This is a genomic window from Larkinella rosea (assembly GCF_003858635.1).
GTDB classification, from domain to species: domain Bacteria; phylum Bacteroidota; class Bacteroidia; order Cytophagales; family Spirosomataceae; genus Larkinella; species Larkinella rosea.
In genome coordinates this window covers 346,027-576,712 of record NZ_RQJO01000008.1, presented here as the reverse complement: position 1 = coordinate 576,712, position 230,686 = coordinate 346,027, and the positions used below count along the sequence as shown (strand labels likewise).

The following is a 230,686-nucleotide window of genomic DNA, read 5'->3' as shown; positions in this document are numbered from 1 at the left end:
CTGCTGCTCATTTCGTTTTTTTCCTACAACGTCGCCGTCGATTCGCTGTTCAAGCGGTTTTTGATTTTTGCCACGGTTATCAACGGCATTGCGTTCGGGTTAAATCTGGTGCTGACCAAAGGCATGGCCATTACCGACTGGGGAAATCCGGAAACCTACTTCCACGGTTTTTTCAAAAGCACCAACGGCGCGGGTGGTTTTATCAGTATTGTGCTGTCGCTCAACATCGTCCTGTTTTTGCAGGAACGAAAGCGGAAATGGGTGCTGCTGATGCTGATCAATTTTGTGTTTCTGGTCGCTACGACCTCGCGCGGTTCGCTGTTGGGCCTGGTGGCCGGTTTTGCTTTTTACTTTTTCGACCGCACCAACCGGGCGTATTTGATCCGGTTGGCCCTCTTTGGGATTGTCGCCGTTCAGTGTGCGGTTTTGTCGTATACCTATCCATTATACATCCAGTATGTCCGCGATGCCGACCTGAGCGAAGCGGGCGTCAGTACCTACATTTCTCCGCTGTTTGGCGAAGTCAGCACCAAATCGGCCAACATCGCCATTCGCGCCGTCGAAACCTGGCCGCGCGCCGTCGACTGTTTTCTGCATTCGCCCCTGATCGGCACCGGTTTTGGTTCCGTCAATGACACGCCGTTGAAGTACCAGGGGGTTCCATACGTGATTAGCCTCAACGATCAGCCTAAAAAAGTTTTCAATGACGCCCACGCCCACCATTCCTACCTGCACCTCCTCGGCGAACAGGGGCTGATCGGGCTCGGCATTTTTCTGCTTTTCTGGCACGCGCTCTACCGGTTTTTGAAAAAAGGACGCGACAGCATCGTGCAGAAGTTTTTACTGGTTTCGTTTTTCAACCTCTCCGTCATGAGTTTTACCGAACACCGCATTACATCGCCGTCCAACGCGCTGCCATTGGTGATTGCCTTGTGTATCTACATGCTCAAGCGGAATTTTGACACGAAACATCGGAACCCCGTTGTTAGTATCAGTAGTGTTGAAAGCAATTCCTAATTTTACGAGCACTCACTTACAGCCTGTATGAACCATAAATCAGTTGTTGTTAATGCCCGATTTCTGACCCAACCCATAACCGGAACGCAACGGGTTGGCATTGAACTCGGGATGCGATTAAAAGAGTTGTTGCCGGATATTACGTTTTTAACCCCGCATAATATTTTACAACCGGACATTGCGCAGGAGTTGGGGGCCACGGTTTATGGCCGCAGCAAAGGATACATCTGGGAACAGCTTGAAATGCCCGCGTATCTGCGCAGTCAGGGAAGTCCGTTGTTGCTGAATCTGTGTAATACCGCTCCGATCTTTTACCGGAACAAGATTGTCACCGTGCTGGATTTATCCTTTCACCTCCACCCGGAATGGTTCTCGAAGAAGTTTTCGATGCTGTATAACTTTACGGTCCCTAAAATCGTCAAATCAGCCCATAAAGTATTAACCATCAGCGAATATTCCCTGAATGACCTGCATCGCTGCTACCACATTCCCCGCTCGTCGCTGGACATTATCTACCCCAGCATTTCGGATATTTTCCGGTATCCGCCCGCGGTGAAAGGCGAAAACCCGTACGGAAAATACATTCTGGCGGTTTCGTCGCTCGATCCGCGTAAAAATTTCAAAGGCTTGATTCAGGCGTTTCAGGAAGCGAAGTTTCCGGATACGAAGCTGGTGATTGTTGGAGCCGCCCATAAAGTATTTGCCGATACGGGTCTGAAAGAAATGATTCAGAACGATTCTTCTATCATTTTTACCGGCTACCTCAGCGACGAGCAACTGGTCAATCTGTACCAGCACGCGCTTTTTTTTGCTTATCCGTCGTTTTTTGAAGGCTTTGGCATTCCGCCCCTCGAAGCCATGTCGTGCGGTTGCCCGACGCTGGTGTCCGACACTACAAGTTTGCCCGAAGTCTGTGGCGATGCGAGCGTTTACGTCGATCCCTACAACATCGGCAGCATCCGCGACGGGCTGAAGAAACTGTATAGCGACGAAAAACTTCGCCAAACCCTGGTGGAGAAAGGCCGCAGCCGGGTCGAACGGTTTAGCTGGCAGCAATCGGCCGAGAAACTCGCCGGAATTATTACGGAATTAGACAAGAGACGTTAGACAAGAGAAAAAAGACGATCGCCGTCTCCGGTTTTTTTCTCTTGTCTAACGTCTCTTGTCTCATCTCTATCCTCTCAACAAAATCATGCTCACGAAGAAAGTTGCCGTTGTTCACGAGTGGCTGGTTACGTTTGCCGGTTCGGAAAGCGTGGTCGAGCAAATCCTGGCACTTTATCCGCAAAGTGACCTGTTTACGCTGGTCGATTTTTTGCCCGAATCGCAACGGCCGCTGATCCAGCATAAAACCGTTACGACGAGCTTTATCCAGAAACTACCCTGGGCGAAGAAGAAATACCGCTCTTACCTTCCATTTATGCCGCTGGCCATCGAACAGTTCGACCTGAGTGCCTACGACGTGGTGTTGTCGAGCAGCCACGCCGTGGCGAAGGGCGTGCTGACCGGCCCCAATCAGCTGCACATCTGTTACTGCCACTCGCCCATGCGCTACGCCTGGGATTTGTACCACCAGTACCTGAACGAAAGCGGTCTGAAAACCGGTCTGAGTGGAGCCATTGCTAAATTAATTTTGCACTATATCCGGCTCTGGGACTACCAATCAGCGCAGCGGGTTGATTATTTTGTGGCAAATTCGCGCTACATTGCCCGGCGAATCCGGAAAGTTTACGGACGCGAAGCGGATGTTATCTATCCGCCGGTTGATACGGCGCATTTTGCGTTAGGCCAACACAAAGAAGCGTATTACCTGACCGCTTCGCGCATGGTTCCCTACAAGAAAATTAATTTGATTGTAGAAGCATTTTCAACCATGCCCGACAAACGGCTGGTGGTGGTGGGCGACGGCCCGGATTACGAAAAAATAAAGCGCCTGGCCACGCCAAACATCGAATTGGTCGGTTATCAATCCGACGATGCGCTGGCTTCGTATATGCAAAAGGCAAAAGCGTTTATTTTTGCCGCCGAAGAAGATTTCGGGATCACCCCCGTCGAAGCCCAGGCCTGCGGAACGCCCGTGCTGGCCTACGGCAAAGGCGGGGTGCTGGAGTCGGTTGTCGATCAGAAAACCGGTCTGTTTTTCGATCGGCAAACCGTGGCTTCGCTCAAAGAATGCGTGCAGCGATTTGACCAGACCGCCGACCGGTTCGATCCGGCGGTGATTCATCAACACGCTCAGCGGTTTAGCCGTGAGAATTTCCGGCAGGAATTTGACCGCTATGTGAATCAGAAAATGGCGGACTGGTTTTAAGACAGCCAACCACCTTTAACTATCTGATTATTAAATAGAACTATCTTAAGAATTGAAAATTTAACAGTCCCTTAGGATAAATATTGGCTTATTTTTCAATAATTTTTTGCCGTAAATCGTACAATTAACGTGAACTTGGAGTTATTAAGAGCGTCGAAACATCAGCGTCACTCTTTATACTAAGTGTCTTTCATTGGTTACGATTTTTAGCGAGGAAGCGGTTCGGCAGCTTATCAATCTGCGTGTGCAGCAGCCGTTTCGAACGAATAGCTTATGAAACACCGGTTTTCATTTTTACTGCGGCCTTTTAGCGCAACGATGGATATCATCTTTCTCGATATCTGTTTTGCACTCGCCTACCGGCTGAAATTTGGCACAACAGCGTCGTTATTCGATGTGCCGTATGTGACGTTGTTCTGGTTTATCAATGCGGCCTGGGTGCTGATTCTGTTGCTGAATAAGCCTTATAATTTTTCCCGGTTAACCTTTACCATCCAGAATCTGCTGGTGGGCCTGGTCAAACTGGTCGGTTTACACATTGCTTTGGTTTCGGTTTTCTGGGTATTTACGCAGGGCGGTTTTTATTACTCGCGCGAACACCTGGCGCTGACCTATGTGTTGTTTCTCTGCGCCGGTTCGCTCTGGCGATCAGCGGTTTTGATTTTGCTGAAGGTATACCGGGCCATGGGCTACAACACCCGGCGGTTTGTGGTGGTCGGATACGGACCACTTTCCAAAAGTATTCAGACGTTTTACCAGATGTACCCGGAAATTGGTTTCAAGTTTTACGGGTATTTCGACAAAATGAATCCGGAAAATGCCACGGCGCTGCGGGGGGATTACAGTTACCTGAAAGAATACATTACGCGGAACGAAATCGACTGTGTGTATTGCTGTTTGCCGTATATCGAAACCGAGCAACTCCGCGAGATCATGGATTTCTCGGAAGAAGCCAGCTACCAGGTCAAGCTGATCGTTGATTTCAAAGGGTTTCTGACCAAAGGCGTCACGGTCGAATACCATGACGTTCAGCCTGTTATCAGTCTTTCGACCCATTACCTGGACGATTTGCAGGTCAATGTGTTCAAGCGGGCATTCGATATTGCTTTTTCGGCGGGTGTGCTGGCGGTTGGCGCGCCCTTTTTCCTGGTTATTGCGCTGATCACGAAACTAAGCTCGAAAGGACCGGCTTTTTATTCGCAGGAGCGAATCGGAAAATGGGGGAAACCCTTCCGGATTCATAAGTTCCGCAGCATGTATCCCGATGCCGAACAGGGCGGACCGGCACTTTCATCGGGCGACAACGACGATCGGATTACGCCCTGGGGAAAGTTTATGCGAAAAACCCGGATCGACGAATTTCCGCAGTTTTATAACGTCCTCAAAGGGGATATGTCGGTGGTTGGCCCACGCCCGGAACGGCAGTATTTTATCAATCAAATCGTCGAAAAATCACCGGAATACAAGTATTTGCTGATGGTAAAACCGGGTATTACTTCCATCGGGCAAATTAAATTCGGATACGCCGAAAATGTGGAGCAGATGGTGCAGCGGCTGTGGTATGACCTTGAATATCTGCAAAGCGTTTCTCTTTCAACCGACGTCTGGCTCATTGTCCAAACGGTTCGCGTTATGATGCAGGGAAGAGGCAAATAAACGTGTAGAGGTCTATACATATCTATGAAACTGAAAGCCGGACTGGCGCTTTACCTATCTCTCTGTCTTCTAAAACCGGTTGTTGCTCAGCGGGCTTATTTTCCCAAAACAACCCGGTATGATATCCAGGCAGGTGCCTACGTTTCGTCGGGCGACCGAACCCCTTTCTGGCTACGGGCGAATCAGTTCGGAATTGTTCCGACGACAACCCCTGCGGCCACGTTCCGATTGGGCATTTCATCCGATTATGGAAAACCGGTCATCGACAGCGGCATCATCCGCCAGAAAAAATTTGACTGGGGTTACGGCGTCGAAGCGGTTGCCAATGTAGCCGGAAGTACAAAAATTATCCTTCCCGAAGCTTACGTCAAGGCCCGTTATGGCCGGATCGAATTCTACGCGGGCCGTCGCCGGAACACCTACGGGTTGGTGGACACGACATTGACATCCGGCTCGTTTGCCTGGTCGGGCAATGCCCTGCCCATTCCGGTGATTCAGATCGGTACGCAGGGTTTTGTTCCGGTTCCGTTTACCAATAATTTCCTGGCGATTTCCGCCTTTTACAACCACGGCTGGTTCGACAACGACCGGATTGTTCGCCATACCTATCTGCACCAGAAAGCGCTCTACGGACGACTTGGAAAACCGGGTTCGAAATTCAAGGCGTATGCCGGTATCAACCATCAGGTGCAGTGGGGCGGTTATTCCGATAAAATCTACGGGCCTTTTACGAACAATGGCTATTTACCCAGCAGTTGGAAAAGCTACTGGTTTGTGGTGACGTCGCACCGGAATCCGAACAAGATCGATACGACACTTCCCAGCTTTGAAGAAAACCGGGTGGGTAATCACCTCGGAACCATCGATTTAGCGCTCGAAGCAGAGTTGGGCTCCTTCAACCTTTTGATGTACCGCCAGAGTATTTACGACGACGGTTCGTTGTTTTACCTGACCAATATCCGCGACGGTTTGAACGGAATCCGGTTGAAAAACAAGCGATCAGAACGGTCGTTTGTTTCCATCAACGAAGCGCTGTTCGAATTTCTGTATACCAAAAACCAGGGCGGCCCCATCTTCCTGATCGACAATCCGGCGAAACGGGGTCGGGATAATTACTTCAACCACTCGCAGTACGTCGATGGCTGGGTTTATAACGGCCGCACCATTGGCTCGCCGTTTATGACACCGGGCAATGACGTCCGGGCCGGTCTTCCCAACGGGGCCATTGCCAATAACCGGGTTAGCCTAGTGCATTTCGGATTATCCGGCGTCATCGGCCGCGTCGAATGGCTGGGCAAACTGTCGTACAGCAGCAACATTGGTACCTACAACGACCCGTATTATAGCAAACCCACGCAATGGTCGTCGTTATTTAGCCTCATGGCGCCCGTCGATCTGGGCGGTTTGGGCGAGTTTCAGATCAATGCGTCGTTTGCGTCGGATTACGGCCAATTGCTCTACAATTCTACTGGCGGTTACCTCGGTATTCGGAAAATAATCAGCTCACGCTAAGCGGTTTCAGTTCTTAACCCGATCCTGTTCGCTGCCTGCTCCACTGGTGTTTCGTTTCTGCTTTCCGGCGGCTCCTTTGCTGAAATTATAGGTAAACGAAACCGTCAGCGACCGGCTGTCGAACCGATTGTGGTAGCTGGCCGTCGCGTTCGGAATGTTGAGAATCTTGCCCTGGGGTTGCAGCGACCGGAACGCATCCCGCAGCGTCAGCCGCACCGAGCCTTTGTTGGCCAGCACTTTTTTCTGAACGCCCGTATTCATGGCAAACAGCGCCGATTTATCAAACTGGGCGCTCTGGCTTCTCGTGATATAAAACCAGCTTAACTCGGCGCTCCAGCCGTTTTTAAACAGAAACTGGCTGCTCGGATTGATGTAACCGTAGACCGAACCCGTGACGAGTCCGCCGGTTCCCGGCAAGCCCGCAAAGCGGTTTTTGATGACTTCGGCGTAAAGATTACACGTCCACCAATTCCCGGCTTTGAGGGTGGTATTGACCGAAATACCGCCAAATTGCAGGTAGCCAATATTCCCCGTCCGGCTGATAAAAATAGCGCCCTGCTGCTCAATCGTTTCGCTATTCATATTGGTGACGTAATTGTACATCAGTGCGACATTGAAGCGGTTTTTGTGCGTAAATTTCAACTCAAACTTATGGCCAAATTCGGGGCGCAGGAAGGGATTTCCGGCAAAATAGGTAAACTTGTCGAGCAGAAAAACGAAGGGATTCAGATCCTGGTAATAAGGCCGCCCGATGCGTCGCCCGTACGAAAAAATCAGGTTGTTCTGATTGCTGTCGAGCCGGTAAGACAGATAAACTGTCGGAAAAAGATTGGTGTAATTTCGCCGGAACGTCGAATCCGGTTTGATTGCATTCCCCAACTGATGCCCGTACGCGTTGGTATTTTCGAGTCGTAAACCGGTTTGGAACGAAAAGCGGCCCATCTCGCCGTTGACATTCAGGTAAGCCGCATTGATGTTTTCAGTGTATCGAAACCGGTTCGTTTTGTCGAGATCCGGCGTTTCGGTCGAAGCCGTTTGCGTGAAGTAATTCGCGGCATTATCCGTTGCGACGTAACTGCTTTTAACGCCAGCCGCCAGACTGGCTTTGTTCTTCAATGGATGATTGTAATCCGACCGGAGTGTGTAAATCGCGACGTTGGAGGGCAGGTCGGCGCGGATATTCTCCCGGTTTTTCTCGGTGGAACTGGCATCCAGAAACCGGTTCTGAAATTGTTGCTGTGTCGAAATCCGGTAGCCGACATGATCCAGATCCACGGAAATCGAACGTCCGGTGCTGTCGTATTGATGCGTAAAATTCAGGTTGATCCCGTTCTGCCGAAACTGGCTCCGCTGCGAATTAGCGGCTTCGATCAGCGAATCGGACTGACTTTCTGCATCAAGCAGTGCACTGTTGACCGATCTTGTTTCGTGGTTGAACGCATAGGAACCTGTAAAAACGAAACCAACTGTCGTTTTCGGATTGACGTAAAAATCCATTCCCGCCTTGAACGTCGGGGTACGGTTGTGCGGATAGAAATACGAGGTCTGGGAAAAAATGGTGTTCAGCCGCTGGTTTTCTCCGTAATACCGCCGTTCAATCGCGAGTTTCCGCCAGGTATCCTGGCTATTAAAACCGCCGTTGAGAAAGAAATTGAACCGGTTTTTACGGTAATTCAGGTTAACGGTTTCGCTGTGCCGCCAATAAAACGCCCGGCCCAGATTGGCCGATAGGCTTCCGTTAAAGCCTTCAATTTTTGACTTTTTGGTCTTGATGTTGATGACTCCGGCCTTTCCGGCGGCATCATACCGGGCGGGCGGATTAGTCATCAGTTCGATCTGGTCGATCGTGCCCGACGGAAGCGATTTCAGATAAGCCGCCAAATCAGTCGCCGACAGGTAAGTCGGGCGGTTATCGATCAGCACCAAAACGCCGGATTGCCCTTTCAGACTGATGTTGCCATCCTGATCGACCATCACGCCGGGCGCTTTCTGCAACACCTCCAGAATGTTGGTTCCGGCATTCGACAAAAGTGCGTCCACATTCACGACGGTTCGGTCCAGTTTGTATTCCACGAATTCTTTTTTGGCCGTCACGACCACTTCGTTCAGTTTGATGGCCGAAATGCGCAGCCGGAAAGGCTCCAGTGTCCGAACGGTTTCAGCATCCGTTAGTTCAATCCGTTGACTCCAATACGGTTCGAATCCCAGCGCGCTGACGGTGATGAAATAAGACCCGGCTTTTAAATTCATGAAGCGGAACGTGCCGCCGACCTCCGTCAGCTCGGCTTTCACCAGACTGGAATCGGCCGCATGCACCACCGAAACCGCTGCCGCATCAACCGGTTTTTGATCGGCGGTGATCACCTGCCCGCTCAACTGGACCGGCGACTGAGCCCATCCGATTAGTTGGGCACTAGTTATCCATAGGGTGAAAATCACCCGAATTTTCGTTTTCATGAAAGCTGCGATGGAGGTCTGTTTCGAATTTCAGCAGGCAAAGCAATCCCTGCTTACCAAAAGTAAGTGAGTAAAAGGGAGCTGTTAAGTTGGTTACGGATTCGTGTTCCGGTAGGTAAAGTCGACGAGGTCGCCCGGTTTTTTAACGAACCTGGAAACAATCTGATGATGAACTTCGTCGGACTGTTTGACGCCGTTGACGATCAGGAAATCATTCGTAATGTGAAAGGACAAACCTTCTCGTTTGGGGCTCAGCCCGGCGTTAACAATCTCATCGATGATCTGATCGGTAACGGACTTCTTTACACTGAGCGGTTTTGGTGAATAGGCAAGCCGGTTGAGTTTCAGCTCCGGTTTGTGGTACAATTCCGGAAGAGAATCCCGAAGCGTTGGCTGCAAGGCAGTCTGCAACGGTTGCAGGCCAGTCAATCCAGCGAGCGAATCCGGGCGATACGCCGGCCGCTGCAACGAGTTGGAATGATCCCGCACATCCTGAAATCGCTGGCTATGGTTCGGGCTAAAACCGTTGGGAAGCTGACCGGTTTTGAGCCGATCACCGGCTTTCAGTGTTTCATTTTTTGATAAATCCGGTCCGATTTCTTTGATGGATTGATCCCCCTTTTTGCGGGTCAGCGGGTTAACTTCAACCCGGTTCGGGCGGAATCCGTTTTGTTTCATCTCCGTACCAACAGCCGGTTTTGGGGATTTTTCAGCCGGTTGTGCGTACAGAAAACCGATGGTGGCAACCAATAGAACCGAGATGGAAAGTACGACTTTTTCCGGGAGGTCCAGCGTCGTATTCGTTTGGGAAACCAGCCGTTCGACCCGCTGGAGCAATCCTCTTTTTTTAGCGAAAGCCAGCGCATAACCCGATTCTTCCAATTCATATTCACGAAATGACAACAGCGCCCGGATGTAGTTTCGCTTGCTTCCGGCATACGAAACCACCAGATCATCGCAGCAGGCTTCGCGTTCGGCCCGGATCAGCGATGAGATCCATAAAATCGCCGGATTGAAGAAAAACAGGAGTTCCAGCAGGTGTTGCAGCAGATTGACCACAAAATCCAGCCGCTTGATGTGCGCCAGTTCGTGCAGCAACATCAGCTCGATTTCTTCCGGCGGAATGGCGGTCAGGATGCCCAGTGGAACGAGAATGACGGGCTTGAAATGCCCCAAAATCATCGGCGATTTTACCAGTGCCGATTGCATCACGCGGATGGTTCGCGGGATGCCCAGTTGCCCGGCCAGAATTTTCACCTGATTTTCCCAATGCGAACCAATCGAAACCGTCTGTTTTCGTTGCAGGTAATTCAGGTGGTACAGACTCCTGACCAATTGAACGCTTTTCAGGAACAAAACCAGCAGCCAGATCAACACCAGGGGAGACGAATACTGCGCAATCAACGCAAAACCGTTTGTGACATAGGATTCAAGCGGTTTTGCGCTGACGGAAACCGAAAAGGTAGCAGAGCTGGTATTTGGCAAAGTCTGCCGCTCCGTAACCGGAAAAACCGCTTTCTGATCAAACTGGAGGTAGAGCGTAACTCCGATGCCCAGCGCGAACAAACCTAACAAGCCGACGAAAAGCCAGTACCGCAACCGGGATTCGGCCTTGCGGGTCAGGGCCAGGATCAATCCGGCCAAAACCGCAAGCAGCAAACCCTGCCAGAGCGAATGCAGGAGGGTCAGTCCGATTTTTTGGACCCAGGGCTGGGCCATCAGGTGATCGAAGGGAATTTTCATGGCGTTCATTGTTGTGTAGTTGGTTCTTCTTCATCCAGTTTATCCAGCAGCGCCCGAATGGCTTTTATTTCATCTTTCGAGGCTTTTTTGGAATCCAGCAATTGCATCACCAGATTCCCAGCCGAACCTTCATAGAGGTGATTGACGAAGCGGTCTAGCAGATAGCTTTTGGTTTTCTGTTCCTCTTCGGCCACGCCATAAACGTGCTTCATCTGGCTTTCGTCCCGACTCAACAGCCCCTTTTCGGCCATCAGCTGCATCTGTTTCAAGGTCGTCGTATAATTCACTTCCTTGAATGTATTGAGCTGCTCATGGACGAACCGCACGGTAGATGGACCGTGTTTCCACAATACCGTGAGAATGTCCAGTTCTGCTTTGGTCGGTTCGGCTCGCTCCGGCGACGATTGGTTTTCTGATTTCATATTTCAAAGGTACGATAAAAATCGTACGATCAAAATGGTAGATAAATTTTCCGAGTTTTTTTTTCTTCGGGCTTAGGACAGGTGTAAAACAAAAACGGGTTGTACCAGCTGGCACAACCCGTTTCAATCTAAAATAACCTGATTATTAATAATGCCGATCACCGGGTTCCCGTCGGCCCAGCATCACCGCCCCAACCATAGCGACCAACAGCAGAATGGACGCCAGCTCGAACGGTAAAAGATAATCTTTGTATAAAACGATACCGAGATTTTCGACCAACCCCACTTTCGCACTGTACGACGACGGATTGTAAGTGGCCATCGTTCCGACCCGCAACACCGCGACCATCACGACCAGCAATACACCACCGACGACCACAGCCGCAAGCTTGGTCATGGTGGTTTTCGATTCTTCATCATCGGTTTTCAGGTTCAGGAACATGATCACGAACAGGAACAAAACCATGATGGCTCCGGCGTAAACAATGATGTTGACAGCCGCCAGAAACTGGGCGTTCAGCAAGATGTAATGCCCCGACAGGCAGAAAAACGTCATAATCAGCGCCAATACGCTGTGAATCGGGTTTCGGGCCGTCACCACAAACGATGCACTCAGGAGGGTGATGGCGGTTAGGGCGTAAAAAAGTATTTCGGTAGGCTTCATTTTTTAGCGTTTAAAGACTAAGGTTTGAAGTTTAACGTGATCCGGCAAGCCCTACATGTTAAACCTCAAACCATAAACGAAAATTACGTGGCTGATCGCGAAAACGACGGTTCGGTCGGGGTGGCCTGCGCGTCAGGATTGGTGCGAATATACCGGTCGGTCATTTTTTCGACCAGTTCCTCCTTGCCATACACAACCTGGTCACGTTCGGTAAAAATCGGCACCAGCTTATCGTGCCGCAGATAAACCGCCTGCTTCGGACAAGCCTCTTCGCATAACCCGCAGAAAATGCACCGTAGCATGTTGATTTCGTATACCGCTGCGTATTTCTCTTCGCGATACAGGTTTTCCTCGCCCTTTTTGCGTTCGGCAGCAACCATCGAAATGGCTTCGGCCGGACAGGCTACGGCGCACAACCCGCAGGCCGTACAACGCTCCCGGCCTTCTTCGTCGCGTTTCAGAATGTGATGTCCGCGAAAAACCGGTCCCAGATACCGCTTCACTTCCGGATACGGAATCGTTACTTTCTTGCCGAAAAAGTGCTTTATCGTAATGGCCAGCCCCTGCGCAATAGACGGGAGATACATCTTCTCCGCCAGCGTCATCTGCTTGTTACTGACCTCTTTAGATCGATTGGTTAATTGCATAGGATCAGTGCGTTATCAGCTTCGCTGCGGTTGAACGGCGGGTTTCGGGGCGCGGGCCGACGATACCATCGCCAGAATGACCATTACGATTACAATGGCCCAACTGGCGTATTTTACATCGTATAAAAGGCCAAAACCGGTTACGACTACATTCAATATCGAGAGTGGGATGAAGGTTTTCCAGCCCAGATTCATCAACTGGTCGTAGCGGAAACGCGGCAACGTCCAGCGAACCCACATGAAGAAGAAAATGAAAAAGAAAATCTTGCCAAACAGCACCAGCGTTCCGATGAGCGTCGTCAGGTTGTGGCCGGTTGCCGCTCCCAGCGAACCGGTCAGGGTTTCGCGCACCCAGTCCATACCGGGGTAATTATACCCGCCAAAATACAGCGATGAAATAATCGCCGACGACACGAACATGTTGATGTATTCGGCGAACAGGTAAAAGCCCAGTTTCATGGAACTGTATTCGGTGTGGTAACCGCCCACGAGTTCGGTTTCGCACTCCGGCAAGTCGAACGGTGTCCGGTTACACTCGGCAAAGGCGCAGGTCAGGAAAATAATGAAGCCCAGCGGCTGATTGAAGAGATTCCAGGCAAAACCGTGTTGCTGTTCCACAATCGCCCGAATCGACAGCGAACCCGTCATCATCAGAATGGCGATGATCGACAGACCAAACCCGATTTCGTAACTGATGTTCTGCGAAGCCGCCCGAATGGCCCCCAGCAGCGAGAATTTGTTGTTCGACGCCCAGCCACCCACCATCAGCCCGTAAACGCCCAGCGACACAACGCCGAAAACGTACAGAATGCCGATGTTGATTTCGATGCCCTGAACAGGAATCACCAGATCTTCGTACCGGATGCTTTCGCCAAACGGAATCACCGCGCTCGACATCAAAGCCGTCAGAATCGCCAGACACGGACCCAGAATGAAAAGCCACTTGTTGGCCTGTGACGGAATAAAATCTTCTTTAAAAAACATTTTACCGGCATCGGCCAGCGGCTGGAAAATACCGCCCGGTCCCGCCCGGTTGGGTCCGAAACGAATCTGGATAAAACCGGCTACTTTCCGTTCTGCCCAGGTCGAATACATGGCAATCAGCAACGTCACTCCGAAGAGTACGAGGATCAGAATGCCTTTAATGATGAGTTCTGTCAGGTTCATATTTTTATCGAGACATGAGAAGTGAGATGTGAGACAAGCGACCACTCAGTCTTTATTCTCTTGTCTCACATCTTTTCTCTATTTTAAGGTTCCGGATCGTTGGCGTGGGGCAAAACCGGGGCAAACCGCTCCGGCGGCAATTGCTGAATCCCCAGTTGCGACGTATCGCGTTCGTCATCGACGTGCGTGTACGTAGCCGCAGCCAGTTTTTTCTGGAAATCCGGTTTGATCGTATCAGCGCGGTATTTATTGGCCGAAATCACCGAACTACGCGATATTTTCGTCGGTCCCTCGATCACCCAGTCGCTGGTTTTCTTTTTCTCGAAACGGCAGGTGTTGCAAATGAACTCAGTGACTTCGTTCCATTCGTTTTTGCGGGCCGTTACCCGAATCACCTCGTCGCCCCGGTACCAAACCGTCGTTTTGCCGGAACAGGTCGGGCAATCGCGGTGCGCATCGACCGGTTTGGTAAACCAGACCCGGTTTTTGAACCGATAGGTTTTATCCGTCAAGGCACCCACCGGACAAACGTCGATGACGTTCCCGGAAAAATCATTATCGATCGCTTTCTCGATGTACGTACTGATTTCGGAGGCATCTCCCCGGCCCAATACGCCATGAACCCGCTTTTGCGTGATCTGATCAGCGGTATACACACAGCGGTAGCACAGAATGCAGCGCGTCATGTGCAACTGAATGTACGGGCCGATGTCCTGTTTCTCGAACGTCCGGCGTTCTTCTTCGTAGCGGGTGGTCGCCATGCCGTGGTTGAACGCGAAGTTCTGCAAATCGCACTCACCAGCCTGGTCGCAAACCGGGCAATCGAGCGGGTGATTGATCAGCAGAAACTCGACAATGGCTTTGCGGGTGGTCAGAACCTGCTCGTTGGTCGAGTTTTCAACAATCATACCGTCCTGCACGGGCGTAATGCACGAAGCCACCAGCTTCGGCATCGGACGCGGGTCCTTGCCGGAACCGGCCGCTACCCGCACCAGACAGGCCCGGCATTTTCCACCACTGCCTTTCAGGGGTTGGTAGTAGCACATGGCCGGTGGAGCCACATCGCCACCAATTTTCCGGGCAGCCTGTAAAATCGTCGTCCCCGGCTCTACCTCGACTTCAATGCCGTCGATGGTAACTTTAAATAACTGCGGTTTTATATCTTCCATTTAGCTATAGCTCGTAAGTTACGATCAGCTCTAAAGCTTTTCCTTTAATCTGTTCAACATCAATCATTTTGGCAATTTTATTTGATGAATACATTCCTTCGAATACTTCGCTCGCGGCTTCGCTAATAGCCAGATTGAAGCGTTCATCAATTGTTTCACCTAGTTCTATTGCCGATAAATATTGCCCTCCTGTTTTACGACGTTTATTAGCTCTATGAATACCATCAAGTGCTTTCTCAATTAAGTGGTTCCAAGACCTTACAGTCCTATTTTCGGCCTGCTGCTTAATCAAATGAACCAACAACACAAAAACGTACGCTCCGACTTTATTAATTTTATCGTCTCTCGCCATTTCGTCCATATGGTCGATCAACACAAGGGCTCCTTTGTAATCGTGCTCTTCGACCAATTTCCGCAATAGCATTATCTCTTCCAAGGTGTCGAAACAATTACTTTGTAATTAAACCAACGCCATATCCCCTTTAAAAACCGCACCCGGTTTTGTTGCTTCGGAGGGGTTGGTAATGTGCCACTCGAACTCGTCGCGGAAATGGCGGATCGCACTGGCTACCGGCCAGGCTGCTGCGTCGCCGAGCGGACAAATGGTATTCCCTTCAATTTTCTTGGATACATCGACCAGCAGATCGATGTCGTGCATGCTGCCGTGACCGTATTCGATCCGGTGCAGTACTTTTTCCATCCAGCCGGTTCCTTCGCGGCAGGGGCTGCACTGCCCGCAGGACTCGTGGTGGTAAAACCGGGAGAAATTCCAGGTATTGCGAACGACACAGGCGGTTTCGTCAAAAACAATAAAACCGCCCGAACCCAGCATGGTGCCGGTTTGAAAACCGCCGTCTGACAACGATTCGTACGTCATCAGACGCGGTTCGCCATTGGCCAGTTTCGTAATCAGGTTGGCAGGCAGAATCGGTACGGACGAACCTCCGGCCACCAGGGCTTTCAGGTGATGCCCATCGCGAATACCGCCACACCATTCGTCCGAATAGATAAACTCTTCGACCGGAACGCCCAGCTCGATTTCGTAGACACCCGGTTTTTTGATGTGCCCCGACGCCGAAATCAGCTTGGTTCCCGAACTCCGACCGATTCCGATGGCTGCGTACGCATCGCCCCCGTTGTTGACAATCCAGCCCGCCGTGGCAATCGATTCGACGTTATTGACCACCGTTGGACATTGATAAAGTCCTTTGACGGCCGGAAAAGGCGGTTTATTCCGCGGATTGCCGCGTTTACCTTCCAGCGATTCAAGCAGGGCGGTTTCTTCGCCACAGATATACGCTCCTCCGCCCGGATGAACGACCAGCTCCAGATCGTAGCCCGAACCCAGAATATTTTTGCCCAAAAAACCGGCTGCTTTCGCTTCAGCAATGGCTTTTTCAAGAATGCGAATCACGTACATCAACTCGCCCCGCACGTAGATGAACGACTTGTTGGCACCCAGTGCGTAGCTCGAAATAATCATTCCCTCAATTAACAGGTGGGGAATGTTCTTCATCAGGTAATGATCCTTGAATGTTCCCGGCTCCGACTCATCAGCATTGCACACCAAGTAGCGGGGAATACCTTCCGGTTTAGCCAGAAAGCTCCATTTCATTCCCATCGGGAAACCCGCACCGCCCCGGCCGCGCATACCGGCTTTTTTTACTTCCTCCACCACGCCGTCGGGGCTCATGGTTTTGAGTGCTTTTTCAACCGCCGTGTAGCCGCCCTGTTTCCGGTACACATCGTAGGTTTCGATGCCGGGGACATCAATATGTTCGAGCAGAATCTTTTTGCCCATAGCTATAGTTCAAAAACGGGTTTTACCCCAGTCGTTAATCACAAAATAATCACTTCCAATCTTTACCGGCCGTCATAATATCCTCTTCGGGCAAATTGGTTGGATTGGCGTAAATGGTAATGCCGTTATGCAGTTGCGCGATTGATTTTTCGCCTTCTTCAAAACGGTGTTTTGGGTACGAGCGTAAGGTCGAATAGTGACAAACAAACGATTTACGCGTCAGTCCCGGATTGTTAATCCGACTTCCGCCGTGGGCCAGCGCGCCGTGCCAGAACAATACATCGCCTTTTTTCAAGAGCAACACGGTTCCCTTGATGCCATTTTTCGCGCAAATCTTATTCAGGTAATCGGTAAATTCGTCGGGCGTATAGTACGAATCCTGCTCGCTGAAGAGGATTCCGGTGCCAAAATTGAACTTCGGCAGGCGGTGAGATCCCGGATAATACAGCAGCGGACCCGAATCCGGGCTGACGTCTTCGAGCGGAATCCAGGCAGCCGCGAGGTGGCTGGCAATTTTCGAACGTACCCACGGATAATCCTGGTGTGTTCCCTGCTGGCTTCCGTATTTAAAAATCAGGCTTTGGAAAACCGTTGTTTTTTCATTGAAAACCGCATCCAGAAACGTGGCCAGGTGGCGGTGTGTCATCACTTTTTTGGCTCCCACCGAACTGTTGTGGTATTCCAGCAACCGCGATCCAATTCCTCTCAGTTTTTCTTTGGGAACGTCTTTAACGGGCGTTTCCTTTCCGTCATTAAACTGATAAACCAGCGATTTAACCGAATATTTTTCGTTGTTTTCAACCACTTCTTCTACTTCCTGCCATAAACCGTCGATCCATTCGGTCGGGATGGCCTGTTCCAGAATGACGTAGCCTTTATCACGCCAGTCGCGGAGCAATTTTCCTAAATCATACGGAAAGTCTTTCGGGGTTTTAAATTTCTTGACAAAAGCATCGATATCGGCATCTGAGCGATCAATCCAGGGCAATGTATCTTCCTCAAAATCAAGCGGGGCGTTCTTCATCCGGAACTTAATCATCCGGTAGAACCGCCGAAGTTTATCTTTTAACCTACTCTCCATAACGTGCTTTCTCTGTTGATTTGAGGTTGGACTGGTAGCCGGTTTTACCGGCTTAATTCTTCAATGATTTCATCGACGCGTTCCCGGGTCAGATGCATGTAGTATTTTTCGCGAATTTGAAAAACCGGTCCCATTCCGCAAGCGGCCAGACACTCCACTTCTTTCAGCGTAAACTGCTGATCGGGCGTAGTTTGTCCGGCCTGAATGCCGAGTTTCTGTTTCAGGTAATCGTAAACTTCTTCTCCCCCCATCAGGCAGCAAGGGCCCGTCCGACAGTACTCGATGACGTGCTTACCCACCGGGTCGAGGTGGAACATGGTGTAAAACGTCGCCACTTCATAAACCTCAATGGCCTGAATATCAAGCATACGTCCCACATAATCCATCACTTCGGGGCTGAGCCAGCCCCATTGCTCCTGCGCCAGGTGCAACAGCGGCAACAGCGCCGACTTCTGCCGACCCTGTGGATAACGGGCAATCATTTCCTGCGCTATTGTTAGTCGCTCAGGGGTAAATTCTACGGTAGTTGGCGTTTCCGTCATATCGTTTTACAGCAGGTATTCATCTTCAAATACTTCCTGCCACGTTAATGGAGCAGGTTCAAATTTATCTTTACGCGACAGGTTCATTTCGGCTTTGGCTTCTTCAACGGCGTCTCCAAAACTTTCCTGCCAATTATTTTCAATAAACTCTCTATTCAAAGAAGGCACGTATTTCTGGAGTTTATGAATTTCTCGCCGGGCATTTACAACCGTCCTTACCCAACTGGTCGAACGTTTTTGCGGTTGATAACGCCATTTCAAAACGTGGACCATGAGCCGGACCAGTTGGCTTTCCAACGCCCGTTTGTCAGTATTTGACATATTTTCATAAAGTTCATCCAGCCCTTCCATCGCTTCTTCGTACTCCTTATCTTCGATAAGTTTCCGAATAGTTTCAACGGTTTCCGGGTATGAACTACTGACTAAATCTTCCCAGTCGGGTTTCATAAGCCCTCCTTTCTCCCTATCGGGATTTTACGAATCCAATTCGCCCGCAATCACGTTCAGGCTGCTCATGATGACAATTGCATCCGACAGCGTCGTTCCCACGCACATTTCCGGGTAAGCCTGGTAATAAATAAACGAAGGCCGACGGAAATGCAAACGATAAGGCGCCCGACCGCCATCGCTGATCAGGTAAAAGCCCAGTTCGCCATTACCGCCTTCCACGGAATGATAAACCTCGCCCACCGGCGCATCGATTTCACCCATCACAATCTTGAAGTGATAAATGAGGGCTTCCATGTTGCGATAGACTTCTTTCTTGGGCGGCAGATAATATTCCGGCGCATCCGCAAAATACGGTCCTTCGGGCAGGTTCTCGATGGCTTGTTCGATAATCCGCAGACTTTCCCAGATTTCGCCATTCCGTACCATAAACCGGTCGTAGGTGTCGCCACTTTTTCCAACCGGAATATCAAATTCAAAGTCCTGGTACGACGAATACGGATTCATCACCCGCACATCGTAATCAACGCCAGCGGCCCGAAGGTTCGGTCCCGTAAAACCGTAGTTCAGCGCGCGTTCGCCGGTAATACCGCCCACGTCGACGACGCGGTCCATGAAAATCCGGTTGCGGTTGAACAGTTTCTCGAACTCGCGCATAATGGGCGGAAACCGCTTGATGAAAGCGCGAATTTTACGAATCGCTTCGGCCGATAAATCACGTTCCATGCCACCAATCCGGCCCATGTTGGTCGTCAGACGCGCCCCGCAAACTTCTTCGTAGATTTCGTAGATATTTTCGCGTTCTTCGAACAGGTACAGAAAACCGGTAAAAGCTCCCGTATCCACACCCAGAATTCCGTTACAAATCAGGTGATCGGCAATCCGGGCCAGTTCCATCATGATCACCCGAATGTATTCCGCCCGTTTCGGTACCGTAATGCCCAGCAACTTCTCGACGGTCATGTGCCAGCCGAAGTTGTTGATGGGCGACGAACAGTAGTTCATCCGGTCGGTCAGCGTAGTGATCTGGTAGAAGGGCCGCCGTTCGGCGATTTTCTCGAACGCCCGGTGAATGTAACCGATCGTCTGCTCACCCGACACGATTTTTTCCCCATCCATTTGCAGAATGTTCTGGAAAATACCGTGGGTCGCCGGATGCGTAGGCCCGAGGTTCAGGGTGGTTAACTCATTGACGTACTGAACGTTTTCTTCCGATTTGGCGGGCAAATCAGTACCAGGTACGCCTTTATTCGATATGTCAAGTACAGTGCTCATGTAACTTTCAATTGTTGAATGGCTTCAATGGCTGGATGGGTAAAAATGGTCAGATGGGTAAAAAACAGGAAACCCTTTGACCCTTCTTAGCCATCCGGCCATCCTATCATTATCGCCCAAACAATGCATCGATCTTGTCTTCCCGCGTCGGATCTTCGAGCGGGTATTGTTTCCGCATCGGAAAATAATCCATGTCTTCCATGTTCAGAATCCGCGTCAGTTTCGGATGACCGTCGAAAATAACCCCGAAGAAATCGTACGTTTCGCGTTCCATCCAGTTGGCGCTCAGGTAAACCGTCGTTGCCGTTGGAATGTGCAGATCGGCTTCCGACAGAAAGACTTTGATCCGCAGTCGGAAATTATTGACCAGACTGTGAAGCTGATAAACGATACAATACTCCCGTTCCGGATTTGGATCGTCGGGATAATGAATACCGCACAGTGTCGTCAGAAAACTGATCTGATACAACGAATGGTCTTTCAGATACCGCAGCATCGGGATAATCTGCTCCCGTTTGGTCGATAACGTCAGCATTCCGTACGGATCATCAAAATCGTAAACGTCTTCCCCAAACTGGCGGATCAGATCTTTGGCAACTTCCTCGTTAGTCATGAAAAATGATCGTCAAATGGCTGGATGGTTTTGATGGTTGAATGGCTTAAATGACTGCAACTAGTCCGATTGCCATCTAACCATCAAAACCGTATAACCATCCAATTATTGAATATTATACGATTCCAGCAGGTGTTGGTATTCCGGCGAATTCCGTCGGCGCAGGGATTCGTTGATCGACAGTTCCTGCACCTTCATCAACCCGTCCAGAATTTGCTCCGGGCGCGGAGGGCAACCGGGGACGTAGACGTCGACCGGAATAATCCGGTCAATGCCCTGCAAAACGCTGTAGGTATCGAAAATACCGCCACTCGACGCACAGGCGCCGATGGCGATCACCCAGCGTGGTTCGGCCATTTGCAGATACACCTGTTTTAAAACCGGGGCCATTTTCTTGGCGATGGTTCCGGCTACCAGCAATACATCGGCCTGACGGGGCGAAAAACTCGGACGTTCGGCCCCGAAACGCGCAATATCGTACCGCGATGCCATGGTCGACATGAATTCGATGCCACAACACGAGGTCGCAAACGGCAATGGCCACAGCGAATTCGCCCGGGCCAGCCCAATTATTTTATCAAATGATGTTGCCTGAAAACCGGGGCCATCGTAACTGGCGGGGGCTTCGGCTATCTTGATGTCACTTGCCATGCGTTGGAGTTGTTTGTTGATAACAACAAATTAACATTTTATACTGCATTTCAGTTTACTCCCACTTCAAAACTCCTTTGCGGAGAATGTAGTAGAAACCGGCCAGCAGGAATCCCATGAACAGAACCATTTCGACAAACCCGGCCACACCCAGGTTTTTGAAATTAACCGCCCAGGGATACATAAAAATTACTTCGACGTCGAAGAGGACGAAGAGAATGGCGATCAGAAAATATTTGATGGAGATCGGGGTACGGGCATCACCCTCGGAAGGAATTCCGCACTCAAATGCTTCGTCTTTTTTCTTACTGTGCCGTTTGGGACCGATGTTGTGGGTGACGAACATCGTGGTGATGATGAAGCCCAGTGCCAATCCTAACTGGATGAAAATCGGCAGGTAATCGGAAGGCAAATAGGTTGTGTTCATATAAGGTTGCAGAAAGCCCCGCAAGTTAATGATATTTCAAACACGAAATTATCTTTCAAATTTACCACATAAGCGCGGATTTATCAACACAAAGCGGGTCTTCCATCGGAATGAAAGACCCGCTTTATTCTGGACAGGCTGTTATTTCACCCAAACCCGCCGAGTGGCCTGATAACCATCGGCTTTTACGCGGATAATGTAATTTCCCGGTGAAAATGTTGACAAATTGATGGCCAGTTGATTATCAAAAACCGGTACCAATGTCGTATAAATCAATTGCCCGCTGATGGTTGAAACCGTTACGTTCGCGTTTTTAATATTCTCTTTTATTTCGAGCCGCACAATTCCATCCGTCGACGGGTTTGGAAAAGCGATGATTCCATTTCCCGCGTTTTCACTGCTGATGTAACCAACTTCTTTGGAATAAGGCGAATAACACACAATAGAACTAGTTCCAAGAGTAAAGGTGGTTTTGGAACGAGCCGAATATTGCCCGTTCTGCGTCACCTTGATCACGTCGGCATTCCCCGAAACATCAACACCACCCGATTTCCAGTCGTATTGGCGTTTGAGCGGCAACGAACCGGCTGGTGGCAAAGCCTGCAACGAAAAAGGCCCCCGTTGCTCAACGGTTGGTGGAGCCTGTTTAGCTTGAACAATCAGGCTGGCCGGTGCTGAAACCGCCGAGGTACAACCGTATAGATTAACGGCCCGGGCGGTATAAGAACCCGCCGTTCCGACGGTCAGTTGCCGGGAAGTGGCATTGGTGCTCCAGATGATGTTGTTGGTAGCGGGCGTATCGGTGGAAAACGTGAAGGTTGAATCGGCGCAGGCCTGCTGTGTTCCGGTTGGCGTAATGGCGGGCGTTACCGGCACCAGCGGAGCGGTTATGGTCACGGGTGGAGAAATGAACGTAGTGCCGCCGTCATCTTTGGCGATGGCGTAATAGGTTCCCGGCGCGGTCACGGTCAATGAGCTGCCTTTCTGCCCGTTGCTCCAGGTAACGTTGGTCAGCGGAAAAACCGTATTGTCCCGATCCCGTACTTCCGACTGTAACGTCAGATTAATGCTCTGGTTGTTCGACGCACAGGCGACGGTCAATGCCGGAGTCGGCAAAGGCAGCAGCGGAATGGCACCCGTAAAAAACCGCTCATCCATACTGGCAAACCAGGCTTCGGCATACTGACGAAGGCCATCGCCCCCGAAGTGGGTTCCACCGTCCCCATTTACGGCATCGTAGCGCGGTATCTGGATGCGGTCGGTTTCCGGCCCGGCAAAAACATTGTTATTGAAGGTCGAGATAACCGTGTTTTGGGCGGCAATGATGCCGCCATCCACGCGCCCCAGGTTGTAGGACGAACGCGCCAGCATCCAGGACGGATAGCGCCGGGTATCGGCCCGGGTTTTATTGATCAGCAGTTGCATCCAAAGCCGGTATTGTTCCTGCTGGATACGCAAATGGTTATCGGATTCGCCCTGTTGCCACAAAACCGCCCGGGTTCCCTGCAATGAGCTGAAATACCGCAACGAAACCAGCAGATTTCCGTAAGGCATTCCGGCGGGCAGGTTTTGGTCGATGTAAATGTTTTTGGTCGTCTTTCCGTCAAAACTTTCAATCCAGTTTTGAATGGCGGTTCCGGCCCAGGCGGTGTTGATAAACAACACCGGAACATTGTATTTGCGGGCGACCATGTCTCCCAACAACCCCCAACACCACGCACTCTGACCGCGCGGGCCAACCAGGGCATCCGCCCCCAGTTGCCGGAAACTGAGCGACGGCGGATTGTCGAGCGAATTGGTGACGGAATTGTCGTAGGTAATGCAGTTCACCCGGTCGTCCGTGGCGCCTTCGGCACCTTTCTGCTGGAATCCCTGCGCGTTGGATTGGCCGGTAATGATGAAAACTTCGCCAATCCCGATCCGGACAACATTATCCTGTCCGACGAGTGTAGTGCCCTGCCAGGCCCGGGTTTCGAGTCGGTACCAGCCTCCCCGCCCTCTGAGTGGTCCCTGAAAAATACCACCCTGCGGGTTGGTCTGAATGGTTTGCCAATCGGTATCGTTGCCTTGCCCGTCGCTCATGGCCACCAGACGTGCCTCTACTTTGCTGACGGGCTGCGAGTAGGTTCCGGCAACATAAATGGTACTGTTATTACTCTGATCGCGCTGAAAAACCGCACGACTCGCGGGATACGTTATTTTAATCTGGGCAACGACGGGAAACCAAAAAAGAAGAAGCCCCGCCATGCCAAGCATTCGGGTAATTACGGTGCATTTCATTACGTCAGTCAACAAGTAATCGTTCTCAAATCAATCTCTCTTAAGGGTCGGATAGCTGACTCATGCGTCATGTCGGATTCCAGAGAAAACCGTACCGGAGGTATTTTTTCTCTGTTTGTCAACAAAGATTCGGCTTTTTTCCGGGAAAACAAAACTGCCCCGCGAAACACGATCCGGGGGGCAGTTCCAGGCATTAACTCCTTATAAACCAAGTAACAGGCGTTTCGATACTTTGAAGGTTGACGAACGAACGGTCAAGATATAATGCCCCGACGGTACCGTCGACAAATTCCAGCTCTTTCTTTCGTTGAACGAGGCTACGGTTGCTACCCACAAAACCTGACCGCTCAGGGTCGTTAAGGTCAGGGTTGCGTCGGTGATATTTTCGAGTGTTTCAATCGTCACCAGTTTGTTGGGGCTGGGATTGGGGTAAATACTCAGGCCGTCGTTATCAATAATGAGCGTGAAGGTGATGGGAGCCGAGAAGTCGGACGAACAAACCAGCCCATTGTCGTAGGCCAGATAAGCCCGGGCGCGGTACGAACCGGTTTGGTTGGCTTTAATGATCGCCGTTCGGGGCTCGACCACGGCATTATCGCGCTCCCAGCGGTAATAATCGCCCTGCCGGGTTCCGGATGCTTCCAGCGTATACGTCCCGATTTGCTTTAAAATGGGCACTGTCGGCACCGGTTTTACATCAACCACCAGACCGAGGGACGGTGGAGAGAAACAGCCATTACCGTCGCGGACGCGGGCGGTATACGTGTTGGAGCGGGTGGCGACAATGCTTTGCGTCGAATCGCCGACGTTCCAGAAGGCTTTCAGTGAACCGCTGGCCGTCAGCGTTACGCGTTCACCGTCGCAGAACGTAGTGGCTCCGCCCGCGGTCAGTATCGGTGGCGAAGGCAGCGGATTGACCCGGATCAGAATCGTATTGGACGGATCGGAAAGACACCCGTAAATGTTGCGGGTTCGCACCAGGTAATTACCCGCCAGATTGACGGTGACACTGCGTCCGGTTTGATTCGCTACGCCTTCCCAAACATACCCCGCTTCGGCGGTCGAGGTTAGAACAACATTCTGGTCGGCACAAAACGTCGTCGGGCCACCAGCCGTTGCGGTAGGTCGGTTGGGCAGTGGGTCGACAATAATAGGAATCTGGTTCGATTCTTTGGACGTACAGCCGTTTTGATCGGTAATGGTCAGGGAATACGTACCGCCTTTCTGGACGACGATTTGTTTTGATTTTTCGCCGGTACTCCAGTTATAAACCAAGGCATCCGTCGATTCAAGCGTTGTTGACAACCGGTCGCAAAACCGGGCCTCACCCAGGTTTCGCGCGGTGGGTGCGGCCGGTAACGGATTCACCTTCAGCACAACTTCATCCGACGTAAATTCACAGTTTCCAACATCCCGATAAACCGCCCGGTAGCTGCCTGCCGTCGAAACGGTTACACTTTTCCCGGTTGCATTATTGCTCCAGAACGTGTTGTCGTACGGCGAAGTCAGCGTCAGATTGCCGCCTTCGCAGAAGGTAGTTGGCCCACTGGTGGTAATGGAAGGGCGGTTCGGAACCTGATAGGGAGCCGTAAAAATCGTATTACCGCGACCATCTTTCAGGGTAGCCATGTAACGCCCTCCGCCAACGGTGATACTCTGCCCATTACCCGCGCCGGAATCCCAGTTAATGGAGTTGAAACTGCCTTCGACTCGGAGGGATAAGGTGCTGTTACTGCCACAGCTTACCGATATGGTAGCGCCGGGTGACGGTGACTGCGGGCGGGAGTTTTGAAAGAAGTTATCATTCAGGCTAGCATTCCACGCATCGGCAAATTGAAGTAATCCATTATCGAAAAAGTGAACCCCTTCCTTATCCCGCTGCCCCGAGCCACTGCGCGGGATCTGGATTAAATCGGTATTCGGCCCGGCAAAGGTATTACCGGCGGTTTGAATGGTTTTGTCCTGACCTGAAGTAACGCCCCCGTCGAAACCGGAACCATCCAGATAGGATGCCTTGCAAACTACCCAGGAAATATCCTTGCCACTGTGTTCCCGGCTTCGCTGAATAATCTTGGTCAGGTTGGCGGCATAATCATCGGCCGAACGGTTGAAGATATTATCAGCCTCACCCTGATGCCACAAGATTGCCCTGATACCCAGCGCATTTACGTAATAATTAAGCGCGGTTTTGAGGTTGCCATATGGCTGCCCCACGGGGTATTTCTCGGTATTGGTGTATTCTTCCGTGGTCTGAATCCCATCGGCACTTTCCCGCCAGTTTTTGGATGATGAACCCTGCCAGCCCGCATTGAAGAATAAAACCGGTACACCCAATCGCGCAACCAGCTGATCGCCCAACCGTCCCCAGCACCAGGACGAGTAACCGCGCGGGAAAACCCGGGTATCGGCGTCTAAATGTGAAAATTCGGGAAAGTTGGGATCGAAAGGAGACTGCGTCACTTCCGATCCAAAATTGACACAGCTCACCCGGTCGTTGGCAGCACCGGGACCTCCGTACCCATTGAAGCCCTGTGCATTCGACTGGCCGGCCACAACAAAGACCTCGCCCACGCCAATCCGTTCCACCCCTCCTCCTTCAATGTATTGCTCTCCCTGCAAACCGCGGATTTTCAGGCGATACCAACCTCCTCTGACCGTTACTGAACCCGCAAAAGCTCCGCCTTTCGGATTGTCCTGTATTGTTGTCCAGTCGACCAGTGTTCCCCCGTCCATCGGTTCGACCCGAACCTGAATGCGGGTAAATGGCAGCGAATAATAACCGCCAATCCAAAGACTGGCTTCGTTTCCGCCATTCCGCTGAAAAACCATTCGTGATTTAGGGAACGTAATCTGAATCTGCGCCATAGCCAGCGCAGGAAGCAAGAGAAAAAAGAAGTTTAATAACGTTGTAGAAATCCGGATTTTATTCATAGCTGAGCGTCCGATTGTGTCAATCGCGATGGTCGCTGGTCGGGTGGTTACGGTTGATTTTCGTTTTGATTTAACGCCTTCCAAATCAGGTCTTTCAATTCTATCAATCCCTGTTGACCAACCGCTGAGATGAATACCGTTGGTACATTAGCTGGTAAACGATCAAGAATCGCGTTATAGTCTGTTTCCTGGATTAAATCTAGTTTAGAGATGGCTAGTATCCGCTGTTTATCAAGCAATTCGGGATTATACAGCCGTAATTCATTCAGCAGCGTTTCGTATTCTGCCCCACAATCTTCGCTGCTGGCGGGGATTAAAAACAGCAAAATTGAGTTTCGCTCGATGTGTCGTAAAAACCGTAGTCCCAAGCCTTTGCCCTGCGACGCCCCCTCAATGATCCCCGGAATGTCGGCCATTACAAACGATTTATAATCTCTGTAAGCTACGACCCCCAACTGGGGGACCAGGGTTGTAAAGGGATAATCCGCAATTTCGGGTTTGGCCGCCGACAAAACCGATAGTAAGGTCGATTTTCCGGCGTTCGGGAAGCCAACCAGCCCCACATCGGCTAATAATTTCAACTCCAGAATCACCCACTCTTCCTGCCCCGGTTCGCCCGGCTGTGCGTAATCGGGGGCCTGTTTTGTCGATGATTTGAAGTGATCGTTCCCCAAACCGCCCCGGCCGCCCCGTAACAGAATAATCTCCTGACCGTCTTCCGTGATTTCGGCCATTTGACTACCGCTTTCCGCATGACGCGCAACGGTTCCCAGGGGAACTTCAATAATCACATCCTCGCCCTCGGCCCCGGTTCTTCGACCACCTTCGCCGGCATTACCGGGTCTGGCTTTAATGTGTTTCTGGTATTTTAAATGCAACAACGTCCAGAGTTGCGCGCTTCCTTTCAGAATGATATGACCTCCGCGGCCCCCATCGCCCCCGTCAGGACCGCCTTTATCGACGTGTTTTTCGCGCCGAAAATGCATGGAGCCTGCTCCGCCCGCCCCTGAACGAATGTTTATTTTTACGTAATCTATAAAATTTGATGAAGCCATGCTACTGTTTAGCCTGCTGCTTTTACTTACTGGCGAACATTCGCAGTGGCGGTTTCAATTTTCTCACAAATGGCTTGAAATATTTCCTCAATATTACCGATTCCACCGATGGCTTTGAATTTACCTTGCGACTCGTAGTAAATGGCAACAGGTGCCGTTTTATCGTTGTATTCTTTTATCCTGCGATGGATCAATTCTTCATTCTGATCATCCGGCCGTCCCGATGATTGACCGCGAATCAGCAACCGTTTCGTCAGCTCATCTTCATCCACCACCAGTGCCACCATCACTCTGATCTCGGTGTTGTGGTGCGCCAGCAGTGCATCGAGTGCCTCAGCCTGGGGAACTGTCCGTGGAAAGCCATCAAAAATGAAGCCAGCCGCCGATCTGTTTTCGGTTAGCTTATTTTCAATCATGCCAATCACGACCTCATCCGGAACAAGGATACCCTGGTCCATGAGCATCTTGGCTCGCAGGCCAAGTTCCGTTCCTTCCCGGATTTCGGAGCGCAGCAGGTCGCCGGTTGACAAATGCACCAATTGATATTGGGCAATTAATTTTTCACTTTGTGTGCCTTTTCCGGCACCCGGCGGGCCAAATAGTACAAGATTGAGCATAAAGGTTTGCAAGATACACGCAGGTTTGCGCACAAAAATACAATTGTTGTCAGGAAAACAGCATTTTGTGGGGGAAGTATTTATCAATAGGTGCCTGAGAACAGAAAGAGGAGCCATTTAAATGGCTCCTCTTTCTGTTCTCAGCGTTAAAATAGCGGTTATTTAGTCGCCTTACCGGCCGGTTTTTTAGCGGCTGGCTTGGCGGCTGGTTTAGCAGCCGGTTGGGGTGCCGGCGGATTCAGTGCGTTCTGCACGTCTTTATCCGATGGATCCAGTTCGGCCGCTTTCGTCAGGTACTCTTTTGACTTCACCGCATCGTTTTTATTGGCGTAATAGGAAGACAGGAATTTGTACGCTGTCATCATATACCGCTTATTCTTTTCTTTATTCGATGCATCGGTTGCAATTTCCTTGTCCGAAACTTCCAGGTATTTCTCATACAGCGGAACCGGTTCGCCCGTTGACATGGCTCCTTTCGTATCGCTGAAGTAGTTGGCCGAAGCACGGAAATAATAACCGGGCGACCAATCTGGGCTTACTTTGTTCACTTTCAGGAAAGCCGAGTCGGCTGCTGCATAGTATTTTTCTTTGGCCTGACGAATCGCGGCTGTATCGCCACCCATCATCATGGTGCTATCACGACCCACTTTGCTTCCGAGCAGGTAGTTTGACATTCCTAACTGGAAGTAATCATTGGTCGTTGCTTTTGCTGTATCCAGAGCGATGGCCTTTTGGTACGAACTGATTGCTCTATCATAGCGTTTGGCGCTATACAACGTCTTACCAATTTCCCGGTACAGGTTTTCCGTTGTATCCTGAGGAGCGGCTTTTTCCAGATTCACAATCGCCAATGAATCGCCTTCCGGTGTACCTTTCTGGCCATAAGCCCGGCCCAGGTATTTATAATCGTCATAAATTACTTTATCCGGAGCGGCTTTGATAAAATTCTCCAATGCCTGAATAGCATCGTCGTATTTACCAAGACCTGACAGAGCCCAGCCGCGAATCCGCTGAATAACCGGATTCTTCACTTTGCCTTCCAGTTGATCCAATTTCTGAATGGCCTTATTGAAATCGCCCGCCAGGAAGTCAAACTGAGCCGAACGCAATAATTTGTCAATGTTCGTCGTCTGGCTTTTCTGGATGTACAAATCCATGTTTTTTGACGCATTCTTGTACGCTCTCGATCCAAAAAAAGCCTCCGCTAAATCTTCGTAAGTCGGAGCAAATTCGGGATCAGCCGCAATGGCTTCGGCGTAAAATTTCTGTGCTTCGGCATAGTTCTTAGCGCGCAGGAACGTATTACCAATTTTGTATTTGGCTTCCGCATCGTTCGGCCGGATGGACAGCGCGTTTTCGTATTTTGAAACCGCATTACCACCATCATTTTTCAGCGTATAGGCATCCCCTAAAGCCATCTCGATTTCGGCATTCTCGTTTTTCTTATCCCGTTCGTCGGCAATCGTCAGAATCCGGATCGCTTCTGCCGGATCGTTCAACCCTTCTTCCGGTTTTCTGAACATGGTGTAAGCCTCACCAGCGCGCAGCAAAACGTCTATGTTCTTGTTTTTGGTTTCTTTTAAGGCATTGTCGATCAAGGTCTTCGCGGTAGCGCGATCTTTTTTGGCCAACGCCACTGCACCCAATCCAACATTGTTAAGCTGGCTTTTAGGATCAGCAGCCGCGCCTTTTTCAAACGCTTGTTTAGCAGCGTCCGGATTACCGGATTTCAACTGGGCATAACCCAGATAGAAATAGTTATCGGCAGAAGGAGCACTGGTGGCCAAACTTTGAAACGTTTGGATAGCCTTGTTGTAACGGCCTGCTTCCAGATCCTTCACTCCCGATTGTGCGTCTTGGGCAACCGCTTGCAATGAGCCAAACAAACCGGCGGCTACCACTGTCAACAGAGCTTTCTTTTGGAAATTCATGCCAATTTCAGGTTGAGAAATGGGTGAAAAATTAATTTATTAAAGTAAAAAACAAAATGCAAAATTATAAAATTGCGTTGGAATCAGAAATTATTTCAACTTCTTTTCCAAAAAGACCTCCCGAATATACGGCTTTGTGGGCCATAAACCGCCTTTTTCAATTAAAAGGCCACCAACGTCCCGAATAATGTAATTAATCAGTCCGCTACCCAAACCCGAGTGGGCTTCGCGGCTGATGACGTAAACATTTCGGCGCAGGGGATATAATTTTAAACCTAAATTCTTCTGAAATGGTTGGAAAAAATCGTCAATGGAGGTTGGATTCGGTTTTTCGGCGACCCCCATTACCCGTAAATTTTTCGACAACTCGGCAGCTAAGGGCGAATCGCCATCGCTAATCCAGTTGACTCCGATAAAACCCAGTGCCGTCGGATTCTTACGAACATATTCAATAACCTGTTTGTTTGAATTTACCGTAAAAATTTTTATCCGACTTAAATCATTGACCTTGAATTGCTTTAGTGCAAAATTCAGATTGCTGGAATTATTGTTGTCGAACACCAGCACAATGGGACCAGACTGGTTACCGGATTTCAGTTGTTCCCACCGGGTAATTTTTCCCTGAAAAATATCGCCCAGTTCTGCCATTGTAATCAGGCTGTCCGAGTTCTCCCGGCCAACGATTAACGCAATTCCATCTGTGGCGATAAACTCCGACTTGTACTTGATCTTATTTTTCGCAAAGATCGACTTCTCGCTGTCACTTAATTCCCGCGTCGAAAAGACGAGTCGGGCGCTATCCCGTAACATGGTTGCGATGGCTTCCTGCTCGGGTTTAAATGTCGCATGAAACTTGGTATCCGGATAAACCCCTTCGTACGCTTTGTAGATAGATTCTACCATGGGTTCCAGCGACTCGTCGGCTGTAATGGCAATCTGTCCATGGGTTGGATTATCCGCCGGAGGACTTGATGAACAGGCCGCGAGACTCATCAACCCAATTCCTATTCCAATCGCTATCAGCTTATTCATAACTAAAGCAAACGTTCTACCCCCCGATACGCCCTGAATAATCCATAAATGATTAGCAAGCCCGCTAATAAATATCGGAAGGTTCCGGTAGGTAAGAGTCCAAAAGACTGGGAGGAGGCAATCAGGTAGATGCCCCCTCCCAGGTATAATAACCCCATCAGCACGCTAATGGACACGCTGAAAAGATCCGCAGACGGTTTTTCGTTCATTCGCAATCTTACTCCAACTGGAAGTTGATCGGCAAGTTGTATTTAACCCGTACCGGACGACCCGACTGCTTGCCCGGCCGCCATTTTGGCATCGACCGTACAACGCGCAGGGCTTCTTCGTCCGTACCAAAACCCAGACCTTTCAAAACCGTTGCATCCTGAATACTTCCGTCGGTGTTTACCACGAAGCTCACATACACACGGCCCGAAACGTTCGCCCGGGAGGCTGCGGGTGGGTACCGGATGTTCTTGCCCAAAAACTGGCCAAGAGCTGCCATGCCACCCGGAAATTCCGGATTTTGTTCAACAACGGTAAAAATCTGGTCTTCTTTCGGAGCGGCTTCAACGGCAGCTTCCACTTTGGTTGGACCGGCGGTTTCTTCGGGAGCCACAATCACCTCTTCGGCGTTCGGGTCACCTTCCTGTGTTTTTTCAGCCGCAACCGCTTCCTTCAATTCTTCAACGGTTGGCGGTGGGGTTTCTTCGGGAACTTCCTCATCCGGTTTTACTTCCGGTGGAAGGAATTTCACCGTGTTCACCTTTGGCAACTCAACCGGTGGTGGTGGTGGCGGTGGCGGTTCATTGGGGTCAATCGGCGGAGGTGGTAACTTCATCAGGTCCACTTCAACCATCGCCTGTTCGTCTTCTTTCGGAGCCAACACAGAAATGATCGAGGGAGTAGCCATTGCCAGAAGAAACAGCACCGACCCAATAATCAGGGCACGATAAACCGTTCTGGAATAGTCTTTCCGTAATGCATACGCACCATACGCCTTGTTACGATTTGCGAACACTATATCATCAAGTGTCCCGGTATTAGTCGTTACTTCTGCCATGGCGATTAATTCATTGAATTGGCTTGTAGCCGTTCATTACTTCATTTTAGGATCAATCAGCTTGTTCTCATCCGGAGTCATCTGATCCACTAATGCGTAGCGTTTTGTCTTTGTAATAGCCATCTCGTCCAGCATATCTACCAGATTTTTGTAGGTAGATTCTTTAGTCGGTTTGATAACCACAACAAAATCTTTCTCTCCGATTTTGCGCTTATTTTCCTGAATTGCATTCCGGATTTCGGGGCCAAACTGAACCGTTTTTAACTCCGGATCTTCGTTGGCGGCTTTTCCGAAAATGTAATAAATCTGGTTTTCTTTCCCCAGGAAAATCGTCATTACCTTAGAGGCCTTGATAGGCTCCGTTTCTACTTTTTCGGTCTTGTCCGGCACGTTCAGTGTCATCGAAGACGGTTTACTTAAGGTGGAAGCAAGAATGAAAAACGTAATGAGAAGAAAGCCCAGGTCCACCATCGGGGTCATATCGACCCGTGTAGATCCTTTTTTACTTCGGACTTTCCCACCTTTATGCTTACCCCCACCCCCACCGGTGTCGATATCTGCCATCTTTTTACAATGTTAAGGCGATGAATCGCGTGAGTTTGTGGTTTAACCTTAATTAATCGTTTGTCCAGCCGGCGGGAGGAGCTTCCGTACCCGTAATCAGGTTGAACTTGTTGATGTTCTGCGATTGCAATGAACTTAACACGTTCTTGAAGTTCGGGAATTTCGCCAGGTTATCGCCTTTGACGGCAATACGTAGTTTGTTGTTCGCTTTACGGGCATTGAAAACCCACTGCGACAACTGGTTGGTTTGCAAGTTGGCCGTCGAATCCACGGGAATACCCGGTTGTTTGACCTGACCCTGCTGGTCGGGTTTCAACGATAGATACGATTTCAACTGGTTAATCGGTATCCCGAAGTTTGGTAGCAGCGAGAAGGCTTTCTTTTCACGATCGGAGAAAGAAATACCGTATACTTCACCAATGTTTTCGAGCATGGCAACCCGGTTTGGTTGACCATCGATACCGAAGAACACCTGTCCGGATTTATCCAAACTAATGGTCATGATATCGGTATCAGGAACTTTTATACCGGAGATCGAGGTCGGCGGATTGATTTCAGCAGCCTCCTGTACTCTGATCTGAGCCGTCAAAATAAAGAAGGTCAGTAGAAGGAATGCTACATCACACATCGCCGTCATGTCCATGTGAGGTCGCGACCGTTTGGGCTTAACGATAGGCATAGTTTAATCTTTTTGTGATGTAAAAACGTTACTAACCACTTATTAATTGTGTGCAGCAAAGTTTTGCTGAATGCTCAACCCGATTTCGTCGATGTTGTAAGTCAGCTCATCAATGCGGCTCGTGAAATAGCTGTACATGATCGTTGCGATAGCGGCCGTACCGATACCCAACGCCGTGTTGACAAGGGCTTCTGAAATACCCGTTGACAAGGCCGCCGTATCCGGTTGACCCGTCGATCCCAATTCGCTAAAGGCGCGGATCATACCCAATACCGTACCCAACAGGGCAACCAGCGTAGATACCGAAGCCAGCGTAGCAATGATCGTCAGGTTTTTCTCCAACATGGGTAATTCGAGCGTCGTTGCTTCTTCCACTTCTTTCTGCAACGCAACCAGTTTTTGCTCTTTCGTCAGTTCGGCGTCGGTTCTCAGTTGCTGGTATTTCAACAGCGCGGTTTTCACCACGTTACCAACTGAACCTTTTTGACGGTCGCATTCTTTGATAGCGGCATCTACTTCATTGCGATCGAGCTGACCTTTCACTTTGCGAACAAACTCGTCGATTGAACCGGAACCATTGGCACGGCCGATCGTAATAAAACGCTCAATTGAGAAAACCAGCACAATTAAGAAACAGGTAAACAGCAGAGGTACGATTGGGCCCCCTTTGTAAATGATCCCAAAATAATCGCCGTCGACCGGTAAGTTTTCGTTATTTCCACCTTGAAAGTGACTGGCATCACCAAACACGAACATGTACGTGCAAACTGCGATGGCAAACAAAATGGGAATGACAAACACCGGGTTCAGACCGCTCGACTTTTTCTTGGGAGCTGCTGCTTTAGCTGGTGCTGGAGTTGGAGATTGTGTTTTCATTAGACTAACTGTAGGGTTAAATTGAAACTGGTTTTTTGTGTAAAGAAAACGAAAATTTCAAATTGAAACGTTTTAGTAGAATAAAATTTCGGAAGACTTTTCGCGAAGCCTACAACAAAAGTATCAATTTTCTATCTGAATTTATACCAATGGGTATGTCATTTTTTTGTTAATTCGAGAAAATATTTTACGTTTTTTATATTTTTCCAAGTTTATCGGCAGAGAAAAAAAATTATATTTTTTTTCTAACTATTTCTTTTTCATACCATTATACAAAATAATATTCGTTTTCGATTTACAGCTATTTTGTACAGCTTTTGACAAAGTTTTACCTCAGTTATTTCATCTGCGTTGGTACGAAGGATGCACTTTCTGAATTTATATGCATTAGCACTATTCCAAGTAATATAAATCAGGAACAAAACCCCAACTAAAAAACCCGTTAATACACTGACCCGATTTTCTATAAGATTGTCAATTGCCACTAATTTTGAGTCGACCGGTTTACGCCGGCGACTTAAAGGACAACCCGTTGATTCTTTTTAATGGAAAATTATCCGTTATCCTTTCGCCAATCCTTCAGAAGAAAAAGAAAAGAAATGGCCGAAAATGCCGCCGTTACCAAAAAAGCCAGTGGAAACCGCTCGGTTTTATTGTCATATAAAGTGGCCGACAGGTAAGCGCTCAGACCAATACCGGCTTCCATAGCAATATACATCGTTGCTAAAGCACGCCCGCGATTTCCGGAATGGCTCAGATCGACCGTCCAGGCCTGAGCTGTAGGTGAGTACATTCCCGTGGAAATGCCAAATAATACCCCGCCGAGCAGAAACGACAGCGTCGAGGTGCTGAAAGCCAGCAAGATCATCGAGGCCGTAATGATGAGTGACGCAACCCGTAACACGGGTCGGCGGCCGTATTGGTCGGAAACTTTGCCCGCCAAAAACCGGATCGCCAGGGAGGATACGGTGAAAACCGTGAAAAATAAGCCTTTGTTGCCCATATTCAGGGCTTCGCTAAAATCGGGAGCCAGCGTAATAACCGCTCCAAAACTAAACGAATTGAGAAACGTTACCAGCGACGGCGCCAAAACCGCCGGTTCGAACACATCCCGGCGCGAAATCCGTAATAACTTCCAGCGAAACGGTACTCGTTTAGCGAGCGTTTCTTTCATATTCAACAGTATAATAATCGATAATAGCGCCAGGGCCGAGGACGTATAAAACAAAGGGTTCAGACCGAAGGCCGACGTTAACCAACTCCCGATGGCTGGTCCGAACGCCATGCCAACGCTGCCGCTTAGTCCCAGAACGCCCATCGCTTCGCCCCGTCGTTCGTCGGGAACGATATCGGCGACGTAAGCCGAGGTTCCGGTTGGTTTAAAACCGGTCGAAAAACCGTGTACCAACCGCAATAACAGCAAAGCCGCTACGCCATGAGCGGCCGCCAGTGGAACCAGGGGATATAAAAAACCGCATACAAAACACACCAGTGAGCCAAAAGCCATGACCGGCACGCGTCCGACGGTATCGGTCAACCGACCGCTGAATGGTCTTGATAAACCGGCCGTTAATGTAAATAAGCTAATAATATATCCTTTGTATTCCGCTCCGCCAAGGCTGGTCAGATAGCCGGGCAATTCGGGAATCAGCATGTTGAAGCTGGCGTAAAAGAGAAACGCGCTCAGGCAAAGAAGAAAAAAAGCGGGCGTATAGATGGTGCGCGGCTGTTCCATTTGCAAACTTAACAGTTTTCCGGTTTTCCCTAGACCAAAAAAAAGCTACCTCCGAATCGGAAGTAGCTTTCCTGCGCTTTCTTAACCTAAACTAATCCTACAGAATCTTTTATTTCATTGAAATCATTCGGGTCGGTTCAACCACCACCGGTTTGCCGATGCTAACTGTTTTTTTAACACTTCCCTCTGATGACGTAAATTCCAGTTCATACTGACCTTCCGGCAATTCGCTCACGTCCAGTTTGGCGGCAAACTTGCTTTCGCTTTTGCCAATAAAACGTTTGAAAACCACTTCGTTGTCGCTGTTACGGAGGAAAACCGTGACGGGCATGGAAGAAGATTTTTCAACGGCCACCCAGATTTTGTTCTGATTCGTGATAAAGGTATTGGTCTCAAACGAACGGGATTTGGGGGTGTTCGGAGTGGCCGTTGCGGTGTTGGCGCTCAGCAGCGCAGCGATGATCAGGGTACCAAATAATGCTTTCATGATTGTTCGTATTTGTTGTTGTTGTTAATTTCAGTTGTTGTTACTGTTCTGATTACTATATGCCAATTGCCATGCCAATAAATTAACTTCCTGATAATCAGTAGCAGCATTTTTCAAAATAATTGAAAGTGTACGGAGTCGGACAATTTTTGTTCGCTGGCGGACAACGTGGACACGGTGTTGGCCCGGTTTGTTCCAAATCCGGACCATCCGAAATTGAATCGGTGCCCAAAGGGTAGAAGTTTTTGTAATTCGCCTTCTTTCCCTCAGATCCTGAACCTTTTATTCGTTCCTGACTTCTATGATGAACCGGTTATCTCTCATGGCCATGACGTGCTTTCTGTGCGGACTGGCAACGCTTTCGATCGGGCAGCAGATTTCCCGCGAAGAACTCATTTTTTTAACGCCGGAGTGGAAAGGCGAACGCTTCCCCGACGGACGTCCGAAAGTGCCGGACGCTATTCTAAAACGCATGAAACTGGTGACCCACGAAGAAGCCTGGGCCACCATGAAAGGCGAGCATTACAAGTTCCAGTATGCCGAGGGCTGGCAGACGATCAATCCGGATAGCGTGCTGGTGGGCCGCGCCCTGACAGCCACGTTTATGCCCGGGCGTCCCGACGTTCATCGGGTGACCGACAAAAAAGGCCACGAGAAAGACGGGCGGGTAAAATCGCAGAACGCCTGGCCCATTGATATGCTGGTCAAAGGCGACGTTTATGTAGTCGATCAGTTCGGGATGCACGAAGACGGCCCCACCATTGGCGACAACCTCGGCAACTCCATTTACGCTAAAACCGGTAACGGGATTGTCTACGAAGGTGCCGTTCGCGACATCGCCGGTTTGAAGGAAATTGGCGGTTTCACGTCGTACTTCCGCAGCTACCACCCCTCCCACCACCTCAACAACCCCGACGGCGAGCTGAATACGACCCTGGTCGGCATTAACCGCCCGACCCGGATCGGCAAGGTAATGGTCATGCCCGGCGACATCGTACTCGGTCGCGACGGCGCGGTGACGTTCGTACCGCCCCACCTGGCCGAGAAAGTGGTCAAAACGTCCGAAATCGTGCGCTTACGGGATATGTTCGGGCACCAGCGCCTGCGTGAACAGAAATATACGCCCGGCCAGATCGACAACCGCTGGTCGGCTGAGATCGAAAAGGATTTCTCACAATGGCTCAACGCGCACATCAGCGAACTGCCGGTTCCGAAAGAACAAATTCAGGATTACCTGAAAACCCGTACGTGGTAATAGAGCTATTACACAGGGTTTATCAGAGAACATCAGGGTTCATTAGAGTTTTCCCTGATTACCTCTGATGTTCTCTGATAAACCCTGTGTAACAACCCCCTTCTAAAACTCATGACCTCACGAAGATCTTTCCTAACGAAAAGCGCCATTGCCAGCGTATTTGCCGCCACGTCCAGTTTTGGCAACGGCCTCGAAAGCGCCATCGAACGAACCCCGATGTCGTCGGCGCCGTCGGACCTGAAAATCACCGACATTAAATGCGGTTTTATTCGCAATGGACACAGTTTGTTCGTCAAAATCCACACCAATCAGGGCATCTGGGGTTGCGGAGAGGGCGTTGATGCCACACCCGGAACCTACCACCTGGTGAAGATGATGGCCGAGCGCATCAAAGGCAAAAGTCCGCTGAATGTCAACCGCTTATTTGAAGACATCCGCAAATCCGGTTTTTTTGAAGGCGCGCAGGCCGGAATGTTCATTGCGGTTTTATCCGCCGTCGAAACCGCCTTGTGGGATCTAACCGGAAAAGCACTCGGATTGCCGGTTTACCAGTTGCTGGGCGGTAAATACCGCGACCGCATCCGGGTCTATTGCGATACGGGTACCTACCGCGATACCGACAAAAGCAACGACCATTTTGCCCAAAGCGCCGTCGAAGCGGTCAAAATGGGCTTCAATGCCGTCAAATACGACATTGACGAATGGAACGATCCGAATAAATACGACCGCTACAACTGGACCGCCAGCCCCGGCGAACTGGAGCGGATGTATAATCAGATTGCCGCCGTCCGGAAAGCGGTTGGGCCGAAAGTAGACATTTGCGTCGATATGCATGGGCGTTACGATATGACCACCGGCAAACGCGTCGCCAAGATGATGGAACCGCTCAATCTGATGTTTCTGGAAGAGCCGATTCCGGCCGAAAACGTCGAAGCCTACAAGATCATTTCAGAATCGACCACCACGCCCATTTGCGCGGGCGAAAACCATTACCTGGCCTACGGTTTCCGCCGGATGCTCGAAATTGGCGCGGTGGACATTATCATGCCGGATTTACAAAAAGCGGGCGGTTTGGGCGAAGGTCAGCGGATTGCCAACCTGGCGAACCTCTACTACGTACCGTTTGCGCCCCACATGGTGGCGTCGTACCTGGGGGCCATGGCTTCCAGCCACGTTTGCGCGTCGGTGCCGAACTTCATGATTCTGGAATGGCAGATTTATTTCCACGAAGACCCGATGTTCAAGGAAATCGTCACGTTCGATGGGCCAATGGTGAAAGACGGTTTTATTCCTCTCTCCGAAAAACCGGGAATTGGCGTCGAAATCAACGAAGCGGGCATGAAAAAATACGCGCAGAAAGACGTTCCGTTCTTCGTATAATTGACGAAATATCGGGCAAGCGGTAACCGAACAAAAATCGAAAACCCTGGTCAGCACCAAGATTTTCTACCAAAACCGGGTGCAATTTTGCTTCGTAAACAACAAAGTACGAAGCATATGCAAACGCAAAAAATGGTAAACCGGGTAGCTCAGGGTTTCATTCTTCTATCGGCGCTGGCCCTCCTGTCGGTCAGCGTGATGGCTTTTTCCAATCCGCAATCGGTCATGGATCTGGTTCACGTCCAGCTCCACAACACAGACGCTTTCAGTTCGATCCGGGGCGTCTACGGCGGGGTTGGCCTTACTTTATTCATCAGTCTGATTTACCTGATGATCAATGATGTAAACAAGGGATTGGCTTTTCTCAGCTTATTGTGGGGATTTTATGCGCTGTCCCGCACCATCACGGTGTTTGTCGAAGGCGCTTTGGGCGATTTCGGTCAGCAGTGGCTCGTAACCGAATCCGTGTTTTTCATCATCGCCCTTGTGCTGCTGCGGGCAAATACCCGGGCAAAGGCGGTTTTCACTGTTTAGGAAATGTAAAATGAAGAATGAACAATGTAAAAGTGTTTCAACAGCGCCTGGCCACTTTTACATTGTTCATTCTTCATTTTACATTATTCATTTCCTTTCCCTCTCACCCCGCCACCACGGCGGCTTTCACCGGGCTCCATTCCGGAATGGGCCGGACGCGGTATTTCATCAGTTCAACGATTTCCTGTTCGTTCTGAAACGTATCGTTGACGTTGACCACGTGCTTGGCCAGCCGGTCATACTGTTTGCTTAACAACAAACCAAACACCTGACCGTAGTCAAGTCCATCGAAAATGATGGCTTTGTTAGTCGCGTATTGATCGAGGGTCTTGGTGAAGAATTTGGGATGCTCGCTCCAGTGCATCGCCGGGCGACAATGGTGGCTGATGTGATAGCCGTCGTTCCAGCAGATGCGGTTATACTTGACGTTGATGCAGGTAATACTGTTTTTGTAGGCATTCGCCGGATCATCCTTATCGATGAATGCGTGCTGCGTCCAGTTGCCGATCATGCCAAACACCCGCGTCAACACAAACGGCAGCAGAAATACCACAAGGGTGGCCGGCGCATTGACCCACAACAAAATGGCACACATCACCAGAAAGAGAATCTCTCCACTCATGGCTTTCATCGCCATTTTCTGCCGGTTTTTCTTTTTAAGATAGCCAATCAGCGTAATCACACCCAGAAAGAAAAAATTGGCCAGATAGCGCAGAAATCCCCGGATGCTGTCGCGTTTATAGGTCATTGTGCTGCTCAGATCCTCCGGCATGTTGTTTTCGGGATGGTGCATGCCGATGTGGTGACTCTGGTACGTATCCGGCGACATCCCGAAGAAAAGCGCCAGAAACGTCGGCATGTAATAGTTGAGTCCGCTGTATTCCCGTTTGAACAGCGGGCGGTGGGCCGCGCAATGGACCATCAGTCCAAACGGGCCTTTATAAACCGCATAGGACGCAAAACAGGCAAAGGCCAGTATCGCCCAGACCCAGCCAGTAATGGCCGGGATAAACAGTAAAATACCCAGCGGAACGAGCGTGAAAGTGATTTTCAGGGTCAGGTAAATAAAGGGCAGATCACGGCTGTCGCGGATAAACCGCAGCAAAAACCGGTCGGTAGCAGTCGAGGGTTGGGCAACAGAACTGGGGTCATTCAGGATAGGAAGTCTTCTCATTGGCAAACGGGTTACTTGATTCGAAAAGTAAGGTAGGCATTTTACAAATAGAATCAAGTCGCTATCGAATGATAGTTACTTCAGTGCCGGTCAATCCCGTTTGCCGTCGTCGTTGGATATCTTTTTCTTCTCGCGGTTTTGTCCCGCATTCATTTTGCCGAACCGCCAGTTAACCGACAAACGGATATTCCGGATGACGTTGTAGTTCGATCCATCCGAAATGAAGGTCGGCGTCCGGAGCAGGTTCACAATGGTATTGTAGCGCCGGAAGGGGTTCTCGAAGTTGGCCGTGATCGTCACTTTCTGCTTCTTGAATTCTTTCCGGCCCGAAAAACCGTAGTAGTAAAAACCGGACGACTGGCCCTGCAACTGAATCCGGCGCGACGTATACGAACCGTTGGCCTGCACGCTGATGTCGTGGGGCAACTGGAGGGACGAATTCAGGTTGAACTGGTAACTCCAGTTTTCGTTTTTAATCTGCAAAGCACTGCTGTTCAAAATGGTGTAGTTCAACCCGAACGATCCGCTGATGTTCCACTGTTTCACCGGCCGCGCCGATCCGAAGAGGTTCATGCCGTAGGTCGAATTCTGGGCAATGTTCCGGTAGGTGCTGCTCGAAACACCACTTGTATCGACGGTGGTAATGCGTTCGATGGCGTTGTTGGTCTGCCGCCCGAAAATCATCGCATTGATGGTCGTTCCTTTTTTGGTAAACGTGCTGTACGACAACTCAACCGAGTGTGCGAGTTCGGGGTCCAGGTACGGGTTTCCGGTTTGAATATTTTTCGGATCGGATGAATTGACGTACGGGTTCAGGAAGAAAATGGATGGCCGCTGAATTCGCTGGCTGTAGTTGAGTCTCAGCCGTCGCTCTTCCCCAAATCGCTGCGAAATGGTGATATTGGGCAGAAAATTCTGGTAGCGGTCCGTAAACTTCGTACTGGTCGAAATAAAATTGGCGTTGATGTTCGTCATTTCCATCCGCCCGCCCAGGCTAAAACCCCACATTTTGCTGATCCGCATCCGGAACGACGCATACGATGCCCAAACCAGCTGCTGGTAATCGAAGGTATTTGCCCGACTGGGATCTTCTTTGTAATTCAGCGATCCGTCGGGGGCATTTTCCAGCCGGTAATCACTGCCGACATTCCGCAGGATCGCCTTTGTTCCAACCTCCAGCAGCCGCCGTTTAACCGTTGAAAAGGGGTACGTATAATCGGTTTGCAGCGTAAATTCCTTCTGCTGATTGTCGTTGTTGTTGCGCTCGCGGTAGTCGATTACCTCGCTTTCGGGCAGTGGATACTGGTTCAGCGAGTAGTTGCTGTGGTTTTTATTCTGATTGTATTGCGCCAGAAAGGTGTATTCCTGCTCCTTGCTCCGCTTGAACGTTTTCGTGTAATTGAAATTGACGTCCATGTTCCGGTTGCGGTTTTGGGTGTGGTTATACCGCCGGAAATTCTGCGGATCGTCGGACGCCACTTTGGTGTCCCGCGTCGAATTCGTATTCCGGCCTTCTCCGCCCAGGCTAAAATCGACCCCGATGCGGTTTAAGGTATCCAGATCGTAATCGATACTCACCGACCCAAAGCCGGATTTCCCCTTGTTTTTGTAGGCATTGATCTGCTCGATGGTGCTAACAACCTGCCCGTTTTGCAGGTTTTGCCGCATGGATTCCGACCCGCCGTAATAATTATTGACGTTGCCGCCCCCGTAGGCGGTAATGCTCAGTTTGTCGCGCTTGTAATTAAAATTCCCGCCGAGGTTGTTCCGCCGGCTTCCTACCGATGCGTTCACCCCGCCCGTCAGGCCCTGAAGCTGGTTTTTCGTGATAATGTTGATCACTCCGGCGGTTCCTTCCGCGTCGTATTTGGCCGAGGGTGCCGTCACGACTTCCACCGATTTGATCAGTTCCGCCGGGATCATCTGGAGGGCTTCGCTGATGCTGCGCGCCATGATGCTCGACGGTTTGTTGTTAATCAGTACTTTGATGCTGCTGCTCCCTTTCAGGCTCACCGTTCCGTCGGGATCGACCGTCAGCAGCGGCACTTTTTTCAGGACGTCGATGGCCGTTCCGCCGGAATTGGTCGCGTCTTTGTCCGCGTTGTAAACCATTCGGTCGTCCTTGTCTTCGACGAGCGGTTTTTCGGCCGTCACGACAACTTCGTTGAGCGTCCGCGAATCCGTTTGCATCTGCACCACGCCCAGCGCTACTTCGGTTCCTTCCGTACCTACATTGATGTTATTGATGGTCTTGTTTTCGTACCCGATGAAGCTGATCACGACCCGGTAAGTGCCCGCATCGACCCCGCTGATGGTAAATTTACCGGATTCGCCGGTGGTGGTTCCGCCGATAATTTTTTCGGTTTTGGGATTCAATAAGGCAACGGTCGCAAATTCGACCGGTTTATGCTGGGTAGCGTCCATCACCGTCCCGCTGATTTTGGCCTTTAAGCTGGCTTTGATGTTGGTCTGAATCGCGGGCAATTGCGGCATACTGGCCGGATTTTGCGCCCGCGCCGAAACAACTATGCATAATACTAGCGGGAGTAGGATTTTTTTCATACTTCAGACAACACCTTCGGCCAACGGAAATGGGATTGATACGCAGACAAGTAAATTAAACCGCTAATTTACTGATCAGTTTCTAAATTTAATACTAATGTTAGTTACTGGAACTTATAATAATAAGGCTAGCGGTTTTTTGGACTTTTATGCGGTTTTTCTCAATTAATCATCTCCTTCCAAATTCCTACGGAGTCATCAGAGCGGTTTGGACAAGCCAGTGCCGAATGCGCCCAAACCACTCGTCGAAAGCGGGCGTTTTCAGATAACCGTGTTCACCTTTGGTATAGATATGCAGGTCGGCCAGAACGCCGTTTTGTTGCAGGGCTTCGTAGAACAGGATGCTGTTTTTGACCGGAACAACCGTGTCGTCGCTGGCGTGCGTCAGGAAGGTCGGCGGAGTGGTTTTATCGACCTGTAATTCATTGGAATACAACTTGATCTGCTCCGGTTTGGGTGACGAACCCAGCAGGTTTTTCCGCGTGCCGGAATGCGCCATGGGTTCCGTAAAGGTGATAACCGGATAAATCAGCACCACGAAATCCGGCCGAACGCTGACTCCTTCCGGATTCTCGATCACCTTTTGGTTAAAGTGCGTTCCGGCCGTTGACGCCAGGTGGCCGCCCGCCGAAAAGCCCATGATCCCGATTTTTTTCGGATCGACGCCCCATTCCGCAGCCCGTTGCCGGACGGTTTTGATGGCCTGCTGGGCATCCTGCAACGGTCCGATGGACGGATCGATCATGGTTTTTTCGCTCGGTAGCCGGTATTTCAGCACAAAAGCTGTCACCCCCATTTTGTTGAACGCTTCGGCAACGTCGTACCCTTCGCGCTTCATAACCAGCGCGCCATAGCCTCCGCCCGGGCAAACAATCACTGCCGTTCCGTTGGCGGTTCCCTTCGGTGGCAGATAAATTGAAAGCGTCGGGTTAATGACATTGGTCGCTACCTGGTCGGACCGTTTGACCTCTTTGACATCCGATGCCTTCGCGTTGGGAACGGGGCCCTTATAAAGCGGTATTTCCTGTTGAGCCAGGCCAATAAGTGCTGAAAAGCCGCAAGAGAGGCTCAGCAGAAGTTTTTTGATCATTCTTTTGAGGGTTTAGGGAGCTTGGTAACCCGTAGATTTATCATTTACCAAACTACATTTACTAAGTCACTATAATACGTGAATTTACTGTCAATAGAAATCAGGTCCAGCCCTTCAGCGTATGCCGTCGCGATCAAAAGCCGGTCGAAAGGATCACGATGTTCATTCAGCAGAGGCACAAGCTGATAGGCGTCCAAATGCGAACGAGCGATTGGCAACAGTTGTATTGCCAACCGCTGCATTTCCCGTATAATTTCAGTAGCGGTCCGTTGAGTTTCCAGTTTACCCAGCTTTGTTTTAATAGCGATTTCAAATAAAGAAACCGCACTGACGGAAACTTCATTGGCAGTGTTTCGAATTAATTGGTGAGCTTTATGAGACAGTTGAGGATCAGCTTCAAGAACCCACAACAAGGCATGTGTATCCAGCAAAAGCCGCATCACATATATTCTTTTAAATCGTCCAGAGGTTCATTAAAATCGGACGAGAGTTTAAAACTCCCTTTCATTGTTCCGAATGTACGCTCTGTCAACACCGATTCGTCGTTATCACTATCCAGAAAAGTCACAATAACTTTCTGTTTTTTCTGCGACTTAGGAGGTTCTTCCAGAATTACGCGTCCATTTTCGTAGATGCCAGTTACGGAGGTCAGCATATGGTTTTTCGTTGGGTCCTCTAAATTAACAATCCTTTTCAAATATACCCGCAAGTAAAGCACCGAAAGCTTTCACTGCCAAACCTCCGCCGGGAACGGTTTTTCCAGCAGATACTGGTAAATAAACCGGGCGGTTTCGGCCTGGGCGTGTTTGGCCTTGCCGGTGGTGCCAAACCCGTGACGTGCGCCGGGATACACCATGAACTCGAAGTGTTTGTTCAGATTCTCCAGTTTATCAACAAGTTGGATGGAATTCTGCATGTGCACATTGTCGTCCATCGTGCCGTGAACAATCCGCAGGGTGCCTTTCAACTGATCGGCGTAAGTCAGCACGGAGCTTTCTTTGTAACCCGTCGGATTTTCGGCGGGCGTGTCCATAAACCGCTCGGTGTATTCGCTGTCGTACAGCGACCAGTCCATGACGCCGAAGTTGGCAATTCCGTGCGTAAAAACGCTCGCTCCCCGCGTCAACGCCAAAGCCGTTACGTAACCGCCGTAACTTCCGCCCGTAATGGCAACTTTCTTCGGATCAGCCAACCCTTTGTCGATGAGCCATTTTACCGCCGTGCTGTAATCATCCATTTCCCATTTGCCCAGATTTCGGTGCATGAAATTCTGGCCGGTTTTGCCGAAATGCCCCGACGCCCGGTGATCGATGGCGACCTGCAATAAACCGTCCTGCGCGTACCATTGTGATGCGGGTGTATACGCCCAGCGGTCGTATACCGAACCGGCGTTGGGACCACCATAAATGCTGATCAAAACCGGGTAACGCTTGTTGGGATCGAAATTCGTGGGGTATTTGATCGTCATCGGCAACTGAAAACCGTCGGCAGTCGGCACGCGCACCAGCTCCGTTTTGGCGACGTTAAATTTATCAAAATCAGCTCCTTTGGTGTCGCCCAGTTCCCGAATCAGCTTCCCGTTTTTGTCGAGCAGCGCCATTTTGGGCGGAGTCTGCAAATTGGAATAGGTTGTAATAAAATAGCTGCCGCCGGGCGAAACCTGCACCTGATGGCTGAACTCCCCAAATGTTAGCCGTTGTAAACCTTTGCCGTCGAGCTTCACTTTATAAAGATCAATGCGGGCCGAATTTTCTTTCCGGGCGGAGAAATAAACCAATCCGTTTTTGGCGTCGATGTGGGAAACTCCGGTAACAGTATACGCTCCGCTGGTAACTGGATTTTTCAGTTTTCCGTCCATCGTGTGCAGATACAGGTGCATCCAGCCCGATTCGTCGCTCTGACGGATAAAGTGCTTGCCATCGCTCAGAAAATGAACCGTCGTCAGCCAGTCCACCCAGGTTTTCTGGCTTTCGCTGACCAGTTCGGTTGTGCGTCCCGTTGCCGGATCGACCGCAACCAGTTTCAACACGTCCTGCCCCCGGTTTTTCCACTGCATCCAGAGCGCTTTCGATTCGGGCGTCCAGAACGGCGTTCCGAAATAGTGGTCGGCGTTGGCGTCGTAGTCCGCCCAGACGGTTTTTCCGGTGGCAACTTCCACGATGCCCATTTTTACCAGCGGATTCGGGTCGCCCGGTTTTGGATACCGCTGACTTTCCAGATACCCGTGCTGCCCGGTCGCTCCGGCTATCGGAAAAACGGGCACCTTCGCTTCGTCGAACCGCATGAAAGCCAGATATTTACTGTCGGGTGACCACCAGAACGCCTTGTGTTGCGTGGCCCGCCCCAGCACTTCTTCCCAATAGACCCAGGCTGCATACCCGTTGTAAACCGTTTCGGAACCATCGGTAGTCAGTTGTTTTTCCTGGCCGGTCGAGTCCGTTAGGTAGAGGTTTTTTCCGTCACGTGTATAAGCCGCCCATTTTTGATTGGGCGAAAAAGTCAGGTTTTGAGAGCCTTTTACATTTGATGGCATACTAGGCGGAGACACGACTTTTTCCCCGTTTACCTTGTTTTCATTTCCCTGACCGGTTTTGACGTCAACCGAAACCGTTTTTCCGTCTTTCGTGAGCAGGTAATGCGTATCGTCGGCCCAGGCTGTGGTCGGCAGGGCTTGCAGAACGTTTGTTTTTTCGTTTTTGAATAATTGAGAAGCGGTAAAGGGCTGTTTTTGAGCGTAAACGATTCCGGTAAGCAGGCAAAAAAGCAGGCAAATCTTGAAGGACATGAATCAATGAGTCGTTTAGGTTGATGAATTGGGCCGGGATTATTCCGGCAAGCAAAAATTACTTTTTTCTCCCAGATAACCAACAGCGAATGGGCCCGACCAAAAACCGGGTTATCGAATTTACCCCGGCATTTTCAGTTCGTGCCGCGCCGGTTTTCAGCCCTGAACAAAGAAAATAATTATTTTACATGTAGATACAAGGATTTTTTAGTATTATTAAGCGCTCTAAAACCAAGGGTATTTTTTAATCAAATCCTGATATTTTATGAAAAAAGCTACATTGTTTACGGCATTTCTCTTTGCATCAGCAGCTACGTTTGCTCAAACCTGGAAACTTGATAAGGCCCACGCCAAAGTCGGTTTTACGGTTACCCACTTGCTGGTTTCGGAAGTCGATGGCAATTTCAAGACGTTCGACGCCACGCTGACTTCCTCAAAACCCGATTTTTCGGACGCGGTGGTTGAACTGACCGCCGACGTCAACAGCATCGACACAGACAACGAACGGCGCGATTCGGATTTGAAAAGCGATAAATTCTTCGATGCGGCCAAGTTTCCAACCCTGACGTTCAAAAGCAAGACCTTTCAGAAAGTAGAAGGCAAAAAGTATAAAGTGACCGGCGACATGACCATGCATGGCGTGACCAAACCCGTTACGCTGGATGTTACGCTGAATGGCCCGATTCAGCATCCGATGAGCAAAAAAGACGTGGCCGGTTTCAAAATCACCGGTGAACTGAAACGCTCGGATTTCGGCATCGGACCCAACATGACCACGGCGGTTGTCAGTGACGAAATCGCCCTCCGCGCGAACGCCGAATTTGGCAAGCAATAAGCCAGTAAGTAAGTTTATAGTTTAAGAAAGCCCCAACCCGGTTTTCTGAGCGATCAAGGATCAGAACCTTTAAATACGAAACCAGTTGCCCAAAAAGGACAGGCCACCAACGGCTTGTCCTTTTTGTTAGCTTTGTGACCTGATTATTCCCCCTGACTTATGAAAAAACTATTTGTAGTAGCCGCACTCCTTTTGAGTTTTATGTCCCGCGCCCAGTCTCCCAAAGAAGTTCTCTACGTCGGAACGTACTCGACCCGGGGCAGCGAAGGGGTTTACGTCCTGGAATTCGACCGCGCCAACGGCTCGCTGAAACAACTCCAGACGGTTTCCAACGCCAAAAGCCCGTCGTTTCTGGCCATTCACCCCACCGGTAAATACCTGTATTCGGTTAATGAAGCGGCTGCCAACTCGGGCGGAGTTAGTTCGTATGCCATCGAAGCTAAAACCGGTAAACTGACGATGATGAACCAGCAGTCGTCGTACGGCCGCGGTCCCTGTCACATCGCCATCGACCAAACCGGCAAGCTGGCGTTTGTCTCGAACTACGGCGGAGGAACCTTCACGGTTTTGCCGATCCAGAACGATGGCAAACTGGGAGTCGCCACCGACACGCTGAAGTACGAAGGCAAAAGCGCCCACGCCCAACGGCAGGAAAAACCGCACATTCACTCGGCCACGATTTCGCCCAACAACCGGTTTGTGTACGTCTGCGACCTCGGCACCGACAAGGTCTACATTTACGAATTTGATCCGGCATCGGGCAAGGTAAAACCGGCCGCAACGCCCTACGTCAGCGTTTCGCCGGGCTCAGGACCGCGTCACATCACGATTCATCCCAACGGAAAATTCCTGTATCTGGCCGAAGAACTGACCTCGAGTGTGGCCACGTTTGCGCTCAACAGCAAAACCGGTGCGCTGACGCTGATCGAGGATAATGTAAAAACCCTTCCGGCCGACTTTACCGGTACTAACAATACGAGCGCGGACATTCATACTGATCCGAAAGGCAGGTTTCTGTACCAGTCGAACCGCGGGTATAATGCGCTGGCCATTCTGTCGATTGCCGGAGACGGAAAACCGACGCTCATCGGCCAGCAGCCGACAGAAGGCAAAACACCCCGCAATTTCCTGATCGATCCCAAAGGCGAGTATGCTTTTGCCGCCAATCAGGATACGGACAACATTGTAGTGTATAAAGTTGACGGGAAAACCGGTAAACTGACGCCGACGGGCAACCAGATCAAAGTGCCTGCGCCGGTTTGTCTGAAGCTATTTACGGTAAAATGACAAAGACGGAGCTGAGTCAACTTATTGATTCCCTTCACGATCAACCTGCTCCTTCGGCTCTGACCGGGCTGGAGGAGCAGTTGCAGGCTCATCTTTCGGCGATTGAGGCCCAACCGGAATTATTGCTGGACACGCTGTTTCTGAAAGCCATTCGCGATCACGTCCAGCCGCAGGCCGGTTCGCACGAACATCTGTATCTGCAACGGTTTGAAATTCCGCAAATTGTATTGTTCGATGTGCTGATCAACCGGATGCCGTTTGTGGTGATGAGTCACGCCATCACGAATCGGGCGATGGTGAACGCGTTGAAAACCGCCGAAAATGCCGTGGTAATGGACGTCGGGATTGGGCGGGGAATTCAGATCGTGCGGCTGCTCGATGAGCTGATCAAAACCGAAAACCGCCTGCAAAAACTGACTCTTGTCGGCGTCGAGCCGTTTGCCGAAGCCGTTGCTTTTGCAGAAACGCAGATTCGGCAAACCGCCGAAAAAGCGCCGTTTGCCGTCGAATTCGTTTCACTGGTTTCGCTGGTCGAAGAACTCGCGCCCGATGCGCTCGCCCAAACGGTACCCCCGGAATACGACCGGCTTGTTATCAATAGTTCCCTGACGATTCATCACCTGCCCACGGTTTCGCAGCGACAGGCATTTTTTCACCAAATCCAGTCGTTGCAACCCGACCTGCTTCTACTGACCGAACCGCATTCGGATCACTTGGAACCGGACTGGCGTCGCCGGACGCTGAATGCTTATAATCATTACGGCGCGGCATTTGGCGTCATCGACAGCCTGGATATCGACACTACGGCCAAAAACGGGCTGAAGATGTTTTTCGGGCGGGAAATCGACGACGTCGTCGGTCATTCCGACGACAATCGGTTCGAGAAACACCAGCCAGCGGAGCAATGGATTCAGTATTTGCAGGAAAGCGGTTTTTCGCTGGTTCCGGATTTTGACATTCCGGCTACGCTACCGCCTTCGCCAATTGTTTTGCAGGAAAAACCGGGCGGTTATCTGGCCATGGAATACGAAGGCGTCAATGTGTTGTCGATCTTTCAGGCAGTGCTTAGCGGCCAATCTTGAAAAATATAAATACCTCACTATCAATTTAGTATTCCAATTCTTCCAGGCTTATTGACAAATACGCACTAACGCATTTAAGCGATTACTCTCTTCCCGCTACGAATCAGTAAGTGACTTCGTCGGGCGGGCAACGTCATAGTGATAGAGATGGGCGATCAACTCGAATTTATTGAGTTGACCCGTTTCCTGCCATCCAATCATTATGAACGATCGCTCCAAATTACTGCTTGCCCTGTCGTTTTTCATTTTCAGTCATTGTGTGCAGGCTCAAACCGGGCCGGTTTGTGGGGTTAATACTCAGAATTTGCCCGATACCATCGTCCGGATGATGGGGCAGGCAAAGCAGTTGCTGGCTAATCAGCAAGCCCGCAAAGCCGCTACGCCCCGCAACATCTGCCGAATTGCCGTCGACATTGACTCCGAAACCTATTTGCAATTCGACAAGGACACCAACCAGATTCGCGGTTATGTACTGAAACAAATCGAAGCGGTTTCACAGGTGTACGAGCGTGAAATCAATACCCAGCTCGTGGTTGTCCGGATTCATATTTGGAAAGATGCCGCATCTGACCCGTATAAGGGCGAATCGGATTTGTATAAGTTATTTGCCACGCTGATAAACGTCTGGGGAAAGGGCTTCCAGGAAATAAAGTACGATAAAGTTTCGTATCTCTACACAAAAGTGGTAACAGGAGCGGGTGGCCTGGGCAGTTTAGGCGGAACGTATTCGGCAGCGCCATTAAAATATCTCAAGACCATTGCCCACGAGTTGGGGCATAACTTTGGCTCACCACATACGCAGGATTGCTCCTGGGCGGGCGGCCCAATCGATTATTGCGCCAATATTGAGGGGAATTGTAATTATACGGGCTCACTGCAAACCGCACAAGGAACGATCATGAGCTACTGTTCCAGCCAATCCTTTCAGTTCCACCCGCTTTGTCAGGCCGTAATGACCGTTCATGCCGATAAGAATTTTGCGAAACTAACGGCCGCACCCGACAAGGCTCCTGTTTTACCGGCTGAACTTTCCCTCTCAGGAAGCCCTTTTTTGTATTGGGATGGACAGCCGCAGGCCGAACGGTTTGATATCGAAATCGCTGAAACCGCCGACTTTGCAAAAAAAATCGTGAGTGACTCGACCGCGTTCAACGGGTATGATGTCAGTCTACTGAAAACCGAATCAATCGTTTTTTGTGCGTTTAAGGGCCGTTAACCGCTTCGGTTTATCAGAATGGTCAGCTAGTTGCCAATTGCGGACGACCAACCCGATTGCCGCTCCGGTTCTTCTTTCACCAGCTCAGGATCAACGGTTTGTCCCCAGTGACAACGGGATGCAATCGTTTTCGGTACAACCCGTACCGGGTGCAACCGCGTATGAAATTCAAATTACGTCGGCCAGTGACGAAAGCTTTACTTCGTTTACGAAGAGCGTCAGTGAAAAACCGTCGTTCTCGACTTTTTTTGGTAAACAGGGGCCGACTATCTGGCGTATCCGAGCGGTGGTGGGGAGCGAAACCGGACCGTGGTCGAAAACCGGGCGGTTTTTTATAAATCCATTGCCCGGCAGTTTCATGATTCCGTTTAGCCCGGCTCTACTGACCTTTCCATTTGCCTATTACAGGGACGGCAATACGCTCACGCATCAAATCAGTGTAGCGACCGATTCGTCGTTTACGCAGTTGGTTTACAGGAAATCACTGTACGATAATTCAACTCAGGCCAGCGTCATGGGCCTGATTGAAAATCTACGGCCTAACACGCTTTACTATGTAAAAGTAGAGGACGTAAACGAAGGTCAAGATCCCACGCTTCCTACCGGTGTGCTCTCCCGAATGAAGCAGACATTTCGAACCGGAACTGACCAAATGGCTTTTAAATGGTCGTTTATCAACACAGTTACCCATCCAACTCTGCCACTGGGATTACTAAATTCGATAAAAGTAACCGATGACGCGCTTTGGACAGTCCATAATCGGGATGGATTGTTTCAATTAAACCCGGAAAACCTGGCTCTTCAGTCGATTACCAGAACGTCTACCAATGGCAAAATTGGCAGTTATAGATTAGCGCTTAGCGAAGACAATCCGGGGGGATTATGGTTGATCAATGGGGTTTCAACCGGGAATGGCAATTATTCAGTTACGCCTTATCAGCAGATGGGGAAACTGGTAGATTCGTCCGGCGAATTGGCAGAACGGGTTCTTTTTAAACCAACTTTTTCCTTTTCCGATTTCAGTACCAGTCCGAGGTTGTTCTACAGTTCCTACGGAATTTATGCCCCGGCGGCTGATAATCTGACAAAAATGTATGAACCCCCGGCTAATTCCTGGATAACTAAACGACTTATTCGACCGGGTTTTATTTGGATGATTCAATTGAACTCGTCCAATACTCCTTACACGCTGGTAGAGTTTAACCCGCTTACCAAAACGTCCCGCGCTTTTTCCAGTGACATGATCTCCCAATTGGGCAAATACATCCTGGACATTGCCACCGATGCCCTTGGTAATCTTTGGGTTTCCCAATCGAGCAATACAAACCCATTTCCGGTTCTGGCGAAATTCGACGGACAAAACTGGACCACGCCGACCACGCCCATAACATCGATTCGAAATATGGCGAATGACCCGTTTGGCAATCTTTACATTATTGATGGTTTTCAGAAGCTCTATCGATACGACGGACAGGCGTGGAAGAATCTGGGTACGTTACCGGCGTTTAGCAACCTTGGTAAAATGACCGTCGATGGCCGGGGAAATTTGTGGTTCAATGGCCCCTACCAGATTATCCGCAGCAGCCCCTGTGGATCGATGGAAGCCCCTAACCTTTCGGTCTCCAAACAAAACTCCGAAGCAGGTGAATCAGTCACCCTGAAAGCCGAAGGATGTAGCAGCGTCGTCTGGTCGTGGAATAATGCCAGTGAAACCGTCAGCAATCAGTTGGAGAAAGGCACCAATCAATTCGTGGTCAAACCAACAATCAATACAACCTACCACGCCCGTTGCTATGACGATGGCTGCTCCGGCACCGAAGCTAACCTGTTGGTGAACGTGCGGCCGAAACTGTTGCTGACCAAGACCAACAAAACCGGTTATTGCCCCGGCGACCTTTTGACCGCTTCGATCACGCTCCAGGGAAGTGCAGCTCCCACAAACCAGTTCTCACTGGTTTTAAAGTCGGGATCACAAACCGTACGTTACCCCACAGTCATCAGCGGCCCGGATTTTTCGTCCTCGTTACCTCTGGCCCTAAAAGCCGGTCCATATACTGTCTATGCTGAAAGTAGTGAGCCCGCCCTGCTGTCGCGTGATTCGATACAAATCACCGTCATGCCTTTACCGACAGCCGAGCTAAGCAGCAACCGGCCCGACTTGGCTCCGGGCGACAGTGCCCGTATTTCGGTGGCTTTAACCGGAACGGCCCCCTGGCTCTTTACCCGCTGGGACGGGCAGGTGATTCAAACAGCCGATTCGCCTTACCAGGCGATATTCCATGCGACTCAACAGCCCATTAGCTACAACCTTACGGTATCCGGGTTAAGTGATGTCAGTTGTGCAAACGGTACGGTGAAAAATCCGCTCACGATCGGGGTTCTGGTGTTAGCGACGGAACCGTCGGTTGATCAAGAAGTTGCGGTTTACCCGAATCCAACTTCCGGTCGATTGTTCATAAAAGTGACAGCTCCCCGACTCATCAAGCGACTTCAATTGAGCGATCAGCAGGGCCGGGAAGTAAAACAGAAAACACTTTTGACACCGGTTCGGCAGCAGGAGTGGGATATTAGTACCTTTGCGTCGGGTACCTATCTGCTACGGGTCGAGACGACGAATAAAAAAGCCGTCGTGTGGAAAATTATAAAAATTTAGGGGTTAGTCGAACCAACTACTGGCTGAACGGCATTGTGGTTGATGACGCGGATTGCAAATCCGTAACCAATAGTCCGTCCAATGGAACTTTCCGAAGCCATCCAACTCATCCAGAGCCATAGCCAGCATCAGTCAGAGCCCTCGGTCTGGGCCGATCTGGGCTGCGGTTCCGGTTTGTTCACGTACGCGCTGGCTCATTATTTGCCGAAAGAAAGCCGCATTTACGCCCTTGACCAGAACAATCCGTTAAAACCGGAAATCCGGCCCAACGGGGTTGAAGTGGTCCCCCGACAACAGGATTTCGTCCGGGATGATCTGGAGCTCCCGGCGCTGGACGGTATTCTGATGGCCAACGCCCTGCATTACGTAGCGGATAAACCCGGTTTTCTCCGAAAGCTCAGCAATTATCTGAAACCGGGCGGGCGGTTTTTGATCGTTGAATACGATACCGATCAGCCGGTTCCGACCTGGGTTCCTTATCCCGTCAGTTTCCGCTCGCTGACCCAGCTCTTTAAAACGGTGGGTTATGGTTCCGTTGAAAAGCTAGGTGAGCGACCTTCGCGCTACGGAAGCGGAAACATGTACGCAGCCTTAATCGCACCCTAAAACCGCAAATTTTCCGCGAAAAACAAGGTTAGGAAATACAAAAAACCGTTCCGTCTTTCTTCTCTTTTCTCTGTTCTTTCCTCTTATAAAAACATTGTCGTAATCACCCCCTACCGTTGCCGTTTTTACACACGATCGAAGTCAGAACGGGGTAGTAACTTTGTACTGTTCAATCAACTAAACAACAAAGAGCCATGAAAAAGACGAAAATTTTGTACTGGGTTTTTACGGGTCTGTTTGCGTTCATCATGCTGGGTTCGGCTATTCCGGACGTGCTGATTATGGACATGGCCGTGGTTGGTTTTAAAGACATGGGGCTGCCCGCTTACCTCGTGCCGTTCGTCGGCTGGGCCAAAGTACTGGGTGTCATTGCCATTCTGGTTCCCGGTTTTTCGCGACTCAAGGAATGGGCGTATGCCGGGCTGTTCATCGACCTGATTGGCGCAACCTACTGCATCGCCAGCTCCGGCATTCCCGTAGCAGATTGGGCTCCCATGCTGATTTTCATCGGTATTGGCGCTGCATCCTACGTTTTTTACCACAAAAAGGAGAAAACCGCTTTTTCCGAAACCACAAAGAGCGGTCTGCGAAACCAGAAATCGCGGCAAACGGTTCTTAGCTAAACCGGGTTTTCCAACTGAATTTGATTCCGCGCGGTGATTGGGATCTGTGCCGACGTGCAGATCCCAATCACTGTTGTATGCTCGTCCACAACAATCGTATGAACAAACGATTCTACGCCATTCTGGCCAATACGCTGGCCGCTTCCCTGACCAACAACTGCGTCTGGTTCGCACTGACGTTCTGGCTTTATCTCGAAACCAAGTCGGTGGTAGCCACGTCGGTGATGGCCGGTATTTACCTCGGCACGGTCGCCGTTTCCGGTTTTTTCCTGGGATCACTCGTCGATCACAACCGCAAAAAAACCGCCATGATGGTGTCGAGCCTGGGATCGCTGGCGGCCTATCTGTTCGCCTTAATTCTGTACAACGCTACCCCGGCGACCGTTTTTTCAAATCCGTCCAGCCCGGCACTTTGGGTATTTATCCTGCTCGGTCTGATGGGCGCTATCGCCGGTAATATCCGCACCATCGCCCTTTCGACACTGGTTACTATTCTGATCGACGAAGCCGAGCGGGACAAAGCCAACGGCCTGGTTGGCACGGCCAACGGCGTATCGTTTCTGGTCGCTTCGCTCTTCAGCGGGTTGATCATCGGTTTTCTGGGAATCTCCTGGATGTTAATCATTGCGCTAATCCTGACCGGTTTAGCCATTTTTCATCTCTGGACCATTTCAATTCCCGAACCAAAAGCGATTGATACGCATACCGAAACCAACCACCTCGACATCCGGGGTACGCTGAAGTCGGTGCAGCAGATTCCCGGTTTGCTGGCGCTCATTTTCTTCAACACGTTCAACAACTTTCTGGGCGGGGTTTTCATGTCGCTGATGGATGCCTACGGTTTATCACTGGTTTCGGTGCAGGTCTGGGGTTTTTTGTGGGGCTTCCTGAGCCTGGGTTTCATCGTGGGTGGCATTGTTGTGGCCCGCAAAGGACTCGGTGCCAAACCGTTGCGAACGCTTTTTCTGGCTAATATTGTCATGTGGACGGTTTGTGTTTTCTTCACGATTCAGGCTTCCATTGTGTTGCTGGCAATAGGCATGTTCGTGTATCTGTGCCTGATTCCGGTGGTGGAAGCGGCCGAGCAAACCATCATCCAGAAACTGATTTCGCCCGAGCGGCAGGGGCGGGTGTTTGGTTTTGCCCAGAGCGTCGAGCAGGCGGCTTCGCCCATCACTGCTTTTATCATTGGCCCGATTGCGCAGTTGATCTTCATTCCGTTTATGACCACCGGAGCGGGCGTCCAACTGATCGGGTCATGGTTTGGAACCGGTAGCGCCCGTGGACTGGCGTTGCTATTCACCGTTACCGGATTGATTGGGCTGATTATTACGGTGATCGCCATGCGGTCGAAAGCATACGGAATTCTCTCCGAAAAATACCAGACCCTGGCGAAACAAGAGGCTGTGGTGGAGTAAAAGAAGGAAAACCGATCGACCGGAATACGTTAATGGCTTGGTTATAGGCCATCGAAAGTAGTCTGATTCGGGCCCGTTCCGGCTTGGCGGTGGCTTTCAGGAGCCCGATTGTACTAATTCGTGAACCACGGTTCCGATGATGTGGCTGTTGGTCGAATTCAGGACCTGATCGTGATTGGCTTCCAGCCGATGTTCTTCAAATCCGGCCGTCGTGTAGGGTTGCCAGCGGAAATCGGGGCGAATTTCGTATTGAAATGCCGACGAATCGCTCGCCCGAAACAACAGAATGGGGCACGAAACCGGCGTTTGAACATTGATTTTCCGGGCATATTGATTGACGGCCACCGTGCAGGAATCCTGCCAGGTGGTCGCTTTACTCCCCGCAACCGGTTGCTCGGACTGCGGTTTTAATCGCTTGCGGTACCGGGCAACGGCGCGCTGCCAACTCGCACTCCAGTTCACTTTCTGACCGGTTTGTAAATCCGCAAAAACCTTCCGTTTGATCCGATGCGCGTCTTTCCGCAACGATTCCCGAAACGTAATTCGCCGGTATAAGGGCGTATCCAGCAAAACAATCCGGTTCAGGGCGGGCTGCTGCATTTGCTCCAGACTCAACGCGACCTGATAAGCGATCAACCCACCAAACGAAAACCCTATCAAAACACTCTCGGCCGGATTACCAATGGCCTGGGCAATCTGCCGAATCAGGTCCGGGAACGGAATCAACTCGCCCGTCATCGTATAAGGCTCAAAATGAACATAGTACAGATTGCATTGCTGATTCAGGTGGTTTTCGATCCAGCGATACATGCGCCGGTCGCCGGGCAGTGGCGGGATAAAATAAACCGTTTTGCGGTGCGCTGCGGGCTGGTTCAACGGAATGCACTGCACCCGGTGCTGGTGGTAACCCGTCATGTAATAAGCCAGCGCTTTGGGTGTCGTATACGAAAAAGCGGCATGAATGGGTACGGTTTTTCCAATGCGGTTTTCGAGTTCCGCCAGACAGCTTTCGGCCGTCAGCGAATCGCCCCCGAGATCCTGAAAAAAGTCGTCGTAATCTGATAAAACCGTATCCAGCCCCAACTCTTTTTGCCAGATTGTCTTGATTAACGGCACTAAATCCGACGAACTTTCGTCGTTTTCTACTGAATTGTCGGTAATAGGGCTCGCTGTTACCGGATGAGAAGCCAAACGCATGCGGTCGACTTTGCCGGTTTTCGTCAGTGGCAGCACATCCAGCAAATAATACCGGTCGGGCAGCATCACAACCGGCAATCGCTGCGCCAGCGACTGCTTCAGGATTAACAAATCAAAACCGGGCTCGGTACACAAATAGGTTTTCAGCAGGGAACGATCTGCGTGAAACGTGTCGTAAATAACCGCAGCATTTTTCACACCCGGCTCGTTTTTCAGCTCCTGTTCCAACTGAATCAGACTTACTTTCTGTCCGTTAATCTTAACCACAAAATCCGTTCGGCCACACCAGAACAAATAGCCATCGGCGTCCAGAAAACCCAGATCACCCGTCGCGTACTGAACGATTCCGTTGGGTTGGAGCTGATACGTGCGTTGGGAAGCCTCCGCATTATTCGGATAGGTTGCCGGAATAAACCGGGCCTGAACGAAGATTTCGCCGACCTGATTCGGCGGCAACAACGCCCCGGTTTCCGACCGAATCGAAACCGCCCGGCCATCCACCGGTTTTCCGACCGAGAATAATTGTTCGGAAACCGCCGTGTCCGTTCGAATTTTATGTTCCGAAATCGTTCGGGTTTCCGTCGTCGCATAAGCCACCTGCAGCACGGTATTGGCAGAAAATCGCTCCTGAAAGCCGGAAATATCGGCGGGTCGCACGGGCTCGGCTCCAATGGAAAGGAACCGCAAACCGGTGACTTTTTTAAAATCCGTATCGGTTTTCAGCAACATCCGAAACGTACTGACCGACAGGCTGCTGAAGGTGACGCCTTGTTCCTGCCAGAACGTGGGTAACGTCAGAACGCCCGCCTTTTTCAGGTCATGAAACACCAGCGTGGCTCCGGATAATAAGGCCGGAAAAATACACGCCAGCGACGCACTGAATTCGAGGGAAAACAACAGGTCGATCCGGTCGGCTGAGTCAATTTCGTTGTCGGTTATTTGGCGAAATGTATCAACTAATACGCTCCGGTGCGAATGAACGACCTGCTTGGGCGGTCCCGTACTTCCGGAGGTTGTAAAAAGACAAAAAGGATTTTCCGGCAGTATAGGCGGGTACGAAATTGAATCTGGCTCGTCGGCCTGGAGCCGTTTCGGGACCAGTGTGGGCAGCACTGAATCATTTGAAATGACCAATGGCGAGTTACTGATCAGACAAGGGCAATCCAGCGAATCCACCAACTGATGCAGGTCATCGACGGATGAAAGACGGACCGAATGGTAGTAATTGCCGGACAGTAAAATACCAAACAAAGCTGCAATATGCTCAATCGGATCTTCCAGCAAAACCGGAATGCACTGCTGATTGAAGTTCCGTTCAATCAGCGCGTTTGCATATCGATTGGCACGGTGGTGTAGTGCTTCGTAGGAAACCCGATGGTTTTCATCACGAAGAGCCTCTTTGGTCGGATAAAGCCGAACCATTTCCAGCCAGCGGAGCCGAAATTCATCGTCCATACACGCGGTAACATTTGTAAGGCATCAAGCCCACTCTCAGCATATTCCGGTAACTTGCTCCTCCGTCGTACGCCCAGGAAGTAATGCTTCGGGCGTGTTGCTCATTCAGCCAGTTGAGCCGCGTCAGCAGAGCCGCCGTGTGATACCCCCGGTTACGGAAGCGGGGCAAAATGGAACCGCCCGCCAGAAAATAATCCTCTTCAAAACGATAGAAAACCGCAATTCCCACCGGCTCAGTCTGGACTTTTACCCGAAACAGCGCGATGTTTGGATTACCCAGTAATTGCCGGAAATTAATGACAACAGGTTCGATTTGAGTCTGCTCCGACTCAAACCCCGCCAGGTAATCAGCGGTAAATGCCGCAATGGTTTCTTCAGAAACGGGCTCAAGCTGAAGAATCTCCGAAAGCGGCTGCGGGCGGTTTTTAAGCGTAGGATCACGGACCGCCATAAGCCGTTCTTTCAGTACATAGCCATTCTCCGCCAAAAACCGGTCATGCGATTCGGTCGTCATGAGGTCGTCGATGAGCAGTTTATGATGGGCAATCTGGTGCTGGGCATAAAACGCTTGTGCCTGTCCGACAATTTCCGACAATTGGTCGGGTTCGCGGCAAACGCAATAGTTAAAATAACCGACGTCGGTAAAGGAAAGAAACAGGCGATTGGGGTTCGATTCGATGTTGATTTTTCCGGCATTTTCTGCCACAAGGGCGTAGCGACGAAGCCGCTCAATATCGTATTCGAAAAATAACTCCATGTATGACTCGCTCGGGATTTAGGGAGACAATATTACTATTTTTCAGAAAGAGCATCCATATTGTATACGCCCATTCCCGATAACCAGACGCAATTTGGCCACCGAATCAGGCACTTACGAACCTAAAAAAGTTGAAAAATTTTGCTGCTATTTTTCAAAGTCAAAACAATTCGCCCCCTGCGGTCGTTATACATACATAATTCGCTCGAAGTAAGGATATTGACGGAAGCGTGAAGTATCCTTACCCATCGGGTGAAATCAGAAGCCAGGTGACTTAGGTCGTCTGGCTTTCTTTTTGGGCTTATTTTGGCTTTTCTTCGCCTTTGGGCTTCAGCGTTCCGCGCGCGATGGGTTCCGGTTTTGCTTTAGGATCGGTAAACCGCAGGAGTGTCGCCGTTGGAAAAGCCGCTTTCGGCGCTTTAAGAATAATCAGCTGGTACGAACGCGTGCCAACGACCAGATTGTAATACGTCATTTCCTTTTCGGCCGCCTGGGGCAACCCCCAATTGGCCACGGGCTCCTTCGCCAGCAAGGCAACGTCTTCCTCCGACAAGGCCGCAAAAGCCGTATCGGGTAAAAAATGCTTCCCGGTTATTCCTTCAATGGCTGTGACAACCGCGGGCGGTGTAGGCTTGGTTTGCGCCGGGGCCGACACGCTCATCAGCAGCCACGACATTAGTATGACGAATCCTTTCATGAACAAAAGTTTATTGATTGATTGATAAACTCATTTGATGCCGACTGGTTTATAAAACCAATAGAGCGGTTTCAATCCCGGATTAATTACCTAACTATCAATTAATTAAAATACGAGCTTAAAAGACATCGAAACGGCTTTAGCGCATAGTTGTCTTTGAATATGAATGTAAACAAATCCCTTTTACTCCATGGCGCAGCCATTTCACTAACTTTTATCGGCATGATTTCGACAAAACCGCAACCGGAAATGCTTTATTTTAAAGACGATGGCCTGATACCCAACAGCCGCTTTCCACTGCTTCTTTACCGGGATGTTTTCCCGGAAACCGGCTCGGAGGGGGCGTCCTGGCTTGAGCAGCGGTTTTCGGTCAATAACTGGACCAACTCCTGGCGCAACGGGGTCTTTTCCTACCACCATTATCACAGCACCTCTCACGAAGTCCTGGGCGTTTATAGCGGATCGGCGGTACTGCACCTGGGTGGTGAAAAAGGGCAGAAAGTTCGCGTAAAGGCCGGTGATATTATGGTGATTCCCGCCGGCGTCGGACACAAAAAACTGGAAGCATCGGCCGATTTTGGAGTGGTGGGTGCGTATCCCGATGGTCGGAGTTATGATGTTCTGCGCGGAAAACCGGGGGATCGACCGCAGGCCGACCAAAACATCGCAGCAGTGCCGATGCCGAAAACCGACCCCTTTTTAGGAAAAGACGGCGGATTGGTTCGGTTGTGGAACTAGTTGGCCGATTTTGGATTTATCGGATAAACCCATCATCCACTCATCTGCTATGAATTTTACATCCAGAGTCCTGATCATTCCCGGTTTGGGTAATTCCGGTGAGCAACATTGGCAAAGCAGTTGGGAACGCCAGTATCCTGATTTTGAACGCATTCATCAGAAAGACTGGGATACGCCGGTTTGTGAAGACTGGATAATGCAGATCGATCGGGCGGTGATGGCTGATGACCCGGCCAATGTTCTGCTGGTGGGTCATAGTCTAGCCTGCTCCACCATTGCGTATTGGGCGCAGACTTTCAACCGCCCCATCAAAGGCGCTTTGCTGGTGGGACCGAGCGATACGGAAGCCGAATCGTATCCGCCGGGAACAACCGGTTTTGCGCCCATTCCGCTGCTAAAACTTCCTTTTCCTTCCATTGTTGTCGCCAGCACCAACGATTTTTACGTTACGCTGGATCGGGCTACTTTCTTTGCCCAAAGCTGGGGCAGTAAATTGGTCAACATCGGTGCGGCTGGTCATATCAACGTCAATTCCGGGCATACGGAGTGGTCGGAAGGTTTGCTGTTGCTGCAGGAATTGGAGTCGTAGCCGGTTTTCTGACCGTTTCAACTCGTTTCATCATTGCCGTTTTTTGCGCATCTTTGCGGCATGCACTGATCAACCAGATGATGAAAAAACCGCTTTTTAGTTTACTTTTTGTTTCCGTTCTCTGCCCGTTTCTCTTCGTTTCAAAACCGGTTTCAGGTCAATCGAAACCTAAAAAATACGTTCTGATCGGTTACGTCGGCAGTGGCGGCTGGAAGAAAAGCGATATTGAAGCCCAAAAGCTGACGCACATTAATTACGCCTTCGCGGTTCCGGCCGAAAACGGTGAACTGGCCCCGATCCGGGCGCGGGATTCGGTCAATCTGGCAACGCTGAATTCGCTGAAAGCCCTTAACAAGGATCTCCAGATTCTGATTTCGATCGGTGGATGGGGTGGTTGCCGGTATTTTTCCGATGCGTCGCTGACGGATGCGTCGCGCAGGAAATTCGCCAACAGTGCGGTTTCGTTTCTTAAAAAACACAAACTCGACGGCGTTGATATCGACTGGGAATATCCCGATCAGATCGGCGAAAACAACATTTTCCGGCCGGTAGACAAGCAAAACTTTACGCTGTTGCTCAAAGAGTTACGGGCGCAGCTGGATGCGCAGGGTCAAAAGGATAACCGCCCCAAATCCCGACATTATTTGCTGACAGCCGCCACCGGGGGCGACACGGCTTTTGTGCATCATACCGAACTCGGCAACGCGCAAAAATACCTTGATTTCGTTAACATCATGACGTATGACCTTTACCACGGGAATGATAAAAAAACCGGTCACCACAGCCCGCTGTATCAATCGGCGCTGAGCGACCGGTCGCGTAATAGTTCTGATGATGCCGTTAATGGTCACATCAAAGCCGGGGTTCCGGCCAGCAAAATTGTGCTGGGATTGCCTTTTTACGGGCGCGGCTGGACGGCCGTCAATCCGGTGAATAACGGACTGTTTCAGCCCTCTTCCGGCAAGCACCTGAGCCCGAATTACTACGATCTGGCGGCCAATTACATCAATAAAAACGGTTACAAGAGGTATTGGGACGACAAAGCCAAAGCGCCCTATCTCTGGAACCCGGAAAGCCGTACGTTCATTTCCTACGCCGATAAAGAGTCGATGGTTCATAAAATCGACTACGTCAAATCCAAAGGGCTGGCGGGCGCGATGTTCTGGGAATATACACTTGATTTAAAGGAAGATAAGCTACTGGATGTGCTCGTTCGTGAATTAGCGAAATAAGCCTTAACTGACTATGTAGTCATCGGAAAACCGGTCGTCAATCCGGCGTTGCCAATTGGTTCAATTTCTGTTCGATTACCTGCAGTCGATCGTTCAGCAAATGGGTTGCATCCTGATAAACATCCGGGTAGCCGATGAATGACACCATTTCCCAGGCTTCCAGCACATCGGCCAGGTCCACCGTATAGGGCAGAAATTCGGGATTGTCCGACACCAGAATCAACGGAGAACCGGTTTCCCGCCCCGACTTTTTCTCGGTACGAATCACCTTTTTAAAAACAATTCCCTGATTTTTGACGACAAGAACGTAGCGGTTTCCGCTTTTCAGATCGCGTTCGTGCTCCACAAACCGGCCGATCAAGACATATCCGTTGTGGAGCGGAGGCATGGAGTCGCCCTGAATATCGAACGCCCGGTAGGAGCCTTTGGTGAGTTTGGGTAACCGAAAATGGGGCAATCGCCCGATGAATTCCGGCTGGTTATGCTCGCTCAAATAGCCCGCCACCGCAGCATGGGGTACATACTGAATGTTTTCACGTTGCTGGCTATCAACCGTGATGGGCAATACGCGAACGTCGTCCAGTAAACGAGGTGTCTGGCGGGGTTGTCGGAACAACGGCAGCGGCACCAACCCACTCACCAGTTCGTCGGCCTTTACATTGAAATAAGTAGCCAGTTTAATCAAAACGCTGGCACCGGGTTCCGACTTTCCTTTTTCGTAGTCGGCATAGGTAGATCGGCTAATACCGACAGCGTTGGCAACCGTTAGTTGCGTTAGCTTCTTTTCTTTCCGCAAATCGGTTAAGTTTTTGGCTAGCATCTGCCGGAGTTTTAAGCATAGGTCAGAAATGTCGGAATTCTATTTTAGAATACAAAAATGCGGCAATCCTTTTTCAAGATTTGCCCCTGCGATTTCAAACCAGCCGCCGTTTATTTCTTGCGCGTCGGCTCGGCGGGTTTCTCGTCGATTCCCATGGTGGTCAAAACCGGGTTCAGGATCTGGGGGATAATCCGGATGCGGAACACTTTGGCCCCGGCGACGTCGAAATCACACTGATAACTACCGCGTTGCTTCAAACTCCGGTAAACTGCCGTGTAGTTTACTTTGATCGGCCAGCCATTCAAAGCCAGTTGTCCGATGATGGTTTCAACGGCTTTTTTCAGGTTGGAAAAGAAAACAACGAAAGGTTCGCGCTGGCGAAGCGCAGTGAGGGAACCGATGTACTGAATGGTAACTTCGTAGATCGTCTGCGATTGTTTTCTCATAACGGGCAAACCCGGTTTTTATTGTCTGCCTTGAAAAACTGCGGAGTAATATTTCACAAATTTATACGCACCCACGGGCTAAACGGGAACGCCCGCCGGTCCGTGGGTGCGCACGGTTTTAGCGCGACGAATAATTCGGTGCTTCTTTCTGAATTTGGATGTCGTGCGGATGGCTTTCGCGCACACCAGCCGACGTGATTTTGACAAACTTCGCGTCGTGCAGCGTTTCGATGTCTTTGGCACCACAATAGCCCATACCCGCCTTCAAACCGCCAACCAATTGGTAAATGATCTCGGCGACCCGCCCTTTGATGGGCACCCGGCCCACGATCCCTTCCGGCACGAGTTTTTTGATATCGTCTTCGGCATCCTGGAAATACCGGTCTTTCGACCCCTCCTCCATGGCCTCGACCGAGCCCATACCGCGATAGGTTTTAAACCGGCGACCTTCGTACAACACCACTTCGCCCGGGGCTTCTTCGGTCCCGGCCAGCAGCGAACCGACCATTACCGTATAGGCACCACCGGCAATGGCTTTGGTGATGTCGCCCGAAAAGCGGATACCACCGTCGGCAATTACCGGAACGCCCGTGCCTTTCAACGCCTTGGCGGATTCATAAACCGCCGTTAATTGCGGCATTCCGATCCCGGCAATGATCCGGGTGGTACAGATACTGCCCGGTCCGACACCTACTTTTACGGCATCAGCTCCGGCGTCGGCCAGGGCCTTCGCGCCTTCGCCCGTGGCCACGTTTCCGGCAATGACTTCCAGTTTCGGAAACCGTTCTTTAATACCTTTAACGGCGTCGATAACACCCTGAGAATGACCGTGTGCAGTATCTACACTAATCACGTCTACCCCTGCTTTCACCAAGGCTTCGATCCGGCGGTGCAGGTCGTGCGTAACGCCCACGGCAGCCCCGACGCGCAATCGTCCCAGTTCGTCCTTACAGGCATTGGGATGGTTTTTCTTCTTCAGGATATCTTTATAGGTAATCAGTCCAACCAGGTGATTGTCGGCATCAATGATCGGCAGTTTTTCGATTTTATACTGTTGTAGAATGCTTTCGGCTTCTTCGAGCGTAATGCGCTCGCGGGCCGTAATCAGGTTCGTCCGGGTCATAATGTCCGTGACGGGCTTCGAGAGTTCGGTCTGGAAACGCAGATCACGGTTGGTCAGAATTCCGATCAGTTTATTGGACGTATCGACCACCGGAATGCCGCCAATTTTGGATTCCCGCATGATCTGGTGGGCGTCGGCCAGGGTAGCACCCTCCGTCAGCGTAATCGGGTCGATGATCATTCCGCTTTCCGAGCGTTTGACTTTCCGAACCTGCTCCGCCTGCAGTTCGATGCTCATGTTTTTGTGAATGATCCCAATCCCCCCTTCCTGCGCCATTGCGATGGCGAGTTCGGATTCGGTAACGGTGTCCATTGCTGCCGAAATCAACGGAATATTCAGCCGGATGTTACGGGTCAATTGGGTGGTTGTCTGTGTATCGCGGGGGAGAACCTCCGAAAAAGCAGGCAAAAGAAGAACGTCGTCGTAAGTAAGCGCTTCGTAGAGGAATTTTGAGGAGTCTAAGCTCATGGCAAATAAGCAGGATATGTTATTTGCCGGGTAAAGTTACAAAAAAACTTCTGAACTCAGATTAATTTTATTGAAATCGTTTTTTCGGCGGCATCGACATGCACCCGGCAATCGTCAAAAACCGGCCCCGAAACGCGTGGATGGTAATTATTGCTGAATCCATACGGTTCAGCGGGGATGCCAAATAGTTTTTTATCCAGCTTTCCGTTTCCGTTTACATCGTGGAAAAGTGCAACCGCATACTCGCCCGCTTCCACGCTAAAAGCCACCTGTGCCTGGCTGCCGGTTGCGTCGATGACCTTGCTCACGATGGGCTGACAACCCGTGGGAAAGTTGCGGCAGGGTTTGTAAAGACCAATCCGGATCTGGCCGGCTGGCTTTTTGATATTTTCAATCGTGACATTCAGCCTGGTTTGAACGGGCGCGGGCGTAAACATAAAGAAGGGCAAAGCAAAGAATAGCAGCATGCGCATGGGAAAGCTTAATTGACACAATAAACCGCAAATGTAAAGTATTGTTTAATTTCTGATAAAAATTAAAAAGTAGTTGTAACCTATAGTCGAATATAATGTCTTTGCAAAACCGCAGAAGCGCTTAAAATTGGCCGTGATATTATTTTTCTTATTAAACGTGTGACTTACTGTCTTGAATTACGTCTATTTCTGCAACAAGCAAATACTATTCAGTAGCAGGTACCTGAATCATGGAAGAAAAATTTTACGCCCAATTCTTGGCATCATTACTTGAATGTTGTCCGATAAATGAAGAAATAGTAAGGCTGATCCGCCAATATTTAATCGTTCAAAAGTTACCCAAAGGGGCTCGTTTGGTATCAATGGGCGAAGTGGCCGATAAATTATTTTATATTGGTGAGGGATTGGTACGAAGTTACTACTACGTTGATGGGAAAGAAGTAACCTCCTGGATTGCGGCAGAGGGTGATATGGCTTTATCGACGTATAGTTTTTTTAAGCAGGAAACCTCTTCCGAATACATCGAATTACTCGAAGATTCACATCTCCTTTTCATAACCTATCCGGATTTACAACGCCTTTATTATAAACATCCAATTACGAATATGATTGGAAGAGTCATGTGCGAAAAATACCTTGTTATCTTCGATGAGCGGATTCGTTCTTTGAGAATGCTTAATGCGGAAGAAAGGTATTACCGGTTTTGTCAGCAATATCCCGATATCTGTGCCAGAACGCCATTGAAACACATCGCGTCGTATCTCGGCTTATCCCGTTTTACACTGAGTCGGTTAAGAGGCCAGAAAATAAAAGTAGAATTACTGAATTAGTATTCAAAAATGATTTATTGGTAACCATAAAATTGCTTTATAGCAACTTTTTTTCCAGATAAATGCATTAATATTGTTGAACTTAAGTTAAACCAATTAAAAAAATCTCTATTTGGTTTAATTCAGGTGTCATAAAGATAACTACAAGTACTGTAAAGGCTATTACCTCTGGTGATAGCCTTTATTTTTGTGTATTAATTCATTTAAATGAACAAGACAAATATTGGCAAAAGTTTATTAAACCGCAATAGAAACGCAATAATATTTTCATATTTTTTCTACTACAATACCATTTATTGAAATCTATTTTTACAAAAGCAAACTTTTAATAAATATAATATACGCTAAAAGGCTAAAACAGTAAACTTCTATTTTACTGTTTTAGCCTTTTATAACTTACTAAAATTCGTGACACCCGGTTTTTCTTTAGGCAATTAACTCGGGTTCGCTTTCATTCGTTGGAACTTTTGCTTCGACACGGGGCGGGAGTAATTTATACAAAACCGGTGTAACGATTCGGGATAATAAGGTCGAACTGATCAGACCACCAATCAGCACCAGCGCCAGGGGCGAGTACAGCGGATTTCCTTCAATCGCCAGCGGAATCAGGCCACCGATGGCCGTTAGGGAAGTCAGGACGATGGGGACAAACCGGATTTCACCGGCCTGCTCAATGGCCTCTACCAGCGGCATCCCGCCCGCCCGGAGCTGGTTGGTAAAATCGACCAGCAGAATCGAGTTCTTAACCTCAATTCCGATCAATGCAATCAAACCGATTACGGCGACAAACGAGAATGGGTTTCCGGACAACAGGAGTGCGGCAATGGCGCCAATAATGCCCAACGGGATCACCGACAACACGATCAATGTGCTTTTGAACGTACCGAATTCCAGAATCAACACGGCCAGAAAACCGAAAACCGTAATCAGAATAATGGTGCCTAAACCGCCGAACGATTTCTCCCGGCTTTCCAGTTCTCCGGCCGCCTTGTAATGAAAATCGGCCGGAAATTTTAGCGCATCGAGCTTCTGAATCACTTCATTGTACACATTATCAACGAGATAACCGCTCTTTACAAAACCGGTAACTGTCACGTACCGATCCTTGTCGTAGTGCCGGATCTGGTTGGTCGAGGTTTCGAATTGCAGATCGGCAATCTGACGAAGCGGCACCGAACTCCCCGTCTGGGTGTTGACATACAGGTTGTTAAGCACTCGCAGATCGGCAACTTTGCCCTTGGGCAGCGTTACGTTAATCAGGTAATCGTCGCCGTCGAGGTCTTTGTAAACGCCCACGTTCAAACCGGCAATCGCCAGGCGGATCGTGCGGTTGATGTCGGCAACCGACATCCCGAGCATCCCGGCTTTTTCCTTGTTGATTTTGACGCGCAGATCGGTTTTACGGGTCGCCAGCGGATTATTGATGTAAATCAAACCGGGGGTGGTTTTCAGTACTTTCTCCACATTGGCAGCCACTGTTCGCAGCGTATCCAGATTTTCGCCGAACACCCGGATGGCCACCGGGGCTTCCTGATCGGGCCCCTGTTCAAAATCCTTGACTTCAATCTTGGCGTTGGGATAGTATTTAAACTTATCCCGCATTTGGTCAATGAGCTGGCGTTTCTGGGCGGGCGGCATATCGTGAAGCTGCACAAAGAACTGCGAGAAATTGGTCGCTTCATTCCGCTGAATGATGTTATAGTAAATCCGGGGATTTCCCTTACCGACATTGGTCGTGAAATACTTTACGTCCGGTTCCTGCCCCAGCTGACTTTCTACGTAGCGGGCCACGCGGTTCGTTTCCTGCAAACCGGTTCCTTCCGGCGTTTCGATGTTGATTAGAAACTGCGGTTTTTCGGACGCCGGAAACAGCGCAAAGCCCACTTTGGGTACCAGCGCCAGCGCTCCGCCGAAGATGGCCAGTGCACCCAACAGCGTAAAAACTGGATGACGTAAAGCACTGTGCAACAATTTACTATACGACCCACTGATGACTTTTTTCAGTGCCCGCATGAAAATGTTGCCTTCGGGACTGTGTTCTTCTTTCAAAATCCGGCTCGAGAGGAACGGAACGATGGTCAGCGAAACCAGCAACGACGCCAGAATGGTAGTCACCACGGCCGTGGGCAGCGAGCGGATAAAATCACCGGAGGCTTCGGGCAGGAACATCAGCGGCAGAAAGGCCAGAATCAGCGTAACCGTACAGCCAATCACGGCCAGCGTAATCTGCTTGGTCGCCCGGATGGCCGCGTCCCGTTTCGAAAAACCGTCCCGCAAATACCGCTCGATGTTTTCGACTACCACAATCGAGTCATCGACCAGAATACCCAGCGCAACAATCAATCCTACAATACTTAACTGATTGATACTGAACCCGAACATATTCAGTAGTGAAAGGCCAATCGACAGCGAGAGCGGAATGGAAATCATGACGACGATGGCCGCCCGGATGCCGAGGGGTAAAAGTGTCAGCGCCACCAGCAAAATGGCAATCCCGAAATCTTTGGCAAACCGGCTTAGCCGGGCATTGACGCTGGCAGCCTGATCGAAGTTTTTGACCAGTTTGATGTGGGGCGGCAGCGTTTTGGCAAAATTCTCAATAACCGGGTTCAGTTGCTCGCCGACCTTGGCGATGTTTTCGCCCAGTTTCTGACCCGCCGTTACCAACACCGCCCGGTGACCGTTCAAACGGGTGATGTGGGTTTCGTCTTCGTAGTTGAAATCGACTTCGGCAATGTCACGTAAGTGAATGATTTTCTGACCGTTGGTCGACACGACGGTGTTCCGGATTTCGTCCAGCGTTTGGTAATCTCCGCTGGTTTTGACGTTGAATTTGCGCGTTCCGGCCTGCAGACTTCCTCCCGGAATATTCAGGTTTTCGGCCTGTAAAGCGCCCACCAGCCGGTTGACCGGAATGCCTTCCTGCGCCATTTTTTCAATGTTCAGCGAAATCCGAACCGTACTGGCCGGATACCCCCAGTCTTCCACGCCTTTCAGGCTTTTGACTTTCTCCAGACGTTCTTTCAGCTCATCGGCGTAGTCGCCCAATTCCTTGTTCGAAGCCACTTCCGACTGCAACGCTACCTGCACAATGCTGACATCCGTTGGTGAGAATTTCTTGATTTCGATGTTGAAAATATCCGGTGGCAATTGCGCCCGGAGTGCGTTGACTTCCCGCACCATTTCCTGGTATTTTTCGTCGGGGTCGGTGCTGTAATCATATTCCACGCGCAAAACCGCCAGGCCGTCGTCGATGGTGGTAATGACGTGGCTGATGTCGTCCAGGGCATTGAAGCGGGCTTCGGCCGGATCAACGACCAGTTCTTCCATGTCCTGTGCGTCGGTACCCGGATATACGATCACGACGGCAAAGGAAGGCGCCGTAAACTCGGGATCTTCCCCCCGCGGCATGTTGAACAGCGAATTGACGCCCAGCGCCACCACGGCGATGAACACGACCAGCATAAACTGCCAGTTCTTGACGGAAAATTCGGATAAGTTCATGATTTGAAGCATTTTCTCCGATAACCCCTGATTTTCTCTGATAAACTCTGTGTAACAACAGTTTAAATTATATCACAGAGTTTATCAGAGGAAATCAGGGGCTATCAGAGGGGTTATTTGAGAATGACGGTTGACGTTTCAGTCAGGTAGGCAGATCCGGCGGTGACAACCTCTGAGATACCCGCTAAACCATTCGTTAGCAGCACTTTGTCGTTGTCGATGAAGCCGATCTGGACCGGGGTTTTTCGGACGTGCTTCTGGTCGTCGGTCAGGACAAACACAAAACCGTCTTTGCCGTTTCCTTCCACAATGGCTTCAATCGGCACCAGGGCGTAACTGCGGCTTTGGGCGGGTAGCAGGCTCACTTTGGCAAATAAACCGGGCGCGAATTTAACCGCTCCGGGGTTGATCCGAATCTCTACTTCATACAGCTTATTCGCCGGGTCGGCGGCCTGTGCCATTTCGCTAACCGTACCCGTAAACGTTTTGTCGGGATAGGCATCCAGCGTGATGGTGGCGCGGTTGCCCACGTTCAGCCGGGCCCAGTCTTTATCGGCTACGCCTACCCGAACAACCCAATCGTTTTTCCGGGTCGACGAAATCATAAAAGCGGGTGCGCCCGCCGATGTAAATTCGCCTTCGTTCAGGAACTTGCGCGTCACGGTTCCGTCCACCGTCGACCGGATTTGGGCATAATTCTGGTTGAACTGCGCAATAGTCAGGTTCTGCTTCGCGACGTTGTGGCCCGTGGTGGCATTCTGCAACTGTTCGAGCGTGGCCGCCGTGTCGGCATAGAGCGCTTTAACCCGGTTGAGATCCCGTTCGGCTTTTTCGTTGGCCAACTGTGCCTGGCTCACCTGCGCGTTGATTTCGGTCAAATTCAGCGTGGCCAGCACTTGCCCTTTCCGAACGGTCTTTCCTTCATCAACGTATATTTTTTCAACAATACCGCCAATTTTAAACGACAGTTTTGCTTCTTCCGACGACGACACCAGCCCCGATGCCACGACCGGCTCCGAGCGAACCACCGATTCGACCTTGGTCAGTTTGACCGGAATCGAGGTGTCGTCCGTTTGTCCCACCGGTTTTTTTTCACGGCTATCTTCGGCTTTGGTTCCGCAGGCCCACATTCCGCCGGTCAGCAGGAAAATCAGTATAAATTGAATCGCTTTCATTGTAGTAGTGAATTAAATACCAATGCGTTAGTGGATAAATGGAGGTATATTTTACTGAATAGCCGTCGCCCGGTCGAGCGCGGCCCGTTTCGTGAGCACATCGTAGCGCGTCAGCACCTGCTGAATCTGCGCCGTTTGCCGGTCGTTCTGGAAGCGCAGGTATTCCACCAGCAGTGCCTGGCCGTTGCGGTATTTGCTGTCGATGAGCCGGAATGTCTGTTCGGCATTGGCCAGACCGCTTTGCGTTGCCGCCAGACTTTCCGTAGCCGCATCCAGGTCATAATACGCCTGCACCACCTGCAACTGAATCTGTTTTTCCACTTCCGTCAGCCGGGTTTGCACGATCTCGGTCTGAATTTTAGCCTGCTGCACTTTCGAGCGTTTTTCGTAGCCTTTGAACAAATCCCACGACAAACCGACCTGCCCGACCACATACGCCTGATTACTAAAGGTATACCCAAATCCCTGAAAACCGGCGTTTCCACCAATGTACACGTTGGGCAACCTGATGGAGGCTTCGTTCAGTTTGATGGCATTTTGCGAAGCGCGCAGCGAACCGCCGAGCTGCTTCAGTTCCTGACGGCCCTGCAAAGCGGTTTGTTGCAAATCAGCGAGAGCGGGCGGAGCAGCAGGTAGCGTCCGGGTCAGCAACGAATCCGCAAGGATGTCGGCGGAGAGGTCGCGGTTGAGCAGAAAATTGAAATACGCTTTGGCACTCTGGCGGTTTTTGTCGGCCACGGCCAGTTGCTGATCGATTTTGCTGATTTCGTAGCGCGTCGAGGTAACCACGTCCTTCGTCGCCACGTTGTTGCTGACCAGTTTGTCGTTCAGCTTGGCCAGTTCGCGCAAAACCGTGCGGTTATTTTCGTAAATCCGAACGGCATCGAGGGTTTGTAAATACTGGTAATACGCCGTGGCAATGTTGTAACGAAGCTCGTTTTCGACCACGCGTTTACGCGCTTCCTGAGCAGATAGTAAATCTTTTTGAATCAAATAGTTATACTGAATATCGGTATTAAAAACCGCATACTGAACGCTCACTTTGGTGTCGTGGAAATTGTTGGGTGCCAGCAGTTCGTTGACGTTCGGAATGTTGGTCGGAAACCGCTCGGAACCGATGTACTGATTCAGCGTGGCATACACCGGGTTGAGCAGATCGCCGACCGGAAACTGCAACCGCCGACCGCCAGCCGCCAGTGAATACGTCGGATTGAACGTCAGCCGCGGATAAAACAGGGCTTTCGCCTGATTAATCGACTCCGTAACGCGACTGATTTCCAGCGATTCCTGCCTGAGTGCAAGGTTACTTTGTAAGCCTTCCTGAATATAGGCGTTCAGAATGGCCGAAGGGGCTTCTGCGGTTTGGGCCAAACCCAGACGCGGAATGAGGACGGAAAGAAGAATCAGCAAGTAGCTGACTGATACCTTTTTGACCATATATTATATAATTAACACTGTTCACTAGAATGCAAAATTTTTTACAACCCCCGTCGGATCGTTTCAACAAAGAGGTTGAAGGCTTCTTCCATCACTTCTTTCCGGCGGTTTTCCTCAAACATTTCCAGTCGTTTCCGCAGAAAAAGGGCGGTATTACCGTGCACCATACTCCAGATCATCATGGAGGCCACCTCGGCATCCCGGGTCTTAAAGACACCCGTATCGATGCAATCCTGAACGCATTTGACGAGTATTCCGAAGGCGGCTTTTCCCTCATCCCAGATATCCTCGCGGCAGGCCATCGCATCGATCGGGGCCGTCATGATGAACATCAGATCGAAGAATTCCGGGTTTTCGAACGCAAACCGGAAATACCGGCGACCCAGTTCAACCAGCCGATCGAAGGGATCTTCCAGGTTCAGCGCCGGTTGAAACTCCGTGATCATTTTCTGAAAACCGATGTTGTGAATGGCGTACAGCAAATCGTTTTTATCCTTGTAATACAGGTAAATCGTGGCCGGACTGTATTCAATGGCGTCGGCAATGTTGCGAATGCTCACTTTTTCGAAACCGTTCTCCAGAAATAGCTTTTGGGCTCCTTCCAGAATCAGTTTCCGCATTTCCTCTTTCTCGCGCTCTTTTCGCTCGGTGATTCCCATGATTATTAATTAACGGCACAAATCTACTAAACAGCGTTTAGTAAACAAGTAGCGTTTATATTTATTCGTAAAAAATTGTGTGAACGGTCGGAAGTGGGGTGCCAAACGTAGAATGACCGGGATGAATAAAACCAGCCGGCAAGCGGTTTTCTATTCAATAACGGCATAAACCGCTACCGGATTCGATTTGTTTTTCAGCAATACTTCGCCCAATGGCTCGCAGCGGAAGGAGTCTTTCACCAGGTGATAGGCCGCATCGCTGATGATGATCTGGCCTTCCTGGGCGACCGATTGCAGCCGTTGGGCGGTGTTGACCACGTCGCCGATGACGGTATAATCCAGCCGCCGGAGCGTGGCCGAGCCGATATTTCCCGAAATCACTTCACCGGTATTGATGCCAATGGCTACTTTCGGCGTGTAAATAGCCTCTTCGGGAAGCGTTTTTTCCATTGACTCAATGTGATTTCGGACGGCCAGTGCGGCTTCGATGGCGCGGTCGAGGTGGTATTCGCCCCGAAAAACCGCCATAACGGCATCGCCCATAAACTTATCGACAAAACCGCCCTGCGCGATGATTTCCTTCACCATCACGTCGAAATACAGATTGATCAGTTTCACCACCGTATCGGCGCTTTCGCGTTCGGTGATGGCCGTAAAACCGCAGATGTCGATAAAAACCGCCGTGGCTTCAATGGTTTCGTTCTGCATCAGCGACGATTCGAACTCCCGGCGGTCCATGAAATTCAGCACCGATTCGTCGACGTACATCCGCAGAATGTTGTTCTCCTTGATGGCTTTCAGCGTGTCCCGAAGCTGCAAAACGTGCCGAATGGTTTTCTGCATCGTTGTGTCCAGGTCTTCGAAATTGACGGGTTTGGTAATGAAATCGAAAGCGCCCCGGTTCATGGCCGTCCGGATGTTGGTCATGTCGCCGTAGGCCGACACGATCACGGTTTTGGTCAAGGGGCTGATTTCACTGAGTTTTTCCAGCAGGGTCAGACCGTCCATTTCGGGCATGTTAATATCACTCAGCACCACATCGATGTCGGGGTGTTCCTTAATTTTGGACAGCGCGTCAACACCGTTAAAAGCAAAAACAAACTCATATTGCAGTTCGCGGATTTGACGACGAAACTTCTGACGAATCAGCAGTTCCAGATCGGTTTCGTCATCCACGACCAGAATTTTAGACTTCATAACACGGTTTTGAGTTTTTCTTTCAGGTTGGTAAAGTCGAGCGGTTTCGTCAGAAACGCATCGGCTCCCAGTTGCATGGCCTGATCGTAGCTGGCGGAATCGCCGTAGGCCGTAATCATCATCACGACGGGCGGAGGAACCGGGTAAGTGGTTTTAATCAGTCGCAACAATTCCAGACCGCTCATGCCGGGCATGTTGATATCCGACAGAATCAGTACACATTCAGAGGCATGATCGTTCAGGTAGGCCAACGCTTTCTCGCCCGAATGCGCAAAGGCGAAATGGATTTCTCCCCCCCGGATTTCGCGCCGGAAGCGCTGTTCAAAGAGTACTTGTACGTCGGTTTCGTCGTCAACAACCAATACTTTCATTTCGGGCGATTTTATAAAAAGAAAAATGCGTCTCTATTCAAAGGTAATCAAAGTCGGTCTTTATGTAGGTAACCGGATGATGAACTCTGTAAATTTCCCCTCTTCCGTATCGACCGTCAGCTCGCCCTGGTGGCCTTTGGTAACAATGTCGTAGCTCAGCGACAGGCCCAATCCAGTACCTTGGCCGGTGGGTTTGGTCGTAAAAAAAGGCTGGTAAATTTTGTTGAGTACCGCCTGTGGAATCCCGCAACCATTGTCGCGCACCCGGATTTCGATGAAATGGTCTTCCGTCCGTTTTGTGCTGACCTGCACCGTGGGCTGGTAACCTTCCAGACCGGTTTTTCGCTTTTCTTCCGTGGCATAAAAAGCGTTGGTAAACAGGTTGAGCAGCACCCGCCCCATGTCCTGCGCCACCACCGACACCAGCCCCAGTTTGTCGTCGAAATCCATCACCAGCGTGGCATTGAACGATTTATCATTGGCCCGCAATCCGTGGTAGGCTAGCCGGAGGTATTCATCGGCGAGGTTGTTGAGGTCGGTTGGTTCCTGCTGAGGGGTGCTGGTGCGCGAATGTTGCAGCATCCCCTTCACAATCGAGTCGGCGCGTTTGCCGTGGTGCGTAATTTTCTGCAGGTTTTGCGCAATGTCGCCTAGAATTTCGTCTTCCAGTTCCAGATCCCGGTCGTCGCGTTTGCGTTCTTCCTTTAACTCTTCGATGAGTTCGACCGATACTTCCGAAAAATTATTGACGAAGTTGAGCGGATTCTGAATTTCGTGGGCAATGCCGGCGGTCAGTTCCCCGAGCGAGGCCATTTTTTCGCGCTGGATCAACTGATCCTGGGTGGTTTTAAGTTCGCTCAGCGTTTGCTCCAGTTCTTCTTTCTGGCGGGTGAGTTCGGCGGTGCGCTCGGCCACCAGTTGTTCCAGCATTACGTTCTGATTCGCAATGATGCGGCCTTGTTCTTCTTCCTGTAAGCGTTTGATTCGTTCTTTTTCGAGGGCTTTCTGCTGTTTCTGGCTACTGACCCAGGTGGCGATGAGCCACACCAATGCAAAGATCTGGGCAACATCAAGAATGTCCTTGATGGTTTTATAAACACCCGAATCGAAAATAGCAATGATATCGCTAAACAACGAGACCAGGATGTACGGGCCAACGGCCAGCCAGAGGTTACGAACCGGTCGGAAGTCCTTGAGCAGGTAAGCCGCCCCAACCATGCCCAGCAACATCAGGTGCCAGATCCATTTGGTGAAATCCGAATCGAGAAAAATCTCGGCCGCCAGCAAACCGGAAGCCGCGTATTGAACAATCACCAGAATTCTGTCCCATTCCGGAAACTGCTGAGCGGTTTGGAGCGAGTTCCGGATGTACCGAACCATAAAAAAGACAATCAGAAAAGAAGCTACTTCCATAGAAAATCAGACAGCAGTGAGGCACCGGACGGTTTGGCTCCTCAAATTACCTTTTCCGAAGTAGACTTACAACACTCGCTGCGGGACACGGCCGCCAGCCTGAAAAACCGGATGCGCTAAAAGATGTATATTTACGCCGATCACGAACCGAAACCCCATGCTCCGGGCCGCCGAAACCTATTTCCTGCAAAAAGAAGAACCGGTCAAAAGCTGCCTGCTGGCCCTGCGGGAAATCATTCTCGGTTATGATCCAACTATTGTCGAAACCTGGAAATACGGCATGCCGGTTTATTGCCACCGCCAGAAAATGCTCTGCTATCTGTGGACGCATAAAAAACACCGGAAACCGTACCTCGGCATCGTCGATGGCTACAAAGTCGACCATCCCGACCTGCTCACCGGGAAGCGCGCCCGCATGAAAATCATGCTGTTCGACCCGGAAAAAGACCTGCCCATCGAAACGATTAAAACTCTTCTGGGAGCGGTATTACCCCGTCCTCACTAAACGAAGTCGGCCAATCATCACCGGGCCTTTTTAACAAAACCGGCGCTCGTCAGCCGGACGGCTTTCAGGTCAAACCCGAGGTCTTTTACGCTTTTATGCACGATTTTCTGCAAATTGGCCAGGCCAGTGCGGTTATTGGCTTTCTTCAGATCCTGATAGGCCGTCCGCATGATCAGGGATTGGTACGCCATCGTTTCGGCGATTGTTTGCTTATCCCGGTCCTGTAAATCGGCCAGTTCCTCTGACGACAATAGCGCCACTCGCATCACTTGGCGAACATTGTTAAAACCGTTCGGATCGTTGAATTCCTGGTTGTTGGCAACCTGCCAGTTGATCACCAGGTAAGCGGTCAGGGCGTCGGCCAGGTTCCGACCGGAAAAACCGTTTCCTGCCAGCAAACTATCGAATTCTGTTACCAGCCGGTTATTTGCGAAAAGTTGCTCCAGCTTGGGCTGAGCCGACGGATTAGCCTGGGTAATCTGGTTGATAAACAACTTTTTAATTTTTTCGCTGATGGAGGAAGACCGGCTGAAATCCAGCGCCTTGAGCTTCGAGGGCGTCAGGGCAAGCGGTTTTTCCGAAGTTGCTTTCTTTTTGCTGTATGAATTCAGCAGCGTGCTGTTGATGGCCGAAAAATTAGATTGAAACAGGGCTTCACCGCTCGCTACCGAAGAGGCAATTTCGTACTGGGCAAACGCCGTTGTTGATAAGAAAAGAAAAACCGCCAGGGCTAGTTTGCATCTGTTTTTCATACGTGTGGCGTTTTTAAAACCGAGTTTGATGTTGAGTGGAAAACCGTATCCACAGAAACGAATTAACGATGGAATTTGGAAAAAATAGCGGGCGTGCAGCGATATTTCCTAAATTGACGCTGGAGAAAAGATTGTTTCGCGGAGTAAGCGGAGAAAAGGGAGGTAAGCGAAGTTTATAAAAGTATCTCTGCTTACCTCCCTTTTCTCCGCTTACCCCCGCGAAATAATAACTATAAAAATATGGAATACAGACAATTAGGCGCATCGGGGCTGAAGGTTCCGGTGCTGAGTTTTGGAACCGGTACGTTTGGGGGCGGAACCGAGTTTTTTAAAGCCTGGGGCAGCACGCAGGTCGACGAGGCCACCCGGATGGTGAATCTGTGTCTGGACGCGGGGCTGACACTTTTCGATACGGCCAACGTCTATTCGCGCGGGCTGTCGGAAGAAATCCTCGGCAAAGCGTTGAGCGGTTTGCGGGATAAAGCCCTGATTTCGACCAAGGCAACATTTAAAATGGGTGATGGCCCGAATGAGTTTGGCTCGTCGCGGTTCCACCTCGTGAAAGCCTGCGAAGACAGCCTGCGCCGGTTGAATACCGACTACATCGACATCTATTACATGCACGGTTTTGACGGCAACACGCCGGTGGAAGAAACCCTGAGCGCGCTGAACGATCTGGTGCAGAGCGGGAAAGTGCGCTACATCGGCTGCTCCAATTTTTCGGGTTGGCATTTGATGAAATCCCTGTCGGTTTCCGAACGCCATGGCTGGGCGAAATACGTGACGCATCAGGCGTATTATTCGCTGCTGAGTCGCGAATTTGAATGGGAACTGATGCCGCTGGGGTTGGATCAACACATCGGAACGGTGGTCTGGAGTCCGTTGGCCGCCGGGCGACTGGGGGGCAAATACCGCCGGAACAACCCGGCACCCGCCAGCAGCCGGATTGCGCAGGGCGGTGGCGAAGGACCGGTTTTGTCGGAAGACTACTGGTTCACGATCATGGATACGCTGGATGAACTGGCGGCTGAAACCGGCAAAACCGTGGCGCAGGTGGCCCTGAACTGGCTCTTGCAGCGACCCACGGTTTCGAGCATCGTGATTGGCGCGCGGACTGAAGACCAATTGATCCAGAACCTGGGTGCCATCGGCTGGAATTTAACGAAAGAGCAGATCGCCAGACTCGATGCTGCCAGCAACAAAGAACCCATTTATCCGTATTGGCATCAACGCAAAAATCCGGATCTGAATCCGTTGCCCGTCTGATAAAAAACCGGTGGTCGGGCCGGTAAAAAGAATTTCGCGGAACGGATTCCCTTTTCAGGTTATGAGTTGATCCGTCGCATCGCGATGGTTCATTAAACAAGCGGCTATGATCCTTCCTAAAATCCGTGATAAACGATTCATCACCCTGCGTCGCGGTGGCATATTAGTGGACGCAGACCATCATTCACTGGCGATTTGGGCCGCGGAATGTGCTCAGCATGTATTGCCCTATTTCGAAGAAGCGCGGCCAGATGATGACCGTCCACGACGCGCCATTGCCTTGACGCATGCTTGGGTCAAGGGCGAAATTACGATGAAAGAGGCCCATATGGCCGCCTTTGTAGCGAACGCAGCCGCAAAAGAAGTGTCCGGTGCCGCGAAATTAGCGGCTTTATCCGCGGGTCAGGCGGTAGCAGTAGCCCATGTGGCGGCACATGAATTGGGAGCAGCCGCCTACGCCATCAGAGCCGTTATGGCAGCCGCTTCAGAAGATAAAAGGGATTTTGTTCGTGATCAGGAATGCCAGTGGCAGCGGGACCAGCTTCCGGAGAATATCCGTGCTCTTGTCCTGGACGATCAACGGTTGCGAAATAACCTATGCTGGTCGGTATTTACCTGTTAACGGCAGAGAACGGTTACAATTAATCCCTTGGTTTACGGCTTCCACCCCCCACAGTTTTTAAACCAAAACCCTTTTCAGGAATAGCCGCTTCCAGCACACTTCCCTCATCACGGCAAGTACTTCGTGGGGTCTGCCATACTAACCCAGGCCATTCGTTACCGAACATCCTGGGTTAGTATGGCAGTTCTACTACTCCAAAACCGGGTATCAGAACCGGAAACCAAGGTTGAAGGCCCAAATCCGGCGCTTGGTATCGGCATCATCAAACACGTGCTGCAAACCGTGGTTATACACGACGTCGAGCGTCAGCGGGCCCAGGTTGATCCCGGCCCCTAACAATCCGTTCAGGATCGTCCGGTTCAGGTCGTCTTTGCCCAGCTGGAAGTTGTTTGGCCCTACCGCTACGAGCGATGCCAACTCGGCACCCGCCTGAACCCGCAGGCCCAGCGTGTTGCCAATCCGTGCCCCGACGTAAGCCGGAATTGCCAGGAAGTGCATGTCAATTTTGCCGCGGATCTGATCGGCAATTGTTCCGGAGGTCGATCCCGGACCCGTCCGAATCAGGTTGTTGGTCGAATTGCGGTATTCCAGACCGATCTGACCAAAAATCGTTCCGCCCGTGCGGCCGTACAGACCGGCCTGCCAGCCCGCCCGGAACGCATCATCGGGGATGGGTTCATTGACGAACTTCGATATGTTCACCCCGGCATAAATACCGAATTTTCCGCTTTTTCCCCCGGGCTTTTCCGCCTTATCCCGGTTTTCGCGGCTCATCTGGTCGTCGGTCGTGGTGGTGGTCGTGGTCGTCGTGGTGTAGCCGTTGGTAGCTGCGGGCGTCGTCACGGTTGTTTCGGTAGTCCGGTTTGCATTGACCGCGTTGTCGGTTGAGGGCGTATCCGGGCTCGTGGTGTACGTCGTCCCGGTGGTCTTTGTCGTATCAGTAACCGGGGCACTATAGGTCGATGTACTCGTCGTAGACGTGGTACTGGTGGTGTTCTGGCCATTGGCAAGCTGAACACCCAGCAGGCAGGTTGCCAGCAGTGTGAGTTGTGTTTTCATGGATGGTTGGGATAACGTTGAACAAAGAAATGCCCTTGCGCATTTTCGCTGTAGTAAACGGAACAAGGGCGAATAATGTTTTTTTACTTAACCATCCGGAGGTAAAAACAAGTCAATTTTTTAGATAAAAAACTGGCTTCTAGGTATTTATGTTGGGATTATTACGTACTGGCAAAAAAAATATGCCTGTGCCGGGGACGGTCAGGGTAGGGTAGTGATCCGAAGGCATTGAAACCCTCGTAAGTTCCAAGACTTCATGCGGTCGAATAGACGCATAGTTTGTACTTCCCGTTGCTTTAATTTGGCTCTGAATGTAATCGGTTTGAGTCAGTACGCACAGATAGGAAGGAGTAAACGGGTTTCATTAACTTCAAAAAGATAGTAATGGCTGCTAACGATTGCCCCATCTAATTTGGGGCAAGGCCACCGTGAACGTTTGTGCCGGAATCTGGAATTTTTACTTGACTAACCAGCTAATAATTACCTCTGCAACAACTCTAATAACCACATGATAAAAAGGTCTAATAATTTGAGGGGCAGCCAGTTGGGGGCGCGTGATTCATTTTTCTTCGTTTGCTATCTTCCTATGTGGTTCAATATTTTGCAAAGCCCAAAAAAGAGAGGTGCCCATGGCGGAACACCTCTCTTTCTTAACGTCAAAAATTGATTAATTCTGCACAGCCAACGGGTTGTACAAAATTTCATCTTCGGGAATCTGAAGGGTCATCTTGGCTACCGGTAAACTTGACTTGGTAACATGGTTAGCAGAGCTGGTTCTGTCCACAGGAATATTCCAGCGCTTGTTGTTGTAGAACTCCCGGCCGCCTTCACCCCATAGTTCGATGCGGGTTTGTAGCTGCACCATCTGTAACGTGGTGAGCCCCTGCATCGCAGGATAAGTAGCCGTAGTTAACGGTGTCACTCCTGTTTTCGTACGGGCAGCCAACAGCCGGTCGAGTGTTGCTTTGGCAGCCGCTTCTGTGGCTGGCGACATCGCTTCAGCTTCCGCTTTCATGAGCAGCACTTCCGACGTACGCATGTAAAACGCCGTTGAAGCGCCCACATCAATTTTGTTGTTGCTGTTCAATCCGTGCGTAGCTGCGAATTTTAGGTTCGTGTAAGAAGGAATAAATGAAACCGTGTTGTTTGGCGGATAGGTGTAGTTGCCAATTGGTTCCAGCGAAAATGCATCTTTACGGAAATCATTGGGTGCTATTTTTTCATACAGCCGGTTATCAATCCGCTTGTAAGCCCTTTCCAGCCCTCCGTTCCCTCTACCGAAGGGATTCATGTAAGCGGTAAAGTACGTGTTGGCAGCACCAAGCGGGAACCCTAAAATAACCTCCGGATTTTGCGCATTATTGAGAAAGCCATTGGATTCCGGCCTTATTTCGGGAGCTGCTGCGGTGCCGATGTTCTTACCTCCGTACTGTGCCTGGCTCAGAAGCGTTGGATACTTTGCCAGAATCTCATTGCACGCACTGATCGCAGTAGCCCAGTCCCCGGTCCATACCGATACACGTGCCAGCAGGAAATTGGTCACTGCCAGATCGATATCCGTTATATCAGTCGTATAGCCAATCCCAGCCTCTTTGAACAAGGCAATGGCACGGTTCAGGTCGTTTTTGATAAAGGCATACGTTTCTACCGCCGATGAACGAGGTTTGTTTTCCTGAGTGGGTTGAAACCGGTCATACAACGGAAGGCCAAGTTTGTCCTTTCCGCCCTGCAGGAAGGCGTTCTGATAATTTTCCATCAGGTAGTTGTACCCATAGGCTCTGGCAACCAATCCTCTGGCTTTACATTCCTTCAGAAAGTTGTTGCTGGCCACGGTTTCATCCGGAAGGTAATTGAGCATCTGGTTAGCAGTCGTAATACAAAACCAGCCATACCTCCAGTAATTACCATTCTTTGAGTTGGCAGAGCTAATGAAGTCACCAAGCTGATATTCGACTGAACCGGAGAGTACGTTCAGCCCTTCCTGATCCCCCAGAATGATATCATTTCCTTCAATAGAACGATTGACATCCAGTCCCTGAGTGGAATAATACATGTCCGCAACGCCTGCACCTGTGGCACCTGCGTTGTTGAACAGCAGGGGCAGACCGTTGGCCATGCCACCCATGACGATCCGGATCTTGGCCTCATCACCCGACGCCAGAAGTTCGGCTATTTGTTTGTCACTAATGCTGTGTGGTGGCTCTACTTCCAGTTTATCGGCACACCCAGAAACTAGCAGCATACCCGAAACTGCCAAACCCGTTATATATTTATTGAAAATACGCATCTTTCGACTAATTAAAAGTTTAAATTGATACCCACCGAAAAAGTGCTCATAGGCAGATACACGGCTGCCCCCACTTCCATTCCACCGACCAGCGACATGCGTGGATCGATACCTGAATGAGATGTCAACATGGTCAGGTTGTCGCCGGATGCGTACACCCGAACACTTTTTGTTTTCAACCTGTCCAGGAAGGCGCCACTGAGCGTATACCCCAAGGTGAGGTTTTTGACATTCAGATAAGAAGCGCTGAATAAAGCCTGATCGGTATACTGCCATGGCCCAAAGGTAGCCCCGCTCGTATAGAACGTATCGCCATAAAATGCCATCGGGAATTTGGCGTCTTTGTTCTCCGGCGTCCAGGTATTTCCCAATACTTCTTTCGATAAGGCATTTCCTATGTTTCCCGATCGGTACAGGTTGTTGGCATATTCCACACTCAGGAATTTCCCCCCCAGTTGGTAGGCCAGGATAGCGGTGAAGTCGAACCCTTTAAATTGAAAGCTTGTCGAAAAGCCACCAATAATTTTTGGAATTGCACTACCCATTTCATAACGGGTGGCCAGCGTGTAGTCAGGTGTGCTAACGATGGCTCCCACTTTGCTATCCTTAAAGCGTCCTGCAGCCTGGTCTTCCGGCGTAACGGTGTGATGGAACAAGGGCAAACCGGTGCTCTGCTCCACTCCCGCATACTTGTAGAGATAAAGGTTGTAGTAATCCTTATTTTCACCACGCAGGTACATGATCTGGCCGGCGGTGTTAGCACCACCATTGGCAATTCCCCATCCATCGATGAAACCGGTAAAGTTTCCGCCCAGTGATGGCGAACCTACACTTTTGGGAAATTTAGTCAGAATGGTGCGGTAGTGGGTACCGTTCAATCCGATGCTCCAGTTGATATTTTTGTTTTGGATGAGTTTGATGTCCAGGGCAATTTCCACACCGCGGTTGACAATTTCAGCGTTGTTCAGGGTGAGGGAAGCCTGTCCCATGGAAGCGGCAAGAGGCTGGGCAAACACGGAGTTTACCGTATTCTTGTTGTAAAAATCAATGGTTCCACTCAATCTCCGGTTTAACAGGGAGAAATCGATACCGGCATCAAAGGTATGCGTGTTTTCCCAGGTTAGTTTATCATTTACAGCAGCACCTTGCTGAAGGGTGTACGTGGCAGGGACACCGGTTCCAGCCGTTGAGTTTGTGTAAACCGCACCGTAGCTCCAGGTTTGATAACCTGAGTAATTGCTGATACCGCTCTGGTTACCGATCACCCCATAGCTGGCCCGTACTTTCAATTCATTGATGACATCACTGAATCCCTGCATGAATTTTTCCTGAGAAATACGCCATCCACCACCAACCGACCAGAAGGTTCCCCAGCGATTCTCTTTGAATCGGAATTTAGACGAACCGTCTCTGCGCAGCGAGCCTTCCAAAAAATACTTGTCGTCATAGTTATACACCGCCCGGCCAAAATAGCTATCCATGGCGGTGATGTCTCCACCATAACCCGGCGTACCGAACGGCGCGCCCGCAGTATTGTACCGGCTGGTGAAGTTACCGGCACCGGTAAACCCATTGATCAGCGAATACGCAGAAGCGTAGTTCAGCAGATCACTTTTATATTGGTAGAATTCATGGGCAGCCAGTGCCGTAACGGAATGGCGACCAAATTCATTACCCCAGTTCAGCAACTGTTGCGTGTTGAAAACGCCGGTGTTCGTATAATACTTTCCAATCGCACCAATACCCACGACAGCTCCCGTCTCAGGCGTCCCGTAACGCGTCCGCACTTCCGTAAAGCGGTCATACGAAATGTTGTTGGTAAAGGTGAAGTTCTTGAGGAAATTCACCGTGAAATACCCTTTCAGGTTCAAGTCGTGCGATTCCCTCAGGTCGATGTCTTTATCCAACAGATCGATCAGGTTGGTCGCATAAAGCGGTTGACTGGTGGTTCCGTTCGGGAACGTACCGGGCTGAACGCCAAGGGGCGAATAGCTATCATTCGCATTATCGGACACCATGTCGGTGCCGTTCGGATTTTTACGGATATTTCCCTGAAGGTCTCTGGCGAACAACGGTACGAGTTGATTCTGCCCATTCACCCACCGGAACACGTTTTGCTGCACGGTTCCGGGGTTACGTCCGAAACGGGTAGCCGGTGATAGGGTATTCCGCATCGTGTAACCCAGATTGGTTCCTACTTTCAGCCAGCTGGTGAGTTGTGCATTGACATTGGTACGTGCGTTGTAACGCTTGAATGTCGACCCTCTGATGTAAGAAGGATCTTCCAGCATGCCCACAGAAACAAAGTAATCCATTTTATCGGAGCCTCCGCTTGCCGATACCGTATGCTCCTGACGGAACATTTTTTCGAAGAAGTAATCCTTGTACGATCCGGCGTCCCAAAGTGGTCTTGCATTTGGATTCAACTTGCCCGTGGTCGGGTCAATCAGGTACGCACCCGACATGGTCGCGCTGGCATTGGCTCCGCTACCGGTGGTCGTATACACAGCGCCCGGGACGTCATAGGCCATGTAATTGCCCAACAGGTTCATGGCAAAGTTTGTCTTTGAGCCCGTATAATCGAATAAATGGGCACTGGCAAACAAACCGGCCGCTTCAGCAGACATGTTTGGATTGGCCACATTCGTCGTGAATTTACCGTCGGTAGATGATCCGCCGTTCACCCCGTAGCGGGCGGAGTTGTAGATGGCCAGCCAGGCATGTTCATAAATGTCTTTGGCATTATCGATGAGATCAAACCGCAATCCACCCAGATAATTGAATCCAGCCCGGGTTTGTACCGAAATATTCGGTTTCCCTTTTGTCCCTTTTTTAGTCGTCACAAGGACAACCCCATTGGCTCCACGCGAACCGTAAACGGCAGTGGAAGCGGCATCTTTCAGCACGCTGATGCTTTCAATGTCCTTCGGATTGATGGAAGACAGTGCATTGGGGTATTCAGTGGGCACACCATCGATCACGATCAGGGCATTGGAGCTGTTCTGGCTGGTAGAGCCCGCTCCGCGTAAACGAATACCCATGTCCAGACCGGGCTGGCCATCAATGGAAGAGACCTGAATCCCGGGTACCACCCCTTCAAGGGCTCGGGTAACCGTGGAGTTTGCCTGGACAGAAATGACTTTAGAATCAACCTGTGATACCGCACCCGTAAGCGTGCTTTTCTTTGCGGTACCGTACCCGATCACGACTACTTCGCTAAGCTGATTGTCGGCCGCAGCCAGACTAATGTCAATAACTTTCCTGTTGCCCACAACGGTTTCCTGGGTGGTGTACCCGATAAAAGAGAATACCAGGGTGGATTTTGTAGAAGGAACATTTGGGATGGTAAAAATTCCATCGGAATTGGTGACAGTGCCAATCGTTGTTTCTTTAACGATCACACTCACACCGGGCAACGTGGCCCCTGAGGCATCGGTTACCTTTCCGGAAACCTGCACCTGTGCATATAGTCCCAGGCTAAAAAGCAGGTTGCACAGAAGGAATAAGGATCCTTTTCTTTTGATCGTAATGATTTTGAGCATGCGTGAACAGGAATAAAGGTGAATAATCAAACGGCAAAATAATTGGTTTAAGAAAAAAGTAAACAAGAATTCAAAATAAAGAACTTGTGTTAAAAATAATATTATTTCGATATAAATTCATGTTCATCCAAGTAAAATTATTTGAACAAATTCATATGAAATCGACAACACAAGATGAAAAACACGTTCTACTTTCATCCAGTTTTGTTGTTAGTAACCAGGAGAATTACTATGGTAACACATTCCAGCGTAAACATTGATGGCACATGGTAATCAATGGGCAAACGGCATATAGTGAATGTGGTCAGGAAGGACCTCAGCAATATTCCTGTCTTAATCGTTGAACGATCCAGTAATTGGAGCGTGTTTACTTTTCTCAAATTGATTAGCTGTCGAAAATACATTCTATGGACCCTCTTCTTTTGAAGGTTAAAAAAACAGAAACTGATTCTTTCAGTGTCAATTATTTTAAATATAATGGTTCGTTTCCGGGCTTGTGGCATTACCATTCCGAATATGAATTAACGCTAATCGTTAAAAGCTCTGGAACCCGATTTGTCGGAGACCATATTGATCGTTATAATGAAAACGATCTGATTTTTATTGGAAAAAATTTAGCACATACCTGGAAATCCGATAGCTCTAAAGAAAAAAATCAGTCGTCAGAAGCGCTCGTAATCCATTTTAAAAAAGATTTCTTAGGATCATCTTTTTTTACAACGCCAGAATTATATGCGATCGAACAGTTTCTGCAACTATCCCAGCGGGGAATAAAAATAACGGGTAAAACCCAGATCGAAGTTATCGATCAAATGTACCAGATTCAAACGTTAAGTGGTGTCAATAAATTAATCAAATTATTGCAAATTCTTTGCTTGTTAGCTGATTCTAAAGAGTTAATCTTATTATCCAGCGAAGGATACAACTTAAATGTTAATGAAAACACGAATGATCGATTAAATAAAGTCCACGCCTACATCATGAATAATTTTAAATCATCGATTCGATTAATTGATGCTGCTGATATTGCCCACATGAGTCCAACGGCTTTCTCCAGGTATTTTAAACAACGCATGCAAAAGCCATTTTCCCAATTTGTAAATGAACTGAAAGTTGGCTATGCCTGTAAACTATTAATGTTGCAAAAATTCAGCATACAGCAGATTTGTTTTGAATGCGGTTTTCAAAATGTCTCAAACTTTAACAAACAATTTAAAAGCTTTACCGGACTGTCACCTAAACAATTCCAGCTTAAGCATAAATCTATGTACTTTCAGGCATCTTTATATCAGCTTCAGGAAAACAATTTGGCTGAATAATTACTAAGTTACCTGGTTCTTCAGCGGTTCCCCGTTTATCATTCTCAATACTTCTTCGGCGGCAAATTGCTGAAGAATCGGAATGCTGCGTTGACTATACCAGGCCGTATGCGAGGTAAGTATCGTATTGGGTGCCTGACGAATCGGATGATCTTCAGGAAGCGGTTCCTGTTCAAAGACATCGATACCAGCGCCACCGATACTCCCTGTAATCAATGCCTGAGCCAGGTCAATGGTATTAATTAACCCACCCCGGGATGTATTTATTAAAACCGCATTCGACTTCATTTTCAATAACGTTTCCCGATTAATGAGATGTTGGGTTGTGTCGTTGAGGGGTAAATGCAGGGAGAGAATATCCGAATTCGCCAGGGCTTCCTCAAAGGTTATTTTCTGGACACCCAATGCCTGCATTTCTTCTTCGCTTACAAAGGGATCGAATGCGGCCAATTTAAAATGGAACGCAGCGGCTTTTTGGAGGACAACCCGCGCGATCCGTCCAAAGCCCAGCGTCGTAAATAGAGCATCTTTGCAGGCTGGAACCGTACCGGGCGGAATTATTTTCCAAACACCCTCCCGAACCCGCAGATCTGTCGCCGGGATTTGCCGGTGGAGCGCCATCGCTAAGGCCAACGTGTGATCAGACACTTCATCGATGCAATAATCGGGTACGTTACAAACCGGTATTTGCCGTTCCCTGGCTGCCGCCAGATTGAGATTATCAACACCAATACCGTAGCGTACAATGAGCCGACAATGATCCAGGTTTCGGATGATGGTTTCCGTGATGGGTGCCCATTGGACGATCAGGGCAAAAGCATCCCGCGTTGCCGCTAATAAATCGGCTTCGCTTCTGCATTGGGCGTCGATCAGCTCATAGCCCGATTGTTCCAATACCGCTTTTTCCGGGTTAATGTTTGAAAAACCGTGATCCGTAATGACAATTTTCTTCGTGCTGCTATTCATAAAAATAACGTCAAATGATGCCCGAGAGCAAACGATTGGCGGAAAATGAAACTTAGAAAAGGATAACCGATTTGACGTGATCTGCTTTTGCCAGCATCATGTCAGTAAAGGCCGCCACCCCGTTATCCAGCGGGTAATAGTGAACCCACGACGTAACGTCTACTTTTCCGGTAGCTATTAAATTCAACGATTCTTTGATTTCCTGCTGTGTGGCCGCGTAGGTGCCAATGAGTTGCTTTTCGGATAAAATAATGTCGTATGAAAAAAAGGATTGAGTGTTTTCATAAAGACCGATGAGCACAATTGCCCCGCCCGGCCGTACGGCTTTCAAGGCCTGCTGGTTCGTTTGGGAACTCCCTACGGCATCAACAACCAGGTCAATTCCTTCCTGGTCGGTAACTTGATAAATAGCGGAAACCAGGTCTTCCTCCGAGGAATTGATGGTGGCCGTAGCGCCTAATTTCCGCGCAATGGAGAGCCGTTCATTCCGCAGATCGGCTACGTACACCGCTACGCCCAGCAGGGATTGAAAGGCCTGCTGCGTAACCAGTCCGATGGGTCCGGCACCGATCACCAACACTTTTTTAGGGTTTAAGTGCCTGATCAGGTTGACGATATGAATCCCATTGGCCAGTGGTTCGGCCATACAGGCGGCTTGGGGTGTCGTATTCTCCGGGATCGGAACCAGGCAATGGGCCGGTACATTCACGTATTCCCCAAAGGCCCCTCCCCGATGCATACCGAAAATTTGCCGGTTTTTGCATAAGTTCGTTACTCCCCGTTGGCAGGGATCGCAGGTTCCGCAGGACACGACGCTATTGCTGGCCACCCAATCGCCTTTCGTAAAGCCTGTTACGTCGGAACCCATATCCTCAACCGTTCCGCAAAATTCATGGCCCATAATTAAAGGCGGGACACGGCGCGGGCTTTGGTTTTTAAAGGTTTCCAGCTCACTCCCGCAAATGCCACAAGCCAGTACTTTCAGCAAGACCTCATCCTCGGAAAAAGAAGGGAATGGCCTTTCTGCAATCGTGAGTTTTTTAAACTCGGGATAAAACAGTGCTTTCATCGATAGCTGACTTTCAGAATTGAGCCACGGCCCGTATCGGGGAGCCGTCACGGCCCTGTAAGTTGAGCGGAAATCCCATGAACGTAAATTCATCGGGAACCTGATCCAGATTTGTCAGGCTTTCCACAATGACGATTTCTTTTTTTAGCAGGATGTGATGAACTTCATACCAGTCGCGGCTGGGCGTTGGGGTGTCCATGCCCAGCATCCGGATGTTTCGATCGGCCAGGTACGTACTGGCCTCCTGCGTCAGCGAGGGGAAATTTTCGAAGAAATCATCCTGCCCAAAGTGTTTGTACCACCCCGTGTCATAGATGATTTTGGCCTCCGGAACCAGCAACTCCTCATACGGTAAAAAATCAGCAACGGTAATTTCTTCCCGGGCCTCTTTGGGTATTCTCAGTACGTGCACCTTCCCATAAAACCACTCTAAAGGCATCTGGTCCAGCGTTTTGCCATCATCCAGAAAATGATACATCGCGTCCAGGTGCGTTCCCTGATGCGACCCCATCACGATTTGCGTAATGTTGTATTTCAATGTGCGGGTATTTCCGTGCGGAACGATGCTCAGCTTGGGGTCAGACGGAAACGTTTGCTGTCCGTGGACCAGGGGATGGGATAGATCGACCAGTTTCATCGTTTTATTTTGCTAAATAGCCGCCATCAACCAATAAGTCGCTGCCGGTAATGAAGGAAGAATCGTCACTGGCCAGAAAAGCGGCTGCTGCAGCTACTTCTTCGGGACGTCCCTGCCGGTTCAGCAGGTGCATGGCCGATGCCCGACGATCTTCTTCGTCGATGTCCAGGCCTAATTTTTCGCATGAATTGATAAAGGCGCTGGTGTAGATGTAGCCGGGGCACAGGGTGTTCACCCGAATTCCGAAAGGAGCCAGGTCCTGCGCCCAGCATTTGGTCAGCCCCCGAATGGCGAATTTGGTGGCGTTGTACGTGGCAAAGTTGGATTGTCCGACAAAACCGCTCACCGATGAATAATTGATGATACTGCCACCGCCGTTCTTTTTCATCTGCGGAACGATGTATTTGGCCATCAGCGATGTACCGCCAATATTTACGGCGTTAATCTGCTGCCATTCGTCTGCCGTAGCCTCCACCCCTTTGAAGATAAACCGGGCTGCGGTATTGATGAGCACATGAGCGGGGCCAACCTCGCTTTCAATGGCCGCGCAGGTTTCCGCCACGGCAGCTTCATCGCTGATATCGAGTTGCCAGAAATGGGCATCCAGATCGGAGGCTTTATGTTTCGTATCGGGTTGAAGATCAACCAGAACAACCACACACCCCTCTTCGGTCATTCGGGTGGCAGTGGCATAACCCAGGTCTCCAAGGCCGCCGGTAATCACTACGGTTTTATTTTTTAGTCCTCTCATTGTTTCGTCAAATTCTTGATCACTCGACGTTTAGCACAAACTTACCTGAACCCAGTTCCAGCCGAGCCGTATCCCCTTCGATTGTATAATCCCGGACGGTTTTTCCATTTTTATAAATTTTTGAATAGCCCTTCGCGGGCAAATAAACGGTGGCTACGGTGTTTACGGGGATTTCTACCTGATAGCTAAACCGGTTGCCGGTTTTGGTCCAGCCGGATTTGATCCAGCCATACGGCGAATGGAAACTACCCTTGGCCCAGGTCAGATCACCGACCGGCTGGGGGCGAAGTTTCAGGTGCTTAAACGCAACGGAATTTTCCGCCTGAGCAATACCGGCAATGCCCGCGTAAAACCACTCCAGAATATGGCCCATCGCCAGTTGATTCTGCGATGATTTGCCATCCCAGGTTTCGACCAGTGCCGTCGCCCCGTGTTTCAGCAGGTACCCATAGCCCGGCACATCGTCGCGATTGGTCATGGTAAACAGCGTTTCCGGGTGATTATTTTCGTAGAGCGCTTTGATCAGATACCGGTTTCCGACATCGCCCGCGGTCAGTCGGTTGGCGTCAATGGACTGAATGTTCGTCACCAGGTTATGGAGTACTTGTTTTTTGTATTTTTCCTCTACCAGACCCAGGCTGATTGGCATCGCCATGGCGGTTTGGCTACCGGTCGCATAAAGTTTCTTCTCCGGGTTAAAGAACTTTGTATTGAAGGCGGTTTTGATCATTTCGGCCAGCTTGCGGTAGCGGGCGGCATCGTCCGGTTTTCCAATCAAAGCCGCCATGGCGCTTAAGGCGCTGATGGAATGGTAGTAATAAGCCGTAGCCGTAACGCCGATGGGTGTCACTTTTCCGATATCCAGCCAGTCGCCCAAACCGTACAGGAGCAGGTTGTCGGTCGCCCGGCTTTCCAGAAAATCCGCGTACCGGGTCATCATCCGGTAGGTTTTGCGGACTACCGATGTATCCCCGTAAAACTGAACCAAAAACCAGGAATCCAGGATCGCTGTGGTGCCCCATTCGGGCGAATCAACAAAAGGGCCTTCGAATTTTATGTACTCCGGGGCAATGTCGGGAACCAGGCCATTTTCGTGCTGCGCGTCGGCCATGTTCTGAATCAGACTGCGGTATAGGCTGTACACATTGTACGTATAGTTGATCGCCGTGCGCATAAAATTCTGCTCACCCTGCCAGCTCAGTTTTTCCCGTTGGGGATTATCGGTGATGTAACTTTGCAGATTGCTTTTGATCGCCCAATCCGTCAGGGTATAGATTCGATTAAACAGCGCATTCGAACAGGCAAACGTACCAGTTGAAGGAGCCGCATTGCGGTTGTGGAGTATTTTTAGTTCCGTAACTACCGGCAAATCAGCATCTTCTCCCTTGACCCGGACACCCTCCACCTGAACGTATCGAACGGCAAAATAGGAAAACCGGGGCTGCCAGGTTTCTTCGCCATCTCCGTTTAGCGTATACGCATACGAATGGGGTGTCACGCCATCCGCCTGATTGACGGTACCGTCCGCATGCAGCAATTCGGCCGGTGTGATTTTCAGGGTCTGTCCCGCTTTCCCTTTTACGTGGATGCGGGGAATTCCCGAACAGTTCTGGCCAAAATCATACACGACGGTATTCGGGCCGACCACCGTCATTTTCCTGGCAGTTAAGGAATCCAGCAACCGAACGGGGTAATCAATTTCGGGCAGTAGTTTACCTGTCGGCGTAGTAACTAAAACCGCATCCTTCCAGGTCTTATCGGCGAAACCGGCCGTATTCCAGCCTTTCTGCTCCTGGCGGGCGTCATAATCCTCCCCGCCATAGATGGTATTGAACGTAATGGGCGACGGGCTTGCTTTCCAGCTTTGGTCCGAAATCAGGTGATCCGTGCTGCCATCGGTGTATGTAATTTTCAGCAGGGCAATCAATTTGGGGTTTCCAAAAGTGCCCGTTCCTTTCACGTATCGCTCCTGCGAAATGGAGTAGAAACCGTTGCCCAGCAGGACGCCGATCGCATTGCTGCCGGGACGGAGTTGCCCGGTAACATCGTAGGTGTTATACAGAATGGTTTTATCGTAGCTGGTCCAGCCGGGCGACAAAAAAGCGTCTCCGATCCGTTGGCCATTGATACTGGCCTCATAATGGCCTAAACCGCTGATAAACAAGAGTGCTTTCGCCACTTTTTTAGCCGTTGTAAATTCTTTACGGAGCAACGGTGACCGGGCGTTTTTAAAAATCCGGGGATCACCCGGTTTCAGTTGAAGGTGAACGAAGGGCACAACCCGCCCGGAATCGGGCAAATCTTCGTAGCCAATCCAGCGGGCATTTTTCCAATCCGCCGGGGTAAAGATTCCCGTTGTAAACTGCTGTGGGCTACTCCACGCAGACGTTTTTTTATCCATGTCCCAGACCCGAACTTTCCAGAAATACGTCTGCGCCGACTGAAGTGCTTTCCCCAAATACGGCACCTGAATACTCCGATCACTGTTCACTACATCGGTATTGAATACATCAAACTGGCCTGCCGTTAACTTCGCTTTCGACGTGGCAATGACCACTTGATACGCCGATTGTGTGACGGCTTCCCCGGATGATTGCATTTCCCAGGAGAAAAACAGATCACTTGGGTGAATACCAACCGGGTTAGTCCGATTGTCGCATAAAGCGGCAACCACCCGAAGTTGCGCTTTTACGGCAGGACCTATGATGAGCAGTAAGACGATCAGTAACGTTATTTTTCTACTCTTCATAAGGCCACGCTAAACGTATAACTCCCGGATGGCACGAGTAAAGCCGTACCGGCGGCCGTGGTTTCAACAATCCGAATATCGGTTGACCCGGCGATACGTTGCCCGTTTTCGCTGATGCTTTTCCCGGTTGGCAAAAACACGGTAGCCGTTGTATTCGCCGGAATCTGAACCGCTAACTGAAAGGTGCCGTTATCGACTTTCCAGTCGACGGCAATTTTTCCGGCAATGGAATGATAAGACCCTTTGGCCCAGGTCAGGCTGCCTCCCAAGCGCGGTTTAATGGTAAAGTGCTTGTAACCAGCGGAATCGGCATTAATGCCCAGAATGCTTCGATACATCCATTCGCCCACGGCTCCGATGGCGTAATGATTGAATGAATTCATGCCTACGTTCTGAAAACCGCGTCCCTTCACGTATCCATCCCAGCGTTCCCAAATGGTGGTTGCTCCCTGGTCAATCGAGTAGATCCAGGAAGGAAACCGGCGGCTTTCCAGTAATTTGTAAGCCACATCCGCGTAGCCAAATTCCGACAACTGATTCATCAACCGGATCGTTGACTGAATGCCGGTCGAGATGCGGTAATCATACGCCTTAATGGCCTGTACCATGTGGGCTGCGGCCTGTTTCTTCAGGTTTTCGGGTACCAGGTCAAACTCCAAAGCGAGGGCGTAAGCCGCCTGCGTATTGCCGGCTATGGTACCGTCTTCGGCAATGTACTCTTTGACAAACCGCGCCTTTATCGCGTTTGCCAGCGAGTCGTAGAACACGTACCCCTGTTGGTGACCCAATAGCCGGGCAACTTTGGCGACGGTGCGCGTTGAGTTTGCAAAAAAGGCTGTCGAGTAGATATCATTATCTACTTTACCGCCCTCTTTCGGATAGTCGTCGGCAATGATGGTATTTCCATTCAGCCAATCGCCGTACATGTTCCCCCGTTCATTTTTCCACAACAAATCCGGGTTGGTCTCCAGAATGTGCCGGATGTAGGCTTTCATCGAGGTATACTGGCGGGCCAGGATGGCCGTATCGCCATAGTTCTCATACATTCGCCAGGGGACTAAGACACCCGCATCGCTCCAGCCGGGGGCATTGCAATAGCGATTCCACTTATCGACCTGTGGCGTGTAATCCGGATAACGGCCGTCGGCTCGTTGACAATCAGCCATATCCCGCACCCACTTGGTGAAAAAGGCACCCATGTCCAAATTGAAAATAGACGTCTGGGCAAACACCTGGGCATCGCCCATCCATCCCGCCCGCTCATCCCGTTGCGGACAGTCGGTCGGGACCGAATGCATGTTCCCCCGCTGGGTCCATAAAATATTGGTCCACAGTTTGTTAAGATCGGGCGACGAACTTTCAAACGCACCTGCCAAAGGCGCAGCCGACGCGACCACTTTCCCCGTTATATGGGTTAATTTAGGTTCCTGGGTCAGACCGGAAATCTCAACGTACCGAAAGCCGTGATACGTAAAACGTGGTTCATAGTCAACGGTTTTTTCTAATCCGGGGGTATATACGTCAATTTGTTTGGCGGCCCGCAGATTGCTGACGTAAAGTTGCCCCTGTTCGTCCAGCACTTCACCATGCCTGAACGTAATGGGTTGACCCGGATTGTATGGAATTTTAAGGTTCACCCACCCCGCTATGTTTTGCCCCAGATCAACGATGTACGTGCCGTCTTTCACCTTGACGACCTTCACCGGCGTAATTTCCTGAATCACTTTGATCGGCTCGTTGCCCTGTGCGTTGAGGACTTTTGAGATGGTTTTATCAACCGTAGCCGGTTTCCAAACAGAATCGTCAAAACCGGGCTCCATCCACTTCGCGGGTAAGAGCTTGGCATTAAAATTTTCGCCGTCGAAGAGGGATGCCGTTTGGATAGGGCCGTTTTCCAATAGTTTCCAGCTTTGATCGGTTACAACCTGCGTTCGGGTTTCATCGTCAAACAGCAGCTCCAACTGCGCGATCAATCGCCGGTCGAATCCGTACGCACCCCGATCAGGATGGGAAAAAAGGCCGCCCGCATACCAGCCATCGGCCAGCATCGCACCGATCACATTAACGCCATTTTTCAGGGATTTTGTGACGTCATAGGTTTGATACTGAACGCGTTCGTGGTAATCGGTCCACTCAGGTGCCAACACCTGATTCCCGGCTTTTTTGCCGTTAATGGTCATCTCATACATTCCCAAAGCGCTCGCGTAGAGGGTGGCCTTCTTAATTTTTTTCGTTACCGTAAAGGTCTTGCGCAACAAAGGCGATGCTGGGATGGACGTTTTGAAGGGCTTGCGATTGGCCGAACTGCCGGTGTAAGCTCCATCCGTCAATTTTGCGGGCGACCAGTTTTCAGCCGAAAAGGCCGGATACGCAGCGTACGGAATAGAGGCTACAACCGGTTTTTTTAAGGCCACATTTTCGGAACGGGCATTGATGGCTTCCAACTCAGCGAAGGCGTAGGCGTACTTGCCTTCGTCCGCTTTTCGGAGTTTGCTGACGACTATCCGGATGTATCGACCGGTTGCGGGCGTCATCTGTTTACTGTACGGTTCCAGCCCTTTCTGGTCATAATCCCGGGCGCTTTCGTCCGCAATGACCGTTGGCTTTTTAAAGTCAGGGGTAGCCGATACCAAAATTTTGAAACGCCGGGGAAATAAGTATCCGTTGGTCTGAAGTTTAGACACTGCCGGATATAATTTAATTTGATGAATTTCCCGTTGCGAGCCCAAATCAACTCCAATCCATTGATTTCCAGCAATCTCCGTTGCACTAAAACCCGACTGAAAGCTGGGCCAGATGTTGAATTTTGCGCTGTCAGGTACATTTTCTTCCGGTGCTCCAATCCAGTGCGCCCGCCAGTCTTCTTTCTGTAGCAGTCCCATCGACCAGCTGGCTATTGGACTCCACGAACTCACGTTCTTCCCGGCATCCCAGACGCGGACTTTCCAGAAATAGGTGGTCCGGGAAACCAGCTTGCTGCCGGTGTACCTCACCTGGCTGGCTCGGTCGGATTCCACTTTTTTTGAATCCCATACGTTAGCGACATCGTTTACCAGGGCGAGGGAGTCCGTACTAACCAGAATCTGGTAAGCCGACTGAGACTGGGCTTTTCTGGCAGAAACCAATTCCCAGCTCAGGCGGGGCTGGGTGACATCAATCCCAATCGGATTTACTACATACTCGGTCCGCAGATTACTGATTTTCAGATCATTCGTTTGATTCCCACCGTAGGTTAAAAAGGTCGATAACAGAGCCAGGAAATGAAACCACAGAATCTTCATTGGTACAGGTTGAAAAGGAGTGAATAGCCAAACGGTGTGAAAAGCCGCAAATTTACGGCGGCAAATCGGTGCGTTCCAGGTATTCAATATGTATTAATTTTTCTATAAAAACTCATAGTTTCTACCTTGTAAACTTACCGCTTTGGAGAATTCAAGAATTCCAATTTAATAGCAAAAAATGATGCTTTTATACCCTTTATTCGGTTTTAATTACCACATTTAGCTAACGATAGGTAGTTTTATAGGCCATACTACCCAAAGTGATGATTGGTAGCCCACCGCTTCGAATGGATTGTCTAAGCGATTCTGAACGTGTATGGGCCGATTTGGCAAATCCTGATGGGGCCGTATGGGTGGATTGTTAATCGCCATTTGCTACCTTAACCCATCTTTATACGCTATGATCTACTTAAAAACCGCCTTGCTGTGTCATTACCGGTAAAGTTGCCCGTAACGGATAGATCGAAACAAATTCAAAACCCAACGTTGAACTTCTTCTAAAAAGTCGCCGATAAATTTAGTTTATGGATTACAAATGGATTTCGAATGCCATCCTTTTTTTGCTGGCGGTTTTGGGTTCAAACGCCTTTTCTCAACAAACAGCACAGGTCAGGGTCGAATGGAAAGAAGGTACGGCGCCATCCGGTACGGTTCAGGTGCAGCACGGTATTCTGCGTAAAATCGAAGGGTCAGCCAGAAAAGGGAAGATAAAAGCCAATGCATTTCAGGTAGGGTCAGGCAGTCGCCCTGGCATCCTGATAGCGATTGACAGCGCCCAGACCGGATACGGAACCGGGGCTACCGTCGTTTCCATCAAGACAGCTAAAAATCCTTTTTCCTTTTTTCTTCGGGATGTTACGTCCAGTTCCCCCATTTATATGCCGGATTATGGCGTCGTGGTATTGAATGCTGCGGATACAAGGTCTTATCAGGAGGTGGAGGCCGCCGTGCGTTCCCGAAAAACAATGACCAAGCTGCAACGTATCGAAACGGAGCGGGAAGTTTCCTTTTCCTCGGTGGAGAAGAATGTCCGAAAGATGACCGTACCCACCTGGCTGGGGACCAGCCGGGATTTCAGGATTTTCGAGATCGCCGAAAACCTCTCCGACGCGTCCAAGGGAGAAGCCAGCCTTATTTCCCCCAAGCTTTCATCGACAGTTTTACGACTACCGGAAACAAAAAATGAAGCGGTGAACTATCTCTATACGTACGGTCGGGGCGTTGGCGTACAGGAGAATGTCTCGCGTCGGTTGGAACAGGGGACGTTACCGATCTTGCACTCAACGTTGACCGACGATGATGTCGTTTATCAATCGACCACGTTTGTTTCCCTGGAAAAATCACCCCTAGCGGAGCTGAAAGGCACCGATTTTCTGGTGGCCGACAGTTTCAGTGGTGGTCACATGTTCACCAAAGAGCAGCAGGAACTGGTGAAAACCAGAACGGAGAAAGCCCTGAATCCGGATGAGGAAACCGTTTTGCTTTTCAGATCGGAGGTCGTGAATACCGGCTCAGTGCCCCGTTACGCCTGGTTCAAGACGCCACGTCCGGGCACTGCCTGGTGGCAGAAATTTCCGTATCGTTTCGATCCAAAAACCGGTTTTTCGGCTTATTCGGAAAACCGGGTTTTTTGTATTTCCAAACTGAACGGGAAACCGCTGCCCGGTGAAGAAATGGCTATTTTGCTGCAACCCGGCGAAAAAGCGCTGTTTGATTTTTTTATTCCCCATAGTCCCGTTTCCCAGGAACGGGCTGCGCAACTGGCGATGCAAACTTTTGAACAGCGTTACGCGGAAAGCAAGAATTTCTGGCTCGCCAAATTAGGGAAAGCTGCGCAGATACACGTCCCCGAAAAGCGGATTGACGAAATGATTCGGGCCGGATTGTTACACCTCGATTTGATTACGTACGGCAATGAACCCAACGCTACGCTGGCCCCGACCATTGGCGTCTACTCCCCCATCGGAACGGAAAGTGCGCCGATCATTCAGTTTTATGCCTCCATGGGCTGGAACGAGGTGGCAAAGCGGTCGTTGGCTTACTTTCTTGACAAGCAGCACGAAGACGGTTTTATCCAGAATTTTAACGGGTATATGGTCGAAACCGGAGCGGCTTTGTGGAGCATGGGCGAATACTTCCGGTATACGAACGACCGGGAATGGGTCGGAGAAATAAAAGCAAAATTGATCAAATCCTGTGATTACCTGATTGCCTGGCGCAACCGCAACAAGAAGGAAGAACTACGCGGCCGGGGATATGGAATGATCGAAGGGAAAGTAGCGGATCCCGAAGATCATTTTCATCAATTCATGCTCAATGGCTACGCCTACCTCGGGATGAGCCGCAGTGCCGAAATGCTGGCCAGTGTTGACCCCGTCCAGTCCGAAAGGCTCAGAAAGGAAGCAGATGCCTGGAAAGAAGACATCCGCCAGTCGTTTTTTAATTCGGTGGCGTTGTCGCCGGTGGTTCCCCTGGGCGATGGCACCTGGTGTCCAACGGCCCCGCCCTGGACGGAAGGGACCGGTTTGAGAAATATGTACCAGAAACGCGAGACATTCTGGTCGCATGGTACATTTACGGCTCCGGATGGGATGCTTGGCCCCATGTACCTGGTTTTCTGCGAAGTGCTGGACCCCCATGAGCCAGCAGCTAAAACGCTATTGAACTACCACAGCGAGCTTTTCTACCAGGAAAATTCCGCGTTTAGTCAACCGTATTACAGCCGCCATAACTGGATGCAGGCGAAGCTGGGGATGACCAAACCTTTCTTAAGCACCTACTATACTACGTTTGCGGCCCATGCCGATCGGGAAACCTACACATTCTGGGAGCATTTATTTAAAGTAAGCCCGCACAAAACGCACGAGGAAGCCTGGTTTCTGATGGAAACCCGCTGGATGCTCTACCTGGAAGAGGGTCCCAACCTCCGATTGTTCAATACGGTACCGCGCCACTGGCTGGAGCAGGGCAATCAACTAACGCTGAATAATGTCAGGAGCTATTTCGGTCCGATTACGGCGAATGTAACTTCGGAAGCAGAAAAGGGGTATATTACCGCTGCCGTGAGCTGCCCGGATCCTCGTAAACCGAACGAAGTTTTGATCCGGATACCACATCCCGCCGGTAAAAAACCCGTGAAGGTAACCGGAGGGATCTATAACGAACAAACGGAAACCGTCTCCATAAAACCGTTTTCGGGCCAGGCCGAAATCCGGCTTGAATACTGATGATCTCTGGTAATTGCGATAAAAAGGCACTGGCGTTGAACCTATTTAACAAAAAAGCCCATTTCTATCTTCATCCGCATTTGGTAGTTGTATTAGGTTACTTCCACCATCCACAGTCCGTTAGAGATAGGCAGCGTTCGGCGAAAGCGATGAATGCAGGTCCCGTTCAATCTGCGGAATTGGAAACAGATACCGGTTTTGTACCAGACGGTACATTATTTCGGTTAACGATAGGTCGGGGTAAGTTTAGGTCGCCAAACTTACCCCGACTCCGGCACTTGAAATTTACGGTGGCTACCTTGGCGGTTAACAAAGCCCATATCGCCCGAATTTCCTTAAGTGCCAAAAGCAAATAAGACCGGGTGTAATGTCCATTAGAAATTTGTTTTGCCTTCGTTCTTCAACTTCCCTTTCATCGCCTTTCGAAGTTTTTCAATTTTAGGCAACGAAACACTCTGAATATAAGGCTGATTGGGATGCAGCTTGCAGTAATTCTGGTGGTAATTTTCCGCGGGATAAAAAACCGTCAACGGCAGCACTTCCGTCACCACCGGATTTTTATAATGCTTCGATGCATTGGTTCGTTGAATAGCCGCTTCAATCGCTTCTTTCTCAGTGGGGGTGCGATAAAAGGCGATCGATCGGTAATCACGCCCGGCATCGGGTCCCTGCCGGTTTAGGGTGGTCGGATCATGACCCGCGAAAAAGGCATCGAGCAAATCGCTGTAACTGATCACGTTTGGATCGTAATACACCTGTACGGATTCAGCATGGCCGGTTTCGTCGGTACCTACTTGCTCATAGGTGGGATTTTTGACATTTCCACCAGCATAGCCGGAGATCACTTCCCGAACGCCTTTGAGTTGGTCAAATCCTTCTTCCTGAGCCCAGAAACAACCACCGGCAAAGGTCGCAACGGCTTCACCGGATTTTAGTACCGGTAGTTTGGCAGGACTGGTATCCTGAGTTTGGGCGGGCGTACAGCTGACTAGAAGTACTAAGCAAAGGGCCGCCATTTTTATGGTTCTCATCGAAATAACTGGTTTACGGTTTTTTACTAAATTCCAGCGCCACCCCATTTATACAGTAGCGTAATCCCGTCGGCGCGGGGCCGTCATCAAAAACGTGACCCAGGTGTGCATCGCACACGGCACACTGCACCTCCGTCCGAACCATCCCGTAGCTGGTGTCCCGTTTTTCGTCGATAGCCTTTTTCCGAAGGGGTGCGTAAAAACTCGGCCAGCCGGTACCCGATTCAAATTTAGTGTCTGATGCAAACAAGGGTTCGTGACAGCAAACACACCGGAAGGTCCCCTGTTGGTGGTTTTGCACCAGCGGACTGGTAAAAGGCCGTTCGGTACCGTGTTGCCGGGCCACGGCAAATTGTTCGGGTGTGAGTTCTTTGCGCCACTCCGCTTCTGATTTCACAACCCGGCGCGGGCTGTCAAGCCCGGATGTTTTCCCCTCAATCGCCGGATTGGCAGGGCGAAACGAAAAGAAAGGCAGCGAAGCCGAAAAGGCCAGTCCACCCAGAAGTTTTAAAAAAATGGTTCGGTTCATCGGTATAATGAAAAGTTGTTTTTAAGATTCTACCAGGTGCAAATGATCAACCCGGACATCTGCCAACGGGGCTTGCTTCCTTTCTGGCTGACCAATCTGGGCCAGCAACAGCATCGATTCGATGGTTAAACCCGGTCCAAAAGCAATTCCCGAAATTTGGTGGAAAGGACGGTTCGGAACATCTGCCTGTGAATCGGCTAACTCGTTCCAAATGGCTTTCAGCACGAAAAGTATCGTTGCCGACGACATGTTGCCGTACCGACTTAGTACCTCAAAGGCAAACCGGCTTTTCTCCGGTTCAATATTTAATTGTGCTTCAATTACTTCCAAAATTCGCCGACCACCCGGATGCAGGGCAAAATAATCGACCTGACTGATGGTCAGCTTATTGCGGTTCAGCAGTCGTTCCAGCAAAACCGCAATGGAACGCTGAATAATCGCCGGAACTTTAGCCGTCAACGTCATGTCGAACCCCCAATCACGAATTGTCCAGGCCATTTCGTCGCGACCTTCGGGTAGTAAATCGCTATAAAAAGACTGCACCGCGAATGATTGATCAATACGCGCCCGGCTTTGAATCAGAACGGCTGCGGCCCCATCTCCAAAAAGCGCATTCGCCAGCCAGTCTACGGGCCGATCCGACTTCTGAAAGTGGAGCGTACACAACTCCACACACACCACCAGCACATGGGCGTCCGGGTCGGCACGGACAATGGCGTCTGCCGCTTTCAGCCCATTCAGGGCTCCGTAGCAACCCATGAAACCGATCAGCAGCCGCTGCGTTGTACCCGGTAAACCGAGTGCTTCCACCAAATCAATATCTGGTCCGGGGGCATAAAAACCGGTGCAACTTACAACCACCAAATGCGTAAGAGACTGGAGCGAAAATTCGGGATAATCGGCCAGACAGGCCCGAATCGCTTGTAGAGCCAGCGGTACGGCTTCCCGGCGGTATATTTCCATCCGTTGCCCAACCGTCGGAAAGGGTTTCGGATCCAAGGTGTTGGGATAAAATGTAAACTGACCGTTCGGGCGACTGTAATCGGGCAGCACCGAATACCGGGTATCGATTTTCGTGTGTGAAAACAAAGCCATTAGCCTGCGACGATCCGCTTTATCGAGTTGAAGCGTTTCCGCCATAAACTGCGCAATCCGGTTCTGATCGTGGGCATAAGCCGGGACGGCCGTACCAATGGCATTCATATAACTTCGGGCAGGATTCATATTTCTCCTGTTTTTCATCGTTTAGAAACTGGTGTTGTGATTTGCTGAGTTTGCACCCTGATCTGAATCGTCACGTCGTCTCCCATCAACAGGCCCGATTTGCCGACTTTATAATCCTTTCGGTCGAGCGTAAACTGCCCCGCGAATGTGGCCGTCATTCCCTTTTGAACAATGGTCATCGGAACCGTAACGGTGCGGGTCGTGCTTTTGATGGTCAACTCAAAGGTGCCGGTATAGGCGTCATTTTCCTGCCGTTCGATGCGGGTGGAGCGCAAACTGATGCGCGGATAATTCACCACATCGAAATAATCCGTTTTCTTCAGGTGATTATTCCGCAAACCAATACCGGTATCGATGGTGGCCGCGTCGACACTGGCCGAAAGCTGCGCTTTTTCCGGCATGGCCGGGTCAAAAATCAGGTCGCCCGAAAAACCGCTAAAGGTGCCGTTCACCGTCAACCCGGCGTTGCGAATACGGAACGAAACCTCCGCCTGGGTAGGCTTCCAGTGGATTTGGGCGACAGTGGTCAGCCTGATAAAAAGCAGCAGACCGAGGGTGGGAAAGAACGTTCTCATATCAGAAATGGTAAGCCAACGCCAGCATTGGCATGGCGTTTTTGCTGCGAAACCGGTCGTTTTCAAACGTCAGTTTACGGTCGGTCGTGTATTCGTTAAACTGGAAACCGATGCCACCCCGCAGGCTCACTTTGGGGGTAAACCGGTACCGCACATACGCTTCGGAATTCAGACTGCCCCGGTCGCTGTCACTGATCAGAAGCACATTAAACCGGGTGACGTGAGCCGATTGCACCGTTCCGGTCAGCGACGACCGATCCGGCGCATTGGCGTAGAAAACACCACTTTGCGAACCGCCGAACGTTACGCCGATAGCGTCGATGTTGATGCCCGCTTCAAACCGCTTCGTCAGTGCATATTCGATGTGAATGCTGGCGTTGAGCGAGGTGGCGCGGGTGCGGTTCAGCCGCAGCGTGTCCAGGTTGGTGAGGATGTTTTCGGTAAATAATGCCACGATACTTTCCGTTCCTGACGTCAGCCGGGCCGGTGCCGTAATGTAGTTGAGCGGGCCACTAAATGCCGAGGTTAGCCGCAAACCGTAGCCCAGCCGGAACCGGTTTGAGCGACCGATGCCGTGTAATTGATTGATCGTCAAGGCCAGCGTCGCAAAATCACTTTTGCCCGCTACACTTAAATCGACGGTTCGGGTCAGCGGCTGGAAGGACGACTGCGCCAGAACAGTTGCTGACGAAATAAGCATGAAGAAAAAAGGAAGGTGTTTCATGGTGTCTGAAATGAAGTAGGCTACTGTAGTTTCGCGTGGCCAAATAAAACACTGTAAGATTTACACCAGATCAGAATGGTTCGCTGACGAACGGGGTCGAAACCGGCGGGTGCTTTCAGAAAAAAGGAGCCGATGGTCGTTAATTTTTGAACTTCGATGGCGTTGGTTAAACCGGTATCTTCGGCGAGGTAAATCCGCAGATCCGGGCCGCTATCTGTACTGAAATTCTCAAATAAAAGAGTCCGTGTTCCTTCCTTTTCGTATACTTTCACGGTTCCTTTTACCGTGTGCACATTGTTCATAAATGAGCCTTCGATGAGCAGTTTCTGTCCCGTGGCATCGAATGTTTTCGTGTTATCGACTGCACTGACCGGTTTTTCAATCGTACCGACGGGTTTTAATTCCGGATCGCTTGTACAGGCCGACATACTCCCCAAAACGACCAGCAAAACCACAAACTGCCGCCAGCGGCCAGGATAGCCAATACCCGCAACGACTTGTCGGTAGCTGACCAGGACGATATAGAGGCACGCTGCAAAAACCGTGAGGGCATACGCAAACAGTAAACCGCCATCCCCCTGAATCTCAATGCCCAACACGAACAAGTGCGAACCAATGGCGCCCACCATGACGCCTAAGCCGAGCAAGGCACCCATCCAGCTGGTTCTGGGAATCAGCAGTAAAACCGATGCAATCAGTTCGGCCACTCCGCTGGCAATTCGTCCGACGGGTTCCAGGTGCAGCGTCGAGAAAATGTAGACGCTTTCGGGAGCCGCCGTAAACTTGAAAAACAGCGTTTGAAGCATGATGCCAGCCGCCACAAATCGCGCCAGCCAACGGAAAATCGATTGTAGGTTCATGGCTGATTAATGGGCGAAAACAGGTTTCTCAATACGATTGACCGGCTGGCTTTTCTGATGCTGTACGGTCGCGTGGGCCACCCCGAAATGGACCGGTAATTCAACGTGCGGAAAAATCGCTTCCAAACCGATGCGAATGATAGCGCTGTGGTGGATAGCGTGCTCAATGTTGTAGAGCAATTCCCGGTAAAAGGTCGTCAGAATGGCCACGTCGGGCGTTCCATCGGGCGAATAGGAGGCTTCCAGATCGAGAAGCCGGTCTTCCGGGCAAAGTACCAGTTGCACTGCCATTTGCTGCATGGCTTTCATGGCTTCCTGAGGACTATTTTCCAGCGCAGCCTGCCGGATTCTGCGGTCGTAATTGATGTGCCCGGTCTGATAGGCTGTCAGCAACAGGGCGTAAAACTCGATGATGTGCCGCAGGTGCTTGCCGACCGAACTGCCCATCAGTAAATCCAGCGGCTGGGCATATTCGCGCGGGGAAAGCTGGACGATAACCGCCGTAAGCTGATTTAGCAGATGAGCCGAAGTTTGCTGTAATCTCATGGCTTGAATAGGTTGTTAGAGGTCAGTTTTCAGTTAGTTGCCAGTGAATTTTTTCCAGTTTTGGTCCGCTTTCCGCTGGAGATTGGGTTCGTCTTTCTGCCACTTAGGCAGGGTATTGTTGAAAAAGGTGTGGTAAAACAAATAAAGTCGACCGTCGCGAACCTCGAACGTTTCCGGGTCGATCTCGACTTTCTCCCCAGTATCTCCCATGGCAAACGCACACCAGCCTCCGTAGGATGGCTCGTAGGTAGAAGGAGTTTTCAGAAACCGGTCCCGATTCGCGGCCGTAGAAAACCGGTAGGTAGCACCGTTGTGCGTGGCAGTAATACCAGCCAGACCTTTTATGGCTTTGTGGGAGGTGAAATACGATACGGGATCGTACCCCTGTATGGCCAAGCCTTTGTCCAGATTGAATTGCCTGGCCGGTGTCATGTCGTTCTGGGCGATTGCAGGATGAATTAAAACAACTAAAACTGTTCGCAAACTGACAGTGAATAGCCATGTTGTGATGGGAATGGATTGGAAATGATTGGTTCTCATGGTTTTCCGGAATTCGGTACAACAAATTGGATTCGGTAAGCAGAAAGCCAAACATCATGCCCCACCCTACCAACGTATCAAAAACAACCTCAGGAATGCAGAATGCGGCTTCCCGTGAGCGATAGCCTGGCTACGGCGAAACAAGTCTGTTTTGATATGTCAGGAAATTCACGATATTTCGGGGATATTCTTCGGAACTGACGGAAGGGTGGCCGATCATAGAGAGTACTGGAATGGATTGAAGGGTGTTTCTCTCCCTCAAACCCGCCGGAATGAATTTTGCTGCTAGATTGACTAATGAAATCTACCCAATTCCTTATCGTCGCCCTCCTGTACGGTCTTTCCCGGTCTGTTTACGGCCAGCCGACGGGCGTGCCGTTTATTCAGCATTACGCTCCGAAAGTGTATCACGCCCACCCCGAAAACCGGGCGATTGCCCAGGATAATCAGGGTGTTTTGTACTTCGGCAATCCCCACGGGTTGTTGGAATTCGACGCCAGCACCTGGACGCTTTTATCCGTAATTGGCATGAACGTCCGCGCCGTAGCCGTCGACTCGTTGGGTACGGTTTACGTTGGAACCGACACGAATTTTGGGTATCTGCAAACCGATAGCCGCGGTCTGCGTAGCTACGTTTCCCTCAGTGATCAACTTCCTGCCAACGAACGAATCCTTTCAAAAGTAGGGCGTGTGTTCTGCACGGCAGATGGAATCTATTTCAGCACGGCTCAGAAGATATACCGCTATATTCCCGGCCAGCCCCTTTCATTTCGGACCCTACCAAACGGAGTGCGGCACATCAGCCTGGTGCGGAACACGCTGTTCATGCAGGCCCGGAAGGGTCGAATTTTCCAACTCAATACCAGCCGGTCCGGTCCCGGTTCTATTGAACAGCTCCGTGGTGCCGACCGGCTGGTAGCCGAAGCGGTTGAATCGGTTTTGCCCTTTCCGGGAACCAACCAGCTTCTATTTGTCACCTGCCGGGGCGGTCTTTTCCGTTATGACCTCGCGAAAGAGGTACTTTCATCACTTCCGACGCAGGCCGACGACTGGCTGCATCAGGCCCGCGTTAGCCGGGCGATTTATATCCCCAATTCCGACATGGGCACCCATCATTACGTGATTGGTACCGCCTGGGGTGGCGTTCGAATTCTGAATGAAAAGGGGCATGAAGTTCAGCGCATCGATGAAAGTAACGGCCTTCGCCGAAATGCCGTGCTGAGCTTGTTTCAGGACCGTGAAAAATCGCTCTGGATCGGCACGGGCAGCGGACTCGACCGGGTGGAAACGAACCTGCCTGTCAGTCGTTTTAATGGAAGTTTGAACGTTCGATCGACGGTTTGGGCCATCCGCCGACACGCGGGTGTGCTGTATATTGGAACCGGTTTGGGCGTATTAAACTGGAGCGACGCGACCCATCGCTTTGAAAATGTGCCGGGTACGGATGCTTCCTGCGGAGTATTGCTGCCCGACGGCCCGGATTTGTTGGCGGGCGCGTCTGGATACATCTGGCGGATTCGCCAAAACCGAATTGTAGAGGAAATAACGACGGGAAATCAACAGGTCCACGCCCTCCTGCGTCCCCGTCAGAATGCCAATCTGCTGATGGCGGCTTTAGGGAATGGATTGCGGCTTTACCGACGTGTCGCCGGTCGCTGGCAGGATGCGGGAGCCGTGAGCAATTTGCATGACGAATGTGTTTCCTTATCCGAAGAGCCATCCGGAAGCATCTGGGTAGGCACCCGCCACCACGGTTTTTTCCGATTAAGCAACGACCTTACTCAAATCACGTTCCGATCAGGAACCAGTTTGCGCCCGACAACGGGCAGTTTTGCCTTCCCCACTTCCGACGGTTTACTTTTTGCTTCCGGTGACCGGTTATACCGTTTCATTGAGCCTGCTAACCGATTTGTAGTTGATAACACCTTTGGCCAAATTCTGGCGACTTCTTCCGCCGACGCCCCATCGATCGCTGAAGACAAAACCCGCAATCTCTGGTTTGCAAACCCGGCCGTAGCATTTCGGCGGCTCGCCAATGGTAAATGGGAAGGAGATAGCCTGAGTCTCAAACCCATCCAGCGGGGTGGTTACGTCGTGTATCCCGATCAGAATGGCCTGGTCTGGATCGGAAACGACGAAGGATTGTTTCGGTACGACGGCGCCCAGATGACCATGCCACCCGATTATCCGGCCTTGATTCGGGCAGTCCGTCTACAAGCCAATGATTCCTTGGTTTACGCGGGTGGTGGCCCCCCCCCGTCCCGGCTGGCACTCCCTTACCGGTTCCGGGCTTTATCATTCCAGTTTGCGGCCACGAGTTTTGTGGGAGACAATGAAAATGAGTTTCAGTATAAACTTTCCGGCAACGCCCAGATGGCTGACGATACGGTTTGGTCAAAGTGGGGCCGGGAAACCCGGAAAGACTACACCAATTTGCCCGCCGGATCGTATACGTTTCTCGTCCGCGCCCGTGATTCCTACGGCCAACTGAGCCGGGAAAGCCGGTTTGCGTTCGATATCACCCGCCCCTGGTTTCGCGAACTTTGGGCCTATGCACTGTACGTTGTCCTGGCTTGTTTACTAATCTCCGGTTTTGTACGGTATTATACCCGTCGGTTGATTCGGGAAAAGCTCAAACTCGAAGCCCTCGTCGACGACCGAACCGCTCAGGTAGTTGAGCAAAAAGAAGAGCTAATCGCACAATCGAACCGGTTGCAAATGGCGAAAGAAACCGCCGAAAGTGCCAACCGGGCCAAAAGTGAATTTCTGGCGAACATGAGCCACGAACTTCGCACCCCGCTGAACGGTATTTTGGGTTTCACGCAGTTGCTCCAGCGTGACACCAACCTGACTGGAGGACAGCAGCGCGGTTTGGGAATTATCCGCACCAGTGGTGAGCACCTGTTGAACCTTATCAACGAAGTTCTGGATATTGCCAAAATTGAAGCCCAACGGTTTGACTTTCAGCAAACGGCAGTGGCATTGCCTGACTTGCTGGCCAATGTGGCCACTTTTTTCCGGGCGCGGGCCGAACAAAAAGGGCTGAAGTTCATTTACCGGGTCGAACCGTCGCTGCCGAATAAGGTTTTGGGTGACGAAAAACGCCTGACCCAAATCCTGAATAATCTGCTCAGTAACGCCGTCAAATTCACCGAACAAGGGAGCGTTGAACTGGTAGTCAGCAGCCAGGAATTACGACCCAGCCAGTTTCGGGTGGTTTTTCGAGTCAATGATTCAGGTGTTGGTATCCCGGAAAGCCGGTTAGCAGAGATTTTTCAGCCTTTTTATCAGGTCCGGGATGGCAAACAATTTATCGAAGGGACGGGTTTAGGTCTGGCTATTTCGGACAAATTAGTCGAGTTAATGGGGGGCAAGCTGAGCGTGGCCAGCACGCCCGGTCAGGGGAGTTCGTTCACGGTCAGCCTGCCCTTATCGGCGGTGGCGGGTGGAACCCAAACCGAGGTTTCGGCCCCAAATCAACGCCGGATTACAGGCTACGAAGGGTTGCAAAAACGCGTGTTGGTGGCCGACGATAACGAAGGAAACCGGATGGTGGTATTAGCACTGCTGGAATCACTGGATTTTGCGGTCCTTGAAGCAACCGATGGTAAACTCGCGATTGAAATCGCCCTAAACCAACCCTTGGATTTAATCCTGATGGATCTGGTTATGCCGCACCTGAACGGTTTTGAAGCCTTGCAGCAGCTCCGCGCCCGGCCCGAATTGGCGCACACCAAAATCATTGCTTTTTCGGCGAATGTGTTTGAGCAGAATCAGCAGCGATCGTTAAGTGAAGGGTTTGACGATTTTGTTTCGAAACCCGTTGATGTGGACAATCTGCTGGTTAAAATCGGAAATCAACTGAATTTGAAATGGCACTACGCCACTGATGGTTCAGCCACCGAATCACAACCCGATTCTCCAATTTCCGAGACGGGCGAATTAGTAATTCCCAACGCCGATGATCTGGCCGCTTTGTTGGAGCGGGCCCGACAAGGCGATATTCAGGGAATTCTGGACAAACTGACCGAGGTTGAATCAAAAACCCCGGCAATTAAACCATTTACCCAGCGATTACGCCAATGGGCCGCTGAATTTGATACCCGAAAAATCCGGGCGTATTTAACCGAGCTCATTGAAGCCTAAACTGTAAAACCGTATGCCTGCCAGTATTCTCGTTGTCGATGACACGCCCCACAACATCAGTATTCTGTTCGATGCACTGACCCATTACGGCTACCGCGTGTTGGCAGAACGCGACGGTAAAAGCGCCATCGAACAGGTTCGCCACGCCCAACCCGATTTGATTATGCTTGACGTGATGATGCCCGGTATGAACGGTTTTGAAACGTGCCGCCAGCTCAAGCAAAATCCGGCTACGGCTGACATTCCGGTGATTTTCATGACTGCGCTCACCGAATCCATCGATAAGATCAACGGTTTTAACATGGGCGCGGTGGACTACATCACCAAGCCGTTTCAACTGCCCGAAGTGCTGGCACGAGTGCAGACGCACCTGTCGATTCGTCAAATGCGTCTTGATCTTCAGACGCTGAATGAACAACTCGAACAGCGGGTTTTGGAACGAACGGAAGCACTGAGTCGGGCGTTGACGGAACTTGAAACCCTAAAAGATCAGCTTCAGGCCGAAAACAGTTACCTCCGCGAGGAGATCAGTCAGACGACTGGTTTCAGTGAAATCGTGACCCAAAGCCCTACATTTCGACGCGTGTTGACCAAAATTGAGCAGGTCGCTCCGACCAACACAACTGTGCTCATTTTGGGCGAATCCGGTACGGGGAAGGAACTGCTCGCGCGGGCCATTCACCAGCGTAGCGGCCGAAAAACCAAACCGCTGGTGAAGGTCAACTGTGCGGCTCTACCGCCCACACTCATTGAAAGTGAATTATTTGGTCACGAAAAAGGCGCTTTTACCGGTGCGATTAATCAGAAAATCGGGCGGTTTGAACTGGCGCAGAACGGGACTATTTTTCTGGATGAAATCGGCGAAATGCCCCTTGATCTCCAATCCAAATTACTCCGTGTGTTGCAGGAAGGCGAATTTGAACGGGTCGGCGGCACCAAAACCCTGCGCGTCAACGTCCGGGTGCTGGCCGCTACCAATCGTGATCTGGAAGTGGAAATTGCCAATGGGCGGTTTCGCGAAGATTTATATTACCGGCTTAATGTCTTTCCCGTAAAAAGTTTTCCGCTGCGTGAGCGAAAAGAAGATATTCCACTGCTGGTGAGACACTTCTGCGACAAACACGGCCCCGATCTAAACCGGCGAATCGAGGTGATTCCGGCGCGGGTGATCGAAAAACTGACGGCTTATAACTGGCCCGGAAACATCCGGGAATTGGAAAATATCATCGAACGATCGCTGATCAGCTCTGCGGGTCGCCAACTTGAATTGGGCGACTGGACGGGCACCGATTGGCGCGATCGCAAAAATCCACTGGCCCGCCGGGTTACACCCCTCACTTTGGAAGAATGTGAGCGCGAACACATTGTGGCGGTTCTGGAATCCACCCATTGGAAAGTCAGCGGTGATCATGGAGCAGCCCGCATTCTGGATGTCATTCCAACAACGCTCGAATCAAAAATGAAAAAACTGGGTATTGCCCGCCCCTAAACTTTTCTTCAATGGATTCAGGAACAAAATCCTGAAATATCCAGCAATTCCTGAAATATCGTAATTAGCCCGGCTACCATTTAACACTAATAACGCGATTAACTTACTGAATATAAACAATTTAAAATTATTTAGATACATGGTATAGGGCTTGATCTCTACCGGGAGTGATCAAAACCGTCTTAGCATGTGCACCGTTTCATACCTGCCTTTACCGAACGGAGAACTTCTGTTAACCTCCAGTCGTGATGAAAAAACCGCCCGACCATCGGCACGTTTTCCCGTCAGCCGGATCATTAATGATCAGACGGTTTATTTCCCGCAGGACCCACAAGGTCACGGGTCATGGATCGCAACCGCTCGGAAATCCGACTCTGCCCTCACCACTGTTTGCCTGCTCAATGGCGGTTTTTTCGCCCATAAGCCCCGACCACCGTATCGCCACAGCCGGGGATTGGTTGTCCTGGATGTTTTTCATTACTCGTCCGCGACCAACTGGCTGGCCAATTATGACTTTCAAAATCTTGAGCCCTTTACGCTGATCATCGTTCAGTCTGGTCGACTTTGGGAAGTGCGCTGGGACGGCCAAACCGTCTACAGCCGCCAGCCTGATCCCACCAAACCGGCCATCTGGTCGTCCGTCACATTGTATTGGCCAGCCATTGTAGCCCGTCGCGAAACCTGGTTTCAAACCTGGCTTCGGCAACAAGTGAACTTTACAGTGGCCGGAATCCGGCAGTTTCACAAGCAGGCTGGTGCTGGTGATAACGCCAACGGCATGTTGATGAACCGGGGCAATGGATTGCAAACCGTCAGCCTGACCACAATCCGGCACGGAGCCGCCACCAGTGCAATTTTCTACGAAGATTTGATTACCTCTCAGTTGTCCTACCGGCAACTGACTACGGCTCACGAACATAGCTATGCTTACTGACCTTACCAAGTTCCCTGAAATTACTTCGGTTGCTAAACCCGGCCGACCGAATGGGGTTCGTGACTGGCTGGATCGGTTTCTGATTCGGCTGCGTCATTGGGAATACTGGCCCTTCGCTCTGGTTTATTTTCCCGTTGTGGTCTATTACGTCTGGTTGGCGATGAAGAGTCGTTCCTGGTTTTTCTTTTCAGCCAGCAATCCCGGTATCGAATCGGGTGGAATGGTAGGTGAATCGAAAATTGATATTCTGAATCGGATTGAAAGCCAGTACAAACCGAAAACGCTGTTTTTCCGGCAGCCCACGAGCAACGGCATTCTTAACCAGATGCTTCTGCTAGACTGCTGGTTTCCTATAGTAGCTAAACCCGACCGGGGAGAGCGGGGCTGGAGGGTCGAAAAAATCCGGTCCGTCGACGAACTGGATGCGTATCTGAGCGATTACCCCGTGGATCTGGCCCTGATCGTGCAGGAATACATCGACGAACCGCTGGAACTCGGCGTGTTTTATTACCGGATGCCCGGCGCATCGACGGGAACGGTTTCTTCCATCGTGATCAAAGAATTCCTGTCGGTTGTCGGTGATGGAATGTCGACGATATGGGACCTGCTGGACGGTAATGACCGCGCCCGGCTTCAACAATCTGCCCTGATGAAGCGCTATGGCAACCGGTTACAGCAAATCCTCGAACCTGGTGAAATCCAGATTTTGGAACCCATCGGCAACCACTGCCGGGGAACGAAGTTTCTGGACGGCAATTACCTGATTACACCCGAACTAAGTGCCGTCTTCGACCGCATTAGCTTGCCAATTGATGGCTTTTTCTACGGCCGCTACGATATTCGGTGCCGCTCGATCAACGATTTGTACCAGGGAAAACACATCCGGATCATGGAACTGAACGGTGCCGGTGCCGAACCCGCGCACATTTACCAACCCGGTTTTTCACTTTGGGCAGGCTGGCGGGTTTTGCTTCAACACTGGCGGGTATTGTATGACATTAGCTGCGCTAACCACCGTTGTGGAGTGCCATATATGACACTAAAGGAAGCACGGACGATTTATCAGCGCATTCAACGGGACAAATCAAAAAACCGGTTATGAGTCTGTTCATTGTAAATTTCGTGGTAGGCTGGCTAGTCAGTTTTTTGGGGTCGCTCCCGATAGGAATCCTGAACCTGACCATCGTCCGGGTTTCGTTGCAGCAAGGACTTCGAGCGGCTTTTGCGTTCGCATTTGCCTGCACACTGATCGAATTCATCTACAGTTATGGCGCGGTCTGGCTAACGGGATTCATCATTCAGTATGCGTTTTTCAAACTACTGACCGATGGCTTGACGATGCTCCTGCTGCTGGCTTTGGGATTGTATTACCTCCGAAAACAATTCGTTTTGCCAACGACTTCCGGTAAATCAGTTCAACCGTTTACACTCGGTATCGGGCTCAGCATCATCAATGTAGCTGCTTTTCCATTCTGGATATTTTACACGGCATTGCTCACGCAAAAAGGGTGGGTCAGTCTGCCGGGCCCATCTCCGATACTTGTTTATGTATTGGGTATTTCGCTGGGTACGCTGACCGGTTTATGGTTTTTTGTCGGATTAGGGCAGCGGTTGAATGCGTTTTTGTCGACGCATTTGCACCGGTTCGATCGGGTAATGGGCTGGTTGTGCGTTGGACTTGCGGTTGTTCAGGCCGTATCATTCGTGAACACCCTGAGAGCCTGATGAAACGCAAACGAAGCTATTTGATTGGGCTGGCAGGAGTTGGATGGCTATTTTTTGCCAAAACGGTATGCAACAACAAACCTGCGATGACTTTATTCCCTGGACCTGACACAATGATGTCAAGGCGGTTTTATTGCAACTAACCGACCCAAAAACAAAGCAACTAACTGATAAATAACATCTTACCAATTAAATTTCAACCTCCAAACCAATCATGCAAGCAAACTTTTTTCGCCTAACAGCTATTCTTTTATTCGTTGTTACCACGACCTTTGCCCAGAAACCCGCCATCTTTTCGAAGGACGACAAAGCCATTGGCGGCTATGATCCCGTGGGTTACTTTACCGAAGGCAAACCCGTTATGGGTAGTTCTGATTTCACCTGGTCCTGGCAGGGTGCCAACTGGCAATTTGCGAGCGAGAAAAACCGAACGGCTTTTAAGGCCGAACCCGAACGATTTGCCCCACAGTATGGCGGTTATTGTGCCTTCGGCATGTCAAGAGGTTACAAAGCACCTACGGAAGCCGACGCCTGGACCATCGTCGACAACAAATTATATTTCAACTACAATCAGAAAGTACGCACGGAATGGGACAAAGACCGGCCCGGTTATATTCAGAAAGCGGATAAAAGCTGGGTGGAGGTGAAGGAGAAAAAATAAATCCGGCCGGAAAGCCGTTGCCACAATACCTTTTCATATACTCGTTCTACTGCATTACACGGAAACAATTTACAAAGCGGTGTTAAGTTATTAAGAGTCTATCCGAAAATAGGGAAAGCCTGACCAATGGCGCAATTTTGTGGTATCTGACATCACAATCTTACTCCTATGCAGGCTTTCAACTACGTTCATGAAATAAATTCTGATTATTTACCACCTAACTCCTTTGGTTGGCTGTTAAACCTTTGTTCCCTCAGCCACTAAAAAGTGGCAAAGCAGGCCGAGAAACGAAACCCAATCAGCAAATGTTTGCCGCCATCTAGTATCGAATCCGAACCGGTTGCCCGTGGAAAGCACTGCTCAAATGCTTAGGAGCGGCTTCGACCGTCCACGATTGTCATCAAGCCTGGGCTATGTCTGGTGATTGAATCAATCACCAGACATATTCAGCACTACAACACCTTGTCTGGAGTGATGGGCAGTTCGCGAATCCGTTTGCCGGTCGCGTTGAAAACCGCATTGGCTACGGCAGCGGCAACAGCGACAATACCCACTTCACCGATGCCTTTGACACCCAGGGTGTTGACGTGTTCATCTTTTTCATTAATAAAAATAGCGTCCAGATGGCCGATGTCTAAGTGGGTCGGAACGTGGTAATCGGCCAGGGAGCGGGTGACGAAATTGCCCCAGCGCGGATCAACCACCGATTCCTCCGTCAGCGCCATGCCAATGCCCCAAACGTTGCCGCCGATTATCTGCGAGCGGGCGGTTTTGGGATTCAGAATCGTTCCCGCACCCGTCACCGCCAGAAACCGGTTTACCCGAATCATCCCCGTTGATTGGTGGACGGCTACTTCCGCAAAATTGGCGTTGAAACTGTGGGCCGAATAGGCTTCGGCACTTTCCGGTGGCTTGCTGTCAACGCGCGTCTGGTAGTCCGTTATTTTTTCAGAGCGCATCAACTGGGCGGCCGTGGGGCGGACAAAAAACTGCTTGCCGGATTTAACCACCAGTTCCTGCGTCAATTTTACACACGCATCGTTCACTGCATTAGCGTAACTGGCCGCTCCCACCGACCCCACCGCTCCGGCAGCCGGTGGCAGGCTGGAGTCGCCAATGTTTACTTTCACGTTTTGAATCGGCAGGCCCAGCGCATCGGCGGCCGTTTGCGTCAGGATGGTGTACGTGCCGGTACCCAGATCCGCAGCGGCCAGCTCAACGGTGGCTGCTACGTGGTCTCCCGTGCGTTTCAGCTTTACCAAAGCCGAGGTAGGACGCTGGTGGGCGGGATACGTTCCGGCTGCGACGCCGTACCCAATCCAGTAATTGCCCTGCTGGTTTTGGCGGGGTTCGGACTTGCGGTTTTCCCAGCCAAACGCTTTGGCGCCTTCCTGAAGGCATTGAACCGTGGCGCGTGACGACCAGGGTTTGCCATTGGACGGATCGCGATCGGGTTCGTTTTTGATCCGAAACGCAATCGGGTCCATTTTGAGTTTATAGGCCAGCTCGTCCATCGCTGACTCAAGAGCAAAACTACCCGTCGATTTGCCAGGACCCCGCGTGTAAGTTGGCAGAATCAGGTTCATGGGCACTACCCGGTAAGTAATGAGTGAATTGGGCGTGTCGTACATGACTTTCGAGCAGTCGCCACAGGGCTCGACAAACTCGTCGTTGATGGCGCAGTGGGTCGTCGTCTCGTGGGCCAGCGCGGTTAACTTGCCGTCGGCCGTAGCGGCCAGGCTGATTTTTTGACGATTGTGCTGCCGCATCCCGACAGAGTTGACCATCTGCTGACGCGTCAGGGCCAGTTTCACCGGGCGGTTTACGTGTTTGGCCGCTACGGCTGCCAGCGCCAGATTCGCCCATTGCCCGCCTTTGGACCCAAATCCGCCCCCAATGTAAGGGGAGACGATCCGCACCTGCTCCGGTTTCAGGTTCAGGGTAGCTGCCGTGGCCGTCTGCGCTCCGTTCACGATCTGCGCACTGTTGTACAGGGTAACATGGTCGCCATTCCATTCGGCAATCGTGGCATGGGGTTCCATGGGATGGTGATGTTCGATGGGTGTTTCGTACACTTCCTCCACTTTGTAAGTAGCCTGGCGGAGCGCCGTTTGTACATCGCCCCGTCGGGCGTCGGCTTTCTCTTTATCCTTGGGCAGACGGGCCTGGCCGGCCAGTTTTTCGAAATCGACTTTCGGTTCCTTTTTATCGTAGGTAACCTGGATGAGACGCGATGCATACCGGGCCTGCTCAAAGGTTTCGGCCACGACAATGCCAATGTGCTGCCCGAAAAACTCAATCTCCGGACTTTGTAGCAAAGCTCCTCCGCGCAGTCCCCCTTTGACGTTTAGTTTCGGGGCATTTTGATGGGTGATAATTGCGATCACGCCCGGCGCTTTCTCCGCGGCTGTCATGTCGATAGCCTGAATTTTGCCCGCAGCAACAGTGCTTTTGAACAGAATGGCATACGCCGGATTCTTCACCGGATGATCCATCGAATAAGGCGCTTTGCCGGTCACCTTGGCGATGCCGTCAATGCGGTTGATGGGTGTACCGGTTACTTTAGTTACCTCCTTCATGGATTTAGTACGTTACGTTCAGGCTTTGCCGCCGTTGACGGCCATCCGCAAGGCCAGAACGATGCTTCGATTTCCCAATTCTACTTTGAACGCATTATGTGTCAACGGTTTGGCATCGGCCATTTCGGCGTCGGCAGCCAGTTTAAAATTAGCCTCTGTGGCCTCTTTACCCACCAGCATTTGCTCGGCTTTCAGGGCCCGCCAGGGCTTGTGCGCCACTCCACCCATGGCAATGCGCGCCTGTTTGATCGTATTCCCTTCGGTTTCTAAAGCCGCTGCAACGGATACCAGAGCAAAGGCATACGAAGCCCGGTCGCGGACTTTCAGGTAATACGACTGATTCGCGAACCGGTTCTTTGGCAGTTCGATAGCGGTAATCAGCTCACCGTGCGGCAGGTTGGTGTCTTTTTCGGGCTCATCGCCCGGCAGTCGGTAAAAATCAGCAATCGGGATCCTGCGTTGCTGCCCGTTGGCGCTTCGGACGATGACCCCGGCATCGAGTGCCGTTAGCGCAACGGCCAGATCGGATGGATACACCGCTACGCAGTGCTCCGACCAGCCAAAGATCGCGTGCATCCGGTTGATGCCGTCACGGGCACCACAACCCGTTCCCGGTTCGCGTTTGTTGCAGGGCATGGCCACTTCGTAAAAATACGGGCAGCGGGTCCGTTGCAACAGATTCCCGCCGTTGGTCGCCATGTTCCGAATCTGGCCCGATGCGCCCGCCAGAATGGCCTGCGACAGCAAGGGGTAATGCTGCCGCACCAACGGATGATTGGCCGCGTCGGTGTTTTTACCAAGTCCGCCTAGCGAAATACCGCCCTGATTTACTCCGGCGGTGATGGGTTTGATATCGTTCAAATCCAAGTCCGAAATGTCGATCAGCGCCGTGGGTCGTTCAACATCCTCCTTCATCAGATCCAGCAGGTTGGTACCTCCCGCCAGAAATTTGGCATGGGGGTTCTCGGCCAGCAGCTTGATCGCGGACGTCGCATCTGTGGCCCGGGTATAGGTAAAAGGTCTCATGGGATACGATTGATAGGGGTTAGACCGAGCGGAAAACCTGCTCAACGGACTGGCCGCTATGCACTTCCTGAATGGCGGCCACAATATTGGGGTAAGCACCGCACCGGCAAATATTGCCCGACATCCGCTCCCGAATTTCTTCATTGGAGAGTTTGACCGGTCCCACAGGCGGCCGCAAGTTGCCGGTAACGTAGCTGGCGTGGCCTTTCTTTGCTTCGTCGAGCAGGGCCACCGCCGAGCAAATCTGGCCGGGTGTACAAAAGCCACACTGGAAACCGTCGTGTTTCAGAAAAGCCTCCTGCATCGGATGAAGCCGATTTCCCTGCGCCAATCCCTCAATCGTTTGCACGGTTTTCCCCGCACAACTTGCGGCCAGCGTTAGACACGATAACACCCGACTTCCGTTAACAATCACCGTACAAGCTCCACACTGACCGTGGTCGCAGCCTTTTTTGGAGCCGGTGAGGTCCAGCCGTTCCCGTAACGTATCCAGCAGCGTCATGCGTGAATCGATGGTGAACGTACGGGCCTTGCCGTTGACCTTGCAAGCTACAGTAACCGCATTTTCGAGGCTGTCCGGAACGAGTTCGGTCGGGAGCGTTTCACTGGATGACCGGGTCAGTACCTGTTCCGCCACTGCTGATTGGGCCGCCAGGATGCCTCCTCCCGCCAGAGTCATCAATTTGAGGAAGTGGCGCCGATTAACCCCCTTATCCATAATTTCAGTCAGGTCTTCGGGCATCAGGTCGGCAAACAACTGCTTTTCATCCTCCGTCAGTTCAGGTGATTCGTGTTCGTCCATTGGATTTTGGTCATTGAAGAAAATTTGTGTGTAAAAATCATTGTCTGATCATTTCGAGCAATGGCCAATGGCTTTATCCTACCAACTAATTTGACGAATGGCTAACCAGAAAATGAACCTTATTGTTAGAAAAGAATACATTTGGTGCCTTGTTGTCCTTACCCATTGACTAGATTTCCCGAACAGTTGAGTCAAATTTTCGATCTTCACCCATTTTTACTAAGGATTACCCTAAAATGATAGCTCTTTGGTAGTCCTAAAATTGTAATGATAGATTGTCGTTAGCGACAAAGAATCGAATTGTCAGGATATGATTGTCACGTTTTTTGGAAAAAGATAATCTCAACTGTACCAGCCGGGCCGTCCGTTGGCGTAATGTGCAGATAAAGCGCTCAATGTGGTTAGTATGCTGCTTGCACTTACTGTGCTGATGCTGTTGGCGGGGAATGATTTGCTTGTAGGCGTCCCGCTTAGCAGAGCCCGTTCCATAGGTTGATCAACGGAGGAATGATAAGTCACTGGGAACATTTTTCTAAAGTTGTTGCGTATACCTGTAAAGCTGCTGGGCTTTGATTTCCATTACCCGGCAAATGCCTTGCAAGATCAGGGTCTCAACAATCAAATGGGTTTCAGAAAGGCATCGTTTTTTGACGGGACAAAGTATAAAAACCGGAAAGTCTGAAGCACCAAAGACTCCGGTAAAACATCCTCCCATTACTGAGCACAAATACCCATCTTTAGTCAGATACCTGGCTGATTCACTGGTTAATCTGAACAGTATACCTGCAACCGATCGTTAATAGTACTGAAAATGATCAGTTTTTTTCCGTCTTTTCGACGGATGGAAATGATTGTTTTCCCCTCTTTATCCGCCTGGAAACCAGTGTGTTTACAAACCTCAAATTTTCCCTGACCTTTACCCAGCAAAAGCGTGCCTTTCGAGGCATCATACCAGCCGCCGATGGTTTCTGAGGCATACGAGTTGCCGATGAGTAAAGCATCCTTATAGCCATCCCGGTTAAAATCCTCCACTAAAATACCGTAAACCGGTGCAAATTGGGTTTCCTGCGGAAGTAGATGAGCCTTGAATCCAGTACCGGTATTTTCAAAATACATACTCTGAAATTCGGTCGCCTTCAGGTGATAGGCTGATTTGCGTTCCTCTTCGGTAAATGACTCTTTAAAGGTGGTATTCGCGTAGGTCTCAAAATTCGGGAAACGGCGCTTCAGGGAGGGAATTTGCGCAGTTAGCAAATCGCGGGTTTGTCGGATCCACTGTTGTCCATTATTATAGTACGTCATGATCGGATCGATACGTCCATTCTTATCAAAATCGGCGGCAAATAACTCCACCGGTTCTTCTGGCAAGGCTTTGTATTTGGAATTTAGCCCCAGATTTCCAGCCATCAAATCCATATCGCCATCGTTATCAAAATCCGCAGCTACCAGCGTATTCCACCAGCCGGGGGCGAAAGGCAGAGGGCTTTGGGCTGAGGGTGTGGAATGCAGTGCATACTTCCCCAAAGCTTTCTCTTTGCCCAAAGCCCTCTGCCCCCATAAAATCGTAACGGGCATCCATTCGCCACTCAGGGCTAAATCCTGCCAACCATCCTTATTGAAATCGGCCCAGACGGCAAACGTCACCAAACCAATGTTCTGGAGTTCAGGAGCTACCTGGGCGGTCACGTCGATAAAACGCCCATGTTCGTTTTTGAGCAGAAAACTTTTCGGGGGCATCGGAAAGTTGCCCGGAATGAGTCGACTGCCCCGAAACAGGTCAAGATCGCCATCCTGGTCAACATCACAGGCCGCGATGCAGGAGCCGCTTGTATTGATAAGGGGTAATGCCTGATTGGACAGGCTCAGGTTTCCTATTCCATCGTTCAGGTAAAGTCGATCCTGATAGGCTTCCGATGAGCCTTCTGCGTGACTGCCACCACTGACGACATACAAATCCGGGTCTCCATCCTGGTCGGCGTCGAAAAATAAAGCGCCCGTGTCTTCCTGATTCACGCCTTTCGGAAGTTCCTTTTTCGTAAAATGCCCATTGGACTGCTGAAAATACAGGTAACTTTTCTGACCAAAATCCGACCCGACGTAGATGTCATCCAGGCCATTCCCGTCTACATCAACAACCGCCATCGGTGGACCATTTTGGGAGTATTTTTGGGGCAATAAGGGCGCCTGGGCAAAATCGTTGAACTCGCTTTCGACATGAACGTAATCCAGGCCCAGCCCGGCAGCGGAGACTTCCCGAAAATACGCGCGCGTTGCGGCATGATGCGGTTTGTACATTCCGGTCGGCTGGTAGGCAACGCGCAGCAACTGATTGGGCTTTACATTTCGAAGCACCTGATACGTTCCATCGTTCCAAATCACTTCAACCGAATCAATAGTTGACGTATTGCCCAGGCCAAAATGCAGGTACGGCTCTACCGACGATACATAGCCTCGCGTTGGATTGAATTCGGCCGTTTGCATCTGATTCCCGTGGTATACATTGACGCGGGTTCCCTGCGCCGGACTTCGCTCAAACCCGAATCGAACCCAGGAATTTCCTGGTTCCGAGCCATTTTCATACACAAACGCTTCATCATCAATGGCATTGATGACCAAATCCAAATCGCCGTCATGATCCAAATCGGCATAGGCGGCCCCATTTGAGAAATTGAGAGCTTCAAAACCCCATTGGCTGGAGACGTCTTCAAACGCCAGATTGCCCTCTCCACCTCGGTTCCGATAGCAGAAATCGGCCAGTTTTATATCGGGAAGCTCCAGCAGCTTTTGGTAGGCTTTTACATTTTTTTCCTGCATATCCCCAAAACCGCCAGCGTGTAAATCAGCCAGGTAAGCGGTAAAATCCAGATTTGTAACATCACGCCGGTAACCATTCGTAATGAATAAATCCCGGTAGCCATCATTATCAAAATCAGCGAATAGCGGAGCCCAGCTCCAATCCGTTTTATCCACGCCCGCCAGTTGAGAAATTTCCGAGAAAAGCGGGGAAGCGACAGGAGGCCGTGGGGTTGGAGCAGAGGGGGTGGCGTTTTGGGGATGGGTCAAAGGGGGGAAAATTCTGCTATTTTTAGTTTCCCTTAGCCGCTTCTCTTCTGCGCCATACCCTACGCCCAACTGCAACGTATTTCGCATGTACTGCGGCTGGTAACCCATTTGCAAATCCATGCGAAAGCGGTCGTAATTGTAACCCGGCAACATCATTTTCTGACGCTGGTTCGTGTTGGGCAACATATCGACCACCATGATATCGGGCAGCCGGTCGTTGTTGATGTCAGCAATATCGACGCCCATGGCGTTGTGGGTCTGGTGTTTCAGGTAATCGGCCGCCCGGTTAGTGAACGTACCATCCTGATTGTTAACCCAGATTAAATCGTTCGACAGAAAATCGTTGGCGCAATATACATCCTCCCAGCCATCGCCGTTCAGATCCGCAATCGCAATACCCAATCCATACCCCTCCGTCAAAATTCCCGCTTCGCGGGTGCTGTTGGTGAAGTGTGGTGTGGGGCATGGGGCGGAGGTCCGAGGATTAGCTTCTCCGTACTTTCCTCCCTCCGCCCCATACCCGTCGTTTCGATACAGCCGATCGTTACTGGGAGCTTCACCGTTTACCATCTTGGGGCGTAAGGCGTTGCGGTTGTAACGGTCCAGGGCGTTGGTCAGCACGTACGCATCCAGGTCGCCATCGTGGTCGTAATCGAAGAACGCGGTTTGGGTGCTGTAGCCCATGTCGTTCAGGCCGTATTCGCGAGCCTGTTCCTGAAACCGGACCGGATCACCTTTCTTTTTGGTCTGATTGATAAACAGCAGATTAGCCCGTTTGACCGTGTCTTTATCGTAACCGGCGACACTCACGTAGATGTCCTGCCAGCCGTCCTGATTGAGGTCGACAATCGTGACGCCCGTACACCAGGCCTGCGTCGATACACCCGCCGAATCCGTTACGTCCTCAAAATGAAGGGGCGTTTCGCCGGTTTTTCCCTGACTGAGATACAAGCGGGAAGACACCTGATTTCCCGTAAAAAAAATATCCTGCCAGCCATCGTTGTTGAAGTCGCCAATACCGACGCCCCCACCGTTGTAGAGGTATTCAAAGCGAAGAATATTCACCGAATCCGATTCCTGAATCCGGTTATTAAACGTAATCCCCGTTTGTGACGCTGGTAGCCGCCGAAACAATTTCGGGGCGGATGTTTTATGTCCCACGGCCCAAACCAGCGAGGCCGCCAGTGGAATCAGGAGAAAGAGATAGCGTTGCATGCGTATCAGGAGGATTACAACGACCCGCGGTCGATAAACTGCATCGGAATGCGGACGGTTTGTTTCTGATTATTCTTTAGAACATGGGCCAGATTTCGCCCAATTGACAGGATGTCGGTTTTTATGACGGAAATACCGCCCCCCAGTACCGCTTTATAACCGGCATCGTGGAAGGATACCATACCGACATCCTGCCCCATTCGCAACCCTTGGCGGGTTGTCTCCTGAATCGTAGTGATTAAATCTTCATCATCTACGAGCAGGTAGGCCGACCCTCGCTGCAAAGGAGTCTCCCGAACGTCATCCAGCACCTGACCATTCAAATGATGGGCTTCCGTAAACTCCAGAAAGGCGCTGTACCAGTCGGCCGGAATGTATTCGTTGTCGGTCGTCACGAAATTCAGGGTCTGGTACTTACGGAACGCAGCCACATTCGCTTCCAGAATAGTCCGAAAATGCTCCCGGCAACCGAACCGCACCGACGCACAGTTTCGGATCGTCGTTGTAGATGAGCCATCCAGAAAAATAAGTCGATCGGACGGGATTTTCTTCAGCAGATCGGTCAGATCGCAGATCTCGCCCAGATGATGCGGCATCAGGACGAAGTAATGGTAATTACCCGCCTGTTTTTCCAGCCCATCCAGCAGGTAATCGCGCTGGTATTCGTAGGCATATATATCGACTTTAAACGATTTGCCAAGCTGGTCACTGACGGCTTTAAAAATCGCCCGGTTGGTTTCACTGATCGTACCCGTCAGAAAAAGAACCCTTTTTACAATTTTGCCCTGCGAAATAAAAAAACCCCTGCGATACAAGGACGTAATGTGACCGCTTTTGAGCAAGATGCAGTATGCCTTTTCAACCGTCGCGCGAGCCAGGTAATACTCCGCACTGGTTTCGTTAATGGAAGGCAATCGGTCGCCGGGTTTGAAGATGCCCGCTTCGATCTGGGCAATAATGCCGTTGACAATTTGCTGAAATTTGGGCGTTTTCCCATTTTCGTCAATCCGCAAAACGGACTCCTGTCGACTCGCTGTTCCACCAAGCATACGCGTTTCGGTTAGTGATTTCTTACAGCCACACGATACCCAGAACCAGCAACAGCAGGAGCAGCAGGAGCACCAAAGCCTCGAACAGGTAGCTTTGTTTTTCGCTCACCGGTTCGATCGATTGCCGGAGCTTGCTGCCAAAATGCCGTATCAGTCGGGTAAAAAACATAGGCTGATGCCGAAACGAAAGTAGGTTGATGGCAAAAATTTGATTTGGACGATTTGCACAAAAACCTGGACGATTTGCACACATTCGCATCCCACGGACCTCTTTTATAAAACAGCCCGGATACAGGGTGTCCGGGCTGTTTGCTTTAAACCAATGTATGCAATTGCTGTAAGCCGAAAACCGCCCCGATTTCATCAATACCCCGGATTTTGCTTGACGTTCGGGTTGAGATTTGTCTCGATGTCCGGAATGGGATAATACAGGTTTTTCTGAACACTGAATGCGACATCATTACGGGCCGAACTCCAATTCCAGGTGGCCAGGTTGATTTTCCCCGCCAAATGCCAACGGCGTAAATCGAGCCAGCGTCCACCCTCTTCTCCGGCCAGTTCGCGCAAGCGTTCCCCCATGATCCACTCAAATAATTTGGCCTTGTCGGCTTCGGTCGTCGCAAAATTGGCGGGTGCCGTCCCCCCTTTCACCATCTCGCGGGCGCGGGTACGGACCTGATTGATCAGGCCGATGGCTTCGGCCGTTGAACCGCCTGATTCCAGAATGGCCTCCGCTTTCAGCAGCAACACGTCCGCATACCGAAGAATGCGCGGGTTATTGACCGACGCGACACCAGACTGCGATTTCTGATCGCCCGTATGCCAGTATTTGTAAAAGCTCAGCGTTTTGGGGTCCAGGGTCGAGGTAATCCGGGGATCGCCCGCGTCAAAGGCCGCCACTAATTTCTGGGTGGCAATAAACGGTGCCTGTCCACCCAACTGCGAACTGTTTTCGTACCAACCCCAGAAGGCCGAGGTAGAACCCACGCCGTTCCGCTGAAAATCATTGGCCAGCCAGACGTTATCGAAATCGGGTTGCGAAGCCTGAAACTCAAACAGCGATTCGGCATTATTCTCGGTTTTGACGTCGAAATTATCGTTGAAATTCGGAACCAGGCTGACCCCCGTAATTTTGTTGAAAGCCGCGATGGCGGCCGTAAAATCAGCCGCTGCTTTCTTGGCCGATCCCCGAAAAACCAATGCTTTTCCGAGCATTCCATTGGCCGAATTGCTGGTTACCCGCCCCCGGTTCGCGGCATCCCACGTGACCGGTAATAACGCAGCGGCATCCGTAAGGTCTTTAATGGCCTGATCGAGCAGTTCGGTGTCCTTCGAACTGGGCGGGGTGATTTTATCGGGCGTCTGAATCCGTTCGGTAATCAAAGGAGATGTTCCGTAATAATTCCAGAGCAGGAAGTTCGTGTAACCCCGCAGAAAAAGCGTTTCACCCCGAAGCCAGTTTTTCAGATTGGCGGTTTTAATCACTCCGCTTTCCGCATCCAACTTCTGGAGCGCGGTATTGGCCCGGCTAATGAGTTGGTAGGCAATCCGGTAGAATGCCTGATTTTGGCTGGTTGAAGGCTGCAATGTCCCGAATAGTTCAAAGGCATACGTTCCCGTCGACGTGATGTCGTCGCCCGGCAGTTGCCAGAAACCGTGAATCGGGCTATTCGCATTGAACCAATAGTAATCCGTTAGTTTTGCGTAGACGCCCAACACGGTTTTGTTAAAATCGGCCTCCTCGGTAAAATAAGACGCTTCGGTTGGCGAAAGGGGTTGCAGATCCAGGTTTTTCTCACTGCAACTCGCATAAAATAGGGTCGTAAACACGACAGTCAAGACAACGATGATCGAATATTTTTTCATGTCCAGAATTAGAAAGTAGCCGAAATACCCAGGGTGAACGAACGGACCGGCGGAATCAAATCGGAGCCTCCACGGTCTACGTCCTCCGGATCGAGCCCCGTCCAGGGCGTTACAACAAACAGGTTCGTGGCGCCAACGTAGGCCCGTAACCCGTTTACGAACCCCAGCGAGCGCGTCAGGGAAGCGGGCAGCGAGTAACCGAGCTGCACGTTTTTCAGACGCAGGAAAGCCGCACTTTCGACAAACCGGTCGGAAAACCGGTTGTTCCCGGCCGGGTCGGAACGAACGGCGCGGGGGATCGTCGTTGAGGGGTTTTGTGGCGTCCAGCGGTCCAGTGTCGTTGTCCATTGATTGGTCCCTGCTCCGCTCATGCTTTCACCGGCGGCCCGCCAGCTATTGTAGCGATACACGTCGCCGACGCCCTGGAAGAAAATCGACAGATCGAAGCCTTTGTAATTACCACCCAGACTAAATCCGTAATAATAGCCCGGAATGCTGCTGCCCAGAAAGGTCCGGTCGTTGGTGTTTACTTTTCCGTCGGGCGTCTCCGAACGAATCTGACCGGCCTCTTTCGGGTCACCGTATACATCCTGGAAATACATGTCGCCGGGTGCGAAATTGGTGTTGTTGATGGCATCCGAATTCTTGGCTTTCCAGGCATCGATTTCGGCCTGGTTCTGGAAAATGCCGCCTTTCTTATACCCCCAGAGGTAATTCATCGGCTGACCCACTTCAATCCGCCCGAATTCATTTCCGAACGGCAGGTTCTGGAAGGTCGATTCCACCCGGTTTTTCACCGTGGTCAGGTTTCCGGAAATGGTGTACCGAAACTCTTTGCCAACCGTGCCGTTGTACCCAAGCTGGAATTCCATCCCACTATTGCGAACCGACGCGATGTTCAGAATGGGCTGGTTCTGATTGCCCACACTGGCGGCCAGGTTGGCCGCCTGCAAAATCCCGGAAGTCAGGCGGTTATAGTATTCGACGGTGGCCGTCAGCTTGCCTTTCAGGAATGATCCATCGACGCCTAAACTGGCGGTTTTACCGATTTCCCAGGTCAGGTCCTGCACCGGAAAATCGGGGAGCGAGGTACCGTTCAGCAAGGTGCCGATACCGTTTCCATTTCCCGACCCCAGCGCATAATCGGGCGCATCGGAAATAAGCGAGAGGTAGGCAAACGAACGGGTTTCCTGATTCCCCAGTTTGCCCCAGCCTCCGCGAATTTTCAGATCATCGATGAAGGTAGCGGTTTTCATGAACGGCTCAGCGCTAATCCGCCAGGCCAGCGAAACCGCCGGAAATGTTCCCCATTTATAACCCGGTGCAAACCGCGAGGCTCCATCCCGACGAACGGTCGCATCGATGTAATACCGGCTGGCGTAATGGTAGCTCACCCGCCCCAGATACCCCTGCAAAGCATTTTTGTCGCGGAATGAACTGGCATTCGTATAGGGCTGAATGTTGGTCAGGCTGCGGAACTCCGGTTGGGCGTACTGAATCTGGGATGCCCCCCCTTGTAAGAACTCATAGGTGTACTTCTGATCCATTGCGTTCAGCAGTACGTCAATATTGTGATCACCAAACGACTTGGTGTAATTGATACTGAACTCTTTAACCAGGTTAGCGTTGCGCGAATGCCGTTCGCCATAGGTGCCTTTGGAAGTGCCATCTCCCACCGAATACGGATTGCCCGGATTTTGCAGAAAGAGGTAATTGTTCACGGCAGTCCATTCATTCCGGCGGTTATAATACCAGTCGACGCTGAGCGTTCCCTTGAACTTCAATCCCAGAATCGGTTCCACCTGCACATAGGCGGTTCCGATATTCCGTAAAAGCGCATAGGTTCGGTCGGAGGTAGCGACCATTCCGTAGAGGTTGTTGTTCGTTTCCGGCCCCCAGAGCAAGGTTGTCGCATCGACCACGTAAGGTGGAATTGAGGGCAGATACTGCGGCCGTGACGCAATGGGTGCGCCCAATTCGGGGTTGGGTTTGAAGGTTAAGTTGACGGAAGGTGCGTAACCCAGTGGGCCATTGGGATCGTAGATGGGCTGCCAGGGCGAAGTGTCAGCCGCGTACTGCAAGGCGCTCGGCGTATTATCGACGGCTTCGGAATAGGCCAGTCGGTACGTCAGCCCGGCTGATAGATATTTCGACACCTTCGTATCCACGTTCGTGGCCAGCGAATACCGCTTTAACCGGTTCTGAATCAACGGTCCTTCGGTGTTCGTATAACCAGCCGATACGTAGTAACGGGTCGCATCGTTTCCGCCCGAAACCCGAAGACTATAGTCAGTATTGGGGGCGTTTCGGTTCAGCAACGGGGTTTGCCAGTCGGTGGTCGGCTTATTGCCCAGGTAAGCCGCGCTGGTAGGATCGAACTGGGCGGGTATGTTCTTGGCTTCGTTGGGGTTGTTGGCGTAAGCTTCGCGGTAGAGCGCCACAAACTGCGACACATCCAGCATACTTAATTTTTTCGTGACGTTCTGAATGCTGTGCGAAACGGAAATGTCGACTTTGGGCGTACCCCGCACCCCTTTCTTCGTCGTGATCAGGACGACTCCGTTGGCGGCCCGTACCCCGTAAATGGCCGCTGCCGACGCATCTTTCAGTACCGACATCGACTCAATGTCATTGGGGTTAATCATCGACAAAACGTTCACATTGCCCCGAATGTCGCGAACGACCGAGCCGCTGGCGTTATCGGTCCCCGAGCCATACTCCGTCAGTGGAATCCCATCGACCACATAGAGCGGTTCTGCATTCCCGAACGTGCTGACCCCCCGGATGCGAACCTGCGGACGAGCCAGCGGGCTACCGCCGGGCGTCGATACGTATACCCCCGCCATTCGCCCCTGCATGGCCAGTTCCGGTGCCTGGGCTATACTTTTGCTGATTTCTTTGGACGAGACAGTCGAGATAGCTCCCGTCAAATCCTTCTTTTCCCGCGAACCGTATCCGATAACAACCACCTCGCTCAGAGCCCCTTCTTCGGCGCTTAACAAAACCGTATAGTCGGTGGCATTGGTAATCGGAATTTCTTTTCGGATGTATCCAACAAAAGAAACCACGATTTGCTGAGCCGAGGCCGGTATATACAGGCTGAAATTGCCATTGGCATCACTGACCGTTCCTTGGGTTGAGCCCGCGATAACAATGTTGGCTCCCGGAAGTGGGCTGTTATTGCCCGCGTCGAGCACCTTTCCTTTTAGGGTGCGGGTTTGTGCATAACTGCTACTGAAAAGAAGTAGCAAAATCACTACCATTACCAGCTTCCCGGGAATAAGGTACAATTTGTTCATACGTATTGATCGAATAAGATTTGCCCTTTTGATACTAAAATTGGTATCATTAAAAGATACCTTTGTCCTATTCTGTCATAGGTATGCGGCCCCTGAAGCTTTTCTTTCTCTTCTGTTTTTTGAGCCTGCGGGTGTATAGCCAGGTCTCATTCGAGCACCTGACGACCGCCGACGGGTTGTCGCAGAGTACGGTTTGGGCCATTGTGCAGGATAAAAAGGGCTTCATCTGGATGGCGACCTCCGACGGGCTCAACCGCTACGATGGCTATAGCTTCAAGGTCTTCCGCCGTCAACCGGGCCGGAAGAATAGTTTGCCCATCAGCAACATTGCCACGCTTTATGCCGACCAGCAGAATACGATCTGGGTGGGCCCGCGCAACAACGGCCTGTGCCGGTTACGTCCCGATGGCGAAACGTTCGATCACTTTCCGCTATCTGCGCCCGGACAACCCAATGGGCAGGTTAGTATTTCCTGTTTTACGGAAGCGAATAACCGGCTCTGGATCGGAACAACAGAAAAGGGGTTGTTCTATTTTGATTATGCAACGCAGCAGGTTGGGCATTACGACGATGCCCGCATCGGTTCATCGGTTACGGCCTTGTATCGGGATGAAACCGGTAACTTATGGATCGGGACAACCCGGGGCATCTTGTTGACACTTGCACCAAAAACCGGTATGCTCAGCTCGTATTCCATACCCTTTGCAACCGACGTGGCGGTTCACCACCGCTCCATTGATGTCATTAAAAAGGACCATTTAGGTCGAACATGGGTCGGGACAAATGGGCGCGGTTTATTCCAGTTTGAACTGGAACGAAAGCAATTTCGGCAGGAGTTGATCAAGCCCGGCGTGTATGAAACCGTCAATATCATCACCGACATTATCGACGATAAAGCGGGCAATCTGTGGGTGCTGACCGATTACGGAGCCTGGTTCTATCCCCAGGGACAGTCCACCCATAAAGTTTATCTGCTACCCGACAGCGAAGACGGTCACAGCCTGAGTACCCACGCACTAAAACGGGGTCTTTGCGATGCCGACGGGAATCTCTGGATCGGCACCTGGCAAGGCGGTATCAACATTCGCTACGCCCAACCCGAGCGGTTTAGTTCGTTTCGGCATGAACCCCACAATCCCCAAAGTTTGCTGGCCGACCGGGTCACCGCCGTTGCGGCCGACCAGCAGGGTAATCTGTGGGCAAGTTCCATCAAAGGGTTAACGGCTCTATCGCTCAACCGGCAGCAATTTCGCCGGTTTACATCAGCCAATTCATCTTTAAAATCCAGTGACATTAATCTGCTGTTCCGAACCCATACGGGCAATATGCTGATCAGTACCTGGACGGCCGGATTTGCGTTGTATGATCCGATCCGGAATCGATTTGCGCCCTTTATGCTTCCGGGCAAAAGCAAGTCGGTCAAAGCATTTGCGGCTTCGCAATCGGGCCGAATCTGGATTGGAAGCCACGAACGGGAATTGTACCTGTTCGATGAAAAAACCGGACGGCTGGAACCGGTAAAATCCCCGGCATTAGCGCAGGTTTTTCAACAATTCGATCTCAATGTTCTGGTGGAAGACGCGTCGGGGAATTTGTGGATTGGGACCTATAATTCCGGGTTATTCCGCTGGAACCGGCAAACGGGAGCGGTTCGCCATTTTTCCAGCAGCGACAAACCGGGGGCGCTGGGCAGCAACAGCATCACGACTCTCTATCAAGATCCACAAAAACGGCTCTGGATTGGCACCAACGGTCATGGACTTCAGTTGTTTGATACCCGCACGGAAACCTTCCGGTCGTGGACAACCAAGGATGGGCTGGCCAATAACTTTATTGCGGGCATTATCGAAGACGACCAGCGAAACCTCTGGCTATCGACCAACGGCGGCATTTCGTGTTTCAATCCGGCCACTAATCACATCGACAATTATGACCAGAACGACGGGCTGATTGGCAAAGAATTTCTGCCCGATGCCTGTACCCGGCTCCCATCGGGCGAACTGGCATTTGGGAATATGCAGGGGTTAGTCGTTTTTCATCCCAGTTACGTCCAGTCAAGAACCACTCCCCCGGCTGTGTACCTTTCCGATCTGAAACTTTTTAACCGGCCCGTCAATCCCGCAGATGCCGACGCACCGACGAAATTGGACCTGACAGACGTCACAAGGCTGGTTTTTCGACCCTTTCAGACGGTATTCACCATCGATTTTACCGCCCTGTCCTTTCTACCGCACCGCAACATCCGTTACGCTTATCAACTCGTTGGATTCGACGCGGATTGGAACTACGTGGGTTCACAGCGGTCGGCTACGTACACTAACCTGCGCGAAGGCGACTATCAGTTTCTGGTCAAAGCTGCCGTCGGAAACAGTTCCTGGAGCCCGGCAAAAGCAGTACAGATCACCGTACTACCGCCCTGGTACCGTACGTGGTGGTCGTATTTATTGTATGGGTTGCTGTTTTTGAGTGCGTTACTAACATTCCGCCGAATCGTTCGGATTCGGGAACAGTTAAAAGCCGACATCCGAATTAAACAACTGGAAGCCGATGCCATCAAAGCGCTCGACGATGCCAAAACCAGTTTTTTCACCAACATTTCCCACGAATTCCGAACCCCATTGACGCTCATCCTGACCCCTTTGGATAAACTTGTTTCGGAGCCAGCCTTTGGCGAGCGACTTCAGCATCAGTTCCAGACTATTCAGCGAAACGCCCAACGGCTGCTCCGGCTGATTAATCAATTACTCGACTTATCGAAACTGGAAAGCCAGAGCCTGGTGCCCGATATCAGCCGCAATGATCTTGTTTCCTTTGTAGAACGGATCGTCCAAAACTTTGATGAACTGGCTGAAAGCAAACAGATAACACTTTCGTTTCGAAGCCATTACGATGGCTTTGAGGTTTTTTTTGATCCTGATATTGTCGAGAAAGTGATTTATAACCTGCTTTCGAACGCATTCAAATTTACCGCGCAAGGTGGGGAAGTTCGCGTCAACCTGGAGCTGATCCCGTCCGCAAAAACCGTACGGATTACCGTTACCGACACCGGACTGGGTATCTCGCCGGAGGCCCAGGCGCATATCTTCGAGCGGTTTTATCAGGTAAATGAACAACACACACAGAAAAAAGCGGGCAGTGGCATTGGGCTGGCGCTTACCCGCGAACTGGTCGAATTACACAAGGGAAGCATTACGGTCGAGAGCGCAGAAAATGTGGGCACTGCGTTCACAGTGACCTTGCCGCTCGATGCCCAGGCGTTCCCACCGGACTGGCTATCCCAGCCGTCGGAAGTACCCACCGAATTGGCAAAAATGCTGTTACCCACGGTATTACCGGAACAGATCACTACGTTACCGACCAAAGCTTTACCCATCTTGCTGGTGGTCGAAGACAATGAAGAGCTTCGGCAATTCCTGAAAGAAAGCTTTTTGGGAACCTATCACGTCCTGACCGCAGCCAACGGCCAGCAGGCTTTAACGCTGGCGCAAAAGCACATTCCGGATCTCATTCTGTCGGACTGGCTGATGCAGGAGATGGACGGCACCGAACTTTGTCAGGCCATCCGGTCCAACGAAAAAACCAGTCATATTCCGTTTCTGCTGCTGACATCACGCGCAGCCAATCAGAGTCAGGTGATGGCCTTCGGTTCCGGAATCGATGATTACATGACCAAACCGTTCAACCTGTCGATTCTCGAAACGAAAATTAAAAGCCTGATTCAGAACCGACAGATTCTCCGTTCCCACTGGCACAAAAAGTTGCGGTCTTCTCCCTCCGACCTCCAAATGCCACCGATGGAAGAGCAGTTCCTTCAGAAAGCCATTGCCAGTATCGAAGCCCATATCGATGATCCGCATTTTGATGTGGAGCAACTGGAAGAAGCCATGAACCTGAGCCGGATGCAATTATACCGGAAACTAAAGAGCATTGTCAACCTCTCGGGCGCCGAATTTATCCGACAGGTACGCCTAAAACGAGCCATGCAACTGTTGGAAAGCGGTCATTATAATGTTTCGGAAGTCGCCTGGCAGGTGGGCTTCAACGACCCGGCCTATTTTAGCCGTTGTTTTAAAAAAGAATTTGGGAAAGCCCCGCTGGAGTTTGTAGCCAAACTTTGATCCCGTTGAGACCCCAATGAATCCAAATGCACTGGCTACGGCTACAATCCCCGGCCAGGAATTCCCTCTTCATACGCCCTCTTTTGCCAGCATATCGGTGGCTTCGGTATCCTGATATTCCTGCGTGAGTTTTTTCAAATCCCGTTTCAACTGCGTGATGATGCCCCGGTTTTTCGGATTGGCGTAGTCATTCTTCATTTCGTTGGGATCGGTTTTCAGATCAAAAAACTCCCAGGATTCGCCGTTCCCGTAGAAATAAATCAGTTTGTAGCGCTCCGTCCGAATGCCCAAATGCGCCATGACCCGGTGATCGTACGGGTATTCGTAGTAGTGGTAATAAATGGCTTTGCGCGATTGAGCGGTTTTAGGCAGCGGCAGAAACGACTTTCCCTGCATATCGGCCGGAACCGGAACACCCGCCGTTTGCAGAATCGTCGGCGCGAAATCGGTGTTGACGAAAAGCTGTTTGGTTCGGGTACCGGGTTTGAGTTGGGGCGGATAGCGGACCAGCAAGGGCATGTGCAGCGATTCTTCGTACATAAACCGCTTGTCGAACCAGCCGTGTTCGCCCAGGTAAAAGCCCTGGTCCGACGAGTACATGATCAATGTATTATTCGTCATACCGTGCTGATCCAGGTAATCCAGCACGCGACCCACGTTTCGGTCGACGGATAAAATGCACCCCAGATAATCGTGCATGTAACGCTGAAACTTCCAGTTATCCAGTGCTTTCCCGGTAAGATTTTGTTCTTTAAACGCTTTATTCAGCGGATCGTAATACGCTTTCCAGGCTTTGAGTTGCGCCGGATTCATCCGTTTGATGATCGGCATGGTATCGATATCGACTTTCAGATCGAGGCCGAACCGTAGGGTGGGCGTTGCAATCTGCATGTCCTGATGCTGAGCTGCTTTGCGTCCTTCGTACGTATCGTAAAAGGTCGCTGGCATCGGAAATGTTTTGCCATCAAACGCGTGTAAATCCGTCGTATCAGGTTGCCATTCGCGGTGCGGGGCTTTGTGCCCAATGACCAGGCAGAACGGTTTCGACGCGTCCCGCCCACTGTCGAGCCAGTTCAGCGCATCGTCGGTAATCACATTCGTGGCATACCCTTCTTTCCGCACGGTTTTGCCGTCCATCTGAATGAAATTCGGATTGTAATACAGCCCCTGGCCAGGTACGACTTCCCAGAAATCGAAATACTGCGGAGTGGCTTTCAGGTGCCATTTACCGATCCAGGCGGTTTGGTAACCCGCCTGTTGCAAATACTTCGGAAACATGGCCTGGCTGGCATCGAAGGTTCCCTGATTGTCTCGGTGACCATTCAGGTTGCTGTATTTGCCCGTCAGCAGGGTAGCGCGGCTGGGCGCACAAATCGAATTCGTGCAGAACATATTTTCGAAAACCGCTCCTTCGCGCCCGATCCGGTCGATGTTGGGTGTTTTAATGTACGGGCTGCCGTAGGCGCTGATGGCTTTCAGTGCGTGGTCGTCAGAAAAAATGATGATGATGTTAGGGCGTTCCGTCGCGCGGGGTACCGATACACCGGAATGCCCATTCCGGTGCAACAGCGCTTCATCCGGTACCGGAATCCGGCTAATTGCCGCGAGGCCAATCAGTATGATTACGCCGAAAATGAGTTGGAAAGTTCGAAGCATGGTAAACCTTATTTTAAAACCAGGTCGCCCGTTTGGACATCTAAAAGTAAGGTAGATCCGCGTTCCAGCGACAGCGTCACTGATTTTCCGCTTTTCAGCCGGATGGTTCGTGGGCCGCCATCTTTGGTATGGAGCAAGAGCAGTCCGGAATTGGCATACGTGAAATCGTTCCGTTCGTTGTAAATATGACATCCGGCCTGCCGAAAAATCGCCCGAAAGCCTTCCGTTCCGTTGAGCGGTAGTCCACAGAAAACCGATGTAAAACCGCTCATTTTTTTACGGGCCGAAATAACTTGCTTGCTGGTTTGCAGTTCGGCCAACGGCTCGGCCGTTTTGTCATTCACCACTACGAGCGGTTCCACCGGACCGCTGAATTTGTAGTTGTACGCCGGTTTTAGAAACGAAACACCCGGCACCTGACTGCCGTCGATTCGTTCCAGATTCAGGCCTGTCAGCGATTTCACAAAGGATAAATCGAGTCGTTCGCCATTGGTGTAGCCCGTCAGGTAATTCCAGACCAGGGTTCGTCCGTCTTTCGCTACCTTGTTCAGAATAAACGTCCGTTGCGCATCCGTCAGTTTATAAACATTCATAAAAACCACGGCCTTATATGGTTTCAGATTCACGCGGTCCAGGTCGAAATCATAGACATGATCGCCGACCGCTCCGGATCGCATGGCCTGCTCAATGGAATGATCCAGGACGTTGACCGTAATGGGCAAGGGTGCCGATTTCAGGTAATAAAACACATCCTGGCTCCAGACGTACAGCACATCGGCTTCGGAATGATACGGAACCGTCAATCGCTTTTCGAACAGTTCCTTCTCGGCTTTCATGGCCGCCAGGTATTTCGGATCGTCCCACCAGCCAAACCCTTTCTGCGGCCCAAAATCGTAGAACCAGAAACCAATGCCCCGCATCAACGGCAACAAGGCACACCGTTTCATAATGTTGGCGTAGGTTGTGTCGTAGCGTGACGTATAGCGGATATTTTCGAAGTCATTTTTGAACAGATAGCCGTTGTCGATTTCGTCAAACCAGAGTTTACCGTGCAGCAGGGTCGATTCGATGATGCCGCGCGAATTCCCGGAGCCGCCCGCTTTCCGGCTATCGGGCCAGTAGGTCTGCGGAGCCGATAAATAATCGATGTAAGGACTATCGAGAACCTGCTGAATAAACAAATGCCCGCCCACGGTCTGGCGATTGAACGTCATGTGCAGGTAGCCGTAAAAAATACCCGTCACCAGCGGACGGGGCCAGTTTTCTTTGGCCAGTCGACAGAAATAGATTGCGTCGTCGGCAACAACCTGCTGCTGGGCGGTAAAGTAATCGATCGTCCGTTGATCCTGAACCGGATCTTTGAAAAAACCGTCCTGTGTTTTAAGTCGTTCCGCCACGTTCGGAACCGTCGCGTTGTCGAAGTCCGCGGAGGCTGATTGCCAGGCTTTGCGGAGCGCCGAAACCGTCTTGTATTTGGTCTTCAGCCAGTTGCGGAAGTAGGTCGTCATGGCCGGGCCGGTATCGGGGTCGTGTTCAATAAAACCCCAGTAGTGCCATTCGCCGTAAATACCGCCCGCGACGTGCATACCTATCAGGGCGTTGCCTTCCGGTGTTTTCGAGAGTTTCCGGCACAACTCAACCAGCTTCTGACCCGATTCCTGTCGCCAGCGCGTCGATGCCAAACTGGCCCGCAAAGCCGCGTGAATGTCGTGTTCTTCGTTGTGGTAGGGCGGTCCGGCCAGCAGGGTTGTATCGACAGCGGTGTCGGCGTACTGGGTGCATTCTTCCGGATGCGCCTTGTTCCACCAGAAGGGTGCATTGACGTGAATCCGAAGCACAACGCCCGCTTCAGGACATTGGTCGAGGACACCCCGGATTTGGCGCTGCGCCTTTCGAATATCAAGCGAATCGGCGTTTTTGTACCAGATGTCTTCCAGCCATAAATCAACCTGAAAAAGCCGAAAGCCAATCTGACAGAAGTTGTTCAGGTTTCGCGCAGGCACTTCCTCCCACGACCAGCGTCCGCCGTACGCATGGGTGAGCGCATAAAACGCGGGGGTTTGCGCTTTCCCGTTCACAAATAGCGTCGGCCGACCGTTATGCGGTTTTACCTCCGCCGATTGAGTCGATTGCGCCACCAATAAATGACCGCAAAAAAACAAAAAAAGGATTCCTGGCAACTTCATCATTAGCCGGATACGCTGGTCCCTTGTCATTTTGTTTTGGTTTTAAGCCAATCCATCAACTGCTCCTGGTATTCGCCCAAATAGCTGTGTTCAACGCCCTCAATTTCTTTCCACCAAAGGTTTACGCCCGCTTTCAGAAAATCATCTTTAAGTTTCCGGTTTTCAGTATTCAGCCATTCCTTTTCACCCCAAACCATCCAGACCGGTATATTCTTGAATTTGGCCGCTTCGTCGTAGGTTACATTTTTGCCCAGGGCGGCCGAATACAGCCCGACGGCGGCCCAGCGGTCCATCGTTTTCTGGGCGATGCGGAACGTCCCGCCCCCGCCCATCGAAAAACCGTAGAGGTATTGCCGTTTCGGATCGGTTTTGAATTGGTCATCGAAATCCTGCAAACATTCCAGAATGTCGGTTTCGGCAACGTCGCGATACCCTTTGTCGCCCCGCCCCCAGGGATACATCAAAAAACCGTCCCGGCGACTCATCTGCGCCGTAGCTCCGGCCGCTTTGGGTTGCAGGTAATCGTAGAGCATGTGCCAGGGCGGATTGTTGGTGCCGCCCCCACTCCCGTGCAGTTCGACATAAAATGGAGTACCGGTTTTGGCCGGCGAAAAACCGGTCGGCAAAAACAACCAATAGTAGCTGTTTTTTCCGTCAGCTTTGGATTGGAAAGCCATGATAAGGGGCCGGGTTCCCCACAGATAGGTTTCCCACCTGGCTCCTTCTCTCTGAAAAAAGGCCAGCGTCCCCACGGCGGCCTGAACGTGCTTGTCGTCCGGACGCAGGCCGTGCGTCGAATCCAGGCTCATTCGGATAACCGACTCGAAGTGACGTTTCAGAAGTGGATTTTTCTCTTTCGCAGCCAGCGTCCGCACATAAGCGACTAACTGCCGAATTTCATTTCGCTCACTGGCGAATGGCCGATTAGGCGTTTCAGCGGTTTTGTCCGAAGTCGCGGGCTGCGCGTAACCAGCGAAGGCCAGAACGACCAGACTGAACAGCAAACTGTATTTTTTAAAGACAACCGTTTTCATCTGATTTATCAGGTAATCCACCAGTATGGTTGAGGGGTTCCACCTGCAAACAAGGTGTCCGGCACGGCTTGCTTGTCCTGCTTTATCCTGAGAGTCGACAAAGTAGGACAACGACCTGACCGGCGTTGTCTTTCTTGCCATTAACACATTAAAGTCCATCCCAAAAAACGATGAAACCGCTTTATAAAATTCTGCTCGTTGTTGCATGGGTTGCCGGAAGTTTACCCACCTGTTTGGGTCAGCAACCTACTCAATTTGGCAAAGGAACGGATGAATACGGGGCATTTTTTAACAGCCTGAAAGAACAGCTCATTCATACGCAGTACCGAAAAACCGTTTACTTCGGCGGGAAAGAGCGGAAACAGTTTGTGCAGTGGATTCGGGACCACGTCCACGTCATGAAAGCCATGAAATACCTGGAACCGGATATCAGCAGTTTCTGGCAGTTTTTTATCGAGCAACAAACCTCCGAAGGGCTCTATTTTGACTATTATTACCCGATGGTCGCGCGGGAAAATCACCGGCTCAATCTATTCGAGAAACGGTATTGGAAGGTGTTTGCCCGGGATACCATCCAAATGCACCGGCTACCGGTTGAGGCCGATCTGGAATACCTGATGGTCGAAGGTGGGCATTACATCTGGCAGGCCACCGGCGACACGGCATACCTCAGAACCTGGATTCCCCGGCTGGAAAAAGGAATTCGTTATTCGATGACCGATCCCTTGCGCTGGTCGAAAAAACACCAGCTGGTGAAGCGGGGCTATACCCTCGACACCTGGGATTTTATGCAGCTACCGACCTCCCGGGCCGAATATGTCAAGCAGGGAAAAGACGTACAAACCGGTATTTTCAACATTGACGAAAACACGCCGATGGGCATTATGCACGGCGACAACAGCGGCACCTACGCGGCTTGCCGGCAATTGGCGCAGCTTTACACTTCGTTAGGCAATTCCGCGAAAGCCCGCTACTGGACAGAACAGGCCAATGGCCTTCGAAAGCGAACGAATGATCTTTGCTGGAATGGGACCTATTACGCCCACTTTGTTCCCGACGATCCGGTTCCCTCCTATCTGAAAATGGATCAGAAAACCACCCTGAGTTTGTCGAATCCATATGACATTAACCGCGGGTTGCCGACAGACGCCATGGCCCAATCCATTATTCGGACGTACCAGAATCTGAAGGGTAAAAACGTGGAAAATTCATTTGCGGAATGGTTCGGTGTCTACCCGCCCGTGGAGCCGAGTTATGCGGATTACCTGCCGGGTTCGTATATGAATGGCGGGGTGAACACGATTGTTGGCGGAGAACTGGCGAAAGCCGCATTTCAACACGGTTTTGAAGAATACGGCGTGGACATTCTCCAGCGGATGATGCAACTCAATGAGAAACATGGCGGAAAGCTTCCGGTATCGTACAAACCCGACGGTACGGTGGACGAAGGAATTCCAGATAACTGGGGACAGGCGGCCATCCTGAGTGCGATGATCGAAGGCCTGGCCGGGGTCGTCGATCTGGGGCATTCGTTCGAGCAGGTTGAGTTGACGCCCCGGTGGTTAGCCGCCGGGAAAAACGAAGCCGACATAACCGTCGCGTATGGCCCGTCAGGAAAATATGTGCACTATAAATACCTCCATGATCCGAAGCGCAAAACCATTAACGTATCCCTGCAAGGGGCATCAAAAACGTACAACTTTCGCCAGCTTTTACCAGCCGGGAAACGTCTGACCCACTTAACAGTTGATGGCAAAGCGAGTACCTCAACGTTGGAAAAAGTAAGGGGGAGCTTGTATGTAAAGGTTAACAACCTGCCCGGTGGGGAGCACCGCATCGAGATGCATTACAAATAAAAGCTAATGATTCACCAAAAAACTATGAAGCTGTTTAGACTTGACTTGAGGTATGACCTCCCCCCGCAAAACGAGACAAGTGATAATTAGAGATTTCCGGTGACAAAACAGGTCAAAAAACTTAATTTGTCACTATGAAAAAGACCAAATTCACCGAAGCGCAAATAGCTTTCGCGTTGCGGCAATCAGAGACCGGCACACGCGTCGAAGAGATCTGCCGCCAGCTGGGTGTTTCCCAAGCCACTTTCTTTAATTGGAAGAAAAAATTCGGTGGCATGGGCGTCTCCGAGCTACGTAAATTGCGGCAATTGGAAGAAGAAAATGCTCAGCTCAAAAAGCTTGTAGCCGACCTAAGTCTCGATAAGCAAATGCTTCAGGATGTGATAAAAAAAAAGTTGTGAAGCCACCTTACAAGAAGGAAATGGCCAATTGGCTGGTGACCAACTACCGAGTCTCGATCCAAAGAGCTTGCCGTTGTGTGAAGTTAGTTCGATCAATGTATTATTACAAGCAACATCGTCGTGACGATACTTTGTTGGCAATGCGAATGAAGGAGATTGCAACGACAAGGATAAGGTACGGTTTCTGGCGGATTTTTATCCTGTTGAGAAGAGAAGGTTTCAGCGACAATCACAAGCGTATGTACCGTGTCTACAAGACGTGTGGGCTGAATTTACGGACTAAGCGGCCCAGACGTAACCGAAGTGCAGAGCACCGACTAGAACGATTGGATACTCAAGGAATAAATAAGGTTTGGAGTATGGATTTTGTTCAAGATGCCCTCTTCAACGGTGAGCGATTTAGGGTATTAACTATAGTCGATAATTGTAGTAAGATTTGTCATGGATTACTGCTAGGCAAATCGTTGAAAGGAGCTGACGTCGCTGCTGAGTTGAATCGAATCTGCTTAATTGAAGGGTGTTTTCCTGAGCGCATTCAATGCGATAATGGCAGTGAATTTATCTCGAAAGAAATGGATTTGTGGGCTTATTCCAATGGAGTAACTCTGGACTTTTCCAGGCCAGGAAAGCCCACGGATAACCCATATGTAGAGTCATTTAATGGTAAGTTTCGCGATGAGTGTCTTTCAGTCAATTGGTTCTTGTCGCTGGCCGATGCTCAGGAAAAAATCGAGGATTTTCGATGGGAATACAACCACTTCAGACCCCATAGCGCCCTAAATGATTTAACGGCAGCCGCCGACGGTCCCAAAAGAATTTGTTAACTTACAACAAGAAGCACCGGAAACTCTAATCATTACCGTCTGAAAATCCGGGAGGACCTCAGTCACCGGAAATCTCTAATTATCACTTGTCTCGTTTTGCGGGGGGAGGTCACAATTTTTAAACTGTCCGAATTTTAGGGATACTTACAATAGTATAGACAAATACCCATCTTTCGGCAGACTTCAGCGACGGTTGAATGGTCATTAAAATAAACTAGGGATCAGTCAAGCAAAGCAGCCCCTTTCAAATCTTGTACAACTCAAAGATGGATGACCAGACGCTAATGCAAACATTGGGTTTAGTAATATAAGTTACTAATAGTGTTACCTTTTGAAGGCTTATTAGTAAATATCTGATTGACAATGCATTAATATAGATTGTTAATATTTTTTCAAAAAAAAAAACACCTTTTAGCCGGGCAAACGATTTGATATTTTAAATTGGGTCAATCAGGTATACAATTGCCTATTTTAATTATAAAGAAGGCGCAAAAATTGTATCAAGATCATATTTTGGAATATCATGTCTAAACAACAATTAAATACTGACTCACCTTTAAGCGTCAAGATAGAAGATGATAAGATTTTTGCACCGCTAAAAGATAAGTGGTTGATTATTAATCCATTAGAACGAGTAAGGCAAAATTATATTACGATTTTAGTCAATCAGTATGGGTTTGCTTTACAACAAATCGAACAGGACGTCGAATTAAATTACTTTAAACCTGGGCAAGGTAAAGCTAAAGCTGATATTGTTGTCTGGAAAAGTGAGCAAGACAGAAAAGAAGGAAAGAAGCCAATAATTGTAGTAGAGTGCAAGGCCCAAAACATTACAATTCATGAAGAAGATTATTTTCAGGGCTCCAATTTTGCGTTTTGGATAGAGGCAGACTTCTTTGTAATGACCAATGAGAAAGAAACCAAATTTTTTAAAGTTATTAAAGAGTATACACCTAGAGTAATTGAAGAAGTAGTTGAATTGCCAACATTTAAAGATTTCAGTAATTCTAAGAAGTTGCATGAATTCGAAACTAAGACTAAGGCATTCACAAGAGAGGAATTTTCTAAAGTACTTTTTAAGTGTCATAATATTATTAGGAATAATGATAAACTATCCCCTGAAGCTGCCTTTGATGAAATCTCCAAAATATTATTTATAAAGATTCGGTATGAACGGCAACATAGTATATCAAAAGCAATTTTCTCAGAAAAAGTATTTCAGAAATTGAAGGATTCTTTTGAAAATACAACTATTAACACTTCTTTGCCATTTTACCAACATCTCTTTGAGCAAACTAAGAAATCATTTATCGATGATGATTTGTTCGACCCAAATGACAGCTTGAAGATTCGTGAAAATTCATTTTTGCAAACTGTTCGTGAGCTCGAAAAATTTAATCTTTCTAATACATCTGATGATATCAAAGGCATCGCCTTCGAGGAATTCTTAGGTCGAACATTTCGGGGAGAATTGGGACAATTTTTCACGCCACGTACGATTGTTAATTATATGACTGAAGTTCTTGATCCGCAGGAAGGGGAAACTATTTGTGATCCTTGTTGTGGTTCTGGAGGTTTTCTTATTAAAGCATTTGAATATGTAAGGGATAAAATAGAAAAGCATATTCATGCTATTAAAGGAGAAGTTAAGAAGAGGTATTATACAGAAGAATATGATAGGCTGTCAAAAAAGGATCAGTTGATAGTTGATCAAAAGGTGCAAAAGCACTTCAAGTCGCTAAATGAGGAATTGGATCTAAATAATCCAAATGGGAGACTTCGTCGACTTTCTTATAATTGCATTTTTGGTACCGATGCTAATCCACGCATGGCTCGTACCGCTAAGATGAATATGATAATGCATGGTGACGGTCATGGCGGGGTGCATCACCATGACGGATTACTAAATGTTAACGGAATATATGATGGTCGATTTGATATTATCCTGACTAACCCACCATTTGGAGCAAGAGTTGAGAAAACATTGAATATCACTATTAGTGATTTACCATCAACTGCTAGAATTGAGCAATACAAGGCACGATATGGCGAAGATTACGAAGAAATAGCAGTGGCTCAAATACGGAATAATCTTGATAAACCTTTACTTAATTTATTTGATGTCGGCCAGTTCTCTGGTCTGACGGAAGTGCTATTTATGGAACGCTGCCTAAATCTACTTAAACCTGGTGGCCGTATGGGGATAGTGCTACCTGAAGGCGTTCTTAATAATTCAGCTCTTCAAAAAATTCGTGAATATATAGAAAGTAGGGCTAAACTAATTAACATTACGAGTATTCCACAAGATGTATTTATTGCCTCAGGTGCTACAGTAAAACCATCGCTAATATTTCTTCGCAAATTCACTGAAATAGAAGACGCTCAATATAAGCAAATTGTAAAGGAAGAGACAGAAAGAGTGAATTTAATGTATAACTCACAGTTAACTAAAGTAACAGAAGAACATGCTACCCAACGTGCCGAGCTAAAAGCGAACAAGTTCAAAGATGGTTTAAGAGATATAGATAAGCAATACCGAGAGAAACGTCGTGCAATTGAAGAAGAAATGGCAGAACTGATAAAACATTCTGTCAAAACACGATTTAATTATCCCGTTCCTATGGTAGAGGTTGAGAAAGCAGGAATTTCAAGTACTGGAGCCAAAATTGATAATGAATTGTTGGATGTAGCGAAAGAATACCGTGCTTATAGGATGTCTAACAAACTTTGGGAAGATAAGGGAGAGGGCGGCAATTATTTTATAAATGATGATGACTCAATGTCATATTTATCGTTAAGTGATGTTAATTCAAATGACCAAAAAAAAAGTATAATTACCGAAAATTTTATGTAGGTCTGTTTGGGGAAACCGCATCTAAACAGACCAACTTGTTGCGGTATTTAAAAATTATTCCACACTCTTTTTTAGCTAATTGGAGTGTCAGGTATACTCTTGATAACCAATTTGCTTTTCGACCAGACTTCTCTCTCATTCGAATCGGAACATTCCTGAAGCGATCTAAGAATGATATAATTATTCAGGACGAAGCCTTATATAAACGCATAACTATCCGTACTAACGGTAAAGGCGTTTTATTACGCGATGAAGAGGTTGGTAGTAATATTGGTACAAAAAGACAGTTTTTGGTTTCAGAAGGGCAATTTTTAATTTCAAAAATAGATGCCCGTAATGGAGCAATGGGTATAGCTCCAAAAGAGTTGGATGGTGCAATTATTACTGCTGATTTTTTGGCATTTGATATTGACCAAACTATAGCAAACCCATATTTCTTTTGGTTGCTTTCTATAACAAAACAATTTACTGCCTTTTGCCAAAGCTGCAGTACAGGTACAACGAATCGACAGCGATTAGACGAGCAATTATTTCTTGATTTAAAAATTCCGCTTCCGCCACTTGATACTCAAAAGAGTCTGGTTGCATCTTATAAGAGCGCTTTATTTGAAGCTGATAATAAAGAGACTAAGGGGAAGCAACTTGAGATGGAAATGGAAACTTATTTAAATCAGTTTTATGGAGTTACTAAGAATAAATATTCGCAGCTTAAAGGATTATTTTTTGCTGAATACAAAAACATTGATAGGTGGGGTATTGATTTTGCTGGTCTTAGAAGTGAATGGACTATACAACCAAATTTTCCGCTTTTCCGCATTGGTGACATTTGTAAGATAGGAAGTGGCGGTACGCCAAACCGTGGAGTTAAAGCTTATTATGAACACGGTGATATACCATGGGTAAAAACAACAGAAGTAATTAATGAAATTATTACTCAAACAGATGAATGTATAACCCAGGCCGGTCTGGAAAATAGTAGCGCAAGGGTTTATCCGGCGGGTAGCTTAATAATTGCAATGTACGGTCAAGGGGCAACTCGTGGCCGTACAGCAAAATTAGGCATAGATGCAGCAACTAATCAAGCTTGTGCGGTTCTGCATGACATTACTTCAAATTTAATTCTAACAGATTATCTATGGATTACTTTAATGCATGAATATAATCGATTACGTGAATTAGCTAGTGGTAACAATCAACCCAATTTAAATGCTAAAATGATTTATAACTACAAAATTCAAATTGCAGATATTATATCTCAGCAAAATATGATAAATTACTTTTTTGAGAAAAAAAATGAAATAATGTCCTTATATGGAGAAGTAAATGCATTAAGAACAGATGCAATAATGGATTTCGAATCTTCTATTTTCCTTTGATTATAATAATGTTAATTTCTTCAAAAAACTTCGATGCTACATATTAAGTCCTTATTTATTGAAGATTTTAGGATCCTGAATGGCTTTGAGATTAATTTCGAAAAACCAATTAGTATGTTAATTGGAATAAATGGGTCCGGTAAGACAACTATCTTAGAAGTTCTTTCAAAAATATTCAGCAATTTATATGGGTATTTTGTTGACAGGATTTCAATAGAACCAAATTTTAATTTTACTATTGTTTATGAAATTACATTTAAAGACGATTTTTTAAACATTGATTCTAATACAATTGAAGTGACAGCATCTTACAATCAAACTGGTTTTAATTTATATGCTAAAAATGATTCCTATGAGAGCCATTCTGTAATCGATAGATTGGGATATGATGGACTCTTTCCGAACGTGGTTGTCTATTATTCAGGTTTCTCAAAGAAGTTAGCTGATATAGGGCGCATACATGAGTTGCGATACAACAAGGAATTAGCGAATCCTTCTGAAAATTCTAAAGATGCTTTTGGTAAGGTAAAACCTTTACCAATTATGTATGTTAAGGATATTCATTTTGATATATTATTGGCTTCTCTTTTTGCATTACAATATGACGAGCAAATAGATGTTTTTTTTAATAATGATTTAGGTATATATAAGCCTCAAGACCGAACGATTATAGTATATATCAAAAGGAAACGGTTTCGTAAAAATGAAAATTATGATTATAGTGAATTTGGTGGTGCTCCAGGAGAGATCTTTAATTTCTTGAATGTATTGAGAGAAAAGAGTAATTTATCACCAGCAGTTGTTGGACTTACGCCCATAAAAGATCAGCTTGTTTTTGAATTTGACATTGAAAGATGGTATGAGGTAGCGGAATGGTGTCAAACTGAAAGGCGCCTTTTTAGCTTCTTGTATGCGTTAAGTTGTGCTGGTGTATTAGCAAAAGTATCAGTAAAATGTTTTAAAAATGGAGTTGAGAGTTTTCACACAGATCTTTCTGAAGGAGAAAGACAGCTAATAACTATTCGTGGTTTGTGCGAACTTGTAAGTACTGGCAGCACATTATTTTTGTTTGATGAACCGTCAGCATTCATGCATCCAAGTTGGCAAGATAATTTTGTAGTTAATGTTGCAAAAGTCCTTAAAGCTATACCTAGTAATTTACAAAGTCATTTTGTTGGAGCTACTCATTCTCCTTCAGTAATTAATCATTTAGATCCTGACGAAGGTGAGTTGTTTATTTTAGATAATGGGAAATTGCAATCTCATACAGGTAATTTTTATGGTCGAGATGTAAACTCTATATTAACTAATTATATGCATGCCGATCCAAGGCCAGAAGAAATTACATTAAATATTAGAAATTTAGGCTCACTAATAGATCAAAAAAATACAATGAAGCTGAAGAAATATTAAAACAACTTAAAAGTGCTCTTAAGACAAATGCAGACCCAGAATTAGTGAGATTAGAAACTAAGTTAAAATTTTTGAAGCCTAGATTGTGAATGAGAAAGATAGAAAAACCAAATCAAGATCCTGATCCTTTACTTATTTTTAAAAGTAGACAGATTGCAGCAGGCGTTACTCCTAGGTACAGTGATTTTCAAAACCCTGAAAAAGCAGAGTATGTCCTAGAATTACTTCGTGAACAAGGTTATTTGTGTGCTTATTGTAATGTTACGTTAGATTTTGGGGATGACATACCTTCAGTACGTGAGGCTGTTCGTTTGAAGTATATTTCAATAGAGCATTGGTTTCCACAACATAAATGTATCGGCCTTTTGGCACAAAAAAAACTTGAACATAAGAATCTTTTAGGAGTCTGTGGTGGACTTACTGATGCGCATTTTCATTGTGATAAACAAAGATCAAAATTTCCAGTTGGTGAGCAAGATTTAACCATTAATCCGGTATATTTGGATGAGATTTCATGTGAAGACCTTATCACTTTTGAGGATGGAAGCATTAAATCAGCAACCGGTAATGTTAATATAGATAATGATTTAGATAATATCTTAAACTTAAACTGTATCCCATTGATCAATAGGCGAAAGGCAGTAGAACAAGGTTATATAGAAGCTTTAAACGTCTTAGAGGATCAAGATGAAGTTGATTTAAATGATACTGTTTTTTTGAAAAAATTATACAAAGATGCATACGAGAATTTAAATGGTAGGGGCAAGGAAGATTGTATGGTAATCGCAGATCTTTTAAAATTGAGAATATTATCTTTATAATGTTTGTATTTTTAGTTTAAAACCTAACATTATTACTATAGTTGTTCAATATACCCATTTTTTAGAATTCCCCGTTCATATTAACTTAATATAAATTAAAAATCTTAATCAAGTTATGTAAGATTTTTTTATTGTCGTATCTTCCTTTATAAGGTACTACCCAATTTTAGGATCAGAAATCGGGTTTTGTTAATTGCAATTCTGTACTCCTTTTAGTGGTAATTAATAGCATTGAAAAAGGGCTGCCGGAATCCTTCGCCGATGCCTTGATAGTACTTCTGATAATTGTACCACTCAAAAAATCCAGTGGGCCCTTCTTCTAATTCCCACCCGTCTTAGGCTGGTCCAAGGCCGCCTTGGCCTTGAAATTAGGCGCGTACTTCTTGTGTTTCGTGCTCATTTCACCACTAGTTTACATCTTATTTTTCAACTTTGCTGGTGGTCCTAATTTTGGGGAGTAGTAAATTATTCAGACATAAAATATTATTTCTTTTAGATAGACAAATTAGGTACGGATTAATTAAGACTTTCAGTAATAGTTAATATTTGCGAAATCTGAAATGTTGTACCTAATGCTGTACCTAATCCATTTTTCAATCAAAAAAAGCACCCAGCTTTTCAACTAAGTGCTTCAGTCACAGCGAGTACGAAAAGAGCGGGAGACGAGTCTCGAACTCGCGGCCTGCAGCTTGGGAAGCTGCCGCTCTACCAACTGAGCTACTCCCGCTGATGAACTGCAAATGTTTATAGAAAGAATGGAAAAGTCAAGCCCTTCAGCGTGAAGGGAAAGTCGATGAAGCGGTTAGTGCGGTTTACACGGAAAAATAAAATTATCCGCGTAAATTGGCTTATTCAATCCCATCCGCCAGCGCGTATTTTGTATTGACCCAAAAACCGTTGATCTTTCGCGTAAATCCTGACCCTTTCTATGGAAACAAAATCTCCGCCCGAGTTTAAGCCTTATATTCCCGATCACCAGTCGACGGCCGAATTTACGCTCAAAGCCGTCATCACCGGCGCCCTTTTCGGGGTATTGTTCGGAGCCGCTACGGTTTATTTGTCCCTGAAAGCCGGTTTGTCGGTTTCGGCCTCCATTCCCATTGCCGTGCTGGCGATTTCCCTTGGTCGGCGGTTTTTGAAAACCACCATTCTCGAAAATAACATCATCCAAACCACCGGCTCGGCGGGCGAGTCCATCGCATCCGGGGTGGTTTTCACGCTACCCGGTTTTCTGTTCCTGACCGACGGCGTAGGCGAAGATTTTTTCAATTACTGGACCATTCTGACGCTGGCGATTCTGGGCGGACTGCTCGGAACGCTCATGATGATTCCGCTGCGTCGGGCCCTGATCGTGGAGGAACACGGCAAGCTGCCCTACCCCGAAGGCACGGCCTGCGGCTCCGTACTGATTGCGGGTGAGCGCGGAGGTGATTTTGCTAAAATGGCTTACCTGGGCCTGGGAACAGCTTTGCTGTACGCCATTTTCCAGAAAGTATTGCACGTGATTGCCGAAGCGCCCACCTGGGCAACGAATCAAATCAATCGCTATTTTCCGTCGGCACAGGTGTCCGGCGAAATTACACCGGAGTACCTGGGCGTCGGTTACATCATCGGGTTTCGCATTTCGGCGGTGTTGGTCGGGGGCGGTATTCTGGCGTGGCTGGCGTTGATTCCATTGCTGGCCACACTGGTTCCGGGCGATACCATTGCCCTTCAGTTGATTAAACTCGGTTACCTGTCGAACCTGCAAACGGCGGGCGGCCCGGGCGGCTGGAACCCCACCACCCACGGTTTTAACGACACGGCGGCCGCCATTTACCGGGCGTATATTCGACAAATTGGCGCGGGCGCCGTTACGGCAGGCGGTTTTATGACCCTGATCAAAACCATTCCAACCATCGTTTCGTCCTTCCGCGATAGTTTCAAAAAAGTAGATGTTGCAGCCGAAGGAGCGCAGGTCCGGCGGACGGAGCAGGACCTGTCCGTTCGGGTCGTCATTTTCGGCAGCATCGCCCTGGCGGTTTTGATGGTCATTTTACCGCAGATTCCCGGCGATTCGATTCTGACGAAAATCCTGACGGCCATTCTGGTGGTCGTCTTTGGTTTTTTCTTCGTGACGGTTGCCAGCCGGATCGTGGGGCTGATCGGCTCGAGTTCGTCGCCGGTTTCGGGCATGACCATCGCCACCATCATGGGCACGGCTTTGGTGTTCATCGGGGCCGGGCTGACGGGTCGAATCTACGAACCCGCCGTACTGGTGGTAGGCGGAATGATCTGTATCGCAGCGGCCAATGCGGGCGGTACCTCCCAGGATCTGAAAACCGGTTACCTCGTTGGGGCAACGCCCAAATACCAGCAAATCGCCCTGTTCATCGGCGTCATTGTTTCGTCACTGGCGGTGGGCGCAACGGTGAAAATCCTGGATACGCCCACGCCGGATCTGGTGGCGCAGGGCATTACGCACGCCATTGGCAGCGACCGGTTTCCGGCTCCGCAGGGAACGCTCATGGCGACGCTCATCAAAGGGCTGCTGTCGTTCAACCTCGACTGGCAGTTTGTGCTGGTGGGAGCCTTTATGTCATTCGTAGTGGAAATTTGCGGAGTCAGTGCGCTGGCGTTTGCCGTGGGTCTTTACCTGCCGCTCTCAACGACCCTGCCGATTTTCGCGGGTGGTTGCGTGAAAGCCCTGGTCGACTGGAATTTCAAGCGGAAAGGCATCGTCGAAGAAGATGCCGATCTGGGCCGGGGCAGCCTGTTCTCAACGGGTCTGGTGGCCGGAGGGGCGCTGGCCGGAGTTGTTGTTGCTTTGTTGTCTGTCAACGAATCGGTGTTTAATTTCCTTTCCAAACTGACACTGGAACCGGCATTGGAACACGCTTTGGGCAGCGAAGGCTATCAATTACTGGGTGCGCTGGCGTTTTTGGCACTGGCTACCATTCTGTACCGGGTGGCCATGAAGCGCGCGTAAAAGTACCGAATCGAGCAGTAACCCAAACCTGGTCTATTTTATGAAATCGTCCAAACCCGTAGCCGGTTTCTACCTGGCTATCTGCACATTGCTTACCGTTTTACCCGGTTTTGCCCAGCAGGAAACCGTCACTTACGGCCCGGATTCGGAACGCCACGAGGGCGTGCCCAGAGGCCAGGTAACCAAATACGTCTGGAAAAGTAAGGTGTTTCCGAATACCATCCGGGAATATTACGTCTACGTTCCGGCACAATATAATCCCAATGCACCAGCGGCTTTGATGGTTTTTCAGGATGGGCATACCTACGTAAAGGAAGACGGCGATTTCCGGGTGCCGGTGGTTTTTGACAATCTGATCCACCAGAAAGCCATGCCGGTGACCATCGGTTTGTTCATCAATCCCGGCCAGCATGGCACCGAACTGGCCAAAGATCCCTGGCGGGGCGACAACCGGAGCTTTGAGTACGACACGCTCACCAATCAATACGCCCGGTTTTTGATCGAAGAACTCATTCCGGAAATCAGTAAAACGTACAAACTGGCCGATTCACCGAAAATGCGGGCCATCGGCGGTATTTCGTCGGGCGGAATCTGCGCGTTTACGGTGGCCTGGCAGCGGCCCGATTATTTCCAGAAAGTAGTGAGCCACGTCGGCAGTTTCACCAATATCAAAGGCGGTCACGTTTACCCCTCGCTCATTCGGAAAGCGCCCAAACGCGACATTAAAGTATTTTTGCAGGACGGCAGCAACGACCTCGACAATGCGCATGGCAACTGGTGGCTCGGCAATTTGCAGATGGATGCGGCTCTCAAATTCAGCAAATACGACTACAAATTCGTCGGCGGAACGGGCGGACACAACGGCAAACACGGCGGTTCCATCCTGCCCGAATCGCTGCGGTGGTTGTGGAAAGACTAACGCCGTTGGCTCAAAAACCACCAGATACAAAAGTTCTCGAAAAGTTATTTGCGCAAATCGCTTATATTCACACGCACAATGTAGAAACGGAGCCATTCAATCGGGCGCAGGTTGACGGGAAGGATGAGATCGATGGACGTCAACCCCGCTGAGTAATAGCTACCGGAACAAAAATGAGGGAATACTCTGGTAAAAAAGTAGGCATTATTGGCGCAGGACCCGCCGGTCTGACAGCAGCCTATGAACTGGCAAAAGCCGGAATTGCCGTCGACGTTTTCGAAGCTGGCCCGAATGTCGGCGGTCTGGCTCAATCCTTTGAGTTGTGGAATCAGACGGTTGATCTGGGGCCACACCGGTTTTTCAGCAGCGATTCCCGCATCAACAAAGTCTGGTTTGAAGTGGCCGGGGAAGACTACCGCATGGTCAACCGACTCACCCGGATTTATTACAACTCCAAACTTTTTTACTACCCCCTCAAACCGTTCGACGCCCTGCGAAAATTGGGGATTTTTCAGTCGATTCACAGCCTGAGTAGTTATCTGGCAGAAAAAATTAGGCCCACGCCCGACACCGGCACCTTCGAGTCGTGGGTGGTTCGGCGGTTTGGTTACAAACTGTATTCGACGTTTTTTAAAACCTACTCCGAAAAACTCTGGGGGATTCCCTGCACCGATCTGGACGAAGATTTTGCCGCCCAGCGGATCAAAAAACTTTCGCTGTGGGAGGCCGTCAAAAATGCGTTTAAAGGCGGAAAGGGCAATACCCACAAGACACTCATTGATCAGTTTGCCTACCCCATCGGTGGCAACGGAATGATTTATAACCGGATGGCCGATTTCGTCAGCCGACACGGCGGCAGGATTCACCTGAAAAGCCCGGTTTTTTCGGTCGTCACCGGAACCAACGACCAATACGGTTTAACGCAGGAAGATGGTACGACGCTCTTCTTCGACCACGTTATATCCACGATGCCCCTGACGTTACTGGTCAATCGGTTGCCCAATGTTCCGGTTTTGGTCAAAAACCGGGTGAATAGCCTGACGTTCCGCAACACCATTCTGGTTTACCTGAAAGTCGAATCCGACCGTCTGTTTCCCGATAACTGGCTGTATGTCCATTCGAAAGAGCTCCTGACGGGGCGCATTACCAACTTCCGAAACTGGGTTCCTGAAATAAACCGAAACGAGAAGGCCAGCATTCTGACACTGGAATACTGGTGTTACAACGAGGACGAAATCTGGCAAAAAACCGACGACGAGCTCATTCAGATTGCCTCGGAGGAATTGAAAAAAACGGGTCTGGTTGGTTCGGCGGCCATTTCCGCCGGTTTTGTTAAACGACTGGCCCGCAGTTATCCGGTTTATTCCAAAGGCTACAAGGATGTGCTGAAACCGGTGCAGGATTATCTCTCCAGTCTGAAAGGCCTGAGTGTGATCGGACGTTATGGTTCCTTCAAATACAACAACCAGGACCATTCGATTCTGATGGGAATTCTGGCCGCCGAGAACATCTCTTCCGACATGAACCACGATTTGTGGGAAATCAACACCGATTACGAGAGTTACCAGGAAAGCGCATCCATCGAAAATCTCCAATCGGAAGTCGCGTAAATAGACGTGAGACGCTAGACAAGAAAGTAAAGACGTTGCTCAACTTCAACTAGTTAAACGAACTGACCTGAAAAGGTAAAATCACTGGACCCGGGTAGAATCCGGAAACGAGACGGAATTGGGGAACGGGATAAAATCCATCGTATAAAAAACCGGACCTTTGCTGTACTACGAAATGGTTCTGTAGGCTTCGTCGCCCGACCTTCCGAAACCCACAACATGCGGGTGCGGTTTTGCTGGCCGTCATCATACGGCCCCAGATCGACGGGCGAATGCGTTTGACGTTGTAATGTTGGAAATATTCGTGCGCCAGAAAGTTGTACATCCGGTTTTTACCCGCCCGCATATTCAACTGATCCCCGCTGAAACTGATCGACGTGGAGTTCAAATGCTCAATGCCGCCCCCGCCGGGCCCAATCGCAATAAAGGGTAACGTGGTACAACTGCGACGCCGGATCGTCATCAGATTCGGTTTCTACAGTTCATTTTAACCATCTTTTGGCTCAAATCAAAGGCAGAAATTACTCACCATTGCGCCGGAGCGCGGGAATTTTCCGTCCGTTGGCGGAATGTTCAATCAATTCCGCCAGGCGTTTCCGCCGGGTGGCGTCCTGCTTCGCACTAACGACCAGTTTTAGGGCGGCTTTGCGGTACGAAGGTGCCTGTTTCTGGAAAAATTGCCAGGCAGTTTCGTTGGCTTTGAACTCCGCTTCCTGGGCCGCGTCGAGGTTCCAGCTTTCCTGCTCGTGCGAGTACAGCCCGGTTTTTTTCAAATCCCGCGCCTGATAGATGGCTAACCCGGCAGGTTTGACGAGATTCTGCCCGATCAGTTCTTCCATTCGTTTGAGGTTGACCGTGCTCCAGATGCTGGTCTTTTTGCGGGGTGTAAACCGGATCTGGTAGGCGGTTTCGTCGATGGATTTCCGAACGCCGTCGATCCAGCCGAAACACAGGGCTTCATCGACCGACTGCGGCCAGGTGATGCTCGGTTTGCCCGACCCCACTTTGTAAAAACCGACGATCAATTCCTTTTCGGTCTCGTGGTTTTTCTCCAGCCAGTGCCGAAACGCTTCCGGTGTTGCAAAAAATGTTGCCATAACGTATCCACAGATTGGCGGGCGCTCCCGTTCAGTCCGTGTGATTTAAGTTAGTACTGAATTATTGTAAGGCCCCCAACCGTGGCCTGTGTCTTTAATTAGTGTATGCACACATCTTTTAAGTTTAAATTCCAGTCGCGTAGCGACTTAATGTTTGTAGCGAAACCCGATTCGCGAATTCTTTCTTTGCCGGGAGGTCGCGTAGCGATCAAATAGAGTTCGGTCGCTACGTGACCAAAAAACAAACTCAATTGCTTTTTCTACAAACATTCGGTCGCTATGCGACCAAAAAGATGTGTATATACTCTAGGTGTCTTCACAGGCCACGGACTAAAGTCCGTGGGTACGTTAGAATTTCAGATTCTGGACCCGAACGGCGTTCAGAATGGCCAGCAGGGCCACGCCCACGTCGGCAAAAACCGCTTCCCACATTGTGGCAATCCCACCCGCACCGAGCAACAGCACAATGGCTTTGACGGCGAGCGAAAGGCTGATGTTTTGCCAGACGATCTGCCGCGTTGCCCGCCCAATTTTGATCGCCGTGACAATCTTCGACGGCTGATCGGTTTGAATTACCACGTCTGCGGTTTCAATCGTCGCGTCGGAGCCGAGCCCGCCCATCGCAATACCGACGTCGGCCAGCGCCACCACCGGGGCGTCGTTCACGCCGTCGCCGACAAAGGCCAGTTTTGCTTTCGGCGTCGGAGCCAGTTCCTGTTTTAAGCGTTCCACCTGACGCACTTTGTCTTCGGGCAGCAAATCGCCGACGGCTTCAACGCCTAATTTTTGGGAAACCGCCTGCACCACCACCGCTTTGTCGCCCGACAGCATGACGGTTTTCAACCCGAGTGCGTGCAGTTGCTGAACGGTTTCGGCCGCATCGGCTTTTTCCTCGTCGGCAATCGTAAAATAACCGGCAAACTTCCCATCGACGGCCACCAGCACCACCGTGAACGGAATGGCGGTAAGTGCTTCGTCAAACGACACGCCGAATTTTTGCAAAAGCCGGGCATTTCCGGCCAGCACGGTTTTTCCGCTAACCGTTCCTTTCAGTCCGTGACCGGGAATCTCTTCCACCTGTTCCGCCGATAACAACGGCTCCTTCAAATCGGCGTAGGCCAGAATGGCCGTGGCTACCGGATGCGTAGACTTACTTTCCAGGGCCGCCGTCAACTGCGTCAGTTCCTGACGGGTAATGCCTTGCGCGTTTACCTCCTGCACCTTAAAAACGCCCTGCGTCAGCGTACCGGTTTTGTCCATCACCACGGTTTTCACCTGCGTGATCAGATCCAGAAAAACCGAGCCTTTAAACAGAATACCGTGCCGGGAACCCGCGCCGATACCGCCGAAATAGCCCAGCGGAATGGATATCACCAGCGCGCACGGACAGCCGATGACCAGAAAAACCAGCCCGCGGTAAAGCCAGTCCCGGAACTGATAATCCGCGACAAAAAGAGCCGGAACCAACGTAATTGCCAGCGCCAGCGCGCAGATGATCGGGGTGTAAATTCTGGCAAACCGGGCAATGAACTCCTGCGTCTGGGCCTTGCGCCCGGTGGCTTCCTGCACCAGTTTCAGAATGCGCGACAGCTTGGAATCCTGATACAGCGTGGTCACTTCCATTTCCACCAGCGTTTGCCGGTTGATCATCCCCGCCAGTACATCTTCACCTTTACTAATCGTGCGCGGAACGCTTTCGCCGGTCAGCGCGGCCGTATCGAATGAGCCGGTTTCGGACCGCAGTTTGCCATCCAGCCCCACTTTTTCGCCCGGTTTTACCTGAATAACCTCACCGACGTTCACCTGAGCGGCTTTGGTGGGAACGGCTTTTCCCTCCCGAAAAACCGTCACCGTATCGGGCCGGACGTCGAGCAATGCCTTGATCGAACGGCGCGCCCGCAGAACGGCCGCATCCTGAAACAGCTCCCCAACGGTGTAAAACACCATTACGGCGACGCCTTCGGGGTATTCCCGGATCGCAAACGCGCCGATGGTGGCGACGCCCATCAGGAAAAATTCGGTAAAAACGTTGCCTTTCAGAATGTTAAGAACCGCCCGGCGCAGAACCGGCCAGCCAACGGGCAAATATGCCACAAGATACCAGACAAACCGCCACGGATCACGAAACCAGGTCGTGGCGTACTGATCCAGCAGAACACCGCCGAGGAGCAGCACCAGACTGACAGCAACGGGTCCGTATTCTTTTAGCCCTCCGAACCCCGAACCGCTGTTTTCGGCCGTTGCCGACCCGGTTTTTTCCAGATCCAGTTCATCGTGATCGTGGTCATGATCATGGTCGTGCCCGTCGTGGGAATGATGGTGATGGGTTGCCATATCGTTTAAAGTTCAATGAAAAAGTTGAGAATGCCGAGCGCAATCAGAATACCGCCGGTGATCTGTTTTTCGTGGTGTTCGAGCCAGTGCCATTGCAAACGCGCCAGTCCGCGAAACGACAAAGCGGTTAATCCAACCATGCACAGAATCGTTATTGCGGTATAGGCGACGCTGAGAGTTACGATGGCGGGCCAGCCGAGCGTTCCGGCCGTGAAGAAAAACGTCTCGATTTCCAGACAGGGCGACAGCAGCATGGCCAGTGCCAGCGTGCCAACAATCGCCCGCTTCGACCGGCCCGACAGCCCTTTCGGAACGTGTTCGTGGGCGCTGTGCGGGTTGTGAACGGCGAAATACACCAATCCCATAAAAATCAGGATCAGCGACGCGATCCAGCGGGTCTGGCTTTCGAGTTGTTCCGATAATTCGACACCGATTGCACCGATCAACACCCCCAGAATCACCGTGCTCAGCGTGTGGAAAAAACCGCTCAGGGCTGCCACACCCAATGTTTCGCGCATCGACCAGTTTTCGCTGCGGCCGATGAGCGCGACCGGAAGCCAGTGATTTGGAATTGCCGCATGAACGGCTCCCAGCAAAATACTACCAATTAGCAGGTTAAAAAGCATTTTCGTTTTCGTTAATGGCTATGACCGCCCTCTTCTTCCGAATTATTCATCACGGAATGCAGGTCGTACGCACCGGCAATAACCACCTGTGCGTCATTTTTTACGGTGGAAGGCAATGTTACCGCCTGATACCCATTTTCGGTGACGCCGGTTCGCACTGCGACGGGCCGAAACTGGTGGTGAACCGTTCCTTCGTGTTCCTCTTTTCCTTCATACACAAAAATCTGCGAACTCGTGCCCGACTTGATCACGGCCACCTCGGGCAAAGCCGGTTGCGGTTCGGTGCGGGTTTCGATCAGGGCCTTCAGGAAGGTGCCGGGCCGCAAATCGGTATCCGGCTTTTCCAGGGCGGCAAACACGCGCACCGTCCGGTCGGCCCCGGTTTCGCGGTTAATGTACCGAATCCGCCCGATCCGCTCCCGGTTTACGGAACTTCCATTCGTGCCAATGATCGATAACCGAACCCGCTGTCCGACCTCCACGCGGGCAATATCACCCTCAAAAACGGTTAATTCGGCGTATAAACCCGATGTATTCATCAATTCGAATAACACATCGTTGGCGTTAACAAACCGCCCCCGGTTGACATTCACTTCCGTCACCGTTCCGGTAATCGGGGAGCGAACGGCAACAGTTCGCGTAATTTTGCCCGCCGACAGCTCGCTCATCGACACGCCCAGAAGCGCCAGTTGCTGCCGAAGCCCTTCGGCTCTTGCGCGCAGCGACTTGACCTGCGAGGTCGCCTGCTGAAACGTCTTGAGCGAACCGACGTTTTCGCGGCTCAGTTCGCGCTGGCGTTCGTATTCCTGCTCCTGAAATTCGAGTTGGCTGACGGTTTCCAGGTAATCCTGCTGAATGCGAATAAATTCCGGGTTTTCGAGCATCGCGAGCAACTGCCCCTGCTTAACGGCCTGCCCCGGCAACAGCGGTGTCGAGGTCAGAATGCCGCCGTAAGGCGTTGAAACCGAGACCTGTTGCTGGGGTGGTATACCTATAACACCGTTGACGCGGATGAGGTTGCTGAGCGTACGCTGTTCCAGCCCGCCCAGCCGGATTCCGGCGGTTTTGAACTGCTCGTCGGTGAGTTCGACCAGCCCTTCTTCATGCGCTTCGGCGGGCTCAGTGTCCTTTTTAGCAGACTCGGTTTTCGCTTCCGTGGCTGCGTCTTTTGGGTGGTTACAACCGGAAAACCCCAGTCCGATTACGACCAGCAGGGCAATAAATGGGTTTATTTTCAATAGGTGTTTCATGGTTCAGTGCTTCCCAGGATGTATTCGAGGTTGATAATGGTCTGATTCAGGTCGTTCAGCGCAGCCAGATAACCGGTCTGAATACCGCTCGCCGTCCGCAGATTCTGGAATAACTCGATGTAACCGATTTCGCCAGCGCGGTATGCTTTATCGGCCTGCTGACGAATCAATGTCGCCTGCGGCAGGGCCGATTCTTCGTAGTACGTCAGCGTCTCCCGGTTTTTGCGGTACGTTTGCAGCAGCTCGGCGAATACACCTTCCAGGCTGCGCCGACGGGCAGTTAACTGCGCTTCGGTCCGCTGTTGCCCCAACTCGGCTGCCCGCACCCGCGCCCGGAGCGGTTTGGCTACAATCGGAATCGAGATGCCGACCTGCCCGTACGTAAACCGATCGACGCCGGTATAAAACCGGTCGGTTCCGTTGATGGTCTGGATGCCGCGCAACGACTGATTGACGACATTGAACGAATAATCGGGCTTGAGCCGCGACCGCTCAACGTCGGTTTCGCGCCGGGCAATTTCGATCTGCTGACGCAGCAGGGCCAGTTCAGGATTTTGATTCAGAGCCACCGAATCGGGGAGCCGCATGGCGCGGGCGATCAGCACGGAATCCGCAATCCGGGGCAACTGATCGGTTCCCAAGAGCGTTTGGAGCCGCCGGGACTGGATTTGCTGGTCGGCCCGGTTCTGGGTCAGCTGCATCCGGAGTTGCCGCGCTTCAACGTCAGCGGCCGTTTGTTCCAGCAGCGTACCTTCGCCCGTGCGTCGGCGGATGCCTGCCGCCCGAGATACCGCCGTAAAAAGGCTATCCTGCCGAAGTAGCTCACGGTGAAGCGTTTGCAGATAGGTCAATTGGTAATACGCTGCCTTTAGCTGCAAGGCCAGTTCCTGACGCGTCACCCGGTTTTCGGCTTCGGCTCCGCTGATTCGGGCGTCGGCCAGTGCTTTCTGGCTTCGAATCAATCCCGACGCGGGGAGTCGCTGCCCAATTTGGAGCGACTGATCGACGTAGCGGCTGTTGTACTGACCGGCGGTGACCACGATATCGGTTTTGCCGACATCGCTCGCCGTGCCGCGCAGGGCCTGCTGATAATCCAGGTTCAGCGCCGAAACCCGCACTTGCGGATTGTTCTGGAACGTCTGTTTGAGTGCCTGATCGAGCGAAAGCGGAACCGGTTGGGTGGGCAGTTGGGCGTTGCTATCAAGTGAACCAAGGCTTAATCCGAAGGTCAGCAAACTGATGATGGGCCACCAACCGGCGGCTACGGTTTTGGTTGCTGGCATCAGGGCCGGGTCCTTTTTCCCGAAACGTTGTTCGATCAATAAATACAAAACCGGTAACACCAATAAGGTCAGCAAGGTAGCCGTGATCAATCCGCCGATCACCACCGTCGCCAGCGGTTTTTGCACTTCGGCCCCGGCGGTATTGGACAGCGCCATCGGTAAAAATCCCAGCGACGCCACCGTGGCCGTCATCAGGACGGGTCGCAGCCGGGTGCGCGTTCCCCGGAAAATAGCCTCCATTAAATCGGTGATGCCGCTTTTTCGCTGGTAATTGAATTCCGCGATCAACACAATGCCGTTCAAAACCGCCACGCCGAACAGCGCGATAAAACCGACGGCGGCCGAAATGCTGAAAGGCATTCCCCGCAGCCAAAGGGCCAAAATCCCGCCAATAGCCGCCAGCGGAATTGCCGAAAAGATCAATAATGCCTGTCGCATCGAATGAAAGGTGAGGAATAAAAGCAGGAAAATCAGCCCCAAAGCCACCGGAACCGCCACCTGGAGCCGGTTTTGCGCTTCGATCAGGTTTTCGAATTGGCCACCATACGTCACGTAATAACCGGTCGGGAACTTCACCTGCCCGTTGATTTTCTGTTGCAGCTCGGTCACGACGCTTTCCACATCGCGGCCGCGCACGTTAAAACCGATCGTCAACCGCCGTTTGGCGTCTTCGCGCTGAATCTGGTTGGGGCCGGGAATGAGTTCAATTTTCGCGACTTCGGAGAGCGGAATCGCCGGGCCGTCGGTTGTGGAAATGGTCAATGCCTGAACATCGTTGATGCTCCGCCGGTTTTCGCCCGCCAGCCGAACCACCAGATCGAACCGGCGTTCGCCTTCGTAGACCAACCCGGCACTTTCCCCGGCGAAGGCCGTGCTGATGGTTCGGTTGACGTCGTCCACGGCCAACCCGTAGCGCGCGAGGGCTTCCCGATCCAGTTTCACCACAATTTGCGGCAACCCTTCCACCTGTTCGACGTATAAATCCGTCGCCCCGTTTACGCTGGTAACCAGACCGCTGACGCGTTTGGCGAGCCGGGTCAGTTCGTCGAGATCTTCGCCGAAAATTTTGACGGCCACATCCTGTTTCGCGCCCGAAATCAGTTCGTTAAACCGCATCTGAATCGGTTGCTGAAAACCGAACGAAATCCCCGGAATGACTTCCAGCGCTTCCGCCATTTTCCCGGCCAGTTCTTCCATATTCGACGCCGATGTCCATTCGGAACGCGGTTTGAGAATAATCATGATATCCGCGGCTTCGATGGGCATGGGGTCGGTCGGAATTTCGCCCGCGCCAATTTTACTGACCACCTCTTTCACTTCCGGAAACTTTTTCATCAAAAGCCGCTCAGCCTGGGTGGTTTTTTCCACCGTATGACTCAGCGACGAACCGGTAACGACGCGGGTTTCAACGGCAAAATCACCTTCGTCGAGGGTCGGGATAAATTCGCCCCCCAGCGTGGTAAAAAGCCAGACGGCGCCCACCAGCAGCAAAACCGCTACGCCCAGAACCAGCGTTTTATGCCGCATGACCCCGTGAATAACCGGGTTGTAAAGCCGCAGAAAAAAGTCCATCATCCGGTCGGAAATCGTGCGGTTGGTCGACTGCTGTTTGTTCAGCGCCAGCGCCGACATCATCGGTACGTACGTGATGGAAAGAAGAAACGCCCCGGCAATGGCAAAGCCCACCACCTGCGCCATCGGGCCAAACATCTTGCCTTCGATGCCCGATAAGGCCAGAATCGGCAAATAAACGATCAGAATGATGATTTCACCGAAGGCCGCCGAGGTCCGAATCCGGCTGGCGGACTGGTAGATTTCCTCATCCATTTGTGCCTGCGTCAGTCGGACTTGCCGATTGACGCCCAAATGGTGCAAGGTCGCTTCAACGATAATAACCGCTCCGTCGACAATCAGGCCGAAGTCAATGGCACCCAGGCTCATCAGGTTACCCGAAACGCCGAAAACCTGCATCATGCCAACAGCAAAAAGCATCGAAAGCGGAATGACCGAAGCCACGATGAGTCCGGCCCGCCAGTTGCCCAGAAACAGAATCAGCACAAAAATGACGATCAAAGCTCCTTCGATCAAGTTGCGGGTGACGGTGTTGATGGCCCGGCCCACCAATTCGCTCCGATCCAGAAAGGCGTGAATAGCAACACCTTCGGGCAGTGTTTTTTTGATCTGTTCCATGCGGTTTTTGACCCGCCCGATCACTTCGTTGGCGTTTTCGCCTTTCAGCATCAACACCAGTGCTCCCACGGCTTCGCCCTGGCCGTTGCGCGTTAAGGCCCCGTAGCGGTTCGCGGAACCGTAGTTGACCTGCGCCACATCGCGAATCAGGACGGGCGCCCCGCCTTTCGTCCGGCGAATTACGATCCGGCCAATGTCGTCCAGATTGCCAACCAGCCCTTCGGAGCGAATGAAATAAGCGTTCGGTTTTTTGTCGATGTAAGCGCCCCCGGTATTCTGATTGTTGCGTGCCAAGGCGGTGAATAAGTCGTTGATGCTGAAACCGTAAGAACGCAACCGATCAGGATCAATAGCGATTTCGTACTGCTTCAGCAAACCACCGAAGCTGCTGACGTCGGCCACGCCGGGCGTTCCCAGCAACTGCCGCCGAACCACCCAATCCTGCAACGTGCGCAGTTCAACGGGCGAATATTTCCCGGTAAAACCCGGTTTAGCGTAGATGACGTACTGGTAAATTTCGCCCAGACCGGTGGTGACCGGCGCCATTTCCGGCTCTCCGGTTCCGGCCGGAATCTGGCTGCGGGCGGTCGAAAGCCGTTCGCTGATTTGCTGGCGCGCCCAGTAGAGGTCGGTCGATTCCTGAAAAACAATGGTTACAACTGATAAGCCAAAGCGCGAAAACGAGCGGATTTCGCCGATTTCGGGAATCGTCGCCATGGTTTGCTCAATCGGAAAGGTAATGAGCCGTTCCACTTCCGGAGCCGCCAGCGCGGGCGAACGGGTGATGATCTGAACCTGATTATTGGTAATATCCGGCACGGCGTCGATCGGCAGACGGCTGAGCGAATAACCGCCCCAAACCACCAGTACAATCGTTAATAACCCGATAATCAGTTTATTGTGTATAGAGAAACGGATGATGGAATCCAGCATGCCGATACGGAGTTAAAATAAAAAAGGAGTTGAGCCGCCGAGATGGGGCGAAAAATGCAACCCGGTTGCACCGAAGTGATTGGGCGCACGTATCCAGCCTTAGCCGAGTTGAGGTGGTTGCCAGCAGGAAACCGGAGCAGACGGCAAGGCCGGTGCGAATCGTTTGTAACGGGGAGAAGAAAAAGAGAAAGCCGCAAAGGCGAACTGGAAAACCGGACAGGCTTCCAGCACCGTACCGCAACAGGCGCAGCCGCAGAAGGGCGAACACAAATCCGCGCCCTCCGAATCACCGTCGTGCTGGTGTGCGTCGCTCGTAATCGTCGCCGTGGCTTGCTTATCGACGCGCAACGACAGGCAGCCGTCGGCGCAGGGCCAGACGGACAAAACCAGCAGATAAACGCTCATCAATAAGCAAACCAGCGACTTCATGCCACAAAGCTATTCGAAAAAACCGTGCAACAGGGAGTCAAAAAGTAGTTTTTCGACCAGTTAGCGTTAACCGGAAATTTCCAGTCCGACCCGGATCGCTTCTTCAACCGGGAAATACCCCCGCTCCGAACCTTCGATGCGTAAATCCGCGCGGGTGAGCAAGGGAGGTTGCGCCAGAAATCTCGGCTCGGTACCGTGATGCGGTTGGGCAGCATGCGCCAGAAAAGGGTGACAGAGGTAAACCGTACCGGCTTTACCGGTTGCCGTCAGCTCGTTTCGGACCGGTAATTCCGCCAGTTTTCCGGCCAGTTCCCTAAACGACAGGCCCTGTTCGCCCGCCGGTTTTAACAAACGGGCCACGTCCCGATGCGATCCGACCCGAATCCGGGTTGGGGCGTCGTTTTCGCCAACATCCGAAAAAAGGAACAGCATCAGCAGCGCCCGGCCTTTTGACCGAATGTTGACCCGCCATTCAAAAAAATTGGCCGGATCGGCACCAGGAAAACTGGCGTCGACATGCCAGCCGGTGTCGCCGGGATCATCGGTTGACGGAAAACGAACGGGAAAAGTACCCATACTTCGGCAGGGAATCCACTTGCCCGGCCCCACCAGCTGATCAAAAGCCCGGTGGAGAATCTCCGTATTGGCGGCCTGAACAAACGGTTCCTGAGTATACATTCCCAGCCGGATGACCGGTTTTGTCCAGGTCGAAGGATCGTCAGGGTCAACGTCCATGTCGTTCCAGAGAATTTGGCGGGCGGCTTGGGCGATTTCGGGCGAAAAAGCCTGATCGATGCGGACAAATCCATTGTGAATGAATTCGTCCAGTTGATTTTTACTTAATACGTTTGGCATGAGCAATAACACTAAAAAGGAAAGACAATAGAAAAGCGGGCCTTTAAAAAGGCGCGATGTCGGAGCGACGAAAGGAGGGTATTAAAGCATTGGTGCCATTCTCATACGGGTAAAATTAGTGTAAAACGGAATTGTTTGCAAAAAAGAGCCTCAATGAATCAATTTCCGGCTGTTCGCCCGTTTTTGTACTATCCATACAATCTATACGAACTCTTTCAGAATTGTCTAAATCTAAGAACTTAATTGGAGCGATTTTGATTTTACGGTTGGGTGAAAATGCTTTTCGTGCTGATAATAAAGTTATTTTTGCCCGATAAAGCTTAAAAAGCAAATTGATTACAACCTGAATTTTTGAATTTTTTCCAGAATGAATTTTACCGTTTCACACCGTCTGTCACCCCGGCTCTCGACACGCAGTATCCGTCGGGGAGCGGTTGGTGCTTTATTTTTCCTACAAGGATTGTCCTTTGCCAGTTGGGCGTCGCGCATACCGAGTATCCAGCAGACGCTGGGCCTGTCAGAATCTGAACTGGGGGGTGTTTTGCTGGCCCTGCCGGCCGGTTTGATGCTTTCATTACCGATTGCGGGCTGGCTGACCACTAAAATCGGAAGTCGCAAGGTGGCCACGCTGGCCGTTGGTTTCTACGCCCTGACGCTGCTGAGCCTGGGATTTGCGCAAAGTACTCCGCAACTCATGGCCTTTCTCTTCGTCTTTGGGTTGGTTGGTAACATGGCCAACATCGCCATCAACACGCAGGCCGTTGGAGTCGAGGCTTTGTATGGCCGACCGGTGATGGCGTCGTTCCACGGACTCTGGAGTTTGGCGGGTTTTGTGGGCGCGATGGTTGGCGCTTTTATGATTGGCGCCGGGATTGTTCCCTACCAGCACTTCGCGGCCGTTCTATTCTTCGCACTGGCTGCGCTGGCGGTGGCTTCCCGGTATATTTTGCCGGAAGATGCAAACACCAATGCGGATCAACCCATTTTTGCCAAACCCGACAAAACGCTGCTGATTCTGGGCATTATTGCCTTTTGTGCCATGATTTGCGAAGGTGCCATGTTCGACTGGAGCGGTATTTATTTCAAGAAAGTGATTCAGGCCGACAAGGCGATGGTGGGCGCAGGCTATACGGCGTTCATGAGTACAATGGCGCTGGGGCGGTTTATTGCCGACTGGTTTGCCACTCGTTACGGGTTGAAACGGACGTTGCAACTGAGTGGCATTCTGATCGCGTCCGGTTTGCTGACCGCCGTTGCGCTACCGTATATGGGAACCGCCATTATCGGTTTTTTCCTGGTGGGTTTTGGCGTATCCTCGGTGGTTCCGCTGGTGTATAGCGCGGCCGGAAAATCGACGGTGATGTCGCCGGGCGTGGCGCTGGCTGCGGTTTCGACGATCGGTTTTCTAGGCTTCCTGATCGGCCCTCCGCTGATCGGTTTTGTCGCCGGAGCCTCCAGCCTCCGAATCTCCTTCGTTATTATTGCCGGAATGGGCCTGTGCGTCGCTCTGATGGCGAAGAAGGTGAAAGGGAATTGACCGCTGACCATTGACAATAGACCATTGGCTGGAACGAGTGGTCAATGGTCAGCGGTCAATCGTCTACTTTACTTTCTCCAGCAGTTTTTCCGGCTCGTCGGTCGTGATGAAGTCGGCTTTGCGTTCCAGCAGCCAGTTCATCATTTCCGGATCATTGACCGTCCAGACGTTGACGGTCAATTTCTTTTGGTGGGCTTCCTGAATCCAGTTTTCGTTTTTCTTCATGACAGCCTGGTTGTAATCCAGCCCGTATAACCCATCGGCCGCCAGCAGTTCGGGCGCTTTATCGCCCATCAGATAGGCCACATTGGCCGAGGGGTCGAGTTCTTTTACCTTCTTACAGACGTCGTAATCGAAGCTAATGTAGTCGACCAGCTTCCGGCCTTTCATCGCTTTCACGGTTTGAACGCATTTGGTCGCCAGCGCCAGCGAATGTTCCTTGCTGACTTTCGACGCCTTGACTTCCAGAATCAGCCGGGTTTTCTTCTGTTTCAACCCTTCTTTCAGGTAACTTTCCAGCGTCGGCAGTGATTCCCCGTTGGCGAGTTTCAGCGCCTGGATGTCGGCGGCCGGAGCGGTTTCGAGGTGAACGCCCTGTAAATCATGGTCATGGTTGACTACCAGCGACGAGTCCGCAGTCATGTGCACATCAAATTCACTGCCATAGCAGCCCAATTTGATGGCTTGCTGCAACGACGCAATCGAATTCTGGGGAGCTCCGCTGTTTTTCCAGGCGCCCCGGTGAGCAATTACTTTGGTTTGTCCCATACTTTGCACAACGGAACAGGTGGACAACAAGACAACGAATGCAGTACTGAAAAAGGCGGTTTTCATACGATTTAGCGGATTAACGGCGCAAAAGTAACACAGATACCATCATTGAAACGGCTATAGGCTAAAATTTGGGCATTCTTAATCTAAATGTAACATGACGCTGTTAAATTTAAATTTAGATTTGGTAACGATTTAACCTTTAATTAGTTAGAATATGTTCGCACGCGTTATCCAGGTGCCGTTAAAAACCGGCACCATTGCCGATGCCACCGCTTATTTCCAAAATTCGGTCGGCCCGGCGCTCAAAGAGCTGGACGGTTTCATCAATAGCCGGTTTTTAACCAATACCGAAACCAACAAATGCCTGATGGTGACCCTCTGGGTGTCGGAAGAAGCCCGGATCAATGCCGAAACCAACGGTTTTCTGCAGGGTGTTCTAAAAAATATGGGAGACTATTTCGCCGGTCCACCGACCATCGATTACTACGAAGTGGGCGTTCAGGTGGTTTGAAATGAGCCATTTCGCGGAGTTGAGCGGAGAGACTATTAAAAACTCTGCTTACCCGCCGGGCGGCCCCGTCCTCTTTCTCCGCTCAACTCCGCGATACAATCAACTTCACTTTGTCAACACCCTGACTGCTTTGCGGTTGGGGTGTTTTTCATTCGTCACTCAAAAACGGACACTCAGCGTCTTCATTCCCACGCTCAGCGCTTTTTATTTTCTGGCTTAGTAACCCCATTGCACCTTTGTCACATCGGATCGACAAAACGATCACAAAACAAACAACTACTAAAAGCCATGAAAAAAGTCCTTATTCTGATGCTCGGTCTGGTAGCCAGTACGGCCTCGTTCGCTCATTCTTCGACAAACCAACCCGAAGCTTCGCCCGCCCGGCTGGTGATGAACACCGAAAATAAAATCAAACTCTACGTTCAACCGCTTCAAACCAAAGGCCAGCTTGCGATTCGGGACACCCATGGTCAAGCCGTTTACAGCTCAACGGTAGCTCTTCAAAAGGGCTTGAGCCGCCAGTTCGATGTCTCCCACCTGAGCGCGGGTACTTACCGGCTGACGCTTGCCACGGATACCGAAACCCTGACCAAAACGTTCGTTGTGCAGGCTGCTCCCAACGAAAGCTTTGTTGTTCAGGAGCCTTAATCAAAAACCGGCAACGGCATCACGTTCGCCCACCCAGTATCCGGAAGCGTAATGCGGGGAAATACAAACCATCCGGTCTTCCGTTTGAGGACGCAAGGGCAAAGGTTGAGGAGGTATGCAAAGGCGGAAATGGTGCCGTGTTCAGCTTCGGTCGGGGTGCCGACAAAAAAGTAACGGCAGTAACGCTGGAGGTTCAGGGAATGTCTTTCAAAGGCGAAAAGTAACAATGAACAACTTTGGGCTTTTTGCTCCGTGCAGCATCCGCATGGCATATTACCTGATCACCAAGACCCATCTCTCATGAAAAAGATTACTCTGCTGGCCTGGCTCCTACCGGCTTTGGCGTTTGCGCAACCTCAGTCCCTTCAACAGGGGTTTCAAGCCCCGCCGAATTCGGCCAAACCACGCGTCTGGTGGCACTGGATGAACGGAAATATTACCGTAGAAGGCATCACGAAAGACCTCGAATGGATGAAGCGTGCCGGTATTGGCGGTTTTCAGAACTTCGACGCGAGCTTACTGACGCCGTCCGTGACGCCCAAAAAGCTGGTTTTCATGACACCCGAATGGAAAACTGCCTTTCAGCATACGACTAATCTGGCCAAAAAACTCGGTCTCGAAATGGCCATTGCCGGTTCGCCGGGCTGGAGCGTAACGGGTGGCCCGTGGGTAGCTCCCGGCGATGCCATGAAAAAGTACGTCTGGAGCGAAACCCGGGTGACGGGCGGGCAGCCTTTTTCGGGCAAACTCCCACAACCTGCGCTGGCAACGGGGAAATTTCAAAATATACCGGCACCCGCCGAAGGTGGACTCAGTGGGCCATCCACCGAAGCATTGCCGACTTACTACGCCGATGCACTGGTGGTTGCGTACCGGCTGCCCGCTGCCGAAAAACCGCTGGCTGCTTACCACCCAAAGGTTACGTCGAGTGGCGGGTCGTTCAGTCTGGCCGAACTGACCGACGGGGACCTGGGTAAAACGACGATGCTCCCGCCGGTGGAAGTGGGTCAGGACATGTGGATTCAGTACGAATTTGAAAGTCCGCAGACCTTCAAGGCCTTTACGATTGTCGGAGCGAGCAGCGGTGGTGCGCTGGCCGAATTCCGGGGAGCGCCGGATAACCGGGCCCTCAAGGTAAGCGACGACGGCGTCAATTTTCGGGAGGTTGTCCAGATTAAAGGCAGTACCGTGCCCGAAAACACCATGCGAATTGTGCCAACAACGGCCAAATACTTTCGGTTTACGTTTAAAACCCTGGAACCGCAGGGCAACCCCTTCGGGGCCATGTTCGGGGGTAATCCGTCTGCCGAGAAGCCAAAACCGGAAGGCATTCCCGTTGCCGAGCTGGTGCTGCACAATACCGACCGGGTAGACCTCTTTGAAGAAAAAGCCGGTTTTATCCCCTGGAAAGAAGATACACATTCGCTCATCGAGGCCAGTGCCGATGCCATTCCGACGGAAGATGTGGTCGATTTAACCACAAAAGTCGGGGCAGATGGAACGCTCAACTGGACAGTCCCCGCCGGTAACTGGGTCGTCGTCCGACTGGGCTATTCGCTTACGGGCCGGAAAAACCACCCGGCATCGCCCGAAGCAACGGGGCTGGAAGTGGATAAACTCGATAAAGTGGCCGTCCGCAACTACATCGACACCTATCTGGATATGTACAAGGAGGCTACCGGTGGCCAACTGGGTGCTCAGGGGCTGGAATACATGGTGCTGGATAGTTACGAAGCCGGTCACATGACATGGACGAAGGCAATGCCGGAGGAATTTAAGAAACGGCGCGGTTACGACCTGACGCCCTGGATTCCGGTGCTGCTGGGCCGGGTTGTGAAGAGTTCCGAAGCCAGCGAAAAGTTCCTCTGGGATTTCCGGAAAACCATCGGCGAACTGATTGTCGAAAATCACTACGAGGTCATCGGCGACGCCCTGCACGCCCGTGGTATGAAGCGTTACACGGAATCGCACGAAAATGGCCGCATTTACCTGGCCGACGGCATGGACGTCAAACGGAAGGCCGAAATTCCGATGTCGGCCATGTGGACACCCGGCAGTCTGGCCCCCGGCGGAAACGAAGAGGTCCGGAGCGAAGCCGATATCCGGGAAGCGGCTTCGGTGGCGCACATTTACGGGCAAAATCTGGTTGCAGCCGAGTCGATGACGTCCATTCAGAACGCGTTTAGCTGGCATCCGGAAAAACTGAAGCGCACGGCGGATCTGGAAATGGCGTCGGGCCTGAACCGCTTTGTCGTCCACACCTCCGTTCACCAGCCGCTCGACGATAAAAAACCCGGTTTTTCGCTCGGTCCTTTTGGCCAATATTTTACCCGGCAGGAAACCTGGGCCGAACAGGCCAGATCCTGGACGGATTACCTGAGCCGCAGTTGTTTTCTGCTGCAACAGGGAAAACCGGTGGTCGACGTCCTCTATTATTACGGGGAGAACAACAACATTACGCAGGTTTGCGCCCAGAATCTGCCCGCCATTCCGGCTGGTTACGCCTTCGATTTTGCCAATGCGACCGTTTTGACGAGTGCCGTTCGGATGCAGGACGGTACGATTACGGCCACCAGCGGTCAGCAATACCGTCTGCTGGTGCTCGATTCGTCCGCCCGTTTCATGACCCTGCCGGTGCTTAAAAAGATTGGCGAGCTGGTCAAAGCCGGTATGCATGTGACTGGTGTGAAACCCGAACGCTCGCCCAGCCTGAGCGACAATGCCGCCGAATTTACCACCTTGCTGAATCAAATCTGGAGTCAGTCGAACGTATCAACAAAACCGGTCGATGCGGTTTTGAGCGAGATGAAGATTGCGAAGGATGTGGCTATTTCCGGAGCAAAGGCACCGATTCTGTACGTCCACCGCCAGACTTCCGATGCGGATCTCTACTGGCTCGACAACCGCAGCGAAAACGCCAACGAAGCCACCATCAGCTTCCGTGTGACGGGTAAAGTGCCGGAATTGTGGCACCCGGAGACCGGAAAAACCGAAAAGGTGTCGTACCAAATCAAGGACGGCCGGACGGTTGTGCCGCTTACGTTTACGTCCTGGGAAGCTTACTTTATTGTTTTCCGCGATAAAGCAACGGTAACCGCCTACACGAAACCCGCCGTTACGGAATCGCCGGTGGCAAGCCTGGAAAGTCCCTGGGTGGTTCGCTTTCAGGAAGGCCGAGGGGCACCCGCGCAACTTTCGTTACCCAAACTCGGTTCGCTGACCGAGCAGACTGAGCCGGGGGTCAAATACTTTTCCGGAACGGCCACGTACGAAAACACCGTTGAGCTGTCCGCTCTCCGCAAAAACGCAGCCTACCTCCTTGATCTGGGTGAGGTGAAGAACATCGCGGAAGTGGTGGTGAATGGCAAAACCGTAGGAACCGTCTGGAAGAAACCGTTCCGGATCGACATTACTGCCGCCCTGAAACCGGGTCGGAATACCGTGCAGATAAACGTCACGAATCTGTGGGTAAACCGCTTGATTGGCGATGCCCAACCCGGCGTAACCAGCAAGATTACCTTTACGACCCTGCCCTTCTACCGCGCCGATTCGCCCTTGCTGCCATCCGGTTTGCTGGGACCGGTTCGGGTGCTGGCCACAACATCCGCTTCGGCCGCCGTCAAACGATAATACCCATTTCCTTTCACGTTAAACCAACCAATTTATGAAAAAAGTAAGCCTGTTTCTGTTCATTTTTATGCTGGGTGTTTGTGCCAAAAGCTATTCGCAGACCACCCCGCCCGCCGACTTTTTTGCCGACAAATGGGAAGTGACCATTATGGGAACACCCACCGGTAATTCCGTCATGATTGCCGAATTGGCCCGGAAAGATGGCAAGTTGACCGGAACCTTAAAAGACCCGACGGGCACGAATCCGCAAGCCCTTCCGATTACGAAAGTGGAGGAGGCCGAAGGCAAAAAAATCACCATCTATTTCAATACAGAACAGGCGGGTGAGATTGGGCTGGCCCTGGAAAAAGTGGACGATGATCATCTGAAAGGAATGCTGATGAGCATGCTGGAGTCGACCGCTGTCCGCGTTAAAAAATAAGAATCCAGTCCCCGAAGCGGTTTTGATAACCGAAGTCTTTTCAAGCAATTCCAGCCCTGGCCAGACATCATTCGATGGTAGCTTCTGACCAGGGCTGCGGTTTTTCAGGATGAGGAGAACAAAGCGGTTCCATCCTTTCCGACTCATACAGCCGCAGCCATCTACTCCTTTGCTGTCGCACCGCCTTCATGAAATGACCAGAACGATGCTAACCTACCGGCAAAAATGGCAGTTAGCCACCTGGCTGCTCCTGCTTTATTCGCCCCTTTTGCTGTACATCAACCTCCCCGAACCGGTGCGTAATCCGGCGAAGTTGCTGGAAATCCTGCCCATTATTTCGGTGGTGACGCTGATCGTGCTGGTTTTGTATTTTATCTGGATTACCGCAACGGACTGGATTCAAAACCAGCTCTTTCGCTGGTTTGGGGCTGATTTTCTGCTGGATTTCAACTGGCTGGCGCTCGTATTGACCCTGCTCATTTCGCTGGGCCTGGCCTTACTTTACGCCCACGTTTTTCAGTGGATTCTTTCGGCGGTCTTCGCCCTGATTTTCCAGATTGATTACGGGTCGCAACGGCAGTCTTCCCAACTTACGCCGGAGATAACCACTTATCTGGATCGCGTGAATCTGGTGTTCAACGTGGTGGTCATGCTGTCGGCCTTCTACCTGACCATCCTGTCCCGGTCGTTTCAGCAACTCAAGGATGTGCAGCTCCGGGCCGAACGGTCGGAGAAAGAAGCCGCGCTGAGTCAGGTGGAAGCCCTGAAAAATCAGCTGAGTCCTCATTTTCTGTTCAACAGTCTGAGTATTCTGGCGTCGATGGTGCACGAAGATGCCGAGTTGTCGGAGCAATACATCAAACAGCTTTCCAACGTTTACCGCTACATCCTCGAGCAGCGGGATCAGGAGCTGGTTGGCCTTCATACCGAAATTGAGTTTCTTCAATCCTACACTTTTTTGCTCCAGATTCGGTTCGAAAACAAACTGGATGTCCGGATCGAGCTCAGTCCGGCCCAACAGAATCAGTACCGGATTGCGCCCTTATCGCTCCAGTTGCTGATCGAAAATGCGGTCAAACACAATCGAATGTCCATTCAGGAACCGCTTCGTATCCGGGTTTATTGTGAACAGGATGTGCTGGTTGTGGAAAACCCCTTGCTCCCCCGCGATCAGCCCGAAACATCCACCGGCGTTGGCCTGCAGAATATTGTGAATCGGTATGCCCTGCTTACACCCCGACCGGTTGGGTACGGCCCACGGGATGAATCCTTTGTCGTCAAAATTCCACTTCTGTCATGAACGTCATTATTATTGAAGATGAAGACCGGAATGCCCGCCAGCTGGAGCGGCTTTTGAAAAAGTATGATTCCTCGATTCATATTCTGGCGCAGTTACCGTCGGTTACGAAAACCGTGGAATGGCTGCAGAAATACCCGCTACCCGATCTGGCGTTCATGGATATTCACCTTGAAGACGGGCTTTCCTTCCGTATTTTCGAACACCTGACGTTAACGCTGCCGGTTATTTTCACCACTGCGTATGATGAGTATATGCAAAAAGCCTTCAAGGTCAACAGCATCGATTACCTGTTAAAACCGATTGGTTATGAGGAATTGGTAGCGGCTGTGGAAAAATTCAAAACTGTCCGCAGCCCGCCCGCTGTGCCCGACCTGAACGCGTTGCTGCAGTTGATTCAAAAAACACAGCCGGGTAGTTACCGGGAACGGTTCATGGTTACCATCGGCACCAAGATTTATAGTGTCGAAGTAACCAACGTTGCGTATTTCCATTCCGAAGAAAAAGCCACCTTTCTGGTCTCGAAAACCGGTCAGTTGCTGCCGCTCGAATACAGTCTGGATCAGTTGTCGGCGGTTCTCAATCCGGCGCAGTTTTTCCGGGTGAATCGTCAGTTTATCGTCGCCCGAACCGCCATTCAGGCCGTTCATGCGTATTCGGCCGGCAAGCTCAAACTGGATTTGCTGCCCGCATCCCGTCAGGAAGTGTTCGTCAGCCTGAGCCGGTTGTCGGAGTTCAAGGATTGGCTGGGGCGGTAAGGGCGTACGGCTTTCAGCCGGGCATCGACGCCCGAAAAACCGCCGATTCTTCAAAAACCATTTGTTCGCCAGCGAAATGCACTTTATTCCATACATTTGGATGCGAGCGTAGCAATGCGATTAAGAATAGCTGAAGGAATAAAAACCGCCAGAACGCACAAAGAAAGATTCATATACCAACTTATTCGCTTAATTCGCAGACAAAGCCATCTAACCCGTTAAAAATCATAAATATGGCTCTGTATTTGCTCTTGAAGTAACATCCTAACCCTCCCTGATTGACGAATGACTGAACGCGAAAAAATGCTGGCGGGCGAATGGTATTGGGCCAATGACCCCGAACTGCTGGCCATGCGCGCCCGCGCCCGGGAATTATTCATGCGGTATAACCAGACGCTGAACAGCGAACAACCGCTCCGGGAAGAGATTCTGGGCACTTTGCTCGGGTCGGTGGGCAAAAACCCGGATGTGCAACCGCCTTTTTATTGTGACTATGGCGACTACATTCAGCTGGGTGATACGGTTTTCATCAACTACAACTGCACCATTCTGGACTACTGTCCGGTTACCATTGGCAACAATGTGCTGATCGGCCCTAACGTGAGTCTGTATGCCGCGAGTCATCCGCTGCTGGCCAGCCACCGGATTCAGAAAGGGTCCGATATTGCGAAACCGATTTCCATCGGCAACAACGTCTGGCTGGCCGGAAACGTTGTGGTTTGCCCGGGCGTCACCATCGGCGACAACACCACCATCGGAGCTGGTAGTATCGTCACGCGCGACATTCCGGCCAATGTCTTTGCCGCCGGAAATCCGTGCCGCGTGATTCGGGAAATCACCGAGGAAAACTAAGGCTGTTTAACGTTCACGGTTTATAAACCTTTGAGTCAAGCCACTGATAAGCAACATTTTATACCAGACATTGAAACTGTAAACCGTATACTAAAAAACCGTTCACCTATTTTACAACGTATATCCATGATCGCTGTTCGCCAGCTTACCAAGCAGTATCCGACTCACCTGGCCGTCGATGACGTCTCCTTTGAAGTGGCGTCGCGGGAAACACTGGTGCTGCTGGGAACCAGCGGTTCCGGCAAAACCACCACCCTGAAGATGATCAACCGGCTGATCGAGCCAACGGCCGGAATCATCGAAATCGACGGGAGTGACATTCGGGGGCGGAAACTCCACGAACTGCGCCGGGAAATCGGCTACGTGATTCAGGAAACCGGGCTGTTTCCGCATTACACCATCGGCGAAAACATTGCGCTGGTGCCCCGGCTGTTGCAGTGGGACGAACGGCGGATTCAAAACCGCATCCGCGAAATGCTGGCGATGCTCCGATTGCCCGAAACCTACCTGAATGCGTATCCCAACCAACTGAGCGGAGGGCAACGGCAGCGGGTTGGACTCGCCCGGGCGCTGGCCGCGCAGCCGTCGATTCTGCTGATGGACGAACCACTGGGTGCCCTCGACCCCGTGACGCGGAGCGCCATTCGCCGGGAATTCAAAAACCTGGAAGAATTGCGTGAGAAAACCATCGTTCTGGTCACGCACGACATTCGGGAAGCCTTCGAACTCGGTGATCGCGTGGCCCTAATGGACAGTGGCCGCATCCAGCAGATCGGTACGCCCCGAGAACTGCTTTTGCAACCGGTCAACGAATTCGTGCGGAATTTTTTCGCCGACCAATGGCTGGCGCTTCAGTTGCACGTTTTTTCGCTGCACGATTTGGCACCGTATCTGCCCAACGAAACCGCTCCGCCACCGGAAGCCCGGCTTTTCCCGGCCCACACCCAACTGGCCGATGCACTGAATGAGCTGTCCGGCCCGGAATCCATCGCTTTTAAAACCGGTCCGCACTTTGTAACCGTACAGTCGGCCGCTATCTGGCCCGCGTTGGGGCAATTACTCCAGAAACAAACCGTCTAAACCGCAGCCACCGTGCAGGAATTTTTCAAATTCATTGTTGAACACGCCGATAAACTGGCCGAACAAACCCTAACGCACATCGGGCTGACGTTTCTGTCGTTGTGTATTGCGCTGGTAATTGGCATTCCGCTGGGCATTCTGATCACCTTCCGGCCCCGGCTGGTTGGTTTTACGCTCGGGTCGGTGGGCGTTTTGCAAACTATTCCGAGCATTGCGCTGCTGGGTTTCATGATTCCGCTGCTGGGCATTGGCCCCGGACCGGCCATTGTGGCCCTGTTTCTATATGCCCTTTTGCCCATCGTTCAGAATACGTATGTCGGCATCCGGGAAGTGAGTCCGGCGCTGAAAGAAGCCGCCCGGGGCATGGGCCTGACCCGCTGGCAAATCTTGTTTCGGCTCGAGTTACCGCTGGCGATGCCGGTTATTTTTGCCGGTATTCGTACCGCCACCGTGATCAATGTCGGCGTAGCCACGCTGGCGGCTTATCTGGCGGCTGGCGGTTTGGGAGAGTTTATTTTCGGCGGAATTGCGCTGAACAACACCAACATGATTCTGGCCGGAACGATTCCGTCGGCCCTGCTGGCCATCCTGTTCGACGCCGGACTGGCGCGTTTGCAGAACCTGCGCGGTTTGTGGCGGTACCGGGTGATGATCGTATTCTTCCTGCTGGCTCCGGTTCTGTCATCGTTTTACTGGTACCCGGCCGATGGCCAGCCCCGTTTACATGCCGGTTTTGCCCACGAGTTTTACGGCCGCGCCGATGGTTACCCGGCTCTGATCCGCACGTATGACCTGCACCTGGCGTCGCGGCTGATCGACCAGAATCTGATGTACGAAGCCGTTCATACCAACCTCGTGGACATTATCAGCGGCTATTCAACCGACGGGCGCATCAAAGCCTTCAATCTGCGGACGCTGGCCGACGATAAACACGCCTTTCCGCCTTATCAGGCCGCCTTTGTGGTTCGCGAGCTGAGTCTGAAAAAATACCCGGAACTGCAACCCACGCTGGATTTGCTGGCCGGACAGCTTTCGGATTCGTCGATGACCGAGCTGAATTACCAGGTCGATTACCTCCACAAATCACCGGAAACCGTCGCCCGGGAGTTTCTGAACCGCAGCGATTTACTGCAAAAACCGTACGTCGGCAAGCGGCAGGGCAAACTGGTGGTCGGCGCCATGATCTTTACAGAACAATACATTCTGGTCGAAATTCTGCGGCAGCTGGTGGAAAACCGGACGGCCCTGGAGGTGGTTACCAAAACCGGTCTGGGCGGCACCAAAATCTGCTTCGACGCGCTGAATGCCGGAAGCATCGACCTCTATCCCGAATACACCGGCACCGGTTTGCTGGTCATTTTGCAACCACCGCTAGCGGTTTCCGATTCACTGCAAGTCGACACCAAAGCGGTTTATGACTATGTCAATACCGAATTTCAGCGGCAGTATAAGCTCAACTGGCAAAAACCGCTGGGCTTCAACAACACCTACGCGCTGATGATGCGCGAATCGCAGGCCGGGCAGCTGGGCATCAAAACCAATTCGGAGCTGAAGCGGTATCTGGATCAGTAGCGAAAGCATGCGCATTCACATTATGGGTGCGTCCGGTGCGGGCGCGACGACCTTAGGTCGTCATCTGGCCCAAACACTAAACATTCCGTATTTCGACAGCGACGATTTTTTCTGGATCAAATCGGAACCGCCTTACCAGAACCGGCGCGATCCGGACGAGCGGAACCGCCTGTGTAAAGAAACATTGGATAATCATCCCGACTGCATTTTAGGCGGCTCCGTCAGCAATTGGGGCAACGGTTGGGAAAACCGCTTCGATCTGGTGGTTTTTCTCCGGATTCCGCCGGATATCCGCATCGAGCGATTGCGAAAACGAGAGTTCGAGCGTTTCGGCGACATTATCCTGACCGACCCTGAACGGCAAAAGACTTACGCGGAATTCATCGAATGGGCCGCCGGTTACGACTCCGGTACGGCTCAGGGACGAACCCTGAAATCTCATCAAAACTGGCTCCAAAAAGTATCCTGCCCGGTGTTGAAAATGGAAGGCGATACGACGATTGCCGAACGAATGGAGCGGGTTTTGGCTGCGATCAAACACTGAAAAGCAAGGATTTGTAACGCAAATTGAAGAATACGATAGACCTCTGTTTAGATGCCGTTAGGTATCTAATGTTTGTAGCCATGATTTCGTATTGCTTCAATCGCCTGCCGTAGGTAGGCAACCGTTGCCTACCTACGGCAGGCGATTGGTAATCAGGCCTTTATTCTATAAACATTCCGTCTCTACGAGACGTACCGATAAAAACTGCGCCAATCAAAAGCTGCAAAACTGGTGACAAAGAGCCGTAAAGACTACGTTTAGCCATTCCCTTCTCACCCACCCCGCAAACCGCCCGCGTGTTCCATCGCAAACCGCAAAAGGCTGTTTTTGCCCGCCAAACCGAGCTTTCGGACGATGTTCATCCGGTGGTTGTTCACCGTTCGTTCGCTGATCGACAACTGATCGGCCATTTCTTTGCTGGATTTGAATTCGGCCACCAGCTCCAGAATCTGGCGTTCGGCGGGTGTTAATTGTGCGAGGGCGTCGGGCGGTTTTCGCTGCACGGTTTTGACCGTTCGTCGCAGCAGAAAAACCGACATGTCGGGGCTGATATACGCCTGCCCTTCAACGACTTTCCGAATTGCCTGAACAACGTCGATCACCGCGTTTTCTTTCAGCACGTAGCCGAGAATGCCGATTTCCAGCGCCCGAAAAAAATGCGCCTGATCCTTGTGCATTGTTAGCAAAATAATGGGCAAATCCGGTTTTTCGGCCAGAATCCGGTCGGCCACTTCCAGCCCGCTCAGTCCGGGCATGTCGAGATCCAAAACCGCTACATCGACCGATTGATTTTGCAACGCCCGCAGCGCATCCGGGCCATTGCCGGCCTGGGCCACTATCGTCCAGTTTTCGACGCTTTCCAGTACTTCGCGCAGGCCCTTCAAAAAAATCGGGTGATCGTCGGCAATCAGCAAATGCAGCGTATTCATAGTTGGATCGGAATGGTCATGCTCAGAATGGTTCCGTGCGGGTGTGCTTTGCGGATTTCCAGCGTTCCTTTCAGCAAATGCAGCCGCTCGCGAATGCCGCGCAGCCCCAATCCCGGCGAAGTCGGAACCGCTTCCGACGACATCAGCCCGATGCCGTCGTCTTCGATCCAGAGCGTCAGGCTATTTTCTTGGCGTTTTATCTGGACGATGGCCTGCGTCGCGCGGGCGTGTTTGATCAGGTTATTCAGCCCTTCCTGCACAATGCGGTACAGATTAATTTCGGATTCTGTGGAAAACAGCCTGTCGATGGTGTCGACTTCTTCGTAAAAAGGAAGCTGGCTCGCTTCGGCGGTTTCATTGATCAGGCTTTTGATGGCTTCCGTCAGGCCCAGCAAATCGAGTTGAACAGGACGTAACCCGTACGAAATCGTTCGCACTTCCTGAATCGTCTGCGCTACGGTTTGCGTCACTTCTTCCAGTTTCGCGGGCAGAATGTCACCGGTTTTGTGTTGCAGCAACAACAGGCGATTTTTGACCAGACCCAGGCTCTGCCCCACGCTGTCGTGGAGTTCGGCGGCAATGCGTTTACGTTCATGTTCCTGCGTCTGAATCAATTGCTGCGAAAACGAGCTAGCCTGCTCAAGCGCCTGAATCTGAAGCTGCTCCTTCTCCAGTTTGTAGGTGTTCAATTTATTCACGAGCGCATACGAGAGCGTAATGGCTTCGATGACGGAACCAACTTGCATGGCACTACCGGTGCTGTCGTTCAGAATAAAAAAGAACACCCCGACCACCAGCGACCCGAAACCCAGCAAATAAAACCGGGCCGGTTTGAACCCTTTCCGATACACCGCAATGCCGATGATAAAGACATACGCAATCAGCATCATGCTGGTGAACAACTGCACCCGAAAACCGATCGAATGCTCGCCCAAAACCGTTAAAATCAGCGTCAGAAAAGCCGGTAAAACGACGAATAAATCCAGCCGCCGAAGCCGGGGACCATAGCTGGCCGTGTTCAGGAACGCGTTCGTAAACAAAACCGCGCAGAGGCAGCCCCCGGCCGCCAGCAAATTGGCGCTGTTCCAGAAAGGCCTATCGGGCCAGAGCAACTGAAAGGCATACCCGCGCTGGTGCCCAATGTTCAACCCAACCAATGCGATACTCAGGACGTAGTAGAGATACGCTCGGTCGCGAAGGGTAACAAAAACGAAGCCATTGTAGAGCATCAGCGACAGCAAGAGTCCAAAATACAGGCCGTTGAACAGATCCAGCCGCTGATTGTAGGCGTAGAGCGTGGGCAGCGTCGCAACGTTTAGCTGAAACCGCAGTGTGTTGTCGCTCCAAAAGCGGATGTAATACAGCCGGGAAGCGCCCGCCGGAATGTTCAGCGGCACCATCAGCCGGTTGGTCTGCAACGGACGGTTTCGGTAGGGGTGCCGCGTGCCCAGTTGCTGATGCGTAAACGAACCATCCAGTTGTTGCTCGTAAAAATCAATTTCGGGAATGTAATGCGGGTCAATTTCCAGATACCATTCCCGCTGCGAGTCGTTCTGAATCCGAAATGCGCACCAAACCGCCATCGGTTTTAGCCCATTGGAAGGCATAGTGGATTGTCCCGGCTGAAACCGGGCATCGCGTTTACGTATGTTTGCCAACGTCAGCCGGGCGGTTTCATCCTTTAAAAAGGCGGCTTTCAGTCCCGTTACCGTACCTTCGCCCAGGCCGTCGTGCAGGATGAGCCGGGGCGGAAAATCCTGGCTCCGAGCCAGTCCGCCGATGCCAGAAAGCAATAGGATCAGCAACAAACGAAACCGGAAAAGGCGGGAATGGGTCGGCATGCACGCAAGTTCGGCATTTTCGGTGGTCTCCCGCAATAGGTGCCGCTACTCATTCGCCTGAGCTTTACTACTCAGAAAAATGAGTCTGGAAAGCTATTTCAGCTCCGTGAGCGGGTTGGTAGTTTTGTCCAGACAACAGCTACTTATGAAATCGAAACGCATTTTGTTCGCATCCGTACCGTTGGAGGGGCATTTCAATCCGCTCACGGGGCTAGCCGTTCACCTGAAAAACGAGGGATACGACGTGCGCTGGTACACCGGCCCTATTTTCGCGGAAAAGCTGGAAAAAATGAAAATTCCGCACTTCCCGTTTCGGAAAGCGACGGAAGTGACGCAGGAAAATCTGGAGGATGTTTTTCCGGAACGCCGTCGCCACAAGAGCCAGATCGGCAAGGTGAAGTTCGACATGATCCATTACTTCATCCTGAAAACGCCGGACTACTTCGCTGACTTAGAGGACATTCACCGCGAATTCCCGTTCGATTTGCTGGTTTGCGACATGCTTTTCATCGCTTCGACGCTGGTTCAGCACAAATTGAGCGTGCCGGTGGTTTGTATTGGTATCGCGCCCCTGGGCAGCACTTCCGTCGATCTGCCTCCGCCGGGCTTGGGCATGACGCCCTCGACCGGTTTTTTCGGAAAAAACAAACAGGCGCTGCTGCGGTTTTTGGTACAACATGTCATTTTTCGGGAAATAACGGCGGTTTATAACCGGATGCTGGGCAATTATGGCGTTCGTCCGAATCCCAATGTTTTTATCGATACGCAGATTCGGCGGGCAGATCTGTATTTGCAGAGCGGAACGCCGGGCTTCGATTACGAGCGTAGCGACTGGCCAACCAATCTGCGTTTTGTGGGACCGTTGTTGCCGCACCAGTTTCAGCAAAACCGGCCTTTTTTGCACGAAACGAAACTCCAACATTACAAAAAAGTGATTCTCGTGACGCAGGGAACCGTCGAACGCGACGTTGAGAAGATCATTGTGCCGACGCTGGAAGCGCTTAAGGATTTTCCGTATCTGATCATCGTTACCACCGGTGGTAGTCCGCAGACGAACCGGCTCCGGGCGCGTTATCTCCAGAAAAACGTCATCATCGAGCCTTTTCTGGATTTTAACCGGATCATGCCATACGCCGACGTGTTTGTGACCAACGGAGGTTACGGGGGCGTTTTGCTCAGCATCACGCATCAGGTGGCGATGGTGACCGCCGGTTTGCACGAAGTGAAGAATGAGATCACGGCGCGGGTCGGTTATTTCAAGCTGGGCATCGACTTAAAAACCGAAACGCCAACGCCCGACCAAATCCGGGAAAGCGTGACGGCGGTTTTATCCGATCCGCAATACAAACGAAACATCACCCGGCTTTCGGACGAATTCCGGCGGTATGATACCTTTGGACTTTGCAGTAGGTATATTGGGGAAGTGTTGGAAAAAAAATGATCTGAATTATAACGGGGCCGCCCGCGCGGTTATAATTCATCATTCTATTTTCATTTCCCAGTTTCCGTTTGCCCTTTCCCGCTTGGTTTTCTCCCAAACTTATTCCCGAAGAAATCGCCCGGGTTCCAGGTGGGACGCTCCGGATGCTGGGCGGTCAGGTAGCCGATCAGGAACTGGAGCTGAGCGTGTCTGGCGGCCGCGTTGAAATCGAACGGCTGGTTGATTTCGTCCTGTGGCGAGTGGTAGATCGTGGCCCGCCAGTCGAGGTTCAGTTTCAGGCCGTCGAGTTCGGGGTTACCGGTTTCCGTACCGCTTTTGATGTAAATTGCCGGAATGCCGTGCCGGACAAAGCTGAAATGGTCGCTGCGCATAAACACCACCTGCTCCGGAATCGGATCTTTAGCCACCTTCACGCCCAGGTAATTCGCCACCGTATTGACTTCTTTCGCCATGCTCGAATGTTCGGAACCATACGGCACAATGTCGACCAGTTTGTGAAAGAAAAAGGGCATATCCAGGCACAGATTGGCGACGATGTTCTCCTGCGGAACCGTCGGGTTGCTGGCGAAATAATCGGAGCCGAGCAGCCCCATTTCTTCCGCCGTTACAGCCACGAACAGAATGGAGCGTTTGGGGTGCTGGGGCAGCGACGCATACATCCGGGCTGCTTCGAGGTTGATGGCAACGCCCGACGCGTTGTCGTGGGCACCGTTAAAAATCGAGTCGCCTTTGACGGGCCGCCCCACGCCGAGGTGATCGAGGTGGGAAACATAGACAACGTACTCGTTTTTCAAAACCGGGTCCGAACCGGGCAACAATCCGACGACATTATACCCGGCGATGTCGCCACCGGAACGGGTTTCGGTTTTGACCCGCACCGAGAAATTGAGCGGAAACGTTTGCGGAATACTCTTGTTGGCCGCAGCGATCACGTCCGCCAGCGAATGCCCGGATTCGGCAAAAACCGCCCGCGCCGTTGAATCACCCAAAGAGACCACGGCTTTCAGTTCGGGATAAACCCGCTGTGGTTTGCCGTCCTTGTCGAGCCAGCGGTAAGTGCCCTGCCGCGCCCGCGTGGCCGATGATTCCATGCGGTTTCGGACATCGGTGGGCAGGCTGAACGAAATCACACCAACCGCGCCGTGAGCAGCCGCGTTTTCCAGCTTGGCCGAACCGTGGTAGGCCCGCTGGTTGGAGGGGAAAGCCGCCGGTGCGCCGTTGAAATATGCCACTATTTTGCCTTTGACATCGATATTTTTGTAATCATCGTAATTCAGATCGGGTGCCGTGACGCCAAAACCGACGAAAACAACGGGCGCAGTTACCTCACTTTTTTCACTACCGTAGACCGGACTCAGGTTGTAGTTTTTCCCGAGAACCAGCGGTTTTTCGCCTTTTTTATCAATGAGGATCAGCGAACTGTTTTCCTCATTCACCCGCCACTGGCGCAGCGGCACTTTTTGCAGATACGTTTGCTGATCGCCCGCCGGTTCCAAACCCAGGGCTTCAAACTGCGAAATGACGTAATTGGCCGCCAGCCGATACCCTCGGGTACCCGGTTTTCGGCCCTCCATCGCGTCGTCGGCCAGAAACCGCATGTGGGCGCGAATGGCTTCCGGTTTAACGGACTGGGATGCTGTCCGGGCTTCGGCCGGAATGCCGGATTTATCCTGCGCGGAAGAAATGGAAAAACTGAGCAGCAGGACGTTGAGGGTTAAGGCAAATTTCATAGTCAGGTTACCGGTATTGCGACAAGTCAAACATCTAAGATACAGATTCTGTCCGACGAAATCGGCAATACACTAAAAAAAGCGGATACAGGGTTGTGCCCAGATAGGGAAAACCGGCAGGGAATGAAGCACTTTATGAGGAAATTATCGTGTTGTATCAAAAAAGGAAAATAGAATAATTTTATTTCCTCTTCATATATTGCAACAGGTGTCCTTTCGAGGTAGAATGCATGCATTCTACACCGGCTTTTCGCATCTGGTTTACACGAATGAATAACCTGACACACTGGTATTCTTTCCTAAAATGGATCGTTTTGGCGCTGATCGTGGCTTCCTGTCAGACGGGTCGGGATCCAGTGCCAATCCGCGTTTCGGACCCCGTTACGGCGGCCCAGGCATCGCTGGTGAGCGTCCTTTCCACGGGCGCTACCTCGGCAGAAGTCACGGTGAAAAGCATCCGGCTCGAATCGGCAGGCTGGCGCATAACGGCTGGTTCTGCCGAAGGGGGCAACCTGCCGATACCAGCCGGTGAAACGAAAGATCTGAACGATTTCAGTCTGACAACCATCCGGCTGAACGGTCTGGTCAGCGGTCAAACCTACCAATTCCGCCTGTCTTTCCGCTTCGCCGATCAGGACTCGGTTACAGCGCTGCGCTCGTATACGCACCGCCCCCCAACGGCACCCCGCTGGACCCGACTGGCCCATGCGACCTTCAGTGGGGGCGATTATACCGCTTACCCCGTGGCCGTGGATGGTATTTGCGGGGCCAATCCGGACAATGGTTGCGGTCATCCCGGCACGGGAGCCTACGTAGGAAACCGCGTTCAGCTGTTGCGCTACGCCGGGCCACAGCAGGATGTCATGGAAACCAAGTTCTACGATCGGGCTTCTGACAGCTGGTTGTTTTTTGCCAGCAGCAGCCTCCGTATTCCCCGCCAGGGCCTGGTCCAGTACAACGTGTTTTTTATGGGGACAGACCGTTACCAGTTCAGCGGACTGGGTTACGTAACCGAAGAACGGGCGGCCAGTAAATACTTTTATTACCACGACATGGCGGTCGTGTTACCGAAAGGAGGCAGTCCGCTTAAACCTTTATACGGAGGTGAGGACGGCGAGGTGGCCTTTTTCACGATCACCGACGAAGCTTATTTTCTGACTCAGAATGGCTCTTCCGCCATGCGAAGCATTCACGCCACATTCACGCAAACGGAACGTGCACCTTTGCCGGAGCCCCCCGGAACACTGGCAACTTTCTCCATCCGCAACATCGGGTATGTTGTCAACCAGCGTTCGGGACAACCCACGCGGCTTTGGGCCTATGACCCCATTACCAACACCTGGACCAAACGGGCCGATTTTCCGGGTCCGGTCCGGCAGCGGGGCACCGGTTTTTCGCTGGCCCGCAAGGGTTATTTTGGGCTTGGCCTGACACCCGACGGCCAGGGTCTGCGCGACTTGTGGCAATATGATCCCGACAGCGATCGCTGGCAGTACGTTACGGACTATCCCGGTCAGGGGAATCAGTTGCTGGCCGTATTCAGCGCCCCCGACGGAGCCAAACCCGAACGGGCGTACCTGGGCTGGGGCTACGAAGCTCAACGAACCAGCACGGGCGTCAACCGGATCGTGGGCTGCACCGACTGGTGGGAGTTAACGCCGTAAATGAAGCGGTTTATTGGAAACGAAAAACAATAGATAACAAACCGTTCGACCTTAATGATAACTGCACCTATTTCGACTGGCCAGGGGCAACGCTTTCGCGCGGTGGGTCTTCTGCTAATTTTCCTGTGGGGGTGTGTTGACCCGGTCGAGTTGCCCATCCGGCAGACCGAGCGCCGGTTGGTGGTGGACGGGATGATCACCGACGAAGCCCCGCCGTACATTATTAAACTGACGTATTCGGGGAACCTGAACCGGGCGCTGCTGATTCCCGACGAACTGGTCATCAACGGGGCCGTGGCCACGGTGGAAGACAACCTGGGCAACCGGGCACAACTGGTGCAGGACCCGCTGAACCCGGCGTTCTACTGGATGCGCGACACCCGGTTTCAGGGAGTACCGGGCCGCGTTTATACGCTGCGGATTCAGTTGCCCGACGGAAGCCACTACGTTTCCCGGCCGGAGTTGCTGGCACCGGTTCCGCCCATCGAAAAGCTCTACGCCGACTATCAGGTATCGAATCCCAATTCGCTGGCTTTCAATTCATTCCTAATCCGCATCGATACCCGTGACCCGGCCGAATCCGGTAATTTCTACCGTTGGCAGGCAATGAGTTACATGCCCATCTGGGGCAGCACCAACGATCCGCAGGGGTCTTACAACCGGTCGCTACCTCCGGCCGACGGTGCCTACGCCCCCTTTTACGGCTCGCTTACCAACGTCCTGAGCGACCAGTTGGTCAACGGAAACCGGCTCATGGGCCAGTTGGTCCTGACCGCTCCTCTGGTTGCCTTAGGAACCCAGTACGTTGAAGTTCGGCAGTATTCCCTTTCGCGGGCGGCCTACCAATACTGGGTTCTTTACCAGGAACAGCTTTCGCGCACGGGTACTATTTTCGACCCGCAACCCGCCAGCATCGAGGGCAACGTGCGGTCGGAAGCGGATTCCAACCAGCTGGCACTGGGTTATTTCGGGGCGTCGGCCGTTAGTCGCCAGCGGATGATCATTCAAACCGACACCATCAATTACGCCCGGTTCGTTTCGCGTTTCGGCCCCCTGTTGTTTAGCAATGCCAACCCGGCGGTTCCGGGTCTGGCCCGGGAACAGGCTCAGGCAGCCCCGCCCACCAAATGGCTTACCTACGGAAAATAAGTCGTATCCCAAACCGCTATGCGCCCATTCGCTATCCGATTGAGTTTAACCATTGCCCTGCTGATGTTGGCCGTATCGGTTTTATTGGCCCAAAACCGGTATCTGATTCGGGGTCGAATTACCGATGGCGCATCGGGCCGGGGATTGGCGAATGTGTCGGTGGCCGACAAAAAACAGAATCTGGGTACCCTCAGCGACAGTACCGGAGCTTACAGCCTGCGCGTGCTGCCGGGTTTGTATAGCCTGACTTTCTCCCGGCTTGGGTATTACAGCCGCAGCATTCCGGCCGACATCAGCCGCACCGACGAGGTGGTGAACGTAACGCTCAATCCCGATATCCGGCAACTAGAAGAAATCAACGTAACCGGGCGCGCTCCCGATGCCAACGTTTCGGCGGCCCAGATGAGCGTGGTCAAGCTCGACATGAAGAATTTACGCAATATTCCCGTTGTTTTTGGCGAAACCGATATTCTCAAAGCCCTGACGCTGCAACCGGGGGTCAGCACTGTTGGCGAAGGAGCGGGCGGTTTTAACGTACGGGGCGGCCGCACCGATCAAAATCTGGTGCTGCTGGACGGTGCTCCGTTGTTCAATACGAGCCACTTGCTGGGGTTGCTGAGCAATCTGAACGCCGATGCCATTCAGGATGTCACGCTCTATAAAGGCGGCATTCCGGCCGCTTACGGAGGGCGGCTGTCCAGTTTATTACTGATGAACACCAAACCGGGCGAAACCGAGCGGCTCAGCGTCAACGGTGGAATCGGATTGATGACGAGTCGGCTACTGGTGCAGGGGCCCGTTACGAAGAACAAAAAGCTGACTTTTCTGGCTGGCGGCCGCCTTGCCTACCCATCGCTGCTGCTGAAGCTTTTTCCCGCTCCAACCAACCAGAACCGGGCGTCTTTTTATGATCTGAATGGCCGGATCACGTACCGCTTTACCCCAAATAGCCAGGTAACGGGCACCTTCTACCGATCGTTTGATACGTTTAAATTTCCCCAGGATACGCTTTACACCACCCAGTCTACCCTGCTCACGGCCCGCTACAGCCAGCGTTTCAACCCGCATCTCTCAATTAACCTGACCGGCACTCAGAGCGATTACCGTTTCTTTTTAGACGGCCAGGGCACGGCCAACACGTACCGCTACCGCTCGACGATCCGCCAGCGCGAGGCCCGGTTTGAAGGGCAATGGACACCCATACCCGCGCATCGGGTCGAGTTTGGGGGTTCGCTGACGGCGTATTCGCTGCTGCCGGGAGCCATCGCCCCCACCGGCGACGATTCGAACATCACCATGCAGACGCTTTCGACCGAACAGGCCCGCGAATGGGCGGGTTATCTCTCCGACGAATGGACGCCCCTGCCGCAATTATCGGTTCAGGTAGGGATTCGCTACGCCCGGTTTACCAACATCGGTCCCGGCCTTGGTTATCAGTATGCCGACGGAATGCCCCGAAGCCGCGAAACCATCACCGATACACTATCGTACGGGAATGGAAAACCGGTCGTTCGCTACGGCGGCTGGGAACCACGGATGACGGTGCGGGTGAACCTCACAAGCGCGAGTTCCCTGAAATTCAGCTACCACCGCACCCGGCAGTTTCTGCACCTGATCTCCAACACAACCGCCATCTCTCCCGTCGACTTCTGGAAACTCAGCGATCCGCTGGTACGGCCTTCGGTGGCCGATCAATGGGCCGTGGGCTACTTTCATAATTTTCGGGATAATACGTACGAAACTTCGGTGGAAGTATACCGCAAGGACATGACGGATCTGGTCGAATACCGCAACGGCGCAACGCTGCTGCTAAATCCGGCTTTGGATGCCGACCTGCTGCGGGCGCAGGGGCGCGCATACGGGGTGGAACTAAGTCTGCAGAAAACCCGTGGACTGCTGACGGGTCTTCTGGCGTATACGTACGCCCGGACGCTGGCGCGGGTCCAGACGCCCTACGCCCGCGACCGCATCAACGGCGGAGCCTGGTATGCCTCAACCTTTGATCGGCCCCACAACCTGACCGTCGCGACGCAGTGGAAATGGAGCCGGGGATGGACCTTCGGCACCAACTTCATTTATACCAGTGGCCGACCGACTACCTATCCGGACGGGACTTACCGACTCAACGGAACCAAAGTGCTCGATTATTCGCAACGGAATGTCGACCGCATTCCGGACTATCACCGGCTGGATGTGTCGTTTACGAAAGATGGTCGGCGCAGCCCGGGACAGCGTCGGTACAGCAACTGGTCTGTGTCGCTCTACAATGTGTATGCCCGCAAGAATCCGTATTCGATTTATTTTCAACGGGTCAATACAACCACCCGGAGTTACCGGCTCTCGGTTTTTGGCACGATTATACCCTCCTTAAGCTGGAATTTTAACTATTAAACCACTCTTTTTTACTCTGAATCGCTCATTCCATTGGCTATTTCTCAAAAGTGACAGCGATTGACTCATTTGTGACAGCGTCTTTCCGGTCTGAAGCCGACCTTTGATTCATTCAAACGACACACAAATTAACCTTCAGATATCATGAAAACGCTACGCCAGTTCCTGCTTGTTGCCACTACGTTGACTTTCGCTTCGGCTTCCTTCGCGGCAACCAATCCCGACAGTGGCTCCAAAGCCAAACATACCGTGGCCACCTACCAAACCAGTCTTTACACCGATGCCCAGGGCAAGTTGCGGATTGCGGTTGATAAAGAAACCGGGGGAGTTGTTGAGGTCCGGCTGGTCAACCAGGCAGGGAAGGAGTTTTTTGTTCAGGAAGTGGGCAAACATCAGAAAATAGCTCGCCTGAGTCTGGATGTCAACTCCCTGCCCGACGACGCTTACCAGGTAACCGTTTCCAATGGAGTCGATACGAAAGTCAATAACCTGACGCTGGCCACCCAACAACCCCGTGTTCCGGGTCGGCTGATCGCGGTAAATTAACCGAAACGTCTTTTTAACGTTCTGGTTCGTAACGTGTATAATGAAAACCGGTCCTACTGTAGACCGGTTTTTTCATGATGGTAAAAACCAGCACCAACCATTGGTCGATGAAAACCACTATGCGTTGTGTTGCGGTTTATGGCCTCGGTTGGCGTCCGTCTTGTTTCGCCCGATTTGTCATCACGGATTGCTCGAATTCCGTGGGTGACAGCTTCGAAAACTCGTTTATGAACAGAATCGGCTGGCCGTCTTTTTCGGCGTATTCCGTATCCATGCGGAGCCACAAATTCCAGTCAGGTGCCTGCAAATGAGAAATATTGCCGACAACCTGCGTATCTTCCGGCCGTTGGGCGTATAGTTGGGCATAGCCGGCGACCAAACCGGGCACTTGCCTGGTGAACGCATCCTGCACTTCCTGCGGCAGTTGTTCAAATGTATGCCGGGCATCCTGCGCCCAATGGATTTCAAAAGGATCGGTCATCGTCATTCCATTCGACTTGTCTTATTTCGACTTTAGCCATTTGGGACTATTTATTCCAAGGCTTTTGCTGCCCTGGTTTGCGTCCCACGCAACGAAACTACACTATTCTAAACGAATTATCCGTAAGAATTGAACGGTAAGCAGGTGTTTGTCGCCCCACAGGATCACTTTTGATTCGCATTACTTACGTTCCGCCATTCGTGACACGCTTTGGTTGGTCAGCAAATAAATCTTGGATAACTTGCCACAGCGTCGACGGGCGTCAGTCCGCTGCGTACATGGATCGTAGTTTGAATCCATCAATCTACTGACTGGTTTTTTCATCAAAACCTTTTTTCAGTGCTTCCCTAACCTTTAAAAATATCAGAACACAATTCCAATGGATTCAAGAAGAGAGTTTCTCAAAAAGGCGGCCCTGTTGTCGGGCGGTATGGGTTTTGCCGGACTGTTACCCGAATCGATTCAAAAGGCGATGGCCATTAATCCGGCTCCGAATTCCACCTACCTGGACGCGGAACATGTGGTGATTCTGATGCAGGAAAACCGCTCCTTTGATCATACCTACGGAAAATTGCAGGGCGTTCGCGGTTTCAACGATCCGCGGGCGATCACCTTGCCCAACAAGAATAAAGTCTGGTTGCAGACCGATCCGAAAGGCGATACGTACGCGCCGTTCCATTTGAATATCAAGGATACGAAGGCCACCTGGATGCACGATCTGCCGCATTCCCGGGAGTCGCAGGTGGATGCCTACAACGGTGGAAAATACGATCAATGGCTTGCCTCGAAGCGGTCGGGCCATAAGGAATATGCCGACATGCCGCTGACGCTCGGGCATTACGATCGGGAGGATTTGCCGTTTTATTATGCTCTTGCTGACGCGTTTACGGTTTGCGATCAGAGTTTTTGTTCGTCGATGACGCCCACGCACCCCAACCGCTACTATTTGTGGTCGGGGACGATCCGGGAACAGCCCACGATGGATTCGCTGGCGGTGGTGCGCAATAGCTATTTCTCGTATAACAAGCCCGTTAAGTGGAAATCCTTCCCGGAACGACTGGAGGAAGCGGGCGTTTCCTGGGCTTTTTACCAGAACGAAGTGAGCGCCGTGATGCAGTTCAATTCGCCGGTGGGTTCGTGGCTGGGGAATTTTGGCTGTAATCCGCTGGAGCGATTTGCGCAGTACAATGTCAAATTCTCCCAACAATACCGGCATTTCATTCAGCTGGAAATCGAGAAGTTGAAAAAGCAGTTGCCTGAATCAGAGCAGCAACTGGCCGCAGCCACGGGCGACGAAAAGGATAAGCTGGCCAAACTGCAGGAAGGCAAGCGGGCGATGCTCGAAAAATACGAAGCCGAACTGATTCAGTACAATGCCGGAAATTTTGACAAACTGTCCGACACCGGAAAAGGCATCCATAACCGGGCTTTTGTGACCAACCGTAACAATCCCGATTACCTCAAACTGAGCAGTATTTCCTACCCGAATGGCGATGTGGAGCAGAAGGTTAGCGTGCCGAAAAGCGATATTTTCTACCAGTTTCGGAAAGATGTCAACGAAGGAAAGTTGCCCACGGTTTCGTACCTGGCATCTCCGCAAAATTTTTCCGATCACCCCTCCGCCCCCTGGTACGGCGCCTGGTTTGTCTCCGAGGTGCTGGACATTCTGACGAAAAATCCGGAGGTCTGGAAAAAGACGATTTTTATCCTGTGTTACGACGAAAATGATGGCTACTACGACCATATTCCGCCGTTTTCCATCCCCAATCCCTTAAAGGAAAATACGGGAAAAGTATCGGCGGGCATCGATGTCAAAGCCGAATACGTGACCCTGGAACAGGATTTATCGCAGGTTCCGAAGGCCAACGCGCGGGAAGGCGCCATTGGCCTGGGTTTCCGGGTGCCGCTGGTGGTGGCCTCGCCCTGGTCGCGGGGCGGCAAAGTAAATTCGCAGGTTTTTGACCATACGTCCATTATTCAGTTTCTGGAAGAATTTACGAGTCATAAAGCCAAAAAACCGGTCCGGGAAACCAACATCACGGAATGGCGCCGGACGATTTGCGGGAATATCAGTACGGTTTTCCAGCCGTACGATCCGACGGCCTACCAAAAACCAAAACCGGTCGACCGGGACGAGATCGTAACCACCATTCACAAAGCACAGTTCAAAGCGGCTCCGGCCAACTTTAAGGCACTGAATGCGAACGAGGTTACACAGATCAATCGAAATCCGGCAGCTTCTTCGAATTTACCCAAACAGGAACCGGGAACCCGCCCGTCCTGCCCGATTCCGTATGAACTGTACGTGGAAGGGGAACTGGCGGAAGACCGCCGGACGTTTACCATCAGCCTGAATGCTGCCAACAAGGTGTTTGGCAAAAAAGCGGCCGGTTCGCCGTTCCTGGTTTACGCCATGAATCCCTACCAACATGATCCGCTGAACGTACGGAATTACGCGGTGCGGGCGGGCGATACCCTTTCGGATACCTGGAATCTGGCCGATTTTGAAGGGGGTAAATACCACCTCCGGGTGTACGGTCCAAACGGTTTTTTCCGTGAATTTGCCGGTGATGGAAAAGACACCCCTATTCATTCGGTTTGTACCTACGTGTTGGACAAAACCGGGAAGCCCACCGGTGATGTGCAGCTTGAGATTCACAACCGGGAGAATACCGCCCAAACCATTCAGATTACCGACAACGCGTACCAGCGAAAACCGATCGAACTGAAGGTAGCCGCCAACGCGAAGGTGCGCACGACGGTTCCGGTTTCCCAGAATCAGGGCTGGTACGATTTCAATCTGAAAGTTGGGAAAACCGAAACCGTCAAGCGGTTTGCGGGCCACGTTGAAACCGGCAAAGAAAGCATCACCGATCCCTACATGGGCAAATCCTGAAAACATTCCGTACTCGCTTCACCTTATTTGTATCCCGTTTGCCATGCATTTATTCGTAACCACCACCCGGCTCTGTTTCTCTGTTTCACTGCTGCTTTTCGCGCCCGGCCTGCATGCGCAGCAAAGCTACGTAGACGGACGACCGGCTGCGAAACACCGGATGGCTTGCCGGGACGAAGGGATCGTTCTGCGGTATGGCGATGGGCCGGATAGTTGCGATACGTACGGCGCCCGCGAAGCGGTGGTCAACAAGGAGGGGGATCGCTATTATTTATTTTATGACGGGGCGGGAAAAGATGGCTGGATTGCCTGCCTGGCGGAAAGTCAGGATCTGAGAAACTGGACGAAGCGGGGATTGATGCTGGAACTGGGCAAACCGGGGAGCAACGACGCTAAAAGTGCCTCATCGCCCTGGGTAATCAAGGAAAAAGATACCTGGCATATGTTTTACGTCGGAACACCAAACACGACCCCTCCACCGAATCGAATCCCGGCTTTCCCTTATTTGACAATGAAAGCGCAGTCGCGCTCGCTGGCCGGTCCCTGGAAAAAACAATATGAGGTGGTGGCCCTGCCGCCGAAGGAAAACAGCTACTACACGGTGACGTCCAGCCCCGGTTTTATTGTCAGACAGGGAAATGAATATCTTCAATTTTTTAGTGGGGCAACGCAGGAGGGTAAAATCACCAAACGAACGTTAGGCATCGCCCGAACGAAAGATTTGAATGCCTCCTGGAAAATCGATGAAAACCCCATTTTTCCGCTGGATGAGCAAATCGAGAATTCGTCGGTGTTTTTCGATGCCAAAACAAAAACCTGGTACCTCTTTACGAACCACATCGGTATTAATCAAAAACGCGAAGAATATACCGACGCGATCTGGGTGTATTGGACGAAGGATATCAATCACTGGCGCGCAGCCGACAAAGCCATTGTTCTGGATGCCAAAAATTCAAGCTGGGCAAAAGGAGCGATTGGGATGCCGACGGTGATTCAGGTGGGCAATCGGCTGGCGTTGCTTTATGATGCCGTGGAGGGTTCCAGTACCAGTCATATGCGCCGGAATATTGGACTGGCCTGGATGGAGTTGCCGTTACAAATAGTAGAATAAATTGACTAACTTGATTTCGAAACGATTCGATGATTTCAATGAAACGATTAGTATTTGTGGTTTTTTGGGTTTCATCCCTGATTGTGGGTTCTTTAAACGCCCAAAATCCACAAAGTGGAGCTTCCCCCAAAACCACCTTTTCCAATCCCCTGCCGGTCCAGTTAGGCGACCCTTACGTGTTGTTCTCCCAGGGAACTTACTACCTCTACGGCACGGGTGGCGGAGCCAAGAAGGGGTTTGTCACCTATTCATCGAAAGACATGGTTAACTGGAAACCGGAAGGACAGGTGTATTTTCACGACAATCAAAATGGCTGGAGTGACCCCAAAGCCAGTTGGGGCGGAGCCTACTGGGCGCCTGAAGTTTATGAGGTAAAAGGGAAATTTTATCTCTTCTACAGCGCCCAGTGGAAGGTAAATCCGACCCGGGAAGTGGAAAATTTCCGCATTGGAGTAGCCGTTGCCGACAAGCCGACGGGGCCGTTTATCGATCTTGCCAACCAACCCATTTTTGATCCGGGCTATCCCATTATCGACGCTAACGTGTTTTTTGATACGAACGGCAAAGCCTATTTATATTATTCAAGGTGCTGTTATAAACACGCCGTCGAAAGTGAAGTGGCCGATTTCGCCCGGCAAAAAGGCTGGTATAAGGAGATTGAAGAAAGCTGGGTGTATGGCGTCGAACTCAACCCGGATTTTTCGGGTGTCATCGGCCAGCCGGTTTTATTGCTGCGCCCTCCCGTTAAACTCAACGACAAGCAGGCCGAATGGGAAAGCCGGTCTGTTACGGCTCACGAAGTAAACCGTCGCTGGACGGAGGGTTCCGTTACGTTTAAAAAAGGCAATACGTATTACATGATGTATTCGGCCAATCACTTTGGCGGTCGCTATTACGCGATTGGGTACGCCACATCGTCGTCGCCCCTGGGGCCGTACACCAAAGCGGCCAATAATCCAGTCCTGCAGCAAAATGTCGATCAGGGTGGCTCGGTAACGGGCACAGGTCACAACAGCATCGCCTATTCGCCGGATGGCAAAGAAATGTTCTGTGTCTACCACGGCCGAACCGCCAAAACCGGTGACGAACGCGTTGTCTTTATGGACCGCATGCAGGTCAAAAACGGCCGGATCACCATTCTGGGCCCCACCACCACCCCGCAGCAACGCCCCTCGGGCGTACTACCAAGGGCGCAGAGTGAGCGTTGAGTGTGTTGAGCGGTTTTGGGAATAAACCGCTCATTTGAACCTGGAAAATGATCAACTTAATGTCCCCAGCCTTAGTACGAAACCGCGCCGTAGACCAGCCGCAGATACCGTTTCTGCAAGTGGGAAAAATAAGCCAGCGTCAATAAAAAACCTATGAACAACGCGCTGAACGACAGCGGATTATTCAGATACGGAAAGGCCATTAAAATTAGCAGCGAAAACCGGCTGATTTCCAGGTAAAATACCCACTGCCGTTGTTCGAGCAAAGCTCCACAGTTGACCAGCGTAAGCAGAATAAACAGGGAAATCAACACCTGATGATAAAGGGGCACCTGCTTTTCGAACAACAGGAAAACAAACAGAACGGTCAGAATACCAATCAGTTGTCCCAGAACGTAACCCCGAAACCGGCGACTGGTGGTACGAACGGACGAACGGGATAAAAACCGCCTTTCCAGATGATCCCGAATTTCCGGGTCAATGTCGTCCGGACGACCGAATAACACCTTGATTTTGGCCACAAAACCGGGCGTTCGTCGGACGGTTTCGGCAAGTTCCATCATAAAATGGAATTGTTGCCACAAAAAGCTATGACTTTCGAGCGGTTTGGTCAAGCCGTAAACGAGTTCTTCGGCATCTTCCTTTTCTTCGACGAATGTCCCGAACAGTTTATCCCAGATAATCAGCACATCGCCGTAATTTTTGTCCAGATACTCCGGATTGCTGGCGTGGTGGACGCGGTGGTGCGAGGGCGTCACGAAGATGTACTCCAGCCAGCCCAATTTGCCGATGGTGCGGGTATGAATAAAAAACGGATATAAACCGTGGAGGAGCAACATGACCGTAATCATTCCGGCGGGAAAACCGATCAGCGGCAGAATGGTCCAGAAACCGGTTCGGATGAGCGCCTGAAAAACCGTAATCCGCGCCGAAACCGTGTAGTTAAAATCCTCGCTCTGGTGGTGAACGACGTGGGCGCTCCAGAAGACATTGACCTCGTGGGCCAGCCGGTGGTACCAGTACCAGACGAAATCGGTAGCCAGAAACAAGGCTACCCAGCCCAACACGCCGGGTTTGAGATCGAAAATGGCGTAATGCCGGTGAATATAATCGTAAACGAAGTAAAAAGCGCCAACGGTGAACGTATCGAGCAGCCGCTCGGCGATTCCAACGTTGATGTTGGCGACAGAGTTATTAAAATGAAAATATTTTTTTTTCTGCCTTTTGGAAACCAGGTATTCCAAACCCATAAAAAACAGAAAAAATGGAACGGCAACGGCCATCCAGTTCAGTGTCAGAGTGCTCATACACGTTGTCTACGAAAAGTTATAAAAAAACAGATTAGAAGAATACCTTTTAATTGTTTTCATACGTGAGTTATAGCGTATTTCGAAGCAAATGGCACGTGAAGTGTGTCTCAAAAGCATCGAATTTTGCCTTCAAAAGGGATATCGTTGAAATACCGTTAAGGTAACAGACCGATTTGGCGAAACAGTTCATTAAATATGCCATCTTTCTTTAATTACATTTACAGACTAAACAGTAAACAAGTACGGTATTCGTTAAACCGGAGGTCGGTTTTTTGATTTACCGAAAGCCCGCTTCGTTTTCATTCATTTTTACACCATCGGTGAAGTAGTTCAAAAGTTCAGGATTCATATCTATGGTTTTAGTGGACAAATAGCAAAAATTTTATAATCGCTGTAAACGCTCACCGGCCTGAAGCAGCACTTCGTCGTCCTTGGCGAAACAAAAACGGAGGATGTTGTAATCGTTTTTCTGGCGATAAAACACCGAAACCGGGATCGACGCCACCCCAATCTCTTTGGTCAGTCGAATGGCCAGATCGTAGTCCGGTTCGTCCGTAATGGCGCGATACGAAACGGTCTGGAAAAAACTTCCCTCCGTTGGAATGAACTGAAACCGGGAACCGCGCAGGATTTCGAGAAACAGATTCCGTTTGCGCTCGTAAAACTCCGGCAGCGATTCGTAATGAACCGGATTCTTCAAATAATCGGCCAGCGCATACTGAACGGGCGTTATCGTGCTGAATGTCAGGTATTGGTGAATTTTCCGAAACTCAACCGACAGCTCTTTCGGCGCCAGGCAATAACCGATTTTCCAGCCCGTAACGTGAAACGTTTTTCCGAACGAGCCACACACAAATGTCCGTTCCTGCAAAACCGGGTGCGTCGCCAGCGACAGGTGCGGCCGACCGTCGAAACGGATGTGCTCATACACCTCGTCGCTCACAATCCAGATGTCGCGGTCTTTCACCAGGGCGGCCAGTTGGGCCAGATCGTCGGCCGTCCAGACGCGCCCCGTCGGATTCTGGGGCGTGTTGACAACGATAAGCCGGGTCTTGTCGGTTATTTTACCGCGCACTTCGCTCCAGTCGATGGCGTAGGTCGGCGGTGTCAGGGTGACCAGCACCGGAATGCCGCCGTTCAATTCGATGGCCGGAATGTAACTATCATACGCCGGTTCGAAGACGATGGCTTCATCGCCGGGGCGAATCACCGCCATGATGGCGGCAAACAACGCTTCCGTTGCGCCGGACGTAACGGTGACTTCCGTTTCCGGGTGATACGACACGCCGTACAGTTGCTCCGTCTTTTGTGCCAGCGCTTCGCGCAATACCGGCACTCCCGACATGGGTGCGTACTGGTTAAATCCAGTTTTCATGTATTTTTCCACCAATGCCACCAGCTCCGGCGAACAGTCAAAACCGGGAAATCCCTGCGACAGATTAATAGCGCCGGTGTCACTCGCTAATTTCGACATTACCGTGAAAATGGTCGTTCCTACCCACGGTAATTTGGAGGATAAAGCACCCGCAACTGGTAAATTCATGGTGTAAAAAACGATTCCAAGTTGTCTATCGTACCAATAGAGTCGATTGATTAGTCCGGTTTTGAACGTCAATTGACCCCGAAAAGTACAAAAAAAATGGCATAGAAAAATCGAAAAAACATTTTCGATCCATTTTGCAGAATAACACGAACCGCTTCGGGATATTGGCGAACCGTTTGAGCAATTAAAGAACCGCTGGTTGACCGATTTTGGCGTTATTGCTTAAAAATTCAAGTGAAAGTGCGAGACAGAATCAATACGTCACCAAAACCACCCCCCGGTATTCAGGGATCAAAGGCTGGTTGGTTTTGATGCGGTATTCGTAATTGCCCGGTTGAACTTTCTGGTTTTTATACGTGCCATTCCAGGGTTTATCGTATCCTTTTGAATAGAAAACAACTTCACCCCAGCGGTTGTAAATTGTCACCTCACAATCCGGAAACTGATCGGTATTGCGAATTTCCAGCACATCATTGACCCCGTCGTTATTGGGCGAAAAAACATCGGCGACAAACATCCGCTTCAAGACATCGACCAGGACGGTTTTTTCAGTCCGGCAATCGCCCGGGGCCAAAACCGTCAGCAGATACGTTGTGGGAGTAGTCGGATTGGCCAACGGATTCAGGATGGCCGGATCGGACAGGTAGTCGGGCGGTTCCCACAAAAACCCGGTTGTTGGGCCTTTGATGACCGGTTTTAGCTGAACCGAATTCCCCATCAAAACCGTCACCCGCTCCGGCAGATTGACTTCGGCAGGCGGTTCAACGCGAATCTGGCGGGTAATGGTTGCCGGACAGGCCGACGTCCCGGCATACGTATAAGTGATCGCATGTGTACCCGCACCGGCTTTGGTTGGATCAAACTGAGTACCCGACACCCCGGAACCCGAAAACGTACCACCAGCCGGATTCGCCACCAGCAGCAACAAGTCGGAACGGGTGGCGCAAACGGGCGGCAGGCTGTCGAACTGCAAAACCGGGCGCGGAATAACCGCTAACGTCAAAGGGGCGGAAAGAGCCTGACAACGGTTTCCATCCGTGATCCGAACCTGGTAGGTGCCAGCCTGCCCGATCATTTTTGTGGAAGCATAACTTGTATTGACTGACGCATTGTCCTGCAACCACTCGTACTGATAATTGGAGCCAATGGCCGCATCCAGCCGAACCTCACCATCCTGACAAATCGCGGACGACGAACTGACCAGCGTCGCTTTGGGATTTGGATTGACGATTACAGCCAGACTATCGCGGTTGGTACACCCCATCGACGACGTTGCCCGGACGCCGTATAACCCGGTTTTGGTAACGGTCAGCGAGGTGTTGGTCGCTCCGGGCAAAACCGTGCCGCCCGTTGTCCACTGGTAACTCACCGCCGTCTCCGGCTGCACCGACAGCCGGAGCGATTGGCCTTCGCAGAGCGGAGGAGCTTTGTCGGTGGCAATGTTGGCAGCCGGGGGCGGCAACATCCGGGCTTTGGTTACTTTCGAGGTGGTATCGTTGCCGCAGGTTTTGGCAAAGCTTTTTACGACCGCATAATCGCCGGTTTCATTAATGGTTAAAGTTGCGGACGTTGCACCCGGAATGTTGGACCCATTGCGTTGCCATTGATACGACCAAAGCGGATTCGACTCGGTCGAAAGCAGGACAGTGGTGCCGTCACAAAAAGGCAGATCGAGGGTTTCGATGTTTTTATAACTGATCACCGGCGCGGGTGGCGTGTTGTTGCCGCAATCGACCACCGGCATCTGAAATTCGCGCCGAACAGCGCCGATTTTGACGCCATTGCGGTATTCTTCGCACAAAACCGCAAAAATGAACAACCCGGTTTGGGTGGCCGTCATGCTCAGCTGACCGGTTTGGGCGTTGATGGACAGGGGCGGATTACCGGGAATGGAACGGGCTGCGCTATACCCCGGCAACCAGATCACTTCCGGATAACTGGCGTGTGACTTCCCGTCTCCGGCGGTATTCTGGGGGGTATTGTCCGTAAAACCGGCCAGTGGCGTCACAAGCGAGTAACGCAGCTGATCGCCGTCGGTGTCCGTTGCGTTGAAGTTTAGTTTAAACGGCTTGTTGACGCAGATGTATTCGCCATTCGGAAAGCTGAATTCCGGGCTGGAATTGATGAAGGCGGCACCATTACGCACGACGGGCGGAAATTCCATGTAAAACAACATGCCTTCGCCCGCCGGATTTTGAATATTGCTAATGTCGGCACTGCGGCAACAGCGGTCCCAGACGATGTAATAACCGCCGGGATCGTTGTAAACGGCGGGATTCAAATAAATGTCTTTACTGTAATACATCGCCAGCACCTTCAGGTTTCGCAGATTGGCGCAGGCCTGGTTGTCGTAACGCACCTGCTGGGATGTCGTCTGATTAACCGTGATTTCGTCGGTCAGAGCGTTATCGCTTTTGCGGAAAATATAGAGCTGAATCGTGCGTTCGTACGTATCGGCGTTCGACGTGGCCTGGTCGAAAAACAGCGTCAGTTTCAGATTATAATAGTTCGCCCGATTCGTGACACGAACGCTCATTTCGCCACCATAGATGTGTTTTCCGAAACCATCCGGCAGCGTTAGTAACGCCAGAAGAAAACTACACCCGGCAACCCAAAGCCCCCGAAACACCGGAACACCTGAGGTGAATCGGCCCAACAACACATCCATAAGCGGGTTTCGTAGAAAATGAAAGCATAGAACAGAATCAGTATTTTGTCCGTACTGAAAATATACGAAGTCAGAATCAATATATTACCAAAATTGACAGAACGGTAACATTGTATAAGACGAAAAAGCCCCGCAAAGTGTTGCGGGGCCGAAGTGGGTTTTACCGGTTTTTCTACGGAGCGGTTTTTAATTCACCACGTTTCGCGGTTTTCCGCTAAAAAAGGCGCGGATATTCTCGGCGGTTTCGTGTAGCAGCCGCTGACGGGACTCCAGCGTAGCCCAGGCTAAATGGGGAGTAATGAGGCAGTTACGGGCCGAGAACAGCGAGTGATCCGGCAAGGGCGGTTCAACGGTCAGCACATCCAGTCCGGCTCCGGCAATCCGGCCTTCGTTCAGCGCATCGGCCAGGTCGGGTTCGTTGATGAGGGCGCCCCGGCTCGTATTGATCAGAAAAGCCGTCGGTTTCATCTGGTTCAGCAAGCTGCGGTTGACAAACGCCCGGTTTTCGTCAGTGACCGGGCAATGGAGCGAAATGACGTCACTCTCGGCAAAAAGGGTGGCCTGATCGACGTAGCGAATGCCTTCCGGCGGCTGCTCGTCGGTATGTCGGCGGTTGACCAAAATCGTCATTCCGAGGGCCAGGCCGATGGCGGCTACACTTTTCCCGATGTCGCCGTAACCAACCACGCCCAGGGTTTTTCCGGCCAGTTCGACCAATGGGGTTTTCCAGTAACAAAAATCCGGATTCCGCGCCCAGTCGCCCGCCCGAACACTGTCGGCGTGTAACCCCACGTGGTTCGTCAGTTCGAGCAGCAGCGAAATCGTCAGCTGCGCCACCGACGCCGACCCGTATCCTTTTACATTCGTCACCACGATGTCCTGTTCCCGGGCCGCCTTCACGTCGATGATGTCATAGCCCGTTGCCGTTACACCGATGTACCGCAGCTTCGGCAGTTGTTCGAGCGTCTGGCGGTTTATTTTTACTTTATTGACCAGCACCATATCGGCGTCTTTCAACCGCTCGATCAGTTGATCGGGTGCCGTGCGGTCATACAGCGTCACGCTGCCAAGTGAGGTGATGGGCGACCAGTCCAGATCGCCGGGGTTGAGCGTGTAGGCGTCAGCGTAAACGAGGTTCATGGGTAAAGGTTAAATGACGCCGAAAGATAACGCTAAAATGCGTTGGTATTACGGTTTTGAACGCAGAACAAACTCCAGCGCCCGACGCTCGGCCCACGAGAATTCGTCACCACGCACGCCAAAACCAACGTGTCCACCGGTTTTTGGTGTTTCGAGATAAATATTCGGGTGTTTTTCGGCCAGCCACGCGGGCGAACATTCGGGCGACAGCAGCGGATCGTTCTCGGCGTTGATGAGCAGCGAAGGAACGGCTATTCCAGCCATGTAGTTAACCGCCGATGCCTGGGCGTAGAAATCGTCGGCGTCGCGATAGCCGTTGACGGGTGCCGAAAAAAGCTCGTCGAAATCGCGCCAGAGCCGCACCTGATCCAGCCTGGTCATGTCCAGCTTGCCCGGAAACCGGTCGGATTTCTGCTGTAATTTAATGATCAGTTTCTTCATAAACCGATTGCGGTAAAACCGGTTTTTGGGCAAATCAAGCTGTTTCGCGCTGGCTTCCAGATCGGTCGGCGACGAAATGGCCACCACTTTTTTGATCACATCCGGGGCGGTTTTTCCGTGAACGCCCGCATATTTCAGCGTAATGTTTCCGCCCATGCTAAAGCCAATCAGGGCCACTTCCCGGTAGGACCTCGTCCGCAAAACGTGGTCGATCACTTCGGCGATATCGCCAATTTCGCCGTGGTTGTAGAGCCGGAACGCCCGGTTCATTTCGCCACTGCACGACCGGCAATTCCAGGCCAGCACGTCCCAGCCCTGTTGGGCGAAGAGTTTCGCGCTTGCTCTGATGTAATGCCGGTTGGAGTCGCCTTCCAGTCCGTGCGTCATGATGGCAATTTTATCCCTTTTGCGGTCGACCCAGTCGAGGTCCACAAAGTCGCCGTCGGCCAGCGTCAAACGTTCCCGTTCGTAAACTACGCCTTCAATTTTACGAAAAACGCTGGGAACAATGGTCTGAAAATGGCCGTTGATCAAATACCGGGGCGCTCCGGGGTAAGAAGACTGTCGAAGAACCGGCATGCCGTAACCATTTAGTCGTTTATGCTGTTACTTTTAACGAAATTTAGTCTGGTTGGTTCCCGTTATGGCAATTGCGAAGTATTTATCGGTTTTAGTAGCCAGTATGTTGAAGTTTGTAGGGGGTCCCATAACCGGCATTGCGCTGGGTCTTAACTGGACCGAAACCTGGCTGTCAACCGTGGCCGGAATGATGGCGAGCGTGGTGCTGGTTAGCTACGCCGGGGCTGGTTTGCAGGCACTTTGGGCTCGCTTCCGGAAGTCGACACCGAAACGGTTCAGTTCGCGGACGCGGCTGGCAGTGAAGGTTTGGAAACGGGCCGGAATGGCGGGCATTGCGTTCCTGACCCCCCTGATTCTGACGCCCATCGGCGGCACCATTCTGGCCGTTTCGTTTAAGGTAAACCGCTCTCTGATTTTCAGTTACATGCTGATCAGTGCCCTGTTCTGGGGCATTGTCTTTACACTGGCGATCTACGAACTGCCGGAATTAGTCAACCGCTTTGGCGGGAACGGTTTTTTGAAGAAGTGAGGGATACTGCGGACACATCCTGCTCTCACAAAAACACCGAATAATAATTCTTCTTGTTTTGCACAAAAGCCATAAAGATTAGCCGCTCATTGCCAACCCAGCGCGGAGCGTAATCGCTGGAAGGATTCAGACCCGGCAGCAACTTGATTTGCCGAACCTTGCCCGTTGTCAGATCCCGGACCCAGAGGGTATACGTAGTTCCGGCCTGGTTCGTTCGGGAGCTCAGAAAAGCCAGTTGTTTGCCGTCGGGCGAAAACGACGGTTGCGTATCGATCCAGGAAGGCTGGGTTTCAAAAAAGCTCACTTCCCCAGTTCCTTCCGGTGAATAATAAGAGATCGTCGCCCGCCATTTGTCATTGGAATTGTCGTTCCGGGCGCGCGACACGGCAATAAACCGGCCGTCGGGCGACCAGTCGAGGCTGCTTTGCCGGATGTAGTTGGATTCGCGAAGGGGCAAAACCGGGGTGAGGGCCGTAGCCGCACCGCCCGAAGTCGAAATTTTCCACAAGCGGGATTCGTCATTAGAAACCGTACTGTAAGCCAGCCATTTGCCATCCGGCGACCAGGCTATCGACCAGATCCAGGTTGCATCCGCAACGGGCAGCGTCCGGCTCGTCTTGGTTGCCAAATCATGGATGATAATTCCATTCTCCGCTCGGGAAGTGTAAGCCAGCTGTTTGCCATCCGACGAAAACGTAGCTCCTCCGCCCAGGCGGTTTACGAGTTTGGTGGTAACAACCTGCTCATTTTGCAGATCGGAAACGTACAGCGGATAGACATACGTACCGGGCGTTTCCTGAACCTGGGTGGAGTAGGTTGATTTTGTGCCATCCGAGGTTACATCGCCACCAAAAACGTCCGTCGAAAACTCGCCAAAACCGGGGTAATAAGCCGATTGCGAAACAAACGCAACGCTGGCCATAACCGGATAGGAATTGACGGAGGGTGCCGTTTTGTTTTTCGAAACGATCCGGGCCACCAACTGGTCACCAACCTCAGCGGCAGGAATGCGGATTGATTTTTCGCCGGCACCAATTACGCGGTAGCTCCGAAACGCCCCCAACTCACTGCTGGCCACCTGAACCTCATACTCTTCCGCTTCTACATCGGCAATATCGGGGCAGGGCGAGGTAACGCAAACAATCCGAATGGGTTCCCAACTCAGGTCATAGTTGGCGCCCGATACCGAAATCTGCAAACCAACGGGTCGCACTCGTTTGGCCGGATCAACCACCGTTTTCGGTTTGCAGGAAATAATCAGCGTCAGCAAAACCAAGAGTGGCCATGAAAGGGAGCGTTTCATCGTAAAACCGTGTATTTTAATCCGTTTGAAGACCCGTTTTGCAGCGCAAAGGTTGTAAAACGCCATGAAAAGTAAAATACCCGACTGACTGGCAGCCTGTATCGACCGGTCAATCGAGTTTTATACGCAAATCGGCGGGTAATTAACAAACGGCGGAAGCGGCTTTTTCTACTTTCCAAAAACCGCCGACGGAACGATTATACGTTATCGGCTCAGGATTTTTTCGTGAATTCCTGGTTGTCACGGGTGTTTTTCTGTACCGCGATGGCGCCGAATAAACCCAGCATAAAGGCAAACGCATAAAACCCTTTTTCGCTGGGCAACAGCGTCGCATTCCAGAGGCCAATGGTCAGCAGGGTAATGGACAGCAGGGTCGAAAACCAGCTGAGTCCGTAATAAATATCCGTTACGGGGAAGCCTTCGAGCCGATCTCTGACGCTTTTTTGCAGCGATACCACCGAGAACAGGCCGAACATCAGAACGGTAAAATAGAATCCTTTTTCGTTCAGGAGCATTTCGGAGCGCCAAAGTCCGATCAAATAACCAAACATACCCATGCCCAGGGCAACCCATGAAGCGCCTACGAAGGCAGCTGACGTTTTCATTTTCTAAATTTCCAGTTTATCGTGTGTATAACGTGCCGATTCAACTCCATTCGGCAATTGTAGCGTAAAGGTAGGTATACGAATACCCTCCGTTAAACGTGAACTTTTAACCGGCTGCTTTGAAGGCACAACGGGTGGTTTTCAGTGCTTAATTGGTATCAGAATTTGCGCGGATAAAGCGGTTCTGTTAAACCGCCCTAGTCCAGAAGGGGTTGTTTAACTTCAATCCGAAGCTGGTGCGTATTGAATACCTGCGAATTGGGGGCCACACTTTTGGTTAAAAACACACTGCCGCCGATCACGCTGTTTTTGCCGATGACGGTTTTGCCACCGAGAATCGTGGTGCGGGCGTAAATAATGACGTTGTCTTCCACCGTCGGATGGCGTTTGGTTTCGGCCAGGTCTTTGGCAACCTGCAACGCGCCCAGCGTCACACCCTGATAAATCGAGACATTATTGCCGATGACGGACGTTGCGCCAATGACAATACCCGTACTGTGGTCGATCATGAACGGAACGCCAATCCGGGCCGCCGGATGAATGTCCGAGCCGGTGTTGCGGTGGGCATTTTCACTCAGGATTCGGGGCAGAACCGGGATGTTCAATTCCGTCAGCCGGTGCGCAATCCGATACACGGCAATGGCGTAAAAACCGGGATACGAGACAATTACTTTGTGAACGCTGGTCGATGCCGGATCAAATTCATTGATTTTGTTCGCATCCAGCCGGAGGCTCTTGTAAATCGTTTCCAGCGACTCATAAAAAGCCGCTACGGTTTCTTCAATATCAACCTGTTCCGGGTCCAGATAGCTCAGCAGAATATTCTCCAGATCGATCTGGTTCTTTTTCAGGATACCGATGTAGGTTTCCTTTTTGTGTAAGCGGTTATTGGGAAACAGAAACTCAAAGAGATTATCCAGCCAGGCAATGGCATCCTGAATCTTGGGCGTGGCTTCCCATTCGGCTTTGTGCGTCTGATGGAGTAAATCGATAAAAGTATTGACAGTTGACATGGCTGCGATGCATTAACACTCCTGAAAGCGGGTAAAACGGTTTGCTCTACCCGCTGCTTTCAGGTTTTACTTTTTCGGTTGATTACCGGATCAACGAAATAAAATTAAAGGAATGGTAATTGGAGCAAACGGCTAATTTGCTGCGGCTGATCCGACAAGCTGATACTCATAATACATCGTCACAACCCGATAACCAAACTTCTGATAAATCCGGAAACCGTCTTCGGACGACTGGAGCAAGGCGGTTTTATAACCGGTCTGTTTGGCGTAATTGAGCGCGTGGCGCATCAAAACCGTCCCAATTCCCTGCCCCCGAAATTCCCGGAGCGTCGCCAGGCTGTAGATGCCAATGATTTGATTGTTGGTCGGAAATAATTCAATAACGGAAACGGGTTGGCTATTCCGGTAACAAACCATCAAAACTGTGTCCGGAGCAGCTAACAAAACCGGCGCCACGTTTTGGTAATAACGCAGTACGTTCTCATCTGCCGGTTTCCAGTTCTGGGCAATCACGGTAGCAAAGTCGGCCAGTTCTTTCCGGTTTTTTACAATTCTGATTTCGTCCTGATGCTCATTATCAATCGGGATATAGGCGTCGAGCGACAGAATCATGCCCGGGTCCTGACCCACGCAAGCCGCACCCAGTTGCCGTAAATTCGCGACGGTGGTTTCGGTCGCGGCGGTTTCACTGAGCCAGAAACAGAAGGGAAGCCCTGAATGAACCGTGTAATCGACAACGGTTTTCAGATCGGCCAAACCGGGCCGAGAAGCGTTCGGAATATGAACAATATTGAACGTGTCGGACGCCAACTGCGAATTGACCACCAGGATATCATTCATGACCCGAACATCCATGCCCGCGGTTTGGGATGGGAAAAACCGGACGTGCCGATTGAAATTTTCGTCAAGAAGCTGTTCGGGAGTCGACGCATCGCTAACCATTTGCCTGGATTGTTCAGTAAAGAGAAAATCAGATAAGCGAAGGTGTTCATCCCTGGTAAAACCGCTATTTAGCTGTCAGCTTGCCGATCGAATTAGTACCGGGCTCCGTAAAATAGATGTTCCCTTTAGAATCCATAACAACGTCATCGAGGGCGTCAAGTCCCTTTTTCCCTTTGTATAAGGTCGTAACATCGCCGGTGGGAGATACAAGACGAATGCTGCTGTTGATAACGTCGGCTACGAGCAAAAAGCCAGCTGGAGTTACAAACAAACCGATGGGAGAATTGAAACTGGCATTCTTACTATCGCCGTCATTGTAACCACCTACTCCGTTACCAGTGAATCGCTGGACTTTTCCGTCCGTCGAAATTTTGCGGATATCGTTTCCAAAATGCTGACTGATATATACATTTTTCTTACTATCCAGCCCAATACCCGCTGGATAATAAAAAGTAGCCTTGTCAACAGGCCCTTCCTGAAAACCGTTCTTGTTTGCAATCCCAGCAAAGGTGGTAACGGTTCCATCCAGAGTTACTTTTCGAATCACCTGATTATCAGTGTCGGTCACCAGTAATTCATCACCATAGAAAGCAATCCCATTCAAAGTGCGAAAACGGGCATTCTCACCTTTACCATCCTTGTATCCACCCGGCTCCAGGCCGATGGTAGTCCCGCTGAGCGTCGTTTTAACCCCATCTTTGGTAACTTTAGCAACGCTCGTACCTTCAGCCAGATACAAAGTGCCATCTTTTCCAATTACTGCACCTTTGGTACTGTAATTGATATCTAGTTTTTTACCCAGATTATTTTTCAGGGTGTTAACGGTGCCATCGGGAGAAATGACCCGGATGGCATAATTTCCCTGATCAACAAGATACAGGTTATCTTTCGAATCGATAGCCAAAGCGCCCGGCTTGTTAAAGAGCGCATCCGCTAGTTTCCCGTCGACCAACCCAGCTTTTCCACCCGTTAATGTGCTGTATGAGTACGAATATTGATCAGGATTTTTGGTTGTGGGAACAATAGCCGAGTCCTCAGAAGAAGGCTTACAGGAAAACAGAAGCAGTCCTGCTCCAGCCAGAACGGGCACAAGATTTAAAACAGACATTTGAATAGTAAAGACAGAGGGTTAGAAATAGTGAAATCAAAACTATCGGCTTACCGGCACGCTTGGCTTGGCGGTTTTTTTCCGGAAATCCCCGCGCGAGAAGAATTTCTCGATCAGGCAGTACATCAGAATGAAGAAATACCGGCTACCCATCTCCTTGATTTTCAGCTTCGATTCGCCGTATTTCCGGTTGGTCCAGCTATTGGGTACCACCGCGAAGGTGTAGCCGCGCACCATCGCTTTCAACGGTAATTCAACGGTAAGATTAAAGTGCGGTGACAGAAACGGCTTCAGCCCTTCCATCGTCTCCCGTTTGTAGAGCTTGAAGGCGTTGGTGGTGTCGTTGTACCGAATGCCCATCGTTATCCGAATGATGAAATTAGCCAGCCGGTTGATGTATTTCTTCAATTGCGGGTAATCGACCACTTTACCGCCCTTGTTCCAGCGGCTGCCGAAAACGCAATCATAATCGCCTTCCAGCATTTTGTTGTAGAACTTCACGAGATCCTCCGGATCGTCGGACATATCGGCCATGAAAACCGCTACGCAGTCGCCCGAAAACCGCTCCAGGCCGTAACGAACCGCATACCCGAAACCGTTCGGACCGGGATTGGTCTGGTAAACCAGCGTCGGAATTTCGAGCATCAACTGATCCAGTACTTCGGCCGTGCGGTCTTTGGAGTTATCGTTGGTAACGAAAATTTCGTGCGGAATACCGTATTTCGACAGCGTGACGTACAACGACCGCAGCGTTTCCGGAATGGAATCCTGTTCGTTATATGCGGGAATAACTACACTTAGCTTCATGATCGATCCATTAAACGATGAGGCATTAACCGGATGGCGCTGTATAACTTCATGACCGGAGCCGGTAAAATATAATTTTGTATGATCTCCTTGGCTACTTCCGGTTTGGGTTTGCCCAGATAAAGGTACTTTAACGCCACGCCCGCCCGCCGGAAATAACTATCCTTGTACTGATTGGCTTCAAGCATCAGCTTATAATAACGGGCAATGTTCTTACGCAGCAACTTATCATACTTGTAATCCAGTTCCTGATTGATATTGGAATACATCAAAATCCGGTTATTCAGAAACGCCCGGTCTTTTTCATTATCCGAATAACTGGCTCCGGCCCGGTTTTTCCGGTAAACCGACATGGTTTCGTCAATGTACCCAATCGGCCCGGCCTTGGCCAGCAACACATTCCGCGGAATGTCGCCACTCTGGGATTGGTAGTACCAGGCCGGATATTCCGGAATGGCATTTTTCCGAAACATGATACTGGAAGTAGCCATGAAAAAAATCTCCTCCTCACCAATCAGATCGTCGACGGTATAGAACGGTTTTTTCTCATCGACCAGCACAAACGGCTCATACTGCTCATCTTCGAACACTTTCAGGGCATTCGTGAAACAGGCCGAATACTCCGGATGCTGGTCGAGCATGTCGGCCTGTTTTTGTAATTTATGGGGATTGATCCAGTAGTCGTCCCCGTCCATCTGGGCAATGTATTCGCCCCGCGCTTCCTTGAAGGTCGCCAGTGCGTTATACATTCCGTTATTGCCCATATTCTGCGGATGCAGCAACAACCGGATTTTATCGGGGTAACGAGCCTGGTATTCCGCCAGAATTTCGCGGGTATTGTCTTTGGACAGATCGTCGCCTACAATAATTTCAAAGTCGAAATTCGTCTGCTGACACAACACACTGTCTAACGTCTGCCGAACGAACTTCGCGTGATTGTACGTGACGATGGAAACACTGACCTTCATCTCAGTTGAAGATTTCATTCATCTGATTAACCGCCGGAAAATCCGGTGTAATCAGCTCGGCCTGCGGTTTGTAAATATAGGCTAATGGATAGCCGCGTTCGATGAAGGTGTTTTCCAATAAGTTGTTATACCGAAGTTGTACCGACCACCGTACCGATTCCGTGGAGTTAAGCCCGGAGCGGTGCACCAGAAACGCCGAGAAAAACAGCACGTCGCCCACTTCGAATTCCAGTTGCTGCCAATTGTCCGTCAGCAGTTCGTCGGGGATCGTGCCGATATAATCGACGGAAGTAGAGTCGTATAAGCCTTTCTTGTGGCTACCGGGCAGAATTTGCAGCGCACCCAGATCAGATCCGGCCGGTACGAGCGGAAACCAAACCACCACGCTGTCGAGCGACCCCTGGCCGGTCCGCCAGTCCTGGTGGGCGCCCAACCGCCAGTAATCGTCGCGTTTGGCCAAGTGGCGGCTGTTGAACATCATCGCGGGCCGAACGCCGATGACGGGATAGTCGAGTCCGAGTTCTTTCAGCGTATCGGTAATGCGTGAATCCGTACCCAACCGGTGCAGCGAAACCATGTGCTGAACCTGCTTGCCGGTGTTGGCAAAAGCCGTAAAGTCGGCGGCAAAAAACCGGTACATCGCCTGCTCGAACGAAGGCAGATCGTCAATATCCACCGATTCGCCCAAGGTGCGCTGAATCTGGTACGCAAAGATCTGACGCCCCTCCCGGTGGATGGCCTGAATCAGGTCTTTGTCCAGAAAATTTCTCAACAAAACATATCCGTTCTCTTTATAGGATTCGCGCAGTGATGACATGGCAGGTATGAATATGATTGAAAAATAGTACTATACTAATTTGCAATATATGAATCGATAGTAACAAAGGTACCGTACCTTGGTGGTAATGTCAACTTAATCAGCGGCATTTTAGTAAATGAACACCGTTTTTAAGGCTTTCGGCTGGTAAGCGGTTATGGCACAATTCCTTATTGTTCGCTTTCCTGAACGGCGTATCCGAAGCCCGAAGCGCCGAATCCGTTGCCGTTGTAGAGCATATTCCACTGGCCCTGATGCTGAAAAAGATGGCAATAATCCATCATCGCCGAATCCCATCCTTCCGCCGAGCGGTCGATTCCGGCCTGGTCGTCTTTCCGGTCCCAGGTAATTCCGTCCGTCGACTCCGCATATCCGATGCGGTAGCTTTTCTCCACGCTCGTCCGGAAGTCAGTTGCGCTCCGGTAGGAGTAATACATTTTGTACAAATCCCCGTCTTTAACCACTGCCGGGCGACCAATGGCGTCCGTAAATTCATTGTAACCAACGCAGGTAATACCGGTTCGCTCCCAGGTAATCCCGTCTTTCGACTCGGCGTATTTAACGTTGTAAAACGGTTCCGGGTGGCCGTTGATGATTTCGATTTTCGTACACGACAGGTACCACATCCGCCAGCGTTCGGTGCCATCGGCGTCGGTTTCGACCATCACGCAGGGCTGCGCAATCCAGACCTGGTCGTAGATGGAGCGGTCGAGCAAGGGTCCGTCGAAAGCGCGTTCAAACGTCAAACCGCCGTCGCGGCTGATGGCCAGACCAATGGCCAGCCGATACCAGGCGGTTTCGCTTTTATTCCAGCCCGTGTAATACAACCAGATTTCGTCTCCGCGTTTGATAAACCACGACGGCATGGCCCCGGTTTCATCGAACATGCCGACGGCACCTTTGCTCAGACACGGTTTGTCGTGCACGTACAGCACCTTCGAAAAATCGTTGGCGTCCAGTTCAACGAAGGAAGTAGACGATGAGCGGTTTTCATCGCGGGTGGCAAAATAAACCCGCAGCCGCTGGTCGTCGAGCGGAAAAGCAAACGGAACCTGCGCGTGCGTACGGCTGAACGGCATCTGGCCGTCGGTTTTATAAATCAATCCTTTTTTAATCCACATAAACAGGTAAACCGTTTTTAAGTATTTAGTTTAGCGTTTCTGGTATAAAGTTTATCATTTGTAGCGTTGACCTTAAACGATAAGCTCTAAATAAGAACCTAGTTTTGCTGACTCAACCGATCCGTGCGGATGTAAATGCGGTTTTTATCAGTTTCACCGGCAAAGCGATAATTCGTATCGATGAAGTTTCGTAACTCCGGAAAATTCTCGTAGCCCTGCGTGGCCCGATCGCTGAGCCAGAACGAATTCGGGCCAACTGCATCCAGAAACACCGGTGGGCGCGAAGCCGTAATATTTCGTATGTATCGGGCGCGGTGAATTTTCTGCGCTTCGGCTCCGCCAATGATGCACCGGATCGTGTGATTGTCGCAAACCCCCTGTGGCATCTGCATTTCGACATTGTAGCGCGGTGCCCAACCCCACACCACCAGATCCTCGCCCGATCGGGCGTATTTCTGAACCGCCTGCGAAGTGGGTGAAATGAATAGCTGCTGCAACTGAAACGGTTGCAGCCGGTACGCGTTCAAGGGTTCCAGCGCCAATTTACCGTGCTGCATCGCAGCGTTTACGCCAAAACAAAGGCCAATCAGCGCAACCCAGGCACCGGTAAAAACCGGAGACATAAGCCGGTCGATGAACCAGGCATTCAGCAGACAAACCGGGGTAACCAGATACAGCAGGTAGTGCATAAACTCGCTCCCCGGTTTGATGACCGCATACCCACTCGCCACCAGCGACGCCAGAATGAATACCAGCAGCCCGTTCTTTTTCTCGTCTTTTCGGCCCAACAGGACGCCGGCAATCAGCAGGCCAAAGGTTGGAATCAGAAAAACCAGAAAGTCGGTGGTACGAATCACAAAAGCCGGAAACCGGATCAGGTAATCCCAGAAGCTGGCTCCCGCACTGTAGCTCAGGTTGCCAAATAGATAAAACTGCTTGAAATCTTCGAAAACACCGAACTGCCACGTCAGGAAAACGACCAGCAGCGGAAATGCTACACCGCCTGCGACCAGCCCAACCAGCGCCGACCAAAACCGGGGAGCAGTCAATTTTTGGCGTTGACTCCACAAACCGAGGAGCCCAGCCGCGACAATCACCAGCGCCGTTGGGACGCCCTGCAATTTGGCAAACGGAATCAGACTACTGATGAAACTCAAAACCGCCATGCCGCCCACCGAATCGAACGTCTGTTTGCGCCAGAGTCGCGAATATTGCCAGAAAGTCAATCCGAGCAGGGCCAGCGAGAGTTGTTCGTTGGTCGCGTGCAGAAAGTCGTGGTTGTAGGTAAAGGCCAGAAACGCAAACCCGGGAAGCAACGCCAGCCGGGCGGTTCGTGGATTGAAGAGGTTCTCAATCGTGAAATAACCGCTGATCAACGTGACCAACAGACAGAAAAAAGCCGTTCGGCGCAGGGCGATGTAATCCAGCGGATGGCCCAGATAGGCCGGAAGCGAGGCAAAATAGGAACTCAGCGGCCCCATCGTTGCGCCATCGGTCGATTGCCAGTAAACCGGGTGGTGAAAAAGTGTAATTGCCTGTGACAGCAACTGGCTTTCGTCGGGATTCAGTTCGCGGTTGAAGAAGAGCAGCAGCAGGCGGTTAGTAACTAAAAAGCCGACCAGGGCCAGTAGCAATCCGATTTGCTGCCAGCGGGGCAGTTGCCGCCGGAAATCACTGAGGATGCATAAACCGCCAACGACCAGAAATGCGAGCCAACCTGCCAGTTCCCAGAAAATGGGCGTTTTTAACAAATTTACGGCAAGCATGGTCGGTTGATTAAGATCAAAAGCGGACGGCAGTCCGGCGCAATTTCGGGGTTTTATTCATAAAAAAGCAAGTGCATCAAAACTGACACACTTGCTTTTGGGTCATTCCATTTATTTTTGGAGCTGCAGCCGTTGCACCATACCGTCGTGGATTTGCACGAGCGTTTGTTTCAGGTCATACGTCCAGTTCCAGCCCGGATAATGCTCTTTGAATTTCGATAAGTCTGAGATGTACCAGATGTGGTCACCGATGCGGTTGGTTTCGGAATAGCTGTAGCTCATTTTGTTGCCCGAAATTTCTTCGCAAATGGCAATGCCTTCCAGCATCGAACAGTTGGCGTACCGGCCCCCCCCGGCGTTGTAGACTTCGCCCGCCCGTGGGTTTTGGTAATAATGCCAGAACATGTTCACCAGGTCGTAGCTGTGAATATTGTCGCGAACCTGTTTCCCTTTGTAACCGAAAATGGTGTAGTGATTACCGGTAATCGCACATTTCATCAGGTACGACAGAAAACCGTGCAACTGCGCGCCCGAGTGGTTGGGGCCCGTCAAACAGCCGCCCCGGAAAATACCGGTTTTCATGCCGAAATACCGACCATATTCCTGTACCAGAATATCGGCAGCCACTTTCGACGCACCGAACAGTGAGTGCTTGGTGTGGTCGATGGACATTTGCTCGTCGATACCGTTTTTGAAATACGGGTGATTTTCGTCGATTTCCCAGCGGGTTTCGGTTTCGATCAGCGGCAGGTAGTTTGGGTTATCGCCGTAAACTTTGTTGGTCGAGGTAAAGATAAAAACCGCTTCCGGGCAATTCTGACGCGTCATTTCGAGCATGTTCAGCGTGCCAGTGGCGTTGACGGAGAAATCCGTGAACGGTTCGCGGGCGGCCCAGTCGTGGCTGGGCTGAGCGGCTGTATGCACGATCAGGGTGATGTCGGTGCCGTATTTCTTGAAAATCGGCTCCAGTTCTTCCACCTTGCGAATGTCGGCCGTGTAGTGTTCGTAGTTCGGATAGGCCTCTGCCAGCCGATTCCGGTTCCATTCGGTCGAAGCGTCGGTTCCGAAGAAATACTGACGCAGGTTGTTATCAATTCCAATGACTAAATCAAACTTGTCGGCGAAGAACGCCACTGACTCACTGCCAATTAATCCGGCGGAACCCGTTACTAAGGCTATGTTCATAAAAGTCGGTGTTTACAGAAAAAGTACAATACGTGAGAATATGGTCTGGTGCTGAAAATCTTGGATTCTAGAAACAAGTAGCAGCCTTTGACCCTTGATTTACAACAAAATGGTTCGCAAAGTTAGAGCATTTTAGGTATGCACAATGCCCGTTCCCTAAAAACGGTCTTGTTATCACACAAAAATAATAACCGGATAAAAGTTCATCAGGCGGCTATTTCAGCACCTTCCAGTTCATCAGGCCCCACTTTGTCAGTCGGTAAAACAAGGATACTTTCAGCACGCCTAAACCGTAAATACTACTCCGCCGGAAATTGATGGAAGAGGCTTCTTCAAAGTATTTGGTGGGGCAGGTTACTTCGGCAATCTCGTGGCCCTTGTAAAAAATCTGGGCAATCATTTCGTTGTCGAAGATAAAGTCGTCGGAGTTGTGCGTAAAGTCGAGGCTGCGCAGTACTTCGCCCGAGAACGCCCGGTAACCGGTGTGGTATTCCGACAGTTTCTGGTTCATCAGCACGTTTTGGGTGAAGGTCAGAAACCGGTTGGCGACGTACTTATAAAGGGGCATACCGCCTTTCAGCGCTCCTTTTCCCAAAATCCGCGAACCGAAAACGACGGGATACAGCTCATTGCCAATGAGACTGACCATGGCCGTAATGAGTTTGGGTGTATACTGGTAATCAGGGTGCAACATCACCACGATGTCGGCATTTAACTCCAGGGCTTTGCCGTAGCAGGATTTCTGATTACCGCCGTATCCCCGGTTTTTTTCGTGCCGAATGATGTGCCGGATGCCCAGCCGACGGGCTTCTTCAACGGTATTGTCGGGACTGGCATCGTCCACCAGAATCACCTCGTCGATCAGGTCGAACGGAATTTCGCGGAAGGTTCGTTCAAGCGTCAGTGCAGCCCGGTAGGCCGGTAACACTACGACTGCTTTTTTGCCATTATACATAAGCCAAAACGCTGGTTTTGTTTTTGAACACGGTTAAAGGCTTATGAATGTAGGAAGAGCCGGTAGCGGCTGCTGGTCGGATAGAGAACACACGTGTGGATATTATAACTGGAAAGCGGCCTGCTTATTTGCCCGGGCTGAATAATTTCTGACGAATCTTGTTGGTCCGATCAGCCAGTTCAGGACGGGAAGCGTATTTATACGTCGTCTGAACGGCGGCTGAGTCAAGGCCGGGGCCGTAAACATACGAATCGCCCGCCCGGACATCTTTCTGGCGGATGGTGTTATATTTTTGGTAATCACAGGATGCCAGCGAACCAGCAACCAGCAAAAATACGCCTATGTTCAAAAGACCTTTCATACAATCGATTTACAAAATTTAGTACAAAACTATAGACAAGCGGTCAAATCGCCAATAATACTTCAAACTTTTATCATTCTGTGAATGATCGGCTTTTCCCGGTCTATCCCATTTTATAATCACAAAGGTACTTTTTTACCTCCGGCTTTAGCGCATCCCCGTTTCCTGTACTGGTTTTTGGGTAAAAAGCCCTAGTTTTTCAATCGTTCGATTTCGGCCCAGACAAACCGGATCAGGCGTCCGATGTGTTCCTCCGAAAAATCGAAGGGAACGTCGGCGGCCCGGTAGATTTCCCGAATGGGCGCTGTATACCCCAGTTTCAGCGCATTCAAATAGCCCTGAAGTCCTTTTTGTTTGTCCTGGCGAAAATTCATCCAGACGCCAATCGCACCCAGTTGAGCAATGCCGTATTCGATGTAATAAAACGGCACTTCGTATAGGTGCAGCTGTTTCTGCCAGCTACACGCTTCGTATTTTTCCAGCCCTTCCCAGTTGGTAACCGTATCCGAAAAGGCTTCAAAAATGCGCATCCAGGCCGTTTGGCGCTCTTCATCCGGTTGCGCGGCTGCGGGCCCGGCGGCTGTTTCATACACCCAGTGCTGGAATTTATCAATGGTGGCCACCCACGGCAGGGTTTCGATGATCGACTCCAGATGCTGGATTTTAGCCCGTTTCAATTCTTCGGGATCTTCAAAAAACACATCCCAGTAATCCATCGTCAGCAATTCCATCGACATCGACGCCAGTTCGGCCACTTCCATCGGCGGATTGCGGAACGGTTTCAGCGGCAGATCGCGGGTCAGAAACGAGTGGACCGCGTGGCCACCCTCGTGCACCATCGTCACCAGATCGCGCAGGCTCGAGGTTGCATTCATGAAAATGAACGGAACGCCAATTTCCTCCAGCGGATAATTGTAACCGCCCGGTGCTTTTCCTTTCCGCGATTCGAGATCCAGGTGGCCCATCGCCTTCATGATACGCAGGCAGTTACTCAGGTACGAATGGCCGACGGCAGCATCGAGCCGGCTGAAACAGGTGATGGTTTTGTTCAGCAGTTCAGTGCCGGTTTCAAACGGTTTCAGGGCCGGAAAACCGTCGGGATCCACTTTGGCATCCCAGGGGCGCAGCACATCGAAAGACGGATCGGTCTGCATCAGCTTCTGCTGACGCTCCAGCGCGAGTTGATCCAGCAGTGGCACGACGGCTTTTGAAACCGAGGTGTGAAAATCGAAACAGTCCTGCGGGGTGTAGTCAAACCGGCCCATCGCAGCAAACATGTAATCGCGGAAATTAGCGAAACCGGCATTGACGGCCACCTGATGCCGCAAATCCACCAGGCGGTCGTACAACTCATCCAGCGAGGCCTTGTCTTCATACCGCCGTTCCTGAACTTTCCGCCAGACTTTTTCGCGCAGAATCCGATCGGGCGACTGCAGCAGCGTACTGGCCTGCGGCAGCGTGATTTCTTCCGGCACCCCGTCCGCATTTTCCAGCTCAATGGTCATGGCGCCGACCAGCGCTCCGTACTTGCGTTGTTCGGACTGAATATCGGTTTGCAGCGGAATATTTTCGTCGCGAAAAATCTCGATCGCTTTTTTCATGCCGCGCAGGGCAATAGCAATCCCTTCGTCCTTCAATTCGGCCAGGTAAGGACTTTCGACGGTTCGCAGGTCGAGCGTATTCTCGTAGACCGACAACTGCGGCTGAATCTCGGTAATGAAAAAATTAAACCGGTCGATCAGGTCGGCATCGGACGTGTCGCAGGTCATCCGGATGTACCGCCAGGCAAAGTTTTCGGACAGATACGACTCCAGTTCACTCCGGTCGGCCAGCCACTGACGCAATTCGGCTGCGTTTTTGATCGGCCGGTCCACGAGGTTGTCATAGAGCGGTTTTACATCATTCCAGGTGTTCAGGACAAAATCTTCGCCAATAAATGGCCGGGCCGGGCGGGCCGGAATTGCTAAAACAGGTTCCATTATTCGATTTCAATTACGACGTCATTGGTGAGGGGATGCGCCACGCAGGTTAGAATATAACCGGCACTCAGTTCGGATTCGGCCAAACCGTCTTCTTCGTCCAGGTGCACTTTGCCCGATAAACACCGGCCCATGCAGGCCGTGCACATGCCCGCCTGGCAGGAATAAGGCAGGTCGATGTCCAATTCCAGGGCGGCTTCCAGAATCGTCTGGTGCGGTTCTACAGTAAACTTGTATTCACTGCCTTCGTATAAAATGGTAACTTCTGGACTCGACATAGGAGCGGTTTCTTCTTCGACAACGGAACCGTGCGGTTCGTGCGGAGACGTTGCAAAACTTTCTTTATGCACCTGATCGGTCGGTACATTCAGCAGTTTGAGCGCCCCGCGGGCTTCGTCCATCAAACCGTCGGGACCACAAATATAGAATTCTGTTTGGCGCGTATCATCAATTGGCAGTTCTTCCAGTAATTTTAGCATAGCCGACTGGTTCAAACGGCCTGCCAGCCCGGTCCAGTCCGCTTCCGGCTGGCTCAGCATATAGGTTACCCGAAACCGCCCGCCCGATTGCCGAACCAGTTCGTTCAGTTCTTTTTCAAAAATGATCGACGAGCGGTTTCGATTGCCGTAGATCAGCCAGAGCTGCGTTCGGGGTTCCACGTGCAAAATGGATTTGATCATCGAAATCAGGGGAGTGATTCCGCTTCCGGCCCCGATCAGAACGACCCGACGTTGGTTTTTAGGGTCCAGTTTCGGTACAAAAGTGCCCAGCGGCTCGAGGGTTTCGTAGGTTTCGCCTGGTTTTGCGGTATCGCACAGAAAATTGGAAACCGTTCCACCCGGAAGCCGCTTAACCGTCACAGCCAGCGACACATCCGTATGCGGAGAGCTAGACATCGAATACGACCGACGCACTTTTTGGCCATCAAAAGGCAGAATAAAAGTTAGGTACTGGCCGGGCTGATACCGGATGACTTCATTGAGTGGGTGCCAGAAATGAATGGTAATAGCGTCCGGGGTTTGCCGAACCACTTCTTTTACTTTCAGAAAATAACGATTTGCCATAATGCCATTATCGCCGGAGCGATTACTATTCTTGATTTATCGGCGGTACACATCAGTGCAGGAAACCAGTCAGAAAACCGGTGTAACAACGAAACCGCAATATACGATTGAATTGTCAATCGTTCGGGTAACAAATTGTTGACGGTTCCGGTTTGCCGTTCTTTGGGTCAAATTTCCGTTTGCATTGCCGGTTTCTGTTTTTTTAGGCGGATATTCGCATCCGAAGTACCTTTCGATACATGAAAAAAATACTATTCTTTACGCCCTACGGTTCGTTTACCGGTTCGGAAGTTGTGTTGTGGACGTACCTGAAAAATTTTGATCGACAACAAATCCAGGCAGCTCTGTTCAGCGAGGAACGGGGGCCGTTGACGGCCGAATTACCAGCTGATATTCCGCTGTTTATATCGCCTTTCAAGCGCGGATTTGCCCGGAAGGTTTACTCCAAAGTGACGCACGCAATGGGCGTAAAAGTATACGAAAACTACATCCGGAAAGTTCAGAACGAGTTTAAGGCCGATTATTGGTATCTGAATACCGTCCTCATGTTTCCCCTTTCGAAACTGGCCGAGCAACTGGGCGTGAAAGTGATTTCGCAGATTCACGAGTTGCATTCCTCTTTCGAGTCGATTTCGTACGATTCCATGGCGCATTCCATGACGTATTCGGATCTGGTGATCGGGGTAGCGCAGCAAATCTGTGATCTGGCAACGGTGATGGGAGCCAAAAAAACCGCTTTGCTGTACCCGATTGTCGACCTGAGCAAGAAGAATATTTCGGAACAGCGCGTTGCTGAACTCCGGCAAAAACTCAATATCGCACCGGGAGCCTTTGTCTGGACGATGGTGGGCACGCGAATTTACCGGAAAGGCGTCGATCTTTTTCCGTTTATCGCCCAGGCGCTGGCCGATGTTCCGTGTCACTTCATCTGGATGGGCAACTCAACCCCAACCGGTTTGAACTACCTCGTCGATTGCCAGACCAGAGCCCTGAACCTGCCCAACATGAGCTTCGTCGATGTGCAGACCGACGACTATTACAATTACCTGCAACTCTCCGATGGCCTGGTGATGACTTCCCGCGAAGAACCGTTCGGTAAGATTATGACCGAAGCGGCCTCGCTCGGAAAACCGCTGGTGGCGCCCAACGCGGGCGGAGCCCGGGAGTTTATTGTGCCGGGAATGGGCGAACTGGTCGATTATCCAACCCCCGAGCTGTTCCGCAAGGCCATGCTGTATATAATGAACAATCCGGATTCCTACAAAACTGAGCTGCTGATCGAGCGAAGTCACCAGTTCGATGCGGCTATTCAGGTCAAAAAATGGCAAAAAACCATTCTGACGCTCTAATTATGTTACCACTTACTAACATTATGCAAACTTAAAGTTTACGATTTTGCTACCGTATAATAAATTCGAGCGCCGGATGCACAATTTTTGGAAACATTCTTCGCTCACCAAATAGCGGATGTATGCCATATAATGGCAGTGTTTTTATTGGTATCTATTTTATACCAATAACAGATCCCTCATTTGTCCATTCGTTAGCTTTCAACTTTCGCAACGGACAGGGTCCATTCGGGTTTCATTCCATAGTGCCAACTACATTGGAATGATTTTTGTCTTTCATACTTATCAAAGTCGAATTACGGCAGATTAATCGATAATCTGACTGCTAATCAATTCTTTCATTCGGTTTATCAGACAGAGATTCTTTCTCTTTTTAAGATTGATCCACCGAAGCAAGCCTGAGATGAATACCCGAGTGGATGGTACGGAAACGATGGATTTCCGTATTAAGATTTCGTGTAGTCTCATCAGGCTGGAAACCCATGTAAAATATACCCCATCGCACTGATGATCAGGACATTAACCGTAACATTTAGTAGGTTTTTATTGCTTTTCAGCCTGGTTTATACGAACGCAATAGCATTCGGTGGCTCCGAACCGTCGACAGGCCCTGCTTTTGCCCCCAAGCTTCCCGAACGTCAACGTTATCTCGCCATTGTAGTTTTCAATTACGAAGATGATCCGCAGGTAGACGACGAACGGATCGAGAATGCGGGTCGAATGGGGTGTAATGCGGCTGAAATTTCCGTGCACTGGGACAAGGTGTATCCGACCCGGAACAGTGCTCCCAACTGGCGGGTGGTCGATTCTCACGTCAATACGGCTTTGCGAATGGGAATGAAGGTTGCCATCCGGATTCAGGTGGCCCGGGAACCAAACCGGGTCAATGGGTTCTGGAATCCCGAACAAACCATGCAGGGCGGTGATGATAGCAAAATGAGCTTTGGTGGAGCGGTTCAGTTCAGTTTTGCTCACCAACCTACGCTTGAGTTGGCCAAAGATTTTGTACGGCAGGTTTCCCAACATTTCCAATACCTGCAGCAGCAGGACCAATTGCTGTTTATGTCCGTCACGGCATCTCCCATTCAGGAAGCCGAATATTCCCCCCGCAACGAACGGAACGGATTCGGGCCGTCCTATCCCATCCCGTTCGATTACAGCGACCCCATGAAACAGGGTTTTCGGCAATGGTTACAGGGGCGGTTTTCGCTGGAGGCTCTCAACCGGCGCTGGGGCAGTGATTTCAGCCGCTGGGAATCCGTAGTTCCTCCTCCCTACAATCAGCAGGATCCGTACATTTCCTTTAACCGCGGACGTTGGGGTGAAGACTGGTACGTTTTCCGTCACCTGATGCTGAAGCGGTTTATCGACGAAACCACCCGGACCGTTAAAGAAGTGAACGGTTCCATACCGGTTGTCAACCAGCACGGTTGCGTTTGGGATCGTCAGAGCGGTTTGCGGGGGACATTCGGCCTGAAAAGTCTCGCCCAAAACGCCGATGGCCTGAAAATCAACGACGGGCCCGACTACAATCACCGCTATTCGATGGACGTTGTCCGGAGTAATATTCGGGCAGGAGGCTGGGTTTGTAATGAGGTAGACGGTTTGTTCAGTAATAGTGTGTCTGTAGGCCGCTTTTATGATCAGGTTGCCGAAAGTTTCGAACACGGTGCCCGATTAGTGACCCTCGCCAACTTCGGAGGTTGGGATGCCCGTCCATCGCTGAATCAACTCATTCAACAAGTGGTGAGCCGGGGGTTATTGTCTCAGCCGGTTACACAGGTACAAACCGGTAGTAGCACCAGTTATAAATTGTCGTCGATGGTGCGGGACGACGTCACCGATCCGGATCGCGCCAGTGATCAGTGGTCGAGACAATACGCCCAGAATGGACGGAGACCGGTCAATATTGTCATCAACGAAGACTGGCTGGAAGACAATGCCAATCAGGACCCCCGGGTGGTGAAGACGATTCCGAATCAGACAGCCTACGTCGAAAAAGCATTTGAGTTCAACATTCCAACCGCTACATTTGAAGACCCGGACGGTTCCATTACCAAAGTAGAAATTACATCCGGTTTGCCGGCAATGGGACTTTCGGCCAATGGCGTAACGATTTCCGGGACACCCAACGCAACCGGTACGTTCACGGTCACGGTTCGCGCCTTTGACAACAAGAACTCGTCGGTATCGACGCAGTTTCAAATAACGGTACAGGGGCCCAATTCGAATCAGGCACCCGTTGTCAATCAACCGATTGCGGACCGTTCGGCCGTACTCGGCCAGAATTACTCCTACCGGATTCCGGACGAAACCTTCAAAGACCCGGATGGACGCATTGTGAGTATCAACGTTTCCGACTTGCCCGTGGGGCTTGCCTATGATACTCAGACACTGACGATCAGCGGCAAACCGACCAATGAAGGCGTTTCGACCATCAACCTGAAAGCCACTGACGACAAAGGAACCAGTGTTTCGACCAGCTTTAAGCTAACGGTTACGAAGCAGGATGACGTAAACAAACCGCCGGTTGTCAGCAAACCCATTCCCGCCCAAACCGCTACGGTTGGCCAGAATTTTAGCTATGTCATTTCCAACGAGACGTTTTCTGACCCCGATGGGCAAATTACGAGCCTGGAAGTTACGGGACTCAGCAACGGGCTAACGTACGACGCCGACAGTCGCACGATCAGAGGAACCCCCGTTACGGCCGGAACAATCACCGTGAAGGTGAAAGCCAACGACAACAAGGGAGCCAGCGTCACCACCGAATTCCGGTTTACCATTAATCCTGCAACATCGCCGGAACAACTGGCGATTCTGGAGCCAACGGTCGATTGTAATACCGGTGAAAGTAAATTCCGGACCAGCGGAGGAGATGGCACGAAGATCGAATTCAAGGTGGTTGGTATTACGAACGACTGGACCGCCAATACCAGCTTTACCATTGCCCCCTGGCTCCGCAACGGCTCGACCTTCGATATTCAGGCTCGGCAAAGCGGCAAAGAAATCAAATTCACGTATACGACCCCTTGTAAAGGATACGAGCCACCGACGCTTGCCAAACCGATGGCCGATCAGTCTTACCCGGTAGGTCAGTTCTTTATCCTTAAAATTCCGCCGGAAACGTTTCTGGGTTCAACACCGCTGAACGTACTCGTGAGCGCCTTACCCGAAGGTCTTGCGTACGATGTCGGTACCGATGCCATTTCGGGTACGCCTACCAAAGCGGGTGTGACAACCATCACCGTGACCGCAACCGATGATCGGGGGGCTAAAGTAGAAGATGTGTTTGTGCTGACCATTCGCGACAATGGCACCGCTCCCCTGGCGATCACCGCACCAACGCTCAATTGCCAAACCGGCCGGTTGACGATCAACACCACCGGCGGCAACGGCAGCGCCATCACGTATTCGATTCCGGGAATAGCCGACTGGAACAGCAACCCGGCCTTTACCATTGGGGCGGATAAATTGAGCGGAACCGAGCTCCGATTACTGGCGCGTCAGGGCGACCGCGAAGTAAGTTACACGTATACGACCACTTGCTCGCCCCCCGGTTCGTCGACGCTGGCCGACCAGACGATCTACATTGGCGAATCATACTCGTATACATTACCAGACCCTGGCGCCGGGATTACCTACAAAGTTGACGGTCTGCCCAATGGGTTAGCGTATGCTTCCGCGAATCGTACCATCTCGGGGTCACCAACGCAAACCGGTACAACCACCGTGAGCATCCGGGCAACCGACGACAAGGGAAATACGGTTGGGTCGCTTACTTTTAAATTAATCGTCGTTTCCAAATCGACAACCCCCGTTACCGGTAATTTCGAAGGCTTTCTGGATCTGGTGAGTTGCATCAGTATTTCGGGCTGGGTCTGGGATGCCAACCTACCCAATACCCCCCTGACCGTTGAGTTTCTGGTAGGACCCACCCTGGCGTCGGCTCGCTTGCTGGGTTCGGTGGTCGCCAACATTTCCCGGCAGGATCTACGCGACAATGGCAAAGGAAACGGAAACCACGGCTACAGCTGGGATACCCCGAACGAACTGAAGGATAACCAGACATACTCGATCTGGGCACGGGTGCAGGGCTCGACCTACTTACTCAAAGGCGCACCCAAAACCCTGACCTGCGCGGGTTCTACCACCACCCCGCCAACCAACCAGCCACCGGTAGCCCCGACCGTGGCGGGCCTGACCGCCACTGCGACGGTAGCCTACCAAACAACGCTGCCGGTTTTCACCGATCCCGAGAACGGCGCCTTAACGTATGCCATGACCGGTTTGCCCGCCGGATTGAATTTCGATGCGATCAGCCGGGGCTTGGCCGGTACGGTTGCTACGGCAGGGACCTATAAACTGACCTACAGCGCCACGGATAATCAGGGAGCCAAAACCAGTATTGATATTACCTTAACGGTCAATGCCGCTCCGGGTGGCTCAAATCCGACGACGAATCAGCCGCCGGTGGCTCCGAACCTGACCAGCTTAACGGCGACGGTCAATGTGGCTTACCTGACCATGATCCCAGCTTTCACCGATCCGGAGGGAGGAGCGTTGACGTATACCATGACCGGTCTACCCGCCGGATTGAATTTCGATGCGATCAGCCGGGGCTTGGCCGGAACGGTTGCCACGGCCGGAACCTATAAATTAACTTACAGCGCAACGGATAATCAAGGCGCGAAAACCAGTATCGATATTACCTTTACGGTGAATACGACTTCGGGCGGAACTACCCCGACGACGCCCACAACCGTAGTTACCGGTAATTTCGAAGGATTCCTGGATTTGGTAAGCTGCGTCAGTATTTCGGGCTGGGTCTGGGACGCCAACCTGCCCAATACACCCCTGACCGTTGAGTTTCTGGTAGGTCCCACCCTGGCGTCGGCCCGTTTAGTTGGCTCAACAGTTTCCAATATTTTCCGTCAGGATTTGCGCGACAATGGCAAAGGCAATGGCAACCACGGTTATCGCTGGGAAACGCCGGATGAATTGAAGAACAACCAGACGTACTCAATTTGGGGCCGGGTGTTAGGGTCGACGTATTTGCTGAAAGGCTCACCCAAGACCCTGACCTGTACCGGTTCGACCACCACGCCAACGAATCCGACGACAAATCAGCCACCGGTAGCCCCAAATCTGTCCAGTTTAACGGCAACGGCCAATGTGGCTTACCTCACCATGATCCCGGCTTTCACCGATCCGGAAGGAGGAGCGTTGACTTATACCATGGCCGGTTTACCCGCCGGATTGAATTTCGATGCGATCAGCCGCGGCTTGGCCGGGACAGTTACCACGGCCGGAACCTATAAATTGACCTATTCGGCCACGGACAATCAGGGAGCTAAAACCAGCATCGATATTACTTTTACGGTGAATGCTTCAGGTGGGTCAAATCCGACAACGAATCAGCCGCCAGTCGCACCGACTGCACCAAGCTTAACCGCCACGGCGACGGTAGCCTACCAAACAACGTTGCCGGTTTTCACCGACCCTGAGAACGGCCCCTTGACGTATGCAATTTCCGGTTTGCCCGCCGGATTGAATTTCGATCCGGTAAGCCGGGGATTGGCCGGAACGGTTGCCACGGCAGGAACGTATAAACTGACTTACAGCGCCACGGATAATCAGGGAGCGAAGACCAGCGTTGATATTACCTTAACGGTCAATGCCGCTCCGGGTGGAACCACCCCGACGACGCCCACGACCGTAGTTACCGGTAATTTCGAAGGATATCTCGATCAGTTAAGCTGCGTGAATATTTCGGGCTGGGTCTGGGATGCCAACCTGCCCAATACCCCCCTGACCGTTGAGTTTCTGGTAGGACCCACCCTGGCGTCGGCTCGCTTGCTGGGTTCGGTGGTCGCCAACATTTCCCGGCAGGATCTACGCGACAATGGCAAAGGAAACGGAAACCACGGCTACAGCTGGGATACCCCGAACGAACTGAAGGATAACCAGACATACTCGATCTGGGCACGGGTGCAGGGTTCGACCTACTTACTCAAAGGCGCACCCAAAACCCTGACCTGCGCGGGTTCTACCACCACCCCGCCAACCAACCAGCCACCGGTAGCCCCGACCGTTGCGGGCCTGACCGCCACGGCGACGGTGGCCTACCAAACAACGCTGCCGGTTTTCACCGATCCCGAGAACGGTGCCTTGACGTATGCCATGACCGGTTTGCCCGCGGGCCTAAACTTCGACGCGATCAGCCGGGGCTTGGCCGGTACGGTAGCTACGGCAGGAACCTATAAGCTGACCTACAGCGCCACGGATAATCAGGGTGCCAAAACCAGTATTGATATTACCTTAACGGTCAATGCCGCTCCGGGTGGCTCAAATCCGACGACGAATCAGCCGCCGGTGGCTCCGAACCTGACCAGCTTAACGGCGACGGTCAATGTGGCTTACCTGACCATGATCCCGGCTTTCACCGATCCGGAGGGAGGAGCGTTGACGTATACCATGACCGGTTTACCCGCCGGATTGAATTTCGATGCGATCAGCCGGGGCTTGGCCGGAACGGTTGCCACGGCCGGAACCTATAAATTAACTTACAGCGCAACGGACAATCAGGGCGCCAAGACCAGCGTTGACATAACGCTAACGGTGAATGCCGCACCGGGTGGCTCTACGCCGACCAATCAGCCGCCGGTGGCCCCGACTGTTGCGGGCTTGACCGCGACCGCGACGGTAGCTTATCAAACGGTTTTACCGGTTTTCACCGATCCCGAGAATGGAGCGTTAACGTATACCATTAGCGGTTTGCCCGCTGGTCTAAATTTTGATCCGGTAAGCCGGGGATTGGCGGGAACGGTTGCCACGTCGGGAACGTACAAACTGACCTATTCAGCCACGGATAATCAGGGAGCCAAAACCAGCGTCGAAATCACCCTGACGGTCAATCCGGCATCAACGACGCCCACCACACCGGATCTGGTTGTGCTGGCGCCTGATTACGATTGTCAGACGGGCCGCATCACGTTCCGGACGAGCGGAGGAGATAATACGCCGATTGAATACCGGGCCGCAGGTGTAACCGACTGGACGACGAATGCAACCCAGACCCTTTACCTGACGATGCGGAAGGGAAGCACGTTCGACATTGAAGCCCGGCAGGGCCAGAAGGTTGCCAAATACACGTATACCACGGCTTGTAGTGATGGCAAAAGCCCCATCAGCGATCAGGTCATTACCAAAGGCTTGTTCTATACGTTTACCTTGCCCGAACCGGGTGCCGGCAATCA

General features: G+C 51.0%; 173 protein-coding genes, 1 tRNA gene and 1 pseudogene (2 of these 175 running past the window's edge). 63 read left to right on the top strand and 112 right to left on the bottom strand.

Annotated features, from left to right (window positions below):
- The 5 genes from EHT25_RS11160 to EHT25_RS11140 form a co-directional block, all read left to right on the top strand.
- Positions 1–1,017 carry the 3' portion of an O-antigen ligase family protein gene (locus tag EHT25_RS11160; RefSeq protein ID WP_124874435.1) on the top strand. Its footprint begins 279 nt before the window's first position, so the window shows 1,017 of its 1,296 coding nt (coding positions 280–1,296); its start codon lies beyond the left edge, outside the window; the stop codon is at positions 1,015–1,017.
- A 27-nt stretch (positions 1,018–1,044) separates the two neighbouring features.
- Positions 1,045–2,124 (top strand): glycosyltransferase family 4 protein, encoded by a 1,080-nt coding sequence (locus EHT25_RS11155; RefSeq protein WP_124874433.1) that lies wholly within the window; start codon positions 1,045–1,047, stop codon positions 2,122–2,124.
- A gap of 85 nt (positions 2,125–2,209) precedes the next feature.
- Complete coding sequence (locus EHT25_RS11150; protein ID WP_124874431.1) at positions 2,210–3,328, top strand: glycosyltransferase family 4 protein; 1,119 nt, start codon at positions 2,210–2,212, stop codon at positions 3,326–3,328.
- Between the two features lie 273 nt (positions 3,329–3,601).
- Positions 3,602–4,984, top strand: coding sequence for an exopolysaccharide biosynthesis polyprenyl glycosylphosphotransferase (locus EHT25_RS11145; RefSeq protein ID WP_124874429.1), 1,383 nt, complete (start codon positions 3,602–3,604; stop codon positions 4,982–4,984).
- A 24-nt stretch (positions 4,985–5,008) separates the two neighbouring features.
- On the top strand, positions 5,009–6,496 hold the full coding sequence (locus EHT25_RS11140; RefSeq protein WP_124874427.1) for a capsule assembly Wzi family protein: 1,488 nt from the start codon (positions 5,009–5,011) through the stop codon (positions 6,494–6,496).
- A 6-nt stretch (positions 6,497–6,502) separates the two neighbouring features.
- Here EHT25_RS11140 and EHT25_RS11135 read toward each other — a convergent pair whose 3' ends face one another.
- The 28 genes from EHT25_RS11135 to EHT25_RS10995 form a co-directional block, all read right to left on the bottom strand.
- Positions 6,503–8,953, bottom strand: coding sequence for a TonB-dependent receptor (locus EHT25_RS11135; protein ID WP_124874425.1), 2,451 nt, complete (start codon positions 8,951–8,953; stop codon positions 6,503–6,505).
- 93 nt (positions 8,954–9,046) lie between these two features.
- Complete coding sequence (locus EHT25_RS11130) at positions 9,047–10,705, bottom strand: M56 family metallopeptidase (protein ID WP_124874423.1); 1,659 nt, start codon at positions 10,703–10,705, stop codon at positions 9,047–9,049.
- Positions 10,702–11,118: a BlaI/MecI/CopY family transcriptional regulator gene (locus EHT25_RS11125; protein WP_124874421.1), complete on the bottom strand. Its 417-nt coding sequence runs from the start codon at positions 11,116–11,118 to the stop codon at positions 10,702–10,704. Before EHT25_RS11125 ends, EHT25_RS11130 begins: the two co-directional genes overlap by 4 nt.
- A gap of 145 nt (positions 11,119–11,263) precedes the next feature.
- Positions 11,264–11,782 carry an NADH-quinone oxidoreductase subunit J family protein gene (locus EHT25_RS11120; protein ID WP_124874419.1) on the bottom strand — a complete coding sequence of 173 codons (519 nt, stop codon included), beginning with the start codon at positions 11,780–11,782 and terminating at the stop codon, positions 11,264–11,266.
- 83 nt (positions 11,783–11,865) lie between these two features.
- On the bottom strand, positions 11,866–12,429 hold the full coding sequence (locus tag EHT25_RS11115; protein ID WP_124874417.1) for a NuoI/complex I 23 kDa subunit family protein: 564 nt from the start codon (positions 12,427–12,429) through the stop codon (positions 11,866–11,868).
- Positions 12,430–12,444: 15 nt separating this feature from the next.
- Positions 12,445–13,596 carry an NADH-quinone oxidoreductase subunit NuoH gene (gene nuoH / locus EHT25_RS11110; protein ID WP_124874415.1) on the bottom strand — a complete coding sequence of 384 codons (1,152 nt, stop codon included), beginning with the start codon at positions 13,594–13,596 and terminating at the stop codon, positions 12,445–12,447.
- A gap of 83 nt (positions 13,597–13,679) precedes the next feature.
- Positions 13,680–14,765, bottom strand: a complete 1,086-nt coding sequence (locus tag EHT25_RS11105; RefSeq protein WP_124874413.1) for an NADH-quinone oxidoreductase subunit G — start codon at positions 14,763–14,765, stop codon at positions 13,680–13,682.
- A 4-nt stretch (positions 14,766–14,769) separates the two neighbouring features.
- The gene (locus EHT25_RS11100; protein WP_124874411.1) at positions 14,770–15,201 is read right to left on the bottom strand and encodes a hypothetical protein; all 432 of its coding nucleotides are present in this window, start codon (positions 15,199–15,201) and stop codon (positions 14,770–14,772) included.
- Positions 15,202–15,225: 24 nt separating this feature from the next.
- On the bottom strand, positions 15,226–16,566 hold the full coding sequence (gene nuoF / locus EHT25_RS11095) for an NADH-quinone oxidoreductase subunit NuoF (protein ID WP_124874409.1): 1,341 nt from the start codon (positions 16,564–16,566) through the stop codon (positions 15,226–15,228).
- Between the two features lie 49 nt (positions 16,567–16,615).
- Positions 16,616–17,647, bottom strand: coding sequence for a phytanoyl-CoA dioxygenase family protein (locus tag EHT25_RS11090; protein ID WP_124874407.1), 1,032 nt, complete (start codon positions 17,645–17,647; stop codon positions 16,616–16,618).
- Between the two features lie 44 nt (positions 17,648–17,691).
- Entirely contained in the window at positions 17,692–18,189 is a 498-nt protein-coding gene (locus EHT25_RS11085) for an NADH-quinone oxidoreductase subunit NuoE family protein (protein ID WP_124874405.1), read from the bottom strand.
- Between the two features lie 6 nt (positions 18,190–18,195).
- Positions 18,196–18,636 carry a DUF29 domain-containing protein gene (locus EHT25_RS11080; protein ID WP_124874403.1) on the bottom strand — a complete coding sequence of 147 codons (441 nt, stop codon included), beginning with the start codon at positions 18,634–18,636 and terminating at the stop codon, positions 18,196–18,198.
- Between the two features lie 27 nt (positions 18,637–18,663).
- A complete protein-coding gene (gene nuoD, locus EHT25_RS11075) occupies positions 18,664–19,911 on the bottom strand; it encodes an NADH dehydrogenase (quinone) subunit D (protein WP_229311496.1) in 1,248 nt (415 codons plus the stop codon).
- 109 nt (positions 19,912–20,020) lie between these two features.
- A complete protein-coding gene (locus EHT25_RS11070; RefSeq protein WP_124874401.1) occupies positions 20,021–20,524 on the bottom strand; it encodes an NADH-quinone oxidoreductase subunit C in 504 nt (167 codons plus the stop codon).
- A gap of 105 nt (positions 20,525–20,629) precedes the next feature.
- On the bottom strand, positions 20,630–21,175 hold the full coding sequence (locus EHT25_RS11065) for an NADH-quinone oxidoreductase subunit B (protein ID WP_124874399.1): 546 nt from the start codon (positions 21,173–21,175) through the stop codon (positions 20,630–20,632).
- A 55-nt stretch (positions 21,176–21,230) separates the two neighbouring features.
- Positions 21,231–21,602, bottom strand: coding sequence for an NADH-quinone oxidoreductase subunit A (locus tag EHT25_RS11060; RefSeq protein ID WP_124874397.1), 372 nt, complete (start codon positions 21,600–21,602; stop codon positions 21,231–21,233).
- A 141-nt stretch (positions 21,603–21,743) separates the two neighbouring features.
- Complete coding sequence (locus EHT25_RS11055) at positions 21,744–23,882, bottom strand: T9SS type A sorting domain-containing protein (protein ID WP_124874395.1); 2,139 nt, start codon at positions 23,880–23,882, stop codon at positions 21,744–21,746.
- A 201-nt stretch (positions 23,883–24,083) separates the two neighbouring features.
- Complete coding sequence (locus tag EHT25_RS11050) at positions 24,084–26,813, bottom strand: T9SS type A sorting domain-containing protein (protein WP_124874393.1); 2,730 nt, start codon at positions 26,811–26,813, stop codon at positions 24,084–24,086.
- A gap of 47 nt (positions 26,814–26,860) precedes the next feature.
- Positions 26,861–27,868, bottom strand: coding sequence for a GTPase ObgE (gene obgE / locus EHT25_RS11045; RefSeq protein WP_124874391.1), 1,008 nt, complete (start codon positions 27,866–27,868; stop codon positions 26,861–26,863).
- 26 nt (positions 27,869–27,894) lie between these two features.
- Positions 27,895–28,485 carry an adenylate kinase gene (locus EHT25_RS11040; protein WP_124876079.1) on the bottom strand — a complete coding sequence of 197 codons (591 nt, stop codon included), beginning with the start codon at positions 28,483–28,485 and terminating at the stop codon, positions 27,895–27,897.
- Between the two features lie 158 nt (positions 28,486–28,643).
- The gene (locus tag EHT25_RS11035; protein WP_124874389.1) at positions 28,644–30,416 is read right to left on the bottom strand and encodes a tetratricopeptide repeat protein; all 1,773 of its coding nucleotides are present in this window, start codon (positions 30,414–30,416) and stop codon (positions 28,644–28,646) included.
- Between the two features lie 90 nt (positions 30,417–30,506).
- Positions 30,507–31,448, bottom strand: a complete 942-nt coding sequence (locus EHT25_RS11030; protein WP_124874387.1) for a PstS family phosphate ABC transporter substrate-binding protein — start codon at positions 31,446–31,448, stop codon at positions 30,507–30,509.
- Between the two features lie 217 nt (positions 31,449–31,665).
- Positions 31,666–32,493 (bottom strand): energy transducer TonB, encoded by an 828-nt coding sequence (locus EHT25_RS11020; protein ID WP_124874383.1) that lies wholly within the window; start codon positions 32,491–32,493, stop codon positions 31,666–31,668.
- A gap of 36 nt (positions 32,494–32,529) precedes the next feature.
- Entirely contained in the window at positions 32,530–33,057 is a 528-nt protein-coding gene (locus EHT25_RS11015) for an ExbD/TolR family protein (RefSeq protein ID WP_124874381.1), read from the bottom strand.
- Between the two features lie 52 nt (positions 33,058–33,109).
- Positions 33,110–33,736, bottom strand: coding sequence for an ExbD/TolR family protein (locus EHT25_RS11010; RefSeq protein WP_124874379.1), 627 nt, complete (start codon positions 33,734–33,736; stop codon positions 33,110–33,112).
- Positions 33,737–33,778: 42 nt separating this feature from the next.
- Positions 33,779–34,612, bottom strand: coding sequence for a MotA/TolQ/ExbB proton channel family protein (locus EHT25_RS11005; RefSeq protein WP_124874377.1), 834 nt, complete (start codon positions 34,610–34,612; stop codon positions 33,779–33,781).
- Between the two features lie 553 nt (positions 34,613–35,165).
- A complete protein-coding gene (locus EHT25_RS11000; protein WP_124874375.1) occupies positions 35,166–36,347 on the bottom strand; it encodes an MFS transporter in 1,182 nt (393 codons plus the stop codon).
- A gap of 109 nt (positions 36,348–36,456) precedes the next feature.
- Positions 36,457–36,834 (bottom strand): hypothetical protein, encoded by a 378-nt coding sequence (locus tag EHT25_RS10995; RefSeq protein WP_124874373.1) that lies wholly within the window; start codon positions 36,832–36,834, stop codon positions 36,457–36,459.
- A 322-nt stretch (positions 36,835–37,156) separates the two neighbouring features.
- Here EHT25_RS10995 and EHT25_RS10990 point away from each other — a divergent pair, with 322 nt between their 5' ends.
- The 3 genes from EHT25_RS10990 to EHT25_RS10980 all read left to right on the top strand — a co-directional run bounded on the left by EHT25_RS10990 (position 37,157) and on the right by EHT25_RS10980 (position 40,003).
- A complete protein-coding gene (locus tag EHT25_RS10990) occupies positions 37,157–38,089 on the top strand; it encodes an RraA family protein (protein ID WP_124876078.1) in 933 nt (310 codons plus the stop codon).
- 111 nt (positions 38,090–38,200) lie between these two features.
- On the top strand, positions 38,201–39,469 hold the full coding sequence (locus EHT25_RS10985) for a mandelate racemase/muconate lactonizing enzyme family protein (RefSeq protein WP_124874371.1): 1,269 nt from the start codon (positions 38,201–38,203) through the stop codon (positions 39,467–39,469).
- 117 nt (positions 39,470–39,586) lie between these two features.
- A complete protein-coding gene (locus EHT25_RS10980; RefSeq protein WP_124874369.1) occupies positions 39,587–40,003 on the top strand; it encodes a DUF4345 domain-containing protein in 417 nt (138 codons plus the stop codon).
- 103 nt (positions 40,004–40,106) lie between these two features.
- On the opposite strand, the gene EHT25_RS10975 is transcribed toward EHT25_RS10980, so the two are convergent.
- The 6 genes from EHT25_RS10975 to EHT25_RS10950 form a co-directional block, all read right to left on the bottom strand.
- Positions 40,107–41,177: a fatty acid desaturase family protein gene (locus tag EHT25_RS10975; RefSeq protein ID WP_124874367.1), complete on the bottom strand. Its 1,071-nt coding sequence runs from the start codon at positions 41,175–41,177 to the stop codon at positions 40,107–40,109.
- 90 nt (positions 41,178–41,267) lie between these two features.
- On the bottom strand, positions 41,268–43,739 hold the full coding sequence (locus EHT25_RS10970) for a TonB-dependent receptor (RefSeq protein ID WP_124874365.1): 2,472 nt from the start codon (positions 43,737–43,739) through the stop codon (positions 41,268–41,270).
- Between the two features lie 187 nt (positions 43,740–43,926).
- Positions 43,927–44,829 carry an alpha/beta hydrolase gene (locus EHT25_RS10965; protein WP_124874363.1) on the bottom strand — a complete coding sequence of 301 codons (903 nt, stop codon included), beginning with the start codon at positions 44,827–44,829 and terminating at the stop codon, positions 43,927–43,929.
- A 44-nt stretch (positions 44,830–44,873) separates the two neighbouring features.
- On the bottom strand, positions 44,874–45,269 hold the full coding sequence (locus EHT25_RS10960) for a type II toxin-antitoxin system VapC family toxin (RefSeq protein ID WP_124874361.1): 396 nt from the start codon (positions 45,267–45,269) through the stop codon (positions 44,874–44,876).
- Positions 45,269–45,484, bottom strand: a complete 216-nt coding sequence (locus EHT25_RS10955) for a DUF2281 domain-containing protein (RefSeq protein WP_124874359.1) — start codon at positions 45,482–45,484, stop codon at positions 45,269–45,271. The genes EHT25_RS10960 and EHT25_RS10955 overlap by 1 nt, the downstream gene beginning before the upstream one ends.
- 72 nt (positions 45,485–45,556) lie before the next feature.
- Complete coding sequence (locus EHT25_RS10950; protein WP_124874357.1) at positions 45,557–47,614, bottom strand: S9 family peptidase; 2,058 nt, start codon at positions 47,612–47,614, stop codon at positions 45,557–45,559.
- Positions 47,615–47,879: 265 nt separating this feature from the next.
- Between EHT25_RS10950 and EHT25_RS10945 the strand changes: the two genes are divergently transcribed.
- The 8 genes from EHT25_RS10945 (at position 47,880) to EHT25_RS10910 (ending at position 57,334) form a co-directional block, all read left to right on the top strand.
- Positions 47,880–48,449, top strand: coding sequence for a YceI family protein (locus EHT25_RS10945; RefSeq protein WP_124874355.1), 570 nt, complete (start codon positions 47,880–47,882; stop codon positions 48,447–48,449).
- A 159-nt stretch (positions 48,450–48,608) separates the two neighbouring features.
- Positions 48,609–49,736 carry a lactonase family protein gene (locus EHT25_RS10940; RefSeq protein ID WP_124874353.1) on the top strand — a complete coding sequence of 376 codons (1,128 nt, stop codon included), beginning with the start codon at positions 48,609–48,611 and terminating at the stop codon, positions 49,734–49,736.
- Positions 49,733–50,818, top strand: coding sequence for a GRAS family protein (locus EHT25_RS10935; protein ID WP_124874351.1), 1,086 nt, complete (start codon positions 49,733–49,735; stop codon positions 50,816–50,818). Before EHT25_RS10940 ends, EHT25_RS10935 begins: the two co-directional genes overlap by 4 nt.
- A 202-nt stretch (positions 50,819–51,020) precedes the next feature.
- A complete protein-coding gene (locus tag EHT25_RS10930; protein WP_124874349.1) occupies positions 51,021–52,034 on the top strand; it encodes a M12 family metallo-peptidase in 1,014 nt (337 codons plus the stop codon).
- 37 nt (positions 52,035–52,071) lie between these two features.
- Complete coding sequence (locus EHT25_RS10925; RefSeq protein WP_124874347.1) at positions 52,072–54,687, top strand: T9SS type A sorting domain-containing protein; 2,616 nt, start codon at positions 52,072–52,074, stop codon at positions 54,685–54,687.
- A gap of 81 nt (positions 54,688–54,768) precedes the next feature.
- Entirely contained in the window at positions 54,769–55,293 is a 525-nt protein-coding gene (locus tag EHT25_RS10920) for a class I SAM-dependent methyltransferase (protein WP_124874345.1), read from the top strand.
- A 194-nt stretch (positions 55,294–55,487) separates the two neighbouring features.
- Complete coding sequence (locus EHT25_RS10915) at positions 55,488–55,916, top strand: DoxX family protein (protein WP_124874343.1); 429 nt, start codon at positions 55,488–55,490, stop codon at positions 55,914–55,916.
- Between the two features lie 98 nt (positions 55,917–56,014).
- Positions 56,015–57,334 (top strand): MFS transporter, encoded by a 1,320-nt coding sequence (locus EHT25_RS10910; protein WP_124874341.1) that lies wholly within the window; start codon positions 56,015–56,017, stop codon positions 57,332–57,334.
- 96 nt (positions 57,335–57,430) lie between these two features.
- Here EHT25_RS10910 and EHT25_RS10905 read toward each other — a convergent pair whose 3' ends face one another.
- The 3 genes from EHT25_RS10905 to EHT25_RS10895 form a co-directional block, all read right to left on the bottom strand.
- Positions 57,431–59,986 (bottom strand): AMP-binding protein, encoded by a 2,556-nt coding sequence (locus EHT25_RS10905; RefSeq protein ID WP_124874339.1) that lies wholly within the window; start codon positions 59,984–59,986, stop codon positions 57,431–57,433.
- A complete protein-coding gene (locus EHT25_RS10900) occupies positions 59,976–60,743 on the bottom strand; it encodes a hypothetical protein (RefSeq protein WP_124874337.1) in 768 nt (255 codons plus the stop codon). Before EHT25_RS10900 ends, EHT25_RS10905 begins: the two co-directional genes overlap by 11 nt.
- Before the next feature lie 301 nt (positions 60,744–61,044).
- On the bottom strand, positions 61,045–61,440 hold the full coding sequence (locus EHT25_RS10895; RefSeq protein WP_124874335.1) for a hypothetical protein: 396 nt from the start codon (positions 61,438–61,440) through the stop codon (positions 61,045–61,047).
- Between the two features lie 222 nt (positions 61,441–61,662).
- Between EHT25_RS10895 and EHT25_RS10890 the strand changes: the two genes are divergently transcribed.
- Genes EHT25_RS10890 through EHT25_RS10880 form a run of 3 tightly spaced genes read left to right on the top strand, consistent with a single transcriptional unit; the run spans position 61,663 to position 63,999 of the window.
- A complete protein-coding gene (locus tag EHT25_RS10890) occupies positions 61,663–62,178 on the top strand; it encodes a cupin domain-containing protein (RefSeq protein WP_229311495.1) in 516 nt (171 codons plus the stop codon).
- Between the two features lie 49 nt (positions 62,179–62,227).
- Positions 62,228–62,767, top strand: a complete 540-nt coding sequence (locus EHT25_RS10885; protein WP_124874331.1) for an RBBP9/YdeN family alpha/beta hydrolase — start codon at positions 62,228–62,230, stop codon at positions 62,765–62,767.
- Between the two features lie 53 nt (positions 62,768–62,820).
- Positions 62,821–63,999, top strand: coding sequence for a glycoside hydrolase family 18 protein (locus tag EHT25_RS10880; RefSeq protein ID WP_229311494.1), 1,179 nt, complete (start codon positions 62,821–62,823; stop codon positions 63,997–63,999).
- A gap of 37 nt (positions 64,000–64,036) precedes the next feature.
- Here the strand turns inward: EHT25_RS10880 and EHT25_RS10875 are convergent, their stop codons facing one another.
- The 4 genes from EHT25_RS10875 to EHT25_RS10860 form a co-directional block, all read right to left on the bottom strand.
- A complete protein-coding gene (locus EHT25_RS10875) occupies positions 64,037–64,819 on the bottom strand; it encodes an XRE family transcriptional regulator (protein WP_124874329.1) in 783 nt (260 codons plus the stop codon).
- 110 nt (positions 64,820–64,929) lie between these two features.
- Entirely contained in the window at positions 64,930–65,265 is a 336-nt protein-coding gene (locus tag EHT25_RS10870; RefSeq protein WP_124874327.1) for a hypothetical protein, read from the bottom strand.
- Positions 65,266–65,383: 118 nt separating this feature from the next.
- On the bottom strand, positions 65,384–66,856 hold the full coding sequence (gene guaB, locus EHT25_RS10865; protein ID WP_124874325.1) for an IMP dehydrogenase: 1,473 nt from the start codon (positions 66,854–66,856) through the stop codon (positions 65,384–65,386).
- 56 nt (positions 66,857–66,912) lie between these two features.
- Positions 66,913–67,323: a DUF2141 domain-containing protein gene (locus EHT25_RS10860; RefSeq protein WP_124876076.1), complete on the bottom strand. Its 411-nt coding sequence runs from the start codon at positions 67,321–67,323 to the stop codon at positions 66,913–66,915.
- A 236-nt stretch (positions 67,324–67,559) separates the two neighbouring features.
- Here EHT25_RS10860 and EHT25_RS10855 point away from each other — a divergent pair, with 236 nt between their 5' ends.
- On the top strand, positions 67,560–68,159 hold the full coding sequence (locus tag EHT25_RS10855) for a Crp/Fnr family transcriptional regulator (protein ID WP_124874323.1): 600 nt from the start codon (positions 67,560–67,562) through the stop codon (positions 68,157–68,159).
- A gap of 426 nt (positions 68,160–68,585) precedes the next feature.
- Here EHT25_RS10855 and EHT25_RS10850 read toward each other — a convergent pair whose 3' ends face one another.
- The 7 genes from EHT25_RS10850 to EHT25_RS10820 all read right to left on the bottom strand — a co-directional run bounded on the left by EHT25_RS10850 (position 68,586) and on the right by EHT25_RS10820 (position 77,915).
- Complete coding sequence (locus EHT25_RS10850; RefSeq protein ID WP_124874321.1) at positions 68,586–71,663, bottom strand: efflux RND transporter permease subunit; 3,078 nt, start codon at positions 71,661–71,663, stop codon at positions 68,586–68,588.
- A 113-nt stretch (positions 71,664–71,776) separates the two neighbouring features.
- Positions 71,777–72,838, bottom strand: a complete 1,062-nt coding sequence (locus EHT25_RS10845) for an efflux RND transporter periplasmic adaptor subunit (RefSeq protein ID WP_124874319.1) — start codon at positions 72,836–72,838, stop codon at positions 71,777–71,779.
- Positions 72,839–72,889: 51 nt separating this feature from the next.
- Entirely contained in the window at positions 72,890–74,275 is a 1,386-nt protein-coding gene (locus tag EHT25_RS10840) for a TolC family protein (protein ID WP_124874317.1), read from the bottom strand.
- A gap of 41 nt (positions 74,276–74,316) precedes the next feature.
- The gene (locus EHT25_RS10835; protein ID WP_124874315.1) at positions 74,317–74,934 is read right to left on the bottom strand and encodes a TetR/AcrR family transcriptional regulator; all 618 of its coding nucleotides are present in this window, start codon (positions 74,932–74,934) and stop codon (positions 74,317–74,319) included.
- A gap of 150 nt (positions 74,935–75,084) precedes the next feature.
- Entirely contained in the window at positions 75,085–76,131 is a 1,047-nt protein-coding gene (locus EHT25_RS10830; protein WP_124874313.1) for an adenylate/guanylate cyclase domain-containing protein, read from the bottom strand.
- Entirely contained in the window at positions 76,128–76,502 is a 375-nt protein-coding gene (locus EHT25_RS10825; RefSeq protein WP_124874311.1) for a response regulator, read from the bottom strand. Before EHT25_RS10825 ends, EHT25_RS10830 begins: the two co-directional genes overlap by 4 nt.
- 60 nt (positions 76,503–76,562) lie before the next feature.
- Positions 76,563–77,915, bottom strand: a complete 1,353-nt coding sequence (locus EHT25_RS10820; protein WP_124874309.1) for an ATP-binding protein — start codon at positions 77,913–77,915, stop codon at positions 76,563–76,565.
- Positions 77,916–78,072: 157 nt separating this feature from the next.
- Between EHT25_RS10820 and EHT25_RS10815 the strand changes: the two genes are divergently transcribed.
- The gene (locus EHT25_RS10815) at positions 78,073–78,420 is read left to right on the top strand and encodes a DUF1801 domain-containing protein (protein ID WP_124874307.1); all 348 of its coding nucleotides are present in this window, start codon (positions 78,073–78,075) and stop codon (positions 78,418–78,420) included.
- Positions 78,421–78,437: 17 nt separating this feature from the next.
- Here the strand turns inward: EHT25_RS10815 and EHT25_RS10810 are convergent, their stop codons facing one another.
- Positions 78,438–79,172 carry a DUF6683 family protein gene (locus EHT25_RS10810; protein WP_124874305.1) on the bottom strand — a complete coding sequence of 245 codons (735 nt, stop codon included), beginning with the start codon at positions 79,170–79,172 and terminating at the stop codon, positions 78,438–78,440.
- Between the two features lie 240 nt (positions 79,173–79,412).
- Here EHT25_RS10810 and EHT25_RS10805 point away from each other — a divergent pair, with 240 nt between their 5' ends.
- Positions 79,413–80,438 (top strand): aldo/keto reductase, encoded by a 1,026-nt coding sequence (locus EHT25_RS10805; RefSeq protein WP_124874303.1) that lies wholly within the window; start codon positions 79,413–79,415, stop codon positions 80,436–80,438.
- A gap of 106 nt (positions 80,439–80,544) precedes the next feature.
- Complete coding sequence (locus EHT25_RS10800) at positions 80,545–81,060, top strand: putative immunity protein (RefSeq protein ID WP_124874301.1); 516 nt, start codon at positions 80,545–80,547, stop codon at positions 81,058–81,060.
- A gap of 207 nt (positions 81,061–81,267) precedes the next feature.
- Here the strand turns inward: EHT25_RS10800 and EHT25_RS10795 are convergent, their stop codons facing one another.
- The 3 genes from EHT25_RS10795 to EHT25_RS10785 all read right to left on the bottom strand — a co-directional run bounded on the left by EHT25_RS10795 (position 81,268) and on the right by EHT25_RS10785 (position 87,948).
- Entirely contained in the window at positions 81,268–82,119 is an 852-nt protein-coding gene (locus EHT25_RS10795; RefSeq protein WP_124874299.1) for an outer membrane beta-barrel protein, read from the bottom strand.
- Positions 82,120–82,786: 667 nt separating this feature from the next.
- Entirely contained in the window at positions 82,787–84,406 is a 1,620-nt protein-coding gene (locus tag EHT25_RS10790; RefSeq protein ID WP_124874297.1) for a RagB/SusD family nutrient uptake outer membrane protein, read from the bottom strand.
- Between the two features lie 11 nt (positions 84,407–84,417).
- The gene (locus EHT25_RS10785; RefSeq protein ID WP_221622264.1) at positions 84,418–87,948 is read right to left on the bottom strand and encodes a SusC/RagA family TonB-linked outer membrane protein; all 3,531 of its coding nucleotides are present in this window, start codon (positions 87,946–87,948) and stop codon (positions 84,418–84,420) included.
- Between the two features lie 407 nt (positions 87,949–88,355).
- On the opposite strand from EHT25_RS10785, the gene EHT25_RS10780 reads away from it, so the two are divergent.
- Positions 88,356–89,267: an AraC family transcriptional regulator gene (locus EHT25_RS10780; RefSeq protein WP_124874295.1), complete on the top strand. Its 912-nt coding sequence runs from the start codon at positions 88,356–88,358 to the stop codon at positions 89,265–89,267.
- A gap of 3 nt (positions 89,268–89,270) precedes the next feature.
- Here EHT25_RS10780 and EHT25_RS10775 read toward each other — a convergent pair whose 3' ends face one another.
- From EHT25_RS10775 to EHT25_RS10750, 6 genes are read right to left on the bottom strand one after another with little or no spacing between them, the layout of a single operon-like run.
- Positions 89,271–90,233 carry a C-terminal binding protein gene (locus EHT25_RS10775; RefSeq protein WP_124874293.1) on the bottom strand — a complete coding sequence of 321 codons (963 nt, stop codon included), beginning with the start codon at positions 90,231–90,233 and terminating at the stop codon, positions 89,271–89,273.
- 52 nt (positions 90,234–90,285) lie between these two features.
- Entirely contained in the window at positions 90,286–91,302 is a 1,017-nt protein-coding gene (locus tag EHT25_RS10770; protein ID WP_185731333.1) for a zinc-dependent alcohol dehydrogenase, read from the bottom strand.
- Positions 91,303–91,315: 13 nt separating this feature from the next.
- Positions 91,316–91,939 (bottom strand): cyclase family protein, encoded by a 624-nt coding sequence (locus EHT25_RS10765; RefSeq protein ID WP_124874289.1) that lies wholly within the window; start codon positions 91,937–91,939, stop codon positions 91,316–91,318.
- Between the two features lie 4 nt (positions 91,940–91,943).
- On the bottom strand, positions 91,944–92,690 hold the full coding sequence (locus EHT25_RS10760) for an SDR family NAD(P)-dependent oxidoreductase (protein ID WP_124874287.1): 747 nt from the start codon (positions 92,688–92,690) through the stop codon (positions 91,944–91,946).
- A 19-nt stretch (positions 92,691–92,709) separates the two neighbouring features.
- Positions 92,710–95,439, bottom strand: a complete 2,730-nt coding sequence (locus EHT25_RS10755) for a family 78 glycoside hydrolase catalytic domain (RefSeq protein WP_124874285.1) — start codon at positions 95,437–95,439, stop codon at positions 92,710–92,712.
- Positions 95,436–98,720 (bottom strand): family 78 glycoside hydrolase catalytic domain, encoded by a 3,285-nt coding sequence (locus tag EHT25_RS10750; protein ID WP_124874283.1) that lies wholly within the window; start codon positions 98,718–98,720, stop codon positions 95,436–95,438. The genes EHT25_RS10755 and EHT25_RS10750 overlap by 4 nt, the downstream gene beginning before the upstream one ends.
- Positions 98,721–99,244: 524 nt before the next feature.
- On the opposite strand from EHT25_RS10750, the gene EHT25_RS10745 reads away from it, so the two are divergent.
- The gene (locus EHT25_RS10745; RefSeq protein WP_124874281.1) at positions 99,245–101,947 is read left to right on the top strand and encodes a glucosidase family protein; all 2,703 of its coding nucleotides are present in this window, start codon (positions 99,245–99,247) and stop codon (positions 101,945–101,947) included.
- A 374-nt stretch (positions 101,948–102,321) separates the two neighbouring features.
- On the opposite strand, the gene msrA is transcribed toward EHT25_RS10745, so the two are convergent.
- Genes msrA through EHT25_RS10705 form a run of 8 tightly spaced genes read right to left on the bottom strand, consistent with a single transcriptional unit; the run spans position 102,322 to position 107,976 of the window.
- Entirely contained in the window at positions 102,322–102,978 is a 657-nt protein-coding gene (msrA, locus tag EHT25_RS10740; RefSeq protein WP_124874279.1) for a peptide-methionine (S)-S-oxide reductase MsrA, read from the bottom strand.
- A gap of 13 nt (positions 102,979–102,991) precedes the next feature.
- On the bottom strand, positions 102,992–103,507 hold the full coding sequence (gene msrB / locus EHT25_RS10735) for a peptide-methionine (R)-S-oxide reductase MsrB (protein ID WP_124874277.1): 516 nt from the start codon (positions 103,505–103,507) through the stop codon (positions 102,992–102,994).
- A gap of 21 nt (positions 103,508–103,528) precedes the next feature.
- Positions 103,529–104,731, bottom strand: coding sequence for a type III polyketide synthase (locus tag EHT25_RS10730; protein ID WP_124874275.1), 1,203 nt, complete (start codon positions 104,729–104,731; stop codon positions 103,529–103,531).
- A gap of 14 nt (positions 104,732–104,745) precedes the next feature.
- Complete coding sequence (locus tag EHT25_RS10725) at positions 104,746–105,306, bottom strand: YceI family protein (protein ID WP_124874273.1); 561 nt, start codon at positions 105,304–105,306, stop codon at positions 104,746–104,748.
- Position 105,307: 1 nt separating this feature from the next.
- Complete coding sequence (locus tag EHT25_RS10720) at positions 105,308–106,030, bottom strand: hypothetical protein (RefSeq protein WP_124874271.1); 723 nt, start codon at positions 106,028–106,030, stop codon at positions 105,308–105,310.
- Positions 106,031–106,050: 20 nt separating this feature from the next.
- A complete protein-coding gene (locus EHT25_RS33345) occupies positions 106,051–106,890 on the bottom strand; it encodes a DM13 domain-containing protein (RefSeq protein WP_124874269.1) in 840 nt (279 codons plus the stop codon).
- 6 nt (positions 106,891–106,896) lie between these two features.
- Complete coding sequence (locus EHT25_RS10710; protein WP_124874267.1) at positions 106,897–107,436, bottom strand: hypothetical protein; 540 nt, start codon at positions 107,434–107,436, stop codon at positions 106,897–106,899.
- Positions 107,437–107,469: 33 nt separating this feature from the next.
- Complete coding sequence (locus EHT25_RS10705; RefSeq protein WP_124874265.1) at positions 107,470–107,976, bottom strand: YHS domain-containing (seleno)protein; 507 nt, start codon at positions 107,974–107,976, stop codon at positions 107,470–107,472.
- A 297-nt stretch (positions 107,977–108,273) separates the two neighbouring features.
- On the opposite strand from EHT25_RS10705, the gene EHT25_RS10700 reads away from it, so the two are divergent.
- The 6 genes from EHT25_RS10700 (at position 108,274) to EHT25_RS10675 (ending at position 116,931) form a co-directional block, all read left to right on the top strand.
- Positions 108,274–112,122, top strand: coding sequence for a hybrid sensor histidine kinase/response regulator (locus tag EHT25_RS10700; protein WP_124874263.1), 3,849 nt, complete (start codon positions 108,274–108,276; stop codon positions 112,120–112,122).
- A gap of 13 nt (positions 112,123–112,135) precedes the next feature.
- Positions 112,136–113,611, top strand: coding sequence for a sigma-54-dependent transcriptional regulator (locus EHT25_RS10695; RefSeq protein ID WP_124874261.1), 1,476 nt, complete (start codon positions 112,136–112,138; stop codon positions 113,609–113,611).
- A 187-nt stretch (positions 113,612–113,798) separates the two neighbouring features.
- Complete coding sequence (locus tag EHT25_RS10690) at positions 113,799–114,545, top strand: NRDE family protein (protein WP_124874259.1); 747 nt, start codon at positions 113,799–113,801, stop codon at positions 114,543–114,545.
- Positions 114,535–115,647: an ATP-grasp domain-containing protein gene (locus tag EHT25_RS10685; RefSeq protein WP_124874257.1), complete on the top strand. Its 1,113-nt coding sequence runs from the start codon at positions 114,535–114,537 to the stop codon at positions 115,645–115,647. Before EHT25_RS10690 ends, EHT25_RS10685 begins: the two co-directional genes overlap by 11 nt.
- A complete protein-coding gene (locus tag EHT25_RS10680) occupies positions 115,644–116,270 on the top strand; it encodes a hypothetical protein (RefSeq protein WP_124874255.1) in 627 nt (208 codons plus the stop codon). Before EHT25_RS10685 ends, EHT25_RS10680 begins: the two co-directional genes overlap by 4 nt.
- 214 nt (positions 116,271–116,484) lie before the next feature.
- On the top strand, positions 116,485–116,931 hold the full coding sequence (locus tag EHT25_RS10675) for a YHS domain-containing (seleno)protein (protein ID WP_124874253.1): 447 nt from the start codon (positions 116,485–116,487) through the stop codon (positions 116,929–116,931).
- A 452-nt stretch (positions 116,932–117,383) separates the two neighbouring features.
- Here EHT25_RS10675 and EHT25_RS10665 read toward each other — a convergent pair whose 3' ends face one another.
- The 9 genes and pseudogenes from EHT25_RS10665 to EHT25_RS10630 all read right to left on the bottom strand — a co-directional run bounded on the left by EHT25_RS10665 (position 117,384) and on the right by EHT25_RS10630 (position 131,830).
- Complete coding sequence (locus EHT25_RS10665; RefSeq protein ID WP_124874251.1) at positions 117,384–119,510, bottom strand: xanthine dehydrogenase family protein molybdopterin-binding subunit; 2,127 nt, start codon at positions 119,508–119,510, stop codon at positions 117,384–117,386.
- An 18-nt stretch (positions 119,511–119,528) separates the two neighbouring features.
- Positions 119,529–120,536: an FAD binding domain-containing protein gene (locus EHT25_RS10660; protein WP_124874249.1), complete on the bottom strand. Its 1,008-nt coding sequence runs from the start codon at positions 120,534–120,536 to the stop codon at positions 119,529–119,531.
- A gap of 19 nt (positions 120,537–120,555) precedes the next feature.
- Positions 120,556–121,338, bottom strand: a complete 783-nt coding sequence (locus EHT25_RS10655) for a 2Fe-2S iron-sulfur cluster-binding protein (RefSeq protein WP_124874247.1) — start codon at positions 121,336–121,338, stop codon at positions 120,556–120,558.
- A 256-nt stretch (positions 121,339–121,594) separates the two neighbouring features.
- A pseudogene (locus EHT25_RS33135) lies at positions 121,595–121,804 on the bottom strand (IS1 family transposase); the annotation flags it as partial.
- A 299-nt stretch (positions 121,805–122,103) separates the two neighbouring features.
- Positions 122,104–125,616, bottom strand: a complete 3,513-nt coding sequence (locus EHT25_RS10645; protein ID WP_124874245.1) for a VCBS repeat-containing protein — start codon at positions 125,614–125,616, stop codon at positions 122,104–122,106.
- A gap of 14 nt (positions 125,617–125,630) precedes the next feature.
- Positions 125,631–126,665: a GntR family transcriptional regulator gene (locus EHT25_RS10640; protein WP_124874243.1), complete on the bottom strand. Its 1,035-nt coding sequence runs from the start codon at positions 126,663–126,665 to the stop codon at positions 125,631–125,633.
- 22 nt (positions 126,666–126,687) lie between these two features.
- Positions 126,688–126,834, bottom strand: a complete 147-nt coding sequence (locus tag EHT25_RS32660; RefSeq protein WP_185731332.1) for a hypothetical protein — start codon at positions 126,832–126,834, stop codon at positions 126,688–126,690.
- A gap of 194 nt (positions 126,835–127,028) precedes the next feature.
- Positions 127,029–128,531 (bottom strand): RagB/SusD family nutrient uptake outer membrane protein, encoded by a 1,503-nt coding sequence (locus EHT25_RS10635; protein WP_124874241.1) that lies wholly within the window; start codon positions 128,529–128,531, stop codon positions 127,029–127,031.
- An 8-nt stretch (positions 128,532–128,539) separates the two neighbouring features.
- Positions 128,540–131,830, bottom strand: coding sequence for a SusC/RagA family TonB-linked outer membrane protein (locus EHT25_RS10630; protein ID WP_124874239.1), 3,291 nt, complete (start codon positions 131,828–131,830; stop codon positions 128,540–128,542).
- 83 nt (positions 131,831–131,913) lie between these two features.
- Here EHT25_RS10630 and EHT25_RS10625 point away from each other — a divergent pair, with 83 nt between their 5' ends.
- Complete coding sequence (locus tag EHT25_RS10625) at positions 131,914–135,948, top strand: hybrid sensor histidine kinase/response regulator transcription factor (protein ID WP_124874237.1); 4,035 nt, start codon at positions 131,914–131,916, stop codon at positions 135,946–135,948.
- 69 nt (positions 135,949–136,017) lie between these two features.
- Here EHT25_RS10625 and EHT25_RS10620 read toward each other — a convergent pair whose 3' ends face one another.
- Genes EHT25_RS10620 through EHT25_RS10610 form a run of 3 tightly spaced genes read right to left on the bottom strand, consistent with a single transcriptional unit; the run spans position 136,018 to position 140,824 of the window.
- Positions 136,018–137,604: a sulfatase family protein gene (locus tag EHT25_RS10620; protein WP_124874235.1), complete on the bottom strand. Its 1,587-nt coding sequence runs from the start codon at positions 137,602–137,604 to the stop codon at positions 136,018–136,020.
- 8 nt (positions 137,605–137,612) lie between these two features.
- Positions 137,613–139,793 carry an alpha-amylase family protein gene (locus EHT25_RS10615; protein WP_124874233.1) on the bottom strand — a complete coding sequence of 727 codons (2,181 nt, stop codon included), beginning with the start codon at positions 139,791–139,793 and terminating at the stop codon, positions 137,613–137,615.
- Positions 139,794–139,816: 23 nt separating this feature from the next.
- Complete coding sequence (locus tag EHT25_RS10610) at positions 139,817–140,824, bottom strand: alpha/beta hydrolase family protein (protein WP_124874231.1); 1,008 nt, start codon at positions 140,822–140,824, stop codon at positions 139,817–139,819.
- Positions 140,825–140,994: 170 nt separating this feature from the next.
- Between EHT25_RS10610 and EHT25_RS10605 the strand changes: the two genes are divergently transcribed.
- The 6 genes from EHT25_RS10605 to EHT25_RS10580 all read left to right on the top strand — a co-directional run bounded on the left by EHT25_RS10605 (position 140,995) and on the right by EHT25_RS10580 (position 150,369).
- On the top strand, positions 140,995–142,680 hold the full coding sequence (locus EHT25_RS10605; protein WP_124874229.1) for a glucosidase family protein: 1,686 nt from the start codon (positions 140,995–140,997) through the stop codon (positions 142,678–142,680).
- Between the two features lie 134 nt (positions 142,681–142,814).
- A protein-coding gene (locus EHT25_RS10600) for an IS3 family transposase (protein WP_374756158.1) occupies positions 142,815–143,905 on the top strand; the annotation gives its coding sequence in 2 pieces (ribosomal slippage) (positions 142,815–143,064 and positions 143,064–143,905; 1,092 coding nt in all).
- Between the two features lie 523 nt (positions 143,906–144,428).
- A complete protein-coding gene (locus tag EHT25_RS10595; protein WP_124874225.1) occupies positions 144,429–146,759 on the top strand; it encodes an N-6 DNA methylase in 2,331 nt (776 codons plus the stop codon).
- A gap of 38 nt (positions 146,760–146,797) precedes the next feature.
- Positions 146,798–148,135: a restriction endonuclease subunit S gene (locus EHT25_RS10590; RefSeq protein WP_124874223.1), complete on the top strand. Its 1,338-nt coding sequence runs from the start codon at positions 146,798–146,800 to the stop codon at positions 148,133–148,135.
- 33 nt (positions 148,136–148,168) lie between these two features.
- On the top strand, positions 148,169–149,548 hold the full coding sequence (locus EHT25_RS10585; RefSeq protein ID WP_124874221.1) for an AAA family ATPase: 1,380 nt from the start codon (positions 148,169–148,171) through the stop codon (positions 149,546–149,548).
- Between the two features lie 89 nt (positions 149,549–149,637).
- On the top strand, positions 149,638–150,369 hold the full coding sequence (locus EHT25_RS10580; protein ID WP_124874219.1) for an HNH endonuclease family protein: 732 nt from the start codon (positions 149,638–149,640) through the stop codon (positions 150,367–150,369).
- Between the two features lie 654 nt (positions 150,370–151,023).
- Here EHT25_RS10580 and EHT25_RS10575 read toward each other — a convergent pair.
- A tRNA-Gly gene (locus tag EHT25_RS10575) sits at positions 151,024–151,096 on the bottom strand.
- 201 nt (positions 151,097–151,297) lie between these two features.
- Here EHT25_RS10575 and EHT25_RS10570 point away from each other — a divergent pair.
- From EHT25_RS10570 to EHT25_RS10560, 3 genes are all read left to right on the top strand, one after another.
- Complete coding sequence (locus tag EHT25_RS10570) at positions 151,298–153,337, top strand: OPT family oligopeptide transporter (RefSeq protein WP_124874217.1); 2,040 nt, start codon at positions 151,298–151,300, stop codon at positions 153,335–153,337.
- A 40-nt stretch (positions 153,338–153,377) separates the two neighbouring features.
- Positions 153,378–154,256, top strand: coding sequence for an alpha/beta hydrolase (locus EHT25_RS10565; RefSeq protein ID WP_124874215.1), 879 nt, complete (start codon positions 153,378–153,380; stop codon positions 154,254–154,256).
- Positions 154,257–154,429: 173 nt separating this feature from the next.
- Positions 154,430–155,866, top strand: coding sequence for an FAD-dependent oxidoreductase (locus EHT25_RS10560; RefSeq protein ID WP_124874213.1), 1,437 nt, complete (start codon positions 154,430–154,432; stop codon positions 155,864–155,866).
- A gap of 49 nt (positions 155,867–155,915) precedes the next feature.
- Here EHT25_RS10560 and EHT25_RS32655 read toward each other — a convergent pair whose 3' ends face one another.
- The 8 genes from EHT25_RS32655 to EHT25_RS10520 all read right to left on the bottom strand — a co-directional run bounded on the left by EHT25_RS32655 (position 155,916) and on the right by EHT25_RS10520 (position 166,863).
- On the bottom strand, positions 155,916–156,329 hold the full coding sequence (locus tag EHT25_RS32655) for a hypothetical protein (RefSeq protein ID WP_185731331.1): 414 nt from the start codon (positions 156,327–156,329) through the stop codon (positions 155,916–155,918).
- Between the two features lie 58 nt (positions 156,330–156,387).
- Positions 156,388–156,963 (bottom strand): YdeI/OmpD-associated family protein, encoded by a 576-nt coding sequence (locus tag EHT25_RS10550; protein WP_124874211.1) that lies wholly within the window; start codon positions 156,961–156,963, stop codon positions 156,388–156,390.
- A 348-nt stretch (positions 156,964–157,311) separates the two neighbouring features.
- On the bottom strand, positions 157,312–159,297 hold the full coding sequence (locus tag EHT25_RS10545; RefSeq protein ID WP_124874209.1) for a heavy metal translocating P-type ATPase: 1,986 nt from the start codon (positions 159,295–159,297) through the stop codon (positions 157,312–157,314).
- Between the two features lie 5 nt (positions 159,298–159,302).
- Positions 159,303–159,923, bottom strand: a complete 621-nt coding sequence (locus tag EHT25_RS10540; RefSeq protein ID WP_124874207.1) for a hypothetical protein — start codon at positions 159,921–159,923, stop codon at positions 159,303–159,305.
- Between the two features lie 11 nt (positions 159,924–159,934).
- A complete protein-coding gene (locus tag EHT25_RS10535; protein WP_124874205.1) occupies positions 159,935–161,173 on the bottom strand; it encodes an efflux RND transporter periplasmic adaptor subunit in 1,239 nt (412 codons plus the stop codon).
- Positions 161,170–165,579, bottom strand: a complete 4,410-nt coding sequence (locus EHT25_RS10530; protein ID WP_124874203.1) for a CusA/CzcA family heavy metal efflux RND transporter — start codon at positions 165,577–165,579, stop codon at positions 161,170–161,172. The genes EHT25_RS10535 and EHT25_RS10530 overlap by 4 nt, the downstream gene beginning before the upstream one ends.
- A 99-nt stretch (positions 165,580–165,678) precedes the next feature.
- Complete coding sequence (locus EHT25_RS10525) at positions 165,679–166,008, bottom strand: DUF6660 family protein (protein WP_124874201.1); 330 nt, start codon at positions 166,006–166,008, stop codon at positions 165,679–165,681.
- A gap of 66 nt (positions 166,009–166,074) precedes the next feature.
- Complete coding sequence (locus EHT25_RS10520; RefSeq protein ID WP_124874199.1) at positions 166,075–166,863, bottom strand: phytanoyl-CoA dioxygenase family protein; 789 nt, start codon at positions 166,861–166,863, stop codon at positions 166,075–166,077.
- A 367-nt stretch (positions 166,864–167,230) separates the two neighbouring features.
- Here EHT25_RS10520 and EHT25_RS10515 point away from each other — a divergent pair, with 367 nt between their 5' ends.
- Positions 167,231–168,400 (top strand): MFS transporter, encoded by a 1,170-nt coding sequence (locus tag EHT25_RS10515; RefSeq protein ID WP_124874197.1) that lies wholly within the window; start codon positions 167,231–167,233, stop codon positions 168,398–168,400.
- A 63-nt stretch (positions 168,401–168,463) separates the two neighbouring features.
- Here the strand turns inward: EHT25_RS10515 and EHT25_RS10510 are convergent, their stop codons facing one another.
- On the bottom strand, positions 168,464–169,234 hold the full coding sequence (locus EHT25_RS10510; protein ID WP_124874195.1) for a glycerophosphodiester phosphodiesterase: 771 nt from the start codon (positions 169,232–169,234) through the stop codon (positions 168,464–168,466).
- 154 nt (positions 169,235–169,388) lie between these two features.
- Here EHT25_RS10510 and EHT25_RS10505 point away from each other — a divergent pair, with 154 nt between their 5' ends.
- From EHT25_RS10505 to EHT25_RS10460, 10 genes are all read left to right on the top strand, one after another.
- Positions 169,389–169,685: an antibiotic biosynthesis monooxygenase family protein gene (locus EHT25_RS10505; protein ID WP_124874193.1), complete on the top strand. Its 297-nt coding sequence runs from the start codon at positions 169,389–169,391 to the stop codon at positions 169,683–169,685.
- 288 nt (positions 169,686–169,973) lie between these two features.
- Positions 169,974–170,333, top strand: coding sequence for a T9SS type A sorting domain-containing protein (locus EHT25_RS10500; protein ID WP_124874191.1), 360 nt, complete (start codon positions 169,974–169,976; stop codon positions 170,331–170,333).
- A 300-nt stretch (positions 170,334–170,633) separates the two neighbouring features.
- Positions 170,634–173,963: a glycosyl hydrolase gene (locus EHT25_RS10495; RefSeq protein WP_124874189.1), complete on the top strand. Its 3,330-nt coding sequence runs from the start codon at positions 170,634–170,636 to the stop codon at positions 173,961–173,963.
- A 34-nt stretch (positions 173,964–173,997) separates the two neighbouring features.
- Positions 173,998–174,384: a hypothetical protein gene (locus tag EHT25_RS10490; RefSeq protein WP_124874187.1), complete on the top strand. Its 387-nt coding sequence runs from the start codon at positions 173,998–174,000 to the stop codon at positions 174,382–174,384.
- A 193-nt stretch (positions 174,385–174,577) separates the two neighbouring features.
- Positions 174,578–175,684, top strand: coding sequence for a sensor histidine kinase (locus tag EHT25_RS10485; RefSeq protein WP_124874185.1), 1,107 nt, complete (start codon positions 174,578–174,580; stop codon positions 175,682–175,684).
- A complete protein-coding gene (locus tag EHT25_RS10480) occupies positions 175,681–176,439 on the top strand; it encodes a LytR/AlgR family response regulator transcription factor (RefSeq protein WP_124874183.1) in 759 nt (252 codons plus the stop codon). Before EHT25_RS10485 ends, EHT25_RS10480 begins: the two co-directional genes overlap by 4 nt.
- A gap of 285 nt (positions 176,440–176,724) precedes the next feature.
- The gene (locus tag EHT25_RS10475; RefSeq protein ID WP_124874181.1) at positions 176,725–177,291 is read left to right on the top strand and encodes a sugar O-acetyltransferase; all 567 of its coding nucleotides are present in this window, start codon (positions 176,725–176,727) and stop codon (positions 177,289–177,291) included.
- A 126-nt stretch (positions 177,292–177,417) separates the two neighbouring features.
- The gene (locus tag EHT25_RS10470; RefSeq protein ID WP_124874179.1) at positions 177,418–178,371 is read left to right on the top strand and encodes an ABC transporter ATP-binding protein; all 954 of its coding nucleotides are present in this window, start codon (positions 177,418–177,420) and stop codon (positions 178,369–178,371) included.
- Positions 178,372–178,383: 12 nt separating this feature from the next.
- Positions 178,384–179,943 (top strand): ABC transporter permease/substrate-binding protein, encoded by a 1,560-nt coding sequence (locus EHT25_RS10465; protein WP_124874177.1) that lies wholly within the window; start codon positions 178,384–178,386, stop codon positions 179,941–179,943.
- A 7-nt stretch (positions 179,944–179,950) separates the two neighbouring features.
- Positions 179,951–180,487 carry an AAA family ATPase gene (locus EHT25_RS10460; RefSeq protein WP_124874175.1) on the top strand — a complete coding sequence of 179 codons (537 nt, stop codon included), beginning with the start codon at positions 179,951–179,953 and terminating at the stop codon, positions 180,485–180,487.
- A 272-nt stretch (positions 180,488–180,759) separates the two neighbouring features.
- Here EHT25_RS10460 and EHT25_RS10455 read toward each other — a convergent pair whose 3' ends face one another.
- Positions 180,760–181,416 (bottom strand): response regulator, encoded by a 657-nt coding sequence (locus EHT25_RS10455; protein WP_124874173.1) that lies wholly within the window; start codon positions 181,414–181,416, stop codon positions 180,760–180,762.
- On the bottom strand, positions 181,413–183,257 hold the full coding sequence (locus EHT25_RS10450) for a sensor histidine kinase (RefSeq protein ID WP_124874171.1): 1,845 nt from the start codon (positions 183,255–183,257) through the stop codon (positions 181,413–181,415). The genes EHT25_RS10455 and EHT25_RS10450 overlap by 4 nt, the downstream gene beginning before the upstream one ends.
- Before the next feature lie 145 nt (positions 183,258–183,402).
- Between EHT25_RS10450 and EHT25_RS10445 the strand changes: the two genes are divergently transcribed.
- Entirely contained in the window at positions 183,403–184,698 is a 1,296-nt protein-coding gene (locus tag EHT25_RS10445; RefSeq protein ID WP_124874169.1) for a glycosyltransferase, read from the top strand.
- A 50-nt stretch (positions 184,699–184,748) separates the two neighbouring features.
- Here the strand turns inward: EHT25_RS10445 and EHT25_RS10440 are convergent, their stop codons facing one another.
- Positions 184,749–186,428, bottom strand: coding sequence for a M28 family metallopeptidase (locus EHT25_RS10440; RefSeq protein ID WP_124874167.1), 1,680 nt, complete (start codon positions 186,426–186,428; stop codon positions 184,749–184,751).
- A gap of 269 nt (positions 186,429–186,697) precedes the next feature.
- On the opposite strand from EHT25_RS10440, the gene EHT25_RS10435 reads away from it, so the two are divergent.
- The 4 genes from EHT25_RS10435 (at position 186,698) to EHT25_RS10420 (ending at position 192,178) form a co-directional block, all read left to right on the top strand.
- A complete protein-coding gene (locus EHT25_RS10435) occupies positions 186,698–188,092 on the top strand; it encodes a Kelch repeat-containing protein (protein WP_124874165.1) in 1,395 nt (464 codons plus the stop codon).
- Between the two features lie 54 nt (positions 188,093–188,146).
- Complete coding sequence (locus tag EHT25_RS10430) at positions 188,147–189,241, top strand: DUF4249 domain-containing protein (protein WP_124874163.1); 1,095 nt, start codon at positions 188,147–188,149, stop codon at positions 189,239–189,241.
- 18 nt (positions 189,242–189,259) lie between these two features.
- Complete coding sequence (locus EHT25_RS10425; RefSeq protein WP_124874161.1) at positions 189,260–191,632, top strand: TonB-dependent receptor; 2,373 nt, start codon at positions 189,260–189,262, stop codon at positions 191,630–191,632.
- Positions 191,633–191,776: 144 nt separating this feature from the next.
- A complete protein-coding gene (locus EHT25_RS10420; RefSeq protein ID WP_124874159.1) occupies positions 191,777–192,178 on the top strand; it encodes a hypothetical protein in 402 nt (133 codons plus the stop codon).
- Positions 192,179–192,314: 136 nt separating this feature from the next.
- On the opposite strand, the gene EHT25_RS10415 is transcribed toward EHT25_RS10420, so the two are convergent.
- Positions 192,315–192,659 (bottom strand): hypothetical protein, encoded by a 345-nt coding sequence (locus EHT25_RS10415; RefSeq protein ID WP_124874157.1) that lies wholly within the window; start codon positions 192,657–192,659, stop codon positions 192,315–192,317.
- 379 nt (positions 192,660–193,038) lie between these two features.
- Between EHT25_RS10415 and EHT25_RS10410 the strand changes: the two genes are divergently transcribed.
- The 3 genes from EHT25_RS10410 to EHT25_RS10400 are packed head-to-tail and all read left to right on the top strand — an operon-like array spanning position 193,039 to position 197,874.
- Positions 193,039–195,555, top strand: coding sequence for a phosphocholine-specific phospholipase C (locus EHT25_RS10410; protein WP_124874155.1), 2,517 nt, complete (start codon positions 193,039–193,041; stop codon positions 195,553–195,555).
- 43 nt (positions 195,556–195,598) lie between these two features.
- Positions 195,599–196,666, top strand: a complete 1,068-nt coding sequence (locus tag EHT25_RS10405) for a glycoside hydrolase family protein (protein WP_124874153.1) — start codon at positions 195,599–195,601, stop codon at positions 196,664–196,666.
- 38 nt (positions 196,667–196,704) lie between these two features.
- A complete protein-coding gene (locus EHT25_RS10400; RefSeq protein ID WP_124874151.1) occupies positions 196,705–197,874 on the top strand; it encodes a glycoside hydrolase family 43 protein in 1,170 nt (389 codons plus the stop codon).
- Positions 197,875–197,945: 71 nt separating this feature from the next.
- On the opposite strand, the gene EHT25_RS10395 is transcribed toward EHT25_RS10400, so the two are convergent.
- From EHT25_RS10395 to EHT25_RS10375, 5 genes are all read right to left on the bottom strand, one after another.
- The gene (locus tag EHT25_RS10395; RefSeq protein WP_310588746.1) at positions 197,946–199,181 is read right to left on the bottom strand and encodes a sterol desaturase family protein; all 1,236 of its coding nucleotides are present in this window, start codon (positions 199,179–199,181) and stop codon (positions 197,946–197,948) included.
- Between the two features lie 385 nt (positions 199,182–199,566).
- Positions 199,567–200,727 carry a methionine aminotransferase gene (locus EHT25_RS10390; protein ID WP_124874149.1) on the bottom strand — a complete coding sequence of 387 codons (1,161 nt, stop codon included), beginning with the start codon at positions 200,725–200,727 and terminating at the stop codon, positions 199,567–199,569.
- A 253-nt stretch (positions 200,728–200,980) separates the two neighbouring features.
- The gene (locus tag EHT25_RS10385) at positions 200,981–203,395 is read right to left on the bottom strand and encodes a T9SS type B sorting domain-containing protein (RefSeq protein ID WP_124874147.1); all 2,415 of its coding nucleotides are present in this window, start codon (positions 203,393–203,395) and stop codon (positions 200,981–200,983) included.
- Positions 203,396–203,581: 186 nt separating this feature from the next.
- On the bottom strand, positions 203,582–204,535 hold the full coding sequence (locus EHT25_RS10380; protein ID WP_124874145.1) for a D-2-hydroxyacid dehydrogenase: 954 nt from the start codon (positions 204,533–204,535) through the stop codon (positions 203,582–203,584).
- 48 nt (positions 204,536–204,583) lie between these two features.
- The gene (locus tag EHT25_RS10375; RefSeq protein ID WP_124874143.1) at positions 204,584–205,555 is read right to left on the bottom strand and encodes a YheT family hydrolase; all 972 of its coding nucleotides are present in this window, start codon (positions 205,553–205,555) and stop codon (positions 204,584–204,586) included.
- A 103-nt stretch (positions 205,556–205,658) separates the two neighbouring features.
- Between EHT25_RS10375 and EHT25_RS10370 the strand changes: the two genes are divergently transcribed.
- Positions 205,659–206,084: a hypothetical protein gene (locus tag EHT25_RS10370; protein WP_229311493.1), complete on the top strand. Its 426-nt coding sequence runs from the start codon at positions 205,659–205,661 to the stop codon at positions 206,082–206,084.
- A 25-nt stretch (positions 206,085–206,109) separates the two neighbouring features.
- Here EHT25_RS10370 and EHT25_RS10365 read toward each other — a convergent pair whose 3' ends face one another.
- From EHT25_RS10365 to EHT25_RS10295, 15 genes are all read right to left on the bottom strand, one after another.
- Entirely contained in the window at positions 206,110–207,387 is a 1,278-nt protein-coding gene (locus EHT25_RS10365) for a PD40 domain-containing protein (protein WP_185731330.1), read from the bottom strand.
- A gap of 212 nt (positions 207,388–207,599) precedes the next feature.
- Positions 207,600–207,992 carry an inner membrane protein YiaA gene (gene yiaA / locus EHT25_RS10360; protein ID WP_124874137.1) on the bottom strand — a complete coding sequence of 131 codons (393 nt, stop codon included), beginning with the start codon at positions 207,990–207,992 and terminating at the stop codon, positions 207,600–207,602.
- A 197-nt stretch (positions 207,993–208,189) separates the two neighbouring features.
- Positions 208,190–209,005, bottom strand: coding sequence for a serine O-acetyltransferase (locus tag EHT25_RS10355; protein ID WP_124874135.1), 816 nt, complete (start codon positions 209,003–209,005; stop codon positions 208,190–208,192).
- A 132-nt stretch (positions 209,006–209,137) separates the two neighbouring features.
- Entirely contained in the window at positions 209,138–209,947 is an 810-nt protein-coding gene (locus EHT25_RS10350; protein ID WP_124874133.1) for a GNAT family N-acetyltransferase, read from the bottom strand.
- Between the two features lie 64 nt (positions 209,948–210,011).
- Positions 210,012–211,055, bottom strand: coding sequence for an NHL repeat-containing protein (locus tag EHT25_RS10345; RefSeq protein ID WP_124874131.1), 1,044 nt, complete (start codon positions 211,053–211,055; stop codon positions 210,012–210,014).
- A gap of 42 nt (positions 211,056–211,097) precedes the next feature.
- Positions 211,098–211,862 (bottom strand): glycosyltransferase family 2 protein, encoded by a 765-nt coding sequence (locus tag EHT25_RS10340; RefSeq protein WP_124874129.1) that lies wholly within the window; start codon positions 211,860–211,862, stop codon positions 211,098–211,100.
- Positions 211,859–212,848 (bottom strand): glycosyltransferase family 2 protein, encoded by a 990-nt coding sequence (locus tag EHT25_RS10335; protein ID WP_229311492.1) that lies wholly within the window; start codon positions 212,846–212,848, stop codon positions 211,859–211,861. The genes EHT25_RS10340 and EHT25_RS10335 overlap by 4 nt, the downstream gene beginning before the upstream one ends.
- The gene (locus EHT25_RS10330) at positions 212,832–213,647 is read right to left on the bottom strand and encodes a phytanoyl-CoA dioxygenase family protein (protein WP_124874127.1); all 816 of its coding nucleotides are present in this window, start codon (positions 213,645–213,647) and stop codon (positions 212,832–212,834) included. Before EHT25_RS10330 ends, EHT25_RS10335 begins: the two co-directional genes overlap by 17 nt.
- A 170-nt stretch (positions 213,648–213,817) precedes the next feature.
- Positions 213,818–214,768, bottom strand: a complete 951-nt coding sequence (locus EHT25_RS10325; protein WP_124874125.1) for a glycoside hydrolase family protein — start codon at positions 214,766–214,768, stop codon at positions 213,818–213,820.
- A 98-nt stretch (positions 214,769–214,866) separates the two neighbouring features.
- A complete protein-coding gene (locus EHT25_RS10320) occupies positions 214,867–216,534 on the bottom strand; it encodes a hypothetical protein (protein ID WP_124874123.1) in 1,668 nt (555 codons plus the stop codon).
- Between the two features lie 111 nt (positions 216,535–216,645).
- Entirely contained in the window at positions 216,646–217,719 is a 1,074-nt protein-coding gene (locus EHT25_RS10315; protein WP_124874121.1) for an NAD-dependent epimerase/dehydratase family protein, read from the bottom strand.
- Positions 217,720–217,933: 214 nt separating this feature from the next.
- A complete protein-coding gene (locus EHT25_RS10310; RefSeq protein ID WP_124874119.1) occupies positions 217,934–218,674 on the bottom strand; it encodes a glycosyltransferase family 2 protein in 741 nt (246 codons plus the stop codon).
- A gap of 124 nt (positions 218,675–218,798) precedes the next feature.
- The gene (locus EHT25_RS10305; RefSeq protein WP_124874117.1) at positions 218,799–219,035 is read right to left on the bottom strand and encodes a hypothetical protein; all 237 of its coding nucleotides are present in this window, start codon (positions 219,033–219,035) and stop codon (positions 218,799–218,801) included.
- Positions 219,036–219,226: 191 nt separating this feature from the next.
- Positions 219,227–221,014: a M3 family oligoendopeptidase gene (locus tag EHT25_RS10300; RefSeq protein WP_124874115.1), complete on the bottom strand. Its 1,788-nt coding sequence runs from the start codon at positions 221,012–221,014 to the stop codon at positions 219,227–219,229.
- On the bottom strand, positions 221,014–222,078 hold the full coding sequence (locus EHT25_RS10295) for a ferredoxin--NADP reductase (RefSeq protein WP_124874113.1): 1,065 nt from the start codon (positions 222,076–222,078) through the stop codon (positions 221,014–221,016). The genes EHT25_RS10300 and EHT25_RS10295 overlap by 1 nt, the downstream gene beginning before the upstream one ends.
- Positions 222,079–222,317: 239 nt before the next feature.
- On the opposite strand from EHT25_RS10295, the gene EHT25_RS10290 reads away from it, so the two are divergent.
- Both EHT25_RS10290 and EHT25_RS10285 read left to right on the top strand, forming a co-directional pair.
- Entirely contained in the window at positions 222,318–223,427 is a 1,110-nt protein-coding gene (locus EHT25_RS10290; RefSeq protein ID WP_124874111.1) for a glycosyltransferase family 4 protein, read from the top strand.
- A gap of 507 nt (positions 223,428–223,934) precedes the next feature.
- Positions 223,935–230,686: the 5' portion of a putative Ig domain-containing protein gene (locus tag EHT25_RS10285; RefSeq protein WP_124874109.1), read on the top strand. Its footprint extends 817 nt past the window's final position; only the first 6,752 of its 7,569 coding nucleotides appear in the window; it begins with the start codon at positions 223,935–223,937; its stop codon lies beyond the right edge, outside the window.

Coding starts and splice junctions, on each gene's coding strand:
- EHT25_RS11155 (WP_124874433.1), top strand. CDS start 1,045: ATGAACCATAAATCAGTTGTTGTTAATGCCCGATTTCTGACCCAACCC.
- EHT25_RS11150 (WP_124874431.1), top strand. CDS start 2,210: ATGCTCACGAAGAAAGTTGCCGTTGTTCACGAGTGGCTGGTTACGTTT.
- EHT25_RS11145 (WP_124874429.1), top strand. CDS start 3,602: ATGAAACACCGGTTTTCATTTTTACTGCGGCCTTTTAGCGCAACGATG.
- EHT25_RS11140 (WP_124874427.1), top strand. CDS start 5,009: ATGAAACTGAAAGCCGGACTGGCGCTTTACCTATCTCTCTGTCTTCTA.
- EHT25_RS11135 (WP_124874425.1), bottom strand. CDS start 8,953: ATGAAAACGAAAATTCGGGTGATTTTCACCCTATGGATAACTAGTGCC.
- EHT25_RS11130 (WP_124874423.1), bottom strand. CDS start 10,705: ATGAACGCCATGAAAATTCCCTTCGATCACCTGATGGCCCAGCCCTGG.
- EHT25_RS11125 (WP_124874421.1), bottom strand. CDS start 11,118: ATGAAATCAGAAAACCAATCGTCGCCGGAGCGAGCCGAACCGACCAAA.
- EHT25_RS11120 (WP_124874419.1), bottom strand. CDS start 11,782: ATGAAGCCTACCGAAATACTTTTTTACGCCCTAACCGCCATCACCCTC.
- EHT25_RS11115 (WP_124874417.1), bottom strand. CDS start 12,429: ATGCAATTAACCAATCGATCTAAAGAGGTCAGTAACAAGCAGATGACG.
- nuoH (WP_124874415.1), bottom strand. CDS start 13,596: ATGAACCTGACAGAACTCATCATTAAAGGCATTCTGATCCTCGTACTC.
- EHT25_RS11105 (WP_124874413.1), bottom strand. CDS start 14,765: ATGGAAGATATAAAACCGCAGTTATTTAAAGTTACCATCGACGGCATT.
- nuoF (WP_124874409.1), bottom strand. CDS start 16,566: ATGGGCAAAAAGATTCTGCTCGAACATATTGATGTCCCCGGCATCGAA.
- EHT25_RS11090 (WP_124874407.1), bottom strand. CDS start 17,647: ATGGAGAGTAGGTTAAAAGATAAACTTCGGCGGTTCTACCGGATGATT.
- EHT25_RS11085 (WP_124874405.1), bottom strand. CDS start 18,189: ATGACGGAAACGCCAACTACCGTAGAATTTACCCCTGAGCGACTAACA.
- EHT25_RS11080 (WP_124874403.1), bottom strand. CDS start 18,636: ATGAAACCCGACTGGGAAGATTTAGTCAGTAGTTCATACCCGGAAACC.
- nuoD (WP_229311496.1), bottom strand. CDS start 19,911: ATGAGCACTGTACTTGACATATCGAATAAAGGCGTACCTGGTACTGAT.
- EHT25_RS11070 (WP_124874401.1), bottom strand. CDS start 20,524: ATGACTAACGAGGAAGTTGCCAAAGATCTGATCCGCCAGTTTGGGGAA.
- EHT25_RS11065 (WP_124874399.1), bottom strand. CDS start 21,175: ATGGCAAGTGACATCAAGATAGCCGAAGCCCCCGCCAGTTACGATGGC.
- EHT25_RS11060 (WP_124874397.1), bottom strand. CDS start 21,602: ATGAACACAACCTATTTGCCTTCCGATTACCTGCCGATTTTCATCCAG.
- EHT25_RS11055 (WP_124874395.1), bottom strand. CDS start 23,882: ATGAAATGCACCGTAATTACCCGAATGCTTGGCATGGCGGGGCTTCTT.
- EHT25_RS11050 (WP_124874393.1), bottom strand. CDS start 26,813: ATGAATAAAATCCGGATTTCTACAACGTTATTAAACTTCTTTTTTCTC.
- obgE (WP_124874391.1), bottom strand. CDS start 27,868: ATGGCTTCATCAAATTTTATAGATTACGTAAAAATAAACATTCGTTCA.
- EHT25_RS11040 (WP_124876079.1), bottom strand. CDS start 28,485: ATGCTCAATCTTGTACTATTTGGCCCGCCGGGTGCCGGAAAAGGCACA.
- EHT25_RS11035 (WP_124874389.1), bottom strand. CDS start 30,416: ATGAATTTCCAAAAGAAAGCTCTGTTGACAGTGGTAGCCGCCGGTTTG.
- EHT25_RS11030 (WP_124874387.1), bottom strand. CDS start 31,448: ATGAATAAGCTGATAGCGATTGGAATAGGAATTGGGTTGATGAGTCTC.
- EHT25_RS11020 (WP_124874383.1), bottom strand. CDS start 32,493: ATGGCAGAAGTAACGACTAATACCGGGACACTTGATGATATAGTGTTC.
- EHT25_RS11015 (WP_124874381.1), bottom strand. CDS start 33,057: ATGGCAGATATCGACACCGGTGGGGGTGGGGGTAAGCATAAAGGTGGG.
- EHT25_RS11010 (WP_124874379.1), bottom strand. CDS start 33,736: ATGCCTATCGTTAAGCCCAAACGGTCGCGACCTCACATGGACATGACG.
- EHT25_RS11005 (WP_124874377.1), bottom strand. CDS start 34,612: ATGAAAACACAATCTCCAACTCCAGCACCAGCTAAAGCAGCAGCTCCC.
- EHT25_RS11000 (WP_124874375.1), bottom strand. CDS start 36,347: ATGGAACAGCCGCGCACCATCTATACGCCCGCTTTTTTTCTTCTTTGC.
- EHT25_RS10995 (WP_124874373.1), bottom strand. CDS start 36,834: ATGAAAGCATTATTTGGTACCCTGATCATCGCTGCGCTGCTGAGCGCC.
- EHT25_RS10990 (WP_124876078.1), top strand. CDS start 37,157: ATGGCCATGACGTGCTTTCTGTGCGGACTGGCAACGCTTTCGATCGGG.
- EHT25_RS10985 (WP_124874371.1), top strand. CDS start 38,201: ATGACCTCACGAAGATCTTTCCTAACGAAAAGCGCCATTGCCAGCGTA.
- EHT25_RS10980 (WP_124874369.1), top strand. CDS start 39,587: ATGCAAACGCAAAAAATGGTAAACCGGGTAGCTCAGGGTTTCATTCTT.
- EHT25_RS10975 (WP_124874367.1), bottom strand. CDS start 41,177: ATGAGAAGACTTCCTATCCTGAATGACCCCAGTTCTGTTGCCCAACCC.
- EHT25_RS10970 (WP_124874365.1), bottom strand. CDS start 43,739: ATGAAAAAAATCCTACTCCCGCTAGTATTATGCATAGTTGTTTCGGCG.
- EHT25_RS10965 (WP_124874363.1), bottom strand. CDS start 44,829: ATGATCAAAAAACTTCTGCTGAGCCTCTCTTGCGGCTTTTCAGCACTT.
- EHT25_RS10960 (WP_124874361.1), bottom strand. CDS start 45,269: ATGCGGCTTTTGCTGGATACACATGCCTTGTTGTGGGTTCTTGAAGCT.
- EHT25_RS10955 (WP_124874359.1), bottom strand. CDS start 45,484: ATGCTGACCTCCGTAACTGGCATCTACGAAAATGGACGCGTAATTCTG.
- EHT25_RS10950 (WP_124874357.1), bottom strand. CDS start 47,614: ATGTCCTTCAAGATTTGCCTGCTTTTTTGCCTGCTTACCGGAATCGTT.
- EHT25_RS10945 (WP_124874355.1), top strand. CDS start 47,880: ATGAAAAAAGCTACATTGTTTACGGCATTTCTCTTTGCATCAGCAGCT.
- EHT25_RS10940 (WP_124874353.1), top strand. CDS start 48,609: ATGAAAAAACTATTTGTAGTAGCCGCACTCCTTTTGAGTTTTATGTCC.
- EHT25_RS10935 (WP_124874351.1), top strand. CDS start 49,733: ATGACAAAGACGGAGCTGAGTCAACTTATTGATTCCCTTCACGATCAA.
- EHT25_RS10930 (WP_124874349.1), top strand. CDS start 51,021: ATGAACGATCGCTCCAAATTACTGCTTGCCCTGTCGTTTTTCATTTTC.
- EHT25_RS10920 (WP_124874345.1), top strand. CDS start 54,769: ATGGAACTTTCCGAAGCCATCCAACTCATCCAGAGCCATAGCCAGCAT.
- EHT25_RS10915 (WP_124874343.1), top strand. CDS start 55,488: ATGAAAAAGACGAAAATTTTGTACTGGGTTTTTACGGGTCTGTTTGCG.
- EHT25_RS10910 (WP_124874341.1), top strand. CDS start 56,015: ATGAACAAACGATTCTACGCCATTCTGGCCAATACGCTGGCCGCTTCC.
- EHT25_RS10905 (WP_124874339.1), bottom strand. CDS start 59,986: ATGGACGATGAATTTCGGCTCCGCTGGCTGGAAATGGTTCGGCTTTAT.
- EHT25_RS10900 (WP_124874337.1), bottom strand. CDS start 60,743: ATGGAGTTATTTTTCGAATACGATATTGAGCGGCTTCGTCGCTACGCC.
- EHT25_RS10895 (WP_124874335.1), bottom strand. CDS start 61,440: ATGAAAGGATTCGTCATACTAATGTCGTGGCTGCTGATGAGCGTGTCG.
- EHT25_RS10890 (WP_229311495.1), top strand. CDS start 61,663: ATGATTTCGACAAAACCGCAACCGGAAATGCTTTATTTTAAAGACGAT.
- EHT25_RS10885 (WP_124874331.1), top strand. CDS start 62,228: ATGAATTTTACATCCAGAGTCCTGATCATTCCCGGTTTGGGTAATTCC.
- EHT25_RS10875 (WP_124874329.1), bottom strand. CDS start 64,819: ATGCTAGCCAAAAACTTAACCGATTTGCGGAAAGAAAAGAAGCTAACG.
- EHT25_RS10870 (WP_124874327.1), bottom strand. CDS start 65,265: ATGAGAAAACAATCGCAGACGATCTACGAAGTTACCATTCAGTACATC.
- guaB (WP_124874325.1), bottom strand. CDS start 66,856: ATGAGCTTAGACTCCTCAAAATTCCTCTACGAAGCGCTTACTTACGAC.
- EHT25_RS10860 (WP_124876076.1), bottom strand. CDS start 67,323: ATGCTGCTATTCTTTGCTTTGCCCTTCTTTATGTTTACGCCCGCGCCC.
- EHT25_RS10855 (WP_124874323.1), top strand. CDS start 67,560: ATGGAAGAAAAATTTTACGCCCAATTCTTGGCATCATTACTTGAATGT.
- EHT25_RS10850 (WP_124874321.1), bottom strand. CDS start 71,663: ATGAACTTATCCGAATTTTCCGTCAAGAACTGGCAGTTTATGCTGGTC.
- EHT25_RS10845 (WP_124874319.1), bottom strand. CDS start 72,838: ATGAAAGCGATTCAATTTATACTGATTTTCCTGCTGACCGGCGGAATG.
- EHT25_RS10840 (WP_124874317.1), bottom strand. CDS start 74,275: ATGGTCAAAAAGGTATCAGTCAGCTACTTGCTGATTCTTCTTTCCGTC.
- EHT25_RS10835 (WP_124874315.1), bottom strand. CDS start 74,934: ATGGGAATCACCGAGCGAAAAGAGCGCGAGAAAGAGGAAATGCGGAAA.
- EHT25_RS10830 (WP_124874313.1), bottom strand. CDS start 76,131: ATGAAGTCTAAAATTCTGGTCGTGGATGACGAAACCGATCTGGAACTG.
- EHT25_RS10825 (WP_124874311.1), bottom strand. CDS start 76,502: ATGAAAGTATTGGTTGTTGACGACGAAACCGACGTACAAGTACTCTTT.
- EHT25_RS10820 (WP_124874309.1), bottom strand. CDS start 77,915: ATGGAAGTAGCTTCTTTTCTGATTGTCTTTTTTATGGTTCGGTACATC.
- EHT25_RS10815 (WP_124874307.1), top strand. CDS start 78,073: ATGCTCCGGGCCGCCGAAACCTATTTCCTGCAAAAAGAAGAACCGGTC.
- EHT25_RS10810 (WP_124874305.1), bottom strand. CDS start 79,172: ATGAAAAACAGATGCAAACTAGCCCTGGCGGTTTTTCTTTTCTTATCA.
- EHT25_RS10805 (WP_124874303.1), top strand. CDS start 79,413: ATGGAATACAGACAATTAGGCGCATCGGGGCTGAAGGTTCCGGTGCTG.
- EHT25_RS10800 (WP_124874301.1), top strand. CDS start 80,545: ATGATCCTTCCTAAAATCCGTGATAAACGATTCATCACCCTGCGTCGC.
- EHT25_RS10795 (WP_124874299.1), bottom strand. CDS start 82,119: ATGAAAACACAACTCACACTGCTGGCAACCTGCCTGCTGGGTGTTCAG.
- EHT25_RS10790 (WP_124874297.1), bottom strand. CDS start 84,406: ATGCGTATTTTCAATAAATATATAACGGGTTTGGCAGTTTCGGGTATG.
- EHT25_RS10785 (WP_221622264.1), bottom strand. CDS start 87,948: ATGCTCAAAATCATTACGATCAAAAGAAAAGGATCCTTATTCCTTCTG.
- EHT25_RS10780 (WP_124874295.1), top strand. CDS start 88,356: ATGGACCCTCTTCTTTTGAAGGTTAAAAAAACAGAAACTGATTCTTTC.
- EHT25_RS10775 (WP_124874293.1), bottom strand. CDS start 90,233: ATGAATAGCAGCACGAAGAAAATTGTCATTACGGATCACGGTTTTTCA.
- EHT25_RS10770 (WP_185731333.1), bottom strand. CDS start 91,302: ATGAAAGCACTGTTTTATCCCGAGTTTAAAAAACTCACGATTGCAGAA.
- EHT25_RS10765 (WP_124874289.1), bottom strand. CDS start 91,939: ATGAAACTGGTCGATCTATCCCATCCCCTGGTCCACGGACAGCAAACG.
- EHT25_RS10760 (WP_124874287.1), bottom strand. CDS start 92,690: ATGAGAGGACTAAAAAATAAAACCGTAGTGATTACCGGCGGCCTTGGA.
- EHT25_RS10755 (WP_124874285.1), bottom strand. CDS start 95,439: ATGAAGAGTAGAAAAATAACGTTACTGATCGTCTTACTGCTCATCATA.
- EHT25_RS10750 (WP_124874283.1), bottom strand. CDS start 98,720: ATGAAGATTCTGTGGTTTCATTTCCTGGCTCTGTTATCGACCTTTTTA.
- EHT25_RS10745 (WP_124874281.1), top strand. CDS start 99,245: ATGGATTACAAATGGATTTCGAATGCCATCCTTTTTTTGCTGGCGGTT.
- msrA (WP_124874279.1), bottom strand. CDS start 102,978: ATGAGAACCATAAAAATGGCGGCCCTTTGCTTAGTACTTCTAGTCAGC.
- msrB (WP_124874277.1), bottom strand. CDS start 103,507: ATGAACCGAACCATTTTTTTAAAACTTCTGGGTGGACTGGCCTTTTCG.
- EHT25_RS10730 (WP_124874275.1), bottom strand. CDS start 104,731: ATGAATCCTGCCCGAAGTTATATGAATGCCATTGGTACGGCCGTCCCG.
- EHT25_RS10725 (WP_124874273.1), bottom strand. CDS start 105,306: ATGAGAACGTTCTTTCCCACCCTCGGTCTGCTGCTTTTTATCAGGCTG.
- EHT25_RS10720 (WP_124874271.1), bottom strand. CDS start 106,030: ATGAAACACCTTCCTTTTTTCTTCATGCTTATTTCGTCAGCAACTGTT.
- EHT25_RS33345 (WP_124874269.1), bottom strand. CDS start 106,890: ATGAACCTACAATCGATTTTCCGTTGGCTGGCGCGATTTGTGGCGGCT.
- EHT25_RS10710 (WP_124874267.1), bottom strand. CDS start 107,436: ATGAGATTACAGCAAACTTCGGCTCATCTGCTAAATCAGCTTACGGCG.
- EHT25_RS10705 (WP_124874265.1), bottom strand. CDS start 107,976: ATGAGAACCAATCATTTCCAATCCATTCCCATCACAACATGGCTATTC.
- EHT25_RS10700 (WP_124874263.1), top strand. CDS start 108,274: ATGAAATCTACCCAATTCCTTATCGTCGCCCTCCTGTACGGTCTTTCC.
- EHT25_RS10695 (WP_124874261.1), top strand. CDS start 112,136: ATGCCTGCCAGTATTCTCGTTGTCGATGACACGCCCCACAACATCAGT.
- EHT25_RS10690 (WP_124874259.1), top strand. CDS start 113,799: ATGTGCACCGTTTCATACCTGCCTTTACCGAACGGAGAACTTCTGTTA.
- EHT25_RS10685 (WP_124874257.1), top strand. CDS start 114,535: ATGCTTACTGACCTTACCAAGTTCCCTGAAATTACTTCGGTTGCTAAA.
- EHT25_RS10680 (WP_124874255.1), top strand. CDS start 115,644: ATGAGTCTGTTCATTGTAAATTTCGTGGTAGGCTGGCTAGTCAGTTTT.
- EHT25_RS10675 (WP_124874253.1), top strand. CDS start 116,485: ATGCAAGCAAACTTTTTTCGCCTAACAGCTATTCTTTTATTCGTTGTT.
- EHT25_RS10665 (WP_124874251.1), bottom strand. CDS start 119,510: ATGAAGGAGGTAACTAAAGTAACCGGTACACCCATCAACCGCATTGAC.
- EHT25_RS10660 (WP_124874249.1), bottom strand. CDS start 120,536: ATGAGACCTTTTACCTATACCCGGGCCACAGATGCGACGTCCGCGATC.
- EHT25_RS10655 (WP_124874247.1), bottom strand. CDS start 121,338: ATGGACGAACACGAATCACCTGAACTGACGGAGGATGAAAAGCAGTTG.
- EHT25_RS10645 (WP_124874245.1), bottom strand. CDS start 125,616: ATGCAACGCTATCTCTTTCTCCTGATTCCACTGGCGGCCTCGCTGGTT.
- EHT25_RS10640 (WP_124874243.1), bottom strand. CDS start 126,665: ATGCTTGGTGGAACAGCGAGTCGACAGGAGTCCGTTTTGCGGATTGAC.
- EHT25_RS32660 (WP_185731332.1), bottom strand. CDS start 126,834: ATGTTTTTTACCCGACTGATACGGCATTTTGGCAGCAAGCTCCGGCAA.
- EHT25_RS10635 (WP_124874241.1), bottom strand. CDS start 128,531: ATGAAAAAATATTCGATCATCGTTGTCTTGACTGTCGTGTTTACGACC.
- EHT25_RS10630 (WP_124874239.1), bottom strand. CDS start 131,830: ATGAACAAATTGTACCTTATTCCCGGGAAGCTGGTAATGGTAGTGATT.
- EHT25_RS10625 (WP_124874237.1), top strand. CDS start 131,914: ATGCGGCCCCTGAAGCTTTTCTTTCTCTTCTGTTTTTTGAGCCTGCGG.
- EHT25_RS10620 (WP_124874235.1), bottom strand. CDS start 137,604: ATGCTTCGAACTTTCCAACTCATTTTCGGCGTAATCATACTGATTGGC.
- EHT25_RS10615 (WP_124874233.1), bottom strand. CDS start 139,793: ATGATGAAGTTGCCAGGAATCCTTTTTTTGTTTTTTTGCGGTCATTTA.
- EHT25_RS10610 (WP_124874231.1), bottom strand. CDS start 140,824: ATGAAAACGGTTGTCTTTAAAAAATACAGTTTGCTGTTCAGTCTGGTC.
- EHT25_RS10605 (WP_124874229.1), top strand. CDS start 140,995: ATGAAACCGCTTTATAAAATTCTGCTCGTTGTTGCATGGGTTGCCGGA.
- EHT25_RS10595 (WP_124874225.1), top strand. CDS start 144,429: ATGTCTAAACAACAATTAAATACTGACTCACCTTTAAGCGTCAAGATA.
- EHT25_RS10585 (WP_124874221.1), top strand. CDS start 148,169: ATGCTACATATTAAGTCCTTATTTATTGAAGATTTTAGGATCCTGAAT.
- EHT25_RS10580 (WP_124874219.1), top strand. CDS start 149,638: ATGAGAAAGATAGAAAAACCAAATCAAGATCCTGATCCTTTACTTATT.
- EHT25_RS10570 (WP_124874217.1), top strand. CDS start 151,298: ATGGAAACAAAATCTCCGCCCGAGTTTAAGCCTTATATTCCCGATCAC.
- EHT25_RS10565 (WP_124874215.1), top strand. CDS start 153,378: ATGAAATCGTCCAAACCCGTAGCCGGTTTCTACCTGGCTATCTGCACA.
- EHT25_RS10560 (WP_124874213.1), top strand. CDS start 154,430: ATGAGGGAATACTCTGGTAAAAAAGTAGGCATTATTGGCGCAGGACCC.
- EHT25_RS32655 (WP_185731331.1), bottom strand. CDS start 156,329: ATGACGATCCGGCGTCGCAGTTGTACCACGTTACCCTTTATTGCGATT.
- EHT25_RS10550 (WP_124874211.1), bottom strand. CDS start 156,963: ATGGCAACATTTTTTGCAACACCGGAAGCGTTTCGGCACTGGCTGGAG.
- EHT25_RS10545 (WP_124874209.1), bottom strand. CDS start 159,297: ATGGCAACCCATCACCATCATTCCCACGACGGGCACGACCATGATCAT.
- EHT25_RS10540 (WP_124874207.1), bottom strand. CDS start 159,923: ATGCTTTTTAACCTGCTAATTGGTAGTATTTTGCTGGGAGCCGTTCAT.
- EHT25_RS10535 (WP_124874205.1), bottom strand. CDS start 161,173: ATGAAACACCTATTGAAAATAAACCCATTTATTGCCCTGCTGGTCGTA.
- EHT25_RS10530 (WP_124874203.1), bottom strand. CDS start 165,579: ATGCTGGATTCCATCATCCGTTTCTCTATACACAATAAACTGATTATC.
- EHT25_RS10525 (WP_124874201.1), bottom strand. CDS start 166,008: ATGAAGTCGCTGGTTTGCTTATTGATGAGCGTTTATCTGCTGGTTTTG.
- EHT25_RS10520 (WP_124874199.1), bottom strand. CDS start 166,863: ATGCCAAACGTATTAAGTAAAAATCAACTGGACGAATTCATTCACAAT.
- EHT25_RS10515 (WP_124874197.1), top strand. CDS start 167,231: ATGAATTTTACCGTTTCACACCGTCTGTCACCCCGGCTCTCGACACGC.
- EHT25_RS10510 (WP_124874195.1), bottom strand. CDS start 169,234: ATGAAAACCGCCTTTTTCAGTACTGCATTCGTTGTCTTGTTGTCCACC.
- EHT25_RS10505 (WP_124874193.1), top strand. CDS start 169,389: ATGTTCGCACGCGTTATCCAGGTGCCGTTAAAAACCGGCACCATTGCC.
- EHT25_RS10500 (WP_124874191.1), top strand. CDS start 169,974: ATGAAAAAAGTCCTTATTCTGATGCTCGGTCTGGTAGCCAGTACGGCC.
- EHT25_RS10495 (WP_124874189.1), top strand. CDS start 170,634: ATGAAAAAGATTACTCTGCTGGCCTGGCTCCTACCGGCTTTGGCGTTT.
- EHT25_RS10490 (WP_124874187.1), top strand. CDS start 173,998: ATGAAAAAAGTAAGCCTGTTTCTGTTCATTTTTATGCTGGGTGTTTGT.
- EHT25_RS10485 (WP_124874185.1), top strand. CDS start 174,578: ATGACCAGAACGATGCTAACCTACCGGCAAAAATGGCAGTTAGCCACC.
- EHT25_RS10480 (WP_124874183.1), top strand. CDS start 175,681: ATGAACGTCATTATTATTGAAGATGAAGACCGGAATGCCCGCCAGCTG.
- EHT25_RS10475 (WP_124874181.1), top strand. CDS start 176,725: ATGACTGAACGCGAAAAAATGCTGGCGGGCGAATGGTATTGGGCCAAT.
- EHT25_RS10470 (WP_124874179.1), top strand. CDS start 177,418: ATGATCGCTGTTCGCCAGCTTACCAAGCAGTATCCGACTCACCTGGCC.
- EHT25_RS10460 (WP_124874175.1), top strand. CDS start 179,951: ATGCGCATTCACATTATGGGTGCGTCCGGTGCGGGCGCGACGACCTTA.
- EHT25_RS10455 (WP_124874173.1), bottom strand. CDS start 181,416: ATGAATACGCTGCATTTGCTGATTGCCGACGATCACCCGATTTTTTTG.
- EHT25_RS10450 (WP_124874171.1), bottom strand. CDS start 183,257: ATGCCGACCCATTCCCGCCTTTTCCGGTTTCGTTTGTTGCTGATCCTA.
- EHT25_RS10445 (WP_124874169.1), top strand. CDS start 183,403: ATGAAATCGAAACGCATTTTGTTCGCATCCGTACCGTTGGAGGGGCAT.
- EHT25_RS10440 (WP_124874167.1), bottom strand. CDS start 186,428: ATGAAATTTGCCTTAACCCTCAACGTCCTGCTGCTCAGTTTTTCCATT.
- EHT25_RS10435 (WP_124874165.1), top strand. CDS start 186,698: ATGAATAACCTGACACACTGGTATTCTTTCCTAAAATGGATCGTTTTG.
- EHT25_RS10430 (WP_124874163.1), top strand. CDS start 188,147: ATGATAACTGCACCTATTTCGACTGGCCAGGGGCAACGCTTTCGCGCG.
- EHT25_RS10425 (WP_124874161.1), top strand. CDS start 189,260: ATGCGCCCATTCGCTATCCGATTGAGTTTAACCATTGCCCTGCTGATG.
- EHT25_RS10420 (WP_124874159.1), top strand. CDS start 191,777: ATGAAAACGCTACGCCAGTTCCTGCTTGTTGCCACTACGTTGACTTTC.
- EHT25_RS10415 (WP_124874157.1), bottom strand. CDS start 192,659: ATGACCGATCCTTTTGAAATCCATTGGGCGCAGGATGCCCGGCATACA.
- EHT25_RS10410 (WP_124874155.1), top strand. CDS start 193,039: ATGGATTCAAGAAGAGAGTTTCTCAAAAAGGCGGCCCTGTTGTCGGGC.
- EHT25_RS10405 (WP_124874153.1), top strand. CDS start 195,599: ATGCATTTATTCGTAACCACCACCCGGCTCTGTTTCTCTGTTTCACTG.
- EHT25_RS10400 (WP_124874151.1), top strand. CDS start 196,705: ATGAAACGATTAGTATTTGTGGTTTTTTGGGTTTCATCCCTGATTGTG.
- EHT25_RS10395 (WP_310588746.1), bottom strand. CDS start 199,181: ATGAGCACTCTGACACTGAACTGGATGGCCGTTGCCGTTCCATTTTTT.
- EHT25_RS10390 (WP_124874149.1), bottom strand. CDS start 200,727: ATGAATTTACCAGTTGCGGGTGCTTTATCCTCCAAATTACCGTGGGTA.
- EHT25_RS10385 (WP_124874147.1), bottom strand. CDS start 203,395: ATGGATGTGTTGTTGGGCCGATTCACCTCAGGTGTTCCGGTGTTTCGG.
- EHT25_RS10380 (WP_124874145.1), bottom strand. CDS start 204,535: ATGAACCTCGTTTACGCTGACGCCTACACGCTCAACCCCGGCGATCTG.
- EHT25_RS10375 (WP_124874143.1), bottom strand. CDS start 205,555: ATGCCGGTTCTTCGACAGTCTTCTTACCCCGGAGCGCCCCGGTATTTG.
- EHT25_RS10370 (WP_229311493.1), top strand. CDS start 205,659: ATGTTGAAGTTTGTAGGGGGTCCCATAACCGGCATTGCGCTGGGTCTT.
- EHT25_RS10365 (WP_185731330.1), bottom strand. CDS start 207,387: ATGAAACGCTCCCTTTCATGGCCACTCTTGGTTTTGCTGACGCTGATT.
- yiaA (WP_124874137.1), bottom strand. CDS start 207,992: ATGAAAACGTCAGCTGCCTTCGTAGGCGCTTCATGGGTTGCCCTGGGC.
- EHT25_RS10355 (WP_124874135.1), bottom strand. CDS start 209,005: ATGTCAACTGTCAATACTTTTATCGATTTACTCCATCAGACGCACAAA.
- EHT25_RS10350 (WP_124874133.1), bottom strand. CDS start 209,947: ATGGTTAGCGATGCGTCGACTCCCGAACAGCTTCTTGACGAAAATTTC.
- EHT25_RS10345 (WP_124874131.1), bottom strand. CDS start 211,055: ATGTCTGTTTTAAATCTTGTGCCCGTTCTGGCTGGAGCAGGACTGCTT.
- EHT25_RS10340 (WP_124874129.1), bottom strand. CDS start 211,862: ATGAAGCTAAGTGTAGTTATTCCCGCATATAACGAACAGGATTCCATT.
- EHT25_RS10335 (WP_229311492.1), bottom strand. CDS start 212,848: ATGAAATCTTCAACTGAGATGAAGGTCAGTGTTTCCATCGTCACGTAC.
- EHT25_RS10330 (WP_124874127.1), bottom strand. CDS start 213,647: ATGTCATCACTGCGCGAATCCTATAAAGAGAACGGATATGTTTTGTTG.
- EHT25_RS10325 (WP_124874125.1), bottom strand. CDS start 214,768: ATGTGGATTAAAAAAGGATTGATTTATAAAACCGACGGCCAGATGCCG.
- EHT25_RS10320 (WP_124874123.1), bottom strand. CDS start 216,534: ATGCTTGCCGTAAATTTGTTAAAAACGCCCATTTTCTGGGAACTGGCA.
- EHT25_RS10315 (WP_124874121.1), bottom strand. CDS start 217,719: ATGAACATAGCCTTAGTAACGGGTTCCGCCGGATTAATTGGCAGTGAG.
- EHT25_RS10310 (WP_124874119.1), bottom strand. CDS start 218,674: ATGTATAATGGCAAAAAAGCAGTCGTAGTGTTACCGGCCTACCGGGCT.
- EHT25_RS10305 (WP_124874117.1), bottom strand. CDS start 219,035: ATGAAAGGTCTTTTGAACATAGGCGTATTTTTGCTGGTTGCTGGTTCG.
- EHT25_RS10300 (WP_124874115.1), bottom strand. CDS start 221,014: ATGGAACCTGTTTTAGCAATTCCGGCCCGCCCGGCCCGGCCATTTATT.
- EHT25_RS10295 (WP_124874113.1), bottom strand. CDS start 222,078: ATGGCAAATCGTTATTTTCTGAAAGTAAAAGAAGTGGTTCGGCAAACC.
- EHT25_RS10290 (WP_124874111.1), top strand. CDS start 222,318: ATGAAAAAAATACTATTCTTTACGCCCTACGGTTCGTTTACCGGTTCG.